General features: G+C 43.4%; 211 protein-coding genes, 16 tRNA genes, 1 other RNA gene, 1 pseudogene and 1 riboswitch (2 of these 230 only partly in view). Of the genes and pseudogenes, 131 read left to right on the forward strand and 98 right to left on the reverse strand.

The window, feature by feature from the left end:
• From FSC11_RS03380 to FSC11_RS03390, 3 genes are all read right to left on the reverse strand, one after another.
• On the reverse strand, positions 1–449 hold the 5' end (the start) of the coding sequence (locus FSC11_RS03380; protein WP_163165180.1) for a ribonucleotide-diphosphate reductase subunit beta. It extends 835 nt beyond the left edge of the window; the window shows 449 of its 1,284 coding nt (coding positions 1–449); its start codon is at positions 447–449; the stop codon falls past the left edge of the window.
• Positions 450–741: 292 nt separating this feature from the next.
• On the reverse strand, positions 742–1,020 hold the full coding sequence (locus tag FSC11_RS03385) for a hypothetical protein (RefSeq protein WP_163165182.1): 279 nt from the start codon (positions 1,018–1,020) through the stop codon (positions 742–744).
• Between the two features lie 334 nt (positions 1,021–1,354).
• Complete coding sequence (locus FSC11_RS03390) at positions 1,355–4,189, reverse strand: ribonucleoside-diphosphate reductase subunit alpha (protein ID WP_163165183.1); 2,835 nt, start codon at positions 4,187–4,189, stop codon at positions 1,355–1,357.
• Positions 4,190–4,744: 555 nt separating this feature from the next.
• Here FSC11_RS03390 and bfmR point away from each other — a divergent pair.
• Both bfmR and bfmS read left to right on the forward strand, forming a co-directional pair.
• Complete coding sequence (gene bfmR, locus FSC11_RS03395; RefSeq protein WP_004891693.1) at positions 4,745–5,461, forward strand: response regulator transcription factor BfmR; 717 nt, start codon at positions 4,745–4,747, stop codon at positions 5,459–5,461.
• Between the two features lie 42 nt (positions 5,462–5,503).
• Positions 5,504–7,171, forward strand: coding sequence for a sensor histidine kinase BfmS (bfmS, locus tag FSC11_RS03400; protein WP_163165186.1), 1,668 nt, complete (start codon positions 5,504–5,506; stop codon positions 7,169–7,171).
• A 91-nt stretch (positions 7,172–7,262) separates the two neighbouring features.
• On the opposite strand, the gene FSC11_RS03405 is transcribed toward bfmS, so the two are convergent.
• Positions 7,263–7,619, reverse strand: a complete 357-nt coding sequence (locus FSC11_RS03405; protein WP_163165188.1) for a hypothetical protein — start codon at positions 7,617–7,619, stop codon at positions 7,263–7,265.
• Positions 7,620–8,021: 402 nt separating this feature from the next.
• On the opposite strand from FSC11_RS03405, the gene FSC11_RS03410 reads away from it, so the two are divergent.
• The 16 genes from FSC11_RS03410 to FSC11_RS03485 all read left to right on the forward strand — a co-directional run bounded on the left by FSC11_RS03410 (position 8,022) and on the right by FSC11_RS03485 (position 24,834).
• On the forward strand, positions 8,022–8,567 hold the full coding sequence (locus FSC11_RS03410; RefSeq protein WP_004814675.1) for an NADH-quinone oxidoreductase subunit A: 546 nt from the start codon (positions 8,022–8,024) through the stop codon (positions 8,565–8,567).
• A 6-nt stretch (positions 8,568–8,573) separates the two neighbouring features.
• The gene (locus FSC11_RS03415; RefSeq protein ID WP_004814676.1) at positions 8,574–9,254 is read left to right on the forward strand and encodes a NuoB/complex I 20 kDa subunit family protein; all 681 of its coding nucleotides are present in this window, start codon (positions 8,574–8,576) and stop codon (positions 9,252–9,254) included.
• A gap of 88 nt (positions 9,255–9,342) precedes the next feature.
• On the forward strand, positions 9,343–11,130 hold the full coding sequence (gene nuoC / locus FSC11_RS03420; RefSeq protein WP_004891702.1) for an NADH-quinone oxidoreductase subunit C/D: 1,788 nt from the start codon (positions 9,343–9,345) through the stop codon (positions 11,128–11,130).
• Positions 11,131–11,144: 14 nt separating this feature from the next.
• Positions 11,145–11,654 (forward strand): NADH-quinone oxidoreductase subunit NuoE, encoded by a 510-nt coding sequence (nuoE, locus tag FSC11_RS03425; RefSeq protein WP_108619294.1) that lies wholly within the window; start codon positions 11,145–11,147, stop codon positions 11,652–11,654.
• Positions 11,651–12,982, forward strand: a complete 1,332-nt coding sequence (gene nuoF / locus FSC11_RS03430) for an NADH-quinone oxidoreductase subunit NuoF (protein WP_163165189.1) — start codon at positions 11,651–11,653, stop codon at positions 12,980–12,982. Before nuoE ends, nuoF begins: the two co-directional genes overlap by 4 nt.
• 11 nt (positions 12,983–12,993) lie before the next feature.
• Entirely contained in the window at positions 12,994–15,672 is a 2,679-nt protein-coding gene (nuoG, locus tag FSC11_RS03435) for an NADH-quinone oxidoreductase subunit NuoG (RefSeq protein ID WP_163165191.1), read from the forward strand.
• A gap of 3 nt (positions 15,673–15,675) precedes the next feature.
• Complete coding sequence (nuoH, locus tag FSC11_RS03440; RefSeq protein WP_004814686.1) at positions 15,676–16,692, forward strand: NADH-quinone oxidoreductase subunit NuoH; 1,017 nt, start codon at positions 15,676–15,678, stop codon at positions 16,690–16,692.
• Positions 16,693–16,710: 18 nt separating this feature from the next.
• A complete protein-coding gene (gene nuoI, locus FSC11_RS03445) occupies positions 16,711–17,253 on the forward strand; it encodes an NADH-quinone oxidoreductase subunit NuoI (protein WP_004814689.1) in 543 nt (180 codons plus the stop codon).
• A complete protein-coding gene (gene nuoJ / locus FSC11_RS03450; protein WP_171058617.1) occupies positions 17,253–17,771 on the forward strand; it encodes an NADH-quinone oxidoreductase subunit J in 519 nt (172 codons plus the stop codon). Before nuoI ends, nuoJ begins: the two co-directional genes overlap by 1 nt.
• The gene (gene nuoK / locus FSC11_RS03455; protein ID WP_004814693.1) at positions 17,771–18,079 is read left to right on the forward strand and encodes an NADH-quinone oxidoreductase subunit NuoK; all 309 of its coding nucleotides are present in this window, start codon (positions 17,771–17,773) and stop codon (positions 18,077–18,079) included. Before nuoJ ends, nuoK begins: the two co-directional genes overlap by 1 nt.
• Positions 18,076–19,965 carry an NADH-quinone oxidoreductase subunit L gene (gene nuoL / locus FSC11_RS03460; protein WP_163165193.1) on the forward strand — a complete coding sequence of 630 codons (1,890 nt, stop codon included), beginning with the start codon at positions 18,076–18,078 and terminating at the stop codon, positions 19,963–19,965. The genes nuoK and nuoL overlap by 4 nt, the downstream gene beginning before the upstream one ends.
• Before the next feature lies 1 nt (position 19,966).
• Entirely contained in the window at positions 19,967–21,580 is a 1,614-nt protein-coding gene (gene nuoM / locus FSC11_RS03465; protein ID WP_004814697.1) for an NADH-quinone oxidoreductase subunit M, read from the forward strand.
• 3 nt (positions 21,581–21,583) lie between these two features.
• Complete coding sequence (gene nuoN, locus FSC11_RS03470; protein ID WP_048882353.1) at positions 21,584–23,128, forward strand: NADH-quinone oxidoreductase subunit NuoN; 1,545 nt, start codon at positions 21,584–21,586, stop codon at positions 23,126–23,128.
• A 127-nt stretch (positions 23,129–23,255) separates the two neighbouring features.
• Positions 23,256–23,891 carry a uracil phosphoribosyltransferase gene (gene upp, locus FSC11_RS03475; RefSeq protein WP_004814701.1) on the forward strand — a complete coding sequence of 212 codons (636 nt, stop codon included), beginning with the start codon at positions 23,256–23,258 and terminating at the stop codon, positions 23,889–23,891.
• 83 nt (positions 23,892–23,974) lie between these two features.
• Entirely contained in the window at positions 23,975–24,268 is a 294-nt protein-coding gene (locus FSC11_RS03480; protein ID WP_071321027.1) for a cold shock domain-containing protein, read from the forward strand.
• A 203-nt stretch (positions 24,269–24,471) separates the two neighbouring features.
• Positions 24,472–24,834: a hypothetical protein gene (locus tag FSC11_RS03485; protein WP_004814705.1), complete on the forward strand. Its 363-nt coding sequence runs from the start codon at positions 24,472–24,474 to the stop codon at positions 24,832–24,834.
• Positions 24,835–24,915: 81 nt separating this feature from the next.
• Here the strand turns inward: FSC11_RS03485 and gigC are convergent, their stop codons facing one another.
• The gene (gene gigC / locus FSC11_RS03490; protein WP_004814707.1) at positions 24,916–25,794 is read right to left on the reverse strand and encodes a LysR family transcriptional regulator GigC; all 879 of its coding nucleotides are present in this window, start codon (positions 25,792–25,794) and stop codon (positions 24,916–24,918) included.
• An 85-nt stretch (positions 25,795–25,879) separates the two neighbouring features.
• Between gigC and FSC11_RS03495 the strand changes: the two genes are divergently transcribed.
• Positions 25,880–26,641: a ferredoxin--NADP reductase gene (locus tag FSC11_RS03495; protein WP_004814709.1), complete on the forward strand. Its 762-nt coding sequence runs from the start codon at positions 25,880–25,882 to the stop codon at positions 26,639–26,641.
• A 177-nt stretch (positions 26,642–26,818) separates the two neighbouring features.
• Here FSC11_RS03495 and FSC11_RS03500 read toward each other — a convergent pair whose 3' ends face one another.
• Positions 26,819–27,241 (reverse strand): hypothetical protein, encoded by a 423-nt coding sequence (locus tag FSC11_RS03500; protein WP_004814711.1) that lies wholly within the window; start codon positions 27,239–27,241, stop codon positions 26,819–26,821.
• Between the two features lie 150 nt (positions 27,242–27,391).
• Between FSC11_RS03500 and eat the strand changes: the two genes are divergently transcribed.
• The 7 genes from eat (at position 27,392) to FSC11_RS16105 (ending at position 34,128) form a co-directional block, all read left to right on the forward strand.
• Complete coding sequence (gene eat / locus FSC11_RS03505; RefSeq protein WP_163165195.1) at positions 27,392–28,834, forward strand: ethanolamine permease; 1,443 nt, start codon at positions 27,392–27,394, stop codon at positions 28,832–28,834.
• A 24-nt stretch (positions 28,835–28,858) separates the two neighbouring features.
• Complete coding sequence (locus tag FSC11_RS03510; RefSeq protein ID WP_163165197.1) at positions 28,859–30,244, forward strand: ethanolamine ammonia-lyase subunit EutB; 1,386 nt, start codon at positions 28,859–28,861, stop codon at positions 30,242–30,244.
• A 9-nt stretch (positions 30,245–30,253) separates the two neighbouring features.
• Entirely contained in the window at positions 30,254–31,072 is an 819-nt protein-coding gene (eutC, locus tag FSC11_RS03515; protein ID WP_163165199.1) for an ethanolamine ammonia-lyase subunit EutC, read from the forward strand.
• Positions 31,073–31,206: 134 nt separating this feature from the next.
• Positions 31,207–31,581 carry a hypothetical protein gene (locus tag FSC11_RS03520; RefSeq protein WP_004814718.1) on the forward strand — a complete coding sequence of 125 codons (375 nt, stop codon included), beginning with the start codon at positions 31,207–31,209 and terminating at the stop codon, positions 31,579–31,581.
• Positions 31,582–31,785: 204 nt separating this feature from the next.
• Positions 31,786–33,615, forward strand: coding sequence for a mechanosensitive ion channel (locus FSC11_RS03525; RefSeq protein WP_004891720.1), 1,830 nt, complete (start codon positions 31,786–31,788; stop codon positions 33,613–33,615).
• Between the two features lie 68 nt (positions 33,616–33,683).
• Complete coding sequence (locus FSC11_RS16100) at positions 33,684–33,851, forward strand: hypothetical protein (RefSeq protein WP_005223059.1); 168 nt, start codon at positions 33,684–33,686, stop codon at positions 33,849–33,851.
• Between the two features lie 124 nt (positions 33,852–33,975).
• Positions 33,976–34,128, forward strand: a complete 153-nt coding sequence (locus FSC11_RS16105) for a hypothetical protein (RefSeq protein ID WP_004814723.1) — start codon at positions 33,976–33,978, stop codon at positions 34,126–34,128.
• A 30-nt stretch (positions 34,129–34,158) separates the two neighbouring features.
• On the opposite strand, the gene FSC11_RS03530 is transcribed toward FSC11_RS16105, so the two are convergent.
• Positions 34,159–35,358 (reverse strand): BaiN/RdsA family NAD(P)/FAD-dependent oxidoreductase, encoded by a 1,200-nt coding sequence (locus FSC11_RS03530; protein WP_163165201.1) that lies wholly within the window; start codon positions 35,356–35,358, stop codon positions 34,159–34,161.
• A gap of 184 nt (positions 35,359–35,542) precedes the next feature.
• Here FSC11_RS03530 and FSC11_RS03535 point away from each other — a divergent pair, with 184 nt between their 5' ends.
• Complete coding sequence (locus FSC11_RS03535) at positions 35,543–35,869, forward strand: DUF4870 family protein (RefSeq protein WP_004891726.1); 327 nt, start codon at positions 35,543–35,545, stop codon at positions 35,867–35,869.
• On the opposite strand, the gene FSC11_RS03540 is transcribed toward FSC11_RS03535, so the two are convergent.
• On the reverse strand, positions 35,866–36,741 hold the full coding sequence (locus FSC11_RS03540; RefSeq protein WP_163165203.1) for a 1-aminocyclopropane-1-carboxylate deaminase/D-cysteine desulfhydrase: 876 nt from the start codon (positions 36,739–36,741) through the stop codon (positions 35,866–35,868). The genes FSC11_RS03535 and FSC11_RS03540 overlap by 4 nt on opposite strands.
• A gap of 176 nt (positions 36,742–36,917) precedes the next feature.
• Between FSC11_RS03540 and FSC11_RS03545 the strand changes: the two genes are divergently transcribed.
• Both FSC11_RS03545 and FSC11_RS03550 read left to right on the forward strand, forming a co-directional pair.
• The gene (locus FSC11_RS03545) at positions 36,918–37,097 is read left to right on the forward strand and encodes an NF038215 family lipoprotein (RefSeq protein WP_163165205.1); all 180 of its coding nucleotides are present in this window, start codon (positions 36,918–36,920) and stop codon (positions 37,095–37,097) included.
• 111 nt (positions 37,098–37,208) lie between these two features.
• Positions 37,209–37,832 carry a LysE family translocator gene (locus tag FSC11_RS03550; RefSeq protein WP_076754062.1) on the forward strand — a complete coding sequence of 208 codons (624 nt, stop codon included), beginning with the start codon at positions 37,209–37,211 and terminating at the stop codon, positions 37,830–37,832.
• Positions 37,833–37,898: 66 nt separating this feature from the next.
• On the opposite strand, the gene FSC11_RS03555 is transcribed toward FSC11_RS03550, so the two are convergent.
• The 7 genes from FSC11_RS03555 to metG form a co-directional block, all read right to left on the reverse strand.
• A complete protein-coding gene (locus FSC11_RS03555; protein ID WP_163165207.1) occupies positions 37,899–39,086 on the reverse strand; it encodes an ammonium transporter in 1,188 nt (395 codons plus the stop codon).
• Positions 39,087–39,536: 450 nt separating this feature from the next.
• Positions 39,537–40,505 (reverse strand): MBL fold metallo-hydrolase, encoded by a 969-nt coding sequence (locus FSC11_RS03560; RefSeq protein ID WP_163165209.1) that lies wholly within the window; start codon positions 40,503–40,505, stop codon positions 39,537–39,539.
• Between the two features lie 47 nt (positions 40,506–40,552).
• The gene (locus FSC11_RS03565) at positions 40,553–41,170 is read right to left on the reverse strand and encodes a hypothetical protein (RefSeq protein WP_163165211.1); all 618 of its coding nucleotides are present in this window, start codon (positions 41,168–41,170) and stop codon (positions 40,553–40,555) included.
• Positions 41,145–41,477: an STAS-like domain-containing protein gene (locus FSC11_RS03570; RefSeq protein ID WP_163165213.1), complete on the reverse strand. Its 333-nt coding sequence runs from the start codon at positions 41,475–41,477 to the stop codon at positions 41,145–41,147. Before FSC11_RS03570 ends, FSC11_RS03565 begins: the two co-directional genes overlap by 26 nt.
• A gap of 15 nt (positions 41,478–41,492) precedes the next feature.
• On the reverse strand, positions 41,493–42,506 hold the full coding sequence (locus FSC11_RS03575) for an ATP-binding protein (protein ID WP_163165215.1): 1,014 nt from the start codon (positions 42,504–42,506) through the stop codon (positions 41,493–41,495).
• 108 nt (positions 42,507–42,614) lie between these two features.
• Positions 42,615–42,971 carry a hypothetical protein gene (locus FSC11_RS03580; RefSeq protein ID WP_004814739.1) on the reverse strand — a complete coding sequence of 119 codons (357 nt, stop codon included), beginning with the start codon at positions 42,969–42,971 and terminating at the stop codon, positions 42,615–42,617.
• Positions 42,972–43,109: 138 nt separating this feature from the next.
• A complete protein-coding gene (gene metG / locus FSC11_RS03585; protein WP_163165217.1) occupies positions 43,110–45,167 on the reverse strand; it encodes a methionine--tRNA ligase in 2,058 nt (685 codons plus the stop codon).
• Between the two features lie 184 nt (positions 45,168–45,351).
• Between metG and FSC11_RS03590 the strand changes: the two genes are divergently transcribed.
• The 9 genes from FSC11_RS03590 to FSC11_RS03630 all read left to right on the forward strand — a co-directional run bounded on the left by FSC11_RS03590 (position 45,352) and on the right by FSC11_RS03630 (position 57,501).
• Positions 45,352–46,155, forward strand: coding sequence for a hypothetical protein (locus FSC11_RS03590; protein ID WP_163165219.1), 804 nt, complete (start codon positions 45,352–45,354; stop codon positions 46,153–46,155).
• A 384-nt stretch (positions 46,156–46,539) separates the two neighbouring features.
• Positions 46,540–47,289, forward strand: coding sequence for a hypothetical protein (locus FSC11_RS03595; RefSeq protein ID WP_163165221.1), 750 nt, complete (start codon positions 46,540–46,542; stop codon positions 47,287–47,289).
• A 280-nt stretch (positions 47,290–47,569) separates the two neighbouring features.
• Complete coding sequence (gene apbC / locus FSC11_RS03600) at positions 47,570–48,853, forward strand: iron-sulfur cluster carrier protein ApbC (RefSeq protein WP_163165223.1); 1,284 nt, start codon at positions 47,570–47,572, stop codon at positions 48,851–48,853.
• 438 nt (positions 48,854–49,291) lie between these two features.
• A complete protein-coding gene (locus tag FSC11_RS03605; protein ID WP_004814751.1) occupies positions 49,292–49,885 on the forward strand; it encodes a LysE family translocator in 594 nt (197 codons plus the stop codon).
• Between the two features lie 125 nt (positions 49,886–50,010).
• Positions 50,011–50,580, forward strand: coding sequence for a dCTP deaminase (gene dcd / locus FSC11_RS03610; protein WP_004814752.1), 570 nt, complete (start codon positions 50,011–50,013; stop codon positions 50,578–50,580).
• A gap of 235 nt (positions 50,581–50,815) precedes the next feature.
• Positions 50,816–52,972 (forward strand): hypothetical protein, encoded by a 2,157-nt coding sequence (locus FSC11_RS03615; protein WP_163165225.1) that lies wholly within the window; start codon positions 50,816–50,818, stop codon positions 52,970–52,972.
• A 12-nt stretch (positions 52,973–52,984) separates the two neighbouring features.
• Entirely contained in the window at positions 52,985–53,710 is a 726-nt protein-coding gene (locus FSC11_RS03620; RefSeq protein WP_005223035.1) for a hypothetical protein, read from the forward strand.
• A 29-nt stretch (positions 53,711–53,739) separates the two neighbouring features.
• Positions 53,740–55,980: a DUF6160 family protein gene (locus FSC11_RS03625; RefSeq protein WP_163165227.1), complete on the forward strand. Its 2,241-nt coding sequence runs from the start codon at positions 53,740–53,742 to the stop codon at positions 55,978–55,980.
• A 117-nt stretch (positions 55,981–56,097) separates the two neighbouring features.
• Positions 56,098–57,501: a hypothetical protein gene (locus FSC11_RS03630; RefSeq protein WP_163165229.1), complete on the forward strand. Its 1,404-nt coding sequence runs from the start codon at positions 56,098–56,100 to the stop codon at positions 57,499–57,501.
• Positions 57,502–57,555: 54 nt separating this feature from the next.
• On the opposite strand, the gene FSC11_RS03635 is transcribed toward FSC11_RS03630, so the two are convergent.
• The 4 genes from FSC11_RS03635 to FSC11_RS03650 form a co-directional block, all read right to left on the reverse strand.
• Entirely contained in the window at positions 57,556–59,274 is a 1,719-nt protein-coding gene (locus tag FSC11_RS03635) for a proline--tRNA ligase (protein WP_163165231.1), read from the reverse strand.
• Between the two features lie 96 nt (positions 59,275–59,370).
• A complete protein-coding gene (locus tag FSC11_RS03640; protein WP_163165233.1) occupies positions 59,371–62,478 on the reverse strand; it encodes an efflux RND transporter permease subunit in 3,108 nt (1,035 codons plus the stop codon).
• 21 nt (positions 62,479–62,499) lie between these two features.
• The gene (locus FSC11_RS03645; RefSeq protein WP_163165235.1) at positions 62,500–63,633 is read right to left on the reverse strand and encodes an efflux RND transporter periplasmic adaptor subunit; all 1,134 of its coding nucleotides are present in this window, start codon (positions 63,631–63,633) and stop codon (positions 62,500–62,502) included.
• Between the two features lie 51 nt (positions 63,634–63,684).
• Positions 63,685–64,344, reverse strand: coding sequence for a hypothetical protein (locus tag FSC11_RS03650; RefSeq protein WP_071321157.1), 660 nt, complete (start codon positions 64,342–64,344; stop codon positions 63,685–63,687).
• Between the two features lie 307 nt (positions 64,345–64,651).
• Here FSC11_RS03650 and pilG point away from each other — a divergent pair, with 307 nt between their 5' ends.
• From pilG to FSC11_RS03680, 6 genes are all read left to right on the forward strand, one after another.
• Positions 64,652–65,035, forward strand: a complete 384-nt coding sequence (gene pilG / locus FSC11_RS03655) for a twitching motility response regulator PilG (protein WP_004814763.1) — start codon at positions 64,652–64,654, stop codon at positions 65,033–65,035.
• Between the two features lie 30 nt (positions 65,036–65,065).
• Entirely contained in the window at positions 65,066–65,434 is a 369-nt protein-coding gene (locus tag FSC11_RS03660; RefSeq protein ID WP_004814764.1) for a response regulator, read from the forward strand.
• 5 nt (positions 65,435–65,439) lie between these two features.
• A complete protein-coding gene (locus FSC11_RS03665; protein WP_004814765.1) occupies positions 65,440–65,976 on the forward strand; it encodes a chemotaxis protein CheW in 537 nt (178 codons plus the stop codon).
• 44 nt (positions 65,977–66,020) lie between these two features.
• Positions 66,021–68,093, forward strand: coding sequence for a methyl-accepting chemotaxis protein (locus tag FSC11_RS03670; RefSeq protein WP_163165237.1), 2,073 nt, complete (start codon positions 66,021–66,023; stop codon positions 68,091–68,093).
• 168 nt (positions 68,094–68,261) lie between these two features.
• Complete coding sequence (locus tag FSC11_RS03675; RefSeq protein ID WP_163165239.1) at positions 68,262–72,761, forward strand: hybrid sensor histidine kinase/response regulator; 4,500 nt, start codon at positions 68,262–68,264, stop codon at positions 72,759–72,761.
• Positions 72,762–72,764: 3 nt separating this feature from the next.
• Entirely contained in the window at positions 72,765–73,226 is a 462-nt protein-coding gene (locus FSC11_RS03680; protein ID WP_163165240.1) for a hypothetical protein, read from the forward strand.
• 73 nt (positions 73,227–73,299) lie between these two features.
• Here the strand turns inward: FSC11_RS03680 and dapE are convergent, their stop codons facing one another.
• The 3 genes from dapE to FSC11_RS03695 form a co-directional block, all read right to left on the reverse strand.
• Complete coding sequence (gene dapE, locus FSC11_RS03685) at positions 73,300–74,436, reverse strand: succinyl-diaminopimelate desuccinylase (protein ID WP_163165242.1); 1,137 nt, start codon at positions 74,434–74,436, stop codon at positions 73,300–73,302.
• Between the two features lie 124 nt (positions 74,437–74,560).
• Positions 74,561–74,710 carry an entericidin A/B family lipoprotein gene (locus tag FSC11_RS03690; protein ID WP_004814773.1) on the reverse strand — a complete coding sequence of 50 codons (150 nt, stop codon included), beginning with the start codon at positions 74,708–74,710 and terminating at the stop codon, positions 74,561–74,563.
• Positions 74,711–74,848: 138 nt separating this feature from the next.
• Positions 74,849–75,697: a DUF1853 family protein gene (locus tag FSC11_RS03695; protein ID WP_163165244.1), complete on the reverse strand. Its 849-nt coding sequence runs from the start codon at positions 75,695–75,697 to the stop codon at positions 74,849–74,851.
• A gap of 88 nt (positions 75,698–75,785) precedes the next feature.
• Here FSC11_RS03695 and FSC11_RS03700 point away from each other — a divergent pair, with 88 nt between their 5' ends.
• From FSC11_RS03700 to FSC11_RS03750, 11 genes are all read left to right on the forward strand, one after another.
• Positions 75,786–76,181 (forward strand): YbaN family protein, encoded by a 396-nt coding sequence (locus tag FSC11_RS03700; RefSeq protein ID WP_004891798.1) that lies wholly within the window; start codon positions 75,786–75,788, stop codon positions 76,179–76,181.
• A 4-nt stretch (positions 76,182–76,185) separates the two neighbouring features.
• Positions 76,186–76,692 (forward strand): cell wall-recycling L,D-carboxypeptidase ElsL, encoded by a 507-nt coding sequence (gene elsL, locus FSC11_RS03705; RefSeq protein ID WP_163165246.1) that lies wholly within the window; start codon positions 76,186–76,188, stop codon positions 76,690–76,692.
• A gap of 542 nt (positions 76,693–77,234) precedes the next feature.
• Positions 77,235–77,310: transfer RNA gene (locus tag FSC11_RS03710), tRNA-Val, on the forward strand.
• A 29-nt stretch (positions 77,311–77,339) separates the two neighbouring features.
• Positions 77,340–77,416 (forward strand) — tRNA-Asp (locus FSC11_RS03715).
• Between the two features lie 49 nt (positions 77,417–77,465).
• A tRNA-Asp gene (locus FSC11_RS03720) sits at positions 77,466–77,542 on the forward strand.
• Between the two features lie 21 nt (positions 77,543–77,563).
• Positions 77,564–77,639, forward strand: a tRNA-Val gene (locus FSC11_RS03725).
• A 13-nt stretch (positions 77,640–77,652) separates the two neighbouring features.
• A tRNA-Asp gene (locus FSC11_RS03730) sits at positions 77,653–77,729 on the forward strand.
• A gap of 31 nt (positions 77,730–77,760) precedes the next feature.
• Positions 77,761–77,836 (forward strand) — tRNA-Val (locus tag FSC11_RS03735).
• Between the two features lie 23 nt (positions 77,837–77,859).
• Positions 77,860–77,936: transfer RNA gene (locus tag FSC11_RS03740), tRNA-Asp, on the forward strand.
• Positions 77,937–78,038: 102 nt separating this feature from the next.
• A tRNA-Val gene (locus tag FSC11_RS03745) sits at positions 78,039–78,114 on the forward strand.
• Between the two features lie 73 nt (positions 78,115–78,187).
• Positions 78,188–78,649 (forward strand): DUF2750 domain-containing protein, encoded by a 462-nt coding sequence (locus tag FSC11_RS03750; protein WP_103799686.1) that lies wholly within the window; start codon positions 78,188–78,190, stop codon positions 78,647–78,649.
• A gap of 25 nt (positions 78,650–78,674) precedes the next feature.
• Here the strand turns inward: FSC11_RS03750 and FSC11_RS03755 are convergent, their stop codons facing one another.
• The 4 genes from FSC11_RS03755 to yccS form a co-directional block, all read right to left on the reverse strand.
• Complete coding sequence (locus tag FSC11_RS03755; protein WP_163165248.1) at positions 78,675–79,457, reverse strand: YdcF family protein; 783 nt, start codon at positions 79,455–79,457, stop codon at positions 78,675–78,677.
• Between the two features lie 99 nt (positions 79,458–79,556).
• Positions 79,557–82,193 carry a PepSY domain-containing protein gene (locus tag FSC11_RS03760; protein ID WP_163165250.1) on the reverse strand — a complete coding sequence of 879 codons (2,637 nt, stop codon included), beginning with the start codon at positions 82,191–82,193 and terminating at the stop codon, positions 79,557–79,559.
• 166 nt (positions 82,194–82,359) lie between these two features.
• A complete protein-coding gene (locus FSC11_RS03765; protein WP_004814787.1) occupies positions 82,360–82,920 on the reverse strand; it encodes a YcxB family protein in 561 nt (186 codons plus the stop codon).
• Positions 82,921–83,005: 85 nt separating this feature from the next.
• Positions 83,006–85,180, reverse strand: coding sequence for a YccS family putative transporter (gene yccS / locus FSC11_RS03770; RefSeq protein ID WP_163165252.1), 2,175 nt, complete (start codon positions 85,178–85,180; stop codon positions 83,006–83,008).
• Between the two features lie 150 nt (positions 85,181–85,330).
• Here yccS and FSC11_RS03775 point away from each other — a divergent pair, with 150 nt between their 5' ends.
• Positions 85,331–86,539, forward strand: a complete 1,209-nt coding sequence (locus FSC11_RS03775) for a multidrug effflux MFS transporter (protein ID WP_004891818.1) — start codon at positions 85,331–85,333, stop codon at positions 86,537–86,539.
• 48 nt (positions 86,540–86,587) lie between these two features.
• On the opposite strand, the gene FSC11_RS03780 is transcribed toward FSC11_RS03775, so the two are convergent.
• Positions 86,588–87,295: a nitroreductase gene (locus tag FSC11_RS03780; protein ID WP_004891821.1), complete on the reverse strand. Its 708-nt coding sequence runs from the start codon at positions 87,293–87,295 to the stop codon at positions 86,588–86,590.
• 890 nt (positions 87,296–88,185) lie between these two features.
• Between FSC11_RS03780 and gltS the strand changes: the two genes are divergently transcribed.
• Both gltS and FSC11_RS03790 read left to right on the forward strand, forming a co-directional pair.
• Entirely contained in the window at positions 88,186–89,424 is a 1,239-nt protein-coding gene (gltS, locus tag FSC11_RS03785; RefSeq protein ID WP_004891824.1) for a sodium/glutamate symporter, read from the forward strand.
• A gap of 55 nt (positions 89,425–89,479) precedes the next feature.
• Positions 89,480–90,955, forward strand: coding sequence for an alanine/glycine:cation symporter family protein (locus tag FSC11_RS03790; protein WP_163165254.1), 1,476 nt, complete (start codon positions 89,480–89,482; stop codon positions 90,953–90,955).
• Between the two features lie 51 nt (positions 90,956–91,006).
• Here the strand turns inward: FSC11_RS03790 and chrA are convergent, their stop codons facing one another.
• Complete coding sequence (gene chrA / locus FSC11_RS03795; RefSeq protein ID WP_163165256.1) at positions 91,007–92,215, reverse strand: chromate efflux transporter; 1,209 nt, start codon at positions 92,213–92,215, stop codon at positions 91,007–91,009.
• Between the two features lie 122 nt (positions 92,216–92,337).
• On the opposite strand from chrA, the gene FSC11_RS03800 reads away from it, so the two are divergent.
• The 7 genes from FSC11_RS03800 to FSC11_RS03825 all read left to right on the forward strand — a co-directional run bounded on the left by FSC11_RS03800 (position 92,338) and on the right by FSC11_RS03825 (position 98,244).
• Positions 92,338–93,336 (forward strand): patatin-like phospholipase family protein, encoded by a 999-nt coding sequence (locus FSC11_RS03800; protein WP_163165258.1) that lies wholly within the window; start codon positions 92,338–92,340, stop codon positions 93,334–93,336.
• Between the two features lie 344 nt (positions 93,337–93,680).
• Positions 93,681–93,857, forward strand: a complete 177-nt coding sequence (locus FSC11_RS16110) for a hypothetical protein (RefSeq protein WP_004814805.1) — start codon at positions 93,681–93,683, stop codon at positions 93,855–93,857.
• 296 nt (positions 93,858–94,153) lie between these two features.
• The gene (locus tag FSC11_RS03805; RefSeq protein WP_004814807.1) at positions 94,154–94,675 is read left to right on the forward strand and encodes an acyl-CoA thioesterase; all 522 of its coding nucleotides are present in this window, start codon (positions 94,154–94,156) and stop codon (positions 94,673–94,675) included.
• A gap of 132 nt (positions 94,676–94,807) precedes the next feature.
• Complete coding sequence (locus FSC11_RS03810; protein ID WP_163165260.1) at positions 94,808–95,371, forward strand: TetR/AcrR family transcriptional regulator; 564 nt, start codon at positions 94,808–94,810, stop codon at positions 95,369–95,371.
• Between the two features lie 31 nt (positions 95,372–95,402).
• Positions 95,403–96,590, forward strand: coding sequence for an MFS transporter (locus tag FSC11_RS03815; protein WP_163165262.1), 1,188 nt, complete (start codon positions 95,403–95,405; stop codon positions 96,588–96,590).
• A 13-nt stretch (positions 96,591–96,603) separates the two neighbouring features.
• Positions 96,604–97,497, forward strand: coding sequence for a LysR substrate-binding domain-containing protein (locus FSC11_RS03820; RefSeq protein WP_163165264.1), 894 nt, complete (start codon positions 96,604–96,606; stop codon positions 97,495–97,497).
• A gap of 129 nt (positions 97,498–97,626) precedes the next feature.
• Positions 97,627–98,244, forward strand: a complete 618-nt coding sequence (locus tag FSC11_RS03825; RefSeq protein ID WP_163165266.1) for a glutathione S-transferase family protein — start codon at positions 97,627–97,629, stop codon at positions 98,242–98,244.
• Positions 98,245–98,317: 73 nt separating this feature from the next.
• On the opposite strand, the gene FSC11_RS03830 is transcribed toward FSC11_RS03825, so the two are convergent.
• Together FSC11_RS03830 and FSC11_RS03835 are read right to left on the reverse strand one after the other, a co-directional pair.
• On the reverse strand, positions 98,318–99,922 hold the full coding sequence (locus tag FSC11_RS03830) for a bifunctional 3-(3-hydroxy-phenyl)propionate/3-hydroxycinnamic acid hydroxylase (RefSeq protein WP_163165268.1): 1,605 nt from the start codon (positions 99,920–99,922) through the stop codon (positions 98,318–98,320).
• A gap of 367 nt (positions 99,923–100,289) precedes the next feature.
• Positions 100,290–100,526, reverse strand: coding sequence for a hypothetical protein (locus FSC11_RS03835; RefSeq protein WP_071320197.1), 237 nt, complete (start codon positions 100,524–100,526; stop codon positions 100,290–100,292).
• A 398-nt stretch (positions 100,527–100,924) separates the two neighbouring features.
• On the opposite strand from FSC11_RS03835, the gene FSC11_RS03840 reads away from it, so the two are divergent.
• From FSC11_RS03840 to FSC11_RS03860, 5 genes are all read left to right on the forward strand, one after another.
• On the forward strand, positions 100,925–101,947 hold the full coding sequence (locus FSC11_RS03840; RefSeq protein ID WP_163165270.1) for a CobW family GTP-binding protein: 1,023 nt from the start codon (positions 100,925–100,927) through the stop codon (positions 101,945–101,947).
• Between the two features lie 81 nt (positions 101,948–102,028).
• A complete protein-coding gene (locus FSC11_RS03845) occupies positions 102,029–102,559 on the forward strand; it encodes a YaeQ family protein (RefSeq protein WP_004814824.1) in 531 nt (176 codons plus the stop codon).
• A gap of 87 nt (positions 102,560–102,646) precedes the next feature.
• Positions 102,647–103,270 carry an MgtC/SapB family protein gene (locus FSC11_RS03850; RefSeq protein WP_004814826.1) on the forward strand — a complete coding sequence of 208 codons (624 nt, stop codon included), beginning with the start codon at positions 102,647–102,649 and terminating at the stop codon, positions 103,268–103,270.
• A 79-nt stretch (positions 103,271–103,349) separates the two neighbouring features.
• Entirely contained in the window at positions 103,350–103,688 is a 339-nt protein-coding gene (locus FSC11_RS03855) for an FKBP-type peptidyl-prolyl cis-trans isomerase (RefSeq protein ID WP_004814829.1), read from the forward strand.
• Between the two features lie 173 nt (positions 103,689–103,861).
• Complete coding sequence (locus tag FSC11_RS03860; protein WP_163165272.1) at positions 103,862–105,709, forward strand: sensor domain-containing diguanylate cyclase; 1,848 nt, start codon at positions 103,862–103,864, stop codon at positions 105,707–105,709.
• Here FSC11_RS03860 and FSC11_RS03865 read toward each other — a convergent pair whose 3' ends face one another.
• The gene (locus FSC11_RS03865; RefSeq protein WP_163165274.1) at positions 105,710–106,177 is read right to left on the reverse strand and encodes a GNAT family N-acetyltransferase; all 468 of its coding nucleotides are present in this window, start codon (positions 106,175–106,177) and stop codon (positions 105,710–105,712) included.
• Between the two features lie 409 nt (positions 106,178–106,586).
• Here FSC11_RS03865 and FSC11_RS03870 point away from each other — a divergent pair, with 409 nt between their 5' ends.
• The 3 genes from FSC11_RS03870 (at position 106,587) to FSC11_RS03880 (ending at position 108,243) form a co-directional block, all read left to right on the forward strand.
• Complete coding sequence (locus FSC11_RS03870) at positions 106,587–107,078, forward strand: hypothetical protein (RefSeq protein ID WP_163165276.1); 492 nt, start codon at positions 106,587–106,589, stop codon at positions 107,076–107,078.
• Positions 107,079–107,306: 228 nt separating this feature from the next.
• Complete coding sequence (locus tag FSC11_RS03875) at positions 107,307–107,579, forward strand: hypothetical protein (protein ID WP_163167710.1); 273 nt, start codon at positions 107,307–107,309, stop codon at positions 107,577–107,579.
• Positions 107,580–107,745: 166 nt separating this feature from the next.
• The gene (locus FSC11_RS03880) at positions 107,746–108,243 is read left to right on the forward strand and encodes a DUF2505 family protein (protein ID WP_004814839.1); all 498 of its coding nucleotides are present in this window, start codon (positions 107,746–107,748) and stop codon (positions 108,241–108,243) included.
• A gap of 63 nt (positions 108,244–108,306) precedes the next feature.
• On the opposite strand, the gene FSC11_RS03885 is transcribed toward FSC11_RS03880, so the two are convergent.
• Positions 108,307–109,587, reverse strand: a complete 1,281-nt coding sequence (locus FSC11_RS03885; protein ID WP_163165278.1) for an MFS transporter — start codon at positions 109,585–109,587, stop codon at positions 108,307–108,309.
• A 335-nt stretch (positions 109,588–109,922) separates the two neighbouring features.
• Between FSC11_RS03885 and def the strand changes: the two genes are divergently transcribed.
• Positions 109,923–110,399, forward strand: a complete 477-nt coding sequence (def, locus tag FSC11_RS03890) for a peptide deformylase (RefSeq protein ID WP_163165280.1) — start codon at positions 109,923–109,925, stop codon at positions 110,397–110,399.
• A 9-nt stretch (positions 110,400–110,408) separates the two neighbouring features.
• Here the strand turns inward: def and FSC11_RS03895 are convergent, their stop codons facing one another.
• The 7 genes from FSC11_RS03895 to sdsA all read right to left on the reverse strand — a co-directional run bounded on the left by FSC11_RS03895 (position 110,409) and on the right by sdsA (position 121,017).
• The gene (locus tag FSC11_RS03895) at positions 110,409–110,846 is read right to left on the reverse strand and encodes a YbjQ family protein (protein WP_005222964.1); all 438 of its coding nucleotides are present in this window, start codon (positions 110,844–110,846) and stop codon (positions 110,409–110,411) included.
• Positions 110,847–110,849: 3 nt separating this feature from the next.
• Positions 110,850–111,206 carry a YbjQ family protein gene (locus tag FSC11_RS03900; RefSeq protein ID WP_163165282.1) on the reverse strand — a complete coding sequence of 119 codons (357 nt, stop codon included), beginning with the start codon at positions 111,204–111,206 and terminating at the stop codon, positions 110,850–110,852.
• A gap of 110 nt (positions 111,207–111,316) precedes the next feature.
• Positions 111,317–112,777, reverse strand: coding sequence for a multidrug efflux RND transporter AdeIJK outer membrane channel subunit AdeK (gene adeK, locus FSC11_RS03905; RefSeq protein ID WP_163167712.1), 1,461 nt, complete (start codon positions 112,775–112,777; stop codon positions 111,317–111,319).
• Complete coding sequence (locus tag FSC11_RS03910) at positions 112,777–115,956, reverse strand: efflux RND transporter permease subunit (protein ID WP_163165284.1); 3,180 nt, start codon at positions 115,954–115,956, stop codon at positions 112,777–112,779. Before FSC11_RS03910 ends, adeK begins: the two co-directional genes overlap by 1 nt.
• A 12-nt stretch (positions 115,957–115,968) precedes the next feature.
• Positions 115,969–117,237, reverse strand: coding sequence for an efflux RND transporter periplasmic adaptor subunit (locus tag FSC11_RS03915; protein ID WP_163165286.1), 1,269 nt, complete (start codon positions 117,235–117,237; stop codon positions 115,969–115,971).
• Between the two features lie 744 nt (positions 117,238–117,981).
• Positions 117,982–120,024, reverse strand: coding sequence for a site-specific recombinase (locus FSC11_RS03920; protein WP_108675406.1), 2,043 nt, complete (start codon positions 120,022–120,024; stop codon positions 117,982–117,984).
• A gap of 15 nt (positions 120,025–120,039) precedes the next feature.
• A complete protein-coding gene (sdsA, locus tag FSC11_RS03925; RefSeq protein WP_005222954.1) occupies positions 120,040–121,017 on the reverse strand; it encodes an All-trans-nonaprenyl-diphosphate synthase in 978 nt (325 codons plus the stop codon).
• A 456-nt stretch (positions 121,018–121,473) separates the two neighbouring features.
• Here sdsA and rplU point away from each other — a divergent pair, with 456 nt between their 5' ends.
• From rplU to FSC11_RS03965, 8 genes are all read left to right on the forward strand, one after another.
• Positions 121,474–121,785: a 50S ribosomal protein L21 gene (gene rplU, locus FSC11_RS03930; protein ID WP_004814860.1), complete on the forward strand. Its 312-nt coding sequence runs from the start codon at positions 121,474–121,476 to the stop codon at positions 121,783–121,785.
• Positions 121,786–121,804: 19 nt separating this feature from the next.
• Positions 121,805–122,059: a 50S ribosomal protein L27 gene (gene rpmA, locus FSC11_RS03935; protein WP_004814861.1), complete on the forward strand. Its 255-nt coding sequence runs from the start codon at positions 121,805–121,807 to the stop codon at positions 122,057–122,059.
• Between the two features lie 240 nt (positions 122,060–122,299).
• Positions 122,300–122,992: an outer membrane lipoprotein periplasmic chaperone LolA gene (gene lolA, locus FSC11_RS03940; protein ID WP_005222953.1), complete on the forward strand. Its 693-nt coding sequence runs from the start codon at positions 122,300–122,302 to the stop codon at positions 122,990–122,992.
• Between the two features lie 174 nt (positions 122,993–123,166).
• A complete protein-coding gene (locus FSC11_RS03945; protein WP_163165288.1) occupies positions 123,167–123,922 on the forward strand; it encodes a DUF3298 domain-containing protein in 756 nt (251 codons plus the stop codon).
• Between the two features lie 100 nt (positions 123,923–124,022).
• Positions 124,023–125,294 (forward strand): serine--tRNA ligase, encoded by a 1,272-nt coding sequence (serS, locus tag FSC11_RS03950; protein ID WP_103799678.1) that lies wholly within the window; start codon positions 124,023–124,025, stop codon positions 125,292–125,294.
• Between the two features lie 71 nt (positions 125,295–125,365).
• Complete coding sequence (gene cysG / locus FSC11_RS03955; protein WP_163165290.1) at positions 125,366–126,739, forward strand: siroheme synthase CysG; 1,374 nt, start codon at positions 125,366–125,368, stop codon at positions 126,737–126,739.
• Positions 126,740–126,775: 36 nt separating this feature from the next.
• The gene (locus FSC11_RS03960) at positions 126,776–127,252 is read left to right on the forward strand and encodes a tRNA (cytidine(34)-2'-O)-methyltransferase (protein ID WP_163165292.1); all 477 of its coding nucleotides are present in this window, start codon (positions 126,776–126,778) and stop codon (positions 127,250–127,252) included.
• Positions 127,253–127,427: 175 nt separating this feature from the next.
• Positions 127,428–127,817, forward strand: coding sequence for a hypothetical protein (locus FSC11_RS03965; RefSeq protein ID WP_017401621.1), 390 nt, complete (start codon positions 127,428–127,430; stop codon positions 127,815–127,817).
• An 81-nt stretch (positions 127,818–127,898) separates the two neighbouring features.
• Here the strand turns inward: FSC11_RS03965 and FSC11_RS03970 are convergent, their stop codons facing one another.
• The 6 genes from FSC11_RS03970 to rpoD form a co-directional block, all read right to left on the reverse strand.
• Positions 127,899–129,290, reverse strand: coding sequence for an APC family permease (locus FSC11_RS03970; protein ID WP_163165294.1), 1,392 nt, complete (start codon positions 129,288–129,290; stop codon positions 127,899–127,901).
• Between the two features lie 269 nt (positions 129,291–129,559).
• On the reverse strand, positions 129,560–130,744 hold the full coding sequence (locus tag FSC11_RS03975; protein ID WP_004814878.1) for an iron-containing alcohol dehydrogenase: 1,185 nt from the start codon (positions 130,742–130,744) through the stop codon (positions 129,560–129,562).
• 1 nt (position 130,745) lies between these two features.
• Positions 130,746–131,279 (reverse strand): hypothetical protein, encoded by a 534-nt coding sequence (locus tag FSC11_RS03980; protein ID WP_005222934.1) that lies wholly within the window; start codon positions 131,277–131,279, stop codon positions 130,746–130,748.
• A 75-nt stretch (positions 131,280–131,354) separates the two neighbouring features.
• The gene (gene lipB / locus FSC11_RS03985) at positions 131,355–132,014 is read right to left on the reverse strand and encodes a lipoyl(octanoyl) transferase LipB (protein WP_163165296.1); all 660 of its coding nucleotides are present in this window, start codon (positions 132,012–132,014) and stop codon (positions 131,355–131,357) included.
• 155 nt (positions 132,015–132,169) lie between these two features.
• Positions 132,170–132,457 carry a YbeD family protein gene (locus tag FSC11_RS03990; RefSeq protein ID WP_004814884.1) on the reverse strand — a complete coding sequence of 96 codons (288 nt, stop codon included), beginning with the start codon at positions 132,455–132,457 and terminating at the stop codon, positions 132,170–132,172.
• A 113-nt stretch (positions 132,458–132,570) separates the two neighbouring features.
• Entirely contained in the window at positions 132,571–134,457 is a 1,887-nt protein-coding gene (gene rpoD, locus FSC11_RS03995; RefSeq protein WP_004891926.1) for an RNA polymerase sigma factor RpoD, read from the reverse strand.
• Positions 134,458–134,854: 397 nt separating this feature from the next.
• Between rpoD and FSC11_RS04000 the strand changes: the two genes are divergently transcribed.
• Together FSC11_RS04000 and FSC11_RS04005 are read left to right on the forward strand one after the other, a co-directional pair.
• On the forward strand, positions 134,855–135,061 hold the full coding sequence (locus tag FSC11_RS04000; protein ID WP_004814888.1) for a PA3496 family putative envelope integrity protein: 207 nt from the start codon (positions 134,855–134,857) through the stop codon (positions 135,059–135,061).
• Between the two features lie 72 nt (positions 135,062–135,133).
• A complete protein-coding gene (locus FSC11_RS04005) occupies positions 135,134–135,658 on the forward strand; it encodes a YecA/YgfB family protein (protein WP_004814890.1) in 525 nt (174 codons plus the stop codon).
• A gap of 80 nt (positions 135,659–135,738) precedes the next feature.
• Here the strand turns inward: FSC11_RS04005 and FSC11_RS04010 are convergent, their stop codons facing one another.
• The 5 genes from FSC11_RS04010 to trhO form a co-directional block, all read right to left on the reverse strand.
• The gene (locus FSC11_RS04010) at positions 135,739–136,179 is read right to left on the reverse strand and encodes an ABZJ_00895 family protein (protein ID WP_163165298.1); all 441 of its coding nucleotides are present in this window, start codon (positions 136,177–136,179) and stop codon (positions 135,739–135,741) included.
• Between the two features lie 185 nt (positions 136,180–136,364).
• A complete protein-coding gene (locus tag FSC11_RS04015; protein WP_048882393.1) occupies positions 136,365–136,787 on the reverse strand; it encodes an ABZJ_00895 family protein in 423 nt (140 codons plus the stop codon).
• Between the two features lie 30 nt (positions 136,788–136,817).
• Positions 136,818–137,435: a DedA family protein gene (locus FSC11_RS04020; protein ID WP_004891933.1), complete on the reverse strand. Its 618-nt coding sequence runs from the start codon at positions 137,433–137,435 to the stop codon at positions 136,818–136,820.
• An 84-nt stretch (positions 137,436–137,519) separates the two neighbouring features.
• Positions 137,520–137,798: a hypothetical protein gene (locus tag FSC11_RS04025; RefSeq protein ID WP_004814898.1), complete on the reverse strand. Its 279-nt coding sequence runs from the start codon at positions 137,796–137,798 to the stop codon at positions 137,520–137,522.
• 205 nt (positions 137,799–138,003) lie between these two features.
• Entirely contained in the window at positions 138,004–138,936 is a 933-nt protein-coding gene (gene trhO, locus FSC11_RS04030) for an oxygen-dependent tRNA uridine(34) hydroxylase TrhO (RefSeq protein WP_004814900.1), read from the reverse strand.
• 188 nt (positions 138,937–139,124) lie between these two features.
• On the opposite strand from trhO, the gene FSC11_RS04035 reads away from it, so the two are divergent.
• Together FSC11_RS04035 and FSC11_RS04040 are read left to right on the forward strand one after the other, a co-directional pair.
• Positions 139,125–139,613 carry a DUF1289 domain-containing protein gene (locus tag FSC11_RS04035; protein WP_005222926.1) on the forward strand — a complete coding sequence of 163 codons (489 nt, stop codon included), beginning with the start codon at positions 139,125–139,127 and terminating at the stop codon, positions 139,611–139,613.
• Positions 139,614–139,657: 44 nt separating this feature from the next.
• Positions 139,658–140,269: a LysE family translocator gene (locus tag FSC11_RS04040; protein WP_005222924.1), complete on the forward strand. Its 612-nt coding sequence runs from the start codon at positions 139,658–139,660 to the stop codon at positions 140,267–140,269.
• 66 nt (positions 140,270–140,335) lie between these two features.
• Here FSC11_RS04040 and ribB read toward each other — a convergent pair whose 3' ends face one another.
• Positions 140,336–140,995 (reverse strand): 3,4-dihydroxy-2-butanone-4-phosphate synthase, encoded by a 660-nt coding sequence (gene ribB / locus FSC11_RS04045; RefSeq protein ID WP_163165300.1) that lies wholly within the window; start codon positions 140,993–140,995, stop codon positions 140,336–140,338.
• A 106-nt stretch (positions 140,996–141,101) separates the two neighbouring features.
• A riboswitch (FMN riboswitch) is annotated at positions 141,102–141,256 on the reverse strand.
• A 170-nt stretch (positions 141,257–141,426) separates the two neighbouring features.
• Between ribB and FSC11_RS04050 the strand changes: the two genes are divergently transcribed.
• Together FSC11_RS04050 and FSC11_RS04055 are read left to right on the forward strand one after the other, a co-directional pair.
• A complete protein-coding gene (locus tag FSC11_RS04050) occupies positions 141,427–143,232 on the forward strand; it encodes a DUF2157 domain-containing protein (RefSeq protein ID WP_163165302.1) in 1,806 nt (601 codons plus the stop codon).
• Entirely contained in the window at positions 143,229–143,813 is a 585-nt protein-coding gene (locus tag FSC11_RS04055; RefSeq protein ID WP_163165304.1) for a GDYXXLXY domain-containing protein, read from the forward strand. The genes FSC11_RS04050 and FSC11_RS04055 overlap by 4 nt, the downstream gene beginning before the upstream one ends.
• A 62-nt stretch (positions 143,814–143,875) precedes the next feature.
• On the opposite strand, the gene panD is transcribed toward FSC11_RS04055, so the two are convergent.
• The 11 genes from panD to FSC11_RS04110 all read right to left on the reverse strand — a co-directional run bounded on the left by panD (position 143,876) and on the right by FSC11_RS04110 (position 149,976).
• Positions 143,876–144,256 carry an aspartate 1-decarboxylase gene (gene panD, locus FSC11_RS04060; RefSeq protein ID WP_008307603.1) on the reverse strand — a complete coding sequence of 127 codons (381 nt, stop codon included), beginning with the start codon at positions 144,254–144,256 and terminating at the stop codon, positions 143,876–143,878.
• Positions 144,257–144,401: 145 nt separating this feature from the next.
• Positions 144,402–144,983 carry an aminoacyl-tRNA hydrolase gene (pth, locus tag FSC11_RS04065; RefSeq protein WP_163165306.1) on the reverse strand — a complete coding sequence of 194 codons (582 nt, stop codon included), beginning with the start codon at positions 144,981–144,983 and terminating at the stop codon, positions 144,402–144,404.
• 19 nt (positions 144,984–145,002) lie between these two features.
• The gene (gene rplY / locus FSC11_RS04070; RefSeq protein WP_004891957.1) at positions 145,003–145,299 is read right to left on the reverse strand and encodes a 50S ribosomal protein L25; all 297 of its coding nucleotides are present in this window, start codon (positions 145,297–145,299) and stop codon (positions 145,003–145,005) included.
• 99 nt (positions 145,300–145,398) lie between these two features.
• Positions 145,399–146,352 (reverse strand): ribose-phosphate pyrophosphokinase, encoded by a 954-nt coding sequence (locus tag FSC11_RS04075; RefSeq protein ID WP_004891961.1) that lies wholly within the window; start codon positions 146,350–146,352, stop codon positions 145,399–145,401.
• Between the two features lie 36 nt (positions 146,353–146,388).
• Positions 146,389–146,463, reverse strand: a tRNA-Gln gene (locus tag FSC11_RS04080).
• A gap of 91 nt (positions 146,464–146,554) precedes the next feature.
• Positions 146,555–146,629: transfer RNA gene (locus FSC11_RS04085), tRNA-Gln, on the reverse strand.
• Between the two features lie 18 nt (positions 146,630–146,647).
• A tRNA-Gln gene (locus FSC11_RS04090) sits at positions 146,648–146,722 on the reverse strand.
• A gap of 26 nt (positions 146,723–146,748) precedes the next feature.
• Positions 146,749–146,823: transfer RNA gene (locus FSC11_RS04095), tRNA-Gln, on the reverse strand.
• Positions 146,822–147,652, reverse strand: coding sequence for a 4-(cytidine 5'-diphospho)-2-C-methyl-D-erythritol kinase (ispE, locus tag FSC11_RS04100; RefSeq protein ID WP_163165308.1), 831 nt, complete (start codon positions 147,650–147,652; stop codon positions 146,822–146,824). The genes FSC11_RS04095 and ispE overlap by 2 nt, the downstream gene beginning before the upstream one ends.
• 22 nt (positions 147,653–147,674) lie before the next feature.
• Entirely contained in the window at positions 147,675–148,256 is a 582-nt protein-coding gene (lolB, locus tag FSC11_RS04105) for a lipoprotein insertase outer membrane protein LolB (RefSeq protein WP_163165310.1), read from the reverse strand.
• 7 nt (positions 148,257–148,263) lie between these two features.
• A complete protein-coding gene (locus FSC11_RS04110; RefSeq protein ID WP_163165312.1) occupies positions 148,264–149,976 on the reverse strand; it encodes a tetratricopeptide repeat protein in 1,713 nt (570 codons plus the stop codon).
• A 79-nt stretch (positions 149,977–150,055) separates the two neighbouring features.
• On the opposite strand from FSC11_RS04110, the gene hemA reads away from it, so the two are divergent.
• Positions 150,056–151,339, forward strand: a complete 1,284-nt coding sequence (hemA, locus tag FSC11_RS04115) for a glutamyl-tRNA reductase (RefSeq protein WP_163165314.1) — start codon at positions 150,056–150,058, stop codon at positions 151,337–151,339.
• A 68-nt stretch (positions 151,340–151,407) separates the two neighbouring features.
• On the opposite strand, the gene FSC11_RS04120 is transcribed toward hemA, so the two are convergent.
• Together FSC11_RS04120 and FSC11_RS04125 are read right to left on the reverse strand one after the other, a co-directional pair.
• Positions 151,408–153,342 (reverse strand): DNA primase, encoded by a 1,935-nt coding sequence (locus tag FSC11_RS04120; RefSeq protein WP_163165316.1) that lies wholly within the window; start codon positions 153,340–153,342, stop codon positions 151,408–151,410.
• Between the two features lie 190 nt (positions 153,343–153,532).
• Positions 153,533–154,522: an outer membrane protein assembly factor BamD gene (locus FSC11_RS04125; RefSeq protein ID WP_004814916.1), complete on the reverse strand. Its 990-nt coding sequence runs from the start codon at positions 154,520–154,522 to the stop codon at positions 153,533–153,535.
• A gap of 71 nt (positions 154,523–154,593) precedes the next feature.
• Between FSC11_RS04125 and rluD the strand changes: the two genes are divergently transcribed.
• From rluD to FSC11_RS04140, 3 genes are read left to right on the forward strand one after another with little or no spacing between them, the layout of a single operon-like run.
• Positions 154,594–155,646, forward strand: a complete 1,053-nt coding sequence (gene rluD / locus FSC11_RS04130) for a 23S rRNA pseudouridine(1911/1915/1917) synthase RluD (RefSeq protein ID WP_163165318.1) — start codon at positions 154,594–154,596, stop codon at positions 155,644–155,646.
• Between the two features lie 40 nt (positions 155,647–155,686).
• Entirely contained in the window at positions 155,687–156,427 is a 741-nt protein-coding gene (gene pgeF / locus FSC11_RS04135) for a peptidoglycan editing factor PgeF (RefSeq protein ID WP_163165320.1), read from the forward strand.
• A 40-nt stretch (positions 156,428–156,467) separates the two neighbouring features.
• A complete protein-coding gene (locus FSC11_RS04140; protein WP_004814919.1) occupies positions 156,468–157,028 on the forward strand; it encodes a flavodoxin family protein in 561 nt (186 codons plus the stop codon).
• A gap of 59 nt (positions 157,029–157,087) precedes the next feature.
• Here the strand turns inward: FSC11_RS04140 and smpB are convergent, their stop codons facing one another.
• Entirely contained in the window at positions 157,088–157,567 is a 480-nt protein-coding gene (gene smpB, locus FSC11_RS04145) for an SsrA-binding protein SmpB (RefSeq protein ID WP_004891982.1), read from the reverse strand.
• A 139-nt stretch (positions 157,568–157,706) separates the two neighbouring features.
• Between smpB and coaD the strand changes: the two genes are divergently transcribed.
• The 5 genes from coaD to FSC11_RS16240 all read left to right on the forward strand — a co-directional run bounded on the left by coaD (position 157,707) and on the right by FSC11_RS16240 (position 159,908).
• Positions 157,707–158,198 (forward strand): pantetheine-phosphate adenylyltransferase, encoded by a 492-nt coding sequence (coaD, locus tag FSC11_RS04150; RefSeq protein WP_004814921.1) that lies wholly within the window; start codon positions 157,707–157,709, stop codon positions 158,196–158,198.
• A 1-nt stretch (position 158,199) separates the two neighbouring features.
• A complete protein-coding gene (locus tag FSC11_RS04155) occupies positions 158,200–158,463 on the forward strand; it encodes a YfhL family 4Fe-4S dicluster ferredoxin (RefSeq protein ID WP_034434081.1) in 264 nt (87 codons plus the stop codon).
• Positions 158,464–158,489: 26 nt separating this feature from the next.
• Positions 158,490–158,867: RNase P RNA component class A (gene rnpB, locus FSC11_RS04160), an RNA gene on the forward strand.
• A gap of 72 nt (positions 158,868–158,939) precedes the next feature.
• Positions 158,940–159,016 (forward strand) — tRNA-Met (locus FSC11_RS04165).
• Between the two features lie 100 nt (positions 159,017–159,116).
• A complete protein-coding gene (locus FSC11_RS16240; RefSeq protein WP_227591005.1) occupies positions 159,117–159,908 on the forward strand; it encodes a hypothetical protein in 792 nt (263 codons plus the stop codon).
• 17 nt (positions 159,909–159,925) lie between these two features.
• On the opposite strand, the gene FSC11_RS04175 is transcribed toward FSC11_RS16240, so the two are convergent.
• Both FSC11_RS04175 and FSC11_RS04180 read right to left on the reverse strand, forming a co-directional pair.
• Complete coding sequence (locus FSC11_RS04175) at positions 159,926–160,558, reverse strand: CatB-related O-acetyltransferase (protein WP_163165322.1); 633 nt, start codon at positions 160,556–160,558, stop codon at positions 159,926–159,928.
• A gap of 105 nt (positions 160,559–160,663) precedes the next feature.
• Positions 160,664–161,059 (reverse strand): RidA family protein, encoded by a 396-nt coding sequence (locus tag FSC11_RS04180; protein ID WP_008305088.1) that lies wholly within the window; start codon positions 161,057–161,059, stop codon positions 160,664–160,666.
• 141 nt (positions 161,060–161,200) lie between these two features.
• Between FSC11_RS04180 and FSC11_RS04185 the strand changes: the two genes are divergently transcribed.
• Positions 161,201–161,782: a TetR/AcrR family transcriptional regulator gene (locus FSC11_RS04185; RefSeq protein WP_163165324.1), complete on the forward strand. Its 582-nt coding sequence runs from the start codon at positions 161,201–161,203 to the stop codon at positions 161,780–161,782.
• 77 nt (positions 161,783–161,859) lie between these two features.
• On the opposite strand, the gene greA is transcribed toward FSC11_RS04185, so the two are convergent.
• The 3 genes from greA to carA form a co-directional block, all read right to left on the reverse strand.
• Complete coding sequence (greA, locus tag FSC11_RS04190; RefSeq protein ID WP_005222895.1) at positions 161,860–162,336, reverse strand: transcription elongation factor GreA; 477 nt, start codon at positions 162,334–162,336, stop codon at positions 161,860–161,862.
• Between the two features lie 97 nt (positions 162,337–162,433).
• Complete coding sequence (gene carB, locus FSC11_RS04195) at positions 162,434–165,664, reverse strand: carbamoyl-phosphate synthase large subunit (RefSeq protein ID WP_163165326.1); 3,231 nt, start codon at positions 165,662–165,664, stop codon at positions 162,434–162,436.
• A 13-nt stretch (positions 165,665–165,677) separates the two neighbouring features.
• Positions 165,678–166,820: a glutamine-hydrolyzing carbamoyl-phosphate synthase small subunit gene (gene carA / locus FSC11_RS04200; protein WP_004814933.1), complete on the reverse strand. Its 1,143-nt coding sequence runs from the start codon at positions 166,818–166,820 to the stop codon at positions 165,678–165,680.
• A gap of 308 nt (positions 166,821–167,128) precedes the next feature.
• Here carA and FSC11_RS04205 point away from each other — a divergent pair, with 308 nt between their 5' ends.
• Together FSC11_RS04205 and FSC11_RS04210 are read left to right on the forward strand one after the other, a co-directional pair.
• Positions 167,129–167,620, forward strand: a complete 492-nt coding sequence (locus FSC11_RS04205) for a hypothetical protein (protein ID WP_163165328.1) — start codon at positions 167,129–167,131, stop codon at positions 167,618–167,620.
• Between the two features lie 100 nt (positions 167,621–167,720).
• Positions 167,721–167,942, forward strand: a complete 222-nt coding sequence (locus tag FSC11_RS04210) for a hypothetical protein (RefSeq protein WP_163165330.1) — start codon at positions 167,721–167,723, stop codon at positions 167,940–167,942.
• Between the two features lie 102 nt (positions 167,943–168,044).
• Here FSC11_RS04210 and FSC11_RS04215 read toward each other — a convergent pair whose 3' ends face one another.
• On the reverse strand, positions 168,045–168,584 hold the full coding sequence (locus FSC11_RS04215; protein WP_163165331.1) for a DOMON-like domain-containing protein: 540 nt from the start codon (positions 168,582–168,584) through the stop codon (positions 168,045–168,047).
• Between the two features lie 11 nt (positions 168,585–168,595).
• Positions 168,596–168,919 carry a ribosome assembly RNA-binding protein YhbY gene (gene yhbY / locus FSC11_RS04220; RefSeq protein WP_163165333.1) on the reverse strand — a complete coding sequence of 108 codons (324 nt, stop codon included), beginning with the start codon at positions 168,917–168,919 and terminating at the stop codon, positions 168,596–168,598.
• 196 nt (positions 168,920–169,115) lie between these two features.
• Between yhbY and rlmE the strand changes: the two genes are divergently transcribed.
• The 5 genes from rlmE (at position 169,116) to FSC11_RS04245 (ending at position 173,858) form a co-directional block, all read left to right on the forward strand.
• The gene (gene rlmE / locus FSC11_RS04225) at positions 169,116–169,766 is read left to right on the forward strand and encodes a 23S rRNA (uridine(2552)-2'-O)-methyltransferase RlmE (protein WP_048882412.1); all 651 of its coding nucleotides are present in this window, start codon (positions 169,116–169,118) and stop codon (positions 169,764–169,766) included.
• Between the two features lie 129 nt (positions 169,767–169,895).
• On the forward strand, positions 169,896–171,785 hold the full coding sequence (gene ftsH / locus FSC11_RS04230; RefSeq protein ID WP_004814946.1) for an ATP-dependent zinc metalloprotease FtsH: 1,890 nt from the start codon (positions 169,896–169,898) through the stop codon (positions 171,783–171,785).
• 107 nt (positions 171,786–171,892) lie between these two features.
• Positions 171,893–172,507, forward strand: a complete 615-nt coding sequence (locus FSC11_RS04235) for a GNAT family N-acetyltransferase (RefSeq protein WP_163165335.1) — start codon at positions 171,893–171,895, stop codon at positions 172,505–172,507.
• A gap of 76 nt (positions 172,508–172,583) precedes the next feature.
• Complete coding sequence (folP, locus tag FSC11_RS04240) at positions 172,584–173,438, forward strand: dihydropteroate synthase (protein ID WP_163165337.1); 855 nt, start codon at positions 172,584–172,586, stop codon at positions 173,436–173,438.
• Between the two features lie 105 nt (positions 173,439–173,543).
• Positions 173,544–173,858 (forward strand): DUF5713 family protein, encoded by a 315-nt coding sequence (locus FSC11_RS04245; RefSeq protein ID WP_004892021.1) that lies wholly within the window; start codon positions 173,544–173,546, stop codon positions 173,856–173,858.
• Between the two features lie 28 nt (positions 173,859–173,886).
• Here the strand turns inward: FSC11_RS04245 and FSC11_RS04250 are convergent, their stop codons facing one another.
• From FSC11_RS04250 to FSC11_RS04260, 3 genes are all read right to left on the reverse strand, one after another.
• Entirely contained in the window at positions 173,887–174,576 is a 690-nt protein-coding gene (locus FSC11_RS04250; RefSeq protein ID WP_163165339.1) for a hypothetical protein, read from the reverse strand.
• A gap of 92 nt (positions 174,577–174,668) precedes the next feature.
• Positions 174,669–174,754: transfer RNA gene (locus FSC11_RS04255), tRNA-Leu, on the reverse strand.
• 146 nt (positions 174,755–174,900) lie between these two features.
• Entirely contained in the window at positions 174,901–175,629 is a 729-nt protein-coding gene (locus FSC11_RS04260; RefSeq protein WP_163165341.1) for a hypothetical protein, read from the reverse strand.
• Between the two features lie 174 nt (positions 175,630–175,803).
• Here FSC11_RS04260 and FSC11_RS04265 point away from each other — a divergent pair, with 174 nt between their 5' ends.
• Positions 175,804–176,310, forward strand: coding sequence for a hypothetical protein (locus FSC11_RS04265; RefSeq protein ID WP_004892030.1), 507 nt, complete (start codon positions 175,804–175,806; stop codon positions 176,308–176,310).
• 33 nt (positions 176,311–176,343) lie between these two features.
• Here the strand turns inward: FSC11_RS04265 and FSC11_RS04270 are convergent, their stop codons facing one another.
• The 3 genes from FSC11_RS04270 to FSC11_RS04280 form a co-directional block, all read right to left on the reverse strand.
• Positions 176,344–176,625: a hypothetical protein gene (locus FSC11_RS04270; RefSeq protein ID WP_004892033.1), complete on the reverse strand. Its 282-nt coding sequence runs from the start codon at positions 176,623–176,625 to the stop codon at positions 176,344–176,346.
• Between the two features lie 61 nt (positions 176,626–176,686).
• Positions 176,687–178,012 (reverse strand): polyamine export protein PaeA, encoded by a 1,326-nt coding sequence (gene paeA / locus FSC11_RS04275; protein WP_004892036.1) that lies wholly within the window; start codon positions 178,010–178,012, stop codon positions 176,687–176,689.
• A 127-nt stretch (positions 178,013–178,139) separates the two neighbouring features.
• Complete coding sequence (locus tag FSC11_RS04280) at positions 178,140–179,129, reverse strand: LysR family transcriptional regulator (protein ID WP_004814962.1); 990 nt, start codon at positions 179,127–179,129, stop codon at positions 178,140–178,142.
• Between the two features lie 675 nt (positions 179,130–179,804).
• Between FSC11_RS04280 and FSC11_RS04285 the strand changes: the two genes are divergently transcribed.
• From FSC11_RS04285 to FSC11_RS04300, 4 genes are all read left to right on the forward strand, one after another.
• The gene (locus FSC11_RS04285; RefSeq protein WP_163165343.1) at positions 179,805–181,406 is read left to right on the forward strand and encodes an isocitrate lyase; all 1,602 of its coding nucleotides are present in this window, start codon (positions 179,805–179,807) and stop codon (positions 181,404–181,406) included.
• A 256-nt stretch (positions 181,407–181,662) separates the two neighbouring features.
• Complete coding sequence (locus tag FSC11_RS04290) at positions 181,663–184,764, forward strand: multidrug efflux RND transporter permease subunit (RefSeq protein ID WP_163165345.1); 3,102 nt, start codon at positions 181,663–181,665, stop codon at positions 184,762–184,764.
• Positions 184,765–184,889: 125 nt separating this feature from the next.
• Positions 184,890–186,218, forward strand: a complete 1,329-nt coding sequence (gene mgtE, locus FSC11_RS04295; protein ID WP_163165347.1) for a magnesium transporter — start codon at positions 184,890–184,892, stop codon at positions 186,216–186,218.
• A gap of 79 nt (positions 186,219–186,297) precedes the next feature.
• Positions 186,298–186,891 carry a DUF4112 domain-containing protein gene (locus FSC11_RS04300; protein WP_163165349.1) on the forward strand — a complete coding sequence of 198 codons (594 nt, stop codon included), beginning with the start codon at positions 186,298–186,300 and terminating at the stop codon, positions 186,889–186,891.
• Positions 186,892–186,960: 69 nt separating this feature from the next.
• Here the strand turns inward: FSC11_RS04300 and htpX are convergent, their stop codons facing one another.
• Both htpX and FSC11_RS04310 read right to left on the reverse strand, forming a co-directional pair.
• The gene (gene htpX / locus FSC11_RS04305) at positions 186,961–187,866 is read right to left on the reverse strand and encodes a protease HtpX (protein ID WP_004814968.1); all 906 of its coding nucleotides are present in this window, start codon (positions 187,864–187,866) and stop codon (positions 186,961–186,963) included.
• Between the two features lie 170 nt (positions 187,867–188,036).
• Positions 188,037–188,843 carry a lytic transglycosylase domain-containing protein gene (locus tag FSC11_RS04310; protein WP_171521729.1) on the reverse strand — a complete coding sequence of 269 codons (807 nt, stop codon included), beginning with the start codon at positions 188,841–188,843 and terminating at the stop codon, positions 188,037–188,039.
• Between the two features lie 559 nt (positions 188,844–189,402).
• On the opposite strand from FSC11_RS04310, the gene ttcA reads away from it, so the two are divergent.
• Together ttcA and FSC11_RS04320 are read left to right on the forward strand one after the other, a co-directional pair.
• Positions 189,403–190,329, forward strand: coding sequence for a tRNA 2-thiocytidine(32) synthetase TtcA (gene ttcA / locus FSC11_RS04315; RefSeq protein WP_004814970.1), 927 nt, complete (start codon positions 189,403–189,405; stop codon positions 190,327–190,329).
• Between the two features lie 226 nt (positions 190,330–190,555).
• The gene (locus FSC11_RS04320; protein WP_004814972.1) at positions 190,556–190,939 is read left to right on the forward strand and encodes an SCP2 sterol-binding domain-containing protein; all 384 of its coding nucleotides are present in this window, start codon (positions 190,556–190,558) and stop codon (positions 190,937–190,939) included.
• Between the two features lie 62 nt (positions 190,940–191,001).
• On the opposite strand, the gene FSC11_RS04325 is transcribed toward FSC11_RS04320, so the two are convergent.
• Positions 191,002–192,117: an MltF family protein gene (locus FSC11_RS04325; RefSeq protein WP_071320241.1), complete on the reverse strand. Its 1,116-nt coding sequence runs from the start codon at positions 192,115–192,117 to the stop codon at positions 191,002–191,004.
• Positions 192,118–192,484: 367 nt separating this feature from the next.
• Between FSC11_RS04325 and greB the strand changes: the two genes are divergently transcribed.
• The 3 genes from greB (at position 192,485) to FSC11_RS04340 (ending at position 193,490) form a co-directional block, all read left to right on the forward strand.
• Positions 192,485–192,979, forward strand: a complete 495-nt coding sequence (gene greB / locus FSC11_RS04330) for a transcription elongation factor GreB (RefSeq protein ID WP_163165353.1) — start codon at positions 192,485–192,487, stop codon at positions 192,977–192,979.
• A gap of 88 nt (positions 192,980–193,067) precedes the next feature.
• Positions 193,068–193,158 (forward strand) — tRNA-Ser (locus FSC11_RS04335).
• A gap of 241 nt (positions 193,159–193,399) precedes the next feature.
• Positions 193,400–193,490 (forward strand) — tRNA-Ser (locus FSC11_RS04340).
• Positions 193,491–193,527: 37 nt separating this feature from the next.
• Here the strand turns inward: FSC11_RS04340 and FSC11_RS04345 are convergent.
• A complete protein-coding gene (locus FSC11_RS04345) occupies positions 193,528–194,487 on the reverse strand; it encodes a LysR substrate-binding domain-containing protein (protein WP_163165355.1) in 960 nt (319 codons plus the stop codon).
• Between the two features lie 241 nt (positions 194,488–194,728).
• On the opposite strand from FSC11_RS04345, the gene FSC11_RS04350 reads away from it, so the two are divergent.
• The 5 genes from FSC11_RS04350 (at position 194,729) to epmA (ending at position 201,079) form a co-directional block, all read left to right on the forward strand.
• On the forward strand, positions 194,729–195,952 hold the full coding sequence (locus FSC11_RS04350; protein WP_163165357.1) for an acyl-CoA dehydrogenase: 1,224 nt from the start codon (positions 194,729–194,731) through the stop codon (positions 195,950–195,952).
• A 226-nt stretch (positions 195,953–196,178) separates the two neighbouring features.
• Positions 196,179–197,609 carry an MFS transporter gene (locus tag FSC11_RS04355; protein WP_163165359.1) on the forward strand — a complete coding sequence of 477 codons (1,431 nt, stop codon included), beginning with the start codon at positions 196,179–196,181 and terminating at the stop codon, positions 197,607–197,609.
• Positions 197,610–197,660: 51 nt separating this feature from the next.
• Positions 197,661–198,899: a CaiB/BaiF CoA transferase family protein gene (locus tag FSC11_RS04360; protein ID WP_163165361.1), complete on the forward strand. Its 1,239-nt coding sequence runs from the start codon at positions 197,661–197,663 to the stop codon at positions 198,897–198,899.
• Between the two features lie 141 nt (positions 198,900–199,040).
• Positions 199,041–200,108, forward strand: coding sequence for a 4-phosphoerythronate dehydrogenase (locus FSC11_RS04365; RefSeq protein WP_163165363.1), 1,068 nt, complete (start codon positions 199,041–199,043; stop codon positions 200,106–200,108).
• Positions 200,105–201,079: an EF-P lysine aminoacylase EpmA gene (gene epmA, locus FSC11_RS04370; RefSeq protein ID WP_163165365.1), complete on the forward strand. Its 975-nt coding sequence runs from the start codon at positions 200,105–200,107 to the stop codon at positions 201,077–201,079. Before FSC11_RS04365 ends, epmA begins: the two co-directional genes overlap by 4 nt.
• A 39-nt stretch (positions 201,080–201,118) precedes the next feature.
• Here the strand turns inward: epmA and FSC11_RS04375 are convergent, their stop codons facing one another.
• The 13 genes from FSC11_RS04375 to radA form a co-directional block, all read right to left on the reverse strand.
• Positions 201,119–201,559 (reverse strand): GNAT family N-acetyltransferase, encoded by a 441-nt coding sequence (locus FSC11_RS04375; protein WP_163165367.1) that lies wholly within the window; start codon positions 201,557–201,559, stop codon positions 201,119–201,121.
• Between the two features lie 160 nt (positions 201,560–201,719).
• A complete protein-coding gene (locus FSC11_RS04380) occupies positions 201,720–202,952 on the reverse strand; it encodes a multifunctional CCA addition/repair protein (RefSeq protein ID WP_004814992.1) in 1,233 nt (410 codons plus the stop codon).
• A gap of 83 nt (positions 202,953–203,035) precedes the next feature.
• On the reverse strand, positions 203,036–205,315 hold the full coding sequence (locus FSC11_RS04385; protein WP_008302352.1) for an NADP-dependent malic enzyme: 2,280 nt from the start codon (positions 205,313–205,315) through the stop codon (positions 203,036–203,038).
• A 138-nt stretch (positions 205,316–205,453) separates the two neighbouring features.
• Positions 205,454–208,330 (reverse strand): putative bifunctional diguanylate cyclase/phosphodiesterase, encoded by a 2,877-nt coding sequence (locus tag FSC11_RS04390; protein WP_163165369.1) that lies wholly within the window; start codon positions 208,328–208,330, stop codon positions 205,454–205,456.
• Between the two features lie 195 nt (positions 208,331–208,525).
• Entirely contained in the window at positions 208,526–209,236 is a 711-nt protein-coding gene (locus FSC11_RS04395) for a 16S rRNA (uracil(1498)-N(3))-methyltransferase (protein ID WP_163165371.1), read from the reverse strand.
• A gap of 106 nt (positions 209,237–209,342) precedes the next feature.
• Entirely contained in the window at positions 209,343–210,179 is an 837-nt protein-coding gene (gene metF, locus FSC11_RS04400; protein WP_163165373.1) for a methylenetetrahydrofolate reductase [NAD(P)H], read from the reverse strand.
• Between the two features lie 191 nt (positions 210,180–210,370).
• Positions 210,371–211,753: an adenosylhomocysteinase gene (ahcY, locus tag FSC11_RS04405; RefSeq protein ID WP_004814998.1), complete on the reverse strand. Its 1,383-nt coding sequence runs from the start codon at positions 211,751–211,753 to the stop codon at positions 210,371–210,373.
• Between the two features lie 304 nt (positions 211,754–212,057).
• Positions 212,058–212,582, reverse strand: coding sequence for a tetratricopeptide repeat protein (locus tag FSC11_RS04410; RefSeq protein ID WP_163165375.1), 525 nt, complete (start codon positions 212,580–212,582; stop codon positions 212,058–212,060).
• 97 nt (positions 212,583–212,679) lie between these two features.
• The gene (locus tag FSC11_RS04415) at positions 212,680–213,018 is read right to left on the reverse strand and encodes a DUF3325 domain-containing protein (protein ID WP_163165377.1); all 339 of its coding nucleotides are present in this window, start codon (positions 213,016–213,018) and stop codon (positions 212,680–212,682) included.
• Positions 213,015–214,790: a PepSY-associated TM helix domain-containing protein gene (locus tag FSC11_RS04420; RefSeq protein WP_163165379.1), complete on the reverse strand. Its 1,776-nt coding sequence runs from the start codon at positions 214,788–214,790 to the stop codon at positions 213,015–213,017. The genes FSC11_RS04415 and FSC11_RS04420 overlap by 4 nt, the downstream gene beginning before the upstream one ends.
• Before the next feature lies 1 nt (position 214,791).
• Positions 214,792–215,136: a hypothetical protein gene (locus FSC11_RS04425; protein ID WP_163165381.1), complete on the reverse strand. Its 345-nt coding sequence runs from the start codon at positions 215,134–215,136 to the stop codon at positions 214,792–214,794.
• A 249-nt stretch (positions 215,137–215,385) separates the two neighbouring features.
• Positions 215,386–216,393: a Tim44 domain-containing protein gene (locus FSC11_RS04430; RefSeq protein WP_163165383.1), complete on the reverse strand. Its 1,008-nt coding sequence runs from the start codon at positions 216,391–216,393 to the stop codon at positions 215,386–215,388.
• A 120-nt stretch (positions 216,394–216,513) separates the two neighbouring features.
• Positions 216,514–217,899, reverse strand: a complete 1,386-nt coding sequence (radA, locus tag FSC11_RS04435) for a DNA repair protein RadA (RefSeq protein ID WP_004815011.1) — start codon at positions 217,897–217,899, stop codon at positions 216,514–216,516.
• Positions 217,900–218,086: 187 nt separating this feature from the next.
• Between radA and FSC11_RS04440 the strand changes: the two genes are divergently transcribed.
• Positions 218,087–218,515 (forward strand): hypothetical protein, encoded by a 429-nt coding sequence (locus FSC11_RS04440; RefSeq protein WP_103799925.1) that lies wholly within the window; start codon positions 218,087–218,089, stop codon positions 218,513–218,515.
• Between the two features lie 75 nt (positions 218,516–218,590).
• On the opposite strand, the gene FSC11_RS04445 is transcribed toward FSC11_RS04440, so the two are convergent.
• The gene (locus FSC11_RS04445) at positions 218,591–219,937 is read right to left on the reverse strand and encodes an alanine/glycine:cation symporter family protein (protein WP_004815015.1); all 1,347 of its coding nucleotides are present in this window, start codon (positions 219,935–219,937) and stop codon (positions 218,591–218,593) included.
• A gap of 322 nt (positions 219,938–220,259) precedes the next feature.
• Between FSC11_RS04445 and FSC11_RS04450 the strand changes: the two genes are divergently transcribed.
• The 5 genes from FSC11_RS04450 (at position 220,260) to FSC11_RS04470 (ending at position 225,193) form a co-directional block, all read left to right on the forward strand.
• On the forward strand, positions 220,260–221,663 hold the full coding sequence (locus tag FSC11_RS04450; RefSeq protein ID WP_004815018.1) for an amino acid permease: 1,404 nt from the start codon (positions 220,260–220,262) through the stop codon (positions 221,661–221,663).
• Between the two features lie 132 nt (positions 221,664–221,795).
• A complete protein-coding gene (gene lptM / locus FSC11_RS04455) occupies positions 221,796–222,029 on the forward strand; it encodes an LPS translocon maturation chaperone LptM (protein ID WP_026056785.1) in 234 nt (77 codons plus the stop codon).
• 24 nt (positions 222,030–222,053) lie between these two features.
• Entirely contained in the window at positions 222,054–223,298 is a 1,245-nt protein-coding gene (lysA, locus tag FSC11_RS04460) for a diaminopimelate decarboxylase (protein WP_163165385.1), read from the forward strand.
• Positions 223,299–223,310: 12 nt separating this feature from the next.
• Entirely contained in the window at positions 223,311–224,156 is an 846-nt protein-coding gene (dapF, locus tag FSC11_RS04465) for a diaminopimelate epimerase (protein WP_163165387.1), read from the forward strand.
• A 110-nt stretch (positions 224,157–224,266) separates the two neighbouring features.
• Positions 224,267–225,193, forward strand: coding sequence for a tyrosine recombinase XerC (locus FSC11_RS04470; protein ID WP_163165389.1), 927 nt, complete (start codon positions 224,267–224,269; stop codon positions 225,191–225,193).
• Positions 225,194–225,219: 26 nt separating this feature from the next.
• Here FSC11_RS04470 and FSC11_RS04475 read toward each other — a convergent pair whose 3' ends face one another.
• Positions 225,220–226,929, reverse strand: coding sequence for an amidase family protein (locus tag FSC11_RS04475; protein WP_163165391.1), 1,710 nt, complete (start codon positions 226,927–226,929; stop codon positions 225,220–225,222).
• Between the two features lie 320 nt (positions 226,930–227,249).
• On the opposite strand from FSC11_RS04475, the pseudogene FSC11_RS16485 reads away from it, so the two are divergent.
• Positions 227,250–227,348: pseudogene (locus FSC11_RS16485) on the forward strand (recombinase XerC); the annotation flags it as partial.
• Positions 227,349–227,545: 197 nt separating this feature from the next.
• Positions 227,546–227,926, forward strand: a complete 381-nt coding sequence (locus FSC11_RS04480) for a hypothetical protein (RefSeq protein ID WP_163165393.1) — start codon at positions 227,546–227,548, stop codon at positions 227,924–227,926.
• A 54-nt stretch (positions 227,927–227,980) separates the two neighbouring features.
• On the opposite strand, the gene FSC11_RS04485 is transcribed toward FSC11_RS04480, so the two are convergent.
• Positions 227,981–228,475: an Lrp/AsnC family transcriptional regulator gene (locus FSC11_RS04485; RefSeq protein ID WP_004815034.1), complete on the reverse strand. Its 495-nt coding sequence runs from the start codon at positions 228,473–228,475 to the stop codon at positions 227,981–227,983.
• A 114-nt stretch (positions 228,476–228,589) separates the two neighbouring features.
• Between FSC11_RS04485 and FSC11_RS04490 the strand changes: the two genes are divergently transcribed.
• From FSC11_RS04490 to FSC11_RS04500, 3 genes are all read left to right on the forward strand, one after another.
• Positions 228,590–229,195: a LysE family translocator gene (locus FSC11_RS04490; protein WP_005222846.1), complete on the forward strand. Its 606-nt coding sequence runs from the start codon at positions 228,590–228,592 to the stop codon at positions 229,193–229,195.
• A gap of 552 nt (positions 229,196–229,747) precedes the next feature.
• Positions 229,748–230,500 carry an electron transfer flavoprotein subunit beta/FixA family protein gene (locus FSC11_RS04495; protein ID WP_004815037.1) on the forward strand — a complete coding sequence of 251 codons (753 nt, stop codon included), beginning with the start codon at positions 229,748–229,750 and terminating at the stop codon, positions 230,498–230,500.
• Between the two features lie 18 nt (positions 230,501–230,518).
• Positions 230,519–230,686: the start of an electron transfer flavoprotein subunit alpha/FixB family protein gene (locus FSC11_RS04500; protein WP_004815039.1), read on the forward strand. It continues 765 nt past the right edge of the window; 168 of the gene's 933 nt are visible here — the first part of the coding sequence; it begins with the start codon at positions 230,519–230,521; the stop codon falls past the right edge of the window.

Raw genomic sequence — 230,686 nt, forward strand, 5'->3', positions numbered from 1 at the left:
AAGCCATTTTCAGACTTCCACAGCGCGATGTCGTGGTTCATATTGACTTCTTGCGGCATCCAGTGGTTGGCACAACCGTCCAGATATTTCTGCCAAGCCCATTCGTATTTGAATGGAACAAGCTGGTTCAAGTCCGCCCGACAGTTAATCATTGCCTTGTCGTCAACTTGTACACGTTGCGCGCCCATTTCAAGCTCTTCCAAGCCTGGAGCAACATCAAGCTGCTCTAGGGAAGCAGATGCTCTTGCCAGCGAATCGGTTGGATTTGATCCTCGGTTTTGAGTGGCTCTAAGGGATTGTGTAGCTGCCACATCCGACGATGTGTTGCTTGCATCAGGTACCACCTGTGAATTAGACGCTTTTTGCGGCTCGACGGGCGCAGGCTGCTGTGTTTGTGCAGCTGGTTTTTGCGAATCATCTTCGAAATCGTCCCAACTTAAGATAGACATATCAGTTCTCTCTTCGATGCTTATATCTTTTATTAGACATTCAGCCTCGCTGAAATGTCCTACTATACGCTCAATTTATGTAAGCAAAATTAAGTTTTGTCGATGACTGCTCTGCTTTTGTACGGAAGAGCAAAAATCCCCACTACTTATTTTGCTTGCGCGATTTATGAGCCTTTAACCAGAAATAGGCAATTGGCAAATAAAAAGTAAGTACAAAGGAAACGACCAGTGCCACAAGTCCTAACAGGTAATTGTGAGTCATATGCGGCATGGTGGTTTCCTTTTATTGGTATCAAGCTGAATTAGTTTGATGCTGCTTCAGCCAGTCCCAAATATCTTTATTTAACCAACCTTGTCGATTGGTTGAAGTTTCCATGACTAATAAAGAGTCATTGTTGTCCATATGTTTTTTAAGTCTTTCTGATACTGCAGAAGCATTACCATTAGAGCAAACGAACCAATATGAATCCATTACCTTGCAATAACCATTGAAACTTTTAATTTCAGCGATTAAATCTTTGTAATTTTGACCTGCTTTATTTAAGTCATAACTTACAGAATAAACTGTCATTTTGCTTTACCTCGCATATATGTTGGACAGTTGTACTTAAAAGTCCTTGACGATATTGCGAGATCAGGCGATTATTCACCTGCTTTTTGCGAAGCAATATGTCGAAGAACTCGCTTCTTAGACTAGAAAGGGGATCTGTAGGAAGATTCCCTTTTTTTATGTCTAAAATTTGTCTCTTGGGTTTAGTAGTAGGAATTACTTTACCTTCGAGTTGAATTAACTATTTAAATAATTAATCCAAAATTTTTAATCCCCCTAAATCCCCCTTTATAAAAGGGGGAATTTCTCCCTCCTTTATTAAAGGAGGGCCGGGGAGGATTTAAAACTTGTCAGATTACTGACAAGCCTCACAATCAGGATTGTCAATTGAACATGCCATTGGTACTGGTGCTGCATTTGCAAAACCTTCTTCCTCTGCAGGAACTTCAGGTTTCGCTTCAACTGCTGGAGCGACTGCCGCAACAGGGGCTGCAGTTGCAGTCGCTTTAACAGCATTTAGTGCGCCAGTGTTAATCGTCGATTTCTCAGCAGACGTTGCACCCAATGCACGTAGGTAATAAGTGGTCTTAAGACCACGTAACCAAGCCATCTTGTAAGTGATGTCCAGTTTCTTACCGTTTGCACCAGCGATGTAAAGGTTAAGAGACTGCGCTTGGTCGATCCATTTTTGACGACGTGATGCAGCATCTACGATCCAGCGAGTTTCAACTTCAAACGCAGTCGCGAAGATCGCTTTTAGCTCTTCAGGAATACGGGAAATCTTCTGCACAGAACCTTCGAAATGTTTCAGGTCGTTGACCATGACTGCATCCCAAAGACCACGTTCTTTTAACGCACGTACCAGGTACGGGTTAATCACGGTGAATTCGCCAGACAGGTTCGACTTCACATACAAGTTCTGGAATGTAGGCTCAATGGATTGAGACACACCACAGATGTTTGAAATCGTTGCAGTTGGCGCAATCGCCATCACGTTTGAGTTACGCATACCGTCTTTTTGAACTTTGGCACGTAAAGTATCCCAGTCCAGACGTTGAGTGCGGTCAACTTCGAACATGCGTTCTGGACGAGTTTTCGCAACCAGATCAAGCGAGTCGATTGGTAAAATACCTTGATCCCACAATGAACCCTTGAATGTTTCATATGTACCACGTTCAACAGCAAGGTCACTTGAAGTTGAAATCGCGTAGTAAGAAATCACTTCCATCGATTCATCAGCAAATTCAACCGCCGCTTCAGAACCATAAGCCAGGTTCATTTCGTATAGCGCATCCTGGAAGCCCATGATACCCATACCGACTGGACGGTGTTTCAGGTTTGAATTACGTGCTTGAGGAACAGCGTAGTAGTTGATGTCAATCACGTTATCAAGCATACGAACTGCAGTTTTAACAGTGCGAGCAAGTTTTTCGCGGTCTAGTACACCACCTTGAACGTGTTGAACCAGGTTGATTGAACCTAAATTACATACTGCAATTTCTTCTTTGCTAGTGTTCAGGGTGATTTCTGTACACAGGTTAGAAGAGTGAACTACACCCACGTGTTGTTGTGGTGAACGCAGGTTACATACGTCTTTGAATGTGATCCACGGGTGACCTGTTTCAAACAGCATCGACAGCATTTTGCGCCACAAATCTTTTGCACGGATTTTCTTGTGCAACATGTTTGTTTCTTTGGCAATGCTTTCGTAGTAAGCATAACGCTCAGCGAATTCAGCACCAGTCAAATCATGCAGATCAGGCGTTTCAGAAGGGGTGAACAGTGTCCACTCTGCATCTTCAAAGACACGTTGCATGAACAGGTCAGGAACCCAGTTCGCTGTGTTCATGTCGTGGGTACGACGACGGTCATCACCCGTGTTCTTACGCAGTTCCAGGAATTCTTCGATGTCTAGGTGCCAGGTTTCTAGGTACGCACAAACTGCACCTTTACGCTTGCCACCCTGGTTCACTGCAACAGCAGTATCGTTCGCCACTTTCAGGAACGGAACCACACCTTGTGATTTACCATTTGTGCCTTTGATGTATGAGTTCAAGGCACGAACTGGTGTCCAGTCATTCCCTAAACCGCCCGCCCATTTAGACAGCATTGCGTTATCACGCATCGCGCCATAGATGTCAAACAGGTCATCATCAATGGTGGTCAAGTAGCAGCTAGACAACTGTGGACGAAGCGTACCTGAGTTAAACAGGGTTGGCGTAGATGCCATGTAGTCGAAACTAGATAACAGGTTATAGAACTCGATTGCACGCTCTTCACGGTTTTCTTCGTTCAGGGCTAGACCCATTGAAACACGCATAAAGAATAATTGCGGCAATTCAAAACGTACGCCATCCGAGTGGATGAAATAACGGTCAAATAATGTTTGCAGACCTAGATAAGTAAACTGGTTAGAGCGTTCTGGTTGAATCGCTGCAGCCAATTTAGTCAGGTCAAAGTTAAGAAGTTCAGGTGAAAGAAGTTCTAGCTCAATCCCTTTTTTCAGGTAAGTTTCCAGTGCATCGCCTTCATTGGTTTCTGTAGATAGACCCAGGAATTTTAAACCAGTTGCCACCAGGTCATCACGCAATAAACGTGCAGTGACATAAGTATAGTTTGGTTCTTGTTCGATACGGGTACGGGTCGCCATCATCATGGTTGTAGAGATGTCTGACTCTTTTACGCCGTTATACAGGTTTTTTACGGTCTCATCGACAATTGCCTGAACGTCGATTCCTTCAAGGCCTTCAGCAGCTTTAGCAACAGTTTCAGTCAGCTGGCTCAGGTCAAGTGGTTTGAGCTTGCCCGCTGCATCAGTGACTTGCAGGGTAGGGTGATGGTTGGCACCTAGCTGCTTACGAGCGTCAGAACGTTGTTCGCGATAGATGACATAGGCACGCGCAACTTTCTGTTCGCCGGTACGCATAAGCGCAAGTTCAACCTGATCCTGGATTTCTTCAATGTGAATCGTCCCACCAGAAGGCAAGCGACGTTTGAAAGTGTTCATGACCATTTCCGTCAGCTGCTCAATACGATCGTGGATACGGCTTGAGTCAGCACTTTGTTGGCCTTCAACAGCCAAAAAAGCCTTACCAATTGCGACAGAAATTTTTTCTGCATCAAAAGTGGCAACATCACCGGTGCGTTTAATCACCTGAAGTTGACCAGGAGTTGAAGTAATTACGCTCATTTTAGCATAGCTCCATTGTCATCTATTTTTATGTTTATGGACCGTTTGAACTGGGCAATTTTTATGCCACAGTGTTTGAGGAATAAACACAATACCTAGTGGTTTAAAAATTAATTGAACACAAGATACGGGAAAATTTAGGGTAGATCAATATTGACATTTTAATAAATATTTTAGTGAAACAACCTGAGAAACTTTATTAAAAAAATCCTTTTTTTTATCATCTTGGTGCAAGCCTTATTCGGCAAGGCATAGCATAACAAAGCTGGCAAGAAGTCCTTATAGATAACATTGTGGATAACTCTTTTTGAGCAAATTGAGGGGTATTTTTTATTCAGATAGACGGTTGCCTAGCCTAGATTTGTTCAATGTTTTGTATAAAAAATGTCGCTAACAGAAATATCTGCAAAAAAATATTACAAAATGCTACTTTGATGTATCAGTTTGGTGAACGCTATCTTGTTTACAATGTAAACGTGTGTATATTGCTTGCTATATCCACCGTATCTATCAGATTTCAAAAGGATACGTCCATCGAATAAAGGTGCACAATATATGAGCCAAGAAGAAAAGTTACCCAAAATTCTAATCGTTGAAGATGATGAGCGTCTTGCTCGTTTAACTCAAGAATATCTTATTCGTAACGGACTTGAGGTAGGGGTAGAGCCCGACGGTAATCGTGCGATTCGCCGCATTATCGCCGAGCAGCCAGACATGGTGGTTTTAGATGTTATGTTGCCAGGTGCGGATGGCTTGACCATCTGTCGTGAAGTTCGTCCACATTATCATCAACCGATTTTGATGCTGACTGCACGTACTGAAGATATGGATCAGGTGTTGGGTCTGGAAATGGGTGCGGACGACTATGTCGCTAAACCGGTTCAGCCGCGTGTGCTATTGGCGCGTATTCGTGCCTTGTTGCGTCGTACTGATAAAGTACCTGAAGATGAAGTGGCTCAACGTATTGAATTTGACGATCTTGTGATCGACAATGGTGGCCGTTCTGTGACCTTGAATGGTGAATTGGTAGACTTTACCAGTGCAGAATATGATCTGTTGTGGTTGCTTGCATCAAATGCAGGCCGTATTCTTTCGCGTGAAGATATTTTTGAACGTCTTCGTGGCATTGAATATGATGGCCAGGACCGTTCAATTGATGTTCGTATTTCGCGCATCCGTCCGAAAATTGGGGACGATCCAGAAAACCCTAAACGTATTAAAACAGTTCGTAGTAAAGGTTATCTGTTCGTTAAGGAAACCAATGGCATGTAAATACATGTCATTCCTAAGCTGAATAAGCGGGAAAGCTTATAAGTGTTCAAACACAATATATTTTTGCGTATTTATGCAGGACTTGTCATTCTGGTACTCCTGGTGACCCTGTTCGGCTATCTGTTGGTGCAGATTATTAACTACCAGCGGGCGCAGGTATATCGTGAGTCCTTGACTGATGGTATGGCCTATATCATGAGTGAAGGGGTGGCACGCCAGCCGAATATGCAGCAGAAACTGGACTGGATTTCGGATGCTTCAGATTTGCTGGAGCTTCCGATCTATTATGTAGAAGCTGAAAAAGTTGATCTGACCCGTGCAGAGAAACGTCGTATTGAAGACCGTAAGGCGGTAGTGCGTTGGGATGCACAAACCTCAGTGGCTTATGTGGTCATTGGATTGCGTGATGATCCAAAGCATTTTCTATATATAAAGGCAGACAATATTACCGAGCGCCAGATGAAGGCGCTGCCGGTATTTATTCTGGACTATCTGGTTTATTACCCAGGTCAGGAAAAAGAATATCTGGAAAAGATCCAGAAGTATTTTTCTTATCCAATCAGTATTCAGGATGTGCAAAGTCTGCCGCTCGATTCAGAGCAGATTGGTCGTCTACGTCTAGATCACAGCATTATTCTCTATCGTGATAGTGCCACGATTCGCGGTACTACCATTTCAATTGTTTCACCAATTCCAAGCTCTGTGTCCGAAGTATTGGTGATGGGGCCTGTGCCTTTGTTTAATTGGATGCCATTCCAGTTGGCAGCCGGGATTACCTTGCTAAGTATGTTTGTGCTGAGTCTGGGGGTATATGGTTTGCTGGTGCCGATGCAACGTAAGCTGCGTGAAGTTAGCTATGCCCTGAACAAGATGAAGTCCGGTAACATGTCGGTACGACTGGCGATAGATGGTAAGGATGAAATGGCATTACTGGCATCCAGCTATAATGCCATGTCGGATCATATTCAGCGTTTGATCGAGGCCCAGCGTGAGTTGATGCGAGCAGTTTCACATGAACTGCGGACACCTGTTGCACGGATCCGTTTTGCCATGGAAATGCTGGCAGATGAAGATGACTATGAATATCGTCTGCAACAGATGGAACAGATCGATAAAGACATCGAGGCCTTGAACAAGCTGATTGATGAGATCATGACCTATGCCAAACTGGAGCAGGGTACACCTTCCCTTGATTTCGAGAAGATTAATCTGCATGAAGTGCTGGATCAGGTTGTGGCTGAAACTGAAGCGCTAAAAACTGGCAAGAAGGTCGAGCTGCATCAGGTGCCGATGGATATCGAGGTTGAGGCCGAGCGTCGTTATCTGCATCGTGTGGTACAAAATCTGGTGGGGAATGCTGTGCGCTATTGTGATGAAAGAATCATGATTAGCGGTGGTATTGATGCCAATCAACAGGCTTATATCTGTGTAGAAGATGATGGTGCGGGGATTCCGGAAGAAGATCGTGCTCGCGTCTTTGAAGCCTTCTCGCGTCTGGATGACAGCCGTACCCGTGCATCTGGTGGTTATGGCCTGGGTTTGTCGATTGTTAGCCGGATCGCCTTCTGGTTTGGTGGCAAGGTTGAAGTAGATCAAAGTCCTAAGCTGGGTGGTGCACGCTTTACCATGAGCTGGCCAGCTCAACGTTATAAGAAGAAATCCCGCTTTAAGGCTGTTGAAGAGCATAAAGAAGACCTGGATTCCTTATAGAAAGGTGTCTATAGATTAAAAAAAACGATGCATCTGCATCGTTTTTTTATTGAGGCTAATTAATGAAAGCACTCAGGTTTTATAATTTACTTTATTCATGGATTTCAGCATCGGGCTCAATGATCGGTTTGCCTTCGCGTAAACTTTTGGCCGCTTCCGAATTCAGATTCACCAGAAGGTTATTGTACTTTCCATCGATGCTATAGCCTTGAATCAGTTTTTGGTCGCCATGCAGAGTTTCCACACGATATTCATCAGCAATATTTAAAATGCCTTCTAAATTTGTCGAGGCAGAAGCAAAATCCTTGCCAAACAGATCATAAATATCCTGCAAGTTGAAATTAGGAGTGTTTTCCTCAGGATGCTTCACAATATAGTTTTCAAGATGTCGAACAAACAGCTGGGCATAGAGAAAATAATCAGGTTTATGGGTAAACTTTAAACTCATATATTCAATCCTTCTTGTTCATTTTTATGCTGTTTATAGGAATAACACAAAGTGATAAAGGGATGAAGTTGCAGAGGCAAGTGGTTGCAAAAAGTACACAATTCACAGGCAGTAATTATGTTTCAGTAGAATCAGCCATTAAAACAATTAAACTGATTTTGGAAAAAATAATGAATTTATTGTTTTTGATTTATTAAAGCGATTATTTCGCAACATGGGCGATAGAACCTAGAAAAATCGGGTATTCGTCTAAAAAATCATCCAAAAGACTAAGGCTTATAAGCTAGCAAGTGAAATCCAAAATCAGGTACAATTGGCGGGATTAATTTTGTGTTTGGTGTATTTGAAGGCCAATACATACATTCTTTGTTAATACATAGGCCTGCCAGGAGTTATCCCCGCATGAGTGCCATTACTCCATACGAATGGGCAATTATTGCCTTCGTGATCGGCGTTACATTTTTATGCGTCTTTATGCTCACTGTCCCATTACTCCTCGGGGGTAAATCATGGGGCCGTGCCAAGCAGGAGCAGTTTGAGTCAGGCGTAGTCAGCGCAGGTGGAGCTCGTATCCGCTTGTCTGCAAAATTCTATTTAGTTGCAATCTTCTTCGTCGTATTCGATTTAGAAGCACTTTATCTATATGCATGGGCAGTTTCTGTTCGTGAAGTGGGTTGGATTGGTTTTGCAACTGCAGCTATCTTTATTTTAGTTTTACTTGTCGGTTTGATTTACGAATTATCCACCGGCGCACTTAACTGGGCACCTTCAGACAAACGTAAGGCGACAGGAGTTAAAACTAAGATTGGTTCGCCAAACATGGATATCGCAGAAATCACTCGCTTCAACTCAATTGAAGAATTGGTTATAGACCCGACTGGTCAAATTCCAGCTCAATCATCTGGTCGTGTGAAAGGTTCACCGGCTCCATTATCTGATAAGGAGTAACCCGGGATGAAATACACTCTAACCCGTGCGAATCCGGATGCTGATCAATATCCACTTCAGGAACGTATTGTTGTCGACGATCCGTTACTACAAGAAGAAGTGAATAAAAATGTATTCATGACTCGCTTAGAAGATGTGCTGCACACTGCAGTAAACTGGGGTCGTAAGAACTCAGTTTGGCCGTTCAACTTTGGTACATCTTGCTGCTACGTAGAGTATGCAACGACCTTAACCGGCGTGCATGACTTGTCACGTTTCGGTGCCGAAGTTATTCGTGCTTCACCGCGTCAGGCGGATTTGATGATTGTTGCAGGTACCTGCTTCGTGAAAATGGCTCCGGTGATTCAACGTCTGTATGAACAGATGCTTGAACCGAAATGGGTTATTTCAATGGGTGCATGTGCCAACTCAGGTGGTATGTACGACATTTATTCAGTTGTACAAGGCGTGGATAAAATTATTCCGGTGGATGTGTACATTCCAGGTTGCCCGCCACGTCCTGAAGCATTGATTCAAGCACTCATGCTATTGCAAGACCAGATTCAACTTGAGCGTCGTCCGCTTTCTGCGGTGATTGGTGATGATCTTCAGCCAGTGTATAAGCCAAAGATGATGCCAGAACGTGACCGTAAGAAAGATCAGCGTATTGCTGTGAAAAATCTGCGCTCAATGGATGAAATTAAATAATTTAAGCGACAAATTTCTTTATGCACCCGACTTGGGTGTAGTTGTCGTTTAGGTTGACTGAATTTGTATTAAATAGGAAGCCAAGCCAATGGCTGAAACTGACATTGCTATGCCAGAATCAACATCTGTTGATTCCCGCCCTGCATTTGCAATTGTAGAAGAGCTCAAAACCAAGTTTGGTGAGAACTTCTATGTGCAAACAACTTTCGAGGATTTCCCGACGGTTTGGGTTGAGCGCGCACGTGTACAAGACGTTTTAATGTTCTTGCGTACAGTGTCACGTCCATACGTGATGTTGTTCGACCTGTCAGCGGTAGATGAGCGTCTGCGTACGCACCGCGACGGTTTACCTGCCTCTGACTTCACCGTGTTCTATCACCTCTTGTCGCTAGAGCGTAATACGGACATCCGTATTAAAGTTGCATTGAGTGAGAGCGATCTCAATATCCCGACTGCAACCAACATCTGGCCAAATGCCAACTGGTACGAACGTGAAGCCTACGATATGTTTGGCATCAACTTCGAAGGGCATCCAATGCTCCGTCGTATCCTGTTGCCAACTTACTGGGAAGGTCATCCACTTCGTAAAGAATATTCTGCACGTGCGACTGAATATACCCCGTACCGTCAGAATCAGGCGAAGCAGGACTACGAACAGGAACATCTTCGTTTCGTTCCTGAGGACTGGGGCATGAAACGCGGCACAGCTGACGAAGACTTCATGTTCCTGAACCTAGGTCCTAACCACCCGTCTGCGCATGGTGCATTCCGTGTGATTTTGCAGATGGACGGTGAAGAAATTAAAGACTGCGTACCAGATATCGGCTATCACCACCGTGGTGTGGAAAAGATGGCTGAACGTCAAACCTGGCATTCATTCATTCCGTATACAGACCGTGTCGACTACCTTGGTGGTTGTGCGCAAAACATGCCATACGTGATGGGTGTAGAGCAAATGGCCGGCATTACCGTGCCTGAGCGTGCGCAATGTATCCGTGTCATGATGTCGGAACTATTCCGTATCAATAACCACTTGCTGTATATCGGTACTGCGATTCAGGATGCCGGTGGTATGACGCCAGTATTCTATATGTTCGCCGACCGTCAAAAGATCTATGACGCGATTGAAGCGATCACTGGTTACCGTATGCATCCAGCATGGTTCCGTATCGGCGGCACTGCACATGACCTTCCAAACAACTGGCAGCACTTGATCCGTGAAATCCTGGATTGGATGCCAAAACGTTTGAAGGAATACCACACTGCAGCACTGAAAAACTCAGTATTTGAAGGCCGTACCCGTAACGTGGCGCAATACGATGCAAAATCTGCATTGGCTTGGGGCGTAACAGGTACCGGTTTACGTGCAACAGGTATCGACTTTGACGTACGTAAATACCGTCCATACAGTGGTTATGAAAACTACGATTTCGAAGTGCCGGTGGAGTACGAAGGCGATGCATATGCACGTGTGATCGTTCACTATCGTGAAATTGAACAATCGCTGAAAATCATCAAGCAATGTCTGGACAATATGCCGTCTGGTGCATACAAAGCGGATCACCCACTAGCTGTTCCACCACCAAAAGACAAGACTTTACAAGATATTGAAACCTTGATTACGCACTTCCTGAGCGTGTCATGGGGTCCTGTAATGCCTGCAGGTGAAGCATCTGTAATGGCGGAAGTGGTAAAAGGTGCATCGAACTACTACTTGACTTCAGACAAGTCAACCATGAGTTACCGTACCCGTATCCGTACACCGACCTTCACCCACTTGCAGCAAATGCCTTCCGTGATTAACGGCAGTCTGATGTCTGACTTAATCATTTATTTAGCGACAATTGACGTCGTAATGGCTGACGTGGATCGCTAAGGGGTAAACGCTTTATGATGATTTTGACTGATAAAAAGCCACGTGTGAATGTTGAAGGGATTTTGACTACAGAAGAAATCCACGAGATTGAACATCACATTGGTCACTATCCATACCCACGTGCAGCGTGCCTAGATGCGCTGAAGTGTGTACAGCGTCGCAATGGCTGGGTAGACGATGCACAGATGAATGCCATCGCGCAGATGCTGAGTATGAGCCTTGCAGACCTTGAAGGTGTTGCGACTTTCTATAACCGTATTTACCGTCAGCCGGTAGGCCGTCATGTGATCCTGTTATGTGACTCTATTGCGTGCTTCTTGATGGGTGCGGAAACTTTAGCAGAAGCTTTCCAGCGTGAATTGGGGATTTCGTTTGGTCAAACAACCGCTGATGGTCGTTTTACTTTGCTACCAATCTGCTGCTTAGGTAACTGTGACAAAGGTCCAACCCTGATGATTGATGAAGATACTCATGGTCTGGTTGAAGTGACCTCAATTAAACAGTTATTGGAGAAGTATGTATGAATACTGAACCAAAACCAATTTATGGCGACGGTAATCCAGAAACGCATCCACTGACCTGGCGTTTGAGCAAACAAGCTAATGTTCGTAATGTTGATGACTACGAAGCTTTAGAAGGTTATGCAGGCTTTAAAAAAGCCCTGTCTATGACACCGAAAGAAGTACTTGAAGTCGTAAAAGCTGCAACCGTAAAAGGTCGCGGTGGTGCAGGCTTCCCGGCAGGTATCAAGTGGTCTTTGATGGCGCCAAATGACAATTCAGGTCCTCGTTACCTGATTTGTAATGCCGATGAGATGGAACCAGGTACCTTTAAAGACCGCCTGTTGATGGAAGACCTTCCACACCAGTTGATCGAAGGTATGTTGATTGCAGGTTATACGCTTGAAGCAACCCATGGTTATATCTTTATCCGTGGTGAATACATCGAAGCTGCTCAGTACTTAAATGAAGCACTTGAGCAAGTTCGTGCCAAAGGTTACCTGGGTGACAACATCTTGGATTCAGGCTGGAGCTTCGAATTACACGTGCATACTGGTGCGGGTCGTTATATCTGTGGTGAAGAAACCGCATTGATTAACTCGCTTGAAGGTCGCCGTGCCAATCCGCGTACTAAACCACCATTCCCGCAGGTCGCAGGTGCTTGGGGTCGCCCTACGATTGTCAACAACGTAGAGACTTACAACAACTTGCCAGCAATCATGCTGCGTGGTCCTGAATGGTACATCGGCTTATCTGCGGGTAAATCGAAAGATCCAGGCACAAAAATCTACGGTGCATCAGGTAAAGTTAAATTCCCTGGTCTTTGGGAACTTCCATTCGGTACCACTGCACGTGAAGTGATTGAAGATCATGCCGGCGGTATGCGTGATGGCCTGAAACTGAAAGCTTGGTTACCAGGTGGCGCATCCACTGACTTCCTGGCAGCTGAACATATTGACCTTCCTATGGATGCGGAAAGCATCATGAAAGCAGGTTCACGTCTGGGTACGTGTTTGCTCATGGTGGTTGATGAAACTCAATGTATGGTTTCAGCAACACGTAACCTAGAAGAATTCTTTGCGCGTGAATCTTGTGGTTTCTGTACACCTTGCCGTGATGGTTTGCCTTGGGCGGTGAAAGCGCTTAAAGCACTAGAAGATGGTACAGGTAAGAAAGAAGATATCGATCACTTACAAGAGCTTACCCGTAAGCTTTGGATTGGTAAAACTTTCTGTGCTCACGCACCAGGTGCGATGGAACCGTTAATGGGCGCACTCAAACATTTCCGTGGCGAGTTTGAAGCAAAAGTGGTGAATGCCGCAGCTCAAACTAGCAACGTAGAACAAGCTTAAGGAATTCGACTATGGCTACAATTCATGTCGATGGAAAATCGTATGAAGTCAACGGCTCAGAGAACTTGCTACAAGCATGTTTGAGTCTGGGCATCGACATCCCATACTTTTGTTGGCATCCATCCTTAGGTTCTGTCGGCTCTTGCCGTCAATGTGCTGTGACCCAATACGCGAATCCAGAAGATACGCGTGGCCGTTTGGTCATGTCATGTATGACGCCTGCGTCTGACAATACCTATATCTCGATTGAAGACAAAGAAGCAAAAGATTTTCGTGCTTCGATTGTTGAATTCTTGATGACCAACCACCCGCACGACTGTCCAGTCTGTGAAGAGGGTGGTCACTGTCACCTGCAAGATATGACAGTAATGACACAGCATGACCGTCGTCGCTACCGTTTCACTAAGCGTACGCATTACAACCAGGAACTTGGTTCGTTTATTGCGCACGAGATGAACCGTTGTATCGCATGTTACCGTTGTGTGCGTTACTACAAAGATTATGCTGGCGGTACTGACTTTGGCGTATATGCCAATGCATCACGTGTGTATTTCGGCCGTCCAGAATCAGGCACTTTGGAATCTGAATTCTCGGGTAACCTGACTGAAGTATGTCCGACTGGTGTATTCACCGATAAGACTCACTCAGCACGCTATAACCGTAAATGGGACATGCAGTATGCGCCTAGCGTATGTCATGGCTGTTCTTCAGGTTGTAACATCTCTCCGGGTGAGCGTTATGGTGAATTGCGTCGTGTAGAAAACCGTTTCAATGGTGATGTTAACCAGTACTTCCTGTGCGACAAAGGTCGTTTCGGTACAGGTTACGTAAACCGTGAAGATCGTCCACGTCAGCCACAGTTCCGTACAGGTAACAACGTAGAAACTATTTCAGTTGATACTGCACTGGATACTGTGATTGCAAATATCCAAGGCAAAAAAGTTCTGGGTATCGGCTCTCCACGTGCGTCACTTGAAACCAACTATGCATTACGCGAGTTAGTTGGTCAGGACAACTACTCAACGGGTATGTCTCAAAAAGAGCAGAACCTAGTTGAACTGGCTGCTTCAATCATGCAAACCGAGGGGGTTTATAACCCGAACATGCGTGAAATCGAAAGCTACGATGCTGTTCTGATTCTGGGTGAAGATCTGACTCAAACTGCGCCACGCATGGCTTTATCTGTTCGCCAAGCTGCGAAGAACAAAGGTAAAGAAATGGCGGCAGAACGCCGTACACCAGACTGGCTGGCTGAGCCTGTTCAACGTATTGCGCAAGATGCAAAATCTCCGATTTACATTTTGGCAGCAACACAAACACGTCTAGCTGACGTAGCAACAGGTGAAGTAGTTGCATCTCCAAACGACATCGCGCGTTTAGGTTTTGCGATTGCAGCAGGTGTGAAGGGCGAAAGCATCCTGGGTTTAGAGGACGATGCCAAAGCATTTGCACAAACGATTGCAGATACGCTGAAAGCTGCGAAGAAACCACTGATTGTTTCTGGTACTAGCTTGCAAGACGCTGCGATCATGGAAGCTGCTGCACAGGTTGCACAGAACCTTGGTAATGCAGGTCTGACTTTGACTGTTCCTGAAGTGAACTCGATGGGTCTGGCAATCTTCGGTGGTCACAGTCTTGAACAAGCATTCGCTCAAGATTACGACACTGTGGTGATTGTTGAAAACGACCTTTACCGTCGTTTACCAACCGCTCAGGTAGATGCTGCACTGGCAGGTAAAGAAGTGATCGTGCTTGATCATTCTGAAACTGAGACAGTGAAGAAAGCCAATATCGTACTTTCTGCTGCATCGTTTGCTGAAGGTGATGGTACGGTTGTTTCTCAAGAAGGCCGTGCACAACGTTTCTATCAAGTGTATGACCCAAGCTATTACAATCCTGAACTGGCCATCAAAGAATCTTGGCGCTGGTTGCATGCCATTGAAACTGGTGTGAAAGGTCAGCCAATTTCCTGGACTGTACTTGATGACGTGATTGATGCAGTAGCGAAAAATGTTCCTGCACTTGAAGCGATTCAAGACGTTGCTCCAGACGCGGGCTTCCGTGTTCATGGTCTGAAAGTTGCACGTGAACCACGTCGTTATTCTGGCCGTACTGCAATGCGTGCACCGCTTTCTGTACACGAGCCAAAACAGCCGACTGACCAAGACACTGCATTAACATTCTCTATGGAAGGTTATGTGGGTGACCAGACTCCATCTCCACTTGTGCCATTTGCATGGTCAGCGGGCTGGAACTCTCCACAAGCCTGGAACAAATTCCAGGATAAAGTGGGTGGTCATCTGAAAGGTGGTGATTCTGGTATCCGTCTGTTTGACCTGTTACCAAAACGTCCAGCGCGTACTTTTGTTGCACCAGCACCTGTGCTTGTGAACGCTGAAAGCTTCCGTCTGGTACCGATGCATCACATCTTTGCCTCTGGCGAATTCACAATCAAAACACCGGCAATGGAATCACGTATTCCGGATGCAGTATTTGCAGTGGGCGAACAGGATGCTACACGCTTGAACTTGCAAGACGGTCAGAAGATCACTGTGAAAGCAGGTGAGACTTCAATCGTTCTTCCTGTACAAGTGATTGAATATTTACCTACAGGTTATATTGGTTACCCAATTGGTTTAGCACCGACGGTATCTCTTGCAGAGCCTGTTTCAGTCGCGGTAGGAGTGTAATTCATGGAACAAGAATTGATCCGTCAGACGCCGCTGTGGGCTGAAAACTGGCCAATTGCCTATTCAGTCATTCAAGCGATCGTGATCTTGCTGGTTGTTGTACTGATCGCAGCGTTGATGTCATTCATTGAACGTCGTTTACTGGGCTTGTGGCAGGACCGTTACGGTCCTAACCGTGTAGGTCCGGGTGGTATGTTCCAGATCGTTGCCGACATGCTGAAAATCATGTTCAAGGAAGACTGGACACCAAAATTTGCTGACAAGCTGACTTTCCGTATGGCGCCAGCAGTGGCGATGGCAACTGCTGTGCTGTCGTTTATGGTTATTCCTGTTTCACCTTACCTAGGTGTTGCAGATATGAGCATCGGCCTGTTGTTCTTCATGGCAATGGCAGGTATTGCAGTTTATGCAGTACTGTTCGGTGGCTGGTCATCGAATAACAAATACGCGCTTTTAGGTGGTTTACGTTCTGCAGCTCAGACTATTTCTTATGAAGTGTTCCTGGGCATCTCGTTGATGGGTGTAGTGGCAATTGCTGGCTCATTCAACATGCGTGAAATTGTAGAAGCACAACGCGATGTCTGGTTTGTGATTCCTCAGTTCCTTGGCTTCCTGATCTTCGTGGTTGCAGGTGTGGCGGTTACTCACCGTCATCCATTTGACCAACCAGAAGCAGAACAGGAATTGGCTGAAGGTTACCATGTGGAATATGGCGGTATGAAATGGGGGATGTTCTTCGTTGCGGAATATGTCAACGTGGTACTGATCTCTGCATTGATCGTAACCTTATTCTTCGGTGGCTGGTTAGCGCCTTTCAACCTGGAAATTTCATTCATTCCACCAGCATTCTGGTTCATTATCAAAACAGCATTCTTTGTAATGATGTTCGTACTGGCACGTGGTTCATTAATGCGTCCACGTTATGACCAGGTGATGAACTTTGGTTGGAAAATTTGCTTGCCATTGGCGTTGGTTAACCTTTTGGTGACTGGTGCTGTGATTCTGATGAATCAGGCCTAAGACAGCAGGGAGAACAAAATGTTTAAATTTCTAGCTGGATTCGGGTCAATCGTTCGTTCGTTGTTCATGGTGTTCAGCCATGCAACGCGCAAACGTGACACCATCTTGTACCCAGAAGTACCAGCCGAGGAAATCGTGCCACCACGTTTCCGTGGCCGTATTGTATTGACGCGTGACCCAGATGGCGAAGAGCGTTGTGTTGCATGTAACCTGTGTGCGGTTGCCTGTCCGGTAGGCTGTATCTCTCTGCAAAAAGCAGAAAAAGAAGATGGTCGCTGGTATCCGGAATTCTTCCGCATCAACTTCTCACGCTGCATTTTCTGCGGTATGTGTGAAGAAGCATGTCCAACCACTGCAATTCAAATGACACCTGATTTCGAACTCGGTGAATATGTTCGTCAAGACTTAGTCTATGAAAAAGAACACTTACTGATTTCTGGTCCTGGTAAATATCCTGACTATAACTTCTATCGCGTAACAGGTATGGCTGTAACTGGTAAAGAGAAAGGTCAGGCACAGCGTGAAAGTGCGCCTGTTGATGTACGGAGTCTATTACCATGATGTGGCCGTTTTATCTGATGGCGCTTGTGGCCATCGTCTCTACGGTTCGTGTAGTGACTAACGCGAACCCGGTACATGCTTTGTTAAGTCTGATTGTTTCACTTCTTGCAGTTGCAGGCATGTTCATGATCGTGGGAGCGCCGTTTGCCGGTGCTCTTGAGATCATCGTTTATGCTGGTGCGATCATGGTCTTGTTCGTATTCGTGGTCATGATGCTGAACCTGGGTGAACAAACCATTGAGCAGGAGCGTAAGTGGTTAACTTCAAGTGCCTGGGCTTACCCGGCACTCATGAGCTTCCTGATCGGTCTGATCTTGGTTTGGGTGCTGAACTCAGATTACGCTCAGCCATCTCTGGTGATGGGTGCGGAAATTGTTGGCCCTAAAGCAGTTGGTCAAACGCTCTTTACACAGTACTTACTATTGGTAGAAGTTGCTGCGATGTTACTGTTAGGCGCACTTGTTGCTGCTTATCATCTTGGCAAACGTGAACCAGGTGCAGAAGAGGACAATAAATAATGGGCAACATCCCTTTAGAGCATGGTTTGATCGTTGCATCCATTCTTTTTGCACTGGGTTTTTACGGTGTAATGGTGCGACGCAACCTGCTATTCATTCTAATGAGCCTTGAAATCATGATGAACGCTGCTGCTTTAGCGTTTGTCCTGGCGGGCAGTGCCTGGGCACAGCCAGATGGTCAGATCATGTTCATCTTTATTCTGACGCTGGCTGCGGCAGAGGCGTGTATTGGTCTTGCGATCGTCCTTCAGTTCTATCATCGCTTCCATCATCTGGATGTGGATGCTGCTAGTGAGATGCGCGGATGAGTTATTTATATCTAACAATTTTATTTCCGCTCATTGGTTTTGTCCTTTTAGCGGCAGGGCGTAACAAGCTTCCTGAATCTGTTGCAGCCATTATTGGTGTGGGTGCCGTAGGTCTGTCTGCATTATTTGCACTGATCGCGGGTATGGACTTTACGGCTAACGGTTCCGTTGCTCAAGTTCAGCATCTTTGGACCTGGTTCAATGTAGGCAGTTTTGCTCCTGGCATCAGTCTGCATTTAGACGGTCTATCTCTGTTAATGCTTGGTATGGTGACTGGCGTTGGTTTCTTGATCCATATCTTTGCATCATGGTACATGCGCGGTGAAGAAGACTTCGCACGTTTCTTCTCTTACTTCAACCTGTTCGTTGCGAGCATGTTGCTGTTGGTTCTGGGCGATAACCTGGCGTTATTGTTCCTGGGCTGGGAAGGCGTAGGTCTGTGTTCTTACCTGTTGATCGGTTACTACTACGAGAACCCGAAAAACGGTTTAGCTGCAATCAAAGCATTTACTGTGACTCGTGTCGGTGACGTATTCCTGCTGATCGCAATGTTCCTGATCTTCCAGCAATTTGGTACGCTGAATACTCAGTACATCGTCGAAAATGCTGCGACTGTGATGACTCAAAGCTCATCACTGACCATCTGGACTGCATTAATGTTATTCCTGGGTGCTGCAGGTAAATCTGCACAGATCCCGTTACAAACATGGTTGGCAGATGCGATGGCTGGTCCTACGCCAGTATCTGCCCTGATCCACGCTGCAACGATGGTTACAGCGGGTGTTTACCTGTGCTGCCGTCTGTTCACAGTATTTGAACTTGCGCCTGAAGTGATGATGTTCATTTCGATTACTGGTGCGGTGACATTACTTGTAGCTGGTTTTGCTGCGCTGGTTCAAACAGACATCAAACGTATCCTTGCTTACTCAACCATGAGTCAGTTGGGCTATATGTTTATGGCTGTTGGTGCTGAAGCGTATCAGGCAGGTCTGTTCCATATGCTGACTCACGCATTCTTCAAGGCATTATTATTCTTGTCTTCTGGTGCAGTGATTCTGGCTTACCACCACGAACAAAATATCTTCAAGATGGGCGGTCTGTTCTACAAGAACAAATTCCTGTTTGCTTGTTTCGCGATTGGTGGCGGTGCATTGGCTGCAATTCCATTCATCACTGTGGGCTTCTTCTCGAAAGATGCCATCCTGGGTGCGGTATGGGTACAAGGTCAATCAGTTGCGGTATATAACTCACTGTACTGGGTAGGTGTTGCAGGTGCATTCCTGACTTCAATCTATACCTTCCGTCTGATCTGGGTTGTATTCTTCGGTAAAGAAAATACCCCTTATCACGAAATCAAAGGTGTGACTTACTGGGGTCCATTGGCGATTCTTGCGGTTCTTTCTACTTTCGTTGGTGCAGCATTAAAAGCACCTGTAGAAAGCATCCTGAATTCAGCTAAAGTTCCTGCGTTTAATATTCCTGAAGCACTTGAGCATGGCATGCATACTGCAGAATATACTGCGGTAGGTATTGCACTGGCAGGTCTTGCGCTAGGCGTAGTATTATTTGCCTTTGCTTATAATGCAGTGAAATCATTTGCTAAAACTTCACTGGGTGCTGGTCTTGCGAACATTTGCCGCAATGCACTTGGTTTTGATGCACTGTATGACCTGATCTTTGTGAAGCCTTATTTATTCTTCGCGAAATTGTTCGGTCGTGATCCAATTGATGGCTTGTGGTTAGTACTGCCTGCACTTGTAAAAGGTGGTCACAGCTTTACCAGCTCACGTCAAACTGGTTCACTGCGTGAATATGCATCTAGTATGGGGCTCGGTGTCGTTGTCCTACTGATGATCTTGCTCGTGATTCAGGTAGTGGGGAAATAAAATGGAAGCTCCAAACAACATGATTTTGCCGGCTCTGATCCTCATTCCGTTCATTGCAGGTTTTGTATGCTGGTTGGTCGACAAGCTCGACCAGTCTCTACCGCGTTATATCGCGTTAATCGGGATGCTGGTAACCCTGGTGTTAACCGTGGTTCTCTGGCAGAACGGTACTTATGTTTATGAATTAGGCGGCGCTACACCTTCGTGGGCTGCTGAGTTCAAATTGCCTTGGATTCAAACCCTGGGCATTAACATTCACCTAGCGGTGGATGGTTTATCTTTACTGATGGTTGGCTTGACTGCATTGCTTGGTGTATTGGCAGTCGGCTGTTCATGGGGTGAGATTCAGAAAAACGTTGGTTTCTTCCACTTAAACCTTTTATGGTCTTTAGGTGGCGTAATTGGTGTGTTCCTGGCAATTGACCTGTTCCTGTTCTTCTTCTTCTGGGAGATGATGCTGGTACCGATCTACTTCCTGATTGCGCTTTGGGGGCATAAAGGGGCAGAAGGCAAGTCACGTGTATATGCTGCAACCAAGTTCTTCATCTACACACAGGTTGCTGGTCTGGTGATGCTGATTGGTATCCTGGGTCTGGTGGTTGCTGGTTACTCAATGACTGGCGAAATCCGTTTCGATTACAACTTCCTGTTGGGCGTTGCGAATACACTGGATACGCAAGTTCCAGCATTGGCTTATGCCTTCATGATCTGTATGTTCATCGGTTTTGCAGTCAAACTTCCAGTTTTCCCACTGCACGGCTGGTTACCAGATGCACATGCTCAGGCACCAACAGCGGGTTCTGTTGACCTTGCAGGTATCCTGATTAAAACTGCTGCGTATGGTTTACTGCGTTTCGTTATGCCGTTCTTCCCGGCAGCTTCGGCTCAGTTTGCAGACATCGCGATCATTCTGGGTCTGATTGGTATTTTCTACGGTGCATGGTGTGCATTCCAGCAAACCGACATGAAACGTCTGTTAGCGTACACATCTATTTCACACATGGGCTTCGTTCTACTTGCACTTTATGCAGGTAACGTACTGACTTTCCAAGGTCTGATGATCATGATGCTGGCTCACGGCCTGTCATCTGCAGCATTGTTCATTATGTGTGGTCAGGTGTACGAACGTGTTCACACACGTGACATGCGTCTGATGGGGGGGATGCGCGGTCAGTTCCCATACCTGGCATTCTTCCTGATGTTCTTCGTAGCAGCGTTGGTGGGTATTCCTGGTCTAGGTAACTTCATCGGTGAATTCCTGATCCTGATGGGTGCATTTGGTCAATATCCGACTTATACAATCCTTGCTGCAATCAGCTTGGTGTTTGCTGGTCTGTACGGTCTGATCATGATTCACAAGTCACTGTTTGGTACGCCAAACGAAGAGCAAAAGCAGCATTACACGAATCCGCTGAAAGATTTAAATGCGCGTGAAGTGGTAATCCTGTTGATCTGTGCGTTTGGTCTGTTATGGCTTGGTCTATACCCACAAAGCTTCCTTGATATTTCAAACTCAAGCATGGCGTGGTTAGCAAATAGCTACATTCCTGTGTCTGAAGCAGCTGATGCTGTGCAGCAAGCTGCCGTTTCAGCTGAAAATGTGGAGATCCAATAAGCCATGAACTTCACAATGTCTTTTTCTGAGCTTATGCCCCTAGCACCTGTGATGATCGTGGCGTTGACTGCGATCGTTGCAATGCTGGTGACAGCAGTTAAGCGTAACCACAACCTGGTTGCGACGACGACAGTTATTGGTTTAAACCTGGCTGCGTTATATATGATCTTCGTCCTGTTGGCGGGTAAATTTGCACCTGCCAACGTGATGAACCTGTTCATCGTAGATCCGTTTACGATGCTGTACCAGTTTGTGATCCTGATTGCTGCACTTGCGTGTAGCACACTGTCACATGCATACATTGAAACTTATAAAGACAACCGCGAAGAACTCTACATCTTGATGTTGTGTTCGGTTGCAGGTGCAATGTTGATGGTGGCAAGCACGCACTATGCTTCATTCTTCATCAGCCTTGAGTTAATGTCGATTCCGGTTTACGGCCTGTTGGCGTATACACATCAACGTTCTCAGTCGCTTGAAGCGGGTGTGAAATACCTGGTATTGTCAGCAACTGCATCTGCAATGCTGCTGATGGGTATGGCTTACATCTATGCATACACAGGTACACTGAACTTCACTGCTGAACCAGGCAAAATGTTCTCTGCATTTAGCCAGCCAGCTGTGGTAATCGGTCTTGCGCTAATTGTCTTTGCTGTGGCATTCAAACTATCGCTTGCACCATTCCACAAGTGGACACCAGACGTATATGCAGGCGCTCCATCACCAGTTGCAACTTTCCTTGCGACTGTTGCAAAAGTAGCAATGTTGGGTCTGTTTGTGCGTTATGTATTGTCTTCAGGTTTAATCCTGGCAGACAGCTTCGTCACCATCATTACGATCCTTGCAGTGCTTTCGATTCTTGCTGGTAACTTGCTGGCAGTAAAACAGGTGAATCTGAAACGTATCCTTGCATACTCTTCAATTGCTCACTTCGGTTATGTACTGGTTGCCATCGTTTCTGCACGTAACTCTGACTTCCTGCAAATCCAGGGCTTCGCGACATTTGAAAGCGTGAATGTGTATATCATCACTTATGTGTTGACGACAATCGGTGCATTCGGTGTGGTAACCCTGATGTCTAGTCCGTATAACAACACGGATGAAGCTGGTAGTCTGGCTGAGTACCGTGGTCTGTTCTGGCGCCGTCCAGTATTGACTGCTGTATTAACGGTGATGATGCTGTCTCTTGCTGGTATTCCATTAACAGCGGGCTTTATTGGTAAGTTCCTGGTGGTGAAAACTGCGGTAGCTGGCGAGTCTTGGTTCCTTGCTGCAATGGTCATCCTGGGTTCAGGTATTGGTCTGTATTATTACCTACGTGTAATGGTGGTAATGTACATGACTCCACCAGAAACGCCTCGTCTTGACGCTGTAAATCACTGGGGGCAAAAAGTGGGTGGTATCATGGTGCTGGCAGTGGCTGCACTGGTACTGATCCTGGGTGTTTACCCAGATCCAATGATTGCATTCTCTAAGCTTGCTTTCTTTGCAATCTCACCTGAGCTTCAACAGTTCATTTTCACTCTGGTGCAAAGCGGTTATAACTAATTAATCGAAAGATTAGAACGTTATTACAAAAAAAGCCTCCTCGATAGGGGGCTTTTTTATTTATATAAAAACGAAAATCGCTTTATAATAAGCAGCAATTTATCTTTAACCTTTTAGGTGTTCTCCCGTGGCTATCCATGAAATCCGTCATCCTTTAATCCGACATAAACTCGGTTTACTTCGTCGTGCAGACATCAGTACCAAGAACTTCCGTGAGCTGGCTCAAGAAGTGACCATGCTCTTGACTTATGAAGCGACCAAGGATCTTCCTGTTGTTGAGCATGAAATTGACGGTTGGAACGGCTCAGTCACTGTAGACCGTATCGCTGGTAAGAAAATTACCGTTGTGCCAATTCTACGCGCCGGCATTGGTATGCTGGATGGTTTTCTGAACCTGATTCCAAGCGCCAAAGTATCTGTACTGGGTCTTGAGCGTGATGAAGAAACTTTAGAAGCACGTACTTACTATAAAAAACTGGTACCAGATGTACAAAATCGTATTGCGATGATCATTGATCCAATGCTGGCGACGGGTTCTTCTCTGGTGGCTGCAATTGATGTGCTGAAAGCAAGCGGCTGTAAAGACATTCGTGTGATGGTATTGGTTGCTGCACCAGAAGGTATTAAACGTGTTGAAGCAGCACATCCAGACGTGGTGATCTTTACGGCTGCGGTTGACGATGGCTTGAACGAAAATGGTTACATCGTTCCAGGTCTGGGCGATGCGGGCGACAAGATTTTTGGTTCGGTTCAAAAAGACTGATTTTTGAAGATGAACAGGAAAGGGGCTTTTATAGCCTCTTTTTTATATACTGAACAATATAATGGTCAGATTAGGGTACGTAAATGAGTTCTGAACAATATCAAGGCAAAGTCAAACAATACAATGCAGAGAAGGGCTTTGGTTTTATTTCATCTCCAGAAGGTGATGTATTTTTCCATATCTCGGATTTTCCTGCAGACTCAGGTGAGCCAAAGCGTAATGATCGGGTAAAGTTTAACGTGGTTCAAAATGGTGATAAGTACAAAGCTATTAAAATTGAACGCGTAGCTGATAAGTCCAAGAAAGCGAAAAAAGCCAAGGCTGTCGCGGTAAATACTTCAATTACCACTGAATTATTGTCTAGCTTAAAACGTTAAATTTTTACTTTCCATTTAAACTGAAAAGGGGCTTTAGAGCCTCTTTTTATTTGATTTTTTATTTAATGTAATTTTATAACGGTTTTTTTAACTTAAATGCTGTGCGATGTTGCTAAAATAATAAAATACCTACTAAAGCTCACAATATATCTTATAGCCTTCCACTTAAAATACCCATCTATGATGATTCAGGGACATATATCATGTTTACAGATGGAAGAGTTAAAACCTATGACTCCCTAAGCGGGACTGGAAGCATTGAACTGGCAAACACGGCACAGGAGTTAGGTTTCCAGTTACAGCAATTACCTTCACCTGAGATAATGCCTCAAGTTGGGGAGCGGCTTAAATTCAGAATCATTGAAGAACAAAATAAGATTCAACTGGAAAATATGGTGCGTCTAGATATTAAACCCCAACAGGAACTTGTTTCTGAAGTAGTCGTACTGCCATCTCTAGCACCTGCCATGGTGGCTGTTCCAGTACGTAACAGTATTTTCTTTAGTCCTACACTCTGGCTGGCTTTTGTATCAGCGCTTGGATTCATGATATTTGGAGAAATTTAGGTCAGTCTTCAGTTTTTAATAAGATATTTGTCCCATTCTTAAAAAAGCGCCTTAAGGCGCTTTTTTAATTTGAACAGAAATTTAGGCTTCACAGAATTTCATAAAAGCTTTTAAACCTGGACCTTGATACTTCTGACGGTGTACCAGCATAAATAATGGACGGGTTAGAGACCAGAAGGGTGTATCAAGAATCACCAACTGACCTTTTTCACGTAAAGGTTCAATTGCCAGTTTAGAAATACAGGACATACCTATGCCACCTGCAACTATCTTCAGAATTGCCTCGTTATGACCGAGTGTCAGACGGATATTAGCATCTGGAACATCTTGCAGAATAGCATTGTCAAAGACTTCGCGCGTACCTGAACCTTCTTCACGAAGAATCCATTCTACAGATTTAAAGTCTTCAGCAGTCAGTGGACGGTTTAACTGAGCAAGTGGATGATCCGGAGCACAGCACACTGCGAGTTCATCATCACGCCAATGGATACATTGCAGCTGTGGTAAGTGACAAGAACCTTCAATTAAAGCTAAATCCAGCTGGAACTGGTTCACAGCTTCAATCATCTGGCGAGTATTACCCACCTGAAGTTGTAAGTGTGCCTGTGGCTGGATTTTTAAAAAATCCGCCATTAGGTCTGGCATCAGATAGTCGGAAATGGTCAGGGTCGCACCGAGACGCAGGTCAATGCTTTGCAGTTCACCTTTAGCAGCTTGTTCAAAAGCTTCACAGCGACCAAGAATTTCAAGTGCTTGCGGGAGAAGAAAACGACCTAAGTCATTCAGCTGTAAACGCTTGCCTAGACGGTCGAATAAAGGTGCGCCAAGACCATCTTCTAAATCTGCTAAAGCCATACTCGCCGCACTTTGGGTGAGTTTGACTGCATCACTGGCTTTGGTGACGGTGCCTTCTTGAGCAACTGCTACAAAAACAGCCAACTGGCGTAGAGTCATGCGCATGAATAGAGCCTTAACATTTAAAAAATATTAATAAATTATGCTGTCATGCTACCATGAGCATAGTCTTTGATGCCACGTTTGAATCATGTCTATTGAAAAATTTAGCTTAGAAAAGGTTTTATCTGTACACCGTTGGACCGATACGCTGTTTAGTTTCACCATGACCAGACCTGCACATTTCAAGTTTACTGCAGGGCAGTTTGCGCGTATTGGCTTGAAGATAGGGGATGAACTCGTTGTCCGGGCATATTCAGTGGTGTCTTCACCTTTCGATGAAACCCTGGAATTTTTCTCAATTGTGGTGCCTGAAGGTAAATTTACTTCAAATTTACAACATCTTAAAGTAGGTGATGAACTTTACCTGGAAAAGATTCCTTATGGCTATCTGACCCTGGCACGTTACCAGCTGCCATTACCACAAGATTTATGGTTACTGGGAACAGGTACAGGTTTGGCGCCATTTTTATCCATGCTGCAAGACTTTGAAACCTGGAATAACTATAAGCAAATTAATCTGGTCTATAGCGTGCGTACGCAAGCTGAACTGGCTTATGTAGAGCGTATTCAGGAAATTGCAGAAAGCTTTGGTGAAGGACATAGCGGTTTTAAATTTATTCCAATTATTACCCGTGATCCTGAAGCAGCATTGCATGACCGTTTACCGGTTCTGATTGCAAATGGTGAACTGGAAAAAGCCGCAGCTATGCAGCTTAATCCTGAAACCAGCCATGTCATGCTCTGCGGTAACCCGGATATGGTTGAAGATACCAAAGAAGCATTAAAAGCACGTGGCTTGACCATGAACCGTCGTGGTGAAGGAAATATTGCAGTCGAGAATTATTGGTAAGCATTATTCTCCCTCGTCCTTTGGGTTGAGCAGCATCGCTGTGCAAGGGAAGGGATTAAGTTAAAAAATATTTCTTGAAATCAGAATCCCCTTAAATCCCTCTTTGGTAAAGGGGGACTTTTATTTTCTTTAAACACAAAAAAACCTCCATGTCGGAGGTTTTTTACTTTATATCTCTTAATGGACAAACATATCCATAAAGTCCCGGATTTCCTGGATCGCTGTCTCTACATCAGAGGTCAGCCACGTCGGTTCAAAGAAACCGGCATAATGTTCGATACGTTCCGCAGGCACCACCAGACGTACCGGACATTCTTCTTCCAGTAAGCGCCATGGAATGATCGGCACGTCATTGTCGAGCCAAGCTGCGACATTACGCACATCAATGATCATTGCATTCACGCAGTCCGGGAATGGCATCACCGACATTTCTTCGGTACGACGACGGAAATATTCTAGATCCTGCCAGCGCAGCAAAAAGCTTGGCTTGCTGAATTCAATAATTCCAATCAGATGCTGATCGCGGGTGTGGTGTAACGCACATTGATGTGTGACGTCAGTGTCAAGATCAAGCGATACACTTTGTTGACGATACGCCATAAAAATCGAGTGTATAAATAGGAGGTGGATGATTATAGCGCATTTCGTACCGATAGGGCAGCGATTCAGTTTGCTTTCCCTGGACAATGGATGAACTGGTACGGCTTATGCATATCCTCAGGGAACAAAGATAAAAACAAAGAGGTTGCTATGTCAGAGTCAAAAAGTGTCATCGATACCGGCGTCACCGAAACAACAGTACAAGAAGATTATTTTGCCCTGCGACAGCTGAAAAAAGGTGCTGTAGGCTGGCTGCTGCTTGTGGGTTTAGGGGTGGCCTATGTAATTTCCGGTGACTTTGCCGGCTGGAATTTTGGTTTGGCTCAGGCGGGTTGGGGCGGGATGTTTATTGCCACTGTTGTGGTGGCATTGATGTATTTATGCATGTGTCTGGCCATGTCGGAAATGTCGACCATGCTGCCGACTGCTGGTGGGGGTTACAGTTTTGCCCGGACTGCTTTTGGTCCATTCGGTGGCTATCTGACAGGTAGCGCGATCCTGATTGAATATGCGATTGCACCGGCGGCGATTGCCTGCTTTATCGGGGCGTATTGCGAAGCCTTATTTGGTATTGGTGGCTGGATTATTTATCTGGTCAGCTATCTGGTCTTTATGGGCTTGCATCTTAAAGGCGCGGGTGAAGCGCTGAAGATTATGTTTATTATTACTGCAATTGCTGCTGTCGCGCTGATGGTGTTCATCTTCGGCATGCTGCCGCATTTTAATAGTGCAAATCTGTTCAATATCGCAGTCAATACCGAAGCTGCTGGTGCCAGCACTTTCCTGCCATTGGGTTATCTCGGTATCTGGGCGGCCGTGCCTTATGCAATCTGGTTCTTCCTCGCTGTTGAAGGCGTACCATTAGCGGCAGAAGAAGCCAAAGATCCCGCAAAATCCTTACCACGAGGTCTGATTGGTTCCATGCTGATTCTGGCATTCTTCGCTCTCAGTATTTTACTTCTGGGTCCAGGTGCAGCCGGTGCAGATGCCCTTAAAGATTCTGGTGCGCCACTAGTCGATGCCTTGGTTGCAGTCTATGGGTCTAATACCTGGATGGCGAGTTTCGTGAACTTTGTCGGGCTGGCAGGTCTAATTGCCAGTTTCTTCTCGATTATTTATGCCTATTCCCGTCAGATTTTTGCACTGTCACGTGCCGGTTACTTACCGAAAAAACTGTCCTTAACCAACGGCAATCATGCGCCGTATCTGGCGATCATCATTCCAGGGATTATTGGCTTTCTGCTGTCACTTTCAGGTGAAGGTGATCTGCTGATCCTTATGGCAGTTTTTGGCGCGACGATTTCCTATGTATTGATGATGATGTCCTACATCAAACTCAAAGTATCTCGACCAAATCTGGCACGTCCTTATCAAGCGCCGGGCGGTATTGTCACGGCATCGATTGCTTTAGTGCTTGCAGCCATTGCAGTGGTCGCTGGCTTCTTGGTCGATCCAAAAGTCTGGTTAATGGCAGCTGCGATTTATGTCGTACTGATTCTCTACTTCCTGTTGTATAGCCGTCATCATCTGGTGGCAGGCACACCGGAAGAAGAATTTGCCCGTATTGAGGCAGCAGAAAAGGAATTGAAATAATCATCTTGAAGGGAGAACATGCTTATGCTGTATCAGATCAATGTGGCCAGTCAGCACTATATTTTTGAAGACTTAAAAACGCTGATGGCCAAGGCTAGCCCTGAACGGTCTGGCGATCAGCTGGCAGGGATTGCTGCCCATGATGCAACTGAGCGGGTTGCTGCACAAATGTGTCTGGCAGAAGTACCATTACAGCAGTTTTTGAATGAAGCTTTAATACCTTATGAACAGGATGAAGTGACCCGACTGATTCTGGATGAACATGATGCCGCTGCCTTCTATCCGATCTCGCATTTTACTCTGGGGGATTTTCGTAACTGGCTGTTGAGTACAGATGCCACCACTGAAAAAATTACGGTCTTAAAAATGGGGCTGATCCCAGAAATGGTGGCAGCGGTCAGTAAAATCATGCGCAACCAGGATCTGATTCTGGTGGCAAAAAAATGCCGGGTGGTGACCCGATTTAGAAACACCATCGGGCTGGAAGGACATCTTTCCACCCGCTTGCAGCCGAATCATCCCACCGATGATCTGATGGGAATTTCAGCATCGATCCTGGATGGGCTGATGTATGGCAGTGGTGATGCGGTGATCGGGATTAATCCTGCGACTGACAACCTGCAAAACCTCTCCGAGTTATTAAAATTATTGGATCATATTATTCATGAATATCAGATTCCGACCCAGTCCTGTGTGCTGACCCATATCACTTCAGGGATTCAGTTGGCGAATAAAAATATCCCGATTGACCTGATGTTCCAGTCCATCGCGGGAACTGAAAAAGCTAATACCGGCTTCGGCATTAATCTGGAACTTTTACAGGAAGGTTATGAAGCGACTTTAAGCCTGAAACGTGGCACAGTGGGTCAGAACGTGATGTATTTTGAAACTGGACAGGGCAGTGCTTTGTCCAGTAATGGTCATCATGGGGTCGATCAGCAAACTCTGGAAGCACGTGCCTACGCCGTGGCACGTAAATTTAACCCTTTATTGGTCAATACCGTGGTCGGCTTTATCGGCCCGGAATATCTGTATAACGGTAAGCAGATTATCCGGGCAGGACTGGAGGATCATTTCTGTGGCAAGCTGCTCGGCGTGCCGATGGGTTGTGATATTTGCTATACCAACCATGCCGATGCAGATCAGGATGACATGGATATCTTGCTGACTCTACTCGCCAATGCCGGACTGAATTTTATCATGGGGATTCCGGGTTCAGATGATGTGATGCTGAACTATCAAACTACCTCTTTCCATGATGCTTTATATATTCGTCAGTTATTAGGCTTAAAACCGGCGCCTGAATTTGACCACTGGCTGCAACAGCAGGGTATTCTTTCTCAGCAAGCCCATCAGTTGCAGTGGCCGACTGAATTACCCAAACAGTTTTCCCGTTTGATGCTGTCTTAAGGAGTGATGATGAAACTGGTTCCTGATGTGCAATTTCAGTCACAGTTGCAAGACAATCCCTGGCAACAGCTCAAAGCCTATACCGATGCGCGTATAGCCTTAGGCCGGGCAGGTGGCAGTTTACCAACCCGACCAAGTCTGGAGTTTCAGCTGGCACATGCCCAAGCCAAAGATGCTGTGCTTAAATCACTTGCTGCTGACCAACTTAAAGCAAGTCTAAGCAGGACTGGTCTAACGATTTTAGACATTGAAAGCCAGGCAGTGGAAAAGGATTTCTATTTAAAACGCCCCGATTTGGGCCGTATCCTGTCTGATGAATCTAAAATGATGTTACAGCAATACTGGAATGAACATCATGACACTTGGGATGTGGTGATTGTCGCGGGAGATGGACTATCTGCACGTGCTATTGAAGAAAATACACCACACTTTATTCCTGCTTTGGTAGAAGCTTGCAAAGTACAAGGCTGGAGGTTAGCTCCTGTAATTATTGCCCGTGGTAGCCGTGTCGCACTGGGAGATGAGGTTGCAGAAATTTTAAAAGCCAAAATGCTGGTGATGCTCATTGGTGAACGCCCAGGGTTGAGTTCTCCGGATAGTATGGGAATTTATTATACTTATAATGCTTTTAAAGGCTGCCATGATGCACTCAGAAACTGTATCTCCAATGTTCGTCCGGCAGGTCTGTCCTATCCGCTGGCGATCCAACGCTTAATCGCACTCATGCAAAAATCCTGTGTATTGCAGCTTTCAGGGGTACAGCTGAAAGATGAACATGAAACATTGGTTGAAGTTCGGCATGAGCCAGGCAAAGGATTATTTAAATAACCAATAGTGTAGAAACTTCTACGCTGTTACAGACTTACACGCCGTCACCATCTCACTTATTTTTGTCACACAAGTTAAAAAATCAACTTGTTATGATGAAATCCACACATGAATAAAAAACAGTGAGGATGGTTATGGCTAATGATTTCAACAAAACACCACCTTCAGGCTATGATGAAGATACACGGCAGAAGAAAAGAATCCCTGTCTATATTTTAATTTTAGTGGGTGTCTTCCTGCTGGCATTGCTACTTTATATGTTTGCCGATATTAAGCCTTCACCAGAAGAAGCACCTCCGGGTCATCCAAATCCGCAAGCTCAACCAGCAACCATGAACAATACGACCCCAGCTCAGTCAGAGGAAGGGCGTAGTCAGGATCTGAATCAGCCTGCGAACTTAAGTGGTGTTACTGGTACGACTGAAGCTACCGCAGAAGATACAGCGGGAGGTATGGATGTTGGTATAGCAACCGACTCAGAAGGATCTAGTCGAGGTGCTGGTCAGTAAGCACCCTCTTAAAAAGCCCTGGTTAAGAATCAGGGCTTTTTTGCAATCTAATGTGCGGATTTGTTGTAGTTGTGCATTTCTCAATTGAATAAAAAAAGCTCCAATTCTAATGTGAATAATGCATGACAGACGGCTTTACAACTTTCCAAAAAAGAAGTCTGTAAATACTTATAAATAAAGTAAAACCATAGAGGGCATGACAACATGAATGAATATATGAGAGGCCCAGGCGGTTATGATGCCATGTACTATTGGGAACAGTTTCATCCCATATTAAGTGCAGTGGCGATCCTGCTGATAGGCTGGGTTATTGCATTACTGGTCTCTGCAGGCGTAAAAAAAATCCTGCAAAAGCTTGGCACTAATGAGCGGCTAAACCATGCGACTGGCCATCGTTCCAATATTGAAAATATCATCACAAGAATTGTCTTCTGGTTAATCCTGATTATGGCAGTTATTGGTGCACTGAATGTGCTGAATCTAACCAATGTCAGTGGACCGTTCAGTAACATGATTCAGCGTTTCCTGCTGTTTATCCCTCAATTGCTTGCTGCGATTGCTGTCGGATTCATTGGCTGGATTGTTGCCAATCTGGTCAAGGTGGGACTACAGAAGCTGCTTGACCGCACTCAACTGGATGAAAAACTCAGTTCAGAAGTTGGTGTAAAGCCACTGAGTGAGAATATCAGTGAAATTATTTACTGGCTGATTCTGTTGTTATTCCTGCCTATCGTACTCTCGATTCTGGGTTTAAGCGGTCTGCTGTATCCGGTTCAGAATATGGTCAATGATGTTGTCGGTTATCTGCCTAATATCTTTATTGCCGGTGTGATTGTTTTTGTGGGCTATATTCTGGCGAAAATCATCCGTGGCATTGTAGAAGGTTTATTGCGTAGTCTGAATGTACAGCAACAGGCAGAAAAAGTTGGCATCTTCAAGAACTCTAATGTTCCTCAAGTAATTGGTTCCTTCATCTTTGCTGTGATTATTATTACAGCGCTGATCATTGCTTTTGAAGCTCTCGGTATTGAGGCGATTTCACAACCTGCAACCGCGATGCTGTATGAGGTAATGAATGCCATTCCAAATATCATTGCCGCAGCCCTGATTCTGATTCTGGCTTATGTCGTATCGAAACTGGTCGCGAAGCTGGTTACTGAAGTTCTGGCAGGTACCGGTGTAGATGAAGTTCCGGCCAAGCTAGACTTACAACGTTTCCTAGGTACCACTAAAATTTCTCATGTCGTGGGCGTCCTGATCATTCTGTTCACTATGCTGTTTGCTGTGTCTGAAGCGGCGAACCGTCTTGGCTTTGAACAGGTAAGTAGCCTGATTGCGATGTTCATTTACTTCGGTGCGAACATCCTGCTCGGCGCAGTGATTCTGGTGGTTGGCTTCTGGCTGGCAAATGTGGTTGCGAATGTAGTGCAGCGCGGTGAATATAACAGTTCCCGCTGGTTAGCTAATCTGGTTCGTGTCCTGATTATGGGTCTGGTAGTTGCAATGGGCTTACGTGCAATGGGCATTGCCGATTCGATTGTAAACCTTGCATTCGGTCTGACTCTGGGCGCAGTAGCAGTGGCTTTTGCCCTGGCATTCGGTCTTGGTGGTCGTCAGCCGGCAGAACGTGTTCTGACGGATCTGATTGATAAAGCCAAACGTGAAGGCAAAGAACCAAATCCCTTGAAAAAAGATACTGATATCATGACTTCAGCTTTTGGTTCAGGTAGTGCGACTTCTGCGACTGAACCAGCTACCACAACAGGAGCGAGTATCGTGCCTACTCCAGGTCAGAATGATGACAATGCGCCAATGCGTACGGACTTATCGAATAGTACCCCTGCATCACTTACTACTGCACCGCAGGATGATGAAGCATCGGGTATTGATCAGGTTACTCCAGATATAGATCAGGCTGTACCGGACTCACTCGACGTCGATCCAACTCATCCACCAGCCAATAATCCATTTGGCTCTACAGGTGAAGACGAACCGAATGTCGATAGTCGTCCAAAGAAAGATGACCTGAATTAACCTGTTCCAATCAAATAAAATCGGCCACGCTTAAGTGGTCGATTTTGTTCAGTCATGAGGAAAAATGAATGAATGCAAAAAAACCGAATAAAGTTCTAGCACCTTTAGTGATTGCAGGAATTACGATTGGCTTTTTTACTGCTGCCTATAGATTTGTCTTTGTTAAGAGCAAAGCAGATAAGCGCTCTGAACAAGCGCTGGAAAAGAATATGCCGGATACAGACGAATTTAACTGAAAAATCCTGTTAATTCATTGAAATAGAATTGTCATGTTGAAAATATAGAATATTCAAATGAATACTAAATTAATTTTGGTATTCTTATTGCATTAATAATATAAAGACAAAGGAGATCAACAATATGTGGAAATTAAAACAGTCTAAATTTATTAGCTCTACTGCAAATGCAGCACCATATTATCTGCAAGAAGCCGGTCGAAAAATGCAGCTGACGATTGACCGTCTTGAAAATACGGCCAATCTTAAGCTGTTTAAAACAGACTATCTGGAGTGAACTTGAGACTGACTTTAGAGTATTTATAAATTAAACATATTCTGATGCGGCATGCGCCGATGACCATGCCCATTGGAAATTAAATCCACCCAGATGTCCGGTAACATCCAGAATTTCACCGACAAAGAACAAACCTTTTTGTTTCTTGCTTTCCATGGTCTTGGAAGAAACTTCAGTCGTATCTACACCCCCTAGCGTTACTTCGGCAGTACGATAGCCTTCGGTGCCTGATGGTTTCACTTCAAAGCTGTGCAAACGTTTGGCGATCTGTTCCAGTTTATCGTCACTGATATTGCCAATCGAGGTTTCTGCAACCTCAGTCCAGATCAGATTCTGTAATTCCAGTACCACACTTTTGGGTAAGTGCTCGGTGAGTAGGGTCCGTAACAAGACTTTTGGCTGGCTTTGTTTTCTGGATTTGAAGAAATCAAACAGATCTACACTTGGCAGGAAATCGACCTTAAAGCTTTGACCCACGTCCCAGTAGTTAGACAATTGCAACGAGCTTGGACCACTTAGGCCACGATGGGTAAACAGCAGGGCTTCAGTAAAGCTGTTCAGCTCATTGGATAAAGTTGCTTCTACCGCATTACCACTTAAGCGCGTCGTAACTTCTTTAAAATTATCCGAGAAGGTAAATGGCACTAGACCGGCACGGGTCGGATAGATATAGTGCCCAAATTGCTTGGCAATCTCATAGCCAATACCAGAACCACCCAGTGTCGGAATTGACAGGCCACCGGAAGCCACCACTACAGATTCAACTTCAAAATATCCCAAGGACGTTGCAACCTGGAAACCTTGATTATCTACCGCGTTGACTGCTTTGACTTCACAACTGGTTTTAATGTCGACCAGACCGGTCTTGTCGCATTCAGATAATAGCATCGCCAGAATTTCTTTGGCGCCATTCAGCGTAAACAGCTGCCCATGCTTACGCTCTTCATATTCAATACCGTACTCGCACACCATGCCAATGAAGTCCCAGTTGGTATAACGGGTCAGGGCTGAAATAACAAAATGCGGGTTATGCGTAATGAAATTTTCCGGCTCGACGTACAGGTTGGTGAAGTTACATTTGCCACCACCGGACATCAGGATCTTTTTACCGACCTTATTGGCCTTTTCAACCACGACAACACGACGACCACGTTGCGCAGCCATATATGCTGTCATTAAACCTGACGCACCTGCACCTATGACTAGAACATCGTATTGCTTGGAAGACATGACACACTCAAGGGAGAATAAAAGGAAAGCATTATAGACAATTTTATTTCAGCTTTCTCTATTCATCCTTAAGCAAATCGAATTACAGATATTCATCAGACATTCATCACAACTGATTTGAAATACTGAAAAACTGCTTCTATAGTTTTATACATGAGGATAAAAAGCCCAGGGAGAAAGACTGATGGCGAATATCGAACAATTAAAACAATATAATCTGATCACTTATATTCTGTATATTCTGGGCTTCTTTGTCGGTCTGACGCCGATTGTTGCCATTATTATGAACTATCTGAAACGCAATGAAATGCGCGGCACCTGGCTGGAAAGTCATAGCGACTGGCAGATTCGAACCTTCTGGGTCAGTTTAATCGGTTATCTGATCGGTGGCTTATTAACCACGATTCTGATTGGATTCGGGATTCTGTTTGTAGTGTTTATCTGGCACATTTACCGTCTAGCCAAAGGTTTGATGGCTTTAAATAATAATGAGCCGATTAATCCAGTTTAATTTGCATGCAGCTCAGGGGTTCTGCCTTGCAGGCCTCCGGTATGAATGACCAATAGCTTTGATCCAGCAGGGAAATAACCCTTTACAATCAGCTCAGTCAGGCCCATCAGCATTTTCCCGGTATAAATCTGTTCTAAAGGAATACCGTATTCAGCTTCAAAGTTCTGAACAAACTGAATCAGTTCAGCTGTAGTTTTGGCATAACCACCACAGCAATAGTCATCCATAATCTGCCAGTTTTTCTTGCTGGTCAGTTTGGCGACATCTTCTGTTAAGAATGTCCCTTTCAGTGCAGAAAAACCTAAAACATGTTGATGATTCTGACTGGCTTCAATCAGTCCTGTAATTGTACCGCCTGTACCCACTGCAGAACAGATCACATCAAACTGTCGATCTTCAGGTTTTAAAATTTCCTGACAGCCTTGAATAGCAAGCGTATTGGTACCCCCTTCAGGAATCACGTAATGATCTGGAAACTGATGCTGTAATTCTGCCAAAAAATCGGGTTGCTGTTTACGTCGATAATCTTCACGGCTGACAAAATGCAACTGCATGCCAAAGTCTTGCGCGGTCTTTAAGGTAGGATTTAAGGGTTTTTCTTTAAGTTCTTCACCACGAATAATACCGATGCTTTCAAAACCAAACTGATGTGCCGCAAATGCCGTCGCTGCAATATGATTTGAATAAGCACCGCCAAAAGTCAGCAACTTTTTAAACTCTTGTTGTTGCGCTTGCAGAAAATTATATTTCAGCTTAAAAAACTTGTTGCCCGAAATCTGTGGATGCACCAGATCCAACCGACGTATGGTTAGTTGCATACCGTGTACATTCAGGGTTTGGTCTATGAATTGCTGGGCAATCGAATCAAACATGGCAATCTTAAAAGTGAGAACGGCAACAGTATAACCAAGTTGAGCGTACCCGAAAGTGACTTTATTCCTATTCTAACTACATTCTTGGATGATGCAGCTTGTCACAAAATAATTGAATAAAAAACAGACATAAAATGCTAATCTAAAACTAAGGGAATCTGTCAGGAGGGTAGCAAATGAAACATCTATCCTATGTTGTGCTTGCGTTACTTCTGTCCAGTCTGGCTGGCTGTGATAATGACAAAATGAATAAACCGAAAACTGACGTCAGAACCATGATCATAGGCGGAATGCCGGTACATGATCACGACTATCATTTGTCTAAACCGCAATTTATCGCCCAAGAGGTTCAGTAAACCTAAACTGAATATTTATTAGATAAAGTTAAGATTTTGCACCATAAAAATGCAGCATTCGTACTGCATTTTGCTTAGAATAGCGCAATCAAGATTTAACCGGGTTGTGTTGTGGAATCATTCTGGATTTTGGGCTCAATTGCCTTTGCATTAATGTTAGGCGCAATGAGCCCTGGGCCGACATCGATTTATGTGGCAAAAAATTCAATTGCTATTTCGCGTAAGCATGGCCTGTTTACGGCATTAGGAACCGGTACAGGTGCCGCCGTTTTTGGTCTGCTCGCAGTTCTAGGCTTACAGGCATTTTTACTGGCTGTGCCATCTGCCTATCTGGCTTTAAAAATCTGTGGTGGGATTTATTTGCTCTGGCTGGCATTTAAAATTATTAAACATGCCAAAGAGCCGATTAATGCCGATGAAGACAGCAATACCCAGATGTCACTGCGTCGTGCTTATACCACAGGCTTGATCACTCAATTATCTAACCCCAAAATTGCCATTGTATTAGCCAGTATTTTTACTGCACTTTTGCCTAAAGAAATTCCGACCTATTTCTATGTCGTGCTTCCGGTCCTATGTTTCTTTATTGATGCAGGATGGTGTTCTTTGGTGGCAGTTGCCTTGTCTGCAGAAAAGCCTCGTCGTGTGTATTTAAAATTCAAAGCAGGCTTTGATCGTGCTGCAGGTGCAGTCATGACCGTGCTTGGATTAAAGCTGATCTTTGGTATGAAGTAATTATTTCTATAAGCTCCGCTATAGATAAAAAAGCCCCTGTGAAATAGGGGCTTTTTTACGAGAGCATTAAAAAATATTTTCTTCAGAATTCGCAGAAATACGGTGAATGGACAAGTCTGCACCTGTAAATTCTTCTTCCCGGGTGAGACGAATACCAATCCATACTTTGAGCAGGCCATAGACTAGGAAGCCACCTGCCAAAGCCACAATAATGGCGAGAACTGTACCAACTAGCTGTGAAATTAAAGAAACACCACCCATGCCTCCCAGCCATTGCTGACCGAAGATACCTACAGCAAGGCCCCCAAAAGCTCCGCATACACCATGCAAAGGCCAGACGCCAAGCACATCATCCACTTTGAGTTTATTTTGGGTATACGTAAACAGTTTCACAAAAATCACGCCTGCGCTGATCCCGATAAAAAGCGCCCCCAATGGATGTACCACATCTGAGCCCGCACAGATCGCTACCAAGCCGGCTAATGGTCCATTATGCAGAAAGCCCGGGTCATCTTTACCTGCCACTTTGGCTGCAATTGTTCCACCGATCATTGCCATTAAAGAATTGATGGCGACCAGTCCAGAAATAGCATCGAGGCGCTGGGCACTCATGACATTAAAACCGAACCAGCCGACAATTAAAATCCATGAACCTAAAGCCAAAAATGGAATCGATGAAGGCGGATGTGCTGTAATCCGGCCATCATTTCTATAGCGGCCATGACGTGCACCAAGCAGAATTACCGCAGCCAGTGCGATCCAGCCACCCATGGCATGCACCACCACTGAACCAGCGAAATCATGAAAGCTGGCACCAAATGCCTGAGCCAACCAGTCCTGGAAACCAAAGTTACCATTCCAGATCATGCCTTCAAAAAATGGATAGATCAGGGCAACCAGAAATAACGTTGCTAAAGCCTGCGAGCGCATTTTGGCCCGTTCAGCAATACCACCAGAGATAATCGCTGGAATGGCGGCAGCAAAGGTAAGCAGGAAGAAACAGCGCATCAGGTTATAGCCATGATCAGCTGCTAAGGTATTGGCATCATGGAAAAAATGCTGTCCATAGGCAATATAGTAACCCACTAAAAAGTATGCGATTGCAGAGATGGCAAAGTCAGTTAGAATTTTACTTAAGGCATTGACCTGATTCTTATGTCGAACTGTTCCAAGTTCCAGAAAAGCAAATCCTGCATGCATGGCAAGCACCAGAACTGCACCGAGAAGGAGAAATAATAAGTCTATATTTTGCATGGTGCGTTCCAATTTAGTGCGTAGAATCACAAAAGAAACCCAGTATATAGAGGCAAACTGATTCTAAAAGAGGCACTAGCAAGGGAAATTTTGATGAAGAATTTATTGAAATTAATAAGACTCGATATAAAGCATAATGCGATTTATTTGCACCAAACTAAGACACTACAAGAGAAGATAAATTTAAAATTTATACCTGATTTTTAAATATTTAGATTTATCGGACTCAATTGAATGCTAGAAATGAGTGCTAAAGGTGCACAATGAATGTGAAGCAATTTTTAAGAAAAAATTTAAAAAATTAAGTGAAGTAGCGGATTTTAATTCTCAATCTAAACGTGATTTTTGAGTCTAAGATCTTTAATACTTGTTGGTTAGGTGTTTATAAAATAAATGAAACCCTAAAAGCTTAGGGTTTCAGACTTAGAATATTGCAATCACAGTACTCAATTAATCTGTAAAGTGTATCGGTATCCACTGATAGCTTTGACCATCTTTTGAATAGATATGCCCAATGCCTGGGAAAGGTAAATGCGGTGCAGCAATCAACTGACCCGCTTTGGCATATTCAGCAAAATGTTTAAGACGGGTTTCGACTGCTGCCTTAGGGTCTATATCAAAATCTACCGCTGTTTTTGGTGCATCAAACTGCAAGGTATGTGAATGCACGATGTCACCAATAAATACCACTTCTTGAGCATCGGTTTTCAGTTTAAAGCTGTAATGCCCTGGGGTATGACCGAAAGATGGCTTAAATTGAATATCACCCAAAGCGAAAGCTTTGTCTGAAAAGACCTTAATTTTTTTGGCTTTTTCATAGGGTGCAAGTGCGGCTTTAATTTTCTCAACTGTGCCTAAAAATTTCTCTTGGTTTTCTTTGGGTAGTTTCTTGATGGTGTTTGGACTGAGCCAGTAGTCATATTCGGTTTTGGAAATATGCAGTGTGGCATTTGGGTAATTTGCTACACCGTTATTTGAGATGCCGCAGACATGGTCAGGGTGTAAATGGGTCAGGAAAATGCTATTGACCTGTCTAGGCTGATACCCTGAAGCTTTTAGGTTGTTATAGATTGAACCTAAGTGTGTGCCAAAGCAGCTTGCAGCACCGCTGTCGACCATTAGTAGTTGGTTGCCTGTATTGATTAAAAAAGCATTGACTGAGGTTTGTATGCCTTTGTCGTTGATGGCAGCGTATTTTTTGAGAATGCCCGTTTTTTCGCTGTCACTTAAGCCTTTAAATAGCGCAGGGTTTAAGTAATTTGTGCCATCGAGCAGGGCAGTGATTTGAGTGTTGCCAATTTGGTCATGGTAGTAGCCAGCGACTTGTTTGGGTGCGGTGATTGTGGGTTCAGCCGCTTGAGAGTTGAGCGCTACAGTGCTTAGGGCGAGTGCGAGGAATAGGGGGGGTAAAGTTTTCATAGAAGGATTCTTGTAAGTATTTAATGATTAGGGAATATGATAAAAATTTAAAATAGTTTCTTAGAGTGATCTTCTAACAATTCTATCAAATCCAAACCAGATAAAATTATTTCATCAATTTTATTTTGGTCTATATCATCTATCTTTTTATTAGTTGTATTAAATAAGTTAATTGTATTGTCAAAAGATAATTTAAGATTTATATCTTTTTGTAGTGTTGTATCATCTGAAATTTGGCTTTGATAAGTAGTTAATAAATTATCTGCATTGATTTGTATATCTTTATTAAAATAATTTCCTGTAAGTGAAAACCAGAAAAAGTTTAGAGGATTTCCATAAGGAAAACTATTTACAGTAGATGTTAAATAATCTAGATGGTTATGGATTTTATGACGTAATGAAATGATTTCATTAAAGGTTTTTAGATCATTTTTTTCATATCCTTCTTTGTATTGATTAAATTTTGATGAAAATTCGATGCAGAAATCATTTATTTTTAATATCTCATCTGAAATATTTTTTAGAAATCTCATCTGAAGTCGAAGATGGAAACGCTGTAATATTAGATAAATACTTCCTAATGCAACAATGAGTTTAAATAAAAAAAATACTGCGTTTAAAGAAAAATTTATAATATGATTAAGTATTTGAGGATCTGTCAGCATCTTGAATGTATTTCCACACTGTTTCTTCAAGTGATGGGCGTCTAGGAAAACTTAGAACTAAAATATCTTTTAATTTAGAATAATCAAAAGAGTGGTTTCTAACTAAGCCTCCAAATGCTTCTTCTAAAAATGAAGAACCAGTCATGGATACACCAGTGAAATCAACAAGAAGCTTATCATTTTGTGGCAATTTTTTTAAATGAGGTAAAAGAATATCTTCTCTAAAAGCTTCACCTGTGTAGGTACCCTGACTTCTATATCTACCAGCTGGTCTGCGATAGAAATCTTCTGCAACTACAATTTTCATAATTACCTCAAGAGTTTACGCATTGGCTAGTTGGATAGTAGAATCATTTAAAGGAATTAACCATGAGATAATTGTACCATTTACTTGAGATTTGTAATTGGCTTTTTTATCAAGATTTTTTTCAAATTTTGAATAACCTTTTGCCCAATACCCTTTTCGACTATGAACCATCATAGTTGAGCCTTCAACTTCTTCACATACTTGTTTCATATCTTGAAACCCTTTCCCTCTGTATGACAAATTTGTTGAAGTTCTTTGATAATTAGTCGCAATTTCAATTTTTTCTTGATCATTTAAGCCAAACCAAGATTCAAAATTAAAAATATCCTTAAGCATGAGGTCATTTATTTTAGTAGGAATACTTTGCGGAATTGTTTTTCCTAAATCTGATATTACTACTGCACATCTGTCAGGTTTAATCGCCAAAAACAAATTCCACTTTCTATATTTATCACTTTCATCATAAGCATGGTTAACGACATTTATCACAGCCTCGCATATTGCCGTATTAATGACATCAAAGGTAATAGAATCTTCTCCAAACTTTTCTTTTAAAACATTTTCTATAGCATCGTATTCATCACCAAAATCAGCATTTTCTCCTGAAAAGGTATACCATCTATCTACAAGATCATGTTTGGAATTAGTCTCTTTAATATTTAATCGATTATAAACTTTAAGTTTTGAAAGCATTCCTGAAACTATAGGGCTTTTTGAGTGTTTACCTCTACAAACTACCGTTGAATATTTCTCTAGCATTTGAGTGAAGTGAATTGTTGCCATAGATGAAAGGGTATCTACTTCACTAAAATCAAAATAAGGACGTTTACCTTGTGGCATTTCCTTTAAAGAATTTATTGCTTTAAGTGTAGCATTTCTCATTCTTTTATTGTGGAAATCAAAGGCTACAGGTAAATGGAAAGGGTAATATGTATAGACTGGTTGTGAAGGAAAGAAAGCAACTTTATTACGTAATCTTATATTTTCTTTTTTCTGGCGTTCAATAAGATGAGGATTTTGCTTCTTCATTGTATAAATTAATTTTATTCATAATATTAGATACGTATCATAATAAAATATTTTATGTTTGCAACAAAAAGCCCCTACATCGTAGAGGCTTTTTTTTACAATCAAAAATTATTTTTTACATTCTGGTTGTGAACGGTCAATTACTTGAGTACCTTCAACACGGTAACCAATCTGCCCCACAATAAATGCTTGATTCAATTGAGTAATAACAACATCAGATAAAGCCACAGCACAACGATCTTTCTCAATTGCACGATCTACCGCTGTTTTGAAGTTAGGAATACCTAATGGGAATAAAACTACCGGAACCTTATCTTCACCTGTGACACGTTGACCTTTCACAAATTGGTTTGAGTTCAAGTTATAGTTCTTTGTAGAAGCTACGGTCATATCCGCCATACGAACTGAACAGCCTGTAAATGCAATTGTTGACATCGCTAGAACTGAAACTAGTAATTTTTTCATGCTTACCCCGAATAGTTATAAAAAATAAAAAGCGCTTTGATTTTATCGATATATTTTTTTAAAACAAGAAAATAAATTATATAAATGGTATAAAAAAGCCCCTACATTAGTAGAGGCTTTTTATTTAAGACCTACATCTTAAGACACTTTATCACCCGGTTTAGCACCAGATTCAGGTGAAATCACCCAAACACCTTCGCCATTACCCGCAGCTAACACCATACCGTTAGAAATACCAAAACGCATCTTACGTGGCGCAAGGTTTGCTACCATCACCACCAATTTGCCTTTTAAGTCTTCAGGCTTATAGAACTCACGAATACCACTAAATACGTTACGTGGCTCAGCCTCACCGACATTTAACGTCAATTGAAGCAGTTTATCAGAACCTTCAACCGTCGCAGCTTCAAGAACTTCCGCTACACGTAGGTCAACTTTCATAAAATCATCAATATTAATGATTTCAGCTTCACCCACTTTAGGTTCAGCTTTCTTCTCTTTGGCTTTCTCTTTTTTCTTTTCAACTTTTGGTGCTTCTGCAGGGGCTGCTAAAGAGTCTTTAGATGCATCCACCATAGCAGCAACCGCTTTAGGGTCAACACGTTGCATTAACGGTTGGAACAATGCAATTTCATGACCCACTAACACTTGCTTACGTGATTCAAAGTTAAAGCTGTCTAATTGTAAGAACGCTTGAACTTGTGTAGCCAAAGTTGGTAATACAGGAGCAAGGTAAACCGCCAATTGACGGAACAGGTTAATACCCACAGAACACACGTCATGAACTTGTTGTTCTTCACCTTCAATCTTCGCTAAAGCCCAAGGCTTTTTCTCATCGATATATTGATTCGCTTTATCCGCAAGCGCCATGATTTCACGAATCGCTGTTGAGAATTCACGTGCTTCGTATGCAGCAGCGATTGAATCACCTGCACCAATAAAGCTTTGCACCAATTCAGGCTCTGCACATGCTGCAGAAAGTTTATTGTCAAACTTGGTATTAATGAACTTGGCACAACGACTTGCGATGTTGACCACTTTACCCACTAAATCTGAGTTTACTTTCTGGACGAAATCATCAAGATTTAAGTCAGAATCTTCAACTTTGTCAGAAAGTTTAGAAGCGAAGTAGTAACGTAAATATTCAGGGTTTAAATGCTCTAAATAAGTTTCCGCTTTAATAAACGTACCACGAGATTTAGACATCTTCTGACCATTGACAGTCAAGAAACCATTCACGAACAAGCTTGTCGGGGTACGGTAGTTTGCACCTTCAAGCATGGCAGGCCAGAACAATGCGTGGAAGTAAACGATGTCTTTACCAATGAAGTGATACACCTCATTTTGAGAATCTTTTTTCCAGTAATCATCAAAGCTCAAATCAGGACGTTTGGTCTTGATGTAATTTTCAAAACTAGACATATAGCCGATTGGGGCATCCACCCAAACGTAGAAGTATTTGTTTGGTGCATCTGGAATTTCAAAACCGAAGTAAGGTGCATCACGAGAAATATCCCAATCCGACAAACCTGCTTCAAACCATTCATCTAATTTGTTGGCAATCGACACTGGCAGGCGACCTTCGTCACGTGTCCATTTTTGTAGGTATTCACCAAAGTTAGGCAGTTTAAAGAAGTAGTGATCTGAAGATTTCTCTACAGGTGTCGCACCGCTTAAAGTTGATTTTGGATTTAACAGTTCAGTTGCATTGTAGGTTGTACCGCAGACTTCGCATGAGTCACCGTATTGATCTTCCGCTTTACATTTTGGGCATGTGCCTTTAATGAAACGATCCGACAAGAACATGCCTTTTTCAGGGTCAAACAATTGAGTCACAGGACGAACTGCAATGTTGCCTGCTTCACGGTTCTTGATATAAATCTCAGAAGCACGAGCTTGGTTTTCTGCACTGTTGGTTGAGTCGTAGTGGTCAAAGTCCACTTTAAAGCCGGAAAAGTCACGCTCATGTTCTTTTTGTACATTGGCAATTTGCTGTTCAGGGGTAATGCCATTGGCTTCAGCACGCAGCATGATCGCCGTACCATGCGCATCATCCGCACATACATAAGTCACGTTATGACCCATTGCACGCATCGCACGTACCCAAATATCAGCTTGGATATAACCGAGTAGGTGACCCATATGGATCGGGCCATTGGCGTATGGAAGGGCGTTAGTGACTAAGATATTACGCACGGATCTGACTCTCTCATTCGTATTTTATGCAATGGGCGGTAATTTTACATGAGATAGACATGACTTGCATAAGGCTTTTGGTGAATTCTTTTTCAATAACAAAGTTGCACCTCGATGAAATGCTACTTTATGGCAGGATTATCAGGGATAATAGCCTATCCGCCATTTGCTTGAGTGCTTGACCATGTATGACGATTACGATGATTTTGAAGATGATCAACCAGTCAGACGGATTAAATCGAATATCAAACAACAGACTTTAGGCAAACGTATCCTTGAAGATGCGCAAAGCTATTTAGATCAGATCTCACAAGGCGAACATACATTTTTAATCAATATCTTACGTGAACTCGCACAGCAGGATGAGTATTTTAATGTGTGGGCAGATCAGCTCGATCAACCTGTCGGTTCAAAAGTAGCCAATGATGCTTTAAATCTGATGCACTTTTGGCAACAGATTCATGCCTATGAAGATGTGAAAAGCTTTAACTTACTTGATGTTATTTACACTGAAGCTTTTCAAAAAGATGTGTTGACCGCTTTCGATGCTATGCAGATCGGTGAGCAGAATAAAGCCTTGCGTCGTCCTGTGATTATCGAAGCTTTTAAAATGTATAAATTGGGCTGTTATGCAGGTTGTGTACCTTTGCTCTATGCACAGCTTGAAGGTTTACTCACAGATGTACTCATTCAACAAGGCTTCTTAAAGTTAAACGGCACCAAGTTTGTCGATGTCTATAAAATCGTTCCGGGTTTAAAGGGCAATGAAATTAAGAGTCTGTGGCATAAATCTAAAATCGCTACAGAACTGAATCCATACTTTGCAGAGCTGGCTGCCTATAAGATGGATTCTAGTTCGAACGTCACTGCAACACGCCACAACATTTTGCATGGCACAGATGTGGCACATTTCACTCAAGCGCGCAGTTTTATCCTGTTCATCTGGTTGTTCTCGGTAGTAAGTTTTATGAGTACCGTGCGTGCTTAAACTAAGATCACTTGCTACCTTTAGTTTTACTCATCCTGTAAACGTTTAATGTAGATCGATCATAAGTACCCTTTAGCTTGAAAAATCAAGCTATGACAGTATTTGAGTAGGCAAGCTAAAGGAAATACGATGTCATGATGACAGTAAAGTACTGACCAATGGTGCAAGGAATAAGATAAATAGAATCTTCAAAATACAGAGCACAATCTCGTCCAGTGGGTGGTGATGAAAATTTAAGATCGTAAGGTTTGTGCTATCTGATGCAATGATCAGCAACAACATGTACAGGCTTTGTTGCAGTTTGCTTAATTCGCCCGATTCATTCTCTGCTTTATGTTAAATAATTGTCTGATAACTTATATGACTTACCTAAGGAGGGTACTCATGACTCAGAATAACCAGACAAGTACTTCTAAGCAGAACCAAGATAAACAGCAGCATGCACGTGAAATACATGATCAAATTGAAAAAGAGCAAAAGCAAAACGAGATCGACAAGCAGCACAAACAGGAACATCAGGAAGTATTAGAGGCTCAGAAGAACGGGTCGGATGATAAATCTGAAAAGCAGAGTGCTAAAGACTCAGATAGTGAGCAATCAGATAAAAAAAATGAAACGACCAAGATGGATGACTTAAAAGCCAAGGCGATTGCTATTGGTGAAGAGCTATTGCAGAAAGGCGAAAAGATTCTGAATGAGCTAAAAAATGGCAAGTCTGAAACCAAGCAGAATGATGATGCAGATGATTCCAAACAGGCTGCGCATAAAGATGGAAAATCAGACCAGCAACATGGCAATGGTCAAGATCAGCAGGATCGTATGACGCATCTTAAAGATGAAGCCCTACATAAGTTTGATGATACCAAACAGAAGATTACTGAGCTGGTGAATGAAGCTTCTGTCAAACTGGCTGAGCTGAAACAGATGGCCACCGATACGATGACTAAAATGAAAGAGAATTCATCTAAAGATCAAGATGCTAAAGATGACACCTCTAAGGAGAATACGTCTGATAAAAAAGAGGCTGCCAAAGATAAGGATTCAGAATCTGATGCAGACCAGTCTAAACAGGATCAAGGCAAAAACACCAAGGACCAGCAAGATAAGTCCGAACACAATAAAAATCATAAATAAGCTTTGATCGCACTGCCACTTCAACCATAACAGGGTTGAGGTGGCTGAATCTAATCAGACTCTTATTATAATAATAATTATTCGCATACTAAAAACTACCTTATTTCTTATTCTCTTTCACTTTCCATTATTTCTATTCGCCACAAATTAATAAAACCAAGTAAAATGGTTGGAAATTGAAAATATCTCCCTCATCTTAAGGGGCAGAATGCTTAACCTTAAGTGAAAACCCCGTTAAACTAAGCTATTTAGATATCGATCTACATTTTTGGAGTAACCTATGTCGTGGCTTTCTTCGCTTAAATCGGTTTTTTCGCCTTCCAAGGAGGTGAACGAAGAAGCTGTGCAGAATGTACTGCAAAATTATATCTTGCCAAATTCTAACAATACCTTGAAAGATCGGATTACTCAGGTCAATGTACAAGGCGAGATCTTACAGATCACGATTAATACTTATCCTGAAGAAAAAGAGCAGTTACAGCAGATTCATGATGAACTGGCTGACGCATTGGAAAAATGTGGCATCAAAGAACTCAATATGCATGTGATCCAGCAAAAAACGGGTCATAAAAAAGAGGGCGGGTGCGGGCATCATCATGCTGAAGGTGAAAGCTGCTCTAGCCAGCCGCAAACCACAGTAGCACCAAAATCGAATTTACCACCCGTGGTGGATGCATCTGCAAGTACTGATGCTGTAAAGCAGGCGAATGAAAATTATCAACCGCAACAAGAAGAGGCACCTATTCAAAAAGCTGCCCCGCAACAGCGTGATGTGCCGAAGCATCCACGTATTCAAAATGTGATTCTAGTGTCTTCTGGTAAAGGTGGTGTGGGTAAATCAACCACAACAGTGAACCTGGCCTTGGCTTTACAAAAACAGGGTTTAAAAGTCGGTGTACTGGATGCGGATATTTATGGTCCAAGTATTCCAACAATGCTCGGTAATGCGGGTAAAACCCCGATGATTGAAGCTGAAAACTTTGTACCATTAGATGCCTATGGCTTGGCGGTGCTGTCAATTGGTCATTTAACCGGTGATCACAATACACCAGTGGCATGGCGTGGTCCAAAGGCAACGGGCGCATTGATGCAATTGTTTAATCAGACACTTTGGCCAGATCTGGATGTCCTGATGATTGATATGCCGCCAGGTACAGGGGATATCCAGTTGACTCTAGCGCAGCGTATCCCAGTCACTGGCGCAGTGATTGTGACAACGCCACAAAATGTGGCATTACTGGACGCTACCAAAGGAATTGAACTGTTTAACCGTGTACAGATTCCAGTCATGGGTGTGATTGAAAATATGTCGACTCATATCTGTTCAAATTGCGGCTATGAAGAACAGATTTTTGGTACTGGTGGTGGCGATAAATTGTCAGAACAGTACAATATTCCACTACTTGGCCGTCTGCCTTTAAATGCTGTAATCCGTGAAAATGCCGATGCCGGAACGCCGTCAGTGATTGCTGGAGATGAGGCTGCTGATAGCTATATGGCGATTGCCGAAAAGATTGCAGCCAAACTGCCAAAGGCTCAAAAAGATCAGTCCCGTATTTTTTAATAGAGATCATTGATTAAAACCTCAGTCCAGGCTGGGGTTTTTATTTTAAAGCTGACAGTAAAATGAAAGTATTTCCTAGCAAGTAGGCCCAATAAAAGCAAGAAAATAAATTAAGACAATAAGTAGAAATAAGCTGAGTGACTTTGAAAGATTTGAAGATGAAAAAATCAGAAATGTATTATTAGATGAATCATTTTAAAGATATAAAAATTTAATTTTTGAGTTAGTGTTTTCAGTAGAATTTTCTTATGAATAAGTCGGAGTCAACTAAAATGACTCTATCGTATATCACTTAATTTTAGCATTATTTTTATATAAGTGTTTGAATTTAAATTATAATTTAAATCATTCCAAAAAATTATAATTCTTCTTACAAATAAGATTTTGCAGGTAAAAATATTCTGATCTATGCTGCAAGCATTACAGCGAGGTCAACCCATGATTTCTTGGTTATTTATTGGTTTAGTAGTCACAATTTTATTGACTCCAGGCCCAACCAATACCTTATTGGCATCTTCCGGGATCCATGCAGGTTTTAGGAAATCATTTTATCTTATTCCTGCTGAAGCGTTAGGCTATCTGCTTGCGATCAGTTTTTGGGGAATCCTGATTGGCAAGATTTCAACCCATCTGCCAGCTTTACCGAATATCCTGAAATTATTTAGCGCCTGTTATATTCTCTATTTGGCAATCAGATTATGGCGTACAGCAGAAGTTGCTGACAGTTTAAGTCAATTCACTATTCGTGCCAGAGAGCTATTTTTAGCAACTTTACTGAACCCTAAGGCCTTATTGTTTGCATCGGCAATTTTCCCCGTAATTGCATGGCAGAACAGTTATTACTATGTCGTACATATGCTGATGTTTATAGGACTATTAATTCCAATTGCAGTTTTATGGACATTCTTCGGTACTTTACTGGGTCGTAATAATAATCGCTGGCTCAACCAAAAAAATATGCAAAAGACCGCATCATTGGTACTGATGAGCTTTTCTGTACCGCTGAGTTATTCAGCGATTATGAGTCTGTAACTTCACTCAAAAAATCTTATTAAAATTTCAAAGTAGCATCAAGAAAGAACACTTATTTTCATTGAGGTGAATTTCAGTTAAAGTACGTCGCAATAACTGAATTTAAGATTTTTGGATTAGTACCAATGGCAATTAAGTCTGATCGCTGGATTCGCGAAATGAGCGAAAAGCATGGCATGATCGAACCCTATGCAGAGAACCAGGTTCGTTTTGATGAAAATGGTGAAAAACTCATTTCTTATGGTGTATCAAGCTATGGTTATGATGTTCGTTGTGCACGTGAATTCAAGGTATTTACCAATGTGCATTCTGCAATTGTAGATCCGAAACACTTCGATGAAAAAAGCTTTATCGACATCGAATCTGATGTATGTATCATCCCGCCTAACTCATTTGCGCTTGCACGTACTGTAGAATATTTCCGTATTCCACGTAATGTACTGACTGTTTGTCTAGGTAAATCTACCTATGCGCGTTGCGGTATTATTGTGAATGTGACTCCACTTGAACCAGAGTGGGAAGGTCATGTCACCCTTGAGTTCTCCAATACGACGAACCTTCCTGCACGTATCTATGCGGGTGAAGGGGTAGCACAGATGCTGTTCTTTGAATCTGATGAAGTTTGTGAAACTTCATACAAAGACCGCGGCGGTAAGTATCAGGGCCAGACTGGTGTGACTTTGCCAAAAGCATAATTAGTTTAAAGTATTGAATAAACGGGGCTTAAGGTCCCGTTTATTTTTTTGAGTTTTCATTCATCGGAAACTTGACTATTCAGCACTTTGCTTTTTGCATCTGAATGGAAAATAAGCATAATGGATGCAGAAATCTAATTAAAAGATGCACGATGCATCATTCAAAAATAGAAATTGCAGCTGGGAAGCTGAAAGATAAAGATGCGGAGCATCTGATAATAAAAGGACAGTGAAGATGATTTTGAACGGTAAACATTCCATCTTTAAAAAATCGTGTTTAGCAAGCATGGTGAGTTTGTTATGCATGCCTTCTACCTATGCTTTGCAGCAGTTATCGGATGAATCTTTAGCAGATACGACAGGGGAAGGGATCGCACTTACTCTAAATGATTTCAAAATGGTATTTCAGGCACCGAATGATGTATCGGCAGGCTCTAGTTATACCCGTGACATTGATAATCCTGGTCAAGCAGATACAGGTTTCATTCGCATTATTCCTACAGGGGAAAACTATACCCAGTTAGGACAGCGTGCCTATGACCGTGTCTATGCGGATACTTACAATAAAAGTGTATTACAGGGGAAAGCAGATCGTAATTATAATACGTTGTATAAAAATACTTATGACACCACTTATAATTCGCAATATTCTACATTATTAACAAGTTATAGCGCTAATATCGAGACTGATGCTGAGGCAAAAAGAGAAACTTTTTTATTAGAAACACGTGAAGCACTGCTCAAGACTCCTATTATGCAACAATACTATACACAACGTCTTGCAGATTATCGAAATGGGACATGGGGACTGGATGGATCGACACCTGCATCTTTAAAAAAAGATGGTACAACTTCACACAGAATGCTGCCTGTAAGTAATGATCCTACAGGTATTTTAGAATTAGAACAAAAAGCTAAAGACTATGCATTGGGTAATACCTATGAAATGATTAATTTACTTTATGGTCCAGGTGCATTGACTGCTAATAGTGACCTTACAAATTCGACATTTTATAAAAGTCTAACTAACTTCGTCAGATCCGATCAAATTACTGCAACAGTTAATAGTCTGATTTCTAATGAAATTACTCGAGAGCGTCTTGCTGCAGAGTTACGTGCAAAATATAATGCCACTCAGCTCGCTGAAGATGCTGCAGACGCAGCAACGCAACAAATCTTGGCATTAATTATTGCGGCTGCTGAAGCCAGCGCATTACAGGCGGCAGCAAATTCCCCGGTCAAATCCTTAAAGACCAAGGCAGATGTTTTTATATACGGTCTGGCATTATCTAAAAGTGATGGCTCATTAAGCACACGTTATAGCAATGAAGGGTTTAACTGGGGTTCAGCTGAAAACCCTTGGTTATTCCGTGCAGGTACAGAGAGAGTTAAACAGTTTAAAAATGCAGATAAAAACATCGGTTATCTAGCACTAGAAGCACCATTGGCATTGATCCCTCAATATGCGACTGCAGATGACAACAATATAAAACTAGGTTTCTGGACGGATATCTTTTCTAGAAGTCTGGATTCAAGCAACCAGATTGATCCAGCAACAGGTGCACCGACTTCAGGTTTAGAGTTAGATCAACGACTACGTATGCAAGTGGTGGCCAATGGCTTAAGTCTAAATGGTTCGCAAGTCCGTTTATTCCAAACAGCTGAATCAAATGATGCAAACTATAATAAGACCCTAGGCTTAGCCGCATTATTACGTTTGAATACCAATGATAATCCAGCGACATTGAGTAAACTTGATTCAAATCTGGATGCACGTGGTATTCGTATTAGCTCAGCAGTTGAAAACGAAGATAACACGGTCGTTACACCTGCTATGGTGCGAGGTACACCAGCCCCAATTTTTGAAGAACAGGAAGGCTTGTATTTATATAGTCCTAATATCAATCTTGTCCTCGGTAATATGTATCAGCCTTTTGTAGTAGGTTCAGAAGGTAATAATATTATTTTGGAGGTTACCCGTATTCCAGATATTCCAGAAATTTACAATAAAATCTACCAGAATTATAAGAGTAGTAATTTTAAACCGGGTGATACTGCCTATAACACACAATATGGTCTGACTGAATACTTAGGAACCAGCAGCCTAGAAGGGTCTACCTGTAATGTGTATACCTGTGGCACAGCAATTAAAGCCAATGATCGGGATACGGTCGCAAAATATCAAGGGCGGAATGCAACTCACAGTAGTATTTCAATTGGTACTGTAGATCATCTGCCAGGCAACCTTTTAGATGCAAATAAAGGCGACAATGCGACGGGAATTATGTTCAAGAGCACCGCAGCAAATGGAACCGAGTTTAAAAACTTTGGTTCAGTGGCAATTGATGGGGTGCTGATCCAACATCTAAAAATTAAAACGACAGGACTATAAAGGGAGTTAGCCATGTTAAAGAAAATGACCTTAGCGACCTTGATGTGTGTATCGTTATCTAGCTATGCCAATTTAGTGAATTTAAATCAACAAGAAATGAAAGAGGTAGTTGGACAAGGGGGGGCAGACCTAAGTTGGACCTTTTCTTTAAATCATCGATATGCTACTAACCCAAATCTTAAAAATATTCATGGAATTGAAAACGGCATTGCAACTGTATATTACGATTTTGATGCAAATTCATGTGGTACAGATAATCTGTTCTGTCGTTTGGCTATTTCACCTAATAATCATGTGGATGAGGATGGCAATAAGAAATGGCTGGTTTTTAAAGATATTCAGGGTACCTTGCAAATTGACCGTTTTTCTATAGATGGCGCTACTATCATTAATTATCGGAATATTCCCCAAGCTGCGATGCAAGTCACTTTTTATGATGAAAGTCCGCTTAAAATACGTAATCTTGGGTTTAGTACCTTAGCGGTTGAAACAGGGACTACAGACGAGGCAGATAATAAAGAAGAAGGTTATTTAAATGTCGATAAATATGACACATACGTAGAAAAAATTACCGATATTAACGGAAACATTACAACTGCAGAAAAAGCAGTTCCTCAATTTGATCTTGGACAAGAAAAAGGTTTTATGGGGCTCAATGTGCATGGCAATATGCATATGTCTGGAAAATTGAAAATCTTTAGCTATAACTGCTCAGGTGGGGCACAAAGCCGTTGCTAAAATCTTAAGTGAAGGATAAGGATATCAATATGAAAACAAAAAAAATGCAATTAAAACTCCTCACTGTATGTGTATTTTTGGCACAACAAACCTATGCTTTAGAGGCTATCCAAGATCAGGACTTAGGACAAGTTACAGGTCAAGACGGGCTTAGCCTTACCCACGAAGTTTCAAAAGTGTACATTGAACAAGCCAACTGGCTTGATCCTACCGGTGATCAGAATGTACAAAGAGGTTTGGGGCTGCATCAAGTAAATGTATTAGGTGTTAATAACAATCCTATAGTGAGCCAATTACATCTTGATGTAGGTGCAACAGAGGTCGGCACAGGGATCAGGCTGGCATTTAGTGTTGATCCATTTAATGCAGAGGCAAACTTAAATATTGTTGAAAAAAACTGTAGTGAAGCAACGTGTCATGCTATCAATCGGAATGTGGCAAATGTAAGTAGCTTGGGTAAGTTGGGTATACAAACCAACTCTCCAATAAAAATGCTTTTAGAAACACAAGCAGGGCTATTTAACAGTAAAGAGCTCGCTTATCTAGATTTTCAATTGCAAAATGCGAATATAAGTCATGCCTTAGGGAATAATAAAACCCTATTAAAAGACTTTAATTTTAACTTCTCTGGTTTTGGATATATGTCTGTAAACCAGCATGAAGGTATTGTCCTAAGTACATACAATACTGCAGAAAAACCGAGTATTAATAGTGAAACTAATATTGTGCATTTAGGACGTGTTGCTGATAACACTGATGTGGCAGCGGGACGTTCTGGCGCTACTAATCCTGGTATAAATCTGGATTTGCGTTATGTAACCCAACAAGATGCAACTTCTAAAGCAGTAGTCAAAAATATTATGCGTATGGGCGCATCAGGCGATATAACCAACGCAAAAATATTTATGAATGGTAATCAGTCTAATATTACTAAATTTGGAGTCAATACCAATGGTCAGACTTACAATGCTTTAACAGGTTATGAAAATATCACCAATACTGGTGGCTTGCATTTGGGTATATCCACTGATTTCACCAATGCGTCCAATAGCCAAAATACACCAACAACATTAGAAATAGGTCATACAGGGAAAGGAAGTTATGCAATTGAGTTTTCTAATTTAAGGGCACTTACAAAGCAGCAAAATGCTTATATTGATTTTGGTGATATTTATGTCAATACGATTTCAGGTAAAAGCTTAGATTTTCTGATAAATGAAAATTTAAAAAATACCTTAATGCAGAATGATCATATTCGTAAGCAAAATCTAAAGTCTACTGAAAATTATGCCTTTATAGCAGTACGTGGCATGGACTTTCAGTCAATCGCCAGTAAAGCGCGCTTTATTTCAGACAATTCGATTGCCGCTCTTACAGGCGATGGTGGTTCTTGGGGTATAGGTATTCCAGTCTATAACCTGAATGCCAATGTAGCTTTGACCGGTACAACTTATAATGGTAAACAGGGGATAGCTTACAATGTTCTTGCATCAACCGAGGGTTATGGTATTGATGCTAAAACGGGTTTGCCAAGTACCACCTCTATTCTTTTAATTGATGGTCAAAATGGCGTACATGGCGAAGCTGTGAATTATTATGCTGGTTTACGTAACATTGATGCTCTGATTCAAGCTGAAGGTGTGATTAGCTATGAAGATAGTGGACTATATATTCGTGCAGATGATTTATTAATTGCAGCACAAGCGGAATTAGCCATTGGCCAATTGCCTGGTTCAAAATATAACTGTACTTCAGGATCTGCGCTATGTGGTGCTGTAGTTGCTAACGATAGCTTCTCAAAACCTGATGATGTTTTGACTACGATTGCTTTAAAACTAGATGGTTCAGGTGAACTACGCATTATTCCAGGAGTAGATCCGACTCCTGCTGATCCTGATAGTAACTTCCTTGGATTGAAAGGTAATTTCAAATTTAAAGATTTAACTGCTGCGCAACGTAATGATGAGAATTATGTAGGTAGTTATTTTAGTTTAATCAACAAAGATATTGGTGAAAATGGTCAGGTTGTACAAAGTTCAGCATTAACTTTGAACAGTCTGGAAGGAAATTTAGGTTTTAATACAAAAGTTAAATTAAGTACAGATACAGTGACCTTGGATAGTCAGATTGACTTGAATTATACTAAGGATCTGGCAACCCCATTTAGAACCAATTTCGCAATGACCACTAATAATACTATGCAGAATATGGCATCAATTGCGTTAACAGGTGGAACGATGCGTAGTACTTTAGGAATAACGCCACGTTAAAAGGGTCATCTTCTTACAGAAGTGTGCTATGTCACATACTGGTAAGTAAGATAAATAATGAAATGTTAATGGATTATTGTTCTAAATTGAGTAACTGATACTTCATGGGATTATAAGATGAAAAAAATAATAATGAGCAGTCTTGCATTTGCAATACTAGCAACATCACAGCAAGGGATTGCTCTAACTGCTTTAGCGGATCAGGAACTAGCAGCAGTAGAAGGCCAAGCTCTTTTAAATATGCAGACTAATTATGATTCAGGGCAAGGTATCAAGTTTCATAAACTAGGCCTAGAAGCATTAATGGAACTTAATGTTAATATTAAAAGTCTCCAATTGGGCTGTGGTGGGATGAATGGTGCAAATGCCTGTGATATTGATATTTCCAATATATCATTAAGTGGTCCAGCAACAGGGCAAAAGACCGATGGCTCTCCAAGTTTTACAGGTGAGCGTGCTGCAACCAGTGCTCAAATTACCAATCCATTTATTGAGTTTGCAATCAGTGGTAATCAGACAGCTACACGTGAAGTTGTGGGTTTTCGTCTAGGTGCAGAAGAAATTTTAGGCTTACTGACCTTAGGTACGGACAATATTCCAGATCCAAAAGATGGAATTAAAAGCTTCAGTGGTTATATGAAAATGGCTCAAACTGAAGGTCACTCCTATACTAAGGCTGCAACCTTTGGTAATGCATCAGATCAGAAAATTAGTGGTACATTAACCGCTTTAGGACAAGACCGTACTTATACCAGTAAACCTGGTGCTGAAGGCCATACTGGAATTACTGTACCTTCGATGCGTGCAGATTTTGTGATGCCAGAAACAGTCGTAACAGGTAAGCGTCTTAACTCAGCAGTTGTTTCTGGTATTCGTTCTACTTTAACATCTATTCCACTTGCTGCATCAGAGAGTGGTTCTTATGGGCCTGACGTAAATGGTACACCAGACTTTTCTAAAGACCAGCTATATGTCACGTTTCCTGCTCTAATTTCATTAGGGAGTATTGAGGTCGGAGATCACTCATTCTTTAAGATGGCAAAAGGATCAACCTTAGAAAACTTGAATATGGATATTACCTTTGTTCAAGCCTTAAATATGATTCATAACATTCCATTATCCGGTACAGGTGGATATCTGTCTTTGCAAAGCCGTGATGTGCAGTGGTTGGGCGCTGACGATAAAGATATAGCAAAAGCAGGATGGTGGATGTCGTTTAAAGATCCAATTGACTTGGGATACTTAGAAACAAAAGATTTGGTAGATGTGTCTGCTGTATTGCCACAAGTTGCTAAAGCACTGACTACTGAGCTGATGGCAAGTTATCATAATGTAGATGTATCAGTGATTGAAGCGCTGGGTTCTTTAGCAGGCACCCCAATTGAACGAAAAATGAATATCAATGTTGGCGCCTATACAGGATATTATACTGGACAGCCTGCGCGATTAACCTTACAAAATCAGGTCTTGCAGAACCAGTCGGTTACATCTAACTGTTTCGGTGGACACAAATTCTGCTAATACAATATAAAAAAATCCCGCATTTCGCGGGATTTTTTTATATTCAGAAAAAAATTATTTTGCAATTTTTACTAATAACTCTTCTTTAGAAAGGTTGACTGATTCAGCATCACGGCGACCTTTGTATTCAAAAGTGCCTGCATCTAGACCTTTTTCACCAATCACGATACGGTGTGGAATACCAGTTAGCTCAAGGTCAGAGAATTTTACCCCTGGACGTTCATTACGATCATCCAGTAGTACGTCATAACCTGCAGCTTGAAGCTCTGCATAAAGCGCTTCAGCAGCTTCTAAAGTACGCGGTGATTTGTGCGCATTCATCGGCACAATGGCAACTTCAAATGGTGCAATTGCAGCTGGCCAGATGATACCTTTTTCATCGTAATTCTGTTCAATTGCAGATGCTACGACACGTGTCACACCGATACCATAACAACCCATCGTTACAGTGAATGGTTTGCCATCTTCACCTAAGACTTTACAGCCTAAAGCTTCAGAGTATTTTTTGCCTAACTGGAAGATATGACCTACTTCGATACCACGTTTGATTTGAAGTGTACCTTTACCATCTGGAGAAGGATCGCCTTCAACCACATTACGCAGGTCATAAACTTCGCTAAACTGCGCATCACGTTCCCAGTTCACGCCAGTTGAGTGCTTGTCTGCTTCGTTTGCACCTGCAACAAAGTCAGACAGTACAGAAGCAGCACGGTCAACGATTACTGTTAGGCCTTTTTCTACTAAACCTTGCGGACCTACAAAACCAGCAGTCAAACCTAGTTCAGCAAGTTGAGCTTCAGTAGCAAAAGCCAAAGGCGCAGCAATTTTTGGATGCTTTTCGGCTTTAATTTCATTCAGTTCATGGTCACCACGAAGGAACAGGGCAACGACAGGAGCTGCTTTACCTTCTTCAGCTGCAACGCCTTGAACCAGTAATGCCTTTACTGAATGCGCAGGATCAGTACCAAGGAAATTTGATACATCAGCAATGGTTTTCTGATTTGGCGTGTCAACAACTTTTAATTCTTGAGCGGGTGCAGCGCGTTCACCAACCAGAACTGCTTCAGCCATTTCGATGTTGGCTGCATAATCCGATTCAGTCGAGAATGCGATGTCATCTTCGCCGCTTGAAGCTAGGACGTGGAATTCGTGAGAACCTGAACCACCGATTGAACCGGTATCCGCCTGTACTGGACGGAAATTTAAACCTAAACGAGTAAAGATCTTGCAGTACGCATCATACATCTTGTCGTAAGTTTCTTGTAGTGATTCCTGATCCGCATGGAAAGAATATGCATCTTTCATGATGAATTCACGTGAACGCATTACACCAAAACGTGGACGAATTTCGTCCCGGAATTTAGTCTGTACTTGATAGAAATTGGCAGGCAATTGCTTGTAGCTTTTTAACTCATTGCGCGCAAGATCAGTAATGACTTCTTCGTGTGTAGGACCAAGTACGAAATCATTGGTATGACGGTCTTTGAAACGAAGCAGTTCAGGACCATATTGAACATAACGGCCAGATTCTTCCCAAAGTGAAGCAGGCTGAGTTACCGGCATCAACACCTGTAATGAACCAGCACGATCCATTTCTTCGCGAACGATCGCTTCAACTTTATTTAATACGCGAACGCCCATCGGCAGCCAGGTATATAAACCTGAAGCCAACTTACGAATCATACCAGCACGAAGCATTAGCTGATGTGAAATAACTTCAGCATCGTTCGGGGTTTCTCTCAACGTTGCAAATAAAAAGCGACTCGCGCGCATGGAAACTGTCCTAAAAAATTAAGCGTTAAAGCAGAGATTATACAATAAAAAATGAGGTGAACATTTCAGAATGTCACCCCACTGTTATGCAATAAATTATGACATGATTTTACGTGTATGGCGCAGCATAAAATTTTTAAAGTCATCTAAATAAGTAAAGATGACTGGAACAACGACTAAGGTCAGCAGGGTGGAGGTGATCACCCCACCAATCACCGCATGTGCCATAGGTGCACTCTGTTCACCACCTTCACCGAGTCCAAGTGCCAAAGGAACCATACCCATGACCATGGCACTCGTTGTCATCAGGATTGGACGTAAACGGGTTTTACCGGAAGCGATAATGGCTTCATAGCGATCTTCACCACGGTCCATGGCTTTCTTGATGAAGTCAATCAGCAGGATAGCATTTTTGGTCACTAGACCCATCAACATAATGATCCCGATAATAGAGAACAGGTTCATGGTCGAGTTAAACAGGAACAGGGCTAGGAATACACCAATCAAGGATAAGGGCAACGAAGCCATGATCGCAGCTGGGTGAATAAAGCTGTTGAACTGTGAACCGAGTACAATATAAATGAACACGATCGATAGAGTTATCGCTGTCAGTGCATAACCTGCAGATTCAGCCATATCCGCATTCGAACCTTGGGTATCAAAACTATAGCCGGGTGGTAAGTCAAAATCAGCCTGTACCTTGCTAATGTCCGTACCGATATCACCTGCAGGACGACCAGCTGTATTGGCTTCTACCAGTACTTCACGCGCCAGATCACGGCGGTTAATCTGGGATGCTCCAAGTTTTTCCTCAAATTTTGTCACACTTGAGAGGGGAACCATGATTGGTTGACCATTCGCATCGGTCTTATTTGATGTGAGATACATATTTTGTAAGTCACTTGGTAGAGTACGTTTATCTTCCGTCAGGCGTAGATTCACGTCATAAGTTTCACCTTTTTCATCTTGCCAGGAGGTGACATCATCACCAGCAATTAATGGACGTATGACATTGGCAATCTGATTGACTGAAAGACCAAGATCACTTGCCAGTACACGATTGACCTGTACACTCAGAGTAGGCTTGGGTTCTTTCAATGAACTTTCAAGGTCAACCACACCCTCTACTTTGCTAATCTCTGCCATAAAGCGGTCAGAAATTTTTTGTAATTCATCCAGATCTGGCCCTTTAATAGATATCATGATGGGCTTTTGTCCACCAGAAACAGTTTCGTCTGCAGAGGCGACTGAAGTAATGGTAATCCCGCCTACAGATTGCAAGCGCTCACGGAATTCATTGTTAAGGTCGTTCAGGGTTTTTTCACGTTCAGTCCGTGGTGTCACGGTAACGCGCAGACTGACATGGTTTTTGCCCCGATCGGTAACCCCATTAATGACGCCATAAGTCGCACGTACATCCGGGTGTTTACGGATGATCTGATCAACTTGCTGGAGTTTGGCCTGAGAATATTCCAGAGATGAATCAACCGGAGTTTCAAATTTAATCCGGATTTCACCTTTGTCTGGCACAGGTACAAATTCGGTACCAATCAATTTGGACAGTCCGAGAGCTCCGAATAGAGACGCAACCGCAATCAGAATCGTGATTAATCTAAAACGCAGTGCCAGTTTGAGTAATTTCTCGTAGACATCGCTTAAGCCATCGAGCTTATTGGAAATCCATGTAAAAAAGCGTTTTACCGCGTTGGGTTTTTTATTTGGATCCTTTTTACGCTCTGCCCAATGCGCAGACAGCATTGGATCTAGGGTAAAGCTGACAAACATGGAAATCAGCACAGCGGTACTTACCGCGACGCCAAACTGGAAGAAGAAACGACCAATAATACCGCCCATAAAAGCAACGGGTAAAAATACCGCAACAATGGTCAGAGTTGTGGCGAGAACAGCCAGACCAATTTCTTTGGTGCCATCCAGAGCGGCAGTGACATGGTCTTTGCCCATATCACTGTGACGTACAATATTTTCCCGGACCACAATGGCATCATCAATCAACAGACCAATACTGAGCGAAAGTGCCAGCAGCGTCATCATATTGATGGTGAAACCAAAGGCCCAGATAAAGGTTAAGGTACCAAGCAGGGCAATCGGTAGAGTAAGGCCAGTAATGACAGTAGAACGGAAAGAACCTAAAAATAGCAATACGATCAGTACTGCAAGCACAGCCCCTTCAATGATGGTTCGTGCCACATCGCCAATCGTTCCACGAATGCTTTTGGAGGAATCGACCACCACTTGCAAGGTCGTACCTTGCGGGAGCTGGGCTTTAATGCTTTCTAAAGTTTTATAAGTTTCATCGACAACTTCAATAACATTAGAGTCAGAACTACGCAGAATATCGATAGCCACTGCTGCCTTGCCATCCAGGAAAGCACCTGTTTCCAGTTCGGCCTGACTATCCTCAATCTTGGCAACCTGTTTCAGGAAAATAGGCGCACCATTTTTATTGGCAATAACCAGGTCCCCAAAGGCTTGTGGATGCAGCACTTTGGAATTGATTTCAATCACCAGCTCAGAATTGCCAGATTTCAGCGTACCACCAGGAACTTCAACATTTTCAGATTTCAGTGTGTTAATGACACTGTCTACACCAATCCCAAAAGCTTGTAATTTTTGTGGTTCAACCTGAATACGGATCTGACGCTGGGCATCACCGAGCAGGTTGACTGTACCCACACCGGGAACAGTACGTAGCTGCGGCACAATACGTTGATCAAGATAAGAACTTAATGATTTGAGATCCATTTTATTGGATTCAAATACGATCGACATGACTGCATTGGCAGATGGGTCATAACGCTCAACCACGGGTTCCTGAATTTCATCACGAAAATCAGCAGTAACAGACGCAATTTTATCTCTCACATCCTGTGCAGCAGTGGTTGATGGTACATCCAGGTTAAATTCTGCCGTAATCATCGACAGGCCTTCACTGGATTGTGAAATCACTTGCTTAAGGCCAGAAATGGTATTGATCTGGTCTTCCAGTTTTTTGGTGATCTCAGATTCAACCGTTTCAGGAGAAGCACCTGGATAGTTGGTATAGACCACCACAAAGGGGAAATCCACATCTGGAAACTCTTCCACACCCATACGTTGCCAAGAAGCGAGGCCCAGTACCATCAGACAGAACATCATCATGATGGTAAATACAGGAAACTTCACACTAATACGCGTCAACCACATCTTGATAATCCTTTTATGATTTTAGTTCTGGCCAAGGGTGACGGTTTTATTAATATCGGCATCCGTGAAGCTGATTCGACTGATCCGATCACTACTTTCAAGTCCGCGAACGACGGCAAGATTATCGTTATAACGCTGTTCTAGTACATCCACATTTACTTTGATGATCTTATTCTGGCGAACAGCCCAGACATAAGGCTTATTCTGAATATCCCGAATAGTATCCAGAGGAATCAGTTGTCCGGAAATCTGACGAGCACTGAGAATCTCGCCATCCACAAAGGAGCCGATACTTAAAGAAGTAATGGTTTCATTTGGACGAGCAAAGAATTCAATCTGACGACTGGCCTGATCTGCAATAGGCGAAATCCGGCTGATACTGGCAGTAAGCAGGTTTGGATTGCCCTGAATACGGTATTCAATTTTACTGCCAGTTTTCAGGTCAGCCTGCATGTCGCTCGGCACTTTAGCCTGAATTTCCAGTTGATCTGGATCGACAATTTCAAAAATGGTTTGACCGGGAGCGACAGTCTGACCTGGCTCAACCTGACGTTGGGTAATTACCCCACTAATCGGGCTGCTAATGATGCCATCCTGATCTGCCTTTTGTGCAATATCGACATTGGCCTGTTGTGCACGAACATTTTCTAATTGTGTTTGATAGTCGACACGGCTTTGTTCATATTCAGCTTTGGAAATAAAACCTTGATTGAGTAGGCGCTGCTTACGTTCCATCATGAGGCGTGCCTGATTCGCCTGTGCTTGAGCCGATGCACGATTGGCCTGAGCCTGTGCAAGACGCGCAGCATTATCCTGATTATTTAGGCGAACCAGCACCTGACCTTTCTGAACGCGTTGCCCGACTTGAGCATTGACACTGGTCGCTGTAGCGGTCACCTGAGCCTGAATGCTACTTTGATTTACCGCACGGATAGTCCCGGTAAATGCTGTTTTTTGCACAGCATTGCCTGTCTTTACCTCAATCAGGTCTTGAGCAATCAGTTCTACATTGTTTTGATTTTTTGATGGCGTTGAATCAGCTGTTTCTTGTTTATTACATGCAGTTAAGAGCAGACTCATACAGAGCAGACTCATGACAAAAGTAGAGCGACTGGTATTATTTTTCGAAAAATAAGTATGCTGTGCAGGGTGCATAGGAATCCTTTTTATAGCGCTGACCACAGAAGCAGCATCAGGAATAAAAGATTATTCAAGCGCTTTTAAACGCTGGATAATTCTGTCGTATTCTGCTTCCTGATTTCGATAGCGACTTTGTAAAGATTGAATATTTTCTTTTTGTGCAGTCAGGTTTTTTTCATTGGTAACTAAGGTTTTTTTTAGGTGCTCAGGTACATTTTTACCTTTACGCAGAAATTCACGTTCCTGACGTACAAACATAATCCGATCTTTTTGTAGCTGCTTAAGTTGCTCTTGTTGGAAAGCCATTTGCTTTTTCAGCTGAGAGAGTACTTCATTCTTTTTTTGTAATGCAATCTGACTATTATTATAGGCACGTTTTAACTTCTGGTCTTCTGCCTGTTGTCTGGCATGTGCTGCGCGTTGAGGTGCCTGACGAATATCTGCTTCAACATTATAAGGTTTGGCGCGCTGAATCACCTGCATATTCTGATCTAGGGCTTCATAGCCATAACGAATATGGTTGGGGGTCACGTTGCTGCTAATATTTGCTACCCCCTTATGATCATAATAACGATACCATTTTGCTTTTTGAGGCACGTTATTTGTTGTAGATGCATGGCTAATAGTCAACATGGTTTGCAGCATAAGTACCATTAAAACAGCAGTCTGCCTGATTATGGATTTTCTTTGACCCATATAAGCAGGTTTTTCCCCAAACTGGCGCATTATCGGCTCCGCGAAAAAAGTTTACTAATAAAGTTCTTTTAAAGTTGACTAAATTACTTAATTAGAAGTAATAATATTGGTATATTATTCCTAATTCCGACAATAAAAAACTATTACCACTCAAAAAAAAATCATTGAAACAGGGAAAGTGTGAAGTCGTTATTGAAATTATAATTTTTTGACTACTTGTGTAGAAAATGCTCGTTGATAATCTCTGGACAGGTATGTTAAAAATAATCGACACTTATATAAAATTCCGCTATAAGCCTGTGGTCGCTTATGGTTTCTGAATGGGAAGGGGTAAGAAATGGACGATAAATTCCAAAATCTAAAAGTGATGGTCATTGATGATTCAAAAACCATTCGTCGTACAGCAGAAACTCTTCTTCAGCGTGAAGGTTGTGAAGTCATTACCGCAGTAGACGGTTTTGAAGCATTGTCAAAAATTGCAGAAGCAAATCCCGACATCGTTTTTGTAGATATCATGATGCCTCGCCTTGATGGGTATCAGACTTGTGCCTTAATTAAAAACTCGCAAAGTTATCAGAACATTCCTGTTATTATGCTATCGAGTAAAGATGGTTTGTTCGATCAGGCCAAAGGCCGTGTGGTAGGTTCAGATGAATATCTCACCAAGCCATTTAGCAAAGATGAGTTGCTTACCGCAATCCGCAACCATATCAGTGCTTAATTTATTTGATTTTTTCTTGGGGAAATTGGCATGCCACGTATTCTAATCGTAGATGATTCACCGACCGAAACTTTTCGTTTCCGCGAAATTCTATCCAAGCACGGCTTTGACGTGATTGAAGCAGCAAATGGGGCTGATGGGGTGACCATGGCGCAGGCAGAATTGCCTGATCTGGTGTTAATGGATGTCGTCATGCCAGGGGTAAACGGTTTTCAGGCGACACGTCAGATCGCTCGTGGGGCAACAACCAAACATATTCCAATTGTCATTGTAAGTACCAAGGATCAGGCAACTGACCGTGTATGGGGTAAGCGTCAGGGTGCAGCAGATTATCTGACCAAACCTGTAGATGAAAATCAGTTAATTGATGTGATTAAGCAACACCTCAATGCAGGATAAGCGCTATGGCAGCGAATGGATTTATCGAACTGCTTCGGATTGCGAAACGGGGTAACAAAAACTACGTTTCCAATGACAACGAAGTCAACCGATGGTCAGGCATTGCTTTTGAAATGATGGGGCAATATTTTGTTGCTCCGCTCGGGGAAGTATCGGAAGTTATCTATCCGCCAAAATATACACCTGTTCCCAATACTCAGCCGTGGGTAGTGGGACTGGCAAATATTCGGGGCAGACTGCTTTCAGTCTCGGATCTGGCTCAATACATGTCTGGACATAGAAGCCAGTATTCACCTACTCAAAAAGTATTATGCATTAACCATAATGATCAGTATGTCGGCCTGGTTGTAGATCAGGTTTTGGGGATTCAACACTTTAATAAGAAAAGTTTCTTTTCTAAAACAACTGAATTAGACAAAAATTTACAGGAATATTGTCAGGGGTATTTCCACCAGCATAATCAGCAGTGGCATGTCTTTTTATTCAGTCGTTTGTTGCAAAATCCAAAATACATGAATGCATCTATAAAATTTATAAATTAATTGTCGCACGAAAGTAAAAGGGCGTAAATTCGGGGAGAAGCTTTATGGGCTTTAAGCTTAAGAAGAAAAATACAGGCGAGAGTAACAGCCGCAGCGGCGGTAATGCTTTTTTAGCCAAGATTCAATCACAAGCAGATCAGCTATCACGTGTATTTGGGGATAGTGAAAAGTCTAAGCCACTCATTTACGGAGCAATTGGCTGTCTCGTAGCTGCAACTATCACGCTGTTATACCTTTTCTATAGCGTTCCTCGTGCCAACGAACTTACACAAAGTTTGGGTGAATTGCGTCTACTTTCACAAACCATTTCGCGTCAAGCAACTGAAGCTACTGCTTCCGGTACGCCTGAGGCGATGAAGAATCTGACCGAATCACAGCAGTCATTTGCTGAAAATCTGGAAACAGTAAAAAGTATCCATTCGAATAATGAAGCCCTGCAAGCGGTAGACAAGCAATGGACTGAAGTATCTTCAAGTATTGACCTGATTTCTTCACAACAAAAAATCATTAACCAACTTTACGATACTAACATCGCGATTGGTGAAGCAATTCCAGGAATTCAGGCAGAATATAACTTGATGGTCGATCAGATGGCACGTCAGGACATGCCGTCGAACCAGGTGGTTATTGCCAAAAACCAGGTATTCATTGCAGAACGTATCTTGCGTTCGATCAGCTTGGTGTTAACCGGTACAGATGGTTCACGTGAGTCTGCAGATGACTTCAGTTCGGATACTGAAACATTCGGTGCTTACTTAAATGCACAGTTAGATGGTTCAGCACAACTGGGTGTACAACGTATTGATGATCCGAACTTACGTGAGTCATTAGAAGGTATTAAAGCTGAATATGATGATGTATTACAGTCAGCTGCATCTACAATTTTGAAAAACTCAGCGCAGATTGTAAAAGTACGTCAGGCATCTGCATCTATTTTTTCTCAATCTGACCAACTATTAGATAACCTGAACAAACTGTCAGGTGGTTCAACTTTAAAAACAGTTATTCCGGCAATTTTGTTACTTACCTTCCTGGCTGGCTTCATTGTTTGCGTATTCCGTTTGCTTTCATTACGTGGTGCATCGGATAAACAACGTGTAACTCGTCTACAAGAAGAATATGACCGTAACCAGAATGCGATTCTTCGTTTACTTGACGAAATTGCTGACCTTGCAGATGGTGACTTACGTTCATATGCAACGGTATCTGAAGACTTTACTGGTGCGATTGCTGACTCGATTAACTTCGCGATCGATCAATTACGTGACCTAGTATCGCGTATTACTGAAACATCTCAGGAAGTTGCACAATATACTGCAACTACTCAGAGCATTACCAACCAGTTAGCCGAAGCATCTGAACACCAGGCACAAGAGATTGCCGGTGCATCTGCAGCGATTAACGAAATGGCACTGTCGATTGACCAGGTATCTGCCAACGCCGAAGAGTCTGCTGTCGTTGCGGAACGTTCAGTACAAATTGCAGCAAATGGTGCAGACGTTGTACATCGTTCTATTGAGGGTATGGATACGATTCGTGAACAGATCCAGGAAACCTCTAAACGTATTAAACGTTTGGGTGAGTCTTCTCAAGAGATTGGTAACATCGTTGCACTGATTAACGATATTGCCGACCAGACCAACATCCTGGCATTGAACGCTGCAATTCAGGCGTCTATGGCGGGTGAAGCAGGCCGTGGTTTCGCCGTGGTTGCCGATGAAGTACAGCGTCTGGCAGAACGTTCTGCATCTGCGACCAAGCAGATTGAAGGTCTGGTAAAAACTATTCAGACCGATACCAACGAAGCTGTAATTTCGATGGAACAGACTACTGCCGAAGTTGTGCGTGGTGCGAACCTGTCTAAAGATGCCGGTGTGGCACTAGACGAGATTCAAACCGTATCGAATAACCTTGCAAAACTGATTGCGAACATTTCCGATGCAGCAAAACTTCAGGCTGCATCTGCGGGTCATATTGCAACGACGATGAACGTTGTACAGGAAATTACTTCACAAACAACGACTGCAACCTTCGATACGGCACGTTCGGTATCTGAACTTGCCAACATGGCCGATGCATTACGTGAATCTGTATCTGACTTTAAACTTCCAGAATAAGTCAGAAAAATTTGGGGGAAGGAGCGTGTCTTAATTCCGGTTAGGACACCTCCACATACAGATCAAGCCTCGACAAGATGTACTTAACTTCAAACGTTAGGTCTCGCGTGACGGTCACAATCAAGTTTGAGCGCCCTTCTTGGCGGCAGAACGTAAGAAGCCTTAGCTATGAAAGAAATATTAAAAGATCTAGTTGAAACAACAGCGCTTCCTGAAGATAGTTATCTTGATCAAGATGCTGAAATTTTAGAGATATTTGTCGAAGAGATTGAAGAAATCTTTGTCGAGTTAAATACTTTATTGCCACAGTGGTTTGCCACACCAGATCATCAAGAAACATTAACCACCATTCGCCGCCATTTCCATACGCTGAAAGGTTCGGGTCGTATGGTCGGTGCGAAGCAGGCGGGTGAAATTGCCTGGGCAGTTGAAGATACTTTGAACCGCGTACTTTCCGGTTCAATCAAATTAACGCCAGTCATTCAGAAGTTCGCGCAAGCAACTTTAAATATCTATCAATATGTATTGTATCCATGCTTTAAGCAGGTACAGCCATTAACCGTGGATTTACGTCCAGTCGTACTTTTAGGACAACAATTACAACAGCAATTGAGTCCAGAACCGGCACTTGAAGAATTATTGCTACTTGCGGACAATCTGAATGCTGAAGGTCAGCTAACAGGTCTTGAACTTGCGGATGCTGCAGAAGCAGATTCATCAGGAGTAGAGATTGCTGAAACTACTACCGCAGAACGAGTAGAAGTTGCTGAAGAACGTACTGACCTTGAAGAAACGGTGGCGATCTTTGTTGAAGAAGCCGAGGAACATCTTGCGACAATCCATGATTTCCTAAAACATGAAAATAGTGCCAAGCAAGACTATAATGGCCTGATTCGTGCATTGCATACCCTGCGTGGCAGCTCTTCTATGGCACAAATTGATGATATCTGTGAGGCCAGCGTTAAAGTAGAGAATTTATTTAAAACGCTGGTTCAGGATGAAATTGCTTCAACTTCCAAAGAAACAGCACTATTACAACAATATTCAGAATTTATCGGTGATTATTTACATCTATTGAAACAAGGTAACACTGAAAAGCTGGCAGGGATTTCTGCTACTTTTGAGGATGCCTGGGATGCCTATGGCTTTACTGTGACTGAAGAGCAGGATGCTGATCAATCTCAAGGTATGGTTACACGTCTGGTTGAACTGAATATTGATCAGTTACTGGATGCCGAATTTGAGTTTGATAAGCGGGTACTTGAAGAATATCCAGATTATATTGAAGCTTTAAGCCAGCAAGCCGCAGAGCTGATGGTACATACGGATAATCGTGCATCGATCGGTATTCATGAATTCGCATCCCAATTAAAAGCAGCTTATGATGCTTTGCTGGCGAGACCGGTCTTGCTTGAAAGTGATTATGCCTTCGAACTGTTTGCACAGGCACACCAGGAATTTATTCACCTGTTCGATACGCTCGCTGCAGGACAGCGGGTGATTTTGAATGCCGAAGTTGAAAAACTTCTGGCGGATCTGTCTGCCTTTGTACAGCAAGACATCGAAGTATTCGCTACAGACAAAGTTGTTGAAACTGCGGTATCTGCGCCAGTAGAGTCGGATATATCCATAGCAGTTGATTTTACTGGGCTCAGCCAGCGTATTGCAGCTGATCGTCAGCAGCAGGACGCTGAAGATGCCAACCGTGATTTCGATGAAGACTTGCTGGATATCTTCCTGGAAGAAGCAGATGAGTTGCTGGCAGGCATTGATGAAGACCTGAATACCTGGTCCAAAGAACCTGAAAATACCCACTCATTGAACAATCTGATGCGTTATTTGCATACCCTGAAGGGGGGTGCAAACATGATTGCTGCCACGCATATCGGTTCGATTGCACATGAGCTGGAAAGTATTTATGAGCGCGTGATCCGTCAGCAGATTACCGTAACACCTGCATTGATCCAGATTATCCGACTGGTACAGGATAACGTGTCAGACCGTATCCAGAGTATTCGTGATAATAAGATTGATTATCCGGCACCTGAAGCTATTCATATGCTGCAAAATATCCAGGCACTTGTGACTGGAACAGCTACTGCAACTCCGGTAGCTGCTGTTGAGAAGGTAGAAGCAGAGACTTCTGTAGAACTAGAAATTATTGACGATGCATCGGAATCTGCTGAGATCGTTGTGGAATCACAAGCGCTTGAGCGAGTAGACGGCTTTGAAACTGAATCTGTTCCTGCATCAGATGAGCAAATTCAGGAAGATCAGTCAGGCGAAACACTTACTGCTGAGTCAGCTGAATCTATGCTTGCTGATGAAGATGATCTACAATCGATTGTTGAAGAAACCTTCCTGGAAGAATCGCAAGAGATTCTGGAAAATGCAGAAAAATTACTGAACCAATGGTTCGATCAGCGAAGTGACCGTAGCTTATTGCTGCAACTTCAGCGTGCTGCCCACAGTATCAAGGGTGGCGCCCGCATGATCAGCAATGAAAGCATCGCAAGTATTGCTTATGGTCTGGAAAGTGCATTTGAACAGTTTGCTGTTCATCATTTTAACTCCAATGCCTATGACAGTCTGCTGCAAAAGACCCTGAAATGGCTGGGTCAAGCCATTTTTGATCATGATTACAATGGTTTTGAGCAAATCAAAGCAGCGCTGGATGCGATTGAGTTTGTAGATGTCACTGCACAGCTACCTGAACGTCTGACCAAAACTGAAAGTCTGGAAGTTACAACTGGCTTCGAGTTTGTTCAGGGTGATGGTACTGAACCACCAAATATGATGGGTGAGTGGGCTGAGAACACCTCAAGCGATAGTAGTAACGAGATGATCCGTATTTCAGCCGAACTGGTCGAGAAGATGATTGACCTGTCAGGCGAAAATGCAATTAACCGTTCGCGTATCGAGATGGATCTGGGACAGCTCGGCAATACCTTAAATGAGATGGAACTGGCGATCAAACGTCTGGCTGATCAGCTGCGCCGTATGGAAGGCGAGCTGGAGTCTCAGATTATTGCCAAACATGGCTCAGAAAACTCACGCTATGCTGACTTCGACCCCTTGGAGATGGACCAATATTCATCCCTGAACCAGTTATCTAAATCTCTTGCTGAATCTGCATCGGACTTGGTCGACTTTAAGACCACGCTCGCGGAAAAAATCCGTGATACCGAAGGTTTGCTATTGCAACAATCGCGTATCCAGGCTGAGATTCAGGAAAGTCTGATGCGTACCCGTCTGGTACCATTTGACCGTATGTTGCCACGTTTACAACGTATTGTGCGTCAAACTTCGACCACACTGAACCGTCCGGCAGAGCTGATTGTTCAGAATACCGAAGGTGAACTCGACCGTACCATTCTGGAACGTCTGGTAAACCCATTTGAGCACATGCTACGTAACGCGATTGACCATGGTCTGGAAGATACTGCAGAACGGCTTGCGCTGAATAAGCCAGAAGTCGGTTCAATTGTCCTGAACATTAGCCGTCAGGGTACCGATGTCATTATCTCCTTTAGTGATGATGGTAAGGGGATTGATGCGGAGAGTATTCGTGCTAAAGCCATCAGTCTGGACTTGATCAAAGCGGAACAGCAGGTGGATCAGGAAGAATTGCTGCAATTCATCTTCCATCCAGGTTTCAGTACGGCTAAAGCAGTCACCCAGATTTCGGGTCGAGGTGTTGGTCTGGACGTGGTACAAAGCGAAATCAAAACGCTGGGCGGTCACGTTTCGGTAAATTCTGAACTGGGCAAAGGCACGACCTTTACGATTCGCGTACCGACCACTGTGGCCGTCAGTGATGCCTTAATGGTGAAAGCGGGTGACCAGCAATTTGCCATTTCTCTGGCACAGATTGACCGTATTGTCCGTATTGCACCAGCAACACTGGAAACTTACTTCAACAGTAAGGATGATTACTTCAAGATTGATGGTGTGAACTACAAGCTGCGCTATCTGTCTGAGTTTGTCTCTAATCAGCCAATTCCACGTTTGAACAATGTCGCGCATTCATTACCAGTACTCCTTATCAAGGGTAATGGTGGTCAAAGTATCGCTTTGCTGGTGGATCAATTAGTTGGCTCACGTGCACAGATCGTAGTGAAACCGATTGGACAGCAGTTTGCCAGTGTAGGTGTGATTGCAGGGGCAACCATTCTTGGTGATGGTCAGGTCTGTCTGATTCTGGATGGTCAGAATATTGCCCGTCAGGTTCAGGCGACTCAGCGTATCAAACAGTTATCTGATCAGCAGGATCTGTCGCGTCGTGGTAATGCACGTCGTCTGGTCATGATTGTCGATGACTCGGTAACTGTACGTAAGGTAACGTCACGTCTGTTAGAGCGTCAGGGTTATGATATTGTCACTGCCAAAGATGGTGTCGACGCGATTGAACAGTTGGAAAATGTCCGTCCAGACCTGATGTTGCTGGATATTGAAATGCCACGTATGGATGGTTTCGAAGTAACTAACCTGGTTCGCCATCATGATATTCACCGCAACTTGCCAATTATCATGATCACCTCACGTACTGGGGAGAAGCATCGTGAGCGTGCCTTCAGTCTGGGTGTAACACACTATATGGGTAAACCGTTCCAGGAAGCGGAGCTGCTTGCCAATGTTCAAGAATTAATTGCTGCTCAACAGGGGTAATGAATGAATAGTCAGACTAATGTGAACGCAGTGTCGGCCGATAAAATCAGCCAGCAGGAGCTACAGCATCTCATTACCGTATCTACGGGATTTATTGATGCGTATATCATCGACTGTCATAGCAAGGATCCGATGTTGCTGCCGCAGAACATTGTTCTATCAGCGCTGGATAGTGCTACACAGGTAAAAACTGTAGAGTGGCATGATGCACAACTTCCAGTTTATGCAGTGAATGATCCAGACCGTAAGAATGGTGTAGCATTAGTCATTGAAGGGGATGAAGCGAATCAGCGTTTTGCCCTGATGTGCAATGAAATGCCCAAGACCATCCGTTTACGTATTTCGGAAATTGTCGATGATGAACGCGAAGTGACAGATCCGACGATTTTCCAGTATGTACGTATGGGCGAGGCGATGTACCATATTCCCCAGATGGCACATATTCAGTCCTTGGTCGGCCATTAAGCTATATAGATCTAAGAATATAAAAAAGGAACTCAACGGAGTTCCTTTTTTATTTGGAGCTTTTCAATCTGGCTTAGTTTGCCAACAGATTGATCAGGATTTTTTCGTAAATTTCAGCCAGTGGTTCCAGATCTGCAATATCGACATGCTCATTGATCTGGTGGATGGTGGCATTTAATACGCCTAGCTCAAGGACTTGAGCACCGGTAGGGGCAATGAAACGGCCATCTGAAGTACCTCCAGAAGTTGACAGTTCGGTTTCAGTACCAGTGACATCACGGATCGCATCTTTAGCAGCATTCACCAGTTCACCGACTGGTGTCAGGAATGGCAGGCCAGATAAAGTCCACTGAATGTCATATTCCACACCATGACGATCCAGAACTTCTAAAGTGCGTGCTTTTAATTCGTCAGCAGTCACTTCAGTGGAATAACGCCAGTTGCACAGCAAATTCATTGTGCCTGGAACAACGTTGGTTGCACCTGTGCCAGCATTGATATTGGAAATCTGGAAAGAGGTTGCCGGGAAGTATTCGTTGCCATTATCCCAAACAGTTTCACAGAGTTCAGCGATGGCTTTAGATGCAGTATGAATTGGATTCACAGCAAGATGTGGATAGGCCACATGACCTTGTTTACCTTTGACAGTCAGGTTGGCATTCAATGAGCCACGACGGCCGTTTTTAACAATATCACCAAGTTTATTGGTACTAGATGGTTCACCTACCAGACACCAGGTAATTTTCTCATTACGCGCTTCTAAGGCCTCAATGATTTTTACCGTACCATTGATTGATGGACCTTCTTCATCAGAAGTGATCAGGTAAGCAATTGAACCTTTATGATCTGGATATTTTTCTACAAAGCGCTCAGTAGCAACGACCATGGCTGCCAATGCAGTTTTCATATCTGCACTGCCGCGACCATAAAGTTTACCATCACGGATTTCTGGCAGGAACGGGTCAGAGTTCCAGGCATCCAGGTTGCCGGTTGGCACTACATCTGTATGACCTGCAAAACAGAACACCGGGCCTTCCGTCCCTTTGCGCGCCCAAATATTATCGACATCTTCAAAACGCATGTTTTCGATGTTGAAGCCTACCTTTTTCAGGCGTTCTGCCATGATGTTCTGGCAATCATGATCGACTGGAGTAACGGAAGGCTGACGTAACAGTTGCAGGCTTAAATCGAGAGTTGCGGAAGATGTCATATGCGATTCATTCATAAATCAAGAATATTGTGTGCACTATGATAGGCGAAGATGCAGTAACTTGTGAATCACAGACATAAAAAAACCCTGACAAGCGCAGGGTTCTTTTACTAAGGCAATAAGATTAGTTGCGGCGAATTTCATCAGAAGTTTTTTCTGCTGTACCAGTCACGGCTTCACCCGCTTTAGACACATCTTTACCAACGCCTTTCACAGTATTACAACCTGTAAGTACAAATGCCAAGATTAAAGAAGTTGCAAGAATTTTTTTCATCATCATCTCCGTGTTATCAATAATAAAATTATTATGATGTGGAAGTTAGATTAGAAAATATACGAAAGAAAAAATATATGGTTTTCATAGTGCTTGCGTAAATTAATGTAATAGTTATCAAATTTTTCAGTAAATATCCTAGATCAGTGTCGGGACACGGAACATATAGAAATCTCCGCTGAGTGCCGATTTATATAAGCCATTAGTCCACCACTGTGGATAGTCACTGCTCATATGCCGGTTTGGATAGATCCATTCATGTCGTTGCAAACGATAAAAGCCTTGTTCCCGGTCTGGAATCTGATAGCCCCAGCTGCCCAAACGCCGTCCTGTATTCACCCAGTCTGGAATAGGCGCGGTATGGTGAATCGGTAAAAAAAGTTGACCTTTCAATATGCAGAAACGCTGATCAATTGGGTAATCCAGCGCATCCTGAAACTGGAACTGCTTTTGGGTGAAATGCTTCAGCTTGCGATTCAAGGTATCGCTTCGGTTTAATCCATACCAATGCGGCAAGCTAAAGTCTGCTTCAGCCAGATAATATTTTAAAGCAATTTCCCAGTGTTCGATTTTTCCGGTGATTTTATTGAACAACAGAAAATCAAGTTCACCTAAGGTTTTGGGTCCATCAATCTTCTGAATACTATGTCCAAGCAGGGTATAGGGATGATAGCCCTTATCCAGCAGCCAGAACCAGATCAGCATTTCAAAACGCAGTCCAAGACGAGTACTTTTGAGTTGTGCAACAAAGTTTTCCAAAGCCTGTGGATTTTGATCCAGTTCTAAAAGTCGTGGATGATAATTTTCCAGATGCTGTTGCCACATCTGATCTGGATGCAAGTCAAAGGCATGCTCTAGTTCAAGTTCGTCAGGCACCTGAGAAAGGATATTTGGACTGCCAACAGCGAATGCCAGCTGACGTACCAGTGGATGCTGATACTGTTGCCACGGTGCAATAAAATCCTGAGTCAGGCAGGGTACAGGCATGAAGAGTCCTAGCTAAATATGCAGAAATACAACGGATAAGAATCAAAAACACCTTATACTACCCCAATTCCGTGGTTAGGGTTGCTGTATGAAAGTGTTGTTTTGGCGAAGTCTAGTGGTCATTTTTGTGACATTGGGCTTTATAGGTGCAATTTTGCCTGGCATGCCAACAACGGTTTTCTTGATTCTGGCCACATGGGCTGCCTCTAAAGGCTGGCCGCAGATGGATGAATGGCTGCTGAATCACCCTAAATATGGACAGACTTTACGCGACTGGCGTGCCAATCGGACCGTGCCGCGTAAAGCCAAATGGTTTGCTAGTATCATGATGCTGGTTAGCGGGATTATCATGTTATTTACCAATGCACCGCTGGCTGTCAAAATCTTTACTGATCTGACCATGCTGATCGTGGCAATCTGGTTATGGTGCCGCCCGGAACCCAAGCCAATCTCTGAAAAGCATATACCGTCTGAAAGGGAATAAATGTATGCAGCAATGGACTATAGAACAAGCCGATATTCAGATTGATCTGGCTGCACAAAAACTGTATCTACCTCGTTTTGCCAAGAGTTATTCAATTTCAAGTGGTAAAAATGGTATCGGAGAAATAGAAAATAGTGGTAAAACGCCTCGAGGCTGGCATAAAGTTGCGCAAAAAATCGGGGCTGATACACCATTGAATAGTGTATTTATTGCCCGTCAGGCTACAGGAGAGATTTATTCTGAATCACTGGCAGCAGAATTTCCCAATCGGGATTGGATTCTGACCCGGATTTTATGGCTGAGTGGTTTGGAAGACGGTTTTAACTGTGGGGAAGGTTGTGATACTTACCGCCGTTATATCTACATTCATGGCACGCCAGACACAGAACCGATGGGAATACCGATGTCACATGGCTGTATCCGTATGCGCAATACTGACCTGATCGAGCTGTTTGATCTGGTTAATGAACAGGCTTTGGTTTATATCTCAGAACATGCTTTAGAAAAATAGTCTCTTACCAATGTTTTCATGGTTCCTATTTTAAATCTCTACAGAGAGTGAGATAGGGTAGAGAGCGTAAAAGGATTTTATCTCACTATTCACATTTAAATATGAGTGACCAGGTAGCTGTAGAGCAAAATGAAAAACATCGTTTGCCTTTGAAATAAGCTGAATTTCCTCCTAAATCGAAAAATATGGCATAAATCCCGCCTTATTTCTGATTAAAAATAATTGCAGATACGTTTTTACATGATCACAACGTGTCCTTAAATAAAGCTTTGTATACTATTTCGGCGAAATAGCGGCTTTTGGACCGTATGGTGTATAAAAGGAAGGATCCCGCAAGCAATGAATACCGCCTTATCTGAGTTCGAGATTCAATAAATTTCGGTATGGACTTAAAAAATAAACAAAAAGTGTTGTTTTTTTTGGCGATCAACCTATTTTTTAATCACTCGAACCTAAAAAGTGGAAAACATTCGGAAAAGCGTTTGACACGCTGTGAAGATTCTCTATAATGCACCTCATCAAGCGATGAAGTCGATTTGAAAGGGCGCTTAGCTCAGTTGGTAGAGCGTCTGCCTTACAAGCAGAATGTCGGCGGTTCGATCCCGTCAGCGCCCACCAAGTTTCTTTCAAAGTTAAGATCTTTTAGTGCAGCGGTAGTTCAGTTGGTTAGAATACCGGCCTGTCACGCCGGGGGTCGCGGGTTCGAGTCCCGTCCGCTGCGCCACTTTAAGTTCTTGATGAATCGTTTGCCACAATAGCGACATTGTGTAAGTGCAGCGGTAGTTCAGTTGGTTAGAATACCGGCCTGTCACGCCGGGGGTCGCGGGTTCGAGTCCCGTCCGCTGCGCCATTTACATGATAGACCTTTTGAGGGCGCTTAGCTCAGTTGGTAGAGCGTCTGCCTTACAAGCAGAATGTCGGCGGTTCGATCCCGTCAGCGCCCACCAGATTTTTTGTGATGCAGCGGTAGTTCAGTTGGTTAGAATACCGGCCTGTCACGCCGGGGGTCGCGGGTTCGAGTCCCGTCCGCTGCGCCATCCTTAGAATCGAAACAGTTTGACCCTTTAAGGGCGCTTAGCTCAGTTGGTAGAGCGTCTGCCTTACAAGCAGAATGTCGGCGGTTCGATCCCGTCAGCGCCCACCATATCTTTTATAGATATACGACACGCAGCGGTAGTTCAGTTGGTTAGAATACCGGCCTGTCACGCCGGGGGTCGCGGGTTCGAGTCCCGTCCGCTGCGCCATTTTTCATTTCCTGATGTGAAAAATGTGTTATCAAAGTCCAAGACTACGCGCTTGGCTTGTCTTGCATCATAAAAAATAACGATGTTATTTTTTATTCTTCAGGGCGCTTAGCTCAGTTGGTAGAGCGTCTGCCTTACAAGCAGAATGTCGGCGGTTCGATCCCGTCAGCGCCCACCATATTCTCTCTTGCTTAAAATCTCAATTTTTCATAGAATCTTAAGTCTATAATAATTTATAAAATTTCATGGCTATGAGAAATCCATATCAGCGCAAGGCCGCGGCTAAAACTCAAAATACTCCTTACGATCCTCTACAAGTTTATAAACAGTTCATTGAAACAATTGTGGCACAAGGCTGCATTTACGCATTATACCAAGATGGCTGGGCACTCTGTGCAACGCCAACAGGGCAAAAGGCTTTTGCAACCTGGCAGAGTAAAGGCTTGGCAAAACTGCTCATCAAAGATAACTGGGAAAAATACGAAATTCAGGAAATCAGCTTCAAAGACTTCATTGAAAAAGTGATTCCTTTCCTGCGTGAAGAACATACCGCTTTATCTCTAGATCTGACGCCTGAAGGGCAAAATATTCTGGTTGCACCAGAAAAAATGCTGCTGGATATCAAGAATTATCTGTATCAGATTTATGTACAGAAGCCGGAGATCTTTAAAAACGGTAATATTCCATTGCCACGCCAAATCCGATTGCATTGATTTTCATCTTTTAAATAACTCTTTTTTAATATTCATTCAGCAACCAGCCGCTAAGAAAAGCAAAATACTCGCGTAGCCACGAATTATAGCGGATGTACAGCGGCGTTTCTGCGCTAATACTGATGACCTGTGTATAGCCCTGATGTCTGGCTATGGCACGAGCACGAATGCTATGAAAGTCACTGGTGATAATGGTAATTGGATCATTCAAAGTAATCTGATGATGGTTTAAAATCTTTTTGGAATTGATCAGATTGAGTTCGGTGCTGGTACTTTTATCTTCCATTGCAATTGGATTACGAACAGCAGGATATGACTGTTTAAGGTAAGCCTGCATCACTTCGGCTTCAGTATATTTCTCCTGAAAACTCAAGCCGCCCGTCATAATGATCAATGCTTCTGGATGCAATTGTGCATAGTCAGCTGCAGTGTCGAGACGCTTTTGCAAGGTCGGCGAGGGTCGGTTGTTTTCTATACCACTACCTAAAACCAGGATTGCCTTGGTTGGCAATTGGGTATTATCACTATTGATATTGCTTTGAATATAACCAAAGAAGATCAGAACACTGGCGACCCAGGTAAAAAATCCAATCCATATCCATTTCCATACACTGGAACGAAACCTGGAGTGCTGGTGCCATTGCTGGAAATAGGAAAAGAACAGGGCGTAAATAATTAGTAACACGCCAATCAATAGTGGCAGCAAAATTCCCAGATGAATTTTGTTCTGTAAGAGTAACCAGAGACTGTCTGCACTCAGTAAAATCCCTGCAATACTGCTGATCAGGCGTTTATAAAAATCTGACATGAATAATCCTGTAATTTTCATATTTTATTGTAGGTATTTCAGTTGCATAGGCAAGAAAAAACCGGACAACATGGCCCGGTTTTTCTATCATTTACTGAATTAATACACATCACGGCGATAACGACCGTCCTGACGTAATTGATCAACAGTTGATTCACCTAGAATATCAATCAGTGCCTGATCGACGTCACTGGCCATGCCATCAATGCTACCGCAGACATAAATCACAGCACCATTGTTCACCCAGGTTTTCAGCTCATCCGCCTGTTCACGGAGCTTGTGATGTACATAAACTTTTTCAGCCTGATCACGTGAGAATGCCAGATCCAGACGCTTTAGTGTGCCTACAGTCAGCCAGGCTTCCAGGGTTTCCTGATAGAAGAAATCGTGTGCACGCTGGCGTTCACCGAAGATCAGCCAGTTTTCATTATAGTCCTGACGGTTACGAGTATGCAGTAAACTCATCAGGCCAGCGATCCCGGTACCATTACCAATACAGATAATTGGGCGGTTATCATCCACCAGATGGAAGGAATCATTGCTGCGAATACGCAAGGCAATAGGTGCATTGAGTGCAGCATATTGTGTTAACCAGCCTGAACCTAGACCAAGTTCACCAGAGGTATCCTGTTGCTGACGAACCACCAGACGTAAGATCTGTTGGCTTGGAATACTGGCAATAGAATATTCACGTGTTGGTAACACGGGTAACTGATTCAGTAATTCTTCTGAAGAAATAAATGGGAAAATTGGCTGAGTCAGATCACGGTTCCAGAGGATCTCTTCTATACGTTGCTGCATAGAGGCAACTACAGTACCTGCGGGAATTTGGTGTGCTGCCAGGAATTGCGCAATGCGTTCAGCGCTGTTCCCTGGCTGGATTTCTGCAATATCACCCGCTTGCCATTGTGCTTCATGTTCAGGTTTAAATTCCAGGTTAAAGGCTGGAGCTCCCAGACTGCCTGGATTCAACACCTCACGTTTTACAAGGGTCCAATGGTCAAAGGTTTTATCAATATCCATGGCCTGAAGTTCTAGCTGAGTTGACTGAGCGAGTGCGGCATTCCATTGCTGGATATGCTCGTTACTGGCATTGTCGACTTCAATAGTGGCAAATAATTGCTGAGCACCATTATTTTTCAGCCATTGATCAATACGGTGACCAAAACTACAGAAAGTATCTGGATATTCTTTAGAACCCAGCGCCAGTACAGCATAATGAAGATGACTCAGGTCAGCCTGACCGGACATAATTTTCTTCTCAAATGACGAAGCCAGGTCTGGTGCTTCACCGGTACCATAAGTACTTGCAATAAAGAGCACCTGTTCAGCCTGTTGCAGATCAGCCAGCGTCAGCTGTTGTACGGATTTTACCGTTGTTGGTTGATGTGCTTGTTGCAAGGCAGTTGCGGTACGCCATGCCAGCTGTTCAGAAACACCGGTTTGTGTGGCATAAGCAATCAGCCAAGGCTTGGCATTTGGGTCAATATCGATGGCTGTAGCGCCTTGACGTGCGGCAAGGGTTAATTTCTTCTGTTTACGACGCTTCAGATACAGCATCCAGCCGGTTATAAAGAAAAGTGGCATCAGCAGTGACGCGACCATAGCAAAGAACTGGTAGATCGGACCAAAGAAGCTGCCACGGTGCACCGGTAACATACTGCTCATGATCTTCTCATTCAGCTTTTTGTCTTCATACATTTCTACCAATGTAAAAGCTGCATCCTGATAGTTATAAGTAGCATTATTACGGGCACGCTCATGCTGAACTTCAACATCGGTAAAGCTGAGTTTCAGTTCACCATCGGCTTTTTTAGGAATATTAAAAGTAACCGTTGAATATTTATCATTGAATTCATTCTGGAAACCTGCCCAGCTCTTGTTCAATGCAGTAAGTAGAAGGGTATCATCAACACTTCTCTCGCGACCTTCACCGCGATTTTCGCGCTGACCTTCGCTTCGTGGACCACGTTCGCCTGCACCTTCACCACGTGATTCGCCAGCATTACGACCTTGTTCTGCACCACCACGGCCGCCTTGACCTTGCTGCATTTCAGGTTGTGGACGTTCTACACCCAGCACCTTGAACATACCGTTGCGCCACCAGTCATAAGACCAGTACAGTCCGGTACACGCCAGGATCAGGTAAAAAATCACGACCCAGGTTCCAACAACCGCGTGCAGATCCCAGATGAAGTTACGACCTTTCAGTTGCGGCTTCACAGCTAGCCACTGCTTCACTGAATGGCGTTTTGGCCAGCGTAGGTAAAGACCCGACAAGACAAAGAAAATCAGCATCAGGGCACAGGCACCTGTGATCTGCTTACCGACAGGACCCATGGTTAAATAACGGTGTAACTGCTGTATGAACTGGAAGAACTCGCGGCCTTTGATTTCAGGTAGTACTTCAGCCGTATATGGGTTGACCATCATGTTGTAGCCACGACGAGCACCTTCTTTGGCAATATTAACCGTACTGGAGTCTGTTGGACTGGCATCTAGACTCACGCTGTTAATCTGCATTTCAGGATTTTTCTGCTTAAAATGCTGATACAGCTCAGCCGGGCTGAGTTTCGGTCCGGATTGTGCCTGTACGGTATAACTGTCCGTATTGATCCATTTTAGGATCTGTTGTTCATAGGAATATATCGCCCCGGTAACGCCCATAATTGACAGAACCAGACCGGCAGTAATTCCAAGAAACCAGTGGATCTGGAAAAAGGTTTTTTTAAACATGGTCGTTGGATGAAAATACGAATATTAGAAAATGGTCTGATTATAAAGGAATATCGCAATAGAATGATGGATTTTGCGGATAATATTTATTCTCATTATCGTTTACAGTTATGAATACAAAAAAACCTCCGTACCCAGGTAGGAGGTTTTTTAATGAAAGTTCGTATCAGATTTCTTTCGGTTCGCCTACTTCTTCACGTAAATGCTTGCGAATTGTTTCGAACGAGAAATTCTTGCTATCCAGGCGCTTTGGCAGGATATAAGCACCTTGCTGACCTTTAACTTTGAAATTAACCAGCATGAATTCAGGTGTATTATACCATTCATAGATGTCTTTCCAGCCAATCGCACCTACACCTTCTTGTAGACCCATTTTCTGACGCATCACGATCCCGTGAGGTTGTACACCCAGACGAATACCTTTAATTTCCTGAACTGGAAATTCGTTCATCTTGCGCTTTACATACCATTCCAGACCAAAAGTACGGATCAGGTAGTACAGCACGACACACACCAGTGCCACCCAGCAAAAAATCGTAGAATAGTTCTTGAGCATGATAATGCCCAGAATAGAAAGTGCCACAACTGCACCCATGATCAGCCAGGCTTTCATACCAATTTTATTGGTACTGCGCCAGATCATTAGCTGAGCATGACGTTGTTCCTGTTCTGTCACTTCATAGTTCACAGGCTGTAGAGTATAGGCGTATAAATTTTTCGCGGTCATAGTGAAATTTACAAATTTAAAACTGCAAAAAGTTTAGCATTATTTGTACCAATTCAGTGAGTATATTGTTCCAAAATCAGTCAAATTATAATGAGGCTAATTCGGTTGCCTGTTCATCACGTTCATGGCTTAAACTTTGCTTTAACTGACTGAGTTGATTCAAGATACTGAACATTAAGGACAGTTGCTGCAAAATGATCAGGGATTTCTGGTCTTCATCCTGCTGGTGTGACAGGCGTTGACGAATATTGTGGATCATATTCTGTGCACTGAGATCGGGCACTTTATCGGCCAGCAATGCACCACGAATGTCTTCAAGTGCTTGATCTAGCAGGCTCAAAATTTCCTGATCTTCGATTTTCTCACGATGTGCACCCAGCGCAGCAATATAGCTGATCAGAGTATGATTCAGACACAGGAATTCGAAAGCCTGGCTCTTTTGCAAAGGATCAAAATCGGGCTCAGTCGCCAAGGTCGAAATCAGGGAAGCAACTTCAGCATCGGTATTATGTGCAGCGCGACGCACGATCCGGTAACGCAGACCATTGTTACGCCCAGTTTTATACTGTTCAATCACTTCGCTAAGATAATCGACCTCAGCATTTAAAGAACGTTTGATTGAACGCGGCAGACGGCGGAATTTCCAGTCAGGGAAGATAAAGCTCACCCCGAACCAGGCAATCGCACAGCCAATGAGGGTATCTATCATCCGTGGCAATGCCGCGGAAAAGCCCATACCATCCAGGTTAAAGTTGATCAAAGCCAGAATGGTGATGAAGGCTGTAGCTTGCGCATACTGCTTACTGCGTAATTCAAAGAACAGCACGCCACTCAGGATCAGAAGCAGTAATTGACCTTCGATTGAAGGGACAAAATACAGAACGGCAAAGCCCAGGCTAATCCCAATCAATGTGCCGACTATCCGCAGGCGTAAACGGCGCTTGGTGGCATTAAAGTTGGGCTGACTCACGAACAGGGCAGTCAGCAGAATCCAGTATCCATATTCGATATTGGTCAGCTGTACAAAGATATAAGAAATCAGCAGTACAATTGACAAACGCACCGCATGACGGAACAGCACGGATTCCGGGGTCAGATGCTGTTTGATCCGGATCCGGATATCTTCCCAGCCTTTTAAGTCGTCATCTTTGAGCTGGTTTTCAATATTTTTGGCACGCTCGAACTTAATATTGCGTTCGGTTTCCAGGTTACGTAACTGGGCATCAATCGACTTTAAGTTCTGATACAGAGAAAACAGTGCATTGATCCAGACTTCATCATACTGCTGTTCCTGACGTAACTTATCCAGCGAATAGCGCAGGTTCTTAAAGGCATGTTTAAAACGCGAATTATGCTGGTAGGTTTTACGCTGAAGGATACTTTCGCTCAGGTCCTTACAGGCTTTGCCCTGAATCGACAAAATGCGCTGAAAGCGGAACAGAATATCGCTATGCTCAAAAATCTTTGCCAGTTTCTGATAATCAATATGTGCTGAGTCCGCCCGCTCATGAATGTCTTGGGCAATAAAATAATATTGCAGGCTGCGACGGGTATCTTTCTGTCCTCGATCTCCCTTGAGTCGGGTCAGTAAAGCAGCTTTCATATCATTAAAAATCGCAATTAATTTGCCATTTTCAAGTGAAAGTTCAATCATGCTTTGCTGATAACTACTCGATGTCATATCAACATCAAATAGATTCGATTTGGCATAAAGAAAGTTACCGAGCGACGAATAGCACTTGGCCAAATTGTCTTGTGCCAGACGGGCAGGGAACAGCAGGAAACTAATTGTAGATAACAGGCCATACCACATGGCACCGATAACCAGCAGGCCTGCCTGGGTGTACCAGTTATCAAATAATTCCACCCCGAGCATGGAATAGACTGAGATCACCAGACAGCCATATGAAATCGTAGCATAACGCCGTCCCAGCGAGCCGAGCAGAATTAAGCCAATACAGGACACGATGAGTGCCAAGGCAAACAGGATCGGGTACGGAAATAACAGATAAACGGCAGAGGCTGTAATAAAGAAGCCAATATAGGTATAGAGGAGATTCAGAATCCGGACCGAGAAGCGGTCGTCAATATCGCTTAAACCTGCTGCCACCACACCCAAGGTCAGTGGAATGGTCATTAACTGCTGACCCATCAGATAAGGCACAAAAGCAGTTCCTGCAAAGGCAATGATCATCCGCAGATTATACATAAAGGTCGTATTGCCGGTGGTTTGCTTGAAACGAGTGAGCCAGGATTTCAAGGTTTGTCCTTCTATACCACTGTCTTTAGATAAAGACTTAATAAGTGTGTGAAAATTTAGCAATAAAAATAAGTAAATTTGCTTCACAAATCATACTATGCCCTGTGTAAACTTGTCTGCACAGCGCTCATTTAAATTCTAAATATCATTATGTCGACAACAACGACCAATAAAAACTATGCCATGTCCTGGATCATATTACTGGCATCCCTCACGGCACTTGGCCCGCTTTCTATTGATATGTATCTGTCGGCATTGCCACAAATGGCTGATGATTTTGGTGTCACTACCCAGCAGGTGGCAAACAGTTTGCCTGCCTATTTTCTGGGGCTGGCGATCGGGCAGCTGGTCTATGGTCCGGTTAGTGACCGTATCGGACGTAAACCGCCATTGTACTTTGGTTTAGCCTTATATGTAGTGGCAAGTCTGCTCTGTGTATTTGCCCAAAATGAATGGAGTCTAATTGCCGCACGGGTGCTGCAAGCCTTAGGCGGATGTGTCGGTGTGGTAATTGCCCGTGCTGCGATCCGTGATCGCCTGGATATGCATTCAGCAGCTCAGGCTTTCGCCAGCATGATGATTGTCAGTACGATTGCTCCAATTCTAGCGCCGAGTATGGGTGCCTGGGTATTACTGGTATTTGAATGGAATATGATTTTTGTATTGCTGATGCTGTTTGGTCTGGTGATTCTGGCATGCGTACATTTTTTCTTTAAAGAAACCCTGGAGCCAGAACGCCGTTTACAACTAAATTTTACCCAGGTCATGAGCCTGTATCAGGCAATTTTTCAGGATGAAAGTTTCAGAAAGCCGATGTTTGCTGGTTGTTTTTCCAGTGCAGTCCTGTTCTGTTATATCACCTCATCTTCAGCGATTCTGATGGATCATTTTCATTTAAACGAGCAGCAGTTTGCCTATGTCTTTGGTGGCAATGCAGTCGGGATTATGCTGTTTTCTACCTTGAATAAAAAGCTGGCACATCGGTTTGGGATTTTAAGTCGTTTAAGAATTGGAACGACCTTACAACTTGGTGGCGTAATTGCTTTGTTGGTGTTGGGGATAATTGAGACTGAATCTCTAATTCTGGTCATTATGGCCATGTTTATGGTCGTGGCATCCATTGGTTTTACCGGACCAAATGCCATGGCAATTGCGATGTCTGAGCAAGGTACACGTGCCGGAACTGCCAGTGCCATTATGGGCAGCATGCAGTTTGCCTGTGGTCTGCTTGGCGGGATTCTACTGAACTTTATGTGGTGGAATCCTTTATTTAATATGGCGCTGGTAATGGCGATCTTTGTTGGGATTGCGGCAGCGACCATTTATCGTCTGCAGCTGCCGTCACCTAAAGGGGATTAAACGCAGGGACGGCATAACTGCCCGGGATAAGCTTACAAGTTCAGGCGATTAGTCATTTAAAAAGACAGCAAAGTCCTCAACCGGCACACGTGGTGTAATGAAAGTATTTACAATATCCTCCGGATCTGCATAGCCGAGTGCTATGCCGCAGACCAGTTCTTCATCTTCGGGGGCGCCCACCACGTCTAGCACAATAGGATGAAAATGGTTCCAGGCTGCCTGCGGGCAAGTATCTAATCCACGTGCTTTAGCTGCCAGCATCACGTTCTGGATCATCATGGAAATATCCATTTTCGAGCCAATGCCTAATGATTTGTGTACAGTAAAAAATAAACCTACTGGGGCATCAAACAGCTGGAAATTACGCAACTGCTGGCGTGCCATTTTCTCTTTTTCGCCTTTCTGAATATTCAGCAAGCCATACAGTCCCCAGCCATTTTCACGGCGACGGTCAATAAAAGGTGAAAGCCATTGTTCCGGATAATAAGAGAAAGTTTCTTTATATTGCTCAGCCAGTTTTGGATTCTGATAAATTTCCATTTGTGCCTGACATACTTTCTCGACCAGTTCATCGCGTTTTTTACCTGTAAGTACATAGACTTTCCAGGGCTGGGTATTGGTACCGGAAGGTGCGCGACTGGCAACCGTTAAAATATCTTTCAAGGTATTTTGATCTACAGGCGTATTCAGAAAAGCACGAACTGAATGACGGGAAGTGATGGTTTGATCCACAGCATTGACGATTGTTTGATCCATATGAATTGTTATTTCCTTGATGATAAGTTCTGACTATAAACTAAACAAATGATAGTAGCTGATGCGATGAAGTAAGTTCATCCATAAGCAAAGGTTAAACTAAAAATATTGGTTTTTAGGAATTAATCAATACTTCATATCTCTAAAACATGCAGCTGCACCTCTTATTCTTGGCTAAATCCAATATTAGCTATCTATAAATTAATTTTTTCTTAAATATCTTGTGATTAAGATAAATAAAACTTTCATAAAAATGTTGTATAAGCAATATAGACTACAATAATCCTAATAAAATAGATCGAAGCTTCAATGAATCTCCATTAAATATGCGGTATTTATAATGAATTGTTAAAACTTTAAAATAAGGAAAGATAGATCAAAAAAATATCTATTTATGAATTATTTTTATGAAAAGTCGAGCTATTGTTAATAAAAAACAATAATACAGTGCATTAAGACACCGCATAATGTCCGACTTTTCATCTGAAGGTTCATTCTAAACATTCTGAACGGATCGTAAATATAAAAAACTGTGGTTATCGCGGTATTTCTGTAGCGTATCTGTGGGTTTGGAATGAATTTAAAAATATTGTGCTTCGAGATCCTGCAGGATGATGAAGCTTTTATCTCATCTTTCGATGCAGAACCGACTGTTTAACAGCCTCAAGATTTCGCACATTGTATTTTTAAGATGGTCTTAGGGTTATATGCAATCTGCCAGATTGCATTAACGAATTTGAATCAGGTGCTGAATTGTTTTGTTTTTCTAAAAGAGATTACTGTCCGTGTTGACTGATATAGGGTAGGGAGGTGGACATCATCCACTAAACTTAAGTCAAAAGATTACTTTTAGAACAACAAAAATTCAGAATCATCTTGGGCAAATAATTATGGATTTTACTTTTAACGCATTTTATACCTTGATTGCTGCAGTGATTGTCTTATTGCTCGGTCGTTTCCTGGTCAATAAAATCGATTTTCTAAAGCGCTATAACATTCCAGAGCCTGTTGCAGGCGGTCTGGTTGCAGCGATTATCTCCCTGATCATCCACAGCTTGTGGGGTTACAGTATTACCACAAGCGCAGAATTGCAGACCAGTTTTATGCTGATCTTCTTCGCATCGATTGGTTTGAGTGCAAACTTTGCCAAGCTGCGTGAAGGTGGTATTGGTCTGGTGATCTTCCTGATCGCAGTTTCAGTGTTCATCATAGTACAGAACACTGTTGGTATGACGTTGGCTAGCCTGTTGGGTATTGATCCACTGATTGGTCTGATTGCAGGTTCAATTACACTCACTGGCGGTCACGGTACGGCAGGTGCATGGGGCGAGATTATGGAAACGCAACATGGTATCCAGGGTGCCCTGGTGATTGGTATGGCCAGTGCGACTTTCGGTCTGATCATTGGCGGTATCATCGGTGGTCCTTTGGCGAAAATGCTGATTAACCGCTATGAATTAGCCACTCCACGTACTGCGGCTCAGGTTGAAAAACGTGATAATACTCCGCTAGATGTGAATTCAACTGAATACATTCCATTTGAATATCCACACCGCGTACGCCTGATTACCGCAGATAATGCGATTACTACACTAGGTCTGTTTGCAGGCTGTCTGGCATTTGCAGAATTTATGACCGGTTTCAGTAAAGGTACTGCATTTGAACTGCCAACCTTCGTTTGGGCGCTGGCAGGTGGTGTAATCCTGCGTAACGTACTTGAAGGTGTGTTTAAGGTTAAGGTCTTTGACCGCGCGATTGATGTATTTGGTAATGCTTCATTGTCACTTTATCTGGCAATGGCATTGTTATCTCTGAAATTATGGCAATTAGCCGACCTTGCGGGCCCACTGATGGTGATCCTCGGTGCACAGACTATTACCATGGCACTGTACGCAGCATTTATAACCTTCCGTGTCATGGGCAAAAACTATGATGCGGCTGTCCTGGCAGCAGGTCACTGTGGTTTCGGTATGGGGGCAACACCGACGGCAGTTGCAAACATGCAGGCCATTACCAATATGTACGGTGCATCACATAAAGCCTTCCTGATTGTACCGCTCTGTGGTGCATTCTTCGTAGACTTGATCAATGCCACTGTGATTCAGGTAATTCTGAAATTCTTTGTGTAAGGATACATATGCAGAGTCATAACAATAAATCTAAGACGGATAGAAAGGATTGAATATGAATGAACAGCTCAATGAAACCCTGCTGGGTTGGGTCAATGCCCTAAATGGTCCACTTTGGGATTTTCTGGTCGTCTTCCTGGTGGCAGTGGGTATTCTGTATACCATCATGACTGGGGCCGTACAGATTCGTCTGTTCTGGCACAGTATGAAAGTCATGAAACGCAGCCGGAATGAAACCAAGGATGAGCATGGGATTACGCCATTCCAGGCCTTTGTAACGGGTTTGGCTAGCCGTGTAGGTGTGGGTAATGTTGCTGGTGTTGCGATTGCCATTGCCATTGGTGGCCCAGGTGCCGTGTTCTGGATGTGGTTTACCGCTTTTCTGGGGATGAGTTCGGCATTTGTTGAATCTTCATTGGCACAGCTGTTCAAGATTCGTGATACCCAGAACAAGCAGTTCCGTGGTGGACCAGCGTATTACATTACACAAGGTTTGAAACAGAAATGGCTGGGTATCCTCTTTGCTATCGCGCTGATTTTGACGTACGGCTTTGTCTTTAATGCGGTGCAGGCCAATGCGATTATTGGGGCAACTTCACATGCCTGGGGCTGGGATCAGGCGAATCTGAACTTGCCATTGGGTGGTTTTGAGCTTGAGGTTTCATGGTTAGGTCTATTTCTGGTCTTGATTACTGCGGTGATCATTTTCGGTGGCATCAAGCGGATTGCAAAAGTTGCTGAAAGCTTTGTGCCATTTATGGCACTTCTCTATCTGATTGTGGCGCTTTATATTGCTGTGATCAATTACGATATGCTGCCATCTATCTTCCAGCTGATCTTCACTAAAGCGTTTGAGTTTGAAGCTGCTGCAGGCGGTTTCTTCGGGGCCATGATTTCTATGGCGATGATGATGGGTATCAAGCGTGGCCTGTTTTCTAATGAAGCAGGGATGGGTTCTGCGCCGAATGCTGCTGCTGCGTCGGATGTAAAACATCCGGTGAATCAGGGCCTAGTACAAATGCTCGGTGTATTTGTAGATACCTTTGTGGTGTGTTCATGTACCGCGATCATTATTCTGGTGTCTGGACTGTATGAAAATGCCGGATTTGAAGGCGTAACCCTGACCCAGATGGCACTAGAAAGCCAGATCGGTGCTTGGGGGGATGACTTCCTGGCATTGATTCTATTCCTGTTTGCATACTCTTCCATTATCGGGAATTATGCCTATGCAGAAGGGAATGTGCAGTTCATCAATAACAATCCAGGTGTGATGATGATCTTCCGTATTCTGGTGCTATTCATGGTGTATTTCGGTTCGATTGCGAGCGTACCACTGATCTGGAACATGGCAGATCTGTTCATGGGCGTGATGGCAAGTATTAACCTGATTGCGATTCTATTATTGATGCCATTTATCCTGATGCTTCTGAAAGACTATACCGGTCAGTTAAAGCGTGGGGTGAAAGAGCCAGTGTTTAAACTGGATCAACATCCTAAGTTTAAAGACAAGGTCAAATCCGATATCTGGTAAAACCCTATTGAAAAAGCCCCGAATCATTCGGGGCTTTTTTATGGCTCCAGTTTATAAAAAACTGAGATAGCTATAATAGACTGCGAAGCCTGCAATCAGGCTGAACCAGAGTGGAAGTTTTGACCGTAGCAGGTAAACTATCACGATTACAAATACCACATCTTCCCAGCGCTTCAGGTAACTTTGTCCAAGTTGCAGGACCAGATAAAGTAACAGTCCGACCACTGCTGCATTAATCCCTGCCACTGCATGACGGATCACAGCTTGCTGCATCAGCCAGGACCAGTAAGGTAAGCTTGCAAAAATCAGCAAGAATGAGGGTAGGAAGATAGCAATAGTCGCCAGTAGGGCATTGAGCCAGAGCTGATCCGTCCAGTCCAATAAAGCACCAAGATAACTAGCAAAACTGAACAGCGGACCAGGCATCAACTGGGCAAAAGCATAACCTAGGTCAAAAGCCTGTGCACTGACCAGCTGGGTGCTGACAAAGTCCTGATGAAGCAGGGGCAAAATGACATGTCCACCACCAAAGACCAAAGAACCTGTTCGATAGAAATCGGCAAAGAAACCGAGTTCAGACCAGTGCAGATACTGAATCAGAAAGGGGATACTTATGAAGGGCAGTAAAAAGGCGATAAACCAGTAAATTGCATGATTTTTCTGAATATAGGGGGTGTCTAGAGTGGCATTTTTCACTGGTGTCGATTGTAACAGTGCTTGACTTTGAAACTTGCTCATCGCAATACTGATCAAGCCAGCCAGTAGAATCACTAGGATCTGGTTAAAGCTGAGTGGGACGACAGCCAGAAAGATTGTGGCAGCGATCATTAGACTATATTGCCACCAGGATTTACAGAAGCTACGCAACATTTGCCAGAATGCCCAGCTGACCACTGCAAACACAATAAGCTGGATCACATGAAAGCTATGCGAGTTTAAAATGTGAAAGTAGCGTTGTCCGAGCAGGGCAACCAAAGTCATTAACAGTGCAGATGGCAAAGTAAAACCTAGCCAGGCCATTAAGGCACCGCTATAACCTCGTTGCATATAGCCGATGCCAATGCCGACCTGACTGCTACTGGGGCCTGGAAGTAATTGGGCCAATGCCACCAGTTGTTGATATTGGGCATCATTCAACCAGTTCAATTGACCGACCATCTTATGGTGAAAAAATACCAGATGTGCAGCAGGTCCGCCAAATGCGGTACATCCAAGCTTGAAGAAAGTCAGAAAAATCTGATAAAGGGTAGGTGACTGCATGGTAATACAGGTTTAAATAGCTATAAGTTATTCAAACTGTATGACAAATTTACGAAATTCAACAGTTAATTTAACATGGTGTTTATACACTATGCAGCTATTAAAATGAGGATAAGTGCTGTATGCGGAACTATGGGTTGAGCTTCATCATGCTGGGACTGTTTTTGAGCGGCTGTCAGAGCATGCCTGATCAGCGAGTGATGGCAGTGAATGCAGGTATTCAATCCAAGCAAATGCAGCACAGCACAGCACAAGCACGTCCGAATCAAATCGATTTTCTGAAGATTAAAACGACCGAGCAGCGTCCTGTGGTTGCGCTGGTTTTAGGCAGTGGTGGTGCTCGTGGTTATGCGCATATTGGCGCGATTGAGGTACTGGAGCAGGCAGGCATTCAGCCGGACATGATTGTGGGAACCAGTGCTGGCAGTATTGTTGGTTCTATTTATGCCAGTGGCAAACCTGCGATTGAGCTGCGCAATATTGCGCTAAGCATGAAAGCCAATGATGTTCGTGATTTCAGAATCGATCTAAAAGGCTTCTTTGATGGCAAAAAAGTCGAAGAATATGTCAATTTGCAGGTAGACAATGTTCCTTTACAGGACCTGAAGATTCCCATGTTTGTGGTGGCGACAGACCTGAAAGAAGGCAAAAAAGTCGTATTTAATTATGGTAATACCGGTCAGGCGGTACGTGCATCGGTCGCGATTCCAAGTATGTTCATTCCCACCATGATTGAAGAAAAGGAATATGTGGATGGCGGTCTGGTTAGTCCGGTACCTGTAGATGTTGCTCGTGAACTGGGTGCAGATATTGTCATCGCCATCGATATTCTGGCGCAGCCGATTCATACCGAAACGACCAATGTCTGGGGATTGTTTAATCAGAACATCAACATTATGCAGAAGCGGCTTGCCTTTGAAGAATTAAAACATGCGGATGTAGTGATCCAGCCGGACTTGCGTGAGAAAGGACATATTTTTGATGTGCGTGGCAGAACCATGACTATGGAAGCGGGTATTGAAGCGGCACGGGGGAAATTGCTTGAAATTGAACAGGTATATCAGAAACATGATTATGCAAAGGGACATCAGATTCCACAATTACTGGCCCGTGAAAAATAATCTCTAAAGCAGCTATTCAATTAAAACCCTTATTTGTAATAAATGAGGGTTTTTTAATTCGTATATTCAAAAAAATAATAAGAATTACTTATAAGAAAATATCAATCTATAGAAAATATGAGCTAAGTGTTATTAAATATATATTAATAAAAAATAATCAGCTTTAAAAATATAAGCCGCTGAAATTTAAATAAATTACTAGAATTAATATATTATTAAAGTATATATTTTTAGAATTTTATATGGTTATTTATATACTTAAGTTTATCAATTGTTTAAAAATTCAATCAGTCATGTCAGAATGCAATTGATGAAAACAGATAAGATCAGATCTAGGGTGATATATGAATAATCTTGAAGTCGGGCAGCAGGTCAAACTGGCTCAGTTTGAGCAATACATCTTTAAAGTAACTGCTACACATCAGGATGGCACTTATACTGTAGAAACACAGCTCGACGGTCAGCAAGTATTGAGTTATCAAAATGTCGCTCAGGAAATGTTAAGACTCAGTGCTGACTAAAGGATGAATAGAAGAATTTATCTATGAGAAGTTATGAAAACAGTCTGGATAAATTCTTAATTCCATCTATATACAGATTATTCATCATGAAAATAATAAATGAATAATGATTTTCTGAAATACAGGTTCGATGGAATATCATTCAAGCGGCTTCTATTATATTTATTTCTGTATGAAATCATTTTTCATATAAATAATAATGATGGATTTTTTGCCGAATAGAACATTTAATTAGTAGTAAAAACGATATAATAATGTGCTTATATCATTGTCATTCAAAGAGTTCAAAGAAAGCGATGGCCCCATTAGATCAAATTGCACCAGCTTCAGACGATCAGTCAGAATTAACAATGACTGTTCTTATGACGCCAGACATGGCGAATTTTTCAGGAAATGTCCACGGTGGTACCATTCTGAAATTGCTGGATCAGGTTGCTTATGCCTGTGCGAGCCGCTATTCAGGCAGTTATGTGGTTACGCTGTCCGTGGATAAAGTGAATTTTAAAGAACCTATTCACGTGGGTGAACTGGTGACTTTCCTGGCGAGTGTGAACCATGTGGGTCGTACTTCGATGGAAATCGGGATCCGTGTAGAGGCGCAGAATATCCAGAAACGTACTGTGCGTCATACCAACAGCTGCTACTTTACTATGGTGGCAGTCGATGAAAATGGTAAACCGCAACATATTCCACCACTGAATCTAGATAATGACTGGAAACGTTGCCGTTTTGAAGCAGCTGAACAGCGTAAGATTGCTCGACTGCAAGAAAATCATCATCCTTCTTGCAGTATTTATAAGAAAACAGCCCACAGCTAATTTCTATAAAGTGAAAAAAGACCTCAAATTAGAGGTCTTTTTTTGGCCTGTTCTTTTCATACAGACTGGTCACAACCTTATAAATCATCTAATATGAAACGATACGTATCGTTTCGTTTTTTGACAGATTATATGACACTGGAAGAAAAAGGCTCACGTCGCCAGAAATGTATTTTGCAGGCGGTGGCAGAAGCACTGACTGAATATGAATATCATCAGCTCACCATTGAGGATGTCGCTGCACGGGCGGGGGTGGGTAAGTCCACCATTTACCGCTGGTGGAAACATAAGTCTGAACTGGTTCTGGATACCTTCAGAGCACATACGGCGTCTATTTTTGATCTGGATTTTTCCAGGTCTTTGGAAGATAACCTGGTACAGCAATTAATACGGTTATCTCAGGCACTAGATCATCCGGTAGGACGGGCATTACTGGTGGTGATGGCTAATCATCGTGAACTTGCAGGGGAATTTTTCACCCAGTATCTGCTACCGCGTCGAGAACAAATGCGCGGCTTGATCCAGCAAGCGATTGAGCGTGGAGAAATCCGTGCGGATTATAATTTTGAATTGATGCTGGACTGTTTGTACGGACCGATTCACTACCAGATTATCTTTTTTAACAAAATGCCGGATGAAAACTATATCCGCGCGCTCGTTGCACTGATACTCCAGCCTGCAAGACCTCAGGCCTGATTTTAGAATTTTCTGTATATAGTTGGTTTTTATGTCTAGCACGACAGCTCCCTTATGGAATCGCTCATTTATTTTGTGCGTACTGAATAATTTATTTCTGTTTACCTATTATTTTGCCCTGATCGCGATTTTGCCAATCTACATCACCACAGATCTGGGTGGAACGGTGAAAGAAGCGGGCTTGGCGCTGACCTTATTTTTGGTGTCTTCTATTGCCATTCGCCCTTTTTCAGGTTTGATTATTGAGAAATTGGGTAAGAAACTGGCGATGCGTGGGGCAGGACTCTTATTTGCGCTGTTTGCCTTTAGTTATCTGCTGATTGATAGCATGAGCTCACTACTGATCGTGCGTTTTCTGCATGGCATCTGGTTCAGTATTTTGACTACGGTGACCGTACCGGTGGCCAATGACTTTATTCCGGATCAGCGTAAAGGGGAAGGTATGGGTTATTTCGTCATGTCGACCAATCTGGGCGTAGTATTTGGTCCGCTGATTGCCTTAACTACGATTCAGTTCACTAGCTTTCAGATGCTATTTGGCATTCTCGCCGTCCTGATCAGTTTGGGTTTGATTTTTAGTTTAATCTTGAATATTCGAGAGCTGCCTCAAGCGAAAGTAAAAACCGCAGAAAAATCGCGATTAAGCTTGCAGGATATTATTGAAACTAAAGTCCTGGCTGTGAGCTTTGTAGCACTACTTACTGCATTTGCTTATTCCAGTATTACCAGCTTTATTACGGTATTTGCAGAAACCAAGCAGCTGCTGGCCTATGTCAGCCTGTTCTTTATTGTCTTCGCGTTCTCCATGTTGCTGGTACGTCCTTGGGTCGGTAAGTTTTATGACAATAAAGGTCCGGACGCCGTGATCTATCCATCCTTGATCTTTTTTGCCTTAGGTCTGGTGCTGGTGACTTTAGTCAATAATCAATGGATGTTGTGGCTCTCTGCTGTTTTCGTTGGGATTGGCTATGGTTCACTTTTCCCATGCCTGCAAACTCTGGCGATTCAGGCAGTGGAGAAACAGCGTATGGGGCATGCCATCTCAACCTTCTTTACCTTGTTTGATCTTGGTTTGGCAGTCGGGTCTGTAATGATGGGTATTTTTATAGCGCATTGGGGATATGAAACCACATATATGTTATGTGCGATGATCGTGATATTGACTCTGCTGGTCTATCGATACACCATATCCAAAAAACGAACAAAAGTAGCGATATAACAGGAATAAGAACATGGAACTTAGACATTTACGTTATTTTTGTATGGTTGCACGCGAACTCAACTTTACTCGTGCTGCGGAAAAGCTAAATACAGTGCAGCCTTCTCTTAGCCAGCAGATCAAAGATCTGGAACAGGAAGTTGGGGTCAAGCTATTAGAGCGTTCTAACCGTAAAGTTGAGCTGACCGAAGCAGGAGAGGTATTTCTCAAAGAAGCTTTGCAGAGTCTGGAACATGCTGAACGGGCGATCCAATTGGCTCGCCAGATCGCAGAAGTGGAAAAAGAGCATCTGGATATTGGCTTTGTACCTGTGGCAGAAATGAAAATTTTCCCTTACATCATGCCGAATATCCGTGCGCATTTTCCGGATTTAAAAGCCCAGTTCCATAGCCTGACCGATGCTGAACAGTTTTCATGGCTCCGTCAGGGGACGATTGATATCGCTTTTACCCGCTATCCAGACCCTTCAGCAGAATTTGAATCGATCAAGATTTTTGATGAACCGTTAACCTTGATCGTACCGCGCGACTCCGATGTAAGAGATATACCTGCCTTAAGTATCAAGAATTTTGCAGGACGTAACTTCGTGATCAGTGATGAACAGGCTTCACCTCAGCTGTTTAATATCATCCATGAATTTCTGAACAAGTCCGGTATTAAGGTCAATGTGGTACAGCATTCCACCAATATTTTGCTGAATGTGAATCTGGTCGGTATGGGAGTAGGCTGGAGTTTAGTACCGGCTTATGTCATTCCGTTATTAGGTGAAAATATTATGGTGAAAAAGACCATCGAGCCGCTCCCGATGATTGGTTTGTATGCGACTTATCGCAAGGATCAGAAACATGAAGTGATTAACCTGATCCTGAAAGTGTTAAAAGAAAAATTCTGCCTGGATTTATTTTAATTTAGGGAGAGGGATCGGCTAGGGAAACCGACACAGATGAGGATGAAATGATTGGTAGCATATCCTCACTAATCTCACTCTAAAATAACGCTATAGTCAGGGAATAAAATAAAGCATAGGTTCACGATTATGATGACCTTATATAATAATCCGCAGTCTCGCGGCCTGACTTTGCTGCCCTTGCTGAAAGAGCTGGAGATTGAAAATCAGCTTGAGCAGATTGAAATTGCTTATACTGAGATGCACCAGCCAGCCTATGAGCAGATTAATCCCATGGGTAAGGTTCCATGTCTGGTGGATGACGGTATTGTCATTTCAGAAATGGCAGCAATTTATGTCTATCTGGCAGATAAATATCGGGAGAAAGGTCTGGCACCTGCACTAGATGACCCTAAACGCGGGGCTTATCTGAAATGGATGTTCTTCTGCCATGGTCCTTTGACTGAATATATTGATATCAAAAACCTCAAGGTACTTCAGACAGAGATCGAAAAGAATCGTAGAAGCCTGAGCTTTGGTCACGAAGATTCTGTGTTTAGTTTCCTTAAGCACGAAATACAGAAAGCAAATCCATATTTACTTGGTGAAAAATGTTCGGCTGCAGATTTATATGTGGCTTATTGTTTAATCTTTGCTATTTCCTCCGAAATATTACCACCTTTTGATGAGTTCAAGCCTTTTCTACAGCAGATGGCGTACCGTGATTCACTCAAAGATATTCCATGGTTTCAGCGATACCGTACTTAGCGGAAACCTTATTTATTTTCATCCATAAATAAAAAACCACGCCGTAGCGTGGTTTTTTAAGTCAGGTCAATTATTATTTAACATGGAGTTTGTTGAACAGCGCCTTACTTGTGCTTTCCATAGATTGAGGAATGGCAAGAGCTGCTACGAAGCGGTCTGGACGCAGGATGACGATAGAATCTTGGGTCTTGCCAAACCATGTACGGATATCAGTGCCGATATCACCAATGGTAATAACATCTTCATATCGCTTACGCTGTTGATTAGACAGCTGAACCGCAGGAATGACCTGAATGAACTTCACACCAAGTTTTTTCCATTGCTGCATTGATTCCTTGCTTAAGCCCCATTTCGGATCTACACCCCAGGCAATGATAGCAAAATCATTACCAATGACTTCATCCAGTAATACTGTTTCACCAGATTCCAGTTTGACCTGTGGCTGAATGAACATTTTGCCAACTGGAGAATCTTTCTGAGCATTCGCCAGTAACGCACCATCATGATATTTCGGCATTGGTTTAAAGCGCATTTCCAGCAGGTACTGTTTGATTGGCTTAATATAGTTCAATGCATAGGCAATACCGTCACGCACAAAACCTTGCCATTTTTTCGGTGGCGCAAGCACATGCCCTGCCATGACTGAAAGATCGATCATCGCTTTGGCATGGTCCTTACGTTCTACCTGGTAAGAGTCCAGCAAGTCTGGGCCTGCTTTGCCTTGTACCACTAGTGCTACTTTCCAGGCCAGGTTAAAGGCATCACGCATACCGCTGTTATAGCCTTGACCTTGCCATACAGGCATAATGTGCGCAGCATCACCGGCAAGCAGAATACGGTCGGCACGGAATTTGTCCGCAATACGCGCATTATGGGTATAAACACGCTGACGGATCACTTCAATACCATCAGTATTTGGCAGGACTTTAGACAATAGCTTGGCAATATTTTCTGGCTTGCTCAATTCTTCCTGCGTTTCACCTGGCATGACCATGAATTCGAAACGACGGATACCGTGAGGCAGGGCAGCAGATACATAAGGACGCACCGGGTCACAGCACAGGTAAATATGCGGGGTTGCCAATGGGTCATTGTCGATATCGATCACAATCCACTGGTTTGGTGCAGTTTCACCCTCAAATGGAATATTTAAAGTACGACGCACATAAGAGTTACCGCCATCACATGCGATCAGGTATTGCGCGCGTACAACTTCCGAACCACCATCTTTGCTCTGAACATTTAGTGTTACGCCGTCAGCATCCTGGCTGAAATGAGTCAGGTGACGAGAGAACAGTACTTCAGTTTTCTTATACTTTTTTAGACCTTGCAGCAGAACATTATCTACCTGTGGCTGAATAAATGCATTACGGCGAGAGAAACCAAACTCACGTGTCAGTGGTTGAATATCCGCAAAACAGCGACCTTTTGGAGTCAGGAAACGCATCGCATGGTTGGGTGTGGTATGTGGAAGAACCTGATCCACCAGACCTAATGATTGAATCGTACGCAATGATTCATCATCAATGCCAATTGCACGAGGGTAATCAATCAGGCTGTCCAGCTGTTCAACTACAGTGACCTGTACACCCTGTTTACTCAGGTAGTTGGCAATCGTCAGACCTACCGGACCTGCACCCAAAATGGCTACTTCAGTTGTGTAATTTGCATTGCTCATCGCAAGGTTCCTTAAATCCGTCCAGAATGAAGTTGATTAAGGGCTAAATCCAAAGTCTAAACAAGCTATGCCATAGTCGGTGCTACATAGTTATAATGCATGGTGAAAAAACAATTTTAATATTTATATTGTTGATAAATATTAAAATTCATTAATATATCTCATAGTCGGGAGTGATTTAATAATCATCATTTATTATGATGGAAAGCAAAAAGAGCTTAGAAAAAACGGCTGAATGCAGAGGTCTGCAATCAGCCATTTAAAGTTCCTGTAGAGTATGGACTATAAATCCACTGGAGAGTTACCCAACAGGAGCTATGAGTACCCGAATGAACGGCTACTCATTATCGGTAAAAGCAAAATTGCCTTATTGAGCAGAGGATGCTTTTGGTGTTTTAGTTGCAGGTTCTACAGCTGCTTCAGACGCTGGTTGTTCTGCAGTCGCCGGAGCAGTTGCAGCTTGAGTTTCAGGAAGCTCCTGAGTGCTCACGACAACTTTTTCTTCTTCAGTTGTTGCTTTGCTATCTGTGGTTTTAGTTGCTGCGAAGCTAGTTGCCGCTGCTGCGCTGAGTGTAGTTGCAAGTAGAATTTGAGCATAGTTCATGTTTGGCATCCTTATAGGTTTTATTCACAAGTCATTTATTGCGTTGACCATCACATCAACACAACAGGGACTTATGCTAGGGGCTGAAAATTCGTACCGCAATTGATTTAACAGAAGCTATAGAACAATGTGTACGTCCGGTATACAAAACTCAGGGTTATGTTTTATTTTTGTTAAATTTAACCCCAAAAAATCAATTAAAATGTTTTAAAACATTTCATAATTGGTTAAATTTTAAGCTTGTGTCAGTGGTTGCCTACGCTGAAAATTGGTAAAAACTGACAGAATTGAAGTTTTGAGGAACTTACTAGTTACATCAGTAAATTAACTCCCTGCAAGCCAAATGGCATTGTTATAATGTATCAATCTCCTCATTTTCATTGCTATGTGAGCTCGCCTTGAAACTCCTTTCTCCTTCATCTGCAGTGCCCGTGCATATTATTTCCGGTTTTTTAGGGGCAGGAAAAACCACACTACTGAAGCATTTGCTCAGTCAAAAGCCGGAAAATGAAGTCTGGGCGGTTTTGATGAATGAGTTTGGTCAGATTGGCGTGGATCAAGCCTTATTACCACAACATGAAGGCTACGCAGTCAAAGAACTATTAGGTGGCTGTTTATGCTGTAGCAGTCAGTTGCCAATGCAGGTGGCACTGTCGCGATTATTATCCGAATCCAAGCCAGATCGACTGTTTATTGAACCGACCGGGTTGGGGCATCCAGCGCAGTTATTGGAACAGCTCACAGAACCGCACTGGCAGACTCATCTGAAGATGCAGGCATTAATGACTGTCGTCGATGGTTCGCGTTTGCATGATCAGGTCTGGACGACCCAGAACCTGTATGCCGATCAGCTCAAGGCTGCCCATATTGTCATTGTGTCGCATACCGATTTAATGACTGCAGAAGATCAGGAAAGTTTGAAACAGCTACAGCAAGAGTACCAGGCTTATAACCAGGTCTGGTTATTTAGTGCAAATGGCCAGATTGATATTGAACAGCTCAAGCAGGACTATATCGGTTCTGTTCGTCAGATTCAGCCCTTGTTAAAACAGCAGCGTTCCCTTGGCGCAGATGTGGTTGCAGTGAAAATCCAGCAGCTACCTTATCATTATGTGGAATCCGCACAAGGTTATGCAGTGGCTGGCTGGAAGTTGCCAAAACGCTGGCAGTTTGATTTTTATGATCTGCTTGATTTGCTCTGTGAACAGCAGGACTGGCTACGTATCAAAGGGATTTTTAATACCAATCAGGGCTGGAAAAGCTTTAACTTTAATCCGGAGCAGTTTAACTATCAGTCAGCAGAAGAGGGTATTGATAACCGGGTCGAGATTATTTACCAGACTGAACGTGACTGGCTGAATTTTGAAACTGCGCTGATGCAATGCCGGATTGATGCGGAAGCAGGACATTCTGCTGGCTAAATTTTCTGGAATGGCGATAAATCTGTTCAGCAAAATCGATATAAATCTTATATGCTAGGCGCCAAATTTGAGGATTGTGTTATGGCGCTTAAAGCAACGATTTACAAGGCTGACCTGAATATTGCCGATATGGATAACCATCGTTATGAAGACTATCAGTTAACGATGGCATTGCATCCTTCGGAAACCATTGAACGTCTAATGGTGCGTGTTTTGGCTTATGCACGTTTTGCTGGTGAAGCGCTTGAATTTACTAAAGACCTGTTTGAAACTGATGAACCTGCTCTCTGGGAGAAAGACCTGACCGGTCAACTGATACAGTGGATCGAAGTCGGCTTGCCCGATGAAGATAAGGTCAAAAAGGCAAGTGCCCGTTGCAAGAAAGTTGCAGTCGTGGCTTATGGTACTTCTGTTGATGAATGGTACAAGCGCAGTTCTAAACTGAAGACCCTATCCAATGTGGAAGTGTGGAAGCTGTCTCCGGCCAGTACCGAAGCGGTACAACAACTGTGTGAACGCACTATGCAGTTGCAGCTAAACATCATGGATAGTGAATGGACTTTGATTGGCGATCAGGCACAGGCTGTGATTGAGTGGGAACAGTTACAATAACAACTCACAAGGATGCAAGTTTCGACTTGTGTCCTCGCCCCAATATTTCGTATATCTGGAGAGAATAATAAGTTCCAGGGACGAAGCATGTATCATGAACTTTATGATTTGCTGTTAGCAGTCGTGATTGGTGCGGTTATTGGAGCAGAACGGGAATATCATAGTAAATCTGCCGGACTGCGTACAATGATCATGGTCAGTCTGAGTTCCTGTCTATTTACTATTATTTCCTTAAAAATCGGCGTCGCCAACCCCGACCGTCTGGCAGCCAATGTCTTAACTGGCCTGGGTTTTCTGGGAGCCGGAGTGATTTTAAAAGATGATAACCGGATTTCTGGTATTACCACTGCAACTACGATCTGGATGACAGCTGCACTGGGCATGGCAGTCGGTGCCGGCTATGAACTGTTAAGTGTCTGGGCAACGGTGATCGTGCTGATCGTACTGGTTCTACTGGTCTATGTGCAACGTGGGATTGAGCATCTGAATCAAGAACGTAACTACGAAATTGTCTGTCCTTTTGAGCAGCATGAGCCGGATCATTATGAAAAACTGTTTAAACAATACAAATTAAAAGTCATTCATTCCAGCCAGCAAAAAATTGACCGGCGGATCACAGGCCGCTGGATCCTGATGGGTTCGGCTAAAAATCACCAGAAATTAACCCAGTATTTATTACAGGATAAGAAGATTCAGGAACTCAGCTTTTGATCCATTGCAGTTAAAGTCTGAGGAATTTGGCTCAATCGTGTTTATACTAGGGCTATTTGCAAAATGAAGGATATTGGCGATGACCAAAGAACTAGAAATTATTGACCTGGTGGTGGGTGAAGGTAAAGAAGCGGTAAAAGGTGCACTGATTACCACGCATTACACTGGCTGGCTGGAAGATGGAACCAAGTTTGATTCATCGCTGGATCGTGGTAATTATTTTGAGACGGTCATCGGCACTGGTCGTGTGATTAAAGGCTGGGATCAAGGCATCATCGGCATGAAAGTGGGGGGCAAACGTAAGCTGATCGTACCTGCTCATCTGGCTTATGGTGAACGTAAAATGGGGAACATTATCCCGGCGAATTCCAACCTGATTTTTGAAATCGAACTGTATGATGTTAAAACACGTGACTGATATTATGTGACTTTCTAAACAGTACAATATGTCAGGAATTCAGCAGCAGGATAGCTCGTCGGTTATCCTGCTTTTTTATATGAAAAATCATTGGCAATATCCAACATTCCACGTACATTAGAATTAATAACAGTAGCTACAGGATGGTCTTTTTGCTCAGGTTTAGGGGGATTATGCTGATATTGGCATCGTGGTTGATGCTGATATTTTTGATGGGGACTACACGGATCGTGTGGGCTCAATATGATGCTGCTCCAGAATCTTATTTCCTTACTCATCAAAAAGAGGTCACCGAACTAAAATTTAATGAAGATAGTACCACCTTGTTGCAAGGCAAATGGCAGTTCTATCCACGTCAGTTCATTGAGCAACCAGATCCTGAACTCGAATCACAAGTAGTTGAACTTCCAGCTTCATTCAAGAGTCTTACCGGAACTAATGCCACCTATGGCACTTTTATTAGCCATTTTAAAATTCCCAAACAATTTATCGGACAACGTTTAGCGATTCAGATTCCGAGTCAGTATGGTGCTTATAGCATTTATTTAAATGGGGATATCTTGCTGCGTCTTGGTGAAATCAGTAAAACCTCGACCGGGCAGGTGACTGAAAAGGCACCTAAGATCGCATCTTTTGTGCCACAGAATGAATATTTCACTTTAAGTATTCAGGTTTCCAACTATACTAATTTGCATGGCGGACTAGAAAAGCCTCTGAAAATTGGCCCCTCTGCGACCATTAACCGACAGTTTATGTTGCAAATGATGAGTATCGCCGTGGTCTGTGGCACAGTGCTGGGTGTAGGACTATTTACCATTTTATTTTCCCTGTTTCGCGGATCTGTGGAGCGAAATAGCCGCAGTGTATTTATTTTTGGCTTATTTATTATTTTTTTGGCACTGCATAATCTGTTTTCTGCGCCACATCCATACGCCATTGTAAGTAAAATCAGTTGGTTATGGGGCGCTCGTCTAGAATATCTGTTCACTTTTCTGGCAATCTTATTCTTCCTGAGCTACATGTACCTGTTTAAGCCACGTTATATCCGACGTTCAATTTATTACGTAGGTGCGGGATTACTAATTTTTAATATCGCAGTAACATTGTTCAGCACACCGGAAGTTTTTGAGCGTCTGGCTTTGTATAGTGTTATCTATGGTCTGGTGATACTGGGTAATTTTATTTACGGGTTTTATGTGACACTTTCTCAAGGGGATGAATATTCGTCCACTAACCTGTTTGCCATCATCTTTCTGTGTGTGACTTTTCTTAATGATTATCTGGTATTACTGAATGTAATTGAGAGCGTACATCTGTCATTTATTTCGACCAGTCTGTATGCCTTGATCATTATGTTTCAACAATCTCGTAATTATGCCCATCAAACCTACTATACCGAGCGACTGAATAATAAATTAATGGTCTTGAACAGTTCACTGGATCAGAAGGTTCGAGAAAGAACAGCACAGCTACATGAACTGAATACTAAACTGCAATATCAGATTAATGTCGATGCCTTGACTGGCGCCTATAACCGGCGTGCCTTAAATGAAGAAATCCAGCGCCTGTTTAATCAGACCATTCAACATCCTGAACAGACCTTGTCCTTTGCCATGATCGATGTGGACTACTTTAAAAAATATAATGATTACTATGGTCACTTAAAAGGTGATGAAGTATTGCAACGGCTGGTTCAGGTGATTCAGCAGGTTCTGCCTAAACAGGGATATTTAGCGCGTTACGGAGGGGAAGAATTCGCAATTCTGTTACATGATATGCCGATTGCGGAAGCCCGGGAAATTCTTGAAATTGTCCTGCTTGCAGTGCGGGCAGAGCAGTTAGAACATGACAACCGTGGGGATGATAAAGATTATGTCACTGTGAGTATAGGGGTTGCCTATATGGATGCTCATCATCCTTATGCAGATATTCATACACTAATGAAAACAGCAGACCAGCATCTGTATGAAGCCAAACTTGCAGGTAGAGACCAAATCAAAAGCAAGGCTGTTGCAGCCTGATCAGAACTGAGGATAGGTGCTGGAAGATAAAGCTTTGAAAAGGTGCAACGCAGGTTCATCCTGCATGTGGGGAGAAGTCTTCTGAAAACCAAGTTTAGTATAGTAGGGCAATGCAGTTCGTGTGGTTTCAATTTCAAGACGGTCAATTTTTTTAGGCGTCATAAAATCCAGCATGTAATAAAATAACTGTGTTCCATATCCCATGCGCTGCATACCGCTACTTACATAATGCATGCGGATTTCTCCCTGATCACTCACCATCAGAAAACCGGCCACTCTGTCATGTAGGGTATACACCCAGCAATCGTTATATAGCATTTCCACAATCAGGGTGGAATGGGTAAATGCTTCAAGCCAGGTTTGTATACGGGTTTCCTCACGTTGATGATCCATGACACAGGAGCGAATACTGTCATGAACAACATGTACAATTTGAGGAATATCCTGAACCTTTCCTTCACGAATCATAAGGCAAATTTAACTAAACTAAATAATAACGAGTGTTTCATTTAGCAGCATCTAAAGTATGAATGAAAGTCTAGGATTGTTATATTTTTAGGGAATTTTCCGGCAAAAAAACTCTTTATACAGCGTTTCTGTGGCGCATTTGTGTGGCTTGTTTAAATTGTCAGACAGTGTGTATTGATTTTTATTCGCATTTCCATTAGAGCTAAATTCTTTAGTCAGTATAAAAAATATTTTAGAGGTATTTAAAGAAATCATCCTATAGTGGGAAATATAAAGTTTTTGAAATATCTTGAAATGACTAAAGTTGGGTATTTTTCAATCAGTATGTTATGGTTTGTAAATGAACTGTAATAGAGTAGATCTGTGGTTACAGATTGAAGATAAGAAAAATGAATAAGAGACTTAGCCTATGGTCAAAGTAATGCTTGTTATCTGTAGTGTGTTGGTGATGTATGTTGCTTGGATAATCGCCTTCAAAATCTATAAAGCCCGCTATCATGGTCAGCGCTTAAAGCCTGAAGCAGTGCCGCCATCTTCCCAAGATCAAACGTCTATTTCTACTGCACAAAAGCCACATGAACTGGCTATGACGGTAGATGCTTACGAGCTGGAACTGTTCGATGATATCGCTAAAATGTTATTTAAGCAGCCTGCGATTATTACCGAGCGTACTCAGGCTGAAGGTTTGCAGCAGAAATGGTTGAATCGAATGCCGTTGCAGACCAATAGTGTGATCCGAAAAATGGACTTGGGGGAGTGGTCTATTTACTGGAATTTTTATGGTCAATCTATCGAGTATTATGTGGGACGTTATGGAGTTTTCTATACGCATGTGGACCGGCATGGGGAAGAACATCGATATGAACATCGTTTTGAGTCAGACCATGCACATTGTGCCTAATAAAGTTTTGAATGAATACGGATAACTGTTCAGGTTGATGCAATCTGTTTGGTCTATAATTTTCTTAACCATTAATAGCCCTCATTCTTGTTTTTTGTCTATTGATGAAGCCAGTGCATATATTCTATAGGATCAAGGTCCTCAGCCATATGTCACTTTGCAAATATCCCTATCTGTTATTCGCAAGCAGTCAGCATGCTAAAATCTGCTTTTGTCAGGAGCACGACAATACTGATTGACTTCCGGCAGGCCCAACTGGGTCTTTTTATCGAATTGGCACGGAAAATTCAGGCAAAGCCGCAGCAGTATCTCCAGTTTGATTCGGTATCAGATTTTTATAAGGCTACCTGGCTGAATGATTTTCCGAAAGGTACGACCTGGTATACCTCTGGGCTGGATGATGGTGCAGATGAGTTTGAAGCTGTCATTTACTATCCCGGAGCCAAGCTGATCATCAGTAGTGGCGTGAAAACTCAAGTGTGGTTAAAGGTGGATGATTGACTTATGTGCCTTAATTTACCTAAACACTGCATAATGACTCTGGATCAGAAATTCAGTTTAATACTGTCGATATACAGCAAAGTTATCTGATCCTGAATTTGGCTTTATAATAAGCTTCCCCAATACAAGCCACATCCACAATTTAAAAAATAAAAAGGAAAACCACATGGCACATCAATTTACTGTAAAGGCAAACATCAATGGTGTTTCTATTGATGAATTCAAACGTCTGGTCAGTGATATCAGCATGCACGAAGCGGTCTGTCGTCGTATTCCGGCGCAGAACATGGAGATTCTGGTTTCTGAGAAACAGGGTGAAATCTATACCTTGAAACGTGCATATAACTTGGACGTGAATATTCCAGATATCGCAAAAAAACTGTTACGTGATGCTTTTCGTCTGCAACGTACCGACATCAGTAATCTGGAACATTTAACTTCTACAGTGGAGCTTGGTGCGAACCTGCCAATCGAAGCGACTTGCCAACGCGCAGTAAAAGGTGATGAACGTCAGATTGAGTTTCAACTGGACTGGACCGTAAAAGTAAAGGTGCCATTGGTCGGCGGCATGCTAGAAAAACATGCGGAAGGCGAAATCCGCAAATTTAGCCAGATTGAAATCAGTATCATTGAAGATGAAATCCGTAAAAGTCTGACTGCGTAAATGGCAAGAAGGTCAAACAAAGAGCCCATATTTGGGCTCTTTTTTATCACAATATTTTATTGATCAGATTGCCGATTTTTCAAATTTACTTCTGTAAATCAGGGCGGTGAACAAGGTCACCAGGCATACAGTCCAGACATAGTACATTGCACCAATATTGCTATACAGGCTAAGCCATTGTACGAGTGGCAAGGTAATTCCGCCGGCAATGGCATAGGCCAGATTGTAGGAGAAAGAGATACCGGTAAAGCGGATCTGTGCTGGAAACATTTTCACCATGCTGTAAGACACCATCCCGACTGTACCGGAGCTTAAACCTAACAACATATACAGCATGAACACGGTTGACGGTGCAACATGGCCTAGACTGTTATAGAAAATGCCCGCCATAGTCGCAACTAGAAGAGAACCAAACAGAATAACACGCCCAGCACCAAAACGATCGACCAATACACCTGCCAGTACACAGCCCACCATTTGCATCACAATCGCCGCACTTTGCATTTTGAAAGCATTGGCACGTTCAAAACCAAAAGCACCGACCAGCAGGTTTGGCATCGCCAGAATCAGTACCACTACACAGCCCGTCAAGAACCAGGTAAAAAGCATTCCAATCACGACACCGGTTTTATGCTTTGCCAGAACCTGTTTCACCGGCAATTCTTTTGCCAGTTCTTTTTTGGCTTGCATGGCTTTAAATACCGGTGTTTCTTTCAGGTAACTCCGCAGGTACAACGCTACAAAACCAAAAATACCGCCGAGGATAAAGGGAATACGCCATGCCCAGTCTTTAATTTCTGCTTCAGAGAACTGTAAGGAAATAAAGAGTGACATCAAGGCTCCCAGCAGAATCCCGAGTGACAGGCCTGCGGTAAGCACACCATTGGCAATCCCGATACGACGCTCAGGGACATGTTCAGAGACAAAAGTCCAGGCAGCAGGAATTTCACCACCAATGGCAATTCCTTGTAGCACACGCATTAACAGCAACAGAATTGGCGCTGCATAACCAATGCTTTCAAAGGTCGGCATGACCCCGATCATCAGAGTAGGTAGTGCCATTAACAGAATTGATAAACTAAACAGACGCTTACGTCCAATTAGATCACCAAAATGTGCCATCACTACCCCGCCCAATGGACGGAAGAAATAACCCGCAGCAAAAATGCCGTAGGTATTCAACATGGCCCAGAAAGGACTGAGTGTGCTGGGGAAGAATAGCTCTGAAATGAGCTTGGCATAAAACACATAGATGACAAAATCATAAAACTCGAGCGCGCCGCCCAGTGATGAAAGTCCAAGAGTGCGTTTATCTGCTTGTGAGAGGCGCGGAGGTGCATCCATGCTGAAATCCTTAATCCATTACTGAGTATTTGTTTGATTTTAAAAGAAACATTTTTTATTGAATAATCAATCTTTCTTTGCTCAAAATAAACTAAAAGTTATAAAAAAAGATATTTATAAAATGCTTTGGAATAATAAAAGTTGAAATTGAGCAAAGAACTGAACTAAAAAATAGAGATGACTTATTTTTTAGTATGTATTGATATTCTTTCCTGATAAAGCGATTAGTTTAAAAAAGTTTTCAGTGATACAGATTACACAAATTCTGATTTGGAATACGCTAAAACTGGTCTATAAAGAGTAGAGGGACTGCCTTAAATAAAGAGAGATTTGACATGACTGTGTTAACCGTGGCCAGGCAAGATGAGGAAATTTTAGGACTCGTTGCAACTGCTGTGGCAGATTCTGAATTCGGCAGTGAGTGGCTGTATCAGCTCAGTAAATCCATGATGGATACCATGCTTGACCGTCAGGGGGTAGGTATTGCTGCCCCGCAAGTGCATATTTCCAAGCGGATCATTATTGTCGCTTCACGTTCAAACCTGCGTTATCCCAATGCACCGTATATGGAAGCAGTGACGATGCTCAATCCGGAAATTGTATATGTTTCTGAAGCACAAATTCTGGGTGAGGAGGGCTGTTTGAGTGTGCCGGATCAAAGAGGCAAAGTTGCCCGGGCACAAGATATCCGGGTGCGTTATTACACCATGGAAGGTGTGCAGGTTGATGCTGAATTTAGTGGCTTTGCTGCACGGATTGTGCAGCATGAAATCGATCATCTGAATGGAATATTATTCACTGAGCGACTTTGAATCTAAGACTTAAGGCTTTTTAATGGCAGTGCCATAAGCAAAGACTTCCACCATTCCACCTTGCATGCCCAGTTCTGTAGTACTCAAGCGTAATCCCATAATCTGAGTAGCACCGATTTTCTCGGCTTCACGCTTCAGGCGAACAACAGCTTCCCGGCGTGCACGTTCCACAATACTTTCATAGCTGACCAGACGTCCACCCAAAATGTTCTGAATATTGGCAATCACATATTTAAAATAATCATGGGAAATCACTACATTGGAGCTAATCAGCTGACCTTCAAATTCTGAAGTTGTAAAACGGTGAGTATCCAGCACAATATGAGCAAGCCGTACTTCCTGTTCCGCCAGCTCTTTTAGATGTTTTCGTTCATAATAACGACCAAAGCCAAAACCTACCGAAAACAGCAGGGCAAAAACGACAAACTGAAAAATCAGGTTATCCATAGCTTAACCTGCTGAAGGGAAGGGATCTGGAAGCTTTGGAACATTCGGCTCCACTATCACCGCTGTACCATATACAAACAGTTCAGATGCACCCTGGGCGATATTAGATGTTGAGAAACGAATGCCGACAATTGCATTGGCACCCATCTGACGAGCTTTTTCAATCATCCGGTTCATCGCTTCTTGGCGCGATTCTTCCAGAAGTTCGGTATAGGCAGTCAGCTCACCGCCAACAATATTTTTCAATCCTGCGAGCAAATCACGGCCAACGTGTTTACTACGTACCGTACTGCCATAGACCACATCGATTTGACGGCTAATAACATGTCCCGGGACGGATTCCAGATTACTGAGTAGCATAAGGGATAGAGAACCTGATTCTGTTCCTTTGAAGATAAGAAACTCCACGATAAAAAGCAATAAAAAAGCCCACCGAAGTGAGCTTTTTCAATAAGATCGAAAACCGAGACTTACTGCTGATTTGCCTGTTTACGTTCAGCTGTAGATGGCGGGTATTGAATCGTATCTGAGGTATTGGTTTTTAAACCACCACCCAGAGATTTGTACAATTCTACCTGGTTGTTCAGGTTCGCCTGTTCCAGCAATAACAAGCCTTGTTCGGCTGCATACGAAGTACGCTGTGCATCCAAGACAGTTAAATAGCTGTCGATTCCGGCACGGAAGCGGGCATTGGACAGACGATACGTCGTATTGGTTGCATCCACCAGACGACGTTGTGCAGCTAAACGGTCGCCAATGTTCTGACGCACTGCTAGTGCATCGTTGACTTCACGGAAAGCAGACTGAATCGATCTTTCATAATCAGACAGCGCGATTTGCTGGTCTGTTTCTGAAATTCTGATATTTGCTCTACGTGTACCCCAATCGAAGATCGGAATATCCAGACTAGGACCCAGCGACCAGACGAAACTTCCTGATTTAAACAGATCGCTTAAGTCAGCTGAAGCATAACCTGCTGAACCGGTCAGACTGATGGTAGGGAATAAACGGGCGCGTGCAGCAGCAATGTTGGCACCTGCAGCAGACAGTTGATATTCCGCAGTACGAATGTCCGGGCGGTTTACCAGCAGATCACTTGGAAGGCCTGAACCCAAAGCGGATGCTGTGGTAATGCGGGTCACTCGATCAGCTGGCAGTAAATTTGCTGGTACAGACTGGCCGACAAGTAGATTTAGCAGGTTTTGTGCCTGTGCTACCTGAGTCTTGTAGTTCGCTACATCATTACGTGCAGTTTCTACAGAAATCTGTGCCTGACGAACAGGAACTTCACTGTCGATGCCCACATCAAAACGTTTCTTGTTGAGGTTAAAAGACTCAAGCTGGGTTTGCAGGGTTTGATTGGCAAGCTTCAAGTTAGCATTGGCAAATGAATAATTTAACCATGCCTGTGCTACCTGACTGATCAGCGAGATTTGTGTTGCATCACGCGCACTCGCAGTGGCCAGATAAGTATCTAAAGCATTGTCTTTCAAACTGCGTACACGCCCCCAGAAGTCAAGTTCGTAGGCAGTCACACCTAGACCAACATTATAGGTTGTCGTTGCACCACGGCTTTGTGTACTCATGGTGTCCTGACGCAATACGCTGCCACTGGCACCAATCGTTGGAAGCTGATTATTTTCAGTGATCTGGTACGCTTGCTGCGCACGCTGAATATTCAGCGCTGCAGTACGTAAATCGCGGTTATTGTTTAAAGCTAAATCAATAACTTGAACCAAGCGTTGATCAGCAAAAAAATCTTTATAACCTTGCTCAGCAACGGAAGTGCCTGAGGCAGAACCGATATAGCTTTGCGGAATGTCGGCTTGTGCCACGGGCTCTGGGCCACGCATGCTTTGACAAGCTGTCAAAGCAAGCGCAAGTGCAGAAACCGCAATGCCACGACCTGAAACAGACCATACTTTATGCATCACGAGGTTTGCTCCTGTTTATTTTGTTGTTTTGGTTTGTACTTGAACACCGTCCGGATCCAGACATAGAAGACTGGAATAAAGAAGATACCCAACAGTGTTGAACTGATTACACCACCGAGTACACCATAACCTACCGAGTGCTGGCTACCTGCACCTGCACCTGAAGACAGAGCCAGTGGAAGTACACCAAAACCGAAGGCTAGAGTTGTCATGATGATTGGACGCAAACGCATTTTCGCAGCATGCATTGTCGCGTCAAACAGCTCTTCACCTTGTTCCTGAAGGTCTTTTGCGAACTCTACGATCAAGATCGCATTCTTCGCAGCCAGACCAATCACGGCAATAATCGCCACTTGGAAGTAAATGTTATTCGACAGGTTCGGATTTTGCAGCAGCACCATTCCTCCATAGGTCATGAGCAATGCGCCGACAATACCCAATGGCACCACCAGAAGTACCGAGAATGGAATAGACCAGCTTTCATACAATGCAGCAAGACACAGGAACACGATCAGTAATGAAAGGGCATACAGGAACGGTGCTTGAGCACCAGATTCACGCTCTTCTAAAGACAGACCTGTCCATTCGAAGTCGAAACCTTGCAAGCCCATTTCTGGTAACTTCGCTATGATCTCTTCCATGGCCACCATTGCATCACCCGAGCTGATACCCGGAGCAGGAGTACCCTGAATGTTCATCGACGATACGCCGTTATAACGTTCAAGACGTGGTGAACCATACACCCATTCGCCCGTGGCAAATGCTGAGAATGGCACCATTTCACCGCGATTATTACGTACATACCATTGGTCCAGATCTTCCGGCATCATACGTGAGCCAGCTTCACCCTGAACATAGACTTTCTTGACACGACCACGATCAATGAAGTCATTGATATACGAACCGCCCCAAGCAATACCCATGGTGCTGTTAATTTCAGCAACACTGACACCGAGTGCACCAGCTTGTGCATGATCGACAATGACACGGTACTGTGGGGTATCTTCCTGACCATTTGGACGTACACCAGCGAGACGCGAGTCTTGTGCTGCCAAACCCAGAATCGTATTACGTGCTGCCAGAAGTTGCTCATGACTTTGACCACTTGCAGCTTTGAGCTGTAAGTTAAAGCCAGCCGATACACCGAGTTCAGGCATCGCAGGAAGCTGCAATGGCATGATATAAGATGCATCTTTGACAATCATGTTCAACGCCATACCACGTTGAATAATGGCACCCACTTGAGCTTCCGGACTGTTACGCTCTGACCAGTCTTTCAGTTTAATAAACGCCAGACCTGCATTTTGACCCACACCGGTAAAGGAGAAACCTGCCACACTAAACACGGACTCGACATGCTCTTTCTCGTTTTCCAAGAAATAATTCGTCATGGTGTTAACCACGTTGTCAGTACGTTCCAGTGTTGCATTTGGTGGTAACTGAACCAGCGTCATAACGACACCTTGGTCTTCATCCGGTAAGAACGAAGAAGGCAGTTTCTGGAATAACAGCACAATAATACCCAGTACCACGGCATACACCACGCCTGAGAAAATCTTGCTGTGAGTCATACGGTTGACGCCGCCCTGATATTTCACAGAAACCTTGTCAAAACTGCTATTAAACCAGCGGAAGAAACGCGCAAAAATACCATTACTTTGCGGCTTGTTCGGATCATGCTGTTTCAGCAGGGTCGCACATAGGGCAGGGGTAAAGGTTAATGCCACTATCAGCGACAAGACCATTGCTGTGACCAGCGTAATCGAGAACTGACGATAAATAACCCCGGTGGTTCCACCGAAGAAAGCCATTGGAACGAATACTGCCGATAGCACCGAGGTAATACCAATCAGTGCACCAGAAATCTGTTTCATCGACTTTTCAGTTGCAGAAACCGGATCCAGATGCTCTTCCACCATGACCCGTTCGACGTTCTCGACCACAACAATCGCGTCATCGACCAGAAGACCAATCGCCAGTACCATGGCAAACATGGTTAGGGTATTAATCGAGAAGCCGAAGACATTAATCACGGCAAAGGTACCCAATACCACGACTGGAACTGCCATGGTTGGAATAATGGTAGCACGCCAGTTCTGCAGGAACAGGAACATGACCAGGAACACTAGAATAATTGCTTCGATCAGCGTTTTAACTACACTCTTGATCGACAGTTCAATAAATGGCGTGGTGTCAAAAGCTAGTTGGTCGACCATACCTTGTGGATAGTTGGGACGTAATTCTTTTAAGCGTTCTTCAACAGCCTGTGCCGTATCGAGCGCATTCGCGCCAGTGGCAAGTTTAATTGCTACACCACCAGCCGGTTTACCGTTAAACTTCGAATCAAACTGATAGTTATCTGCACCGAGTTCAACCCGTGCAACATCACCCAGACGGACTTGTGCGCCCGAAGTGGTGTTTTTCAGGAAGATATTGCTGAACTGTTCTGGAGTTTGCAGCAGGCTTTGTGCGGTGACAGTCGCATTCAGGACTTGTCCTTCAACAGCGGGTGCACCACCGAGCTGACCCACAGCGACCTGAGCATTCTGGGTACGGATGGCAGTCGCAATATCACTTGGCGTGACTTGCAGGCTCGCCATTTTGGCTGGATCAAGCCAGATTCGCATAGCATAAGAACCACCAAAGACCTCAACTTCACCCACCCCAGCCACACGGCTTAAAGGTTCAGAAATGTTCGAATTTACATAGTCTTTGATATCATCGGCGGTCATGCTGCCATCAGGTGAATAGAAAGCCAATACCTGCAGGAAGCTGGCGCCTGATTTGGTAACACGCACACCCTGACGCTGTACATCTTCAGGAAGAAGTGCAGTCGCAGACTGTAATTTGTTCTGGACCTGAACCTGTGCGATATCAGGATCGACACCTTGTTCAAAGTTCAAGGAAATAGACGAAGAACCGTTACCCGCACTGTTAGATGAGATATAACGCAGACCATCCAGACCATTCATTTGCTGCTCGATGATCTGAGTTACAGTATTTTCGACTGTTTCAGCAGATGCACCTGGATAAGTCGCAGAAATCGTGACTGTAGGCGGTGCAATGGTCGGATACTGGGCAATCGGCATTTTGGTCAGGGTCAAAATACCTGCCAGCATGATGACCAGTGCAATCACCCAGGCAAAGATAGGACGATGAATAAAAAATTGAGCCATAAACCTTACTCCTTATGCTTTGGCAGCAGGTTTTTGTTCAGATTGTTCTTTTGCATCATCCGCTTTTTGCGCTGCACCAGGTTGTTGGGCAGCAGGTTGTGCAGCACCCTGTGGTGCAGCAGCTTGAGGCTGGTAAGGTTTAGCCACGACCTGTTGTTCCGGTTTTACTTTCGCAATACCATCTACAATCACTTTATCACCCGGATTCAAACCTTCAGTCACGATCCAGTTTTGGCCTTGTGTACCCGCAGTAGTGACTGGGCGTGAGATTACCTTATTATCAGCACCCACTAACATTGCCATAGCTTGACCGGTAGGCGTACGTGTTAATGCTGCCTGAGGAATCAGGTAAGCATTTGGTACTTCACCCTGAACGATTTGCGCAGTAGCAAACATACCTGGTAGCAACAGGTGATTCTTGTTCGGGAATACTGCACGCAGTGTCACTGTACCAGTTTCTGGATTCACGCTAGCATCAGAGAATGCTAAACGGCCTTCAACCGGATAGATGCTGCCATCTTCCAGTTTTAACTTCACACGTGTGTTATTAGAGCTGTTCAGGTCACCTTTACTCAACTGCTGACGCAGACGCAGCAATTCCGCGCTTGACTGATTAATATCTACATAGATTGGATCCAGACGCTGAATGGTTACCAGCGGCTCTGGCTGGTTTGCAGTTACCAGCGCACCTGCAGTGATTGAAGAACGGTTAGTCTGACCAGAAATTGGCGCACGTACAGTTGAATAGCCTAAGTTAATTTGAGCATTACGCAATGTTGCACGGTTCGCATTCAAATCAGCTTCAGCCAGTTTAACCTGCGCTACAATGTCATCATATTCCTGCTTGGAAATCGCGTTAGTACCAACCAGTTGACGGTAACGACCTTCTTTAACACGTAACACGCCCAGATTTGCCTCAGCACGTGCAATTGCTGCACGAGCATTGTCCACTGTGGCACGGTTAGTACTAGAGTCGATTTCATACAGCGCCTGACCTTCACGGACATAGCTGCCTTCGCTGAATAAGCGTTTTAGCACGACACCAGTCGCCTGTGGACGTACTTCTGAAATCTCAAATGCTGTTGTGCGACCTGAGAGTTCAACAGACTGCTCAACGCTTTGTGGCTGTGCAACCAGCACACCAACTTCAGTCGGTGGCATTTGCTGTTGAGCACCAGCTTGCTGGCCCTCTTTAGGATCTTTGCTACAGCCAACAAGCGCGATACTTGTTGCTAATGCGCAAGCAGTCAGGGCAGGTGCCCAAAGCTTTGCAGACATCATTGTTCCACCTCGATTAGATTTTTATCTAAATTTTTTATTTGTAACTTATTGTATTTAAAAAATTAAATACAATGACAAGATCCAAATAAAACTTATACTCCGGTCGGCGATTACTTCTGGAGGAAGCTATATTCACCAAAGGTTTTTTAAAATTCTTATGCCCATCACACCATCAGTTTATGAGGAAGATATTGCTGGCTGATGTAAATCACCAAACGTCATAACTGGAATGGGCAATCTGTATTGTTCAATTTATGAAACATCCAGAAGGCCATACTGAGGCAATCAGAATTTTAAGTCGCCATTTGAGAATAAATCCTCCAAGAATTCCGATACATATAAAATTAAGTTTGCATACTTTTTATACCAAACTGGGGCAATACACCAGCAGATGGTTAAAAGTAATACAAATGGCATGCCATATAGGCACCTTATGGCTGCGGTCATTTAATACAGACAGATCTCTGTGCAGTACTTTATTTATTCAGCAATCAGCAAATCAAACTTGCTATAAACTGAATCAAGATGAACGAACACACTGAAAATCAAATAAAAAAACCGATAAAAAGCAACAAGTAGGGCATGCCAGATATCCTTGTTCTTTCTAACCGACATGATACCGGTTAACCGTCTGTCCTGAAGTGTACTTGTCAGTACACTTTTTTTCAAGTGTGCGTAATTTATACAAAATCCATATTTTTATTAGGTAATTCTGTTGATAAATCAACAAGAATTGTCTCAGTTTCAACCTTTGCTGGTTGTATGATTTTCGTCAATATCAACATCTTGCTTTGGTGGCCAGAAGAAATCGCTCGGTCGAGTCAGGAAATGGGTCATGACTAGTTTCGCCAGTGGTTTCCATTGTTCGAAACGCACCCGACGCGCACGTAATGCCACAATAATGGTCAGACTAAAACTGACAAACAGGTTAGTCAGACCAATCAGTAGAACACCTAGAAACGAAACCACCACCAGGCCGATATCAGGCCCATTAATATTTATTAGTCCTTGAATAAAGTTGGCCGAAGCAAAAGCAATATGACGAATATCCAGCGGCATACCGAGAATAAAACCAATGGTGCCCATACTGCCGAGCATGATCCCGAAAATAAAGTTACCCCCCAAGGCTCCCAAATTACGTTCCATATATTCGGAAAATTTGTTTAAGCGCTCTTGTCCCATCAGGTTAGCCAGACGGGCATGCGCTTTCAGGCGTGGTCCGACCTTACGATATACCGCCATATTGTCAAAATAACCTGCGAGCAGGCCAGACAGGAACAGGCAAACCCCGGCAATCGCAGCATGTGGAATCGCAAGTGAAGTAAACGGATTCAGGTCATGTAAGGTCTTGGCCGCTTTGGCATGATTCATTAAAGGTTCATGAAGGGCTGCATCCCACATAAAGGTCAGCAAGGCAGCAACGGGTATGGCAATCGAAATATTTCCCAGAATTGCTACGAACTGGGTTCGGATAATATTTACAATCAATGCAGCCAGTTCAGCAATCTGCGCGGTTTTAGAGCCTTTACGTTGCTGTACGGTAGAAGCCAGTGCAGCTGCGGTCATCGCGGGCTGTTTGGTTGCTACAGTGAAATGCAGTACATGGATGAGCATAAAGCCCAGTGAGTAATTCATGCTGTAGCTAAAGGCTTGCATGAGCGGTGCCATGGTGACACGTGCCATGAGTATCTTCAGGGTAGCCATAGTGGCAATAATAACCCCGGCACCCGCTGCGGCCTTATACATGGCCAGGAAGCCCTGCTTGTCGGTACTTACATAATGCTCTCCAGTTTTGGAAGCATTCTCAGTCACCTGTAAAGCCAGTAATTCGCTGTTGGTCGCCAGCAGGGAGCGGACACTACGTTCACTATAAAGTGCTTCAGTAATATCTACCAGAAAATACCCCATAGATTGATAACGTAACTGGTCATCATCCATAATCATATTTAGCAGAATTTCAATCCGTTCCAGACATTGTTCCAATAGCGCCAGCATGTAGGTCAAACTGACACTTACACCAATGCGTTTGGTGGAGCGGCGAATTTTCGCGACGACATCATGACATTGCTCCAGCATCACCATTGCCTGAGAAGCGTCTGGTGGCAGGATTGAATCCACCAGTTCTACATTATTAAAGCGCTTCTTATATTCCTGAATAAATTCATTGATCTCACGGTTCTGAATCAGAAAAGGTGATTCATATTCCATCAGTTCAGGCTGGGCATTGATAAATTCAGGATGCAGGGCAATACCACTGACGCGATATGACAGGATAGTCAGTGCCTTGATCAGTTCATCTTTAATCCGGGTTTTTTCAGGCTGATTAGAATGACCCTGATTCATCACGCTAAACAGTCGCAGCCAGTCTTCATCGGCTAGATAGTCGAGCCAGTAGCGGTCACTGCGTTCATGAAATACCCGACGCATCAGTTCCTGCAGGCTTTTATCATCCGGAATCATGGGTAGAATATGTGCACCAATACGCTGATTGAGCTGATTCCAGAAACCGTCCAGGGATAAAATACCTGTATCAGAAAACAGGCTGGTCTGTTTGTAGCGGTTAATCACGCGCAGCACAAAGGTCTGCAAGGTAGAAACCGCATTAGGAGTGATCAGTAAAGACTGTAAAAATGCCTGAAATTTTTCTTCGATTTCTTCGGTATTCTTGCTGTCTATTGGTCGTATACGATTCACGAGTTCAATTAACAGGTTTTCATCCAGCTTTGCCTGAGGCTGCTCAAGCTGTTGCTGCATGCTTTGGAAAATATCGAGAAATTTAATATGCATAGGCGAGGTGGGTATCTATTGGATGCGATGAAGCGCAAGTTTGGCCAGGTTAATCAGCGCCTGACGGTATTCAGAATCCGGCAGTAGATCCAGTGCAGCGATCGCAGCTTCGGTTTCTTCAGTCGCACGCTGACGGCAGTAATCCAGAGCACCGGATGCATTGACAATATGAATCACCTGTTCAAGGTGGTCAGTACCGCCCGTTGCAATGCTCTTACGCACAATCTCGAAGTCATCTCCAGAGGTATTCTTCAGTGCCGCAATCAAAGGTAAAGTCGGTTTACCTTCCATCAGGTCATCCCCGATATTCTTGCCCAGTATTTCTGCATCTGAGGTGTAATCCAGAATATCGTCAATGATCTGGAATGCATTTCCAAAGTGACCGGCAAAAGTTCGTAGCGGGGCACGGAACTCTTCTTTACCAGTTAGGATGGCAGCACCTTCAGTCGCCAGTTCAAACAGGCGAGAAGTTTTACCATGAATAATATTTAAATACGTTTCTTCAGTTGTTTCAGGCTGATGTTGCGATTGCAACTGCAATACTTCACCCTCGGCAATTTCACAGGTACCAGTTGAGAAGTCCTTGAGTAAGACCATATTGTTCAGATCAACCAGCAGGTCAAAGGCACGTGAGATCAGGAAGTCACCGACCAATACGGCAGTCTGGTTATTCCAGGTCGCATTCGCAGTTGGACGGCCACGGCGCAGGCCAGACTCATCCACGACGTCATCATGTACCAGCGTTGCAGTATGTAGCATTTCAATGATCGCCGCGAGTTTACGATGCTGATCCAGATCATCTGCGCCACAGGCTTTGGCTGCCAGTAAACACATAATCGGGCGCATACGCTTGCCACCGGCTTCAACCACATGTTTGCTCACTGCCATGACTAAGGCAACTTTTGAAGTAATCCCCTCATTAATGAATGTGTCCATCGCAGCAAAGTCATGTGCCACAGGAGCGAGAATATCTTGCTTAAAGTCGATGGTCATGTGAAAGGAAACCTCTAGTTTGGTAAATCTCAAGTCGGTAGTTTAACAATTTATAACATCCATGAAACATAAGAAACGTACAAACTCCACTAAAAATCAGTTTTTTATGATGAATATAATCCATCCAGCCTGATTCTGGTGGCTGACTGTACTCTATCGATTTACCTTTACGGATCATGTGATCCGAAATTTGTGGCTCAGTATACTACTCAAAAATAACCGTCCGGCTCTGTTGATTTTTGTAGCAAAAAATTGCATGAGTGTCTGATTTTACTAAAATTAGTATAATCTCAAAGAGATGGATAAATGCGTTCATCAATATTTCTATAAAATGGCTTGTTGTTTATACGAATATCCCTTAAAATCTTTGCCCTTGTATAACCCCCAGTGGCGTACGTTTTAAGACCGGTATATCCCTTTATCGGCACGACGACACGGGCATATTTGGAGTACATTATGTACGCAGTAATCCAAAGCGGTGGTAAACAGCACCGTGTAGTTGAGGGTGAAACCCTTAAAGTTGAATTATTGAAAGCTGAAACTGGCGCAACTGTTACTTTTGATGACGTGTTGATGCTTGTAAACGGTGAAAGCATTCAAATCGGTGCTCCAGTGGTAGCTGGCGCTAAAGTAACTGCAGAAGTAGTTAGCCATGGTCGTCACGACAAAATCCGCATCATCAAAATGCGTCGTCGTAAGCACTACCGTAAACAACAAGGTCACCGTCAATGGTTTACCGAGTTGAAAATTACTAGCATTTCAGGCTAATTACTAGGAGTAATGAGACATGGCAACTAAAAAAGCCGGTGGTTCGACTAAGAACGGTCGTGATTCGAATCCTAAGATGTTAGGTGTTAAAGTTTACGGTGGTCAAACTGTAACTGCAGGTAACATCATTGTTCGTCAACGTGGTACTGAATTCCACGCTGGTGTTAACGTAGGTATGGGCCGTGACCATACTTTATTTGCTACTGCTGATGGCGTAGTAAAATTCGAAGTGAAAGGCCAGTTCGGTCGTCGCTACGTATCTGTTGAAGCATAATCTGCGACAATAGAAAAAACCCACAGATTCTGTGGGTTTTTTTATGCTTGAAGATTGACGAGTCAGTCTGAAACATATGGCTGAAGAATAAACGGTGGTCTTCATCATGATGAACAAAAGCAGGGATTTTGCATTAATAACAATACAAAACTTCTTATTTTCTATCATCTTAGTTTTTGAAATTCGTTTAAGATGAGCCATTAGATAAATAGCGATATGCAAATACAAAAAGGTGAGATTATGAATATGCTTCGTAAAACTGTATGTGCCATAACAATCGGTGCGGCAACACTGGCTCCTGTCATGAGCACGACTGTATTTGCCGCAACTGCAGCGACGGAGCAGCAAGCCACTGCCAATCTGGTGAAGCAGCTCAGTAATATCCGTAGCTTAACGGCAAACTTTGAGCAAACCACCAAGATTACCAATCCGAAAGCAACTCAGAAAAAGGGTTTGAGCGCCCAGCACATGAACCAGACCTTTCGTGGTGTGATGAAAGTGCAGCGTCCGGGTAAATTCTATTGGGAAACCACGGCACCTTCGAAACAGACAATTGCTACCACAGGAAAAACTGTCTGGATCTATGACCCAGACTTGCAGCAAGCCGTTCGTCAGAGCCTGGATGAACAAGTCTCCAATACACCAGCATTATTGCTCTCTGGAAACACCAACCAGATCATGCAGTCTTATCGTGTGACACAGCCAAACAAAGGCAAGACCTATTACAAGCTGTATCCAAAGGCAAGTGATGGTGTGTTTGAAAGCCTGACGATCAGCTTTGGCGCTAACAAGGCACCGAGTCTGATGATTCTGGAAGATTCATTGGGTCAAACCACTTATATCAACTTTAGCAATGTGAAAGTGAATGCCAGTATTCCGGCATCTACCTTTAATTTCACACCGCCTAAAGGAACGGACATTATTGATCAATAAGCATCAATGTCAGCAAAATAAAAAAAGCAACCTTCGGGTTGCTTTTTATTTGCCAATAATAGAAATGGATTTGGAGACATTACAAGGTTTGTCTATATCTAGAGATTCAGGCGTTTTAGAATAATCAAAAGTCAAGTCAATTAAATTATGAAATTTCAGTTGCTTAGGATTAAAATGACTACATTTAAAACCGGCTGGATCAGCTGTATTTTATGTTTAAATGTGGGGTTGTTTGCCTGTCAGCCTCAAATGTCTTCAGTCAATGCATCTGCGCAAACAGAAGAAGCAGGGCAAATACAATCCAAAACCATTCCGGTTAAAGGTGTTAATCAGGTCGTGTGCGAAGTAGAGAGTTGTGTGCGCTTTGATCTGCAAACTGTAGATACCAATATGGCTTGGATTGACCAGTATTTTCTAGAGCGTATGCAGCGTACCGAGCCAGTTGCCTTTCGCACAGTAAGCAGTGATAAAATCAAAGCAAAGGATCAGCCGAAACTTTTTGAGCAGCGTTCTATTCAGGTCAGTTACCTGAATCAGTATGGTCATCTGGCGACTTTTATATTCAAAACTGCTCATCAGCCTAGACGTGCAGCACAGCCACAATCTCATACTGAATACGTCAATCTGGACCTAAAGCAAAAGAAGCGTCTGGCTCTTTATCAAATTATGCTGGGCAATACTGAAGGAAAGTTAAAACAAAGCTTGTATCAAGAAAACAAAGACTGGTTGGATCGTGCCCAAATAACATCAAAGCAATTGGAATTAAGTGATAATTATTATTTTGACAGACAAGGCTTGGTACTGATTTATCCAGCAGGTGAGTTAAGCAAGTCGACAAGTGTGATGGTAGAATTAAAAGTACCTTATACAGCATTAAACCGGATCATCCGACCTGAGTATTTATCCATTTTGCCAAGAACAACCCCTTAAATATTGTGCTAATAAGGCGCAGCCATTCACCAGGTCACTGTATTTTTTGCCGTTAAGAGCTTACACTATAGCCAGTTTTTTTCTTATCTAAAGATTGGCTATGATCGACCCGAAATTACTCAGAAATAATATTGAGGCTGTAAATTTAGCCTTGGCAAAACGTGGTGTTCAACTGAATGTCGAAGAGTGGGCATCACTTGAAGCTCGCCGTAAAGAAATTCAGTCTAAAACTGAATCGCTACAAGCTGAGCGTAATGCGGGTGCGAAACAAGTTGGCCAAATCAAAAAAGCCGGTGGCGATGCGTCTGAAATCATGGCACGCATGTCTGCAATTGGTGATGAAATCAAGGCAGCAGAAGCAGCACTGGCTGAATTGCAAGCTGAACTGGAAGAAAAATCCCTGTCTATTCCAAACTTACCAGATGAATCTGTTCCTGAAGGTAAAGATGAGTCTGACAACGTGGAAATCCTGAAATGGGGTACACCACGCGAATTTGATTTTGAAATCAAAGACCATACTGACTTGGGTGAAATGATGGGCGGTCTGGAATTTGAAACAGCAACTAAATTGACTGGTTCACGTTTCAGCGTTCTTAAAGGTCCTTTAGCGCGTCTACAACGTGCGTTGACTCAATTCATGCTGGATACGCACACCACCAAAAATGGTTATACCGAAGCCTATGTACCGTATTTAGTAAATGCTGATTCGCTACGTGGCACAGGTCAGTTACCCAAATTCGAAGAAGACCTGTTCAAGCTGCAAGGCGAAAAAGAATTCTATTTGATCCCAACAGCTGAAGTGCCAGTAACCAACTTCGTACGCGATGAAATTATTGATGCCGACCGCCTGCCATTGAAATATGCTGCACATACGCCATGTTTCCGTAGTGAAGCGGGCTCTTATGGTCGTGATACCCGTGGCCTGATCCGTCAGCACCAGTTTGATAAAGTTGAAATGGTTCAGATCGTAAAACCTGAAGATTCTATGCAGGCACTGGAAGACTTAACTGGTCATGCGGAAGGTATCCTGCAAGCTTTAGGCCTTCCATACCGTAAGATCATTCTATGTGGCGGTGACATGGGCTTTGGTTCAACCAAGACTTATGATCTGGAAGTTTGGGTACCAAGCCAAAATACCTATCGTGAAATCTCTTCATGTTCAAACATGGGTGATTTCCAGGCACGTCGTATGAAAGCGCGTTACCGTGCCGATCAAAAGAAAACTGAATTCGTGCATACCTTGAATGGTTCAGGTTTAGCAGTGGGTCGTACCTTACTTGCTGTGATGGAAAACTACCAACGTGCAGATGGTTCAATTGAGATCCCTGAAGTATTACGTCCATACATGGGTGGTGCAACTTACATCGACTAAATATCGGTGTATGCACCAAAATGTGCATGAAAATTGCTTAGACAGTCAGATCTAAATATTTGAGGCTTTTCGTGGATATTTTCCCAATCTCGTTAAAGTTGCAGCAGCAACCCTGTCTGATTGTCGGTGGTGGACATATTGCGTACCGGAAAGCGGTATTGCTACAGAAAGCAGGCGCAGTTATCTCGGTAATTGCACCTGAAATTGAAGCAGCTCTGCTTGAGATTGTTCAAGCAACTGGCGGCCAATATGTTCAGGCACCTTTCAATCCTGAAATTCCATTACGCTCTTATCGTCTGATGATTGCAGCGACTGATGATGCTGAAGTCAACCGTCAGGTCTTTAATGCCTGCGAAGCTGAAAATGTTCTGGTGAACAGTGTAGATGATCCGCCGCATTGCCGCTTTATGGTTCCGGCGATTATTGACCGTTCACCGCTGGTGATTTCTGTAGCCAGTAATGGCACGTCACCGGTGTTATCCCGTCAGATTCGTACCCAGCTAGAAACCACCATTCCACATGGTATGGGTAAACTGGCTGAATTCTCAGGTAAGTGGCGTAGCGCGGTAAAAGCCAAGATTGCTAATCCAGATGAACGCCGTATTTTCTGGGAAGAGCTTTATGCTAGTCCTTTGAAAGAACAGGTGTTTAATGACAATCTGGCTGAAGCTGACCATCTGATTGAACAGGCGCTACTGGAATGGCAAAAGCCAAAAGGTGAGGTTTATCTCGTTGGCGCAGGTCCTGGTGATCCAGAATTACTAACCTTAAAAGCCCTACGCCTGATGCAACAGGCGGATGTGGTGATTTATGATCGTCTGGTCTCTGCACCAATCATGGACTTGTGCCGCCGTGATGCAGAGAAGATCTACGTTGGTAAAGCACGATCTAATCATGCAGTGCCACAAGAAGGGATCAATGCCTTACTGGTAAAATATGCCAGTGAAGGTAAGCGTGTCTGTCGTCTGAAAGGTGGTGATCCATTTATCTTTGGGCGTGGTGGTGAAGAGATTGAAGAACTGTTCGCTGCGGGTGTGGCTTTCCAGGTGGTGCCAGGTATTACCGCGGCTTCTGGCTGTTCAGCCTATGCTGGTATTCCACTGACTCATCGTGATTATGCGCAAAGTGTACGTTTCCTGACAGGTCATTTAAAAGAAGGTTCACCTGAGCTGCCTTGGAGTGAACTGGTCTATGAAAACCAGACTTTAGTGCTGTATATGGGTTTGGTTGGGCTGGAGAAGATCTGTGCGCAACTGATCGCGCATGGCCAGCGCCCGGATATGCCGGTGGCCTTAGTGTCTAAAGGCACTACACCTGAGCAAAAAGTAGTAATTGGAACGCTCCAGAATATTGCATCTAAAGTCTCTGAGCACCATATTCAAGCACCAACTTTGACCATTATCGGTGAAGTGGTGCGTTTACGTGAAAAACTTAAGTGGTCGTAAACGACCACTTAACTCCCCCAAAAGTAGAGAAAAGCTGTGATCCATGTTGTTTTATATGAGCCTGAAATTCCTGCCAATACAGGTAATATTATTCGCCTATGCGCAAATACGGGAGCACAGTTGCATTTGGTCAAGCCGCTGGGCTTTGAACTGGATGACAAGAAGCTAAAACGTGCCGGTCTGGATTACCATGAATATGCCAATATGCAAATCTGGGAAAATATTGAAGAATGTCTGGCAGATTTAGCTTCTCAAGGCATTGGTACAGATGCGGTCTATCCATTGACAACTAAAGGTTTTGAAACCCCACATACTTCAGACTTGAATCGTCCTGTGGCTTTGTTGATGGGGCCGGAAACACGTGGCCTGCCAGAAAATGTGCGTATGATGTTCCCGAAAGAACACTGGATCCGTCTGCCAATGGCTGAAAATTCGCGTAGTCTGAACCTATCCAATGCGACAGCAGTGATTGTGTACGAGGCCTGGCGTCAGCAGGGGTTTAAAATGCTTTAATTAGTTTCTTTTTTTAAGAAAAGCTGCTAATTGGTGGCTTTTTTTGATTTGTGTAACAAGGCTTGTGCATTGGTTGGTCATTGGGCTTATCTTCGGTATAAATAATTTGAGAACACAAAAAAAGGAAAAGAACTTGAATAAGGGGTGGATTACAGCAAGTTGTGCGATTGTATTAATGTTTAGTGGAGCAAGCCAGGCACAGCCAGAACCACAACAGCCAGCAGAAGAAGTAAAACCGCTCACTCAGGAGGAAATCAGGCAGGGTATGGCAGAGATGCAGCAGCAACTGAATGAGCGTATTGAAGCTTGGGGTAAAACCCTCAGCAAAGATGATTTTGAATGGAGTTGGCGCGGAAGGATTCTGAATCAACCAAAACGTCAGGAAGTCTGTAATATCTTCCAGGGTGTGGTGAATGAAACCTATCATCTGGCTGTACAGAACAAGGCGCGTTTGAGTCCTGAAAGTCAGGAGGTTTTAAAAAATCGTAATCTATTTATCGAACGGCTTGGTTATAAAGACAATATTGTTGATACCCGCATGGGCTTTAACTGTCGTCTAAAATGATTTTGAACTGAACTAAAAAATAAACAAGTCAGAACTAAAAAAGGCGCATCAAGCGCCTTTTTTATTTGAATAAGAAGGATATTATTTATCATCAAATTCATTGTGCTGAGGAGCAGGGTGCTTGAAGCCTTTGGTCTTATAACCCAGGTACAAGATACCGCCAAATGCCCAGATCAGACCGTATTTAAGCGAAGCTTCGTCGACTTCTAGCCATAATGCAAACACTGAAATGAAGCCAAGTAAGGGAACGACGACAAAGTTCATGATCTCTTTAGCACTCTTCGTGCGGCCATCACGCAGTGCATAACGTGAAATCACCGACAAGTTGACGAAACTGAATGCAGTTAACGCACCAAAGCTGATCAGTGACACGACAAAGTCAAGATCCATGAAACCAGCAGTTAAAGCAACTGCACCAGCGATCAAGATATTGTATGACGGTGTGTAGTTTTTCGGACTAATGTGACCAAAGATTTTTTTGTTAATTACGCCATCACGACCCATTACGTACATCAGACGAGACACACCCGCATGCGCTGAAATACCGGAAGCCATAACTGTCACAATCGCAAAGTAAAGTACCACTGTCTTAAATGCCACACCACCTACTGCTTGTAAAATATCAGGCTGTGTTGCAGCGATATCTTCAAAGTAGGTTTTTGGATCATTCGGGAAGAAGATCTGCATGAAGTAAGTACTGATGATGAAAATGATACCCGCTATTAATGCAGTCAAGAAAATCGCTTTAGGCAAAGTTTTTTCAGTATCTTTGGTTTCTTCAGCCAGTGAACTTAAAGAGTCAAAACCTGTAAAAGAAAAGCACAGTAAGGTTGCACCGGTAATCAAGGCAGCAACAGAGGTGAACTCATTCCAGAATGGCTCTAAACTCCATAATTGATACTTTGCATCGACTAATGTGCCGTCTGCATTTACACCACCTTCCAGAAGTTGGTAAACCATCCAGGTGAAGTATGCAATGACGCCCAACTGTACAAATACAATCATACTGTTGAAGTTGGCAACAAATTTTGCACCGCGGAGGTTAATCGCAGTCATGAACACTGTTAAACCAATGACCCAGACCCAATGATTCATATCTGGGAAAAGTGCTTCCAGATAAATCACAGCCAAGATGATATTGACCATCGGTGATAACAGGTAATCTAGTAATGATGACCAACCCACCATGAAACCAACATTCGGGTGGATGGATTTTTGGGCATAGGTATAGGCCGAACCCGAAGATGGGTAGCGACGAATCATATGACCATAGCTCAAAGAGGTTAACAAAATTGCAATCAGTGCAAAAATGTAAGAGGTAGGAACGTGAAAGTTACTTTCTTCAGATACCAGACCAAAAGTATCAAACAAGGTCATGGGTTGAATATAAGCTAAACCGATAATAATGATGTGCCAGAGTCCCAGCGTTTTTTGCAGTTTAGCTGCCGATTGAGTCCCAGAGAAATTTGTCAACGGCGTTATCCTCTTAATCGTTGATCAAGGATCAGTCATATTGAATAAGGATCGTTTGAGACGAACGATCCCCCCTACAAATTAAGCAAAAGCGCGCCAATCTACTCTAGAATGAACATTTTTGCTAGCAATTTTTTTGAGATTACTACAGCATGAAATATGCCAAAATTATCATGATTGATGATGAAATTTTCATGCAAGATAAAAGCCTGATGCTTAAAAAAACACCAGGCTCTAAATTTTCGCTATATTCGCTTATTTTTCAGGAATTACCAAGCTTTTTTTAAGATGGTTTTCAAATCTTCCAGCGTGGCTTCTTTCGGATTATAAATGATGGAACCATCATTTAATGCTTTCTCGGCAACTTCATCCAGTTGTGCCTCAGAAACCTTACCTGTTTCACTTAATGTACGTGGTAATTTAGTCAGGGCATAAATACGGTCACGCATCGCTTGAATGGTTGCAATCGCTTTATCGGCACGCAAATGCCCCGGGGTCTGTGCATAGATATCCGGGCCAGCCAGTGGCAGAAGCAGCTCTGCAATCTTGCCACCATTCACTTCCTTGTTGTATTCCAGGACATAAGGCAGGAACAGGTTCATACATAGTCCATGCGGCAAGTGAGCCACCGCACCGAGCGCATGACCGAGTGAATGCACCAGACCAACCATCGAGTTCGAGAAAGCGATCCCAGCCATGGTAGAAGCTTGTGCCAGTTCCAGACGACCTTGAGCATCAGACGGATTATCCAGCACCTTAAACAGATTCTCACTGACTTTCTTCACTGCTGCTGTGGCATAAGCATCTGAAATCGGATTGGCTGCCATACAGGTATAGGCTTCGACCGCATGGGTCATCGCGTCCATTGCAGTCATTGCAGTTAAATGCGGTGGCAAAGTCTGGGTCATACGTGGATCAAGAATTGCAGCATGCGGCATCAGATAATAAGATGCGAACGGCATTTTCAGGTTCTTTTCAGTATCCGATACCACTGCAACCATGGTTACTTCAGAGCCTGTTCCAGACGTGGTTGGAATCACGAAAAATGGTTTTAAGGGCTTTGGCAGGTTATGTGCGCCAGAATATTTAAGCAAGTCATCACCACCTTCAGAGACCAGAATGTTGGTCGCTTTTGAGGTATCGATAACTGAACCGCCACCGATGGCAATAATCGCATCGCAGTTATTGTCACGATATAGTTGTGCAGCACGACGTACTGTACCTAAGCTCGAATCGGGTGGGACATCATCAAAAATCGCTGCAATCTCTGCATCCGTCGATTCAAAAGCAGCTTCAATCGGTGCAAGCAGATTATTGGCACGTACGCCTTTATCGGTAATGATGAGTGGACGTTTGGCACCTAATGTCGAGAGTTCAAACGGAATATGTTCGAGCGCAGCATGACCGGCAATCACCTTGACTGGACAGAAAAATTCATAATAAGGCTTGGTCATGTTAGGCACTCCGTTTCAAATAAGATTGAGCAATTTTTAAATAGATGCTGCTTGCTTCAGTTAATTTTTCTTTCAGGCTGAGATTGCTTGGATATTCTTTGACAGCCAGTTGTGCCACCATTTTCGGCAAAATCAAGGCTTCCATTTTATTCAGACAACGCACCAGACGAATAGCATAAGAGATATCACCATCGGCAATCATGCGGTCATGGGCAAAGGCCTGTGAGGTACTTTCCTGAAATGAAAAGACCAAAAAGGCATGATGCAGATGCTTAAAGGTGATCGTAAGGTCAGGCGCAGTGTCCATAGATTTCACGAGTTCAAGTTGCTTCTCTTCAGTAACCCGGGCAATAAATGCCGGGCCGTGGGGGAAGACTTTCATGGAAAGACTGAAATTCGCCGGAAACTGGGCAACTTCCTTTTTGATTTCTTCATCGACCTGGCTTGCCATGACTAAGCCTCTGCCAATCACATCCATCATGAGTTTGACATAGGCCTGTTGCAAAGCAGGTTTAACGGATTTAGTTGCAATCACGTGATGATCCCTACCTGGAATATTATTAGTTTAGAGTAATTACTCTAATTTATTTATTGTTGAAATGCAAAGGTTTTATCTTTGCTCGACGCTAACGTCCTTAAAGTAACCGCTGCTGGTTAAAGTTTCAATAATTTCGACACACAAGTCAGCAAATTTTGGCGGGTTGTTGACCAAGTCGTTAATGCGGACCATTTCCAGTCCTGCATAGCCACATGGATTGATGGTATGGAAACCTGTCAGGTCACAGTCAATATTCAAGGAAAGACCGTGATAGCTGCGACCTTTACGGATTTTAAAGCCGAGGGAACCAATCTTACGTTCATTGACATAGACACCGGGTGCATCTGGTTTGGCATAGGCTTCAATATTATGCTTCTTGAGTAGCTCAATCATCAGGTTTTCGGCATAGGACACCAGCGTACGGACATTCCAGCCAAGACGGTTCAGGTCAAACATAAAATACGCCACCAGCTGGCCCGGACCATGCCAGGTCACTTGACCGCCACGATCGGTCTGAATTACCGGGATATTGGATGGCATCAGAATATGTTCCGGCTTACCTGCTTGCCCTTGAGTCAGGACATCATGGTGCTGCAAAATCCACAACTCATCCGGGGTGTTTTCATCACGGTTTTCAGTCAGGGCTTTCATTTCCAGAAAGCGGTCTTCATAGGGAGTCAGGTCATTATATTGACGAATAATCAGGCAGGGTTTTTGAACCGCATCAGTCACAGTGTGCGTCCTTGGAAAGATAAAAAAATACTGCCAATAATTATAATGATTTCAAGCCGTGATAGGGGAGTGATTCACAGTAATTCTCAATTACCAATTCACAGATATAAAAAAACACGCCCTGAAGCGTGTTTCTTATTACGGCCTGAGCTGTCTTAAAGCGCAGTTTTGATCAAAGGACAAGCAGCCAGATCTGCATAAACAGCATGTACCTGTTCAAGTTCAAGGAAACGGAGCTGTGCAGTAATCGAATGATATTTACCTGTACGTGAAGGCGTAACGGTCATTTTACTGCCATCAAATTCAGGAAAATGCTTTACAAAGATCTCATTTACGGCCTGATGCAACTCAATACCAGCAAGGCCAATCAGTTTGATCGGATAGTCCATCGGGAACACCCAGAGATGTTCCTGTAATTCGCGAGAAGGTGTACGGTCTAACATGGTAGTCCCTTTATTTGAAACGCCTGCAATCATGCAGGCGTTTGGGTCTGTCTTGGCTAGTTAAAATGGAGACCCTGAAACAAATTTCAAGTCTCCAGAACAAGCATCAAATCTTAATCATTCTCAAGGAATGAACGCAGGTGTTCAGAACGGGAAGGATGACGCAGCTTACGTAAGGCTTTCGCTTCAATCTGACGGATACGTTCACGGGTTACGTCGAACTGCTTACCTACTTCTTCCAAGGTATGGTCAGTTGGCATGTCGATACCAAAACGCATTTTCAGGACTTTCGCTTCACGTTCAGTCAGGTTTTCCAGTACTTCACGCGTCGCTTCTTTCAGGCCTTCTGACGTTGCCGCATCCACAGGAGAGGTGATGTTGCTGTCTTCAATGAAGTCACCCAAATGCGAATCTTCATCATCACCGATCGGTGTTTCCATCGAAATCGGTTCTTTGGCGATTTTAAGTACTTTACGAACCTTCACTTCATCCATTTCCAGACGTTCGCCCAGTTCTTCCGGAGTTGGTTCACGGCCCATTTCCTGAAGCAATTGACGAGATACACGGTTGATCTTGTTAATGGTTTCGATCATGTGTACTGGAATACGAATAGTACGTGCCTGGTCCGCGATTGAACGGGTAATCGCCTGACGAATCCACCAGGTTGCATAAGTCGAGAACTTGTAACCACGACGGTATTCAAATTTGTCCACGGCTTTCATTAGGCCGATGTTACCTTCCTGAATCAGATCCAGGAACTGCAAGCCACGGTTGGTGTATTTCTTCGCAATCGAAATGACCAGACGTAAGTTCGCTTCAACCATTTCTTTCTTGGCACGGCGCGCTTTCGCTTCACCCACCGCCATACGCTTGGCGATGTCTTTGATGTCACGAACTTTCAGGTCAAGTTCTTTTTCAATGTCTGCAATCTTTTGCTGGAATGCCAGCACGTCAGGGCGTACTTTTTCCAGATAAGCTTTTTGATCGGCAGGTGCTTTCGCAATTTGCTCATCTAACCAAGCTGGATTAGATTCCTGACCCGGGAAAGAAGTACGGAACTGGGTACGATCCATACGGCCACGACGGACTGCATAACGCATTACTTCGCGTTCTGCACTACGGATCTGGTCGTGGGTACCACGAATCATTTCAGAAATGATATCGAATAGGCGCGGTGTGAACTTGAACATCATGAACACAGTAGCTAAAGCTTGCAGTGCTTCTTCTGCTTCTTTGCTGTTGCGGCCATGCTTTTCAATGACAGCCTTGGTATTTTTCCATGCATCTGAAAGTTCAGCAAAGCGAACTTTAGCGATTTCTGGATCTGGACCTGAGTCACCTTCAGAATCGTCATCACTGTCAGACTCTTCTTCATCTTCCTCATCATCCAGTTTTACATCTTTGGTTGACTTGGTAGTTGCTTCTTCATCTTCTTCGATGTCAGCGACTTCTTCCAGCACTTCTGGAATATCATCATCAGTTTCAGGGTCTAAATAACCTGAAAGCAGGTCGGCCAGGCGGCGTTCGCCAGCTTCATAATCTTTGTATTCTTGTAGTACAACTTCTACGGCATTTGGCCAGTAAGCAATGGAGTGAAGAACGTCACGGATCCCTTCTTCAATACGTTTTGCAATGCTGATTTCGCCTTCACGCGTTAAAAGTTCAACAGTACCCATTTCACGCATATACATACGTACTGGGTCAGTTGTACGACCTGGCTCATTTTCTACAGATGCAAGTACTGCTGCAGCTTCTTCTTCTGCAACTTCATCGGCAGCTTCTGCAGTATCCTCAAACATCGCATCATCAGATTCAGGCGCGCGATCATGTACCGGAATGCCGACGTCATTCAACATCTGAATGATATCTTCAATCTGTTCACTTTCTGTGATTGAGTCCGGGAGATGATCGTTAACCTCAGCGAAGGTTAAATAACCTTGTTCTTTGCCTCGGCTAATCAGAGCCGCTACTTGCGAAGTAGGGGAAGTCATATCGCTCATCTTTGCTTACTCTTCGTTGAATCTGTGACAGTAAAAAATCGTACAACTCTGCACGACTTAAGCTCATTAAATTTAGTGAATAGCCTACATATTTCATCAGAGTATTCAGCATCAAGGCTGTCTGACAAAATATTTAAAATGAAATTCAGTAATTTAAGATGGGGATGAATTTGTTATTTTCAAGTCCAGCCCCGGCGTATCTGTATCTGACCAAAAATATAATAGTCAAAAAATATAAGGACGCAGGGTGGATTATATCATGCCATACAATTTACTTGGAAAAAAGCCCTATTTACAAATTTAAGATACTAAATTTTAAATAAAACTTGACAAGTATTTTTAGGCAAGATAAATAGCGCCTAGGACCCTTTACATTTTTCACAATGAGGTAGTTTTAGTGTCTTCTACAGATTTTGAACTAGATGATAACTACGGTGATGATGATGTTAGCTTCGATGAGGCTTCCAGCAAGCTCAGCGCAAAAGAGTCGTTGGAAAAACGTCGTCTGATTGATGACCTGTTGACTCAACGCCGCCTCGAGCGCGAACTCAAAGATTTTGACTACGACTTCGACGATGACGATGACTTCGACGACGAAGATTAAGCAATTCGGATTTAGCATGGCCTGAATAAATGCTATGCTAGGCCTTTCGGAATTTCTAAGTTTGGATATTAGATGAGTGCTTTAGATTTAGACCTGTTGAGTGACTATCTGGATGGCGACCAAAATGAGTATGGTCTGGATTTCGCGGCAACTCACGGTTTCCTGTGTGCAATTGCAGTAGGTCCGCAGTTTGACAGATGGCTGGATGAGCTTTTTGATAACAATCAGAAAAAAGTTCCAGCAGCAATCATCGAACAGGTTAAAGTATGGCTGGAGTCTATCCGTCAAAGCTTGGCCAATGAAGAAGGCATCACTTTCCCGTTTGAAATCGAGGAAGCAGATACCGAATCAAGTCTTGGTGACTGGAGTGTGGGCTTTGTTGATGCCATGTTCCTGAACGAAGAAGCATGGTTTGCAGAAGAATTTGAAGAACAGCTGGTGGATTTAACCCTGCCAATCATGGTCTTCAGTGGGATTGATGAAGAAGACCCACAAATGGAAACTTTCCGTCGTAACGGCCAGTTAATGGACGAGCTTGCGGAAGAAATTCCAGAAAACCTCAATGAATTGTACCTGATGTATCATACACCAGATTAATTCTCCCAAATCAAAAAAGCACCTTCGGGTGCTTTTTTCATATTTGCTTTTTTATATATCTGTGATTTTAAGCTAAGCAGTTATTCCTTGGCCTGTTTTTTTGCTTCCAGACCTTTAAGAGCGCTTTTACTCATCCAGCCGAAACATAAGGCAAGGACAACATATTGAATCGCCAAGCCTAGCAGCAATACGCTTATCCAGATGCCAAAAGATAAAGATTCCAGTATACCGAGGATAATTTCCCGTTGTTCTGCAATACCCAATATTGATAAGGATAAGATCAAGCCAATTAGCACGCTAATGCCTAGACACCCCCAAATTAACTGTTTTTTCTCTATAGCACTTGGTAGACGTTGTTGATCCTGAACAAATTTGATCGCTGCCGCTGCCCCTGCACCGAATAATGCTGGGATGGCAGTGCTGCTGCCAGGCAAATCGATAAACATATTTAAACCAGCGACAATCAGAATCGCGACTAGATAAACTATGGTGAAATAGCCAAAATATTTTTTAATCATCATTTTTATCTCGAATATTGTATTTTTATTGTTGTTGTTTGTGTGGTTAAAAATGGGAAACGCTATACCAACAAGTTTGTTTATTTTAATAATTTGCTCGAATATTCGGCAAGATAAATTAAAAGAATACGACGAATGTCACGTGAAGCATAGAAGGATCACGTGACATGATTTGAACTAGATTGAAATTAAGCATGTTTCTTTGGCTGTTTAGCCAAGCTATAGCGGGTATAGCCATGATAGGCGACATGAAACAGGGCAGCATGCAAGGCAATCAAGGCAGCGACAATAAATGAATTTGGGCCTCGGCCTGTATAATTCATTCGGCGTAGAATTTCCTCGGTATAAGGGTGCAGCCAGATCATCACCAAGATAAAAATAAAGCCGAGGCTCATGGCAATAATGGTAGAGCCCCAGACCAAGGTATTTTTTTCCTTGGCGTCAGGTACACGCAGTTCCTTATGCACAAAATGCCGGGCACTCAAGAATGCTGCTGCAATTAATGCAGGAATGAAGATAATGGCACCCAAGTTTAACCAATACACAATCATGCCGACCAAAACCAGCAAGGCAAGATAAACGGCTGCAAAATATTTAAGATAATGCGACATCGTTCTGGCCTCCTTAACAGGACTTACTGTTCAGGATGGACGATTTTTACGTTGATGTCTACGGTACAGAACCCAGCCGATAATAATCGCTACAATTGCAATAATGATGTAACTGACCTTGCTAAAAATCTGATGCATCAAGTTCTGATTTTCGCCGAAATAAAATCCAACACAGGCCAGGAAAGTCGTCCAGATGATTGTTCCCAAGCTGCTATAAAACATGAATTTCCAGAAGGGCATACGACTCATTCCAGCAGGAATACTGATCAGGGAGCGCACTGCGGGAATCATACGTCCAGCAAAAACAATGCGATGACCATACTGCTCGAACCATGCTAAAGATTTTTTTACATCATCAGATTTAATAAACAGATATTTACCATAGCGGTCGACAAATCTGAAAATCGATTCATGACTGAATTTATAACCAATCCAGTAAAGTAAGGCAGCAGCCAGCAGGGAGCCGAGGCAACCCGCAATGATCACGCCGACCAGTACTAATTGACCTTGGGACGCGGAATAGCCCGCAGATGGCATAATGATTTCAGAGGGAATAGGCGGGAAGACATTGTCGAGGAACATGAGCAAGGCAATACCCCAATAGCCCAGCTGTTCCATAATAGAAATAATCCAGTCAGTCAGATTCATAAGCAGCAGTTAATTGAAAATACTGCTTTTATCCTACGGAGTATTCCAGAATGGGTAAAGTAGATAAATTGTAGATCGCACAAATTAGCTATGCGTGAGAGTATAGATATAAACTCGACGCAGCAGATAGGCACTGAATACTGGCAATATACTTAATAGCAAAAATTGCACGATGCCAGTGTTGATGTGATAGCCAATAAATAGCGCTAAGATCGCACCAATAACAGTTCCTAGCACAACAATAAAAAGATGTGATTCATGTTCCAGCTGGTCCATGACTTCAACAGTCCGCTGTACTTTTACCTGATCCTTGCGTTGAAACTGAACAATATTATCTTCATATTTTGCGTAGGATTTTGCCATTTTGTGTTCCTTTTCATATAAAAAATATATTTAGTAATTAAACACTTAGGTGGAAAATGATTACTGCATATAGATTATCAAGACTTTTTCTTTTTAAAGGGGAATCTTGGTAAAAGCGTGTTGAGATTTTTATTTAGATTGTGAAGTTTGTGTAAAAAAAAGCCCTCAAATGAGGGCTTTTATACATCTAGTTACATTCTACACATTATAAACGTTTACGTTTTGCAGCGAGGATTTGTGACTGACGCATACGGAAGCCTTCTTTTTGCTTCTCAGTTGTTTTGTCAATACAGTACACACAAGATACACCGTGTTCATAGCTTGGTAATGCTGCTTCCTCGGGAGTGAGTGGCCAGCCACATGCGTGACATTTAGTATTTTGGCCTTCTTCCATACCGTGAGTCACGGCAGTACGGCCATCAAATACGAAACACTCACCTTCCCATAGGCTCTCTTCTGGTGGGGTTTCTTCCAGATATTTCAAAATACCACCTTTCAGGTGATAAACCTCAGTAAAGCCTTCTTGAAGAAGTAAAGAGGTCGATTTTTCACAACGGATCCCGCCTGTACAGAACATGGCAATTTTCTTGTCTTTGTGCTGTTCCAAATTCTGTTTCACGTATTCCGGGAATTCGCGGAAAGTTTCAGTTTTCGGGTCAATCGCACCCTTAAATGTACCGGCCTTGTATTCGTAGTCATTACGGGTATCGACCAGAATCACGTCATCACGCGCAATCAGCTCATTCCATTCTTTAGGATCAAGGTAATGACCGACAAGATCACGTGGCTTAACAGGTACCCCTAACGTCACGATTTCTTTCTTCAGTTTGATCTTCATTTTACGGAATGGCTTGTCAGAGCTATGAGACTCCTTGTATTCCATTTCGTTGAAGCCTTCGTTTAGAAGGAACTGATGTACTTTGTCGATGGCTTCACGGTTACCTGCAACGGTACCGTTGATGCCTTCGCCTGCCACAATTAGAGTACCGCAAAGGTCGATGGTTTTTACCAGGTCAAGGAGGCGTTGTTGAAGACCTGCGGGGTCTTGAACTTCCTTAAATTGATAAAGTGCGGCAACAACCCAACCAGTCGTCGCTTGCTGTTCTACAGGTGCAAGCTGTTCTACAGTAGCGTTCATGGAATACTCCAACGTAGCATGATATTTGAAAGGCGCACATTTTAACGTGATTTGCATGATTATGCGAGTAAAACCCATAGCATTTATAGGGACTTCAATTCATGCAGGAGAGCGTGTATAGTCTTGCCCGACCCGGTATTATTGCAGACCTGCCTGTGCTGAAATGATCAGCAATGTTGGAGTAAGTTTTGAGTTCAGATCGTCGTATTGCATCTTTAACCCCATGTGCAGGGCGTTGCTCGACCGTATTTGGTGATGCGGTATGTCGCGGTTGTCGCCGTTTTAATCATGAAGTGATTCAGTGGAATACCTATACGGCTGAACAGCATAACGCAGTATGGCAACGTCTGGATGCTCAACTTGATCAGATTCTAGTCCCGATGCTGCCTCTGGCAGATATGGCTCATGTCGAGAAATTTGTATTGTCCAAGCGGGTGCGGTTGCGTGATGATGCCAGTAAAGGGCGTAAGCTCTACCATGCATTAAAATTGTGTGAAAAAAACCGGCATTTGACTGATGAGAGTGGCCTAGGTATTCATTACAAACAGGTACGTCCGATTTGGGATGAATTTGAACGTCGAGTATTGGCATTGGCAAAAGCCAGTTATGATCTGGCATTCTTGCGTGCTGATGGGATGAGTCAGCATCTGATCCAGATGGAAGAAGAGGACGAGTAGGTCCTCTTTTTTTATACTGACTATATTAGACAAGGAGGAATGGGGTGAATATTACCGAATATCTGCTGTATTGTCTGGCCGTAGTAATCATGATCGCGACGCCCGGACCAGTAATGTTACTGGTCGCTAGTGCCGGGCTCAAAGGCGGCTATAAGCATGCCTTGCAGACTATTTTCGGAACTAACTTTGCCTCACTGGTTCTGATTGGTTTATCCATTCTCAGTCTAAAAGGTCTTCTGGTTGTTAACGAAAACTGGCTGAATGGCATTAAGCTACTTGGCTGTTTGTATATTGCCTGGCTGGGAATTCAGATTTTCAGGGAAGTCTGGCAAGGGCAGGGATCAACTGGACCACAAAGCCTGCAGCCTGTACAGGGCGGCTTTCGTACCGGTTTTCTGGTAGGTATTTCTAATCCCAAGGATATTATTTTCTTTGCCGCCTTTTTTCCGCAATTTATAGGCATTAGCCCAAACCTCGATTTAAGCTTGGTGATTCTGACAATTAGCTGGATTGTTCTGGATTTCCTCACCCTGTCACTGGTGTATCTGGGTTTTCAGCGATTATCTCGGTCTCAGCTTTATCCGCATTTACTGGGGCTATGCGGCTTGATCTTGTTAATGGTTGCTTTATATGGGATTTATTCCATCTTCAGTTAATTCAATCAATATATACGACACAAAAAATCCCGGACCAAATGCCGGGATTTTCTTTTTTAAATAGACTTATATATTGTGTTGATGACGGTACTGTACCAGTTCATCAATAGTAATTAGGGTCAGTTGATGCGTCTGCGCATACGAGAGCACCTGAATACCAGAAGCCATGCTGCCATCTGGATTAGTCAGTTCACACAACACGCCGGCAGGTTTTAAACCAGCCAGACGCGCAAGGTCAATAGTACCTTCAGTATGACCACGCCGGGTTAAGACACCACCTTCACGGGCGCGTAATGGGAATACATGACCAGGACGATTCAGATCACTGGCAACTGCACCGTCTTTAATCGCTGTTTTAATTGTAGTCGTGCGGTCTTTGGCAGAAACACCGGTTGTTACACCCTCTGCTGCTTCAATACTTACAGTAAAGGCAGTTTTAAACTGACTAGAGTTATCTTGTACCATTGGTGGCAACTCTAAATGATTTGCCAGCTCATCAGTCAGACATAAGCAAACGATGCCTGAACCATCACGAATCATACGCGCCATGGTTTCTACAGTTAAAGTTTCAGCTGCCACAATCAGATCGGCTTCATTTTCACGGTCAAAATCATCCATGACCAGGACAGGTTTTCCTTGGCGGAGATCTTCGAGTGCCTGAAGGATACGTTGTTCAGCAGGGGCCAAAGCAGAAAAGAAAATTTCGGGTTGAATCAAACTTGACATTGAAATGCTCACCTAAACTAAAAATATGATTGAACATTTCAGGACTGAGTGAAAATAGGCTTATAGCAAAGACAGGTGTATGCACGGCATACAGCCTTGGTGCTGCTTTCGTCTTCTTTCATCCGGACTATACCGTCGGCTCTGGATTTGCACCAGATCTGCAGATCAATCGAAATTGACCGCTCGTGGGCTGATTCAAGCCTAATTATAAAAAGCTGAAATTACCACCGGTGGGGAATCACACCCCGCCCTGAAGCGATGTAGGAGCATTATAGTCCTGATTTTAAAAAGATGGGATGGTTGAAATGGAAAGTAATTTGCAGAATTTTAGATAAACAAAACAGATAATCTGAATTACCCAAGTTTTTAGCAAAATACTGGAAACATGCTATGGTGTGAGGAAGATTAGAAATCCTTCAATCATTCTAACAATGCATAAAACTGAGCTGATCCGAAATAATCAATTTTCGCCCTTGCTGTTCTGCAATGTAGAAGTACTACGTTATTTAAAAATCTTGGGCTTGGCACTCATCACGGTCAGTTTGCTGTATTTAATGGCAGCGAACTGGTGGATGCTGCCGGATCCGGTTCAGCTGGCAATCCCGATGCTGATTTTACTCTGTAGTGCAGCAGCAAGTGTTTACTTCGACCAGCAGGAATGGGTGAGACAGAGTCTGGATACGGTATCTGGTCTCATGCTGGGTTTAAGTCTGGCAGTGATTGGGCAGATTTATCAAACTGGCGCAGATAGTTATCTGTTATTTTTGCTCTGGTCAGCCTTGCTCTTACCATGGCTCTATCGCTCCAATATTGGCATTTTTGTCATGCTTTGCGTAGTGAGCCAGCTGACGTTTTATCTGTATTTTAAACAGAGCTTCTGGATGGGAAGAGCAGAAGGGCTGTATTTGCTCGGTCTAAATTTGCTGACAGCACTTAGCTTTGCGTATGCCATGCGCTATTACGCGCTGCTACGTTTTCTGTTTATCGCATTTGTGATCGTGATTTCGATCAGCAGCATGATGCAGTTTATTCATCACTCTAAGCTGATCTATTTAGCTTCTTCAGTTGTTTTACCGACAGGTGCCGCATTTTATTTTTATAGGAAACATCAGGCGCTAGAAGCCATTCTTCTCATTGCAGGTTTGGCTGCCAGTGTGAGCTTATGGGTATTTGAACTGGTTGAAAATCAACTGACCAATTCAGCTACTGGACTATTTGTGCTAGCTGTGCTGATTTTTGGCTGGTTTGCCTTAATTAGTTTTGCTTTAAATAGAATTTTTCCACAAACCAAATTCTCCGTGATTCCTCTGGCACTCGGTGCTTGGATTTCCGGGATTATTCTTGCAGTCCTGTTACTGACTTACTGGGAAGCCTTTTCGATCTTAATGGGGATCATCTTTATAGGCATCGCCTGGAAACTGCTGGGTCAGCAGACTTCAGTTTTTATGCGCCAGTTTGCCTATTGCTTGTGGATCTGTGGTCAGGCAGCAGTTTTAATTCATACAGAACTGCTCACCGACAGTATGTTTGTAGTCTTGCTGCTGCAATTATTAATGCTGGGGCTTACTACCATCAAACGGATGCACTGGTCTATTTTGACCCTGCAGCTGCTGATTACCCATGCATTAGCAATCGTGGTTCTGGTCTTAGAGAATTCTTTTAAACATGATGACATGGTGATCAGTATCATACTCAGCTTGAACTATGTCATTTTCATCGGACTATTCCTAACAGCGCGTTATTGGCAATCTTCGCATTATCAGAAAAGTATCTTTCTCTGGATGATCGCCATGCTGACAGGTTCAGCGGTGGTTCAGGCAGTGACCGGATTAGAGCACTGGCAGAGCATCGGACAGATCAGCTTTGACCAAGTCCTGCTGTTTTATATTTTTCCGAGCTTATTGTTGTTCAGTTTTATTTGGCAAAATAGAAAGCAATTTTCTGAAAAATGGCTGTGGTTAATTCCGGTTCTGGGTTTATTACTGATCCTGCTGGGCTATTTTGAAATTTTTATCATTATGCTGCTCATGGCTTGGGCTGTAGTCTATCAGCAGCGACTGATTCAAGCCCTGTCGATTTTATTGCTGATCTTCTGGTTATGGATGCTGTATTACAATCTGGGGCTGAGTTTCCTGGTAAAGAGCCTCACGATTTTCATCTCAGGTCTTATGGTTTGGTGCATGGTCTATGGCTTAAAGCAGGTAAGGATTAGACCTGGTCAGGAGGAAACTGCATGAAAAAGTTTCTTCCTCTGATTCTGGCCGGATTCAGTATTCTGCTCTTTGTGGGATTGATCCTGAAACATGAACATCATTTAGTGAACAGCCAGTCCATTTTCGTCGAGCTTGCTCCGGTCGATCCGCGCTCAATCTTGCAAGGCGATTATATGGTACTGAATTATGAGCTGCATTTCGAGGGTGATGCTGAAGGGGATCGTGGAGAAGAGGATAGTTTACCGGATAAGAAAATTGCAGCCTTAGAAAAGCGTATTCAGGATCAGACACATCTTCTAAGCTATATACAGCTAGATGATCAGCATCGTGTGATTCAAACCAGCCTGGATAAAAGTCTTTTGAAAATTGCTCCAGAAACTTCAATGTCACTTATTTTAAAAAATCCTTCCAACCGATTAGCCAATTTATATCCGGCAGCGAATAGCTTTCTGTTTGCAGAAGGATTGGAGCCATGCTACCGCAACGCAAAATATGCCGAGATTAAAGTTAAATATAATGGACAGGCTTTATTGGCGAATCTGGTGGATCAGAATCTGCGAGCTTTAAATTGCGAAAGCCAGAAAGACTGGGTACAGGGCAGTTAATTAGGATCTATTTTTAGAAGTATTTCTCAATAAAAAAGCCCGCATCATTGCGGGCTTTTTAATTAAGCTACTTGCACAGGAATACAGTTCGCTGTGTGGTTCACCGTGTTGTCTGGATTTGCATAGACAAGGCGTGGTTTGTGGGCATTTGCTTCAGCTTCAGTGAAATCACCGAATGTAGCAATAATTACGATATCACCAACATCAGCCTGATGCGCAGCACCACCATTCACTGAAATGATGCCTGAATTGTCTTCGCCACGAATTGCATAAGTTGCAAAACGTTTACCATTGGTCACGTTCCACACATGAATTTCTTCGTATTCACGAATGCCAGCCAAATCCATCAAAACGCCATCAATTGCACATGAACCTTCATAGTGTAGTTCTGCATGTGTAACGTGAGCACGGTGAATTTTGCATTTTAATAAACGAGATAGCATGGCTAGCGTCCCCTGAGTTGACCTAAGAGTTTGATCATTTGGTTAAATCAATCTTGCTTGCTGTATGGTGAACAATCGAGCAAACGCATTTTGCTCTGAAATGCGTAAGATGGCAAGAAAGATTATTCAACAATTTATAGAATGATCAGTTTGGTTTATAGGCATTGATTTGGTTCATGGCCTGTTGTACTTCACCATTGACCAGCATCTTGATGCGATTCATGGCATGTGCAATCGCGTCATCCATTAAAGTCTGCTCACTGTTCGGTGCCTTACTCAGCACATGACCGGACACGCGTTCCTTAGAACCTGGGTGACCAATACCGATACGTAAGCGATGGAAGTTCGGACCGATGTGCGGCACGATATCGCGCAAACCATTGTGACCACCATGACCACCGCCAGTTTTCAGGCGAATGATTCCTGGATTCATATCCAGCTCATCATGTGCGATCAGGATTGACTCAGGAGCGATATTATAGAATTTGGCAAAGGGAACAACACTTTTACCAGAAAGATTCATGAATGTTGTTGGAAGAAGTAGACGAACGTCTTGGCCTTCGATATTGCCACGACCGCTAAATCCATTGAATTTTGGGTCTTTTTTGAGGGAAATGCCATATTGGTCTGCAAGGCGTTCTACGAACCAGAAGCCTGCATTATGGCGGGTCTGGGCATACTCAGAACCTGGGTTGCCCAAACCTACAATCAGTGAAATATTTGACACTAATTTATACCATCAACACTTATGCGCGTTTGAAGTCAGCGTGCATAGGTGTGTTTTTAGCTGGGTGACGTTGAAGCGCTTGGATTTTAACGCTTTCAGTTTTGCCGTCGATGTTGATTTCAACAACTTCTTCGAAGAAAGCGTTGCTTTCTAAAGCTTTAACAAGCTCACGAAGTTCAAGAGTAACAGCTACAGGAGCAGCTTCGCCACCGTAGATGATTGCAGGCACTTTGTTTTGAAGACGAAGGCGGCGGCTCGCACCTTTCCCTTGTACTGCTTCTTCACGTGCTGCTGCGTTTAATACGAAGTTTGCCATGATAGACATCCTATTTAAGTTTAAATGAACCAGACTTGCGACCAGTCCGGTGATAGAAAGCCCCGCCAAATGGCAGGGCTTTGGAAATTCAGCGCTATATTATAGATAAGAATCGAACATTGCGCTAATAGATTCTTCGTTGTTAATACGACGAATTGTTTCAGCAACCATGCTTGCTACTGAAACCTGGCGAATCTTACCAAGAGATAAAGCTTCTTCTGAAAGCGGAATGGTATCAGTTACAACCAGTTCGTCGATTACAGAATTTTTAAGATTTTCAATCGCTTTACCAGACAGTACCGGGTGAGTTGCGTAAGCCACAACTTTACGAGCACCGAAAGTTTTCAATGCATCAGCTGCTTTGCAAAGCGTACCCGCTGTATCCACCATGTCATCAACAATGACACAGTCACGATCTTTTACATCACCAATCAAATGCATCACTTGTGATTCATTCGCTTTTTGACGACGTTTATCGATGATTGCCAGGTCGATATCACCCATCTGTTTCGCAACAGCACGAGCACGTACTACACCACCCACGTCAGGAGAAACAACCATCAGGTTATGATGCTGTTGTTGACGTAAGTCAGCAAGCAATGCTGGAGTACCGTAGATGTTGTCTACAGGGATATCGAAGAAGCCTTGGATTTGGTCAGCATGAAGGTCGATCATCACTACACGGTCAATACCCACAGTCGTCAGCATATCTGCAACAACTTTTGCGGTAATTGGTACACGGGTAGAACGAGGACGACGGTCTTGACGGGCATAACCGAAGTAAGGAATAACGGCGGTAATACGACCAGCACTTGCACGACGCAGCGCGTCAGCCATCACGAGGACTTCCATTAGGTTGTCGTTCGTTGGGGCACAAGTAGGTTGTACGATAAATACGTCTTTACCACGTACATTCTCAGTGATTTCTACAGCAATTTCACCATCAGAAAAGGTAGAAACAGATGCAGCACCTAGAGGAATGTGTAAATGGCTTACGACTTTTTGAGCGAATTGTGGATGCGCGGTTCCACTAAAAACGACAAGATTGGGCATGAAGCACCCTTGGCGGTTAGGAAATATGGGAATAGATGGCAGGGGTAGCTGGATTCGAACCAACGGATGGCGAGATCAAAACCCGCTGCCTTACCACTTGGCGATACCCCTAATGCGGCAGAACTTTAATATTTTTGCGGTATTGTGTCAAGGTAAATTAACACTCTTACTGCAAAACCATGTCCTGTCTTTTTTGAGAAAATGGCAGGGGCGGCTGGATTCGAACCAACGGATGGCGAGATCAAAACCCGCTGCCTTACCACTTGGCGACGCCCCTAATTTGATGACTGTAAAATGGCAGGGGCGGCTGGATTCGAACCAACGGATGGCGAGATCAAAACCCGCTGCCTTACCACTTGGCGACGCCCCTACTACAGTACATCTACAGGTGAAAAATGGCAGGGGTAGCTGGATTCGAACCAACGGATGGCGAGATCAAAACCCGCTGCCTTACCACTTGGCGATACCCCTAACAAACCTTAAAATGACGTAATGGTGATTCTTGTAAACTATTCACCAAGTAAGCTTTACATGGTGCATTTTCAAGAATGTTGGTTACATTCATCTTTTCAGTTACTTCGATAAACACGCAGGCACCTGTACCTGTAAGCTTTGCAACACCGAACTGGTCGAGATACTGCATTGCTTCATCGACTTCAGGATATAAGCTTCTTGCCAGTGGCTCAAAGTTATTTCCGAAATCAGATGGCGTTATCTGATAGGCGCAAAATTTAGAGCTCTTCGTGTCTCTTGTCAACGTTTTTTGTGAAAAAAGCAGTTGAGTGCTGATAAAACAGTCAGGTTTGAGCACAATGAACTGTTTTTGATCTAAGTCAATGAATGTTAAGTGTTCACCGATGCCTTCTGCCCATGCATTTCGGCCATGAACAAAAATCGGCACGTCGGCACCAAGTTTGACACCCAGTTCAGCTAGCTGCTCAATTGTTAGCCCACAATCCCAAAGCTGGTTCACTACAATTAAAGTGGTGGCAGCATTCGATGAACCACCACCCAGTCCTGCACCCATCGGAATATTTTTTTCCAGACGGATTTTTAGACCGGAATAAGCTTTTGCATAAGGTTTAAGCACCTGAGTCGCACGATAGATCAGATTTTGTTCCAGATCGACAGATGCCAGTCCTTCAATCTGAATATGCTTATCTGCAGTTTGCTCAAACTCCAGCCAGTCGCACAAATCAATCAGCTGAAAAATACTTTGCAGCTCATGATAACCATCTGGTCGGCGACCCGTAATGTGGAGAAACAAATTCAGTTTAGAAGGCGAGGGAACACGAATCATGGTTAAGTTTCAATCAAATGCATTAACGATTTTGAATCACCATTGTAATACGGTTTTCGCCCCCATTCCCAAGTGTCTGTTTTAAAATCAGGCGGTTTGGCAGACGTGCCTGTGCTGCATAACTGAGATCCACGGTCCAGCCATCTTCAATAATCTGGCTGATGCGTTGAGTATCATCTTTTTGCAATTGGGCATTGCTGGTCGCAGGACGAGCCTGTACCCAATCGACCAGATGGGTAATCGGTGCCTGCCAGCCAGTTGCACGTTGCAGTAGCTCTTCTGGTGTAGCAGCTTTAATCAGACCTGTTTTGGCACTATTCAGTGAAACTTGACCAGGTTGGCCAGAAATCTGGGTTTTGCCTACGCCTAGAATACCCGTCAGTTCAATATCAAATTGTTCCTGCTGCTGTGCCCAGGTAAAGAAGGCACTGCCACTTTGTTGTGGGGTACGCACACCAATCTTGCCTTGGAGCTGGAATTCATTTTCAACAGTTGGAATTGCCGATGTGGCAGGTTGTTTCGGTTGCGCAATCTGCTGACAACCGGTCAGAATCAAAGTGCCTGATGCAAGGAAGCAACAGGCCAGCTGGCTAAGCTTAGGCATAATAGAATTAACTCGTTTTCATCGGTGGTGATAACAATAACGAATGAAGCTGCTTTAATTCAGGATCATCCGGATAATTTTGTTGTAATTGTTTAAAGACTTGTTGGAATTGTTCAATATCACCGTTCATGTACAGTGAGCGAGCCAGTCGTACGCCAATTTTTGCGCTCGGATTCAGGTTGTAAGCTTTTTCCCAAGCTAGAGCAGCAGTAGCAAAGTCATTTTGCTGATAGCAGATAAAGCCGAAGGTATCTAAAATCGAGGCTTGCTCAGGAGCATATTCCAGTGCTTGCTCGACATAACGACGGGCTTCTTCCAGACGACGGTTCTGCATTGCCAGTGTATAGGCATAGGCATTCAAATAAGCTGGATTATTCGGTTCAATATCCAATAAGCGTTTCAGCAACTGATCGAGCAGAAGACGATCCTGATGTGGATCTAACAATAGTACTTGAGCATAGACCAGTTCCGGATCATCTGGCAGATTGTTACTGGCTTCCTCCAGTAGACGCAGGGCAGCTTTCTTGTTGTCCATCTTCTTTAAGATATCTGCCTGAGCCAGATACAGGAAACTGGCATGTTGTGGATAATTAACCCGTTCCTGGGTCAGGAAACGCAGGGCATCTGTCAGTTTTTCCTGCTTGCTGAAGATAGAGATCATGTTACGCCTGGAAACGGTATACAGGCTGCCATCCACCAGACGGTAATAGGCTTTGGCAGTTTCATAATGCTGCTTACGCTCGGCATTGATCGCCAAATAATAATAAGCTTCATTCTGATACTGATCTGAGTAGCGCAGTTCGACCAAATATTTTTCTGCTTTGTCGTACTCTTCAAGGTCAATACTGGTCAGGCCTGCAATAAATAAGGCCTCTTCATGCGTAGGCCATTTTTTTAGAATAGTTTCCAGTTTTTGCAGGGCTAATCTAGTTTCATTGAGCTTGATCAGGTATTTGACTTCAGCCAGGCGCACTTCGATATTGTTGCGGTTTTTGTTGCTGGCTTTTTCATACCATTTTAAGGTCTGTTCCTGGTCATCTAAGGCCTGTAACAGATTGGCCTTCAGCAGAATATAGCCTGTCGATTTCGGGCGTTTCTTGAGCGCGCGGTTGATGGTTCCTAATGCTTGTTCAAATTGGCCATTCTGAGCTTCCAGACCTGCAACGAGTACCAAAATAGAAGGGTTATTTTTAGCTTTACTGGAACTCAGTGCCTGTATCAGATAATTTCGATCTTCAGCATCTGTTGGAGCGATTCCCGCCAGGATTTCTTCCAGATCAGCACTGTCATCAATCTGTAAAATTTTGTCCAGAGTTTCGGCTGCCAGTTCATATTCATGGGCTTTTAAAGCGATATGCGCCAGATAGAACATAGCAGGTACATCTTGTGGTTCCTGAACTACCCAATGTGTCGAAATATCAAGGGCTGCACGCAGATCATCATGTTCCAAAGCAACATTCAAGGCACGCTGTTTTACTGTGGTGGAATTGCTCTTGATGGCCAGCACAGTATAGTTATGTAGTGCAGTTGGAATGTCATTAGAAGCTAAAGCAAACTCGGCGATCATGCTCTGTTTTATTGCTTCATAATCTGGGTTGGCATGGTAAACTGTTCCTGCTGCCTGAAGCTGGGCAGTGGAAGCCATGCTACCCACAAGTAAGAATGTGGTAGAATATTGCTTAATTGTATGGCCGTGACCACGGCTGTTGATATATCGCAATTTTTTCTTGATCCAAGTAATGCTTTTTATGACACCGATGTTGCACAATAGCATAAATTTAGTGAAATGATGACCTGATATGTCTTTCTTTGCATTGGGTGTCAACCATCAAACTGCCTCTGTAGAACTTCGTGAACAAGTCGCTTTTAATCCTGAAAAATTAAGTGTCTTGCTTGCTGAACAAAGCCAGCACCCTGAGTTGAATGACATGGTGGTGGTGTCTACATGTAATCGAACTGAAATCTACGCGATGTCTGACAATGTCGACATGGTGCTGAACTGGCTCGCCCAAAAAAATGGGGTTGATGTCAAGCAGCTGCAAAACCATGTATATCGCTATGAAAATGCTCAGGCAGTTACTCATCTGATGCGTGTCGCCAGTGGTCTGGATTCACTGATGTTAGGTGAGCCACAGATTCTGGGACAGGTAAAAACCGCTTTATCCCTGGCTAAAGAAGCTCATACCGTTTCGCCAAACCTCAACCGTATATTTGAATATGCCTTCTATGCAGCCAAACGTGTGCGTTCGGAAACTGCAGTGGGGAGTCATGCTGTATCGATGGGGTATGCGGTGGCACAGCTGGCGATCCAGGTTTTTTCCAAGCCGGAAAAACTGACCGTCATGATTGTTGCCGCAGGTGAAATGAATAGCCTGGTGGCCAAGCATCTGGCGGAAATGGGTGTCGGTAAGGTCATTATCTGCAACCGTACCCGTGCACGTGCTGAAAGTCTGGCACAGGAAATCGCGCATCGTGTCGATGTTGAAATTATTGAATTTGATCAGCTGGCAGCGAACCTGCATCGTGCTGATGTCATTTCCAGTTGTACAGGTAGTCTGCATCAGGTAATCCATTTTGCTGATGTCAAAGCGGCATTAAAGAAACGCCGTTACCAGCAAATGCTGTTGGTTGATCTGGCTGTACCGCGGGATATCGATGCCAAGGTTGAAAAGCTGGATGGAGTCTATCTCTATGGTGTCGATGACCTGCAAAGCGTGATTGAGGAAAACCTGGCACAGCGTCGTCAGGCGGCGGTTGAAGCGGAAGTAATGGTCAATCAGCTGGCAACTGAACTGGTTACCCAACAGAAAGTAAATCTGGCAGGTGACACTATTCATACCTATCGTGACTATGGTGAACAGTTACGTGAAGAAGAACTAGCCCATGCCATGCAACGTATTGCCAAAGGTGATCTGGCTGTAGAGGTACTGGCAGATTTATCACATCGTCTGACTCAAAAGCTGCTACATCCCACTTCGATTGTGCTGCGTGAAGCGGCCAAAGCTGAAGACCCGAGCTGTTTTGAGATGGTACAGCATACCTTGCATGAGGTCATGCTAAAACGCCGTAAACCAAAGCACTAGATATTTTCGATCCAATAAAAAATGGAGATCTACAAAGATCTCCATTACTCAACTTAAAAATAAGAAAATTATTCTTCAAGCAGTGTCATCGTACGCTTCCGGTCAATCTCAAAAATCTGCAACTTCAGATTCTTCATTTCTTCAATACTGCTAAATTTCTTCGACTTAATCTTGTTTTTTAAACATTGATATTGCAGCTTGGTCGAGAAATCAGCTGCCAGCTTGTCTGCCTGTTCAGGAGAAGAAGTATAGTCGCTGACATTAGCATGTTGCAGGATGTGCTGTAATTCATGGTGATGTGCGGCACAGGCACCGAGTACATAATAAGTCGACAACTCTGGATCATCCGGTAGATCATCAAAAATCACATTCAGGATATTCAGAATCTTATAAAGTAGTTGATCCGGTGAAACCAGAGCACGTAGCGGCTCAAAATGAATATACAGATAGGGATGATTCAGCAAGATCGCAATTACATATTCTTCAGCATCAATCTTGGTACTAAAGCTTAAGCTGGCATCATTATTAACCTTGGGTTGCCATTTGCGGTTAAAACCCAGTTTTTCCCGGAAAAACTGTTGCAGCAGATAGCGATAAGAACCTTGCTTTGGTAATAGCTCGGTCAGCTGACGCAACTCTGCCATGACCTGGCTTTTACCCTCAGGTGTGGTCACATCATGGTTTTGGGCCAGATGAGCAAAGACAAAATCGGATAACAGCGGAGCCTGATCTAATAGACGGCGAAAGTTTTCAATGCCTTCACGACGGATCAATGAATCTGGATCATGGTCATTTGGCAGTACAAAGAACTTCAACTCACGACCATCATTGAGTAACGGCAGGGCAATCTCAAGGGTACGTCGTGCCGCTTTCTGACCGGCAGCATCACCGTCAAAGGCAATCGTGATACGATGATTCTGCTTGAACAGGATATTCAGATGTTCGGTATTACTGGCAGTCCCCAGTGTCGCCACAGCACCATGAATGCCATATTGCTGCAAGGCAATGACATCCATGTAGCCTTCGACCATCAGCCACTCTTGGGCTTTCTGCTTACGGCCCTCATACAGGCCATACAGCAACTGGTTCTTATGGAAAACTTCCGAATCCGGCGAGTTGATATATTTCGGCTTGATTTCATCATTGAGCGCACGGCCACCAAAGCCGACCACGCGACCTTTCGCATCCCGAATCGGGAAAATCACCCGGTCACGAAGCAGGTCGAAATCACGACCATTGTCGCTGGTACGAATCAAACCTAAGAGCTTGAGACCTTCAATATCCTGCGGGAAAGCTTTTTCCAGGTGCTGCCAGTCTTCCGGTGCATAGCCTAAGCGCCAATAGGCAATTGTTTCAGCACTGAGGCCACGTTGGCGGAAATACTGCTGTGCACTGGCACTATTCGGTAACTGGCGCTCATAGAATTGTGCGATATTTTCCAATAAGTCAAACAGGTTGCCTTCCTGAGGCGCGTCCTGCATTGGCATTTGCTCAAAAGCAGCAAACGGATCGCTATAGTAATCCTGTTCAGGATTCTGAAACTCTGCAAAAGGGTCAAAACTGGTGACCGATGCAGTATTACTGGTAGCTGAAGTTGCCTGATTCTGATTATTGGATGTATTGGTTGCTGCCTTTGGCACAGACGGTTTTGTTGCAGCTTTAGGCTTCGCTGCTTCACGCTTATATTTAAGCTTGCTGGATTCCTGATTATCTTTAGGTAATTCAATGCCGGTCTGACTGGACAGGTCTTTCATCACTTCAATGAAATTACGGTTGCCAATGTCCATTAAAAAACGGATGGCATTACCATTGGCCTGACAGCCAAAACAGTGGAAATACTGCTTGTCTCGGTAAACGTGGAAAGAAGGAGATTTTTCCTGATGGAAAGGGCAACAGCCCGAATAGGTACGGCCAGTTTTTTTTAATTTCACGAATTGACCAATCACATCGACAATGTCGGTGCGATCGAGAATCTGATCAATCGTATGTTGAGGAATGGCCATAGTCTGCTGAGCTTCTCGTGCTGCGTTTATAAGGTGTAAATCATTGAAAAATTAAGAGTAGGAATTAAGCCAGCTCTATATAAATTCCTTTGTATACCTTTTGCACGATTTGTTCAAGCGTTGCTCAGAAATGGCAAAAGGGCAAGTATGATACCTTGCCCTTTGCAAAATTGCACCTGTAACAGTCGGCTTATTCAGCAGTCGGCTCAGGCTGTTCAGTTTCAGTGTTTTTAGGACGATCTAACAAACCAAATGACATGCGATTGGTCAGGCTGCGTTCCTGTTTTGGTTCCGGAATATTGTCAGAACCTGAGTAGGTACGTGCTTCCTTACCGAAGATCCCTAAGGTTGCACGGTTAAAGAAACTGCCTTCACTGCGTGCTGAACTTAAGTCCACTGTACCATCAGCATTCACCAGATTTGGATAGTTCAGTTTCAGCACTTCGATATATTGCTGTGAAGTCGCTTTATCACCGAGTTTGTCATAGCCATAGGCAATGGTCGCCAGAGCTTCTGGAGTTTGTGGCACTTGTGGGTAATGTTCAATCACCCATTGCGCACGTTCAACAGCCGCAAGGTAAGCTTTACGCTTGATGTTAAAACGCGCCGCATTCATTTCATGCTCAGCCAGTTCCTGACCAATAAACTTCATACGTTGAGCAGCATCAACTGCATATTCGCTTGAAGGATAGCGACGAATGAAATCAACGAAGTTCTGATAAGCCACTTTCAGATAGCTGACATCGCGGTGTGACTGTTTCAGTTTGGTATAGCGCAGCAGACCGTTATAGTTCTGCTCCATGTTAGCTACACCACGCACATAGTAAGCATAGTCGACATTTGGATGTTGTGGATTCAGGCGGATGAAGCGTTCAGCCAATGCTACTGCACCTTCAAAATCCTTTTGCTGGAATTTGACATAGATCAGATCCAGTTGCGCCTGAGCTGCATACTGACTGGTAGGGAAATAGGTTTCCAGACCTTCAAGCTGACGTGCAGCATCACTATATTGCTGACGGTCAAGCGCTTTTTGTGCTTTTTGAATATAAACCTGTTCGCTGGCTTCAGGGCCTTTATCCACGACGTCTTTTTTTGTTGGATTACTGCTACAGCCTACCATTGCCGATGCAACGCCTAACGTAATTGCAAGCATTGTCATTTTATAATGTGGTAGCGACATAAAAATTCCTCTGTTAATACGGGCAATGAGCTACAATTGCACTATTAAACCACTTTTGTCTGAATGAGCAAATGAGTCAAGCACAATCTTCCAATTCTAATTTCCCTGAAACTGATTTTAATTTACTTGAAGATTCTGAGGATGCAGATAACCATACTTCAGACACAACTGCAACACGTTTAGCGTTGCAATTTCAAGTGGATGAAACCTATCTGGGCCAGCGTATCGATCAGGTTGCCGCGATCGTATGGAGCGATTTTTCCCGCGAAAAGCTGAAACAGTGGATTAAAGACGGTAATTTATTGGTCAATGGCCAGCCTGTAAAGCCTAAATATAAATGTGATGGTTTTGAAACGCTTACACTAAATGTTGAACTTGAAGCACAGACCCGCAGCCTTCCTGAAGATATTCCACTGGATATCATCTATGAAGATGATGACATTATTGTGGTCAACAAACCAGTTGGCATGGTCGTACATCCGGGTGCAGGCAATAGTTCTGGTACTTTGGTGAATGCTTTATTGCATCATTATCCAAAATCAGCAGAACTGGCGCGTGCCGGTCTGGTACATCGTATCGATAAAGATACCTCGGGTTTACTGGTGGTTGCGAAAAACCTGGAAGCACAGTTTTTTTTAAGCCGTCAGCTTGAGAAAAAATCGGTATACCGCGTTTATGATCTGGTTGTATATGGCAACATCATTGCCGGCGGTACCATTGATGAGCCAATCAAACGTCATCCGGTAGATCGTGTCAAAATGACCGTACTTCCAGGTGGCAAGGATGCAGTCACGCATTACAATGTGAAAGAACGCTTTCAGCACTTTACCCGTGTTCAAGCACGTCTGGAAACTGGTCGTACCCATCAGATCCGTGTGCACTTTAGCTATATCGGTTATGGTTTGGTGGGTGATCAGGTGTATATGCCGCGTGTGCGTATGCCAGCCGGTGCTTCACAGTTGCTTGAAGATACCTTGCGTGGCTTTAAACGTCAGGCACTGCATGCTGCGACTTTAGGTCTGAAACATCCACGGACCAAAGAAGAAATGACCTTTAATGCGCCGTGGCCAGAAGATTTCACCAATCTGGTTGAAGTACTGCGCAGCGAAAACAAGGCTTATTAATTTCTTCATTTCCAGCATTGGTCATTAAAAGGAAAGAGACATGCAATTTGTACAAGGTTTGCCTCAAAGCGTTTATGTGGGTCAGACTCGTGTTCATCATGAACAGATACAGCCATCGGAGCAGCCAGAACTGGCGGGCTTTAATCTGGCATTGCATGTCAATGACAATCCGGCGCGTGTGCAAAAACATCGCATCCAGTTGCTAAAAGACTTCCAGCCTTTTGGCGTGGATAAAATCACCTGGATGACCCAAACCCATAGCACGATTTGTTATACCATCAATGAGCAGATGCCATTTGAGGCGCTGATCGGTGATGGTCTGGTTACGCAGCGCAAAGCGCACGCCTTGATGATGATGACCGCAGACTGTTTACCTGTGGTACTGGGAAATGCAGATGGCACAGAAGTTGCCAATTTACATGCAGGCTGGCGCGGGCTGGCAGGTGGGATTGTGGAAAATACAGTTACTGCCATGCAGACTCAGCCGACTTGGGCATGGCTCGGTGCGGCGATTAGTCAGCCGTGTTTTGAAATTGGCGCAGAAGTAAAAGCAGCTTTCTGTTCCAAATATCCTGAACTGGACAGTGCATTTCAGGCAGGAGAGCAGGCAGGCAAGCACTATGCCGATCTGTATGCAATCGCCCGTTATATCCTGAATCAACATGGTATCAAAACCGTGCTGGGGGGGGATCAGTGCTCTTACCGTCAGGCAGATGAATACTTCTCTTATCGCCGTGAAGCCAAGACCGGACGCATGGCAACATTCGTGTTTATGGCTTGAAAATGTTAAACTTGACTGAAATTCTTGGTTTTTAAGTATTATGTCCCTATCTTCCCAATCTGTTGCGATTGTTTATCACAGTCCTTATGGACACACGGCTAAAGTGGCAAATTTCATTGCCGATGGTGCACGGGAAACTGGTGTTCAGGTGCATATGATGAATGTCGAACATATAGATTGGGAGGTGCTGGACGCTGCCGATGCGATTATTTTTGGCTGTCCAACTTATATGGGTAGTCTGACTTCGGCGATGAAGCTGTTTATGGAACAGTCTTCGAAACGCTGGCTGGCACGTGCATGGCAGGGCAAGCTGGCAGCAGCTTTTACCAATGGCGGCGGTCTCAGCGGCGACAAGCTGGCGGTATTGCAGCAGATTAATCTGTTTGCCATGCAGCACGGCATGTTATGGGCAGGTTTGCCATTAATGCCAACTGGGCGTAGCGTAACTGACCTGAATCGTATGTCCAGCTTTTTAGGTTTAATGACTCAATCGGATAATGCACCTGTTGAAGTAACCCCACCTGAGGGAGATTTAAAAACTGCGCTCTGGTTTGGTGAATATATTGCCTTGACGCTGGCCCGTATGAATCTGAAGGCTTAGTTGGATTTATAAAAAAACCTCCATTTTATGGAGGTTTTTTTATAGGTATTATGTAACCATTAGCGATGGAAAATTCGCGCTTTGTCACGTTGCCAGTCACGGTCTTTCTCAGTTGCACGCTTATCATGCAGCTGTTTACCTTTTACCAAGGCAATTTCCAGTTTGGCATTTGGACCTTTCCAGTAACAAGCCAGTGGTACGCATGAATAACCCTTCTGGTTAATTGCACCCAGAAGTTTTTCAATTTCACGGCGATTCAGCAACAGTTTACGGGTACGCGTCGCTTCAGGTACTACATGGGTAGACGCACTCAATAGTGGCTGAATCTGGGCACCAAACAGGAAAGCTTCACCGTTTTTAAAGGTGATATAGCTCTCCACGATGGTCATACGACCAGCACGCAAGGATTTTACTTCCCAGCCTTGTAAGGAAAGTCCAGCTTCAAATTTTTCTTCAATAAAATAATCGTGACGGGCACGTTTGTTTAGCGCAATCGTTCCGCCGTTATTTTTTTTAACTACAATACTTGCTTTCGCCATAATCTGATACTTCCAAACTTGCTGCTATTGTACCGCAACTTTAATTGAGTTGAAGTTTTTAAATTGATGGAGTTTCTTCGCCAAAAAATCAAGATTTTGTTAAAATGGAAAACTTACACAATAAACAGAGTAAAAATGGATGACTAAAACTCGTGTAATTTATCCGGGGACCTTTGATCCGATCACCAATGGCCATATTGACCTGGTGACCCGTGCAGCAAAGATGTTTGATGAAGTGGTGGTTGCAATTGCGATTGGACATCACAAGAATCCGGTATTTAGTCTGGAAGAGCGAGTTGAGCTGGCCCAAGCGTCGTTGAGCCATTTGAACAATGTTGAATTTGTAGGATTTGATGGCCTGCTGGTGAATTTCTTCCGTGAGCAGAATGCTACAGCAGTTCTGCGTGGTCTGCGTGCAGTATCAGATTTTGAGTATGAATTTCAGTTGGCCAATATGAACCGTCAGCTGGATTCACATTTTGAAGCGGTATTTTTAACCCCTTCAGAACAGTATTCCTTTATTTCATCCACTCTGGTGCGTGAAATTGCCCGCTTGCGAGGGGATGTAACCAAGTTTGTTCCACCAAATGTGGTTGCTGCCTTCGAGCGTAAACTTCAACAAGGTTGGTAGCGTGTCTTTATATATCACCGATGAATGCATCAACTGTGATGTCTGTGAACCTGTATGCCCGAATGAGGCAATTTATATGGGGGAACTCATTTACGAGATCAATCCTGATCTGTGTACCGAGTGCGTCGGACATCATGATAAACCGCAGTGTCAGTTATTCTGTCCTGTAGACTGTATCCCGCTGGATCCAAACCATGCAGAGACGCAGGAACAGCTTCAAGCCAAGTATGAAAAACTGACTGCTCAAAAAACATCAAGCAATTAGTTGCCAGATTTGATACTATGCGGCTCGAAGTGAGCCAGACGATCGCTGCTGTGGAGATCTCCGTGATTGAAGCAGGGGAGGAAAGTCCGGGCTTCATAGGGCAAGGTGCCAGGTAACGCCTGGGCGGCGTGAGCCGACGGAAAGTGCAGCAGAGAGTAGACCGCCTTCATTATGGTTCTGAGCAATCGGAATCGGAGGTAAGGGTGAAAGGGTGCGGTAAGAGCGCACCGCATGACTGGTAACAGTTCATGGCATGGTAAACCCCACCGGAAGCAAGACCAAATAGGGATCCTTTAGGCATGGCCCATGCTGGATCCGGGTAGGTCGCTTGAGCGTATGAGTGATTGTACGCCTAGAGGAATGATCGTTCTCGACAGAACCCGGCTTATCGGCTCACTTCACCAAATTTTGATCAATCAGTGCATTATGGGGTTGACGTTTTTTTTAGAAAAACTCATAATGCGCGCACAGTTTAAGGCTATGTAGCTCAGTTGGTTAGAGCACCGCACTCATAATGCGGGGGTCACAAGTTCAAGTCTCGTCATAGCCACCATATTCTGAAAAAACCCACTCCGATTGAGTGGGTTTTTTTATGCCTATAAGAATTACAATGATATGATAATCACGAAATAAGCAACTGAATTTTAAGAACAATGTCTAAAGACTTTTTTAAATGGTTCAAATTAAATATTGGGAGTTGTTTGTCGTGGGCGATAACTTTTGGATGGTTAATTTTCATTTATTTTAAAATTCATAATGGTGTATTACCTAAAGATTTGAATGAATTTGGTGATTTTATAGCGGGTGCTTTTGCACCGCTTGCATTTTTTTGGTTGGTAAGGGGATTTTATCAACAAGGAAAAGGGCTTGAACAAAATTCTGAAGCATTGATAATGCAAGCAATGGAATTATCTAATAGCACTAAAGCTTTAAATGCTCAGGTTATAGAACAAAAAAAATTGCTAGAACTTACTAAAGACCAAATAGAAATAAATGCAAAAAATAATGATTTTAATCAGTTTTATCAGAAGAAACAGCTACAGCCTTTTTTCCATATTAAAAAATTAAAGGTAGATCAGCACACTTTATTAAACTCTAACTTTTTTAGCTGCTTAGAAATTACATTTAGTTTAACTAATAGTAGGGCTACATGTAGAAATATATTTTTTACTTATACTTTTTGGGATGAATTAGCTCCTGCTAATCTCTTTAATAATGAGGGTGTTGATATTTTAAATAGTGATTCTAATGAACAAAAAATAGTATTAAAGTTAAAAAAAGAACCAGAATTTGATGAACAGATGGATTGTAGATTAATACTACAGATTAACTATACTGATGCAGTAGATCGACTACAGTATCAACAATTGAGTTTATATTTAAGGAAACATAATAATCATATAAGGTTAAATCGTTATGTGTGGAGTACACAAACGCTTAATTGATAAATAAAATATAAATTTTAGTTACCTATAGCAATTTGTATACTTGAACTAAGCTGATCAACATCATCCGTCTGCAACTGTTCACGCATTTTTAAAAACTGCTTTTCATCGATATCATAAATTTTAAGGGAAAGCAGTTTGTCTATATCTCCCTGTGGGAAACGATATTTAATAATTTTTGCAGGTACGCCACCGACCACTGCATAAGATGGAACATCTTCAGTCACGACAGCCCCCGTTGCGACCACAGCACCTTCACCAAGCTGTACACCGGGCATAATTATGGCACGAGAGCCGATCCAGCAGCCATCACCAATGATCGTATCACCAGCAAGCTCAAAACCCCGTGTATCGAACGGAAACGCTGAAATCCAGTCGATACGGTGCAATTGGTTGCTACCCATCATAATCACGCATTCTGCGCCAAAACAGACGAAATTACCGATATAAAGCTGATCAATCGATTTCTCAGGCGTTGCAGGCTTGTCATGTAAATAACGTACTACACAGCGCTCAAAACCTTGATCCCAGTAGGCTGAATAGTAGGAATAATTCCCTTTAATATGAATATTCGGGTTCTTCACGGTTTTTGAGATGAACTCGAATTCACACCAATGATTCACAGGCGAATTAATTAACTTTTCAGACATAGAGGCAAGAACAATAAGGAATTGGTCATTATACCGAATTGTGCTGCAAGCTGAATTAACAATCTCAATCTAGTCCGTGAAGAAGATTTTAAAGTAAATGCTGATCTAAGTGCTTTGAGGGATACGTGCAATGACTTTAATTTCAAAATCAAAACCAGCCAGCCAGGTTACGCCCACAGCCGTCCAGTTTGGGTAAGGCTTTTGGGTAAAAATCTGGTTTTTAACTTTCATAATGCTTTCAAATTGCTGTTCAGGATCAGTATGAAAAGTGGTGACATCGATAATATCATCAAAAGTACAACCAGCCGCTGCCAATGTCGCAGCTAAATTTTGAAAAGCGCGTTCTACCTGTTTTTCAAAATCTGGTTCGGGAGAACCATCTTCACGGCTACCGACCTGACCTGAAACAAAGAGTAAATCTTGCGATTTGATCGCAGCAGAATAACCATGCTGTTCATACAGGGCATGGCGGTCTTGGGGAAATATTGCAGTTCTAGTCATGGCTATTCTCTTTGAAATACTTACTATGAAAAATTTTTCTTAAAGCATCTGGTATTTTCACATACGCTTCGTACGTAAACATAATTGACATACGAAGCGTATGTCAATTAAAATTTTTGTAATGCTGAAATGGGAATAGAAATGTCTGTTCGTGAATTAAAAATGGCCGAGACCCGTAAAAAACTGATTCAAGTGGCACGCCGTGCATTTGGGGAATATGGCTATGCAGAGACTTCAATGGATAAGCTCACAGCAGAAGCAGGGCTGACCCGTGGTGCGCTATATCATCATTTTGGTGACAAAAAGGGCTTATTTGCTGCGGTGGTCGATCAGATTGATTCAGAAATGGCTTCATCTGCCCAGCAACATCTGGAGCAGCCTGATGACCTTTGGTGTGGATTAATGCTTGAAGGACGCACTTATATCGAACATGCATTAAATGCTGAGTTTCAACGGATTGTGCTGCGCGATGGCCCGGCAGTACTCGGTGATCCAGCGCATTGGCCAAGTCAAAATAAATGCCTGCAATCAACACGTGAATGTGTAGAACAGTTATTGGCTGAGGGTCGATTAAAACCAGTCGATGCGCTTGCTGCTGCGGTCTTGCTAAATGGTGCAGCAATGAATGCAGCACTGTGGGTGGCATCCAGCGATGATCCTGCACAGGTTTTACCTCAAGCTTTACAGGCATTTGAAGCATTGGCTTCTGGCTTCTTAAAATAAAACCGATAGAAATTTTCAGGATCAATAAAAAACCCCTCAAGTGAGGGGTCTTACAGCCTAAAATATCTAAATAAAAATTAGATATATTCAACTTTGGAAATTTCGTATTCCACTTCACCTTGTGGTGTCACGATTTTCACTTCATCGCCTTCGTTTTTACCTAAAAGGCCACGTGCGATTGGAGAGTTCACAGAGATCTTGTTGATCTTAAAGTCTGCTTCGTCATCACCCACAATTTTGTAAGTTTTTTGTTCTTCAGTGTCCAGATTTTCAATGGTCACTGTCACGCCAAATACAACACGGCCGTTTTGTTCTAGCGCTTTAACATCAATCACCTGGCAAGCACCAAGTTTACCTTCGATGTCCTGAATACGACCTTCACAGAAGCCCTGTTGTTCACGTGCAGCATGATACTCTGCATTTTCCTTTAGATCTCCATGTTCACGTGCTTCAGCAATTGCGGCTGTAATACGCGGGCGATCAACAGTTTTTAGCTGATGTAATTCTTTTTCCAAGGCAAGTTTGCCTTCAGGAGTCATAGGATAACGTTGCATAGTTGTCCCTCAAAATTAGGTATGTAAGTAAAATACAAAGTGTATAAATGAAAAAAAGCCCGCCACCGAGAAGGTGACGGGACTTCTCAGTAACGAATTAACCTACTGTTAAATCTTGCAAACGATATACATCCATCGGCAATTTAATCGCTAAAGCTTGGCATACTGCGTCCGCACCATTCAAGGTAGTTGTGTTATACACTTTACCTTGTAGCGCTGAACGACGGATCGAGAATGAATCTTCCTGCGCTTTTTTACCTTCAGTCGTATTGATTACAAGGTGGATTTCGCCGTTTTTGATACGGTCCACAATGTTTGGACGGCCTTCGGTTACTTTGTTTACGCGTTCACATTCAAGACCAGCTTCGCTAATCACTTTAAATGTACCATCAGTTGCAAGAATCTTGAAGCCTAGGTCAATCAATTGTTTCGCAATGCCTGCTGCACGAGGTTTATCTGAGTCACGTACAGAAATGAATGCGTGTTTCACTTCACCTTCTGTCGGAAGACCAGGTAGACGTTCGTTCGCACCTAAAACAGCTTTATAGAATGCTTCACCGAATGTTTTACCAACGCCCATCACTTCGCCAGTCGATTTCATCTCAGGGCCAAGGATCGGGTCAACACCAGGGAATTTGTTGAATGGGAACACGGCTTCTTTTACAGAGAAGTGTTCAGGGATAATCTCTGAAGTGAATCCTTGAGATTCTAGAGATTGACCCGCCATACAACGTGCAGCCACTTTCGCTAAAGATTCGCCGATACACTTAGAAACGAACGGCACAGTACGTGATGCACGTGGGTTCACTTCCAGGATGTAAACGTCTTCGCCTTTAACCGCAAACTGAACGTTCATTAGACCAATTACGCCAAGTTCTTTTGCCATTGCAATTGTTTGACGACGCATTTCGTCCTGAATCTCTTTAGACAGAGAATAAGGAGGAATCGAACATGCTGAGTCACCAGAGTGAATACCTGCTTGTTCAATATGCTGCATGATGCCGCCAATCACAACGTCTTTACCGTCAGAGACACAGTCTACGTCAACTTCGATTGCATCATCCAGGAAACGGTCAAGCAGAACAGGCGCTTCATTCGATGCTTGAACTGCATCACGTAGGTAGCGTTTAAGTTCTTCATCGTTATAAACGATTTCCATCGCACGGCCACCAAGGACGTAAGATGGACGTACCACAAGTGGATAGCCTACTTTAGACGCTTCAGCCATACCTTCTTCAGCAGATTTTACGATGCTGTTGTTTGGTTGACGAAGTTGCAGACGTTGAATCATTTGCTGGAAGCGTTCACGGTCTTCTGCGCGGTCAATCGCATCAGGAGATGTACCAATGATTGGCGCACCCGCTTCTTCTAAAGCACGAGCCAGTTTCAAAGGTGTTTGACCACCATACTGAACGATAATGCCTTTTGGCTTCTCGATACGTACGATTTCAAGCACATCTTCAAGTGTAATTGGTTCGAAGTACAAACGGTCAGATGTGTCGTAATCCGTAGAAACAGTTTCAGGGTTACAGTTCACCATGATGGTTTCATAGCCGTCTTCACGCATTGCAAGGGCAGCGTGTACACAGCAGTAATCGAATTCGATACCTTGACCGATACGGTTAGGGCCGCCACCAATCACCATGATCTTGTCACGAGTCGATGGATTTGCTTCACATTCTTCATCGTAAGTTGAATACATGTAAGCTGTATCAGATTCGAATTCTGCAGCACATGTATCGACACGTTTGTAAACTGGCGTTACGCCCAGGTTCCAACGGTGTTTACGGAATTGTTTTTGTGAAATACCCATCAAGTTCGCAATGCGAAGATCTGATAAACCTTTACGTTTGAACCCACGGATATTGTCCGCATTCAAGTCACCAAAACCTAAAGTTTTGATCTGGTTTTCAGTTTTGATGATGTCTTCGATTTGGATCAAGAACCAACGGTCGATGTTCGTCGCAGCAAAGACTTCATCAAGCGTGAAGCCGTGACGGAATGCATCGCCCACGTACCAGATACGCTCAGGACCTGGAACTTTAAGCTCTTGTAAAATTTTCTCACGCGCACCTTCAGTACCCGCTTCGATTTTCTCATCAAAGCCAGATGCACCGACTTCAAGACCACGAAGCGCTTTTTGCATAGACTCCTGGAAGTTACGGCCAATTGCCATCACTTCACCCACAGATTTCATCTGTGTTGTCAAAGTTGCATCAGCTTGTGGGAATTTCTCGAAGTTGAAACGAGGAATCTTAGTAACTACATAGTCAATCGCAGGTTCGAATGATGCAGGTGTTGTACCGCCAGTGATGTCATTTTTCAGTTCATCAAGTGTATAACCCACAGCCAGTTTCGCAGCGATTTTAGCAATCGGGAAACCAGTTGCTTTAGACGCAAGAGCAGATGAACGAGAAACACGCGGGTTCATCTCGATCACAACCATACGACCATCTTTCGGGTTAATACCGAACTGAACGTTAGAACCGCCTGTTTCTACACCAATTTCACGAAGCACCGCTAAAGATGCGTTACGAAGTAACTGGAATTCTTTGTCTGTCAATGTTTGAGCAGGAGCAACAGTGATTGAGTCACCTGTGTGCACGCCCATTGGGTCGAAGTTTTCAATGGTACATACAATGATACAGTTGTCGTTTTTGTCACGAACAACTTCCATTTCGTACTCTTTCCAACCAATGAGTGATTCATCGATCAATAACTGTTTGGTTGGAGAAAGATCAAAACCGCGTTCACAGATTTCAATGAATTCTTCTTTGTTGTATGCGATGCCGCCGCCTGAACCACCCATCGTGAATGAGGGACGGATAATCACAGGGAAACCGAAGCGCGCTTGAATTTCTAAAGCTTCTTCCATTGATTCGGCAATGTCTGCTTTTGGACATTCAAGACCAATTTTACGCATTGCCTGGTCGAACAGTTTACGGTCTTCAGCTTTTTCAATCGCTTCTTTGGTCGCACCGATCAGTTCAACATTGAATTTTTCTAAAATGCCGTGCTCATCAAGGGCAAGGGCACAGTTCAATGCAGTTTGACCACCCATTGTAGGAAGAACTGCGTCTGGGCGTTCTTTCTCAATGATTGCTGCAACAGTCTGCCAGGTAATCGGTTCGATATACGTTGCATCTGCCATTGCAGGGTCAGTCATAATGGTTGCCGGGTTAGAGTTCACCAAAATAACACGGTAGCCTTCTTCACGAAGCGCTTTACACGCTTGTGCGCCTGAATAGTCAAACTCACACGCCTGACCAATCACAATAGGACCAGCACCGATAATTAAGATGCTTTTAATGTCTGTACGTTTAGCCATGATGCTTCCTTAATTACTTCTTAGATGCTTCGATAAGTTCGATGAAATGATCGAACAATGGTGCGCAGTCATGTGGACCAGGGCTTGCTTCAGGGTGACCCTGGAAGCTGAACGCAGGTTTGTCTGTGCGATGAATACCTTGGTTAGTACCATCAAACAGTGAGCGATGAGTCACACGCAATACCGCAGGCAAGGTGCTTTCATCCACTGCGAAGCCGTGGTTTTGAGAAGTAATCATCACTGTACCAGTTTCAATGTTTTGTACAGGATGGTTGGCACCGTGATGGCCGTGAGGCATTTTCACAGTCTTGGCACCGCTTGCAAGCGCAAGAATCTGATGACCCAGGCAAATCCCGAATACAGGAATATTGCGGGCATCTTCTACAATTGTTTTTACAGCTTCAATTGCGTAGTCACATGCAGCTGGATCGCCAGGGCCGTTCGACAGGAACACGCCATCTGGATTCAGTGCAAGTACGTCAGCAGCAGGAGTTTGCGCAGGCACAACGGTCAATTTACAACCGCGATCTGCAAGCATACGTAAGATGTTGGTTTTGACACCGTAATCGTATGCAACAACATGGAATTTAAATTCTGGTTGAGCGAAGCCTTTACCTAAAGTCCATGAACCTTCAGTCCATTCAAAACCTTCAGGATCACAGCATTCTTTTGCAAGGTCTAAACCATTCAGACCACCAAATGCGCGTGCTTTTTCAAGTGCTTCTTCTTCAGTGATGTTTTCGCCTGCAAGGATACAACCGTTTTGTGCACCTTTATCACGCAAAATTCGAGTTAATCGTCGCGTGTCGATGTCAGCAATAGCCACTACATTGTGCTGTTCTAGATATTCACCTAGTGATTGTTCAGCACGGAAGTTACTGTGTAATAAAGGAAGGTCACGGATAATTAAACCGTTTGCCCATACTTTATGAATACGACCTGATTCTGCGTCTTCTTCGTTGCAACCCGTATTACCGATATGTGGGTAAGTTAAAGTTACAAGCTGCTGTGCATAACTTGGATCAGTCAAAATTTCTTGATAGCCAGTCATGGCAGTGTTGAAAACGACTTCACCAGTCGTACAACCCGATGCGCCAATCGAAGTACCTTTAAAGATAGTTCCGTCGGCAAGGGCTAAAATTGCTGGGGTGCTCAAACCAAAGCTCCTGAAATTTAGGCTGTAAAAAAGCGAGTAGACGAAAAAAAAGGAAGGTTAATTTTTAAACCTACCCTCCTATGTCTGCTCGCTTGAACTTAACACGGCATTATACGCAGTAACACCTGCTAAGTCCAATAGCTTTGCTGCAAAAGTATGAGATAAATGGCTTGCTTTTTGCTTGAAAGTCTGTTTCATGATCAATGTTGAAAAATGTAACCATTTAATAATTGTCAGACAAATCAAGTCTTAAATTTTATCGAATTTACTAATATGAAATCGTCAAAACATAACTAAAGGCAAAAGACATGGCTACCCCAACTAAAACTACAACATCTAAAAAAAATCTGAATGTCGTTGTCACTGAAACTGCCGAGCAGCTTGAAAAAGCAGCAATAGAGGCGAAAGAGCAGGCAGTGGAAACGCTTGGCGAAAGCAAAGAAAATATTGAAGCTGAAGTAAAAAAACTGAGCAATACTGTGACTGATCAGCTGACCCAGTTTAAACAGGATTTACTGCAGCGCATCGATACCCTGAAAGAGCAGTTGTTTGGCTCACAAAAAGAGTTGAATGAACTGACCAGCTTTATCAAAACCGAATTTAATGTGGTCATTGATGATCTATCGAAACTCGGTAAAGAATTAAAAGAAGATGTCACCCAGATTTCGACCAAACATAAGGATCATCTGGCAGATACCCTAAAACGCTCTAAAGACAGTACGATTGAAGTTTTGAAAAAAGTTAAACCCGTCGTTGTAAAAGGAGAAACCGAAGAAAAAGAAACTGATCTAAAAAGTTAAACAAGCAACAAAACAAAAAAAGCAGCTGAAGGGGAGCATCTATGTTCTCCTTTCGTGTTGTACGCAACACTGACTCATAAAACAAAAATAGGGGGTCATGATGCAACATCATCTTATAGCGGCAATATTTCTACTCGCCTTGATCATGGTTCTGAATCTTGAAACCTGGAAAAGCCGTCTAGCCTATCTTGCCATGGTGACATTGAGTTTTAGCTATCTCAGTGTTTTACAGGCCGCAGTTTCCATTATTGCGATTACGATGATTCTGATTTTTTACGCTGCTGTGACAGCAGTACAGAGAAATGCAAGACTACATCACTAATCCACTTACCCTGAACTTCAGGCAAAATAAAAAACGTGAGACCGATGAGCCTCACGTTTTTATATTTTTATCATTTGTGTATTACAGGAGAGTATTTACATCCTAGAACACATGTAACCAGTCACGCTTGTTATGAAAGTCTGCCTGTGGACTACTGTGCTGCATGGCATAGTATTGATCGCCTTGAGGGGTTTTCAATACAGCAGACAAGCCAAGGAACAGATCAGCCCATTTTAGCTTGTTCAGGGCCATAAAATCGGTTAGATCCAGACTGACATTGAGTCCATAATGGGTACGCTTGAGCTGGTTCAGGTCGATATCATAAGCCACTTGTGGCGGCATTTCTTCCGGATAACGGTATTCTTCAAACTGATAGGCTTGCCAGGCCTGAGAAGGAGAGAGATTGATTTCGCGATAAAAATCTTCGTCCTTTACCCCAATAAAAATTTCAAAACACGTCTGTTCCCAGAGAAAGTCCTGACGGGGGTGTGCTGCGACCAGTTCTGGCCAAAGCACATACTGGTTCGGATCGCGTAGCCAAAAACCTACATTCAATGTGGATGGGCCTTGCTGTTCAATCGCGCCGACCAGCGAGATCGCCTGAAAACGACGATCGAATGCATTCAGTTCGTAACTAGCCATAGATCCTGAACTTAGTTAGACAAGTGCGCAAAGCGAACAAGGTTAGACAGTTTTTGGTTCTGTTTCGGCGCTTTTTTGTAAAGCAACGCGATTTTACCAATGGTTTGTACGATTTCAGCACCTGTTGCTTCAACGATCTCAGTAATGAGAAGAGCACGTGCTTCACGATCTTCAGCCACGACTTTCACTTTAATCAGTTCGTGGTCGTTAAGCGCACGCTCAAGTTCTTCGATCACATTTTCAGTCAGGCCTTTGTCACCAAGCATTACCACCGGGTTTAATGCATGTCCGATTTGACGTAAACGTTTACGTTCCTGAATAGATAAAGACGCCATGAGAGATAACCTGATTTTTAAAACGGCTTAGTATAGCAAAAGCAAAAAACAAACGCTTTATATTCTCAGGAAATAATCGGTGCTATCACATAAAAAATCCAACCAACTGTCTTAGATTTAGATACAGATCAATACTGCAAATCATGTGTTTTTCACGTACAATTAATAATTGGAAGTTTTTTTTATTTAGAGAGTTATGGCAACACGCATTACCAACCAGAAGTTATCCAAAAGTAGTCGTGCGTGGATGAGAGAGCATCTCGATGACTTTTATGTGAAGAAAGCGCAAAAAGAAGGTTATCGGGCACGTGCAGCGTATAAACTTCTTGAGATTCAAGAAAAATACGGCATTATCAAACCAGGTATGACGGTTGTCGATCTGGGCGCAGCACCAGGAAGCTGGTCGCAAATTGCTGGTAAACTGGTCGGTTCTAAAGGTCTGGTGATCGCATCGGATATCCTGGAAATGGATGCACTGCCAGATGTGACCTTCCTGCAAGGTGACTTTCGTGAGCAGGAAGTGTTCGATAAATTGTTAAATATTTTAGATGGACGTACGGTAGACGTTGTAATTTCCGATATGGCCCCCAATACATCAGGTAATAAGGCTGTAGATCAACCGCGTCAGATCTATCTCTGTGAACTGGCCCTTGACTTTGCCAACAAGGTTTTAGGTCCTAAAGGTCAGTTTATTGTTAAAGTCTTCCAGGGCACTGGCTTTGATGAATTCCGTAAGGAAGTTGTTAATAGTTTTGATGTTCTGAAAACGGTAAAACCTGCTGCATCGCGTGCTCGCTCGAAAGAAGTCTTTCTGGTGGGGCAGGGGCGCAAGAAGGCTTCTAAATAAAGTCTACTTGCCAACACGCTAAAAATTGTGCATTTTGTACGTTTTTAATAATTGCAAGTTGAACAAACTTGGAAATTCAGGTCACCCGCGAGGGCATGATCAAATTAGATTGGAAATGGGAATAAAGCTTTGAGCGATCTTTTTAAGAATGCCGTATTGTGGCTCGTGATACTGGGTGTGCTGGTGCTCATCTTCAGCAACGTCAGTGATCGCAATCAGCCGACAACAATGAACTATTCAGAGTTTGTTGCAGCGGTGAATGACGGCCAGATTAAGCAAGTGACAATAGATGGCGAAAGAATTCGTGGTGAGAAATCAAACGGTTCCGAGTTTGAAAGTATTCGTCCTGCAGTTCAGGATCCTGAACTGATGCCAAATCTCATCAAGAACAATGTGGTTGTTGAAGGTACTGCACCACAACGCCAAGGCTTGTTGATGCAGTTGCTGATTGCAAGTTTCCCTGTGCTCTTAATCATTTTGTTATTCATGTTCTTTATGCGCAACATGGGTGGCGGTGCAGGCGGTAAGAACGGCCCGATGAGCTTTGGTAAGTCGAAGGCGAAAATGTTGTCTGAAGACCAGATTAAAGTCACCTTTACTGATGTTGCGGGTTGTGATGAAGCAAAACAGGAAGTCGTGGAAATCGTTGACTTCCTAAAAGATCCTGCAAAATTCAAACGTCTGGGTGCAACTATTCCTAAGGGCGTCCTGATGGTGGGTCCTCCGGGTACGGGTAAAACCCTGCTTGCAAAAGCGATTGCAGGTGAAGCGAAAGTTCCATTCTTCAGTATTTCTGGTTCTGACTTCGTAGAAATGTTCGTGGGTGTCGGTGCATCTCGTGTACGTGATATGTTTGAACAGGCGAAGCGCCATGCACCATGTATTATCTTTATCGATGAGATTGATGCTGTCGGTCGTCACCGTGGTTCAGGTACAGGCGGTGGTCATGATGAACGTGAACAGACACTGAACCAGATGCTGGTTGAAATGGACGGTTTCGAAGGCAATGAAGGGATTATCGTCATCGCGGCAACTAACCGTGCTGATGTACTGGATAAAGCCTTACTTCGTCCAGGTCGTTTTGACCGTCAAGTGATGGTTGGCTTGCCAGACATTAAAGGCCGTGAGCAAATCCTAAATGTTCACTTGAAGAAACTGCCGTCTACAACGGGTGTGGATGTGAAAGTCCTGGCTCGTGGTACTCCTGGTTTCTCTGGTGCGCAGTTGGCAAACCTTGTAAACGAAGCAGCATTATTCGCGGCACGTCGTAACAAGAATACTGTCGACATGCATGACTTTGAAGATGCTAAAGACAAGCTGTATATGGGTCCTGAACGTAAATCGATGGTACTTCGTGAAGAAGAGCGTCGTGCTACGGCTTACCATGAAGCAGGGCACGCAATTGTTGCAGAAATGCTGCCAGGTACTGATCCTGTGCATAAAGTGACGATCATGCCGCGTGGTTGGGCATTAGGTGTAACCTGGCAGTTGCCTGAGTTTGACCAGACCAGCCATTACAAAGATAAAATGCTGAATGATATTTCGATCTTGTTCGGTGGTCGTATTGCAGAAGAAGTCTTTATTAACCAGATGTCGACTGGTGCCTCAAATGACTTTGAACGTGCAACCAAAGTTGCGCGTGCGATGGTGACCAAATACGGTATGTCTGACAAGTTAGGCGTAATGGTCTATGAAGATGACTCGCAACAGTCATTTATGGGCAGCATTGGCAGTCGTACGATTTCTGAAGCGACTCAACAGCAGGTTGATGCTGAAGTACGCCGTATCATCGATGAGCAATATAAAGTGGCTCGTGATATTCTGGAAAACAACAAGGATATCGCGCATGCCATGGTGAAAGCGTTGATGGAATGGGAAACAATTGATCGCGAGCAAATCCGTGACATCATGGAAGGTCGTGAGCCTAAGCCACCTAAGGTCTATGTTTCAGACAATCCTGTAATTGATGTAACACCGAAGGATGGGCCGTTGACTCCTCCGCCATTACCAGCTAATTAAGCAGAAAATAAAAAACCACCTTCGGGTGGTTTTTTTATGGCAATGATTTGGATTGTTTTGGCGTGATGCTATATTCAACTATAAAAAATCAATGAGCAAAAATAAAAATGACAATACCTGTTTTGGAATCCCGTATTTATCACTTACGTTTAGAGCCACTAACTTGGGAGCATTTTACAGATTTAGAAGCAGCTTGTGCTGAAGGGGATTTAGGCGAAGTGCTTTATAATTCTGTACCTTACTTAAGCGAATTAAAACAATATGTACAGCAAGCTTTGGCTCAACAAGCTCAAGGTACAAGGATGGGTTTTGCTGTGATTGATTTAACATCGGGTCGAGCGATTGGAACCACCAGTTATCATGATATCAAGCCTGAAATTCCACGTGTGGATATTGGTTATACTTGGTATGCACAGCGTTATCAGCGTACCTATGTGAATCGGGTCTGTAAATATCTTCTGTTAAGTCATGCCTTTGAAGAGCTTAATGCTCGGGTAGTAGGCTTTCGTACGGATCATTTGAATCTAAAAAGTCAAAAAGCCATTGAGGCGCTAGGAGCTAAACGGGATGGCATCATTCGATGTCATATGTTGCGTAAAGATGGTCAGACAGTACGGGATAGCTATATCTACAGCATTTTAAGAAGTGAATGGGTAGAGGTAAAATCACAGTTACAATCTAAGCTTATGCAATACTCAAATAAACCGCAGTTTGAAATTTAATTCTGACTTGTTTCAGCTTTGCTTTATATCGCTATCCATACGACAATACGCTAGTTATTGGATTTAGGACGAAAACATGCAGCTGATGCCGTTATTACCACGCGTATGGACATTTGGACACTTAACACTGGATCTGTCCCAGCCGCATGTGATGGGAATTCTGAATGTTACACCGGATTCATTTAGTGATGGGGGCAAACATAATTCTCAAGATGCTGCAGTAGCGCGTGCATTGGAAATGATGGCAGAAGGCGCAACGGTCATTGATGTGGGTGGCGAGTCGACCCGTCCGGGTGCATCGGTGGTTGAAGTAGAAGAAGAAATTCGCCGTGTGGTGCCTGTGGTTGAAGAACTGGCCAAGCACAATGTCGTGATTTCAATTGATACTTCCCAGCCAGAAGTGATTAAGGCTGCAGTGAAAGCTGGAGCACATATCTGGAATGATGTTCGTGCACTGACACGACCGAATGCCTTGGTAACTGCTGCTGAGTTGGATATTCCGGTAATTATTATGCATATGCGTGGTGAACCTATTACGATGAATAATCTGGATCAGTATCAAGATGTCACGCTTGATGTCATTGCGGAATTAAAACAGCGGGTGCAGGATGCTTTAGATGCCGGGGTGAAAGCTGAGCACATTATGATTGATCCCGGTTTTGGATTTGCCAAAAATGCTGAACAGAACCTGAGACTACTGAATGAATTGTACAAACTGACTCAACTCGGTTATCCGATATTGTCTGCGTTGTCACGTAAACGCTTTATTGGACAGGTGCTGGGTGGAGCAGAACCCGTAGAACGCGCAGTGGGATCAGTAGCAGCACACTTGCTAAGTATTCAACAAGGTGCCTGCATGGTACGTGTACATGATGTCAAAGCGACAGCAGATGCGATTAAGGTCTGGAAGGCAATGCAAGCTGCGGTTTAATTGTTGGCTAGATTGCATGTCAAGTGGCGTGCTGTTTGGCTTTTAAGCGGCAATATGGTATATAGGGCACGCTTAATTTTTAGTTATAGTTTTAGAGTGCCTGTAATGTTTGCAGATTTACTTCTCCCAATGTTCGATGATGAATATTATCCCGATATTCTGGTTGCTGAAGTAAAGCAGCACATCGAACGTTTTGCCAAAAAGGTGACAAAATCTGGTTTATCTGAATATGAGATTTATCAGTTTGCCAATGCGACGGTGGCAGAAATCAATGAAATGAAGCCGCAGTTCGAAGACCTGGATTCCTCTTTAGATGATACCGCAGCAGATTATATTGCTGAAGCCATGATGATGGTGGTGCAGGAACAGGGATACTTCGAAGTTGAAATGGAAGAATTGGTCGCCACTCGCGAATGGTAAAAAAAGCCCTGTTTTTACAGGGCTTTTTTTAATGATCTAAAAATGCTTCTTTAAAATTTTTATAATGAATTTCATCCAGCAGTTTCTGTTCTTCCTGCATGCAGCGTTGATGTAATTCCAGATAATATTTTTTTAAATCCTTTTGCAGTGGCACAGGTTCCGGCTCTTTGCTTTGCGACTGTTGATAAGACCAATAGGCTAATTGGCGGATGTGCTGCAAACGTACCAGCAGGGTGCTGCGGGTAGAGTTTCTAAAGCCGGGCTCAATTAACACCGCTACAAAACTGCTGAAGGCAAGTAGACCCAGGCAAGGTAAAGCAATGAACGCTGAATGAAAATACTGGTAATTAATCAGTGAAAGAACAACAATCAGGGTTTGAATATACAAACAGAATTGCAGGCGCTTTGCGTAGCGTACAGAACTGTACTTGGCCTGAAACTGGGCACGCCAGATATAAGGATAGAGCATAGTAATGAGTACGATCGTACCCGCACTAATGGCCTGATTCTTTGAATCCATAAAGTCTGGATAAAAAGGCAGGGAAAAGCACAGACCACAAAATGCTGTAATCAGCATCAAAATCCCGATACGCAAATATAAATACGGATCAATGGTTTGATTCAAATATTTATAGCGGCTATAGCTAAGTCTGCAAAAGAATGCATCAGGATGGCGTAACTGTAATCTGGCTAGATCGAAAGAGCGGGGTGCGGACATGAGGAGGCACACTCTATTTATAAATTTCAGGCACAAAAAAACCAGCTCATTGCTGGGTTTCTGCATTTGCACCATTTTAAACTGAATCAAAATGGTGCCCGAGGCCAGACTCGAACTGGCACGCTTTGTGGGCGGGGGATTTTAAATCCCCTGTGTCTACCGATTTCACCACTCGGGCATGCGCGCCATCATAGATGAGCAGCGAGAACTTGGCAAGATGATTTCTTATTATTTGTTTTATTTTCAGGCAATTTAGCCATTAAAATTTTAAAAAAAGCAAGGCTGATGTTATTCAAAGCTTTAAATTTCAATAAATTAATGGATTTACAGCATTTCATCCAGATAACTGTCCACATCAATATGTTTAATGCGTTTACAGTACTGGTGTTCAGATTTGAATAACTGGCTATATAGGTCGGCATAGCGGTTTAGCTGACGCTTGAGTACTTCATATTCAGGACTCTGAGCCGAAGTCATGTAGAGTTTTAATCGGGTTCTCAGGCTTTGTTTGTATGCCCAGAAACACACACGACGCAGTTGATGCAGCTGATAATATTCACTGTCATGACTGTTTTGACGAAACAGATTTTCCTTATAAAAACGCACAAAGCCAAAACTGACACCAAAGAACAGGAGCGCCCACATCACAAACTGACTTTGTAAAAATTGAATATTCAGGGCAGACAGAATGACGATTACAGCAAGCTTGACCGGACTATGTCGTAATAGTTGATAAAGTGAATGCGAAGAATGTCGAATCTGTTTAATGACTAAGGGAACAATCAGCATCAAGAATAAAAGAATTGCCAGAATGGCATAGGCTTGTGCCTGAAAGTTACTCAGCTCAGTAAAATTACTCAGGAAAATATCTTTCAGTACGAAACTGATTGGCATAAAAATCATGCTCGACAATAGCCAGGGAATAAATTCACGACGGTCATCCAGTACACCTCTGGTCTTGATCTGGCTATAAAACAGGTAATTGTGCTTAAAAGCCGCCGGATAGAGCCGCTGAAGTTGCTGAAGCAGCACATTGACTTGTTGGTTTTGCATGTATGAAGTCGGGCAGGAGATGGATGAGTAAGATTACTATAAAGTAAATTGCTGAATTTTTCCGAAAAATTGCAATGCGCAATTAAATCATCTCACTTGCAGCAGGATTTTGTCTTTTTGTCCGGGAATTATGCGAAAATAGCCCATTGTAAATATTATTTGTAAGGGCAGTTCATGACTGATCAATCTCCTGAGACTTTAAGCGACATCGAAATTCTGGACCTGTTACAGGCAATGAAAAACGATGAATTAGATACCGAAGCGAAAGAAGCTATTCGTCAGGGTGGTAAAGCGGGTCGTCAGGAAGCGCATAAACAGGCGCTGGTTAAATTGCATCAGTCATTTGAAGAAAAATTTGTTGAAGCAGTGTCTATCGCGCTTCATTTGAATGAAGCTCAGATCAAAAAGATTCGTTACAAGAAAGACCGTATCCGTATTTTAAAGGCGCGTGGTATTGATTACCTGGCGATTGATGGTGCGGAAACTGCATTTGTATTGGCACAGATCGCGCAGGCTATTGTGCGTGAAGATGCAATCGTGACGCATGACCTGCATAATATTTTCCCCTTCTGGAAAGAAGGCTGGCCTATGGTGCAGTTCGATAATGCCTATAAAATTCTGGAAGATGATATTCGTATTCACTACCAGGCAGTATTAGATGCATTGATCAGCAAATACTGATTCAAAATAAAAAAGCACCTAAAGGTGCTTTTTTTAATGGTCATAAATCCAGCGCAATAAACCGCGTACAGGCCAAATAAATAAGCGCCACCATGTGATTAGAGGATAAATCGCCCAAAAAGGTTCAAATGACATGGTGTTGTCGTAACTTTTTCGACGTCTTTCATAGCTATACGGTGTGATCATGCAGGCGAAAATCAGTAATCCTACCGCTAAAAATAAAAATAGCGCATTTTGCTGTTTAGCAAAGAAAAAATAAATTAGATACAGCGCAGAATAAAAACTAAAACACGCAAGTAGGGCAGAAATAGACATCGATTCATCCTTTCAATTTTTATATTCTTTTTTTTAGTGTAACGTCTGTAGAAGAATCAGATTAACCTGATTCTTCCTCAATATTATTTTTATTGGGTTCCAGTAAGCGAGTCACCAGCAACTGGTCAATTTTGAAATGATCGACATCGACGACTTCAAATTTATAACCTGCATGAATCACGATATCAGCTGGACGTGGAATCTTGCGCAGTTTGTACATCATAAAACCAGCCAGCGTTTCATAATTCTCTTCATCTGGCATTTCATCAATGCCTAAGGCGTGTTTCATGTCTTCAATTGGCGTACTGCCTTCAATCAGCCATGAATCAGCATCACGTTTAAAGATCTGCTGATCTTCTTCCATTGGCGTTACCCAGTCACCCATTACGGTAATCATGATGTCAGACAGGGTAATCACACCCACGACAAGTGCATATTCGTTAATGACCACTGCAAACTTTTCTTTGCTCGAACGGAAGCGGTCCAGAAGTTCAGATAACGTCAGGGTGTCCGGAATCATCAACACATTACGAATGGTAGATTCATTCAGCTGATTGATTTTCTGGTTGTTGAGAATACGGACCAGAATGTCTTTGGCATCGACATAGCCAATTACCTGGTCGATATTTTCATTACAGACCAGAAATTTGGAATAAGGATATTGCGCCAGCTTTTGACGAATACTGTCTTCAGCTTCAGTCAGGGTAAAGAACACCACATTTTCACGTGTGGTCATACTGGAAGGAACATTACGTTCTTCAAGTTCAAACACGTTTTCAATAAAGTGGTGTTCCTGCTTTTGTAGTACGCCAGCCTGAGCACCGGCATCCATCACGGCAGAAATATCTGCGAAGGTAATATTGTCATCACGAATCGTATTGACTTTGAATAACCGGAACAACAGATTGGCAATGGCATTAATTATCCAGGCCAACGGCTTGCAGATTTTAATAAAAATTTGAATCGGGTTGATAACTGCGACTGAAATTTTTTCCGGTGCAATCATTGCCAGACGTTTTGGCATCAGATCGGCAAACAGAATGAATAATGAAGTCACCAGAGTGAAAGATAAGGCAAAGCTGATGTTCTCGGTCCAAGGACCATCATATATACGCGAGACAAATTCGGCGATATAAGGGCGGAAAGCTCCTTCACCCAGAATACCGCCGAGAATGGCGACAGCATTTAAGCCAATTTGGGAGGCAGCAAAGAAGTCTGCTGAGTTTTCCTGTAAATCCAGCACTTTCTGGGCACGGACGTCGCCTGATTCGGCCAAAATTTTAAGTTTGACCTTACGGGCACCTGCGAGTGCGATTTCAGTCAGTGATAAAAAACCAGCCCCCGCGATGAGTATTAAGATAATCACGATGTTTTGAAAGAGGCTCACGTAATCCACCTGTGGATTGATATTATCTTAGAATGTTTTTAACACAAAAAAGGACTTGAGGTGTAAAAACAGATCTCAAGTCCTTACAGTATAAGCTTAAAAAATAATAATTTATGTGAAATTCATTTTAATAAGGTGAAAATTGCGAATTATTCTGCATAAATTCACGATTCTCTTCTTCAATCATCTGGCGCGCTACATACAGAATCAGCTGACGCAACCAGCGATGTGCCGGATGATGATGCAGTAATGGACACCATGCCATCTTCAGTTCAAATTCAGGAATATAGAAGGGGGGATCTTTAAGTAACAAATTGTGGTTCTTGGCTTGCAGGCGGGCAATACGCGTTGGCAGCGTTGCTACCAGATCTACATTTGACGCCAACAGTCCCGGCATCTGATAGTGACGGGTAAATACTGAAATCTTACGTTTTTGCCCAATACGTTCCAGCGCCTGATCAATCCAGCCAAGTCCAGCCTGCTTTTCAGGATTAACCCCGAATCCCACGCCCATGCCGGTTTTAGATACCCAGATATGCTGTGCATCTAAATAGCTTTTCAGGTTCAGGTTACCAGCAGCAGGATGTTTATTATTTAACAGACAAGAAAAGCTGTCACGCCACACCAGTACCTGATGGAAACTTTGCGGAATTTCATTAAACCGGTTAATCGCCAGATCAACCTTACCTTGTTCCATGTCACGATAAGACACATCACTTGGTGTCAGAAAGTCCAGAACTACATTTGGTGCTTCAGAGCGTAAAGCTTTGACCAGGCGCGGTACCAGCGTCGCTTCAGCATAATCTGAAGTCATGATACGGAATACACGATTTGAGGTATAAGGGCGGAACTCGGTACGGGGTTCCAAAATCATGGACAGATCAGACAGGGCATCGCGAATACGTGGCTGCAGTTCGAGTGCACGTTCAGTCGGTGTCATCCCTTCAGAAGAACGGATAAGGAGGGGATCATTAAATAAATTGCGCAGACGACGCAAAATGTTACTCATGGCAGGCTGGGTCACGCCAAGTTGCTCAGCTGCACGTGTGACATTTTTTTCGCGAAGAAGTACATCAAGATAAATTAATAGATTGAGATCGACCCGCTCCAGATTCATAAAAAAAATACCGAAAATAAAATCATGAAATTATAGTGATTATGCCATAAGTACTGCGGCTTGTGTACGTGACCGATGAAAAAAAAGCCACCGAATTTATAGCAGTTTTTATTCATTTTCAAGCAAGAGGAATCTATTAATCAAGTCTGGGTTTTTTCTGTCAATTTGGTCAATTACCGGATCAAACTGGATACCTGTTTTTAGTTAAATCAGGGTAAGTGAAAATGATTTCAAGACAAGAAATGAGTCAATGATTAATAGTATATAAATTATGTGAAATATATAGTTTTGCATTAATTCAGTTTGCCGGAAATATAAAGGAAGACTGGCAAAAAAGACCAAAAAAATTAGGTCATCAAGCAAGTCAAGACTTAAGTCTAATGAATATTTTATATTCAATAAGCTGAAATTTTAGAAAAAAATCTATTTTAAAAATTCAGAAATAAACTATTAATTACAATAATTTATATAAAAATGATCAATATATGATTAGACTTTCATCTACATATTTTTTAAATAAATAGTGATAATTCTTGCAGAATATTGGATTAATTTTTTTATTGCATCTAATCTCTAAACATCGCAACGAGCTGACTAAAATCTAAACAAAGTTTTGAGGGTCTGATTTTAGAACAACGTTGCAGAAAAATCCTAATATTATTACAGGAATATATCATGACTACATATCAAACAGCGATTGATGCAATCCGCGAATTAAAAGCGAAATTCGGCAATACTTGGGCAGACATCAGTCCTGAAGATGCTGCGCGTATGCAACTTCAGAACCGTTTCAAAACAGGTTTAGACATTGCAAAATACACAGCAGCAATTATGCGTCGTGATATGGCTGCTTATGATGCTGACTCTAGCAAATACACTCAATCTCTGGGTTGCTGGCACGGTTTCATCGCACAACAAAAAATGATTGCGAACAAAAAATACTTCGGTACAACTGAACGTCGCTACATCTACCTTTCTGGTTGGATGGTTGCAGCACTTCGTTCAGAGTTCGGTCCACTTCCTGACCAATCTATGCACGAAAAAACTTCTGTTCCTGCATTGATTGAAGAAATCTACACATTCTTACGTCAAGCTGACGCGAAAGAATTGAACGATCTGTTCCGTTCACTTAAAAAAGCTCAAGAAGCTGGTGACACTGCTAAAGCTGCTGAAATCACTTCTCAAATCGACAACTTCCAAACTCACGTTGTGCCAATCATTGCGGACATCGACGCTGGTTTCGGTAACGAAGAAGCAACTTACTTACTAGCGAAGAAAATGATCGAAGCGGGTGCTTGTGCACTTCAAATCGAAAACCAGGTGTCTGACGCGAAACAATGTGGTCACCAAGCGGGTAAAGTAACTGTTCCACACGAAGACTTCATCGCGAAAATCCACGCGCTTCGCTATGCATTCCTGGAAATGGGTCTAGACGACGGTATCATCGTTGCACGTACTGACTCTGAAGGCGCTGACTTGACTCAAAAAATCCCAGTGGTTAAAGAGCCAGGTGACATCGCTTCTCAATACATCAGCTACTTAGACACTCAAGAAATTGACATCTCTGAAGCAACTGAAGACGAAATCCTTATCAAACGTGATGGTAAACTTCACCGTCCAAAACGTCTTGCTTCTGGCTTGTACCAATTCCGTGAAGGCACTCAAATTGACCGTGTTGTACTTGACTGTATTACTAGCCTTCAAAACGGTGCTGACCTTCTTTGGATCGAAACTGCAACGCCAAACGTTGAAGAAATCGCTCACATGGTAAACCGTGTACGTGAAGTTGTGCCAAATGCGAAACTTGTTTACAACAACTCTCCATCGTTCAACTGGACATTAAACTTCCGTCAACAAGCATACGACCGTTGGGTTGCTGAAGGTAAAGACGTATCTGCATACGACCGCGCTAAATTAATGAGCGCTGAGTACGACAACACTGAATTGGCTGCTGAAGCTGACGAGAAAGTTCGTACATTCCAGGCAGATGCTTCTCGTGAAGCAGGCGTGTTCCACCACTTGATCACTCTGCCTACTTACCACACAGCTGCTCTTTCTACTCATGAGCTTGCTCAAGGTTACTTCGGTTCTGAAGGTATGTTGGCTTATGTTGCTGGCGTACAACGTAAAGAAATCCGCGGCGGTATCGCTTGTGTGAAACACCAAGCAATGGCTGGTTCTGACATCGGTGACGACCACAAAGAAATCTTCGCTGGTGACAACGCGCTTAAAGCGGGTGACGATGCGAAAAACACAATGAACCAATTCTCTGCTTAATCAGCTCTGAATCGATTCTAAAAAAACCCTGCGCAAGCAGGGTTTTTTTATGCCTAAAATAAAATGAATAACCTTATAAATTGTTGAAACAGCTAGATGAAAGGCAAAATCTTCATATTTTCTTCATGATTCAATTTTATACATATTTTTCTGTGATCAAGCCTTGCATTCTCTAGGCCACTGTCTGAATATCCTTAAGCTGACTCAATAATGCAACGCTTTCCATAATTCATTAAATTCAAAGTGATTCAGACTTATGCTGTCTAAGTTTTTCATTCATCGTCCTATTTTTGCAGGTGTGCTGGCCATTGTAGTCATGGCCATTGGACTTTTTGCGGTGATGAATTTACCTGTGGAACGTTATCCGGATATTGCACCACCGCGAGTGACCGTATCGGCAACCTATTCCGGCGCATCTGCGGAAACGGTGGAGGAGAGCGTGACCCAAGTACTGGAACAGCAGATTAAAGGCATTGATCACTTACTGTATTTTAGTTCCAGCAGCGATTCCTCCGGGCGTAGCCGGATCAATATCAGCTTTGAAAACGGGACTGATCCAGACACGGCTCAGGTACAGGTACAAAATGCGATTAATGGGGTGCTGAACCGCCTGCCTGAAGATGTACAACGGCAGGGTGTGAATGTGTTCAAGTCGCTGGGCGATACGCATATGGTGATCAGCCTGTATGACGAATCCGGGCGCAGTGACAATATTGCCTTGTCAGACTACCTGATGACACATCTGGAACAGGACATTTCCCGGATTGAAGGCATTGGTGAGGTGGATGTTTTTGGCTCGCAATATGCCATGCGAATCTGGCTGAATCCACTCAAGCTGAAACAGTATAACCTGATGCCTAGCGATGTCCGTGCTGCGATTGAATCACAGAATACCCAGGTCGCAGCTGGTGCTGTGGGCGATCTGCCTACGGTCGAGGATCAGTATCTGAATGCCAAGGTAACTTCGGGCACGCGACTCAGAACTGTAGAAGAATTTGAAAATATCATTGTAAAGTCTGCCCGGGATGGCAGCTTTATCTATTTAAAAGATGTAGCACGTGTTGAGCTCGGTGCAGAAAATTATCAATCCTATAGTACCAATAATGGTTATGCATCCGCAGGTCTGGCAATTTCGCTGGCTTCCGGTGCCAATGCCATCGCAACGTCAGAACGAATCAAGGCAGAAATTGCCCGTCTGTCTAATCAGTTGCCGGAAGGCTATAAGATTGCCTATCCACGGGATAACACGCCATTCGTTCAGGAATCCATTAAGGAAGTCCTTAAAACACTGGTTGAAGCCATTATCCTGGTGATTGTGGTGATGTTTATTTTCCTGCAAAACTGGCGCGCTACCCTGATTCCAGCAGTCACTGTGCCAGTGGTTTTACTCGGTACTATGGCAATCCTGTATGCTCTTGGATTCAGTATCAATACCCTGACTTTATTTGCCCTGGTTCTGGCAATCGGCCTGCTGGTGGATGATGCTATTGTCGTGGTGGAAAACGTTGAACGTCTGATGCATGAGAAGCAGTTGACCGCCAAGGAAGCAGCACTGGAATCCATGCAGGAAATTAGTGGGGCTCTGGTCGGTATTACTTTGGTATTGACGGCAGTATTTATTCCCATGGCGTTCTTTGGTGGCTCCACCGGGGTTATTTATCGTCAGTTTTCCATTACGCTGGTTGCTGCCATGTCCTTATCACTGATGGTGGCCCTGATTCTGACACCAGCCCTGTGTGCCCTGATTCTCAAACCAAATCCGAATCCGGCACGCTGGGCGCAATGGTTTAACCATAAATTGGAAAGTGTTAAGCAGCGTTATCTGAAACTTTCTAATGTCACCCTACAACATAAGGCCATCTGTTTAATTTTATTTGCCGGTTTGGTTGCTGTATTTGGTCTGTTCTATAAGGCTTTGCCAACCAGCTTCCTGCCAAGTGAAGATCAGGGAACACTTAGCATTCAGGTGCGCCTGCAAGAAGGTGCGCCGCTAAAAAATACGGTGGCCACCGGAGAAAAGATTCGTGAATATTTCCTTGAACAGGAAAAAGACAATATTAATCTGGTGATGATGCGTTATGGCCGTAACTTCTCGGGTACCGGTCAGAATCTGGCAACCGGTTTTGTGGCACTGAAACACTGGGATGATCGTCCTGGCGAGGAAAATACTGCGCAAGCTATTCGTGAACGTGCCTTAAAACATTTCCGTGGTTTTAAGGATGCCCAGGTCAATATCAATATGCCAGCTTCAGTCAGCGGTCTGGGACAAACCGATGGACTGGAATTCTGGATTCGGGATATAGAGGGAAATGGCCGTCAATATCTGGAACAGCAATTTAAAGAACTGGAAGAAAAAACCAAACAATATTCAACGTTTGAAAATCTGGGTAAGCGCTCCAATCCCGAGAAGGCTGAATTAAAGGTTAATATTGACCAGAAACAGGCCATGGCCAATGGCCTGACCCAATCCGCGATCAACAGTACACTTTCTGCTGCCTGGGGGGGTAACTATGTCAATGACTTCATCGACCGAGGCCGGATTAAACGGGTAATGATGCAGGGTGATGCAGAATTCCGTTCCAAACCTGAAGATCTGGCGATGTGGCATGTGCGCAATGACCAGAATCAGATGGTGCCGTTCAGTAATTTTGCCACGGTAGACTGGAGCGGTGGTCCGGAAGTGGTAAATCGTTTTATGGGTTATACCGCTTTGCAGATGGAAGCGGATGTCACTAAAGATACTAGTACCGGTGAAGCAATGCGGGATGTAGAAGCATTAGTGGCCGATCAAAAAGGTATTGATGTGACCTGGAGTGGATTGTCCTTCGAAGAAAAACAATCCAGCAATCAGGCCATCTTGCTGTATGCGATTTCGATTGGCTTTATCTTCCTGTGTCTGGCTGCACTCTATGAAAGCTGGAGTATTCCAACTGCGGTAATGTCAGCAATTCCACTGGGTATTGGTGGGAATATCATTTTCAGTTATTTCGCAGGCTTTCCGAATGATATCTATTTCCAGATTGCCTTACTGACCACAATTGGTCTGTCCTGTAAGAACGCCATTCTGATTGTAGAATTTGCTGCTTTGGCAGAGCAGCATGGCAAATCCGTTGTCTCGGCAGCGTTGGAAGGTGCAAGCTTGCGTTTACGTCCAATTTTAATGACGTCGTTGGCCTTTGGTGCCGGAATTTTGCCACTGGTGTTTGCCTTTGGTGCCGGGGCGGTCAGCCGTCAGGAAATCGGAGTCAGTGTTCTGGGTGGGGTAATCTTTGGAACTGTGTTGGTGCTGATCTTTATTCCATTTATGTATGTGATGATCCGTAGCCTGTTTCAGAAGAAAAAACAGGAACTGAATTAAGATGCCTGTCATCTAAATTTAGCTATAAATATCAATGAAGTAACACCATGCTTCACTCAGCTGAGGCATGGTCAATGAAACTAGAATATAAAAATATATGATAACAAGAGGGCAGCAGCGCGCAGATGGATCAGCAAGTTAAACAGGTACGGGAATTATTAAAATTGCATCAGGCAGGCGCAGACCAGCAGCTGGCACAATTGAATATCGCCGATCAGGCAAGGCTATTAGCCGAACTGAAACCAGCTGAACGGCAGCATCGCTTTGAGCAGCTGCAACGCCCGGTAGAAGTCTTTGAATACTTGCCTCTGCATCAGCAGCTTCAGCTTACGGCATCATTATCTCTCGAAGAACTGGTGACCTTACTGGATGCAATGCATTCGGATGACTTTATCGACCTGTATAAACAGCTGCCTCTTTCGGTACAGCAGCAATTGCTGGGCAAGCTTTCAGCACAGTCATGTCAGGTACTAAAAGTACTCCATGCCTATCCGGAGGAAACTGCCGGTGCATTGATGAGTTCGGATTATTTGACGCTGCCTCCTGAACTCAGCATGAACGAGGCGATTGAAACGCTACGTGATATTGCTGGAAATCATGACACGCTGTATCTGATCTATATTGTAGATGTACAGCAACATCTGCTGGGGGTAATTTCATTACGTCAGATTATTCAGGCACTGCCTACCGCGACTATTGCCGAGGTTATGACGAAAGAAGTGATTTATGGCACGGTGGATGAAGATCAGGAAAAGATTGCACGCACGCTGGCCTATTACGACTTTATTGCCTTGCCGATTGTTGATACTTCCAAAAAACTGGTCGGGATTGTGACTTATGACGATGCCATGGATATTGCCGAGGCCGAGAGCACGGAGGATTTCCAAAAAGCAGGTGCGGTATCACCGCTAGATCAACACAGTATCAAAACTGTGCCGATTTTATCGCTGTATAAAAAGCGGGTATTCTGGCTGGTACTGCTGGTGTTTGGTAGTTTGCTGTCCAGTTTTGGTATTGCTAAATATGAGGACATCATTGCGGAACATATCGTATTGGTATTTTTCCTGCCGCTGCTGGTGGGAAGTGGCGGGAATGCGGGTTCTCAGTCTGCTACATTGATGGTTCGGGCATTGGCAACTGGTGATGTACAGTTTTCAGACTGGTTCCGTCTGGTTGGACGGGAGTCTCTGGTGGCGCTGTGTCTTGGTCTAACTATGGCCTGTGCAGTGTCGATTCTGGGTTATATCCGGGGCGATCTGATGGTTGCTGTAGTACTTGCCATCAGTATGACCGGGATTGTTTTGCTTGGCTGTTTGATCGGCATGAGTCTGCCATTTATCTTGAATAAGCTAAAACTGGACCCTGCCAGTGCTTCAGCGCCACTGGTGACATCAATCTGCGATGCCAGTGGGGTGGTGGTGTATTTGTTCGTGGCATCCAGACTTTTGTTTTAAGTTAATAAAATTGCGCTATATTTTTGATATCTAATTGGGGTAGGCTGAATCATTACACAATGATAAACGGGTTGTTCCGATGATTGAGACAGACAACAGCAACTCACCAAAACTGACACGACAGGAAGTCATTCGCCTGGAACGGGATTTGGCCAAGTTTGCCAATATGATGGACTCCGTAGTCCGGATTCCGTTTACCAAGCAGGGTGTTGGTGCTGATGCTGCACTCAGTACCGTACCTGTGGCGGGAGATCTGGCTGGTTTTGCCTTGACCTGTTATGCCATTTATAAGGCACGTCAGATCGGCGTGCCACAGTCCAAACTGAATCCGGTTATTAAATTGGCAACCATGGATGCCGTGGTCGGTTTTATTCCCGTGGCTGGAACCATCTTCGACATTTTTATCCGTCCTAGTCGTAAGGCCTTGGATATCGTGCATGATCATATCCGTGAGGAATACCAGATCCACACGGATCGGCATGTGGTACATCCTTTTCTGCATGAAAAACTGGAACAGAAACAGCAGCAGTCTGCATTCTGGCGCAATCCAGTAGTTGCCTGGATCTGGATTCATATTCCGGATATTCTGGGTACCATCTTCCTGATTCTGTTTGTACTGGCAATTGGCTGGGGTGGGATGGTCCTGTATCAATGGATCAGTCAAGCTGCTTAAACACAAAAGTATAAATAAAAGAAAAGCCTCCGTCAGGAGGCTTTTTGGTATAGCTTTTTGCTCAGTAGATTAAGGACAATCAAGCTGATGCAAAGCGGCTACACGTTGTTCAATCGTTGGATGTGTCTGAAACAATGCAGCTAAGCTGAAACCTTGTTCTTGACCTGCTGAAATTGCAAAGGCTTTCATTTCTTTCGGCATGGCATCTGGCATTTCAGATTCGGCCTGTAAGCGTAATAGCGCAGAAATCATGGCCTGTTTACCTGCTAAACGTGCACCGGCTTCATCGGCACGGTATTCACGATGACGTGAGAACCACATCACAATAGCAGATGCCAGGATACCAAATACGATATCAAGCACAATGGTAATCACGAAGAAAGCAATTCCTGGTGCTTCACCATCTTCACGGCCAAATACGTTACGGTCGATAAAATCACCAGCAACACGGGCAAAGAACATGACGAAGGCGTTGACCACACCCTGAATCAGAGCAAGTGTTACCATGTCACCATTGGCAACGTGACCAATTTCATGAGCAAGTACAGCACGTAGCTCATCTTTGTTCATGCGTTCTAGCAAGCCTGTAGAGACAGACACCAGCGCATCGTTTTTGTTCCAGCCGGTTGCGAAAGCGTTTGACTGGTAAGATGGGAAAATACCCACTTCTGGCATTTTAATACCAGCGCGCTGAGATAGCTGTGCTACTTCCTGTAATAACCATGCTTCTGCCTGGTTACGAGGAGCATTCGGATCAATCAGTTCAGTACCAGTAGTCTTCTTCGCCATCCATTTAGACATGAATAGTGAGATTAAAGAGCCCACCATACCGAACACAAAACAGATCACTAGCAGGTTGCCTAGATTCAAGCCACCCGCGCCATGGTAACTACCGACACCGAAGAGTGACAAGATAATGCCAGCTACAACCAGTACCGCGAGGTTGGTTAGCAAAAACAAACCAATCCGCATCATTGAGAAATCCTCTTATTATAGAAAAATAATCTGATTAGCAAATTACAATCATTACCCTCAATATGAGGTGAAATGACTCAAATTTCAAGAAAAAAAATAGTAAATTACCCAGAATTTACCTCCTCACCATGATCAATCAAAACTTAGGATGAATGATGAAGAGGAGGGGCTTAATCGTTGATATATATTCTGGCGGATGCAGTGGCATGCGCGGTGGCATAAGAACCGGCAGGCGCATCAGTGAAGCTGCCATCTGCATTGGCAATGATCTGACGCTGATAATTGCTGGCTTTAATGGTAGGTGTTGCCGACGTTTTATAATTGGCAGAGCTGGCCAGAATCTTGGCGGTTTCAACCGGTGCCGCAGCGGCGGTCAGATTAACACCACTAGAATATAGATTGTGATACCGGCTGGTCACACGGCGTACATAGTCTTGTGTTTCGCGGAAGGGCGGGATACCACCATATTTGCTGACATTGCCTTCACCAGCGTTATAACCTGCCAGTGCTAAAGCGGTATTACCATTAAAACGTTTCATTAACCAGGCCAGATATTTGGCACCTGCCATAATATTCTGATGTGGATCATAAGCATTGGATACATTAAAGCGGCGTGCGGTAGCAGGCATGAGCTGCATTAGTCCCTGAGCACCGACTGGAGAACGGGCATGGACATTAAAGCCGGATTCAGTATGCATCACAGCCTTGATCAGACCTTCAGAAATACCGTGCTTTTGTGCAGCCTCACGGATAATTGAATCAAAGGCATTTTTGTTTTTGCTATAGCTCGGCAATACCGAAGCCTCACTTGAACCCCAGTTGCTATAGCTATGAATGTTACTGTCCGGGTAATAGGTCTTTTTTTCTACTTTTAGATTACTGTAGCGACCTTTATTATTCGTCAGCAGGGTAACACCATTGCTATCTTTCATTTGATAGATCGTCTGACCTGCATGCGAAAAAGCAGCAGTTCCCATCAAAATATAAAGACAACTTAGTACAGAAGTCCCCTTAAACCACAAATTTTTATTCATTGTAAGTATATGTATTGAACATTTGTCCCCAAAACTTACTACAGAGTTTAACAAAATTTACTGTAATGAAAAGTGATGAGTGACGCATTTATAAACAAGTTTGTAAATGCAAGTCCCTAATGTTGAAGAACTAACCAAAAAAAATATTTATTTTTTTTTAATATGGCTTTCTTGACACACTTAAGTAATTGATTATAAATATAAAATAAATTGGTTAAAAAGTGATCAATTTAAATAGAAGCCTTATTTTTGGGGCCGATAAAGCTGTCAAGTCGTTTTAAATCCACAAAGTTATCCACAGGTTTTGTGGAAAACTGTGGAAAAGTCCAAAACATAAGCATCCTGGATAAAAAATGAACTGTTTCGTTCAATTTATCAATCTAAATAAAACATGAAGTTTAGAGTATTACTTCAATAACAGGAAAATAAATTCTTTTGATGCGAGAAGCACCCGAATCGGATAAAATTGCGCGGTATTTTTATTTATGGGTTATTCTCGTCTATGTACTCGCCAGTTGAATCCGAGCAAGGATTTAATTTCAAACCGGAATTGCCAACAAGCTCTGCCTATTACCGTTTGTTGAAAAAGCTTCGCCGTCAGGTCGGACACGCTATTCGTGACTTTAAAATGATCGAAGATGGCGACAAGGTCATGGTGTGTATTTCTGGTGGTAAAGACAGCTATACCTTGTTAGATATCATGCTGCAGTTCAAGCGTATCGCACCTATCAACTTTGATGTGGTTGCAGTAAACCTGGACCAGAAACAGCCGGGCTTCCCTGAAGATGTATTACCACGTTATCTTGAAGAAAATAACATTCCGTATTACATCCTGGAAAAAGACACTTACAGCATTACCAAGAAGCTAACGCCTGAAGGCAAGACTTACTGTGCCGTATGTTCTCGTCTGCGCCGTGGCTCGCTGTATGGTTTCGCGCAAGAAATTGGTGCGACCAAAGTTGCGCTCGGTCATCACCGTGATGACATCCTGGCGACGTTCTTCCTGAACCTGTTCCATGGCGGCAGCTTAAAAGCGATGCCACCAAAACTGTTGTCTTCAGACAAGAAGAACATCCTGATCCGTCCACTGGCTTATGTGGAAGAGAAGGACATCATCAAATATGCCGAGATGCGTCAGTTCCCGATCATTCCATGTAACCTGTGTGGTTCTCAGGAAAACCTGCAACGTGCCATTATCAATGACATGCTGCGTGACTGGGATAAAGCTCATCCGAAACGTCTGCACAGCATTTTCGGTGCACTGCAAAATGTTTCACCGTCACAACTGGCTGACCGTGAACTGTTTGACTTCGAGGCACTCGACAGCCAACGCGAATTCGACTTTAAAGATTCTTGCTCAACTGAAGAAGCAGTAGAAGGCGAAAGCAAGCGAATAAATATGGTCAACCTCGGTTTTGCTGCGGATTAAGACCTTTTTGACGGGTATTCATTCAAGTTGAATGCCCGTCAAGCCTTATAAATCAAGATCATGTACATAAAAACAGAAAGATAATGACAAAAATTGAACGCTGCGTACAAAATTCGTTAGCCATTCGACAAATGATCATGTTATAACAATCTGCAAGCGCAATAGCGTCAACAATGATGTTGTCTGGATAGACGACACACACGAACTAATAAATTGAGGAAAGATCATGCCTGCTTTTTTAACTGATGATTGGTTTTCAACTGTAGAAACTCTGACTGCTCAAGCAGGTGACCTAAACCTAGCGCCAGCGCTTGCGAATCTTGCAATCAATCTGGTGGTTGCGGACGCTACAGGTAATACTGAATTATCTTTAGATGGTGGAGCGATCAAAAAAGGTCTGTCTTCAAATGCGAAGACTACGCTGAACATGGATGCAGAAACTCTGCGTAAAGTATTCCTTGAGTTTGACATGGCTGCTGCAATGCAAGCATTCATGACCGGTAAGATCAAGGTTCAGGGGGATATGTCTCAGCTGATGGCATTGCAAACTGCAAAACCAAGCCAAGAGCAAAAAGATCTGTTCAAGAAAGTGCTTGAACAAACAACCTGATCAGTCCTATCTGCATAAAAAAAGCTTACCCCAGGGTAAGCTTTTTTTATGGCTTGAATAAATTAGATATTCACAAGCTCTGAACTTTTAATCTGTTCCAGATAAGAACGGATACGGGTTACATATTGCAACGCCTGACGATAACGGCCATTACTGGCTTTGTTATGCTCCAGATAGCTATACAGGTTCACCCAGTTATCCGGATCCTTACCCTGGTTACGGATACTGTTCTGAATTTTCTGAACTGCACCCGGACCCATGTTATAGGCTACTAAGGCATACCAGTTACGGTCCGGCATAGGAATATGCTCAAAGCGTGACAGCATCTTGTCATAGTATTTCGCACCGCCCTCAATACTTTGAACAGGATCGGTACGGTTATTTACACCCATTGCCTTTGCGGTTGAGCTTGTCAGCATCATCAGACCACGGACACCGGTCGGGGACACGGAGTTTGGCTTGAGATAGGATTCCTGGTAGCCGATCGCGGCGAGCAGATGCCAGTCCAGGCCGTACTGCTGTGCAGATCGCTGGAAGCTGGCCTTGTAAATGGGGAGGCGCTGGCTAAGATCCTGATGGATATTATCCCTGAAATGCTCCTCGACTACATTCTGATTGTAAAAGGAAGCGAGCTGATTGATTGCGCCGCTTTGCTTGCTGTTACATACGAAATTACTTGCAGTCTGGCTCAATGGATCATTGGCTGATTTGAAAACCCAGTTCAGGTTGGCATTCAGGCCTTTAGACGACAGAGAACTGCCATCACCACAAGTTGCAGAGAATGACGTCAGTTTACGCGCTTCAATGCTGCTGATACTGCTTGTAGTCATTGCCATGTTGGCTTTGCCTTGAGCAACCATTTTCAATGCAGTGGCATCATCGCTGACTGTTTTGAAATCCAGTTTTACATTCATGTTTTTGGCATAGTTACGAACCAGATCATAACCAAAACCATGCAGGTGACCGCCTTCTTCAAACACTGTGGTCGGGCTCTTCACAGCAACGACAGTAAGCTTATTGCTGTTAACGACACTATCAAACTGATGTGCTGGTGTTTTACTTGCATTGATGGCGTGGAATGGAACAAGCGCAGTGCTCAATACAAGAATTTTTACAGGGAGAGAGGAAAATAAAGATCTTAGGCAAAGCCTCGACCCAGAAGATGAACTACTGTGCATGTTGTCTCCGCTACAAGTAATTTATGCCCTCGAAAGTTTTAGGCAAAAGACACCACAGAACTTTCTTAAAGTTGATAAATTCAATTAGGGTTGGGCAGTCATGACGTCATTCAAAATGACTTGGGATTAAACGGCAATGTGTAGAAAAACTACACAGAGTAAAAAATAAACAAAGTTAATCAGATGTGCGCATGGTAATGATCAAAAAATAGATTGTCAAATTTTGTACGCAAAAATGTTTAAAAATGTAATTTAAGTATTTAAAATCATTAGAAAATTTTTTTAGTATTATGTTTGCTTGTTAAAATAGCCAATAAAATAGGGCAGTTAGCAAGGAAAATGATGTCATGAGTGGTGCAAGAAAACGATGAAATCCAATTTGATTACCCGTGGTGGGCATGACAAATTAGTGGCAGAACTTAAATATCTGTGGCATGAAGAACGACCGGAAATCACTAAAAAAGTGAACTGGGCCGCCAGCCTCGGCGACCGTTCTGAAAACGCTGATTACCAGTACAACAAGCAGCTGTTACGCAAGATCGACCGTCGTGTCCGTTATTTGGGCAAACGTCTGGAAGAGCTACGGATCATTGACTTTTCACCTGAGCAGGAAGGGAAGGTTTACTTTGGTGCTTGGGTCGAAATTGAAAATGAAGCCGGAGAACAAAAGACTTTACGTATAGTGGGAGTCGATGAAATTTATGACCATCATCCACAGCATATTTCGATTGATTCGCCAATGGCACGTGCGCTGCTTGGCAAACAGGTTGATGATGAAGCAGAAGTAATAACACCCTCCAGTAAGAAAGTCTGGTTCATCAATACCATCCGCTATGAAAAGCCTGAAAATTCAGCAAATTGACCGAATTGATTTTATTTTGTGCATTTGATAGCTAAATTTCTGAAAAATATTTGCCAAGCCGGATTTTTATTTATATGATGGCGCCCATGGAAGCGTGGCAGAGCGGTTTAATGCACCGGTCTTGAAAACCGACGAGGGCTTATACCCCTCCGTGAGTTCGAATCTCACCGCTTCCGCCAAATTTGAAAACCCCGATCGAAAGATTGGGGTTTTTTTATGCTTATAATTTTTTTCATGTTAGTGATTCCGTTTTAATCAGCATCATAAATTTATTGGGTTTATTTTTATTATTCATCTATCTATCAAGTGTCTACTCAAGAAAAGCGTCCGGCTGAAAATTAGCTGATTGAACGGATTTTTTAATAAGTTTTGCGAAAATTTATTGCCAAGAAACAGAAATATTTATATGATGGCGCCCATGGAAGCGTGGCAGAGCGGTTTAATGCACCGGTCTTGAAAACCGACGAGGGCTTATACCCCTCCGTGAGTTCGAATCTCACCGCTTCCGCCAGATTTGCAAAACCTCAGTCGAAAGATTGGGGTTTTTTTTATGGGGCTTCAGAATCAGCCTGAATGGGTTCTTGCTGTAGTTCTTCTTTCATCCAGTTTACAAATCTGGAAATGAGCGTGGAATGTTCATTATGAGCATGAATCAGGTGATAGGCCCGGCGTCGTTCCAGTTTCTGATCGGAAATTTTCACCAGTTCTCCATTAGCGAGTTCTGTTTCAATTAACATCTGCGGAATCAAGGCCATTCCCATATCATGTTTGGCTGCAACGGCCAGCATAGAAAATAATTCATGCCGCTGTCCGCCTAAAGGATTTGGATGTTTTACCTGATGCAATTCGAACCAGTCCTGCCAGATTGTGGGGCGAGTCGTCTGTTGTAAAAGCGGTAACTGTAATAACTGTTCAGCACTCAGTATTAAATGTGGTGTATCAGCTGTTACATTCATTTTTAAATGTGTTTTGATGAGACTGGGTGAACAGACAGCAACCACATCTTCATGCATCAGGAAATGGCTGGTAATCCCGGGCCACTGTGCGACCTGTTCTGGTGTACCTGCATAAATGGCAGCATCGAAGATGGTTTCATGAAACAGGAAGGGGCGTGTGCTGGTTTCCAGATGTACAGTAATTTCCGGATGACGCTGCTGGAAACGATGTAGCTTAGGTAATAGCCACCGGGTTGCAAAAGTAGGAACAACCCCCAGTTTCAGCGTACCGCCTTGACCTTTATGTTCTATGACATCCAGCGTAGCTTGTTCCAGACTTATTAATAAAGGTTTGATACTTTCATAATATTGCTGTCCTGCTGCGGTCAGTTCCACACCATGACGCGTACGGCTAAACAATTGTACCTCGAGTAATTCTTCCAGATGCTGGATCTGACGTGAGATTGCACTCTGCGTCAGAAATAGCTCCTGTGCAGCATGGGTATAACTGGCATGGCGTGCTGCAGATTCGAAGCACATGAGGCTTTGGGTAGAAGGGATTTTTCGGCGCATAATTTCCTCCCTGAAAATATCGTCCTATCACAAAATGACATATTAAACTTAAACCTATATACAACTTTGGTCTACAGCATTGAGTTAATCAGGCTTACAAGTATGTTGATTAAAAGCCTCATATCTCAGTTATGCAATTAACGCATATCTACATGCTAAATACTCGTTTGAAAGCTGTTTCATTCCTGCCTAGGATCAAGTCAGAAGATTGAGAACAATAGACAGCTAAGCAGAGGATGCGATGAATCAAATGGTCAATACAAAAAAAGTCCAGAAAAACTATTTTGACTGGCAAGACCCATTTTTACTGGAGCAGCAACTGACAGAAGAAGAGCGCATGATTATGCAATCTGCACACGCTTATTGTCAGGGGAAGCTTCAACCACGTGTATTAGAACAATTCCGTCATGAACAGACTGATCAGACCATTTTCCGTGAGATGGGTGAGCTCGGCTTGCTAGGTCCAACTATTCCTGAACAGTACGGTGGTGCAGGCTTAAATTATGTCAGTTATGGCCTGATTGCTCGTGAAGTTGAACGTGTCGATTCAGGTTACCGTTCTATGGCCAGCGTCCAAAGCTCGCTGGTGATGGTGCCAATCAATGAATTTGGCTCTGAAGAACAAAAACAGAAGTATTTACCAAAACTGGCAACTGGTGAATATATCGGCTGTTTCGGCCTGACTGAACCAGATCATGGTTCAGATCCGGGTAGCATGATTACCCGTGCTAAGAAAGTTGATGGTGGTTACCGCTTAACTGGCGCAAAAATGTGGATTACCAATAGTCCAATTGCCGATGTATTTGTTGTTTGGGCGAAAGAAGTCTCTGCTGAAGGTAATGTCGGTGATATTCGTGGCTTTATCCTGGAAAAAGGCTGGGAAGGTTTATCTGCACCAGCGATTCACGGCAAAGTGGGTCTGCGTGCTTCGATCACCGGTGAAATCGTAATGGATAATGTATTTGTTCCAGAAGAAAATGCGTTTCCGGAAATTCGTGGCTTACGTGGACCATTTACCTGTCTGAACAGTGCACGTTATGGCATTGCCTGGGGTGCGATGGGCGCAGCTGAATTCTGCTGGCATACGGCGCATCAATACACCATGGACCGTAAACAGTTTGGTCGTCCATTGGCAGCCAACCAGCTAATTCAGAAAAAACTGGCGGATATGCAGACTGAAATTGCGCTTGGCTTACAGGTCGCTTTACGTTTTGGCCGTATGAAAGATGAAGGGATTGCTTCGGTAGAAGGAACTTCACTGATCAAACGAAATAACTGTGGTAAAGCCCTGGATATTGCTCGTGTTGCGCGTGACATGATGGGCGGTAACGGCATCTCTGATGAATTTGGTGTGGCACGTCATCTGGTCAACCTGGAAGTGGTGAATACCTATGAAGGTACCCATGACGTGCATGCCTTGATTCTCGGTCGTGCCCAAACAGGTATCGCAGCTTTTTCTAATTAATTTATTTTCTAAATTCGGGATGCTCAGGATTGAGCATCCTTAGGGCTTTTGTCCCTAAAAACCGGTCAATAACTTAAATAAAGGATTCATCGTGAAGCTTTCTTGTCATTCTCAGTATTAATAAGCAGAAGTTCATAAGATGTAAGCAGAAAAAGAATAAAGAACGCTGCTGTAAACCTGAAGACAGAGGAATGTCGATGACTCATTTGGGAAAATGAGGTAATACATGAACAACGAAAATCAAAATAGTCTCCATCAAGACGCCGTTGCCTTGGGTATAAAGCTACCGAATAATGTCGGCACAGCTCATCGCATTAATGCCCATACCTGGAAACTGGCATTTATCTTCGCATTCGTCTCTCTGGTGATTGATGGTGTAGACATCATGCTGCTGTCATTTAGCTTGACCAGTCTCAAAGCAGAATTTGGCCTGACTTCGTTTCAGGCCGGAATGCTGGGGAGTGCCTCTTTAGCCGGAATGGCACTTGGCGGGATTACGGGTGGATGGGCATGTGACAAGTTTGGACGGGTAAAAACCATCGCCTGGTCAGTCGTGTTTTTCTCAATTATGACCTGTATCTTGGGTTTCACTCAAAGCTATGAGCAATTCATGGTACTTCGCTTTATTGGTGCATTCGGCCTGGGTTCACTGTACATGGCCTGTAATACCTTGATGGCAGAATATGTACCGACCAAATACCGCACTACAGTACTGGGTACCTTACAGACGGGTCAAACTGTCGGTTATATCGTGGCGACTTTGATGGCAGGTGCGATTATTCCAGATTATGGCTGGCGCATGCTGTTCTATGTAACAATCATTCCCGCTGCTTTTGCATTGCTATTTATGCGTTTTGTGCCAGAGCCAGCATCCTGGCAGGAAGCGAAAATCGAGCAGGCGAAACGTAAAGCGCTGAAACTGGAAAATCCAGAAACAACAGTTACTGCTCAACAACCATCAGAAAGCATTTATAAGCGTATCTTTGGTCATCAGTCGCATCGCCGTATGTTCCTGTTATGGATGACAACTGCCGCATTTCTGCAGTTTGGTTACTACGGTGTCAATAACTGGATGCCGACCTATCTGGAAACTGAACTCAATATGAATTTCAAAGCCTTGACTGGCTATATGGTCGGTGCTTATACCGCCATGATTCTGGGCAAGATTATTGCTGGTTATTCAGCGGATAAATTTGGACGTCGTATTACCTTTGTATTTGGTACGGTCAGTACAGCGGCTTTCCTGCCAATCATCATTTTCTATAACACCCCAACCAATATTGCCTACTTATTGATTACTTTCGGTTTCCTTTACGGAATTCCATACGGTGTCAATGCAACCTATATGGCTGAAACCTTTTCAACTGATGTACGCGGTACGGCAATTGGTGGGGCCTATAACATGGGCCGTCTAGGTGCTGCGATTGCACCGGCAACTATCGGTTTTATCGCCGCAGGTGGTTCATTCACCATGGCATTTATCGTGATGGGAACTGCGTACTTTATTGCCGGGGTGATTCCAGGACTGTTCATTCGTGAGCGTCAATATGATCCACAACAGTCCAGCCTGGTGAAGCTGGCTGAAGCAGAACATGGCGATTCAGTTGGATCGGTGACTGCGAAGAAACCAACTCGTCCAGCGACTGCAAGTCAGTAATCATCAACGTTATAAAGGCTGGGTTTCCCGGCCCATGAAAAAGGAATGAGCATGAGTGCATTAAAAGGAATACGCGTACTGGATTTAAGCCGAGTGCTGGCAGGACCATGGTGTGGGCAAATTCTGGCAGATCTGGGTGCTGAAGTGATTAAGATTGAACGTCCAGGTGTGGGGGATGATACCCGCATGTGGGGACCGCCGTGGATGAAAACACCATCTGGTGAAAATACTCGTGAGGCAGGCTATTTTCAGTGTGCGAATCGCAATAAATATTCGGTCACTGTCGATATTGCCTCTGAACCAGGACAGGAACTCATCCGGGATATTGCCAAAACTGCCGATGTGGTGATTGAAAACTATAAAGTGGGTGCATTAGCGCGCTATGGGCTGGATTATGAAAGCTTACAGGCCATTAATCCGAAGCTGGTGTATTGTTCGATTACTGGCTTTGGTCAGCACGGGCCTCGTGCCGAAGAGCCGGGTTATGATTTTATTATTCAGGGCATGTCAGGTCTGATGAGCATTACCGGTGAAGCAGATGATGTCCCGGGTGGTGGTGCGCAGAAAGTCGGTGTAGCGGTTGTGGATATTCAAACCGGGCTGTATGCGACCATTGCCATTCAGGCTGCGCTGTTGGCTCGTCATCATACAGGTAAAGGTCAATATATCGATATGTCTTTGCTGGATGTACAGGTAGCCGCTTTGGCCAATCAGGGAATGAACTATCTAACTTCAGGTACAGCACCCAAACGAATGGGAAATCATCATCCCAATATTGTCCCTTATCAAACCTTTAAAGCTAAAGATAAGGAATTTATTATCGCCTGTGGCAATGATAAGCAATTCCGGGATTTATGCATGGCAATTGAGTTACCTGAACTTTTGCAGGATGAAAAATTCCAGCGCAATCAGGATCGGGTGAAACATCGTGATGAACTGATTCCCTTATTGTCAGAATATTTTCTTGCAAAGAATGCCAAAGACTGGGTCGATGCCATTCACGCGGTCAAAGTCCCCGTCGGTGTGATTAACTCGATTGAAGATGCTTTGAATGAGCCCCAAGTTGCTGCGCGGGAAATGCTGGTAGATTTACCGCATCCTTTAAACGCTCATTTTAAAATGATTGGTTCACCGATCAAGCTGTCGGATACACCTGTACAATATCGTCATGCACCGCCAAAACTGGGACAACATACCCAGCAGATTCTGTCCCAGTTCCGTAGACCCGAAGAAATTGCCGCGCTCAATGCGCAGGGTATTATTGATCATGTTGTATCTGCGGCTTCCTAAACTGTTAATGTTTTTTTCTACTTAAACCGAAGCCAGTCTTCGGTTTTTTTAATCACTTAAGAAAATAGAAGTCCACATAACTGAATGGTCATCAGCAGCATCACGCGTTAAGATAACGGCATTGTGTTGTTGGAAGGCATTATGAAAATTGTCGCAGATGAAAATCTGGCATTTACCGATTATTTCTTTGCAGAATTTGCCGAGATTCAGCATTGTGCAGGGCGTACACTGACTGCGGCAGATATGCAGGATGCAGATGTCTTACTGGTGCGTTCAGTGACCAAAGTCAATTCACAGCTACTGGAAGGCAGCCCAGTCAGGTTTGTTGGTAGTGCCACGATTGGTACGGATCATCTGGATATTGCTGCACTTGAACAGCATGGGATTACCTGGAGCAATGCGGCTGGTTGTAATGCCCAAGCCGTAGCTGAGTACGTGATTACTGCCTTATTAAAACTTCGTCCAGCACTCCTAGATGCTGGCCCCAATTTTACCTTGGGAATTATTGGGCTAGGCAACGTAGGCACGCGACTGGCTTATATGGCAGATCTGCTAGGCTGGCGTGTGATCGGTTGTGATCCTTTTGTACAAAGAGACCATATTGAACAGGTTGATCTACAAAGCTTATTGGCGCAATCCGATGCGATCAGTATTCATGTTCCTTTGACCAAACAGGGTGAGCATCCGACTTATCATATGATCAATGCAGATGCCTTTGCCCAAATGAAGCCTGAAACCATCCTGATCAATTCAGCGCGTGGACCAGTTGTTGAAGAAGCAGCATTAACCGCTGATATCAGGGTAACTCAGCGTCAGGTGGTACTGGACGTATTTGAACATGAACCGGTGATTTCGGCTGAAGTGCTGGATCTGGCCAGCTTGGTAACGCCACATATTGCTGGTTATAGTCTGGAAGGTAAGGCGCGTGGTACACAAATGATCTATGAGGCTTTCTGTCGTCATTTTGGATATGAGATTAATAAGCGGTTTGAAAGCCAGTTACCAGAATGTGTGCAATATTTTGCAGGGCAGGATCTAAAAGCAGCTCTCAAACAGCACCTGGGTGAAATCTATGATATCCAACGTGACGATGCCAATCTGCGTGCTTGCTTGAAAGACGCTAAAGTCGATCAACAGGCTTTTGACCATTTACGTAAGACCTATCCGTTACGTCGTGAATGGGCGGCACATGGAGGGCCGAAAGCATGACGATTGCTTATCAACCGAGCTGTGATGTAAATGCGATGCGCGCACGTGCTCATTTATACGCACAGCTGCGTCAGTTCTTTGCGGAACGTGATGTGCTGGAAGTAGAAACCCCGATTTTGTCTCAAGCGGGTGTGACCGATGTGCATCTGGCATCTGTGCAAGCACAACGTCATGTACTGGGTAAGCTCAATACCCATTATCTGCAAACTTCTCCTGAATTTGCGATGAAACGCCTGCTGGCAAGTGGTAGTGGCCCGATTTACCAGATCTGCAAAGTGTTTCGTGATGATGAGCATGGGCGTAAACATAACAGCGAATTCACCATGCTGGAATGGTATCGTCCAGGCTTTAGCCTGAAAGACCTGATGTTTGAAGTTTCAGATCTGTTAAATGTGGTATTAAAAGCCCGTTTTGGTGAAGTCCGTCCAACGGTACTGAGCTATAAGCATGCTTTTATGGATCGACTAGATCTGAATCCCTTACAGGCAACTTTACAGGAATTGAAAGACTGCTGCCGTCGAGTCGGTTTAAATCTGGATCTGGGGCAGGATCGTCTGGCCTATATTGACCTGTTGTTCTCGCATATGGTGGAACCGAGCTTGGGATTTGACACAGCGGTATTTCTGACCGATTTCCCGCCTGAACTTGCTTCATTAGCAAAAACCAAACTCAATGAAGATGGTGAACTGGTTGCAGCACGTTTCGAACTTTATATAGAAGGTCTGGAACTGGCGAATGCCTATGATGAGCTGATTGATGCGGAAGTGTTACGCTCACGCTTTGAAGCAGATAATGTAGAGCGTAGCTCTCTCGGTTTACATGTCATGCCGATTGATGAGTATCTGTTGGCTGCTTTACCGAATATGCCGGAATGTTCCGGGATCGCACTTGGGGTGGATCGTCTGTTGATGATTGTCACCAATCAGATGAAGCTTGAGAAAGTCATTACTTTCCCGGCAGATATTTCCTGATTCTCCTGATCTAATCAGCCTGTTATCTGAGCAGGCTGATTAAGCCAGATATTTTCGAAAACCGATACTGTAAGCATCAAAACTCAGATTTTGATAAAAAGCATGTGCAGTTAAACGTTCCTCACGATTGCCGCTATTTACTTGTATCAATTTTAAATCACGCTGTTTAGCCAACTTTTCAATCGCTGCAATGAACTTTTTCCCCACACCTTGCCCGCGATGAGCCTGATCAACTACAAAAGCCTGAATTCGCAAATATCCCCCATCAAATTCCCAGGTGTATTCCTGAATTAAACCTGCATAGCCTATGACCTGTTGTTCATGTTCAACGACCAGCGTCAAATCATTCACATCCTGATGAATGCGTTGCCAGCGCTGCTGAATATTTTCTACTGTGGTGAGATAGCCAAGTTGTGTAGTAAGTGCATGGATTGCATACAAATCCTGTTCAAGTTGCAAAGGACGAATCAGAAAATTCATAAGTTTTTATCAAGATAGAAGCGAAAGAGAGATAACCTGATTTTAGGCGGAAGGTGAGGTCAATGAATTCTAATAATTTTGAATATGAATATAAGTGCGCAGAATAAAAGTATTTTAGATATCAATATATACAAAGAAGAAAGCTCCCGAAGGAGCTTTCTTAAATTAAGGCAGTATGGCGTTCTTTCAGCTCGGCTAAGGCATGGATACGACGTTCAATCAGCATCTCGCCAATATCAGGACCTTGAATATCTGCTGGTAAATCCTGAGCCTTGATGCCACGAACCACTTGCATGGCTTCCCGCACATATTGCGCTTGTGGATAGGCACGGTCTTCCAGACCTAAACGGCCACGAGAATCACATTCACAGGCTTGCACAAAAGCTTCTACACGTTCCGGGCGACGTAATACATCCAGACGCTGCAATAGCCGCCATAAAGTACCTGGTTTCAGATTGAGTGCCTGATGACATTTTAAATGTTCTTTACAGACTGCAATTGCCAGTTGTTTGGTATAAGTTGGTACTTTGAAACGTTCGCACAATTCAGTTACCGGCTGTACACCACGCTCTTCGTGCATGATATGACGTGGCAATTCCTCGGCAGGTGTTAAGGCTTTACCTAAGTCATGCACCAGAACAGCAAAACGTACATCCAAATCATAGTTCTGGCGACAAGCCTGTTGTAGCGACATCATGGTATGAATACCGCAGTCAATTTCCGGATGATATTCCGGACGTTGCGGGACGCCGAACAGGGCATCAATTTCTGGGAACAGTACTTTTAATGCACCACAGCTGCGTAATACTTCAAAATAAATATCCGCATGTGATTCCATCAGGGCACGGGATGTTTCTTTCCAGACCCGTTCAGGTGTTAGCGTATTTAATTCCCCTGATTCAGTGAGTTGACGCATCAAATCGAGTGTTTCTGTGGCAACATGGAAGCCCATTGCATGATAACGCGCAGCAAAGCGCGCTACACGTAATACGCGGAGTGGATCTTCAATAAAAGCATCAGAAACATGACGTAAAACGCGGTCAGCAAGATCCTGTTGACCATTATAGGGATCATGCACATGACCGGCTTCATCCATGGCCATGGCATTGATCGTCAGGTCGCGACGGATCAAGTCCTGTTCAAGCGTGACGCTGGTATCGGTATGGAATTCAAAACCATGATAACCAGTGCCGGATTTACGTTCGGTACGTGCTAATGCATATTCTTCTTTTGTTTCAGGATGCAAAAATACAGGAAAATCCTTCCCAACCGGCTGATAGCCCAGATTGAGCATTTGATTGGGGCTTGCGCCCACCACTACATAATCTTTTTCGTGATAGGGGTGTCCGAGCAAATGATCCCGAACTGCACCGCCTACTAAATAAACTTGCATGAAAAAACCTCTATTCTTAGAAGCATCATGCTACAGAATAGAGGTTTTCTCAAGTCAAGAAACTCGGCGTTCGCCGCGTTTGCTTACAGGGCGTCTTGTTCCGCTTGTTGGATTTCTGCAACAGTCAAAGCAGTCATATTCACGACACGGCGTGTAGTCGCTGTCGGCGTTAAAATATGAACTGGTTTCGCTGCACCCAGTAAAATCGGGCCAATGGTCACATTGTTACCAGAAGTTGCTTTTAACAGGTTAAACGAAATGTTAGCTGCATCCAAGTTTGGCATGATCAACAGGTTCGCAGCACCTTTGAAGCGTGAGTTCGGATAAGCAAACTGGCGGATATTTTCATCCAGTGCCGCATCGCCATGCATTTCACCTTCAACTTCTAGTTCAGGCGCAATCTCAGACAGAATGTCGTAGACCTTACGCATTTTCTGTGCACTGGCATCGTTCTGGTCAGAACCGAAGCTAGAGTGAGACAATAGCGCAATACGTGGTGTCATACCGAAACGACGTACTTCTTCAGCAGCAAGAATGGTCATCTCAGCAAGCTGTTCAGCAGTTGGATTACGGTTGATATAGGTATCTGCAATAAACAGGTTACGCTCTTCAAGCATCAAGGCATTCAAAGTAAAGAAGGTATTGTGACCGTCTTTTTTACCAATGATATTGCTGACGAAGTCCAAGTGGATGTCGTAGCTTGAGTACGTACCACATAACATACCGTCTGCAAGGCCGTGTTTGACAAGCATAGATGCGATAAGTGTTGAGCGACGACGAGCTTCACGTTGTGCGTATTCTGGTGTTACCCCTTTACGCTGCATAATGCTGTAGTAGTCATCGGCAAATTTCTCGTAGTCTGGATTCTTTTCTTGGTCAACGATGGTGATGTTTACCCCGTTTTCTAAGCGTAAGCCCAATTTTTTGATATTTGCTTCAATTACTGCTGTACGGCCCACCAAGATTGGCTTCGCCATGCCTTCATCCACTGCAATTTGTACAGCACGAAGTACACGAAGATCTTCACCTTCCGCATATGCAATACGCTTAGGATCTGATTTTGCTTGAGCAAAAATCGGTTTCATCATAAATGCTGAGTTATAAACAAACTCAGACAAACGTTGATGATATACAGAGAAGTCTTGAATTGGACGTGTTGCTACGCCAGAATCCATCGCTGCTCTAGCAACTGCTGGCGCAATCTCTAAAATCAAACGTTGATCCAGTGGGCGAGGAATTAAGTAATCACGACCAAATGATGCTGATTTTTCACCATAAGATGCAGCATCTGCTTCGACATGTGCCATACGTGCAATCGCGTGTACACAAGCAATCTTCATTTCTTCGTTAATGGTGGTTGCACCAACGTCGAGTGCACCACGGAAGATGTATGGGAAGCAAAGTGCGTTATTCACCTGGTTCGGATAGTCTGAACGGCCAGTTGCCATGATCACGTCTGAACGTGCTTCATGGGCATGTTCTGGCAAAATTTCCGGATCCGGGTTAGCCAAGGCAAAGATGATTGGATCTTTGGCCATTTTCTTGACCATGTCTTGAGTCAGAATGCCTGCAGCAGACAGACCCAAGAACATATCTGCGCCGTCCATTACGTCAGCAAGCTGGGTACCTTCGATGTCTTGTACATACGCTTTTTTCGATTCATCTAAGCCTTCACGTTTTGTAGTCAATAAACCACGTGAGTCAGCAACGATGATATTTTCTTTCTTCGCGCCTAGTGCACAAAGAAGGTTCAAGCAAGACAATGCAGCAGCGCCTGCACCAGATGCTACGATCTTGATTTCTTCAATTTTTTTACCATTGATAATTAAAGCATTGAGTAATGCTGAACCTACAATGATTGATGTACCATGCTGGTCATCGTGGAACACCGGAATGTTCATGCGTTCACGAAGTTTCTGTTCAATATAGAAACATTCTGGTGCTTTAATATCTTCGAGGTTAATACCACCAAAAGTCGGTTCTAATGCTGCAACGATGTCGACAATTTTGTCTGGATCATTTTCTGCGATTTCGATATCGAATACGTCGACGCCAGCAAATTTCTTGAACAGGACGCCTTTACCTTCCATAACCGGTTTAGATGCTAAAGGACCAATGTTACCCAGGCCAAGAACTGCTGTACCATTACTTACTACCGCAACCAGGTTACCACGTGCTGTATACAGCGCTGCTTTAGATGGGTCTTTTTCAATTTCCAAACATGGCGCTGCAACACCTGGAGAGTAAGCTAGTGCTAAATCATGTTGGTTAACGAGTTGTTTGCTTGGGGTGACGCTGATTTTGCCGGGGGTAGGAAATTCGTGGTAGTACAGTGCCTGTTGTTTTAAAGATTGTTCGTCCATTAGTCTCTCGATCTATCAATAATTACCCAATTGCAGGTAACATAACCGCGGAATACAGGAGAATATATCACTAGTTGTGCGCTTAGCCCAGCCAAACGCACCCGTTTTTTGAAGAAATAATTGGTCTTAGGTCTGGATTTATACCTGATAGGTATAAGTCTCAGGTGTCATATTTTGTTCAAGAAATTCGGTCGCTTGCTGTTCAGGAAGCGGCTTGGAAAACAGATAGCCCTGTGCAATATCACAACCGAGTTGACGCAGGAAATCTAGCTGCTGCTCTGTCTCAATACCTTCAGCTACTACTTTCATTCCCATGGCTTTGCCCATTGCAACCATTGCACTGACAATAGCATCCTGTTTGGCTTCACCAATTTTGGATACAAAACTGCGGTCAATCTTTAAAATATCGATTGGGAACTCTGCCAGATAAGACAGGGACGAATAGCCCGTACCAAAGTCATCCAGGGAAATGTTGATGTCACGTTCCTTGATCTGATTCAGCACATTCATTACGGTTTCAGAATTTTCTACTAATGAAGATTCGGTAATTTCCAGTTCCAGATTCGAACCAGAAATGCAGTTCAGTTTGATCGCTTCATCCAGATCATCCAGTAACTGGCCGCGGCGGAGTTGCTGCGCCACAATATTCACTGAAACACAGATATTATGGAAACCCTGGTCATTCCATTTACGGATCTGCTTTGCCGTTTGCTGTATCACCAGTTGACCGATTTCCGAAATCATACTGGTCTGTTCTGCTAGTGGAATAAACATCCCCGGTGGAATAATACCTTTCTCCGGATGATTCCAGCGGATTAAGGCTTCAAAACCGTAGATCTTCTGGTCATTAAGATTGATCTTCGGCTGATAATAGACGATCAGTTCACCATTCTGGATGGCTTTACGCAGATCGCGTTCAATGAAAATTCCTTGTTCCAGCAGGGCAGTATTTTCACTTGAATAAAAGTGAATGGTATTCCCACCGAGATTCTTGGCTTCACTCAGTGCCTGTTCGGCACAGTTATTGAGATAGTCCAGCTGACGGCCATGATCTGGATAGAAAGCTACCCCCATTGAAAGCGTAATTTCATAGTCCTGACCAAAGATATTGAATGGCTGGCTAAAGGCTTTCGCAATATGCTCACAATGTTCCTGCACGGAAGGGCGAATATGCGAGATTTCATACAGAATGGCAAAGTCATCGCCATTCAAATGCGCAACAAACATGGCTTCAGCATTGGTTAAGCGTAAGCGCTGTGCCACCTGACGTAATAACTCATCACCACCGTTGTTGCTCAGATATTCATTCAGCGGACGGAAACGGTCGATATTGATTCGAATCACCGCCATCTGCTTGATGGAATCTTTTTGTGTCACCAGGTACTGGTGCAGCTGATAGTTATAATAGAAACGATTTGGTAAGTCGGTCAGGGTGTCATAATTTTCCAGATAAGACAGACGCTGTTCCTGAAGCTTACGTTCAGTCAGGTCTGACACAATCCCGATATAGTGGGTGATACGGCCTTCATCATCCATAATGGCATTGATATGCAGCCATAGTGGCATCTCTTTGCCGGACAAGAATTTTTCATTAAGTTCGCCATCAAAAGAACCAATCTTCATGACCTGCTTGATGATATTGGCATGTACACTGCGCTGCTGAGATTTGGTATTTACCGTAATATCAAACAGGTGCTTGCCCAGAATTTGCTGACGTTCAAAACCAGAAAGTTGCTCGAAAAAAGGATTCACTTCGATATAGCTCAGCTCTTGATTGAGTATAAAGATACCTTCAGCCGCTTGCTCTAATACGCTGGCTGCAAGTTTTAATCCTTCCTGAGAATTACGTTCCTGCTGAATGTCACGGCGAATACCGACCATGCGTACAGGTTTATTGGTTTTTGGATCACGGCTGATGACACGCCCGATATCATGAACCCAGCCCCATACCCCTTGGGTATTCTGGATGCGGTAGGTGGCTTCATAGCGTTCTACCTGACCGCGTAAATGCTGTTTCATCATATCTTTGAAATGATGAAGATCATCTGGATGGATCAGATGATGTAGTTGTGCCTGATGCTCACCAGAACTACGCTGGATTTTTTCTTGTGTATGTGTCGTCAGGGTAATGGTTCGATCTTTAATGTTCCAGTCCCACGGGCGGATGCCCGCAATTTCATGCGCAAGTTCTAGGTTCTGATGCTGGTCCTGTAAGGCAATATTAATCTGCTCGATATCATAAGTACGTTCCCGCACTTTTTGTTCCAGTAGCTGATTATTGAGCTGTAACTGAAGTTCGATATCTTTGGATTTATTCACTTCAGTTTGTAACTGTTTACACAGTTCATCAGTCCAGGTAACTTGCTGTTCAGCATTTGTCACCAACAGATTATTCTCTGCATATAGACGTGAAGTACGTTGATGAATACGGTAAGTACTATTGGCACACAGCAAAATTACAATGACAGAAAAGTTCAATGCCAGACTGAAAAACGGATTAAGTGAAGAGGATTCCGTGATCTGCAGAAAGAAGAATGGGACCAGGGACGGCAAGAATATCAGGCAGAAATAACTCAGTTTTTGCGTGAGATAGGTGAGACCAAAAGCTTGAGTCACCATAATCAGCAAGCCAGTCAGGGTCAGTGCTTCAATCAGTTCAAAAGATGGATTTACACTCGGTAAATGAACATACAGGGTAAAAATCCCAGTTGAAATACAGATACCTACCAGTAAACACTGGAATTGTAGCCAGCGGTGAGCAGTTTCCAGCTTAAATTCATTCGGTTTAAAGTAGACGGTACTGATCAGCCAGCACATACAGACCACCATCTCGGTAAGAATAAACCAGAGATTCAGGTAATTGTCTGCCGGATGATAATGTAACTGGTAAATACAGAAGATATAAAGACATACCAGCAGGATACTAATTAAAAAGTATCGACTGTGACGAATCGTATTCACGATTTGTGCACTGTTTAGCTGCTGCTGAATATAATCATCCTGATTATGAATCATGATTAAGATGCCTTTAATCTACGTAAGGGTGGTACTGCATTGTTTTTATTAAGCCCCTTAAATAAGTAACTTTTATCATTTAATAGGTCATTCATTTTTATCTTATTAAGACTAAAGTGCCAATATATAAAAATCAATCAAAAGCCCCACAAATTTTTACAAATGCGATAAAGTAAAATTGATCATTGAGAGAAATTAAAATTTGTAGTTCAAAATAGATAAAGCTACGACAGGCGCAGTTTCGGTACGCAGAACACGTTCACCAATACACCAGTTCACAAATCCCTGAGTATTGGCAGCAGAGATTTCAGCCTCACTGAGTCCACCCTCTGGGCCAATGAGTAATGCCAAGTCTGGCGTTGCATTGTAAAGAACATCCACTTCATCTTTGTTTGGAGCCAACACGAGCTTGGTTTGAGGAAGTTCACTTTGCAACCAGTTTTCTAGTGACATCGGAGGGAGAATTTTTGGAACAATATTCAAACCACATTGTTCGCAGGCTGCCGTAGCAATAGCTTGCCAGTGATCGAGCTTTTTTTGGTCACGATCGTACTTGAGGCGCATTTCGCAGCGCTCAGAGGTTAAAAGCTGAATTTCTGAGACACCAAGTTCAACCGCTTTTTGAATGGCATAATCCATACGGTCGCCCTTACTCATGACCTGTCCCAGTAAAGCTTTGAATTTTGGCATGCGGTTGCTTGGGTTAAAGCTATTAACCTGTATATTAGCTGACTTTTTGGCAACTTCTACAAGTTCAACTTCATATTCACCACCTTGCCCATTGAACAGGGTAGCTTTTTCACCGACTTGAGCACGTAATACCTTCACCCAATGATGAAAAACGGTTTCAGTTAACTCAACCGTGGAATCAACATTTAAGTCTGCTTCAATAAAAAAACGTGGCATTTAAGGGTTACTCTCAAGTGGAACAAAACAAGACGGTATTTTTTTACGCCCCCTCTGTATTGCTCCCAAAGGGATAAATTAAGGAGGGAAAATACCGCCTCAAAACTTATGCAAGACCTAAGTCTTTTACAAGTTGACGTGTAGGGTCAGTGGTGTTCATGGTGTAGAAGTGCAGGCTTGGTGCACCGCCAGCAATCAGGCGTTCGCAAAGTTTAACGATCACTTCATGACCAAATGCTTTGATGGACGCAGTATCGTCACCATAAGTTGCCAATTGCTTGCGAATCCAGCGTGGAATCTCTGCACCTGTACCATCGGCAAAGCGGATTAAATTGCTGGCATTGGTAATTGGCATAATCCCTGGTGCAACAGGAATATTTACACCTTCTTTTTGGATACGTTCTACAAAGTAGAAATATGCATCTGGATTAAAGAAGAACTGTGTGAGTGCAGCATTGGCACCAGCATGGGCTTTTTCACAGAAACGTTTGATATCAGCGTCAAAGTTGTCTGCTTGTGGATGCATTTCAGGGTAAGCTGCCACTTCAATATGGAAATGATCACCTGAATGTTCACGGATAAAACGAACCAAATCTTGCGCGTATGGTAGTTCACCTAAACCGACTTGACCTGATGGTAAATCACCACGCAGTGCAACAATACGGTTGATACCCTGAGATTTATATAAATCCAGTAATTCTGCAATACGTTCTTTGCTATCACCAATACATGAAAGGTGAGGGGCAACTGGCGTCCCTTTACCATTGAAATCAGCCAATGTGGACAAGGTGCGTTCACGAGTTGAACCACCGGCACCATAAGTCACAGAGAAGAATTCTGGGTTTAACAATTGTAGTTCTTGATGAACTACTTTGAGTTTTTCCGCCCCAGCATCAGTTTTGGTTGGGAAGAACTCAAAAGAAATTGGAATCTGTTTCGACATGTTTAAATCCTTTTTATAAATACTTTTTATTCACCCTCTCCCTGACCTCTCCCAAAGGGAGAGGAGTATTCATTACTGAATAACACAGGGTTTTGAATCAAATTATTTACATGTCATAAATAAAACCTGAGATGTAAATGACTTGAGAGTTTCACCCTCTCCCTATGGGAGAGGGATGGGGTGAGGGCTAATTAATATTTATAAGCGTCAGACTTAAACGGACCTTCAACAGCTACGCCAAGGTAATCCGCTTGTTCTTGCGTTAACTGCGTTAACACACCACCAAAGCCTGCAACCATGGCTGCCGCAACTTCTTCATCTAATTTCTTAGGAAGCAGTTCAACGCGAATCGCTGCTTGTTTTTGATCTTCAGGTAGATCAGCAAATTTCTCAGCGAATAAATGCATTTGACCCAAGACTTGGTTAGCAAATGAACCATCCATCACACGTGAAGGGTGACCTGTTGCATTACCAAGGTTCACCAGACGACCTTCAGAAAGAAGGATCAGGTAATCATTTTCGTTTTCTGAACGATACACTTGGTGTACTTGTGGCTTAACTTCAACCCACTTGTAACCACGTAAGTAGTTGGTGTCGATTTCAGTGTCGAAGTGACCGATGTTACATACCACAGCACCTGCTTTTAATGTATCAAGCATTGCAGCATCACATACGTGGTAGTTACCCGTCGTTGTTACGATCAAGTCAGTGTTTAAAAGAAGGTCAGCATTTACGTCTTCTTTCTTACCTGTTTGCACGCCATTTTTGTATGGAGATACAACTTCGTAACCGTCCATACATGCTTGCATTGCACAGATTGGGTCGATTTCAGAAACACGTACGATCATGCCTTCTTGACGAAGCGATTGTGCAGAACCTTTACCTACGTCACCGTAACCAATGACAAGTGCACGACGGCCAGATAAAAGCATATCTGTAGCACGTTTGATGGCATCGTTCAGTGAGTGACGGCAACCGTATTTGTTGTCGTTCTTAGATTTAGTTACTGAATCATTTACGTTGATTGCAGGCACTTTAAGTGAACCGTCTTTCCACATTTCAAGCAGACGTTGAACACCTGTAGTCGTTTCTTCAGTAATACCATGGATTTTCGCTAGAACTTCTGGATATTTTTCATGAACAAGTGCAGTTAAGTCACCGCCATCATCCAGAATCATGTTAGCATCCCAAGGTGTGCCGTTTACATTGATTTGTTGTTCAAGACACCACATGTATTCTTCTTCAGTTTCGCCTTTCCAAGCAAATACTGGAACACCAGACGCAGCAATGGCAGCAGCAGCGTGGTCTTGAGTTGAGAAGATGTTACAAGATGTCCAACGAACTTCAGCACCCAGTTCTACCAAAGTTTCGATAAGAACAGCTGTTTGGATTGTCATGTGGATACAACCCAAAATTTTAGCGCCAGCAAGTGGTTTAGCAGCAGAGTAACGCTTACGCAGACCCATTAGGGCTGGCATTTCAGCTTCTGCAAGTTTGATTTCTTTACGGCCGTAGTCAGCCAGTGAAATATCGGCAACTTTATAATCTGTAAATGAAGCATTAACCGCGTTCATCACGATCTCCTTATAAAAAACAATAATTGATCATTCAGTTCGCGGATGCCGTTGTTGGTCTGTCTGGAAAAAGAGGGACCGATCGTCGAGCCTGGCGCTTTTACATTTCGTACCTGTAAAACGTCGCAGCATCCCTCGACTAGCGGGGTATTGTACTTGGAAATTAATTTGGTTCCAATCTGAAATTGTTTAATATCTGACTAATAAGAAAATTTGCAAAATATTTTGAAAAATAAATATTCTTTTAAAAGTTTAAATCAATTTAATTCTTATAAAAAAGCCCATCATCTGATGGGCTTCTTCTTTATTCTATTTCCTGCTCAGCTTCGTCTGCTTTTTGTGTCCAGTAATCTGCCTGTATGTCATCTGCTACCACACCCAAACCATTGGCATAGATAAAGGCAAGGTCACGCATGGCCTGAACTTCACCCCATTCAGCTGCCTGTTTCACCAGTGCAATAGATTTTTCGACATCTTTTTCAACCACATCACCACGACGATAAAAACCTGCCAGTTCTAAAGTCGCCGCTGGGTGTTTTTCGAAATTGGCTTTGCTGAGCCAGTAATAGGCTAACTCAAAGTGAGATTTAGAATCTTCCGGGTCTTCCTCCGCAATTTCTTTGGCATAAACCGTATAACCTTCACCGAGCCAGTACATGGCTTCAACCAGACCGCCGTTCGCTGCTTTTAGTGCCCATTCTTCAGCCAGGATAATGTCATCTTCATGCTCGCTGTGCATATATAGTTCGGCAAGTTCAAATTGTGCTTCGGCATTGCCTGCTAGTGCGCGGTTTGCCAGAGTGGCAGGGGGAGAAACACGCTCGGTCATGTCAAAATCTCAAAAATCTTTGCATGTAGATTAAAAGGTTCAAAATAAAAAAGCCAACCCGAAGACTGGCTTTTTTATAAAAGAAATTAAATTGAGCTTAAAATACGCAAATTAGTCTAGAAATGAATGCAATGAGCACAAAGCCAATACTGATTATTTTAATTTTTGATTCAAAGTAAGTCAGGCTCAGGCCAACTGCTAATGCTGCAAAAGTCAGACTACCTAGCCAATAGCTGAACATATTGCTGATCGTACCGCTAAACAGGCAAAAAATTAGCGCAATGATCAGCAGTCCCCAGCCAGCAAGCGTGGCTAGTCGGGTTTTACCAGCATCCAGTTCTTTGCCAAATATCTGTTTTTGATGCTTAGACATTGAAGCAGCCAGGGCAATAAACCCTAGTGCAGATACAGACCAGATGAATAAGAAGAACATCATACTTCAGTCTCCACAGCTGTAGTCTTGGCTTTTTTAGCAGGCAGGCCTTGGTGATTTTTCACTTTCTTAAAGGCAAGCCAGAACACAACAGCTAGTAGCCACATAGCCAGATCAAAGCTCGCAATAACCCATTGACCATTCGCTATAGTATTCCAGATTGGCTGTCCACCGGTCAGGACATTTATGAACGGAAGCAGGGCAAATAAAGCAGTTGCCAGTGCCAGCAGCTCTAACCAGGCCTGACGATGCGTTCGGATCATGGTATAGAAGAAAGTCAGCACCCATACTATAAAAAAGGTACGGATTTCCCAGTTGGCACGCATTTCCAGTTCCACCGGAATAAAACGATTGGCATAGAAGTAAGCGGCACAGGCAATAGGCAAACCGATAATTGCTGCGATATTGGTCACTTCCACCGTACGATAACCAAAAGATTTATAGCCTTGTTTCTGCTGTTGCGGTGCGCGTTTCACACACCATAGAATCAGACCAGTAGCGATCATCAATGTGCCGACAATACCGGACAGGAACAGTAACCAGCGCAGGGCGAGATCCACACCGCGCGCTTCATGCAGTGAAGTCACCACGTTATAGATGCCATTCGCGACTGAGGGTGTTTTTAGTTCAGTTTGATCCAGTTTGAGCGCACCGGTTACGCCGTTGAATTCCAGACTTGGGTACACGCTACGATAGGCAACACTGATGCCATTCAGAGCACGTAATTCGATTTCAGCTTGGCTGGTATTTGGCTGAATAATGGTGATGGTACCAACCGGATTGTTATTCCATTCTTTGTCCGCAGCTGCCAGAACCGGTGCCAGATCGGTTAAAGGCGCTGGACGGGCAGAGGGGTTTTCGTCACGAGATCGACGTGTTTCACCGCGACCTGCCATTTCACCTCGTTCGCCACGTGCTTCACCAGCGCCATGAGGACGACGTTCTTTAGCTTCAGTACGCCCTTCACCACGTCCAGCCATTTCGCCGCCACGTTCGCTACGACCTGCACGAGATTCAGCTTCCTGACTATTATCCTGAACTAAAGTTTTACGCTGATCTTGGAGGAAAGCACCACGATTTTCATAAATCTGGTTTACTCCCCAAGGCATGATGGTAAATAACAGCAGTAATAAGCCACTGAATGTAATCATAATATGGAAGGGAAGTGCAAATACCGCGGTTGCATTGTGTGCATCTAGCCATGAACGTTGCCCTTTACCTGGCCGGAAGGTAAAGAAATCCTTAAAGATTTTCTTATGGGTAATAATCCCGCTGATAATCCCAACCATCATCAGTAAAGTCGCAATCCCGACAATCCAGCGTGCCCACATACGTGGCATGCCATATAAATCAAAATGAAAACGGTACAGGAATCCACCACCACGGGTTTCGCGTGCTTCTAGTACTTCACCGGTTGCACTGTCCAAAGTAATTCGTGTGCCGCCGCGGCGTGCACGAGGATCTTCGCCAGCGCCACGGATATTGAGCGTAGTATAGTTCTGACGAGCATGCGGTAGCTGAATGGCCCAGCTACCCGCATCAGGATGATTTTTCTGTAAATAGGCGAGTGCCACTCGGGTCTGTTCAATCTGGGTGGCTTGCGGAACAGACTGGTGCAACTCTGGTTTCATCCAGATGGTAATTTCATTCTGGAAAAAACTTAATGTTCCTGTCAGAAAAATCGCATAAAGCAGCCAGCCCAATATTAAACTGGCCCAAGTATGCAGCCATGACATGGACTGGCGTGGACCTTCCGGTTTTGCATCTGGTCTCATCTTATTTCCCTAAAAACTGGTAAGCGATATAGAACAACCCAGCTGGAACCAAAATGCCCAGCGTCGCTTTTAGGGTTTTATTGACCATAAATACCCAGATGAAGGCCCCTGTCTGTAAAAGAAAAGCGATCATGGTGGCGGACATGGCAGCGCTACTTTGATACTCACTAAAGTACTGAGCAATAGCCATAGCTGCAAAAGTGGCTAAAGCATATCCCCCCAAAGCAGCGAGTATGAAACGGTAAAAAATCATAAAGCGATAAGCCGTGAGTTTGGGCTGCACTTTCTTTTTAGATCGGATGGCTGGATTCGGGACAGCTAATTTTTCAGTAGCTGTAAAATCCATATGAGGACTGCTGGTCATTGAAAATACTGTCTATTTAATTGTGGGAATTTCATTGATGCGAATGATAACAATTATTGTTTATATTTTAAATAACTATTTTTAAAGATCTTTTAAATAATTAAAATGAAGTGTGAGTTTAAGCAGTGTAAATAGGGGGATAAATAGATTGTGAAGCACAGCATGGGAACCCAATACTGAAAATAAAAACAGCGGCTCGAAGGCCGCTGTTTTATTAAAAATACTTAAGTCTTAGCTTTCTTGCTGGATACCCGCAACCAACCAGTCTTGGTTAGAACCTGCAGGTTTTACAAAGTGCCAAACTTCAGCAAATGGCTGTGGCAGACTGTTCAGGTCTTCACTTACTGTACCGGTAAAGCGTACGCTCACCACGTATTGACCATTTTCATTGGATGAATCTACAACCATAGCATTCAGGTTAGAGAACTCAGCAACGTCCTGATCCTGATTCGCCATAATGTCGTTATACATAGATTGATACAGGTCAGGTGTCAGATAACGCTGAATTTCTGAAATGTTGCTCGCCGTATTCATAGACTGAATATGGTTAAAACGCTGACGCGCAACACGCAAGAAGGCAGCAGGTTCAGTACCATCAGGAAGCTGACTACCGCTTTGAGTATAAGCAGTACCAAACGGCGCGTTATTTACCGGAGCAGAACCAAATGGGGCATTATTGCCTGGTGTTTGACCACCGACATTCTGACCAAAGATATTGGTAGTATCACCACCGCGAGGTGCAGCAGGTGCTTGACCAAATGGTGCTGACGAACCAGCACCATTGTTTGGAGCGAATGGATTGCTAGTAGTTACTTTTTTTTTTGCGCCCATCTTACGGAAAATGAAGAAGGCAACAGCTGCAGCAAGTAAGATCCAGATCCAGCCTGGGATACCACCTTGTTCTTCTTCTTGAACAGCTTCAACTTGTGCTTGAGATGCCGCGTTGTCATCTGCCAAAGCATTCGCTGCGACGGCACCAATTGCAGCACCCGCTACACCCGCTGCCACCATACCACCAACACCTGGACCAGATTTTTGCTGAGTTGCTGCACCTGCAGTCGGAGCCTGTTGTGCAGGAGCTGCCTGACGAGGTTGCTGATAAGTCTGAGTCGGCGCAGCAGAACGTTGCATACCATGGCTTTTACCACCACCGGCACGTTTTGCTTCAGCAGCTAGAGGCGCAACCAGTAATGCTGCAGTCAAGAAACCCGCGATCAAACCGCGCTGTCGAACTTCCATTCAATTTTCCTATGTAAAAATATATTTGAACACTCTATTTATATAGGCTTTACATGGAATTTCAATCAAAAAACTGTATTTTTTTACCGAAATTCCAAACTGAGTGCCACAAATTGAATCCTACAGTTCATCACTCAAAGTCATGGCTTCACTGAGGGCTTCATGCAGACGGGCAACCGCAATAAAGCGTACGCCCGGAATTTCTTTCTGCGGGGCATTGGCACGCGGCAGGATAATATATTTAAAACCATGCTTGATGGCTTCTTTGAGACGCTCCTGACCATTGGGTACCGGACGGATTTCTCCTGATAGACCAACTTCACCAAACACAGCCAGTTGCTGCGGCAGAGCTTTACCACGGATACTCGATGCACAGGCAAGTAGAACTGCCAGATCAGAACCCGTTTCGGTAATCTTTAAACCACCGACGATATTGACATAGACATCCTGACCAGAGGTTTGTACGCCGCCATGACGATGCATTACGGCTAACAGCATATTCAGACGGTTTTGTTCCAGACCTAACGCTACACGACGCGGTTGACCATGCGCATCATCGACCAGTGCCTGAACTTCAACCAGCAATGGACGTGTACCTTCGCGGCTGATCATCACAATTGAACCAGGAATGGCTTCATCATAACGACTCAGAAAAATGGCAGACGGGTTGGAGACTTCACGCAAGCCCTTATCGGTCATACCGAATACACCAAGTTCATTCACCGCACCAAATCGGTTTTTTACCGCACGGATCATTCGATAACGCGAATCTGATTGACCTTCAAAATATAGAACGCAGTCCACCATATGTTCCAGCACACGCGGACCTGCGAGTGCACCTTCTTTGGTGACATGACCGACAATAAACAGGGCAGTCCCGCTATTTTTGGCAAAACGGGTCAGGAGCGCTGCTGATTCACGAATCTGTGATACACCACCCGGTGCAGACTGCAAGGTTTCAGTATAAAGCGTTTGAATCGAGTCGAGGATTGCAACCGCTGGTCGTTCCTGTGCCAGTACTTCACAAATGCGTTCCACACAGGTTTCTGCCATAACTTTAAGATGTTCAGTTGGCAAGTCTAGACGCTGGGCCCGTAATGCCACCTGTGATAAAGATTCTTCACCTGTCACATAGAGCGCAGAGCTATTACCTGCGGCCATATGTGTGGCGGTTTGTAGCAGAATAGTCGATTTACCAATCCCCGGATCACCACCAATCAACACAACGGAACCTGTCACCAGACCACCACCCAGAACCCGGTCGAATTCTCCAATTCCGGTCGGCATGCGACTTTCATGTGAAACGGAAACTTTATTAAGCGTGGTAATCGCAGCGGCCTGACCAGCATAGCCGCCAATTTTAGGCTGGGCACGATGAGTCACCGCAGGTGCAATGTTGACTTCCAGCAAGCTGTTCCACTCACCACATTCAGCGCACTGACCAGACCATTTAGGATGGTCTGCACCACATTGCTCACAACGATAGACACTTTTTGCTTTAGCCATAGTTTCCGAAAAACAAGATTGGGAATAGGGCTACAGCATAGCGGTGAATGCCACTGAAAACCAAGATCTTCACCTGAAAAATTCGCTGTTTTACGTCAGCGTGTGACGTATCTGCATCTGCTACTCTACATGAGCATCAAATACACCCTATAATGACCTTAATCATCACGGGAACAGGAAACCAAACATGCCACAACATATGCAACATATTGATGCAATCGCACGTGAAAAAGACCGTGATGTATTATTTGTACATTTTGAAAATTATGAACATGAAAATGCAGATGCTGACTCCTATCACCTGCGCCAGAATCTGATGGAGTGGCTGGAGCAACGCCAAATTGCTTTTGCACCATGTATGGGGATTGAACAACCTGGTGTGATTGAAAGCTATTCAGGTGATCTTTATATCGATGTGCCATTTGATGAAGCCAACCCGATCTATCAAATGCTGAGTGACCATCTGGAAGATAGCGAAGGGGAAATGAAAATTCCTGGCGTACTATTTTTTGTCTTATCTTTGGAAACTGCGCTTGAGATTGAAGCAGATCGTGAGGAATTTCTGAATCTTAATCAAAATCATGATGACGATGAATTTTCAGGTCGTCTGAACTGATTTTGTTTAGAACACTGGGACCGTAAAAAAAAGCCACTTTTACAGTGGCTTTTTTCTTTAGGGCTTTAGATTATATTAATAAAGCTCACCAGACTTGCGTCGGGCAATAAAGTCTTTCGATTCTTTGGCAATCACACCTGAAAGCAGTAACAAGCCGATCAAGTTTGGAATCGCCATCAGACCGTTGAAAGTATCGGCAAATAGCCAGACCAGATCTAGTGTGGCTATACAGCCAATGAATACGGTAGCAATGTAAATAATGCGGTAAGGCAGAACAAATTTCTCACCGAGCAGGTAAGTCGCGCATTTTTCGCCGTAATAGCTCCAGCCCAGAATAGTGGAGTAGGCAAAGAAGATAATGCCGAAAGTCACGACCCAACCGCCAACGCCCGGTAACAGTTTGTCGAATACACCGATGGTCAGTACCGCACCAGTTTGACCACCAAAATCATTGCCAGCCATGATAAAGCCCATCACCAGCACAATACCGGTAATCGAACAGACAATAATGGTATCAATAAAGGTACCTGTCATCGATACCAGACCCTGACGAGCCGGGTGATCCGTTTTTGCTGCAGCGGCGGCAATCGGTGCTGAACCCATACCGGCTTCGTTCGAGAATACACCACGTGCTACACCGTAGCGAATCGCTGCACCAATGGCGCCACCAACCGCTGCTTCACCGGTGAAAGCATAGGTAAAAATCATTTTCAGGGCAGGGCCAACCAGCTCCAGATTATTAAAGATAATGATCAGACCGCCCGCGACATAACCAATCGCCATGATCGGTACAATAAAGGAAGAAGCTCTGGCAATGGATTTAATCCCGCCCAGAATCACCAGTGCAGAAAAGGCTGTGATGATCACGCCTGTAATCCAGGTTTCCAGACCAAAACCATTTTCAACGGCCAGTGCTACAGTATTGGACTGTACCGAGCTGCCGATCCCAAAAGAGGCGACAGCACCAAAAAATGCGAAAATTAAGGCTAGCCATTTCCATTTCAGGCCGCGTTCGATGTAATACATCGGACCGCCCGACATTTCACCTTTCTCATTTTTTACCCGGTATTTTACCGCCAGAACGCCTTCGCCATATTTGGTCGCCATACCGAACAGGGCAGTCATCCACATCCAGAAAACCGCACCTGGGCCACCCAAGACACAGGCAGTTGCCACCCCGGCAATATTACCGGTACCAATGGTGGCAGAAAGGGCGGTCATGAGTGAGCTAAACTGGGAAATATCGCCTTCGTGGGAAGGGTGTTTGCCAAAAACCTGTTTAAAGGCCAGTGGCAACATACGGAATTGCCAGAAAAGTAATCGGAAAGTAAGGAATACACCAGTACCGACAATCAGTACCAGCATATATGGACCCCAGACCCAACCACTGAGGGTTTCCATGATGCTTTGTAAATTTTGCATAAAGTTCTTCTTATTCGTCCTGAGTATCAGTTTAAAGTTCACTTAATTTTAATCAAGCAAATGACATGCCAGACGTGCTCATCCTCAGCACTATTCACGACATTTTTATAGGTTTATTTTTTACACAGTTTCGGAACTTTTACAACAAATATGCAGGAAATTTATCCAGAGCTTCTACGACTAAAGAGAACCTATTCGTTATATAAGAAAAATAAATTAACTTTTAAGATTAAGTGGAAAATACAAATGATGCGAATTTTCTTTTTGTATTCCCCCTTTTTTGCGTTAATTTGTCGCGATTAGACATCGAAGTTGAAAAATAATGTCAGGTCATCATACTGGTTCGCCGTCCGAAAACGGCGAGCTGCAGCGTAGTTTATCCAATCGACACCTGCAGCTGATTGCGATTGGAGGTGCTATTGGTACCGGCCTGTTTATGGGCTCAGGTAAAACCATTAGTCTGGCAGGGCCTTCGATTCTGGTGATCTATATGATCATCGGTTTCATGGTATTTCTCGTGATGCGTGCATTGGGCGAGTTATTACTGTCAAATTTACAATATAAGTCATTTATCGACTTCTCTACGGATCTGATCGGACCATGGGCAGGCTATTTTGTCGGCTGGACCTACTGGTTATGCTGGATTACGATCGGAATTGCCGACCTGTCTGCGATTATTTATTATTTACAGTTTTTTAATAATGGTCTCCCATTTACCCCGGGCGAAGGGGTATTAATCAGTATCGCCTCTATTGTCTTTATCATGGGGCTGAATCTGGCCACCGTGAAGCTCTTTGGTGAAATGGAATTCTGGTTCGCCCTGATCAAAATTATTGCGATTGTAGTACTGATTGCGGTTGGTCTGTGGATGATTTTCACCGGCTTTACCAATGATGCCGGTACGGTCGCATCCTTTGCGCACATCTGGGATCATGGTGGTTTGTTCCCGACGGGTGCTATGGGTTTCTTGGCTGGTTTCCAGATTGCGATTTTTGCCTTTGTGGGTGTTGAGCTTGTAGGTACCACGGCTGCGGAAACCAAAGACCCGGAGCGTAACCTGCCAAAAGCGGTGAACTCGATTCCGATCCGTATCATTATTTTCTATGTACTTGCTCTAGTCATTGTAATGTCTGTGACGCCGTGGGATCAGATTAATCCAAGTGTTTCTCCGTTCGTAAATCTGTTTAGCCAAGCCGGTATTGCAGCTGCTGCGATCATCATGAATCTGGTGGTGTTGTCCTCGGTAATGTCATCAATGAACAGTGGCGTATTCTCGACCAGCCGTATGCTATTCGGCCTGTCACGTGAAGAACAGGCACCGAAAGCTTTCGGTCGTTTGAACCCCCGTGCTGTACCTGCCAATGCCCTGTATTTCTCTGCAGTCTGCTTATTATTAGGTGCGGCGTTACAGTATTTTGTACCGAATACTGTTGAAGCCTTTACATTGGCAACGACATTATCAACCATCCTGTTTATCTGTGTATGGCTGATGATTATCTGGAGTTACATGATTTATTACCGTACCCGTCCAGAGCTACATGCCAAATCAGTATTCAAGCTACCAGGTGGCTTGGTGACTTGCTGGATCGTGATTATTTTCTTTGTCGGCATGATTGGTGTGCTGGCATTAGAAGATGATACTCGCCGTGCCTTGATGGTCAGTCCGATCTGGTTTGTTCTATTGATTTTGGGCTATTTAGGCTTCTATAAACAGAAACATAAATAATCCATATCAATAAAAACGTCAGCGATCTGCTGGCGTTTTTTTTTGTCTAAAGATACTCTCTAGCGTTTAACGCTTTGGTCATGGCGAATGATCGCGTTATACTTCATCGAAACTATTCAATTAGGTGGTCAGATGCGCCAAGTCATTTGCTACATCAGTATCTTAGCAGCAGGTCTTGCTCTTGCAGGTTGTGGTCAGTCAGGTGCCTTGCACTTGCCAAATGATCCGGATTACGACAAGCGTGCCAAATATCTGCTCTATAAAAATACCGAAGCTGAGTCTAAAACTTCCGATGAAGAACGAGATGCTCCTGTGCAACAACAGTTTGCTGCGCCCGAAACATCAGATTCAACCATTACACCTTAACGCTTTCAAAGAAAGGATACCTTCATGAGTTTCACCCGTATTAATGGGGTATTGCATGCCGAGCAATGTTCACTGCAACAGCTGGCAGAGCAATTTGGCACACCACTCTATGTTTATTCAAAAGCGACTTTTGAAAAGCATTATCTGGACATGGACCGTGCATTTGACTTTATTGATCACCAAATCTGTTTTGCCGTGAAGTCAAACTCCAATCTTGCGGTATTGAATGTATTGGCAAAACAAGGGGCAGGTTTTGACATCGTCACGGGCGGAGAGCTGGCACGTGTACTGAAAGCGGGTGGTGAACCTTCTAAAATCGTATTCTCGGGTCTAGGTAAATCAGAAGCGGACATCAAGAAAGCGCTAGAAGTTGGTATTGCCTGCTTTAACGTAGAATCTTATGCCGAGCTGGATCGTATTCAGAAAGTTGCGGCAGAACTGGGTGTAAAAGCGCCGATCTCACTGCGTGTGAATCCAGATGTGGATGCGAAAACTCATCCCTACATTTCAACGGGTCTGAAAGAAAATAAATTCGGCATTCCATCGGATAGCGTATTTGAAACTTATCAGTATGCAGCATCTTTAGCCAATTTGGATGTCGTTGGAATTGACTGCCATATCGGTTCACAGTTGACTGAAACTCAGCCTTTTGTAGATGCGCTGGATCGTGTCATCGTGATGATCGACCAGTTAAAAGAGATGGGCATTCACCTCAAACATATCGATATCGGTGGTGGTTTAGGGGTGACTTATAAAGATGAGACACCACCATCTGTTCAAGAATATGCCAATGCGTTGCGTCCGGCTTTAGAAAAGCTGGGCCTGAAAGTCTATATGGAACCGGGCCGTAGTATTTCTGCCAATGCAGGCGTGCTACTGACCAAAGTGGATCTGCTCAAACCGACCAATCATCGTAATTTTGCAATTATTGATGCGGCCATGAATGACCTGATTCGCCCAGCTTTATATGAAGCATGGATGGACATTCAGTCTGTGACACCGCGTAATGATGTCGAGACGAAAGAATGGGATGTGGTGGGTGCGATCTGTGAAACTGGTGATTTCCTCGGTAAAGAGCGTGAGCTTGCGATCAAGGAAAATGATGTGCTGGCAGTACTCGGTGCTGGTGCTTATGGTTTTGTGATGAGCTCGAATTACAATAGCCGTGGCCGTGCTGCTGAAGTGATGGTCGATGGTGATCAAGGACATCTGATTCGCGAACGCGAAACGATTGAATCACTGTGGGAACGTGAGCGTTTATTGCCTTAAGGAGACAGAATAATGTTACTTGAATTTACCAAGATGCATGGTCTGGGCAATGACTTTATGGTGGTTGACCTGATCAGCCAGCGTGCTTATCTGGATACCTTGACTATTCAGCGTCTGGCAAATCGCAATTTTGGTATTGGGTTTGATCAGTTACTGATTGTAGAACCACCTGATGTACCGAGTGCTGATTTTAAATACCGTATTTTCAATGCCGATGGTTCTGAAGTAGAACAATGCGGCAATGGCGTGCGCTGTTTTGCCCGTTTTGTGCATGAGCGTCAGCTGACGACGAAAACCAAAATCAAAGTACAGACCAAATCTGGCATTGTGGAACCTGAATTGGGCGCCAATGGTTGGGTGCGCGTCAATATGGGCTATCCAAAATTCTTGCCTCAAGAAATTCCATTCCTGGCCGATGAGCCGGATAATCTGTATGACATCGATCTGGCAGATGGTGAAAAACTGACGATTGATGTAGTGAACATGGGTAATCCTCATGCAGTAACAGTCGTACCGGATGTAATTAATGCAGATGTAGCCCGTATTGGTCCACAAGTAGAATCACATGCGCGTTTCCCGGCACGCGTCAATGCAGGCTTTATGCAGATCATTGATGAAAAGCATGCGCGTTTACGCGTGTATGAGCGTGGTGTAGGTGAAACACTGGCATGCGGTACGGGTGCTTGCGCAGCCGCAGTATCTGGTATGCGACGTGGCTTACTTGCCAACAATGTCGAGATTGAACTGGCGGGCGGCAAGTTGCAGATTGAATGGGTCGAGGGGGATGTAGTCTGGATGACTGGTCCAACTGCAACTGTTTATGAAGGTCGCTTAGACTTACGTTATTTCCAAGCTTAATTTAAAAAGCCCTGAAGAGTCAGGGCTTTTTTTATATAAGCCAAATAAATTATTTTTGCATTATTTGATAGACTGATGTCTGTCAGACTCAAACAGCCAAGGAGGATAGAATGCAGCTTGACCCACAGCAATTATTATCCATATGGCTCAAAGAACGTGAAATCCAGAACCAGTCCAAACATACTTTGCAGGCGTATGAACGTGATGTTTCCGACTTTCTGAATTTTTGTCAGCGTCATGCTTTAGGACTCGAAGATGTTGAATCAACAGATTTACGCCAGTTTATGGCGGAAAAAGTTGAGCAACAGGGCCTAAGTTCCAGCAGTCTGCAGCGGCTACTTTCAGCAATTCGCCAGTTTATGAAATGGGCAGAACAGGCACAGCATCTTAGTTTTAATCCGGCAGATGATTTCCAGCTGAAAAGACAATCTAGACCTTTGCCCGGTATGGTTGATATTGAAACCATTCATCAGATTCTGGATCAGCCTGAACCTGAAGGTGAGGTACAGCAGCAGATGTGGAAACGCGATAAGGCAATTCTGGAACTGCTTTATTCCAGTGGACTACGTCTGGCTGAAATACAAGGCCTCAGAATTAGAGATATTGACTTCAACCGTCAGCTGCTTCGCATTACGGGTAAGGGGAATAAAACCCGTATCGTGCCATTTGGTTCCAAAGCTAAAGACAGTGTCATGGCGTGGTTACAGATTTATCCTGTATGGCATGGTGATTTTGTGCCAGAAGCACATGTCTTTATCACTCAGAAGGGTAATCCGTTGGGGGCAAGGCAGATTGAAAATCGAGTCAAATTTCAGGCGCAGCGCGCAGGCGTAAATGTTGATCTGCATCCGCATTTACTGCGTCACTGTTTTGCCAGTCATATGTTATCCAATAGCCGAGACTTGCGTGCAGTACAGGAAATGCTGGGACATAGTAATCTGACTACAACCCAAATTTATACTCATGTCGATTTTGATCATCTGGCGCAGATTTATGATCAGGCACATCCACGGGCACAACATAAAAAGGAGGCTTAGCCTCCTTTTTATTTAAGTTATATAAATTAGTAAACTGCTGCACTTAATGCTGGTGTATGTGTTGGTGTAACACGAGCTGGATTTACTTTCTCAAAAGCAGTCGCAATATTGAATAATGTTGGCTCATCAAATTCACGTCCGATAAATTCGATATTAACATTTAATGGATAAGCACTACGATCCTCATAATTCACAGTTCCGGCTGGTATAGATAATGCTGGGAATCCACTGAATGGACTTAAGCGGTTGTTACTACCTGTTGTTGGGCTGCCACCTAAATTGCCAACAAATCCTGTGATTGATGGATACGCAAGTGCATCATAACGTGGACCTTTAGGCGTACCATCTAAGGCACGGTTGCCTAAAGCAGTATTTAAACGTAATCGAACATAAGGTGCACGGAAGGTAGTATTGTTGTAATAGCGATTGATAAATGTCTCACTGTTCGGATCTGTATTGTAACCTTGGAAACTAGAAATCATCTTACCGTTATTTAAAAGTTCATCATATGACTTGAAAGCAGTAGTAGCTGTAGATAAATAATCAGTTAATGCTTGCTTGAATTCTACTCCTGAAAGACTTCTAAAAGTTTCTGTGAAACCTTTATCATTCATAACAGCTGTACTTCCTATGATTGTTTTGAAATCTGAAACTTCTATTTCCTCAACAATTGCACCTTCTTCACGCATCTTTGCAGCCGCTTTAGCAATAATATCTTTAACTAGTGCACCTTCTTCACTATTTGCATAAGTATCTTTAATTAAACCAATACGTTTACCTTCTAAAGATGCTCCAGTAGGAACGTAGGTTTCTGGCGGGTTAATTAATGCACGATATGCTGTTTCTGATGCTAGTAGTGGTGCATCATGTGCAAAATCACTACGTTGGTTAGAGCTTGGTGATGAATCATAACCAACCATTGCATTGAATAATTTTGCACAATCAACCGTTTGACGACACATTGGGCCTGCTGTGTCTTGAGTAGGGGCTAGTGGAATAATTCCATCTAAGCTTAGCAGTCGAAGTGATGGGCGTAAGCCAACAAGACCTTGTACAGATGAAGGTACACGAATCGACCCACCTGTATCTGTACCTATACCAACGGTTGCTAAGCTAGCAGAAATGGCAGCACCCGTACCTGATGATGATCCGCCTGGGCCTTTTGTTAAGTCATAAACGTTTTTAGCCTGACCACCTACTGTAGACTTACCCCCAAAACCAAAAGCAAACTCATCCAGATTAGCTTTCCCGATAATTAAGCCACCCTTTTCTTTAATATTTTTAATAATATATGCATCATCAGGTGGGAAATTATCAAGTAATGCAGAAGATCCCGCAGTATTGGCCATATTTACAACATCAATATTATCTTTAGCTAAGACAGTTACGCAGTGTAAATCGCCCTTAAATTTACCATTTTTATTATAATATTCATCTAATTCGGCGGCTTCTTCTAAAGCATAAGGATTGACCGAAATAACACTGTTAAGAGTAGGGCCTTGTACATCATAAGCTTCTATTCGTGCAAGATAACTTTGCACAACATCAACACATGTTGCCCCTTTGGTTTTAATAGAGGTGTGTAAGTCCTCAATAGTTGCTTCAACTGGCTCAAATGGAACAGGTTCTACCTGTGGGGCAAAAGTAGCAGCTTTTTTTGAATCATTGTCGTCATTACATGCAGTGAGTAATGCTGTAAGAGAGATACATAAGAGCGTTTTAGATACTGTATGCATTTAATTATTCACCTGATTATAGAAAAGTACCAGGGATGAATTGCAAATCATGTGCCACTATTTATGTAAATAAGAAAGTAGATAAAATAAGACTTTTAAATAAATTAACTATTTAAACAAATGAAGAAGTTGCCTGAAACTAGTGCAATTTAGAGTAATATTGGCGATAAATGTAACAAAATAGAGATATTACTAAATATTATAAATGTAGGTTCTATATGATTTGCATTGCTCAATAAAGAAAAATATTCTTAGATTTTATTGAAAAAGAGATAGCTAGAATGAGCTGAATGATTGGTTGAAGAATATAGTAATCTAAAACCGTTCGGATTTATATCCATATCAATTTTGATCATCTGGTGCAGATCTATGATCAGGCGCATCCACGGGCACAACATAAACCTGAAAATCTTAAATAATCATTATTAAAAATATAAGTTGGCATAAAAATTTCATAAAGAATATTTATGATAAGGGAAATAGAATGACCATGCAGATTATTTCACTATGGTCTTATTCGCGAAAAGCTAAAATTCAGGTATAACAAAAGAACAGAATTTAAGCTACAAAACAGGGTATGGCTGAAAAGAATTCAGCCTGACAGGACTGGAAGTATATGGGCACAGAAATTATTGTAGATATACAACAAAAATATGATCGGTTAAGCGAAGCACAAAAAGAAATTTTTGCAGGTTATGGTCTGCGCCAGATCAAACATTTTGTGGAAATCAGTCTGCCAAATATTGAAGCATCTTTACCTGAAGGTGCTCATGTGCAGGGAATTAATACAGATGGTAAGGTTCAAGCCTACAATCCTGATAGTCATGAATACTATATCTGGATTTCAGACTTGCAATGGCAAGCGACTACTCGTGCGACCCAGGCAGTGGACTTAAAAGAAGATGCCATCGAAATCTGGAAGATCTTTGATTTAAAATCTTATGAACTGATTGACCTCAGTCATGTGCACCGTGACTTTCTGGAAAGTCGTGTCTAAAACTGATCTTCAGTATAAAGGACGATATCAATCGTCCTTATTATTTGGCCAATATTAAAGATCATCTAAAGGCAGTTGAAAACTCTGCTTGATAATCTGACTCGGTAAATCGGTTTTGACACTGGTAATCCCATTCTTTTTAGTTAAATGCGTGGACTGGAATTTACGATAACTTTCCAGATCGGGCACCACCACTTTGAGCATTGCATCACATTCACCCAAAATGATATAGCACTCCATCACTTGAGGCAGTTCCTTCATGGCTTCAATAAAGGTGTCAATCGTTTCAGCATCCTGACCCACTAGCCAGATACGAGAAAATAAAATCAGCTGAAAACCAATCTTCTGCTGGTCCACGATCGTGGTATAGCTCTGAATTACCCCCGCATCTTCAAGCAGTTTTACCCGACGCAAACACGAAGAAGGCGAAAGACCAATTTCACGTGCTAGATCGTTATTCTGAATCCGGCCATTGGCTTGCAAGTGTTGAATGATATTTTTGTCAATACGATCGAGTTTTACTCGAATAGACTTGGAAGATATCTTCATAAAATAGAATAATATTCTAAAAATAATGCATATTATAAAATAAATTGAAAGCATATTTTGTAAAAAATCGCAGATACTAATTTCACTTTCCGACATGTACAGAGGAACAAGGAAATGTCTGTATTTGCACTTTTTGCACTGACTGTGCTTCCCCTTATTTTTACACCGGGACCAGATATGCTATTTATCCTGTCTCAAGTGATGGGTAAAGATGCAAAAGCAGGCATGATGGCGACTATTGGGGTATGTTGCGGTTATCTGGTGCATTCGATTCTGGTGGCGTTAGGAATTGCAGCAATTATTGTGTCTTTTCCAGTGCTGTTTGAAACCATTCGCTGGTTAGGAATTGCTTATCTGTTATTTCTGGCATTTAGTCTGGTGAAATCGGTATTCAGCAAAAATACGCTGACCATTGAAAAGAAATCATCCAGCAATCCAGTAAAAAAAGGGTTCATTACTGCGTTACTGAATCCGAAAGGCATGCTGATTTACTTTGCAATCCTGCCGCAGTTTATAGATAAAAGCGGGAATACGGTGAGCCAGGGTTTAATTCTGTCCTTTATCTTTATTGCCATGATCTTTGTGGTGTATTGTGCCTTAAGCCTTTTATTTGCCCGACTTACCCGTTCGGCTCAGATTGATGAACGTAAGCAAAAGTGGATTGATGGGACTTCAGGTGGTTTATTGGCACTCGCTGCTTCATGGCTAATCATTAATTAATGAGCTATAAAATTCACCAATGTTCATCAAATAAGTCATAAATTCATTTTAAAAATTTAAAAGCACGTGATCACAGCGTGCTTTTTTTAATATATTTCCTTATAAAAATTATTTTCTGCTATTTCACTGATCTATTTATAAGAGGGAATTTTGACCAAATCTGGAAGAATGAATCGAACCCATCACCATATGTCAGAAATGACAGACTTAGATAGGAGTAATTTGTATTCTTTATAATAATAGTGACAAGAAATGAAATTAAATTTTATAAAATAGATCAAATCTTTTGATGTGCATAATCAAATAAAAAGATACTAAAAATCAATAGTTAAATTTTAAATAAAATGATGGGAATTTGTTCTGTATAAATGTCAAATCTTGAAATGTGAACGCGACGTTCAAGGAAAATTACGCATTTTTACACCCTATTGGTGAATTGTGACTTGACCGAAATGCCGAACGCATTGCAAGATAGGGCACCTAAAAAATTTAAGTGAAGAGTTATTATAACTTTTCTAAATATTTACATTTGCTAAAACAGCCGAGGATTACATGAAGGCTCTTGTTGCTGTAAAACGTGTGGTTGATGCCAACGTTAAGGTTCGCGTTAAGCCGGACAACAGTGGTGTTGACTTAACAAACGTTAAAATGTCAATTAACCCATTCTGTGAAATCGCAGTGGAAGAAGCGGTTCGTTTAAAAGAAAAAGGAACTGTTTCAGAAATCGTTGTTGTTTCTATTGGTCCTAAAGAAGCTCAAGAACAAATCCGTTCTTCTATGGCTCTTGGTGCTGACCGCGGTATCCTGGTTGAAGCTGATGACAGCCAATTAGGTGCGTTAGAAGTAGCGAAAATTCTTAAAGGCGTTGTTGAAGCTGAACAACCACAATTGATCCTTCTTGGTAAGCAAGCGATTGATGATGACTCTAACCAGGTTGGTCAGATGCTTGGTGCACTTCTGGGTGCAGGCCAGGGTACTTTTGCTTCTGAAGTGAAAGTTGAAGGCGACAAAGTACAAGTGACTCGTGAAATCGACGGTGGTTTACAAACTGTTGAATTGAACTTGCCAGCAATCATTACCACTGACTTACGTTTGAACGAGCCACGTTATGCTGCTCTTCCAAACATCATGAAAGCGCGTAAAAAACCGCTGGATACCAAGTCACCTGCAGATTTCGGTGTAACCACTACAACTAAACTGAAAACAGTAAAAGTTGAATCTCCTGCAGAGCGTAAAGCTGGCGTACAAGTGAAGTCTGTAGACGAGCTTGTAGAAAAATTGAAAAACGAAGCGAAAGTGATCTAATACAGAAGGATAAAAATCATGAGTATTTTAGTTATCGCTGAGCACGACAACAAAGCATTAAACGCTGCTACTTTAAACGTTGTTGCTGCGGCGCAAAAAATCGGTGGTGATATCACTGTATTGGTTGCTGGTTCTGGCGCTCAAGCAGTTGCTGACCAAGCGGCTAAAGTTGCTGGCGTAAGCAAA

This window comes from Acinetobacter schindleri, from assembly GCF_010918895.1.
Lineage (GTDB): Bacteria > Pseudomonadota > Gammaproteobacteria > Pseudomonadales > Moraxellaceae > Acinetobacter > Acinetobacter schindleri.

What these genes read in the sequence shown, in the direction of transcription:
- FSC11_RS03385 (WP_163165182.1), bottom strand. Translation starts at nt 1,020, where the DNA reads ATGACAGTTTATTCTGTAAGTTATGACTTAAATAAAGCAGGTCAAAAT.
- FSC11_RS03390 (WP_163165183.1), bottom strand. Translation starts at nt 4,189, where the DNA reads ATGAGCGTAATTACTTCAACTCCTGGTCAACTTCAGGTGATTAAACGC.
- bfmR (WP_004891693.1), top strand. Translation starts at nt 4,745, where the DNA reads ATGAGCCAAGAAGAAAAGTTACCCAAAATTCTAATCGTTGAAGATGAT.
- FSC11_RS03405 (WP_163165188.1), bottom strand. Translation starts at nt 7,619, where the DNA reads ATGAGTTTAAAGTTTACCCATAAACCTGATTATTTTCTCTATGCCCAG.
- FSC11_RS03410 (WP_004814675.1), top strand. Translation starts at nt 8,022, where the DNA reads ATGAGTGCCATTACTCCATACGAATGGGCAATTATTGCCTTCGTGATC.
- FSC11_RS03415 (WP_004814676.1), top strand. Translation starts at nt 8,574, where the DNA reads ATGAAATACACTCTAACCCGTGCGAATCCGGATGCTGATCAATATCCA.
- nuoC (WP_004891702.1), top strand. Translation starts at nt 9,343, where the DNA reads ATGGCTGAAACTGACATTGCTATGCCAGAATCAACATCTGTTGATTCC.
- nuoE (WP_108619294.1), top strand. Translation starts at nt 11,145, where the DNA reads ATGATGATTTTGACTGATAAAAAGCCACGTGTGAATGTTGAAGGGATT.
- nuoF (WP_163165189.1), top strand. Translation starts at nt 11,651, where the DNA reads ATGAATACTGAACCAAAACCAATTTATGGCGACGGTAATCCAGAAACG.
- nuoG (WP_163165191.1), top strand. Translation starts at nt 12,994, where the DNA reads ATGGCTACAATTCATGTCGATGGAAAATCGTATGAAGTCAACGGCTCA.
- nuoH (WP_004814686.1), top strand. Translation starts at nt 15,676, where the DNA reads ATGGAACAAGAATTGATCCGTCAGACGCCGCTGTGGGCTGAAAACTGG.
- nuoI (WP_004814689.1), top strand. Translation starts at nt 16,711, where the DNA reads ATGTTTAAATTTCTAGCTGGATTCGGGTCAATCGTTCGTTCGTTGTTC.
- nuoJ (WP_171058617.1), top strand. Translation starts at nt 17,253, where the DNA reads ATGTGGCCGTTTTATCTGATGGCGCTTGTGGCCATCGTCTCTACGGTT.
- nuoK (WP_004814693.1), top strand. Translation starts at nt 17,771, where the DNA reads ATGGGCAACATCCCTTTAGAGCATGGTTTGATCGTTGCATCCATTCTT.
- nuoL (WP_163165193.1), top strand. Translation starts at nt 18,076, where the DNA reads ATGAGTTATTTATATCTAACAATTTTATTTCCGCTCATTGGTTTTGTC.
- nuoM (WP_004814697.1), top strand. Translation starts at nt 19,967, where the DNA reads ATGGAAGCTCCAAACAACATGATTTTGCCGGCTCTGATCCTCATTCCG.
- nuoN (WP_048882353.1), top strand. Translation starts at nt 21,584, where the DNA reads ATGAACTTCACAATGTCTTTTTCTGAGCTTATGCCCCTAGCACCTGTG.
- FSC11_RS03480 (WP_071321027.1), top strand. Translation starts at nt 23,975, where the DNA reads ATGAGTTCTGAACAATATCAAGGCAAAGTCAAACAATACAATGCAGAG.
- FSC11_RS03485 (WP_004814705.1), top strand. Translation starts at nt 24,472, where the DNA reads ATGTTTACAGATGGAAGAGTTAAAACCTATGACTCCCTAAGCGGGACT.
- gigC (WP_004814707.1), bottom strand. Translation starts at nt 25,794, where the DNA reads ATGCGCATGACTCTACGCCAGTTGGCTGTTTTTGTAGCAGTTGCTCAA.
- FSC11_RS03495 (WP_004814709.1), top strand. Translation starts at nt 25,880, where the DNA reads ATGTCTATTGAAAAATTTAGCTTAGAAAAGGTTTTATCTGTACACCGT.
- FSC11_RS03500 (WP_004814711.1), bottom strand. Translation starts at nt 27,241, where the DNA reads ATGGCGTATCGTCAACAAAGTGTATCGCTTGATCTTGACACTGACGTC.
- eat (WP_163165195.1), top strand. Translation starts at nt 27,392, where the DNA reads ATGTCAGAGTCAAAAAGTGTCATCGATACCGGCGTCACCGAAACAACA.
- FSC11_RS03510 (WP_163165197.1), top strand. Translation starts at nt 28,859, where the DNA reads ATGCTGTATCAGATCAATGTGGCCAGTCAGCACTATATTTTTGAAGAC.
- eutC (WP_163165199.1), top strand. Translation starts at nt 30,254, where the DNA reads ATGAAACTGGTTCCTGATGTGCAATTTCAGTCACAGTTGCAAGACAAT.
- FSC11_RS03520 (WP_004814718.1), top strand. Translation starts at nt 31,207, where the DNA reads ATGGCTAATGATTTCAACAAAACACCACCTTCAGGCTATGATGAAGAT.
- FSC11_RS03525 (WP_004891720.1), top strand. Translation starts at nt 31,786, where the DNA reads ATGAATGAATATATGAGAGGCCCAGGCGGTTATGATGCCATGTACTAT.
- FSC11_RS16100 (WP_005223059.1), top strand. Translation starts at nt 33,684, where the DNA reads ATGAATGCAAAAAAACCGAATAAAGTTCTAGCACCTTTAGTGATTGCA.
- FSC11_RS16105 (WP_004814723.1), top strand. Translation starts at nt 33,976, where the DNA reads ATGTGGAAATTAAAACAGTCTAAATTTATTAGCTCTACTGCAAATGCA.
- FSC11_RS03530 (WP_163165201.1), bottom strand. Translation starts at nt 35,358, where the DNA reads ATGTCTTCCAAGCAATACGATGTTCTAGTCATAGGTGCAGGTGCGTCA.
- FSC11_RS03535 (WP_004891726.1), top strand. Translation starts at nt 35,543, where the DNA reads ATGGCGAATATCGAACAATTAAAACAATATAATCTGATCACTTATATT.
- FSC11_RS03540 (WP_163165203.1), bottom strand. Translation starts at nt 36,741, where the DNA reads ATGTTTGATTCGATTGCCCAGCAATTCATAGACCAAACCCTGAATGTA.
- FSC11_RS03545 (WP_163165205.1), top strand. Translation starts at nt 36,918, where the DNA reads ATGAAACATCTATCCTATGTTGTGCTTGCGTTACTTCTGTCCAGTCTG.
- FSC11_RS03555 (WP_163165207.1), bottom strand. Translation starts at nt 39,086, where the DNA reads ATGCAAAATATAGACTTATTATTTCTCCTTCTCGGTGCAGTTCTGGTG.
- FSC11_RS03560 (WP_163165209.1), bottom strand. Translation starts at nt 40,505, where the DNA reads ATGAAAACTTTACCCCCCCTATTCCTCGCACTCGCCCTAAGCACTGTA.
- FSC11_RS03565 (WP_163165211.1), bottom strand. Translation starts at nt 41,170, where the DNA reads ATGCTGACAGATCCTCAAATACTTAATCATATTATAAATTTTTCTTTA.
- FSC11_RS03570 (WP_163165213.1), bottom strand. Translation starts at nt 41,477, where the DNA reads ATGAAAATTGTAGTTGCAGAAGATTTCTATCGCAGACCAGCTGGTAGA.
- FSC11_RS03575 (WP_163165215.1), bottom strand. Translation starts at nt 42,506, where the DNA reads ATGAAGAAGCAAAATCCTCATCTTATTGAACGCCAGAAAAAAGAAAAT.
- FSC11_RS03580 (WP_004814739.1), bottom strand. Translation starts at nt 42,971, where the DNA reads ATGAAAAAATTACTAGTTTCAGTTCTAGCGATGTCAACAATTGCATTT.
- FSC11_RS03590 (WP_163165219.1), top strand. Translation starts at nt 45,352, where the DNA reads ATGTATGACGATTACGATGATTTTGAAGATGATCAACCAGTCAGACGG.
- FSC11_RS03595 (WP_163165221.1), top strand. Translation starts at nt 46,540, where the DNA reads ATGACTCAGAATAACCAGACAAGTACTTCTAAGCAGAACCAAGATAAA.
- apbC (WP_163165223.1), top strand. Translation starts at nt 47,570, where the DNA reads ATGTCGTGGCTTTCTTCGCTTAAATCGGTTTTTTCGCCTTCCAAGGAG.
- FSC11_RS03605 (WP_004814751.1), top strand. Translation starts at nt 49,292, where the DNA reads ATGATTTCTTGGTTATTTATTGGTTTAGTAGTCACAATTTTATTGACT.
- dcd (WP_004814752.1), top strand. Translation starts at nt 50,011, where the DNA reads ATGGCAATTAAGTCTGATCGCTGGATTCGCGAAATGAGCGAAAAGCAT.
- FSC11_RS03615 (WP_163165225.1), top strand. Translation starts at nt 50,816, where the DNA reads ATGATTTTGAACGGTAAACATTCCATCTTTAAAAAATCGTGTTTAGCA.
- FSC11_RS03620 (WP_005223035.1), top strand. Translation starts at nt 52,985, where the DNA reads ATGTTAAAGAAAATGACCTTAGCGACCTTGATGTGTGTATCGTTATCT.
- FSC11_RS03625 (WP_163165227.1), top strand. Translation starts at nt 53,740, where the DNA reads ATGAAAACAAAAAAAATGCAATTAAAACTCCTCACTGTATGTGTATTT.
- FSC11_RS03630 (WP_163165229.1), top strand. Translation starts at nt 56,098, where the DNA reads ATGAAAAAAATAATAATGAGCAGTCTTGCATTTGCAATACTAGCAACA.
- FSC11_RS03635 (WP_163165231.1), bottom strand. Translation starts at nt 59,274, where the DNA reads ATGCGCGCGAGTCGCTTTTTATTTGCAACGTTGAGAGAAACCCCGAAC.
- FSC11_RS03640 (WP_163165233.1), bottom strand. Translation starts at nt 62,478, where the DNA reads ATGTGGTTGACGCGTATTAGTGTGAAGTTTCCTGTATTTACCATCATG.
- FSC11_RS03645 (WP_163165235.1), bottom strand. Translation starts at nt 63,633, where the DNA reads ATGCACCCTGCACAGCATACTTATTTTTCGAAAAATAATACCAGTCGC.
- FSC11_RS03650 (WP_071321157.1), bottom strand. Translation starts at nt 64,344, where the DNA reads ATGCGCCAGTTTGGGGAAAAACCTGCTTATATGGGTCAAAGAAAATCC.
- pilG (WP_004814763.1), top strand. Translation starts at nt 64,652, where the DNA reads ATGGACGATAAATTCCAAAATCTAAAAGTGATGGTCATTGATGATTCA.
- FSC11_RS03660 (WP_004814764.1), top strand. Translation starts at nt 65,066, where the DNA reads ATGCCACGTATTCTAATCGTAGATGATTCACCGACCGAAACTTTTCGT.
- FSC11_RS03665 (WP_004814765.1), top strand. Translation starts at nt 65,440, where the DNA reads ATGGCAGCGAATGGATTTATCGAACTGCTTCGGATTGCGAAACGGGGT.
- FSC11_RS03670 (WP_163165237.1), top strand. Translation starts at nt 66,021, where the DNA reads ATGGGCTTTAAGCTTAAGAAGAAAAATACAGGCGAGAGTAACAGCCGC.
- FSC11_RS03675 (WP_163165239.1), top strand. Translation starts at nt 68,262, where the DNA reads ATGAAAGAAATATTAAAAGATCTAGTTGAAACAACAGCGCTTCCTGAA.
- FSC11_RS03680 (WP_163165240.1), top strand. Translation starts at nt 72,765, where the DNA reads ATGAATAGTCAGACTAATGTGAACGCAGTGTCGGCCGATAAAATCAGC.
- dapE (WP_163165242.1), bottom strand. Translation starts at nt 74,436, where the DNA reads ATGACATCTTCCGCAACTCTCGATTTAAGCCTGCAACTGTTACGTCAG.
- FSC11_RS03690 (WP_004814773.1), bottom strand. Translation starts at nt 74,710, where the DNA reads ATGAAAAAAATTCTTGCAACTTCTTTAATCTTGGCATTTGTACTTACA.
- FSC11_RS03695 (WP_163165244.1), bottom strand. Translation starts at nt 75,697, where the DNA reads ATGCCTGTACCCTGCCTGACTCAGGATTTTATTGCACCGTGGCAACAG.
- FSC11_RS03700 (WP_004891798.1), top strand. Translation starts at nt 75,786, where the DNA reads ATGAAAGTGTTGTTTTGGCGAAGTCTAGTGGTCATTTTTGTGACATTG.
- elsL (WP_163165246.1), top strand. Translation starts at nt 76,186, where the DNA reads ATGCAGCAATGGACTATAGAACAAGCCGATATTCAGATTGATCTGGCT.
- FSC11_RS03750 (WP_103799686.1), top strand. Translation starts at nt 78,188, where the DNA reads ATGAGAAATCCATATCAGCGCAAGGCCGCGGCTAAAACTCAAAATACT.
- FSC11_RS03755 (WP_163165248.1), bottom strand. Translation starts at nt 79,457, where the DNA reads ATGTCAGATTTTTATAAACGCCTGATCAGCAGTATTGCAGGGATTTTA.
- FSC11_RS03760 (WP_163165250.1), bottom strand. Translation starts at nt 82,193, where the DNA reads ATGTTTAAAAAAACCTTTTTCCAGATCCACTGGTTTCTTGGAATTACT.
- FSC11_RS03765 (WP_004814787.1), bottom strand. Translation starts at nt 82,920, where the DNA reads ATGACCGCGAAAAATTTATACGCCTATACTCTACAGCCTGTGAACTAT.
- FSC11_RS03775 (WP_004891818.1), top strand. Translation starts at nt 85,331, where the DNA reads ATGTCGACAACAACGACCAATAAAAACTATGCCATGTCCTGGATCATA.
- FSC11_RS03780 (WP_004891821.1), bottom strand. Translation starts at nt 87,295, where the DNA reads ATGGATCAAACAATCGTCAATGCTGTGGATCAAACCATCACTTCCCGT.
- gltS (WP_004891824.1), top strand. Translation starts at nt 88,186, where the DNA reads ATGGATTTTACTTTTAACGCATTTTATACCTTGATTGCTGCAGTGATT.
- FSC11_RS03790 (WP_163165254.1), top strand. Translation starts at nt 89,480, where the DNA reads ATGAATGAACAGCTCAATGAAACCCTGCTGGGTTGGGTCAATGCCCTA.
- chrA (WP_163165256.1), bottom strand. Translation starts at nt 92,215, where the DNA reads ATGCAGTCACCTACCCTTTATCAGATTTTTCTGACTTTCTTCAAGCTT.
- FSC11_RS03800 (WP_163165258.1), top strand. Translation starts at nt 92,338, where the DNA reads ATGCGGAACTATGGGTTGAGCTTCATCATGCTGGGACTGTTTTTGAGC.
- FSC11_RS16110 (WP_004814805.1), top strand. Translation starts at nt 93,681, where the DNA reads ATGAATAATCTTGAAGTCGGGCAGCAGGTCAAACTGGCTCAGTTTGAG.
- FSC11_RS03805 (WP_004814807.1), top strand. Translation starts at nt 94,154, where the DNA reads ATGGCCCCATTAGATCAAATTGCACCAGCTTCAGACGATCAGTCAGAA.
- FSC11_RS03810 (WP_163165260.1), top strand. Translation starts at nt 94,808, where the DNA reads ATGACACTGGAAGAAAAAGGCTCACGTCGCCAGAAATGTATTTTGCAG.
- FSC11_RS03815 (WP_163165262.1), top strand. Translation starts at nt 95,403, where the DNA reads ATGTCTAGCACGACAGCTCCCTTATGGAATCGCTCATTTATTTTGTGC.
- FSC11_RS03820 (WP_163165264.1), top strand. Translation starts at nt 96,604, where the DNA reads ATGGAACTTAGACATTTACGTTATTTTTGTATGGTTGCACGCGAACTC.
- FSC11_RS03825 (WP_163165266.1), top strand. Translation starts at nt 97,627, where the DNA reads ATGATGACCTTATATAATAATCCGCAGTCTCGCGGCCTGACTTTGCTG.
- FSC11_RS03830 (WP_163165268.1), bottom strand. Translation starts at nt 99,922, where the DNA reads ATGAGCAATGCAAATTACACAACTGAAGTAGCCATTTTGGGTGCAGGT.
- FSC11_RS03835 (WP_071320197.1), bottom strand. Translation starts at nt 100,526, where the DNA reads ATGAACTATGCTCAAATTCTACTTGCAACTACACTCAGCGCAGCAGCG.
- FSC11_RS03845 (WP_004814824.1), top strand. Translation starts at nt 102,029, where the DNA reads ATGGCGCTTAAAGCAACGATTTACAAGGCTGACCTGAATATTGCCGAT.
- FSC11_RS03850 (WP_004814826.1), top strand. Translation starts at nt 102,647, where the DNA reads ATGTATCATGAACTTTATGATTTGCTGTTAGCAGTCGTGATTGGTGCG.
- FSC11_RS03855 (WP_004814829.1), top strand. Translation starts at nt 103,350, where the DNA reads ATGACCAAAGAACTAGAAATTATTGACCTGGTGGTGGGTGAAGGTAAA.
- FSC11_RS03860 (WP_163165272.1), top strand. Translation starts at nt 103,862, where the DNA reads ATGCTGATATTGGCATCGTGGTTGATGCTGATATTTTTGATGGGGACT.
- FSC11_RS03865 (WP_163165274.1), bottom strand. Translation starts at nt 106,177, where the DNA reads ATGATTCGTGAAGGAAAGGTTCAGGATATTCCTCAAATTGTACATGTT.
- FSC11_RS03870 (WP_163165276.1), top strand. Translation starts at nt 106,587, where the DNA reads ATGGTCAAAGTAATGCTTGTTATCTGTAGTGTGTTGGTGATGTATGTT.
- FSC11_RS03880 (WP_004814839.1), top strand. Translation starts at nt 107,746, where the DNA reads ATGGCACATCAATTTACTGTAAAGGCAAACATCAATGGTGTTTCTATT.
- FSC11_RS03885 (WP_163165278.1), bottom strand. Translation starts at nt 109,587, where the DNA reads ATGGATGCACCTCCGCGCCTCTCACAAGCAGATAAACGCACTCTTGGA.
- def (WP_163165280.1), top strand. Translation starts at nt 109,923, where the DNA reads ATGACTGTGTTAACCGTGGCCAGGCAAGATGAGGAAATTTTAGGACTC.
- FSC11_RS03895 (WP_005222964.1), bottom strand. Translation starts at nt 110,846, where the DNA reads ATGGATAACCTGATTTTTCAGTTTGTCGTTTTTGCCCTGCTGTTTTCG.
- FSC11_RS03900 (WP_163165282.1), bottom strand. Translation starts at nt 111,206, where the DNA reads ATGCTACTCAGTAATCTGGAATCCGTCCCGGGACATGTTATTAGCCGT.
- adeK (WP_163167712.1), bottom strand. Translation starts at nt 112,777, where the DNA reads ATGCATAAAGTATGGTCTGTTTCAGGTCGTGGCATTGCGGTTTCTGCA.
- FSC11_RS03910 (WP_163165284.1), bottom strand. Translation starts at nt 115,956, where the DNA reads ATGGCTCAATTTTTTATTCATCGTCCTATCTTTGCCTGGGTGATTGCA.
- FSC11_RS03915 (WP_163165286.1), bottom strand. Translation starts at nt 117,237, where the DNA reads ATGATGTCTGCAAAGCTTTGGGCACCTGCCCTGACTGCTTGCGCATTA.
- FSC11_RS03920 (WP_108675406.1), bottom strand. Translation starts at nt 120,024, where the DNA reads ATGCATATTAAATTTCTCGATATTTTCCAAAGCATGCAGCAACAGCTT.
- sdsA (WP_005222954.1), bottom strand. Translation starts at nt 121,017, where the DNA reads ATGACCATCGACTTTAAGCAAGATATTCTCGCTCCTGTGGCACATGAC.
- rplU (WP_004814860.1), top strand. Translation starts at nt 121,474, where the DNA reads ATGTACGCAGTAATCCAAAGCGGTGGTAAACAGCACCGTGTAGTTGAG.
- rpmA (WP_004814861.1), top strand. Translation starts at nt 121,805, where the DNA reads ATGGCAACTAAAAAAGCCGGTGGTTCGACTAAGAACGGTCGTGATTCG.
- lolA (WP_005222953.1), top strand. Translation starts at nt 122,300, where the DNA reads ATGAATATGCTTCGTAAAACTGTATGTGCCATAACAATCGGTGCGGCA.
- FSC11_RS03945 (WP_163165288.1), top strand. Translation starts at nt 123,167, where the DNA reads ATGACTACATTTAAAACCGGCTGGATCAGCTGTATTTTATGTTTAAAT.
- serS (WP_103799678.1), top strand. Translation starts at nt 124,023, where the DNA reads ATGATCGACCCGAAATTACTCAGAAATAATATTGAGGCTGTAAATTTA.
- FSC11_RS03965 (WP_017401621.1), top strand. Translation starts at nt 127,428, where the DNA reads ATGTTTAGTGGAGCAAGCCAGGCACAGCCAGAACCACAACAGCCAGCA.
- FSC11_RS03975 (WP_004814878.1), bottom strand. Translation starts at nt 130,744, where the DNA reads ATGACCAAGCCTTATTATGAATTTTTCTGTCCAGTCAAGGTGATTGCC.
- FSC11_RS03990 (WP_004814884.1), bottom strand. Translation starts at nt 132,457, where the DNA reads ATGTTAGACCGTACACCTTCTCGCGAATTACAGGAACATCTCTGGGTG.
- rpoD (WP_004891926.1), bottom strand. Translation starts at nt 134,457, where the DNA reads ATGAGCGATATGACTTCCCCTACTTCGCAAGTAGCGGCTCTGATTAGC.
- FSC11_RS04005 (WP_004814890.1), top strand. Translation starts at nt 135,134, where the DNA reads ATGAGTGCTTTAGATTTAGACCTGTTGAGTGACTATCTGGATGGCGAC.
- FSC11_RS04010 (WP_163165298.1), bottom strand. Translation starts at nt 136,179, where the DNA reads ATGATGATTAAAAAATATTTTGGCTATTTCACCATAGTTTATCTAGTC.
- FSC11_RS04015 (WP_048882393.1), bottom strand. Translation starts at nt 136,787, where the DNA reads ATGTCGCATTATCTTAAATATTTTGCAGCCGTTTATCTTGCCTTGCTG.
- FSC11_RS04020 (WP_004891933.1), bottom strand. Translation starts at nt 137,435, where the DNA reads ATGAATCTGACTGACTGGATTATTTCTATTATGGAACAGCTGGGCTAT.
- FSC11_RS04025 (WP_004814898.1), bottom strand. Translation starts at nt 137,798, where the DNA reads ATGGCAAAATCCTACGCAAAATATGAAGATAATATTGTTCAGTTTCAA.
- trhO (WP_004814900.1), bottom strand. Translation starts at nt 138,936, where the DNA reads ATGAACGCTACTGTAGAACAGCTTGCACCTGTAGAACAGCAAGCGACG.
- ribB (WP_163165300.1), bottom strand. Translation starts at nt 140,995, where the DNA reads ATGTCAAGTTTGATTCAACCCGAAATTTTCTTTTCTGCTTTGGCCCCT.
- FSC11_RS04050 (WP_163165302.1), top strand. Translation starts at nt 141,427, where the DNA reads ATGCATAAAACTGAGCTGATCCGAAATAATCAATTTTCGCCCTTGCTG.
- FSC11_RS04055 (WP_163165304.1), top strand. Translation starts at nt 143,229, where the DNA reads ATGAAAAAGTTTCTTCCTCTGATTCTGGCCGGATTCAGTATTCTGCTC.
- panD (WP_008307603.1), bottom strand. Translation starts at nt 144,256, where the DNA reads ATGCTATCTCGTTTATTAAAATGCAAAATTCACCGTGCTCACGTTACA.
- rplY (WP_004891957.1), bottom strand. Translation starts at nt 145,299, where the DNA reads ATGGCAAACTTCGTATTAAACGCAGCAGCACGTGAAGAAGCAGTACAA.
- FSC11_RS04075 (WP_004891961.1), bottom strand. Translation starts at nt 146,352, where the DNA reads ATGCCCAATCTTGTCGTTTTTAGTGGAACCGCGCATCCACAATTCGCT.
- ispE (WP_163165308.1), bottom strand. Translation starts at nt 147,652, where the DNA reads ATGATTCGTGTTCCCTCGCCTTCTAAACTGAATTTGTTTCTCCACATT.
- lolB (WP_163165310.1), bottom strand. Translation starts at nt 148,256, where the DNA reads ATGCCTAAGCTTAGCCAGCTGGCCTGTTGCTTCCTTGCATCAGGCACT.
- hemA (WP_163165314.1), top strand. Translation starts at nt 150,056, where the DNA reads ATGTCTTTCTTTGCATTGGGTGTCAACCATCAAACTGCCTCTGTAGAA.
- FSC11_RS04120 (WP_163165316.1), bottom strand. Translation starts at nt 153,342, where the DNA reads ATGGCCATTCCTCAACATACGATTGATCAGATTCTCGATCGCACCGAC.
- FSC11_RS04125 (WP_004814916.1), bottom strand. Translation starts at nt 154,522, where the DNA reads ATGTCGCTACCACATTATAAAATGACAATGCTTGCAATTACGTTAGGC.
- rluD (WP_163165318.1), top strand. Translation starts at nt 154,594, where the DNA reads ATGAGTCAAGCACAATCTTCCAATTCTAATTTCCCTGAAACTGATTTT.
- pgeF (WP_163165320.1), top strand. Translation starts at nt 155,687, where the DNA reads ATGCAATTTGTACAAGGTTTGCCTCAAAGCGTTTATGTGGGTCAGACT.
- FSC11_RS04140 (WP_004814919.1), top strand. Translation starts at nt 156,468, where the DNA reads ATGTCCCTATCTTCCCAATCTGTTGCGATTGTTTATCACAGTCCTTAT.
- smpB (WP_004891982.1), bottom strand. Translation starts at nt 157,567, where the DNA reads ATGGCGAAAGCAAGTATTGTAGTTAAAAAAAATAACGGCGGAACGATT.
- coaD (WP_004814921.1), top strand. Translation starts at nt 157,707, where the DNA reads ATGACTAAAACTCGTGTAATTTATCCGGGGACCTTTGATCCGATCACC.
- FSC11_RS16240 (WP_227591005.1), top strand. Translation starts at nt 159,117, where the DNA reads ATGTCTAAAGACTTTTTTAAATGGTTCAAATTAAATATTGGGAGTTGT.
- FSC11_RS04175 (WP_163165322.1), bottom strand. Translation starts at nt 160,558, where the DNA reads ATGTCTGAAAAGTTAATTAATTCGCCTGTGAATCATTGGTGTGAATTC.
- FSC11_RS04180 (WP_008305088.1), bottom strand. Translation starts at nt 161,059, where the DNA reads ATGACTAGAACTGCAATATTTCCCCAAGACCGCCATGCCCTGTATGAA.
- FSC11_RS04185 (WP_163165324.1), top strand. Translation starts at nt 161,201, where the DNA reads ATGTCTGTTCGTGAATTAAAAATGGCCGAGACCCGTAAAAAACTGATT.
- greA (WP_005222895.1), bottom strand. Translation starts at nt 162,336, where the DNA reads ATGCAACGTTATCCTATGACTCCTGAAGGCAAACTTGCCTTGGAAAAA.
- carB (WP_163165326.1), bottom strand. Translation starts at nt 165,664, where the DNA reads ATGGCTAAACGTACAGACATTAAAAGCATCTTAATTATCGGTGCTGGT.
- FSC11_RS04205 (WP_163165328.1), top strand. Translation starts at nt 167,129, where the DNA reads ATGGCTACCCCAACTAAAACTACAACATCTAAAAAAAATCTGAATGTC.
- FSC11_RS04210 (WP_163165330.1), top strand. Translation starts at nt 167,721, where the DNA reads ATGCAACATCATCTTATAGCGGCAATATTTCTACTCGCCTTGATCATG.
- FSC11_RS04215 (WP_163165331.1), bottom strand. Translation starts at nt 168,584, where the DNA reads ATGGCTAGTTACGAACTGAATGCATTCGATCGTCGTTTTCAGGCGATC.
- yhbY (WP_163165333.1), bottom strand. Translation starts at nt 168,919, where the DNA reads ATGGCGTCTTTATCTATTCAGGAACGTAAACGTTTACGTCAAATCGGA.
- rlmE (WP_048882412.1), top strand. Translation starts at nt 169,116, where the DNA reads ATGGCAACACGCATTACCAACCAGAAGTTATCCAAAAGTAGTCGTGCG.
- FSC11_RS04235 (WP_163165335.1), top strand. Translation starts at nt 171,893, where the DNA reads ATGACAATACCTGTTTTGGAATCCCGTATTTATCACTTACGTTTAGAG.
- folP (WP_163165337.1), top strand. Translation starts at nt 172,584, where the DNA reads ATGCAGCTGATGCCGTTATTACCACGCGTATGGACATTTGGACACTTA.
- FSC11_RS04245 (WP_004892021.1), top strand. Translation starts at nt 173,544, where the DNA reads ATGTTTGCAGATTTACTTCTCCCAATGTTCGATGATGAATATTATCCC.
- FSC11_RS04250 (WP_163165339.1), bottom strand. Translation starts at nt 174,576, where the DNA reads ATGTCCGCACCCCGCTCTTTCGATCTAGCCAGATTACAGTTACGCCAT.
- FSC11_RS04260 (WP_163165341.1), bottom strand. Translation starts at nt 175,629, where the DNA reads ATGCAAAACCAACAAGTCAATGTGCTGCTTCAGCAACTTCAGCGGCTC.
- FSC11_RS04265 (WP_004892030.1), top strand. Translation starts at nt 175,804, where the DNA reads ATGACTGATCAATCTCCTGAGACTTTAAGCGACATCGAAATTCTGGAC.
- FSC11_RS04270 (WP_004892033.1), bottom strand. Translation starts at nt 176,625, where the DNA reads ATGTCTATTTCTGCCCTACTTGCGTGTTTTAGTTTTTATTCTGCGCTG.
- FSC11_RS04280 (WP_004814962.1), bottom strand. Translation starts at nt 179,129, where the DNA reads ATGAATCTGGAGCGGGTCGATCTCAATCTATTAATTTATCTTGATGTA.
- FSC11_RS04285 (WP_163165343.1), top strand. Translation starts at nt 179,805, where the DNA reads ATGACTACATATCAAACAGCGATTGATGCAATCCGCGAATTAAAAGCG.
- FSC11_RS04290 (WP_163165345.1), top strand. Translation starts at nt 181,663, where the DNA reads ATGCTGTCTAAGTTTTTCATTCATCGTCCTATTTTTGCAGGTGTGCTG.
- mgtE (WP_163165347.1), top strand. Translation starts at nt 184,890, where the DNA reads ATGGATCAGCAAGTTAAACAGGTACGGGAATTATTAAAATTGCATCAG.
- FSC11_RS04300 (WP_163165349.1), top strand. Translation starts at nt 186,298, where the DNA reads ATGATTGAGACAGACAACAGCAACTCACCAAAACTGACACGACAGGAA.
- htpX (WP_004814968.1), bottom strand. Translation starts at nt 187,866, where the DNA reads ATGATGCGGATTGGTTTGTTTTTGCTAACCAACCTCGCGGTACTGGTT.
- FSC11_RS04310 (WP_171521729.1), bottom strand. Translation starts at nt 188,843, where the DNA reads ATGGGAACTGCTGCTTTTTCGCATGCAGGTCAGACGATCTATCAAATG.
- ttcA (WP_004814970.1), top strand. Translation starts at nt 189,403, where the DNA reads ATGTACTCGCCAGTTGAATCCGAGCAAGGATTTAATTTCAAACCGGAA.
- FSC11_RS04320 (WP_004814972.1), top strand. Translation starts at nt 190,556, where the DNA reads ATGCCTGCTTTTTTAACTGATGATTGGTTTTCAACTGTAGAAACTCTG.
- FSC11_RS04325 (WP_071320241.1), bottom strand. Translation starts at nt 192,117, where the DNA reads ATGCACAGTAGTTCATCTTCTGGGTCGAGGCTTTGCCTAAGATCTTTA.
- greB (WP_163165353.1), top strand. Translation starts at nt 192,485, where the DNA reads ATGAAATCCAATTTGATTACCCGTGGTGGGCATGACAAATTAGTGGCA.
- FSC11_RS04345 (WP_163165355.1), bottom strand. Translation starts at nt 194,487, where the DNA reads ATGCGCCGAAAAATCCCTTCTACCCAAAGCCTCATGTGCTTCGAATCT.
- FSC11_RS04350 (WP_163165357.1), top strand. Translation starts at nt 194,729, where the DNA reads ATGAATCAAATGGTCAATACAAAAAAAGTCCAGAAAAACTATTTTGAC.
- FSC11_RS04355 (WP_163165359.1), top strand. Translation starts at nt 196,179, where the DNA reads ATGAACAACGAAAATCAAAATAGTCTCCATCAAGACGCCGTTGCCTTG.
- FSC11_RS04360 (WP_163165361.1), top strand. Translation starts at nt 197,661, where the DNA reads ATGAGTGCATTAAAAGGAATACGCGTACTGGATTTAAGCCGAGTGCTG.
- FSC11_RS04365 (WP_163165363.1), top strand. Translation starts at nt 199,041, where the DNA reads ATGAAAATTGTCGCAGATGAAAATCTGGCATTTACCGATTATTTCTTT.
- epmA (WP_163165365.1), top strand. Translation starts at nt 200,105, where the DNA reads ATGACGATTGCTTATCAACCGAGCTGTGATGTAAATGCGATGCGCGCA.
- FSC11_RS04375 (WP_163165367.1), bottom strand. Translation starts at nt 201,559, where the DNA reads ATGAATTTTCTGATTCGTCCTTTGCAACTTGAACAGGATTTGTATGCA.
- FSC11_RS04380 (WP_004814992.1), bottom strand. Translation starts at nt 202,952, where the DNA reads ATGCAAGTTTATTTAGTAGGCGGTGCAGTTCGGGATCATTTGCTCGGA.
- FSC11_RS04385 (WP_008302352.1), bottom strand. Translation starts at nt 205,315, where the DNA reads ATGGACGAACAATCTTTAAAACAACAGGCACTGTACTACCACGAATTT.
- FSC11_RS04390 (WP_163165369.1), bottom strand. Translation starts at nt 208,330, where the DNA reads ATGATTCATAATCAGGATGATTATATTCAGCAGCAGCTAAACAGTGCA.
- FSC11_RS04395 (WP_163165371.1), bottom strand. Translation starts at nt 209,236, where the DNA reads ATGCCACGTTTTTTTATTGAAGCAGACTTAAATGTTGATTCCACGGTT.
- metF (WP_163165373.1), bottom strand. Translation starts at nt 210,179, where the DNA reads ATGTCGAAACAGATTCCAATTTCTTTTGAGTTCTTCCCAACCAAAACT.
- ahcY (WP_004814998.1), bottom strand. Translation starts at nt 211,753, where the DNA reads ATGAACGCGGTTAATGCTTCATTTACAGATTATAAAGTTGCCGATATT.
- FSC11_RS04410 (WP_163165375.1), bottom strand. Translation starts at nt 212,582, where the DNA reads ATGACCGAGCGTGTTTCTCCCCCTGCCACTCTGGCAAACCGCGCACTA.
- FSC11_RS04415 (WP_163165377.1), bottom strand. Translation starts at nt 213,018, where the DNA reads ATGATGTTCTTCTTATTCATCTGGTCTGTATCTGCACTAGGGTTTATT.
- FSC11_RS04420 (WP_163165379.1), bottom strand. Translation starts at nt 214,790, where the DNA reads ATGAGACCAGATGCAAAACCGGAAGGTCCACGCCAGTCCATGTCATGG.
- FSC11_RS04425 (WP_163165381.1), bottom strand. Translation starts at nt 215,136, where the DNA reads ATGGATTTTACAGCTACTGAAAAATTAGCTGTCCCGAATCCAGCCATC.
- FSC11_RS04430 (WP_163165383.1), bottom strand. Translation starts at nt 216,393, where the DNA reads ATGGAAGTTCGACAGCGCGGTTTGATCGCGGGTTTCTTGACTGCAGCA.
- radA (WP_004815011.1), bottom strand. Translation starts at nt 217,899, where the DNA reads ATGGCTAAAGCAAAAAGTGTCTATCGTTGTGAGCAATGTGGTGCAGAC.
- FSC11_RS04440 (WP_103799925.1), top strand. Translation starts at nt 218,087, where the DNA reads ATGCCACAACATATGCAACATATTGATGCAATCGCACGTGAAAAAGAC.
- FSC11_RS04445 (WP_004815015.1), bottom strand. Translation starts at nt 219,937, where the DNA reads ATGCAAAATTTACAAAGCATCATGGAAACCCTCAGTGGTTGGGTCTGG.
- FSC11_RS04450 (WP_004815018.1), top strand. Translation starts at nt 220,260, where the DNA reads ATGTCAGGTCATCATACTGGTTCGCCGTCCGAAAACGGCGAGCTGCAG.
- lptM (WP_026056785.1), top strand. Translation starts at nt 221,796, where the DNA reads ATGCGCCAAGTCATTTGCTACATCAGTATCTTAGCAGCAGGTCTTGCT.
- lysA (WP_163165385.1), top strand. Translation starts at nt 222,054, where the DNA reads ATGAGTTTCACCCGTATTAATGGGGTATTGCATGCCGAGCAATGTTCA.
- dapF (WP_163165387.1), top strand. Translation starts at nt 223,311, where the DNA reads ATGTTACTTGAATTTACCAAGATGCATGGTCTGGGCAATGACTTTATG.
- FSC11_RS04470 (WP_163165389.1), top strand. Translation starts at nt 224,267, where the DNA reads ATGCAGCTTGACCCACAGCAATTATTATCCATATGGCTCAAAGAACGT.
- FSC11_RS04475 (WP_163165391.1), bottom strand. Translation starts at nt 226,929, where the DNA reads ATGCATACAGTATCTAAAACGCTCTTATGTATCTCTCTTACAGCATTA.
- FSC11_RS04480 (WP_163165393.1), top strand. Translation starts at nt 227,546, where the DNA reads ATGGGCACAGAAATTATTGTAGATATACAACAAAAATATGATCGGTTA.
- FSC11_RS04485 (WP_004815034.1), bottom strand. Translation starts at nt 228,475, where the DNA reads ATGAAGATATCTTCCAAGTCTATTCGAGTAAAACTCGATCGTATTGAC.
- FSC11_RS04490 (WP_005222846.1), top strand. Translation starts at nt 228,590, where the DNA reads ATGTCTGTATTTGCACTTTTTGCACTGACTGTGCTTCCCCTTATTTTT.
- FSC11_RS04495 (WP_004815037.1), top strand. Translation starts at nt 229,748, where the DNA reads ATGAAGGCTCTTGTTGCTGTAAAACGTGTGGTTGATGCCAACGTTAAG.